General features: G+C 67.5%; 197 protein-coding genes, 1 tRNA gene, 3 pseudogenes and 1 riboswitch (1 of these 202 running past the window's edge). Of the genes and pseudogenes, 93 read left to right on the plus strand and 108 right to left on the minus strand.

Translation table 11 applies throughout. The features are described 5' to 3' along the window. The 3 genes from C3B71_RS00250 to C3B71_RS00260 all read left to right on the plus strand — a co-directional run. A protein-coding gene (locus C3B71_RS00250) for a sensor histidine kinase (protein ID WP_108965294.1) crosses the window boundary here: on the plus strand, positions 1-862 show its end. 1,337 nt of this gene lie to the left of the window's left edge; the window shows 862 of its 2,199 coding nt (coding positions 1,338-2,199); its start codon lies off the left edge, out of view; it ends in the stop codon at positions 860-862. After that, positions 859-1,329, plus strand: a complete 471-nt coding sequence (locus C3B71_RS00255; protein WP_073333530.1) for a response regulator — start codon at positions 859-861, stop codon at positions 1,327-1,329. The genes C3B71_RS00250 and C3B71_RS00255 overlap by 4 nt, the downstream gene beginning before the upstream one ends. Positions 1,330-1,429: 100 nt before the next feature. Continuing rightward, the gene (locus C3B71_RS00260; RefSeq protein WP_073333533.1) at positions 1,430-2,614 is read left to right on the plus strand and encodes an AI-2E family transporter; all 1,185 of its coding nucleotides are present in this window, start codon (positions 1,430-1,432) and stop codon (positions 2,612-2,614) included. 438 nt (positions 2,615-3,052) lie between these two features. On the opposite strand, the gene C3B71_RS00265 is transcribed toward C3B71_RS00260, so the two are convergent. From C3B71_RS00265 to C3B71_RS00345, 17 genes are all read right to left on the minus strand, one after another. Then, positions 3,053-3,634 (minus strand): class I SAM-dependent methyltransferase, encoded by a 582-nt coding sequence (locus tag C3B71_RS00265; RefSeq protein WP_108965296.1) that lies wholly within the window; start codon positions 3,632-3,634, stop codon positions 3,053-3,055. A 38-nt stretch (positions 3,635-3,672) separates the two neighbouring features. Beyond that, entirely contained in the window at positions 3,673-4,476 is an 804-nt protein-coding gene (locus C3B71_RS00270) for an IclR family transcriptional regulator (protein WP_108965298.1), read from the minus strand. Between the two features lie 102 nt (positions 4,477-4,578). Then, a complete protein-coding gene (locus C3B71_RS00275) occupies positions 4,579-5,376 on the minus strand; it encodes a gluconate 5-dehydrogenase (RefSeq protein ID WP_108965300.1) in 798 nt (265 codons plus the stop codon). Between the two features lie 29 nt (positions 5,377-5,405). Beyond that, positions 5,406-6,242: a 5-dehydro-4-deoxy-D-glucuronate isomerase gene (kduI, locus tag C3B71_RS00280; RefSeq protein ID WP_108965302.1), complete on the minus strand. Its 837-nt coding sequence runs from the start codon at positions 6,240-6,242 to the stop codon at positions 5,406-5,408. A gap of 112 nt (positions 6,243-6,354) precedes the next feature. Then, a complete protein-coding gene (bglB, locus tag C3B71_RS00285) occupies positions 6,355-7,503 on the minus strand; it encodes a beta-galactosidase BglB (protein ID WP_108965304.1) in 1,149 nt (382 codons plus the stop codon). Between the two features lie 13 nt (positions 7,504-7,516). After that, a complete protein-coding gene (locus C3B71_RS00290; RefSeq protein WP_199912536.1) occupies positions 7,517-8,890 on the minus strand; it encodes an MFS transporter in 1,374 nt (457 codons plus the stop codon). Between the two features lie 194 nt (positions 8,891-9,084). After that, the gene (locus C3B71_RS00295; protein ID WP_108965307.1) at positions 9,085-10,206 is read right to left on the minus strand and encodes a polymorphic toxin type 15 domain-containing protein; all 1,122 of its coding nucleotides are present in this window, start codon (positions 10,204-10,206) and stop codon (positions 9,085-9,087) included. Next, positions 10,206-11,012, minus strand: coding sequence for a GAD-like domain-containing protein (locus C3B71_RS00300; RefSeq protein WP_146752373.1), 807 nt, complete (start codon positions 11,010-11,012; stop codon positions 10,206-10,208). The genes C3B71_RS00295 and C3B71_RS00300 overlap by 1 nt, the downstream gene beginning before the upstream one ends. A 56-nt stretch (positions 11,013-11,068) precedes the next feature. Beyond that, positions 11,069-11,485, minus strand: coding sequence for a hypothetical protein (locus C3B71_RS00305; protein ID WP_199912537.1), 417 nt, complete (start codon positions 11,483-11,485; stop codon positions 11,069-11,071). Beyond that, on the minus strand, positions 11,482-12,315 hold the full coding sequence (locus tag C3B71_RS00310; protein ID WP_108965311.1) for a GAD-like domain-containing protein: 834 nt from the start codon (positions 12,313-12,315) through the stop codon (positions 11,482-11,484). Before C3B71_RS00310 ends, C3B71_RS00305 begins: the two co-directional genes overlap by 4 nt. A gap of 52 nt (positions 12,316-12,367) precedes the next feature. Further along, the gene (locus tag C3B71_RS00315) at positions 12,368-13,492 is read right to left on the minus strand and encodes a hypothetical protein (RefSeq protein ID WP_108965313.1); all 1,125 of its coding nucleotides are present in this window, start codon (positions 13,490-13,492) and stop codon (positions 12,368-12,370) included. A gap of 47 nt (positions 13,493-13,539) precedes the next feature. Then, positions 13,540-13,980, minus strand: a complete 441-nt coding sequence (locus C3B71_RS00320; RefSeq protein ID WP_108965315.1) for a hypothetical protein — start codon at positions 13,978-13,980, stop codon at positions 13,540-13,542. A 234-nt stretch (positions 13,981-14,214) separates the two neighbouring features. Further along, positions 14,215-15,216: a siderophore-interacting protein gene (locus tag C3B71_RS00325; protein WP_108965317.1), complete on the minus strand. Its 1,002-nt coding sequence runs from the start codon at positions 15,214-15,216 to the stop codon at positions 14,215-14,217. After that, positions 15,213-16,220 (minus strand): ABC transporter ATP-binding protein, encoded by a 1,008-nt coding sequence (locus C3B71_RS00330; protein ID WP_108965319.1) that lies wholly within the window; start codon positions 16,218-16,220, stop codon positions 15,213-15,215. Before C3B71_RS00330 ends, C3B71_RS00325 begins: the two co-directional genes overlap by 4 nt. Further along, positions 16,217-17,266 carry a FecCD family ABC transporter permease gene (locus C3B71_RS00335; protein ID WP_108965321.1) on the minus strand — a complete coding sequence of 350 codons (1,050 nt, stop codon included), beginning with the start codon at positions 17,264-17,266 and terminating at the stop codon, positions 16,217-16,219. Before C3B71_RS00335 ends, C3B71_RS00330 begins: the two co-directional genes overlap by 4 nt. After that, a complete protein-coding gene (locus C3B71_RS00340; protein ID WP_234415978.1) occupies positions 17,263-18,360 on the minus strand; it encodes a FecCD family ABC transporter permease in 1,098 nt (365 codons plus the stop codon). The genes C3B71_RS00335 and C3B71_RS00340 overlap by 4 nt, the downstream gene beginning before the upstream one ends. 16 nt (positions 18,361-18,376) lie before the next feature. Then, on the minus strand, positions 18,377-19,444 hold the full coding sequence (locus C3B71_RS00345; protein WP_108965323.1) for an iron-siderophore ABC transporter substrate-binding protein: 1,068 nt from the start codon (positions 19,442-19,444) through the stop codon (positions 18,377-18,379). 912 nt (positions 19,445-20,356) lie between these two features. On the opposite strand from C3B71_RS00345, the gene C3B71_RS00350 reads away from it, so the two are divergent. Then, on the plus strand, positions 20,357-21,055 hold the full coding sequence (locus C3B71_RS00350; protein ID WP_108965325.1) for a sugar O-acetyltransferase: 699 nt from the start codon (positions 20,357-20,359) through the stop codon (positions 21,053-21,055). 93 nt (positions 21,056-21,148) lie between these two features. Here the strand turns inward: C3B71_RS00350 and C3B71_RS00360 are convergent, their stop codons facing one another. The 16 genes from C3B71_RS00360 to C3B71_RS00435 form a co-directional block, all read right to left on the minus strand. Further along, on the minus strand, positions 21,149-21,946 hold the full coding sequence (locus C3B71_RS00360; RefSeq protein ID WP_108969361.1) for a Fic/DOC family protein: 798 nt from the start codon (positions 21,944-21,946) through the stop codon (positions 21,149-21,151). An 11-nt stretch (positions 21,947-21,957) separates the two neighbouring features. Then, positions 21,958-22,191 carry an antitoxin VbhA family protein gene (locus C3B71_RS00365; protein WP_073333605.1) on the minus strand — a complete coding sequence of 78 codons (234 nt, stop codon included), beginning with the start codon at positions 22,189-22,191 and terminating at the stop codon, positions 21,958-21,960. A gap of 1,133 nt (positions 22,192-23,324) precedes the next feature. Beyond that, positions 23,325-24,269 carry an ROK family glucokinase gene (locus tag C3B71_RS00370; RefSeq protein ID WP_108965327.1) on the minus strand — a complete coding sequence of 315 codons (945 nt, stop codon included), beginning with the start codon at positions 24,267-24,269 and terminating at the stop codon, positions 23,325-23,327. 220 nt (positions 24,270-24,489) lie between these two features. Next, positions 24,490-25,311, minus strand: a complete 822-nt coding sequence (locus C3B71_RS00375) for a DsbA family protein (RefSeq protein ID WP_108965329.1) — start codon at positions 25,309-25,311, stop codon at positions 24,490-24,492. 236 nt (positions 25,312-25,547) lie between these two features. Further along, positions 25,548-26,933, minus strand: a complete 1,386-nt coding sequence (locus C3B71_RS00380) for a flotillin family protein (protein ID WP_073333610.1) — start codon at positions 26,931-26,933, stop codon at positions 25,548-25,550. 66 nt (positions 26,934-26,999) lie between these two features. Continuing rightward, a complete protein-coding gene (locus C3B71_RS00385) occupies positions 27,000-27,536 on the minus strand; it encodes a nodulation protein NfeD (RefSeq protein ID WP_073333613.1) in 537 nt (178 codons plus the stop codon). Between the two features lie 150 nt (positions 27,537-27,686). Further along, a complete protein-coding gene (locus tag C3B71_RS00390) occupies positions 27,687-29,228 on the minus strand; it encodes a DUF2079 domain-containing protein (RefSeq protein WP_108965331.1) in 1,542 nt (513 codons plus the stop codon). Between the two features lie 61 nt (positions 29,229-29,289). Beyond that, the gene (locus tag C3B71_RS00395) at positions 29,290-30,030 is read right to left on the minus strand and encodes a class I SAM-dependent methyltransferase (RefSeq protein WP_139241015.1); all 741 of its coding nucleotides are present in this window, start codon (positions 30,028-30,030) and stop codon (positions 29,290-29,292) included. A 589-nt stretch (positions 30,031-30,619) separates the two neighbouring features. After that, complete coding sequence (locus C3B71_RS00400; RefSeq protein ID WP_108965333.1) at positions 30,620-31,321, minus strand: response regulator transcription factor; 702 nt, start codon at positions 31,319-31,321, stop codon at positions 30,620-30,622. Then, on the minus strand, positions 31,318-32,559 hold the full coding sequence (locus tag C3B71_RS00405) for a sensor histidine kinase (protein WP_234415979.1): 1,242 nt from the start codon (positions 32,557-32,559) through the stop codon (positions 31,318-31,320). Before C3B71_RS00405 ends, C3B71_RS00400 begins: the two co-directional genes overlap by 4 nt. Positions 32,560-32,746: 187 nt before the next feature. Beyond that, positions 32,747-32,935 (minus strand): hypothetical protein, encoded by a 189-nt coding sequence (locus C3B71_RS00410; RefSeq protein ID WP_108965335.1) that lies wholly within the window; start codon positions 32,933-32,935, stop codon positions 32,747-32,749. Positions 32,936-33,072: 137 nt separating this feature from the next. Then, on the minus strand, positions 33,073-33,471 hold the full coding sequence (locus C3B71_RS00415) for a hypothetical protein (RefSeq protein ID WP_073333623.1): 399 nt from the start codon (positions 33,469-33,471) through the stop codon (positions 33,073-33,075). A gap of 106 nt (positions 33,472-33,577) precedes the next feature. After that, the gene (locus C3B71_RS00420; protein ID WP_108965337.1) at positions 33,578-36,349 is read right to left on the minus strand and encodes a lysylphosphatidylglycerol synthase transmembrane domain-containing protein; all 2,772 of its coding nucleotides are present in this window, start codon (positions 36,347-36,349) and stop codon (positions 33,578-33,580) included. A 729-nt stretch (positions 36,350-37,078) separates the two neighbouring features. Beyond that, a complete protein-coding gene (locus tag C3B71_RS00425) occupies positions 37,079-38,167 on the minus strand; it encodes a substrate-binding domain-containing protein (protein ID WP_108965339.1) in 1,089 nt (362 codons plus the stop codon). Beyond that, positions 38,164-38,889 (minus strand): heparinase II/III domain-containing protein, encoded by a 726-nt coding sequence (locus tag C3B71_RS00430; RefSeq protein ID WP_159097591.1) that lies wholly within the window; start codon positions 38,887-38,889, stop codon positions 38,164-38,166. The genes C3B71_RS00425 and C3B71_RS00430 overlap by 4 nt, the downstream gene beginning before the upstream one ends. A 138-nt stretch (positions 38,890-39,027) precedes the next feature. Then, positions 39,028-39,873, minus strand: coding sequence for an IS5 family transposase (locus C3B71_RS00435; RefSeq protein WP_199912538.1), 846 nt, complete (start codon positions 39,871-39,873; stop codon positions 39,028-39,030). A 400-nt stretch (positions 39,874-40,273) separates the two neighbouring features. On the opposite strand from C3B71_RS00435, the gene C3B71_RS16840 reads away from it, so the two are divergent. From C3B71_RS16840 to C3B71_RS15675, 8 genes are all read left to right on the plus strand, one after another. Next, a complete protein-coding gene (locus tag C3B71_RS16840) occupies positions 40,274-40,441 on the plus strand; it encodes a lichenicidin alpha family lanthipeptide (RefSeq protein ID WP_108965343.1) in 168 nt (55 codons plus the stop codon). A 114-nt stretch (positions 40,442-40,555) separates the two neighbouring features. After that, on the plus strand, positions 40,556-40,726 hold the full coding sequence (locus C3B71_RS16845) for a class II lanthipeptide, LchA2/BrtA2 family (protein WP_199912539.1): 171 nt from the start codon (positions 40,556-40,558) through the stop codon (positions 40,724-40,726). A 41-nt stretch (positions 40,727-40,767) separates the two neighbouring features. Continuing rightward, a complete protein-coding gene (gene lanM, locus C3B71_RS00445; protein WP_108965345.1) occupies positions 40,768-43,674 on the plus strand; it encodes a type 2 lanthipeptide synthetase LanM in 2,907 nt (968 codons plus the stop codon). Positions 43,675-43,684: 10 nt separating this feature from the next. Then, a complete protein-coding gene (locus tag C3B71_RS00450) occupies positions 43,685-45,847 on the plus strand; it encodes a peptidase domain-containing ABC transporter (RefSeq protein ID WP_108965347.1) in 2,163 nt (720 codons plus the stop codon). Next, positions 45,831-48,590, plus strand: a complete 2,760-nt coding sequence (locus C3B71_RS00455; protein ID WP_108965349.1) for a DUF4135 domain-containing protein — start codon at positions 45,831-45,833, stop codon at positions 48,588-48,590. The genes C3B71_RS00450 and C3B71_RS00455 overlap by 17 nt, the downstream gene beginning before the upstream one ends. Before the next feature lie 56 nt (positions 48,591-48,646). Then, positions 48,647-49,747, plus strand: coding sequence for a quinone oxidoreductase family protein (locus C3B71_RS15670; protein WP_146752374.1), 1,101 nt, complete (start codon positions 48,647-48,649; stop codon positions 49,745-49,747). 235 nt (positions 49,748-49,982) lie between these two features. Further along, on the plus strand, positions 49,983-50,732 hold the full coding sequence (locus C3B71_RS00460; protein ID WP_234415982.1) for an ABC transporter ATP-binding protein: 750 nt from the start codon (positions 49,983-49,985) through the stop codon (positions 50,730-50,732). 37 nt (positions 50,733-50,769) lie between these two features. After that, complete coding sequence (locus tag C3B71_RS15675; protein WP_146752375.1) at positions 50,770-51,498, plus strand: hypothetical protein; 729 nt, start codon at positions 50,770-50,772, stop codon at positions 51,496-51,498. A 144-nt stretch (positions 51,499-51,642) separates the two neighbouring features. On the opposite strand, the pseudogene C3B71_RS16850 reads toward C3B71_RS15675, so the two are convergent. Together C3B71_RS16850 and C3B71_RS16855 are read right to left on the minus strand one after the other, a co-directional pair. After that, positions 51,643-51,765: pseudogene (locus tag C3B71_RS16850) on the minus strand (ISAs1 family transposase); the annotation flags it as partial. A 515-nt stretch (positions 51,766-52,280) separates the two neighbouring features. Then, a complete protein-coding gene (locus tag C3B71_RS16855) occupies positions 52,281-52,676 on the minus strand; it encodes a hypothetical protein (protein WP_108965350.1) in 396 nt (131 codons plus the stop codon). A gap of 1,913 nt (positions 52,677-54,589) precedes the next feature. Here C3B71_RS16855 and C3B71_RS00480 point away from each other — a divergent pair. Together C3B71_RS00480 and C3B71_RS00485 are read left to right on the plus strand one after the other, a co-directional pair. Next, complete coding sequence (locus tag C3B71_RS00480; protein WP_108965354.1) at positions 54,590-55,099, plus strand: hypothetical protein; 510 nt, start codon at positions 54,590-54,592, stop codon at positions 55,097-55,099. A 97-nt stretch (positions 55,100-55,196) separates the two neighbouring features. Further along, entirely contained in the window at positions 55,197-57,068 is a 1,872-nt protein-coding gene (locus C3B71_RS00485) for an SGNH/GDSL hydrolase family protein (protein WP_234415984.1), read from the plus strand. 24 nt (positions 57,069-57,092) lie between these two features. On the opposite strand, the gene C3B71_RS00490 is transcribed toward C3B71_RS00485, so the two are convergent. From C3B71_RS00490 to C3B71_RS00500, 3 genes are all read right to left on the minus strand, one after another. Then, positions 57,093-59,798: a heavy metal translocating P-type ATPase gene (locus C3B71_RS00490; RefSeq protein WP_108965356.1), complete on the minus strand. Its 2,706-nt coding sequence runs from the start codon at positions 59,796-59,798 to the stop codon at positions 57,093-57,095. Positions 59,799-59,823: 25 nt separating this feature from the next. Then, positions 59,824-60,087 carry a heavy-metal-associated domain-containing protein gene (locus C3B71_RS00495; RefSeq protein WP_073333677.1) on the minus strand — a complete coding sequence of 88 codons (264 nt, stop codon included), beginning with the start codon at positions 60,085-60,087 and terminating at the stop codon, positions 59,824-59,826. Positions 60,088-60,176: 89 nt separating this feature from the next. Further along, a complete protein-coding gene (locus C3B71_RS00500; protein WP_108965358.1) occupies positions 60,177-60,458 on the minus strand; it encodes a metal-sensitive transcriptional regulator in 282 nt (93 codons plus the stop codon). A gap of 543 nt (positions 60,459-61,001) precedes the next feature. Between C3B71_RS00500 and C3B71_RS00505 the strand changes: the two genes are divergently transcribed. After that, positions 61,002-61,781, plus strand: coding sequence for a hypothetical protein (locus C3B71_RS00505; RefSeq protein ID WP_108965360.1), 780 nt, complete (start codon positions 61,002-61,004; stop codon positions 61,779-61,781). A 110-nt stretch (positions 61,782-61,891) separates the two neighbouring features. Here C3B71_RS00505 and purB read toward each other — a convergent pair whose 3' ends face one another. Then, positions 61,892-63,316, minus strand: coding sequence for an adenylosuccinate lyase (purB, locus tag C3B71_RS00510; protein WP_108969367.1), 1,425 nt, complete (start codon positions 63,314-63,316; stop codon positions 61,892-61,894). A 331-nt stretch (positions 63,317-63,647) separates the two neighbouring features. Then, complete coding sequence (locus tag C3B71_RS16250) at positions 63,648-64,235, minus strand: ATP-binding protein (RefSeq protein WP_234415986.1); 588 nt, start codon at positions 64,233-64,235, stop codon at positions 63,648-63,650. A gap of 896 nt (positions 64,236-65,131) precedes the next feature. On the opposite strand from C3B71_RS16250, the gene C3B71_RS00520 reads away from it, so the two are divergent. From C3B71_RS00520 to C3B71_RS00535, 4 genes are all read left to right on the plus strand, one after another. Beyond that, a complete protein-coding gene (locus C3B71_RS00520; protein ID WP_442778373.1) occupies positions 65,132-66,442 on the plus strand; it encodes a DDE-type integrase/transposase/recombinase in 1,311 nt (436 codons plus the stop codon). A gap of 812 nt (positions 66,443-67,254) precedes the next feature. Then, positions 67,255-68,025, plus strand: a complete 771-nt coding sequence (locus tag C3B71_RS00525; protein ID WP_108965362.1) for a hypothetical protein — start codon at positions 67,255-67,257, stop codon at positions 68,023-68,025. Positions 68,026-68,200: 175 nt separating this feature from the next. Next, entirely contained in the window at positions 68,201-68,425 is a 225-nt protein-coding gene (locus tag C3B71_RS00530) for a hypothetical protein (protein WP_108965364.1), read from the plus strand. Further along, on the plus strand, positions 68,425-70,476 hold the full coding sequence (locus C3B71_RS00535) for a hypothetical protein (RefSeq protein ID WP_108965366.1): 2,052 nt from the start codon (positions 68,425-68,427) through the stop codon (positions 70,474-70,476). The genes C3B71_RS00530 and C3B71_RS00535 overlap by 1 nt, the downstream gene beginning before the upstream one ends. Positions 70,477-70,559: 83 nt before the next feature. Here C3B71_RS00535 and C3B71_RS00540 read toward each other — a convergent pair whose 3' ends face one another. Continuing rightward, positions 70,560-70,967, minus strand: a complete 408-nt coding sequence (locus C3B71_RS00540; protein WP_108965368.1) for a phage holin family protein — start codon at positions 70,965-70,967, stop codon at positions 70,560-70,562. A gap of 106 nt (positions 70,968-71,073) precedes the next feature. Here C3B71_RS00540 and hisC point away from each other — a divergent pair, with 106 nt between their 5' ends. Then, complete coding sequence (gene hisC, locus C3B71_RS00545) at positions 71,074-72,144, plus strand: histidinol-phosphate transaminase (protein WP_234415987.1); 1,071 nt, start codon at positions 71,074-71,076, stop codon at positions 72,142-72,144. Positions 72,145-72,238: 94 nt separating this feature from the next. Here the strand turns inward: hisC and C3B71_RS00550 are convergent, their stop codons facing one another. Further along, positions 72,239-73,390: a YwiC-like family protein gene (locus C3B71_RS00550; RefSeq protein WP_108965372.1), complete on the minus strand. Its 1,152-nt coding sequence runs from the start codon at positions 73,388-73,390 to the stop codon at positions 72,239-72,241. Between the two features lie 565 nt (positions 73,391-73,955). On the opposite strand from C3B71_RS00550, the gene C3B71_RS00555 reads away from it, so the two are divergent. Beyond that, the gene (locus C3B71_RS00555; protein ID WP_234415989.1) at positions 73,956-74,549 is read left to right on the plus strand and encodes a hypothetical protein; all 594 of its coding nucleotides are present in this window, start codon (positions 73,956-73,958) and stop codon (positions 74,547-74,549) included. Positions 74,550-74,659: 110 nt separating this feature from the next. Here the strand turns inward: C3B71_RS00555 and pgm are convergent, their stop codons facing one another. After that, positions 74,660-76,339, minus strand: a complete 1,680-nt coding sequence (pgm, locus tag C3B71_RS00560) for a phosphoglucomutase (alpha-D-glucose-1,6-bisphosphate-dependent) (protein ID WP_108965376.1) — start codon at positions 76,337-76,339, stop codon at positions 74,660-74,662. Positions 76,340-76,476: 137 nt separating this feature from the next. Between pgm and C3B71_RS00565 the strand changes: the two genes are divergently transcribed. Then, positions 76,477-76,884 carry a Rid family detoxifying hydrolase gene (locus tag C3B71_RS00565; protein WP_108965379.1) on the plus strand — a complete coding sequence of 136 codons (408 nt, stop codon included), beginning with the start codon at positions 76,477-76,479 and terminating at the stop codon, positions 76,882-76,884. Positions 76,885-76,985: 101 nt separating this feature from the next. Here C3B71_RS00565 and C3B71_RS00570 read toward each other — a convergent pair whose 3' ends face one another. The 6 genes from C3B71_RS00570 to C3B71_RS00595 all read right to left on the minus strand — a co-directional run bounded on the left by C3B71_RS00570 (position 76,986) and on the right by C3B71_RS00595 (position 83,420). Beyond that, on the minus strand, positions 76,986-78,239 hold the full coding sequence (locus C3B71_RS00570) for a Gfo/Idh/MocA family protein (RefSeq protein WP_199912541.1): 1,254 nt from the start codon (positions 78,237-78,239) through the stop codon (positions 76,986-76,988). 94 nt (positions 78,240-78,333) lie between these two features. After that, a complete protein-coding gene (locus C3B71_RS00575) occupies positions 78,334-79,083 on the minus strand; it encodes a PIG-L deacetylase family protein (protein ID WP_234415992.1) in 750 nt (249 codons plus the stop codon). Positions 79,084-79,141: 58 nt separating this feature from the next. Then, positions 79,142-80,503, minus strand: coding sequence for an ABC transporter substrate-binding protein (locus tag C3B71_RS00580; RefSeq protein WP_108965381.1), 1,362 nt, complete (start codon positions 80,501-80,503; stop codon positions 79,142-79,144). Positions 80,504-80,603: 100 nt separating this feature from the next. Beyond that, the gene (locus C3B71_RS00585; RefSeq protein ID WP_108965383.1) at positions 80,604-81,533 is read right to left on the minus strand and encodes a carbohydrate ABC transporter permease; all 930 of its coding nucleotides are present in this window, start codon (positions 81,531-81,533) and stop codon (positions 80,604-80,606) included. Continuing rightward, a complete protein-coding gene (locus C3B71_RS00590; protein ID WP_234415993.1) occupies positions 81,520-82,410 on the minus strand; it encodes a carbohydrate ABC transporter permease in 891 nt (296 codons plus the stop codon). The genes C3B71_RS00585 and C3B71_RS00590 overlap by 14 nt, the downstream gene beginning before the upstream one ends. After that, positions 82,407-83,420, minus strand: coding sequence for a carbohydrate kinase family protein (locus C3B71_RS00595; RefSeq protein ID WP_108965385.1), 1,014 nt, complete (start codon positions 83,418-83,420; stop codon positions 82,407-82,409). Before C3B71_RS00595 ends, C3B71_RS00590 begins: the two co-directional genes overlap by 4 nt. A gap of 111 nt (positions 83,421-83,531) precedes the next feature. Between C3B71_RS00595 and C3B71_RS00600 the strand changes: the two genes are divergently transcribed. Then, a complete protein-coding gene (locus C3B71_RS00600; RefSeq protein ID WP_108965387.1) occupies positions 83,532-84,281 on the plus strand; it encodes a DeoR/GlpR family DNA-binding transcription regulator in 750 nt (249 codons plus the stop codon). Next, on the plus strand, positions 84,278-85,687 hold the full coding sequence (locus tag C3B71_RS00605) for a family 4 glycosyl hydrolase (RefSeq protein ID WP_108965389.1): 1,410 nt from the start codon (positions 84,278-84,280) through the stop codon (positions 85,685-85,687). The genes C3B71_RS00600 and C3B71_RS00605 overlap by 4 nt, the downstream gene beginning before the upstream one ends. 39 nt (positions 85,688-85,726) lie before the next feature. Here the strand turns inward: C3B71_RS00605 and C3B71_RS00610 are convergent, their stop codons facing one another. The 3 genes and pseudogenes from C3B71_RS00610 to C3B71_RS00620 form a co-directional block, all read right to left on the minus strand. After that, a complete protein-coding gene (locus C3B71_RS00610; RefSeq protein WP_108965391.1) occupies positions 85,727-86,653 on the minus strand; it encodes a nucleotidyl transferase AbiEii/AbiGii toxin family protein in 927 nt (308 codons plus the stop codon). After that, entirely contained in the window at positions 86,646-87,620 is a 975-nt protein-coding gene (locus tag C3B71_RS00615) for a type IV toxin-antitoxin system AbiEi family antitoxin domain-containing protein (RefSeq protein WP_108965393.1), read from the minus strand. Before C3B71_RS00615 ends, C3B71_RS00610 begins: the two co-directional genes overlap by 8 nt. A gap of 81 nt (positions 87,621-87,701) precedes the next feature. After that, positions 87,702-88,121, minus strand: a pseudogene (locus C3B71_RS00620) (TIGR02391 family protein); the annotation flags it as partial. Between the two features lie 291 nt (positions 88,122-88,412). Between C3B71_RS00620 and C3B71_RS15680 the strand changes: the two are divergent. Together C3B71_RS15680 and C3B71_RS00630 are read left to right on the plus strand one after the other, a co-directional pair. Then, positions 88,413-88,574 carry a hypothetical protein gene (locus C3B71_RS15680; RefSeq protein WP_159097592.1) on the plus strand — a complete coding sequence of 54 codons (162 nt, stop codon included), beginning with the start codon at positions 88,413-88,415 and terminating at the stop codon, positions 88,572-88,574. Positions 88,575-88,700: 126 nt separating this feature from the next. Beyond that, complete coding sequence (locus C3B71_RS00630) at positions 88,701-90,422, plus strand: ATP-binding protein (RefSeq protein ID WP_108965398.1); 1,722 nt, start codon at positions 88,701-88,703, stop codon at positions 90,420-90,422. Positions 90,423-91,036: 614 nt separating this feature from the next. Here C3B71_RS00630 and C3B71_RS16255 read toward each other — a convergent pair. From C3B71_RS16255 to C3B71_RS00645, 3 genes and pseudogenes are all read right to left on the minus strand, one after another. Then, positions 91,037-92,068 (minus strand): annotated as a pseudogene (locus tag C3B71_RS16255) (aldo/keto reductase). Beyond that, positions 92,044-92,463, minus strand: coding sequence for a nuclear transport factor 2 family protein (locus tag C3B71_RS00640; protein WP_108965400.1), 420 nt, complete (start codon positions 92,461-92,463; stop codon positions 92,044-92,046). The pseudogene C3B71_RS16255 and the gene C3B71_RS00640 overlap by 25 nt, the downstream one beginning before the upstream one ends. 55 nt (positions 92,464-92,518) lie before the next feature. After that, positions 92,519-93,475: an aldo/keto reductase gene (locus C3B71_RS00645; RefSeq protein WP_108965402.1), complete on the minus strand. Its 957-nt coding sequence runs from the start codon at positions 93,473-93,475 to the stop codon at positions 92,519-92,521. A 274-nt stretch (positions 93,476-93,749) separates the two neighbouring features. On the opposite strand from C3B71_RS00645, the gene C3B71_RS00650 reads away from it, so the two are divergent. Next, positions 93,750-94,340: a TetR/AcrR family transcriptional regulator gene (locus tag C3B71_RS00650; RefSeq protein ID WP_108965404.1), complete on the plus strand. Its 591-nt coding sequence runs from the start codon at positions 93,750-93,752 to the stop codon at positions 94,338-94,340. Positions 94,341-95,035: 695 nt separating this feature from the next. Here the strand turns inward: C3B71_RS00650 and C3B71_RS00655 are convergent. The 3 genes from C3B71_RS00655 to C3B71_RS00665 all read right to left on the minus strand — a co-directional run bounded on the left by C3B71_RS00655 (position 95,036) and on the right by C3B71_RS00665 (position 100,326). Further along, positions 95,036-96,526, minus strand: a complete 1,491-nt coding sequence (locus tag C3B71_RS00655; protein WP_073329421.1) for an amino acid permease — start codon at positions 96,524-96,526, stop codon at positions 95,036-95,038. A gap of 217 nt (positions 96,527-96,743) precedes the next feature. Beyond that, positions 96,744-97,214 (minus strand): hypothetical protein, encoded by a 471-nt coding sequence (locus C3B71_RS00660; protein WP_108965406.1) that lies wholly within the window; start codon positions 97,212-97,214, stop codon positions 96,744-96,746. Between the two features lie 4 nt (positions 97,215-97,218). Continuing rightward, the gene (locus C3B71_RS00665) at positions 97,219-100,326 is read right to left on the minus strand and encodes a glycoside hydrolase family 2 TIM barrel-domain containing protein (RefSeq protein ID WP_108965408.1); all 3,108 of its coding nucleotides are present in this window, start codon (positions 100,324-100,326) and stop codon (positions 97,219-97,221) included. A gap of 104 nt (positions 100,327-100,430) precedes the next feature. Between C3B71_RS00665 and C3B71_RS00670 the strand changes: the two genes are divergently transcribed. The 4 genes from C3B71_RS00670 (at position 100,431) to C3B71_RS00685 (ending at position 106,351) form a co-directional block, all read left to right on the plus strand. Further along, complete coding sequence (locus tag C3B71_RS00670; RefSeq protein WP_181574851.1) at positions 100,431-101,465, plus strand: LacI family DNA-binding transcriptional regulator; 1,035 nt, start codon at positions 100,431-100,433, stop codon at positions 101,463-101,465. Between the two features lie 510 nt (positions 101,466-101,975). Further along, a complete protein-coding gene (locus C3B71_RS00675) occupies positions 101,976-103,610 on the plus strand; it encodes a DUF5129 domain-containing protein (protein WP_234415995.1) in 1,635 nt (544 codons plus the stop codon). Positions 103,611-103,651: 41 nt separating this feature from the next. Next, the gene (locus C3B71_RS00680) at positions 103,652-105,337 is read left to right on the plus strand and encodes a DUF5129 domain-containing protein (RefSeq protein WP_108969377.1); all 1,686 of its coding nucleotides are present in this window, start codon (positions 103,652-103,654) and stop codon (positions 105,335-105,337) included. A 141-nt stretch (positions 105,338-105,478) separates the two neighbouring features. Beyond that, positions 105,479-106,351, plus strand: coding sequence for a DUF5926 family protein (locus C3B71_RS00685; protein ID WP_108965411.1), 873 nt, complete (start codon positions 105,479-105,481; stop codon positions 106,349-106,351). A 140-nt stretch (positions 106,352-106,491) separates the two neighbouring features. Here the strand turns inward: C3B71_RS00685 and C3B71_RS00690 are convergent, their stop codons facing one another. From C3B71_RS00690 to C3B71_RS00710, 5 genes are all read right to left on the minus strand, one after another. Then, entirely contained in the window at positions 106,492-107,373 is an 882-nt protein-coding gene (locus tag C3B71_RS00690) for a fructosamine kinase family protein (protein WP_396027136.1), read from the minus strand. A gap of 26 nt (positions 107,374-107,399) precedes the next feature. Beyond that, entirely contained in the window at positions 107,400-108,308 is a 909-nt protein-coding gene (locus C3B71_RS00695; RefSeq protein ID WP_108965413.1) for a fructose bisphosphate aldolase, read from the minus strand. 271 nt (positions 108,309-108,579) lie between these two features. Further along, a complete protein-coding gene (locus tag C3B71_RS00700; protein WP_073329447.1) occupies positions 108,580-109,317 on the minus strand; it encodes a hypothetical protein in 738 nt (245 codons plus the stop codon). 222 nt (positions 109,318-109,539) lie between these two features. Beyond that, positions 109,540-110,979 carry an MFS transporter gene (locus C3B71_RS00705; protein WP_108965415.1) on the minus strand — a complete coding sequence of 480 codons (1,440 nt, stop codon included), beginning with the start codon at positions 110,977-110,979 and terminating at the stop codon, positions 109,540-109,542. After that, a complete protein-coding gene (locus C3B71_RS00710) occupies positions 110,979-114,119 on the minus strand; it encodes a glycoside hydrolase family 2 TIM barrel-domain containing protein (RefSeq protein WP_108965418.1) in 3,141 nt (1,046 codons plus the stop codon). The genes C3B71_RS00705 and C3B71_RS00710 overlap by 1 nt, the downstream gene beginning before the upstream one ends. Positions 114,120-114,412: 293 nt before the next feature. Between C3B71_RS00710 and C3B71_RS00715 the strand changes: the two genes are divergently transcribed. Further along, entirely contained in the window at positions 114,413-115,435 is a 1,023-nt protein-coding gene (locus C3B71_RS00715) for a LacI family DNA-binding transcriptional regulator (protein WP_073329463.1), read from the plus strand. A 715-nt stretch (positions 115,436-116,150) separates the two neighbouring features. Here C3B71_RS00715 and C3B71_RS00720 read toward each other — a convergent pair. The 4 genes from C3B71_RS00720 to C3B71_RS00735 all read right to left on the minus strand — a co-directional run bounded on the left by C3B71_RS00720 (position 116,151) and on the right by C3B71_RS00735 (position 119,030). After that, positions 116,151-116,423 (minus strand): type II toxin-antitoxin system RelE family toxin, encoded by a 273-nt coding sequence (locus C3B71_RS00720; RefSeq protein WP_073329468.1) that lies wholly within the window; start codon positions 116,421-116,423, stop codon positions 116,151-116,153. Then, positions 116,420-116,698 carry a type II toxin-antitoxin system RelB family antitoxin gene (gene relB / locus C3B71_RS00725; RefSeq protein WP_073329473.1) on the minus strand — a complete coding sequence of 93 codons (279 nt, stop codon included), beginning with the start codon at positions 116,696-116,698 and terminating at the stop codon, positions 116,420-116,422. Before relB ends, C3B71_RS00720 begins: the two co-directional genes overlap by 4 nt. A gap of 218 nt (positions 116,699-116,916) precedes the next feature. Further along, on the minus strand, positions 116,917-118,344 hold the full coding sequence (locus C3B71_RS00730; protein WP_146752377.1) for an iron reductase: 1,428 nt from the start codon (positions 118,342-118,344) through the stop codon (positions 116,917-116,919). Beyond that, complete coding sequence (locus C3B71_RS00735; RefSeq protein ID WP_073329478.1) at positions 118,341-119,030, minus strand: flavodoxin; 690 nt, start codon at positions 119,028-119,030, stop codon at positions 118,341-118,343. The genes C3B71_RS00730 and C3B71_RS00735 overlap by 4 nt, the downstream gene beginning before the upstream one ends. A 215-nt stretch (positions 119,031-119,245) precedes the next feature. Between C3B71_RS00735 and C3B71_RS00740 the strand changes: the two genes are divergently transcribed. Both C3B71_RS00740 and C3B71_RS00745 read left to right on the plus strand, forming a co-directional pair. Further along, positions 119,246-120,184 carry a hypothetical protein gene (locus C3B71_RS00740; RefSeq protein WP_234415997.1) on the plus strand — a complete coding sequence of 313 codons (939 nt, stop codon included), beginning with the start codon at positions 119,246-119,248 and terminating at the stop codon, positions 120,182-120,184. Positions 120,185-120,262: 78 nt separating this feature from the next. Further along, complete coding sequence (locus C3B71_RS00745; protein ID WP_396027135.1) at positions 120,263-120,943, plus strand: low molecular weight protein-tyrosine-phosphatase; 681 nt, start codon at positions 120,263-120,265, stop codon at positions 120,941-120,943. Between the two features lie 32 nt (positions 120,944-120,975). Here the strand turns inward: C3B71_RS00745 and C3B71_RS00750 are convergent, their stop codons facing one another. After that, positions 120,976-122,175 carry an alpha/beta hydrolase gene (locus tag C3B71_RS00750; protein ID WP_108965423.1) on the minus strand — a complete coding sequence of 400 codons (1,200 nt, stop codon included), beginning with the start codon at positions 122,173-122,175 and terminating at the stop codon, positions 120,976-120,978. 204 nt (positions 122,176-122,379) lie between these two features. Continuing rightward, positions 122,380-122,470, plus strand: a riboswitch (SAM riboswitch). On the opposite strand from C3B71_RS00750, the gene C3B71_RS00755 reads away from it, so the two are divergent. From C3B71_RS00755 to C3B71_RS00765, 3 genes are all read left to right on the plus strand, one after another. Then, positions 122,464-123,561: a methionine ABC transporter ATP-binding protein gene (locus C3B71_RS00755; RefSeq protein WP_108965425.1), complete on the plus strand. Its 1,098-nt coding sequence runs from the start codon at positions 122,464-122,466 to the stop codon at positions 123,559-123,561. It overlaps the preceding riboswitch by 7 nt. Further along, positions 123,558-124,304: a methionine ABC transporter permease gene (locus C3B71_RS00760; protein ID WP_108965427.1), complete on the plus strand. Its 747-nt coding sequence runs from the start codon at positions 123,558-123,560 to the stop codon at positions 124,302-124,304. The genes C3B71_RS00755 and C3B71_RS00760 overlap by 4 nt, the downstream gene beginning before the upstream one ends. 167 nt (positions 124,305-124,471) lie before the next feature. Continuing rightward, complete coding sequence (locus tag C3B71_RS00765; RefSeq protein ID WP_108965429.1) at positions 124,472-125,356, plus strand: MetQ/NlpA family ABC transporter substrate-binding protein; 885 nt, start codon at positions 124,472-124,474, stop codon at positions 125,354-125,356. Between the two features lie 73 nt (positions 125,357-125,429). On the opposite strand, the gene upp is transcribed toward C3B71_RS00765, so the two are convergent. Further along, on the minus strand, positions 125,430-126,068 hold the full coding sequence (gene upp / locus C3B71_RS00770) for a uracil phosphoribosyltransferase (RefSeq protein ID WP_108965431.1): 639 nt from the start codon (positions 126,066-126,068) through the stop codon (positions 125,430-125,432). A gap of 548 nt (positions 126,069-126,616) precedes the next feature. Here upp and C3B71_RS00775 point away from each other — a divergent pair. Then, the gene (locus C3B71_RS00775) at positions 126,617-127,030 is read left to right on the plus strand and encodes a hypothetical protein (RefSeq protein WP_146752376.1); all 414 of its coding nucleotides are present in this window, start codon (positions 126,617-126,619) and stop codon (positions 127,028-127,030) included. Here the strand turns inward: C3B71_RS00775 and betT are convergent. Beyond that, positions 126,985-129,123: a choline BCCT transporter BetT gene (gene betT / locus C3B71_RS00780; RefSeq protein ID WP_108965435.1), complete on the minus strand. Its 2,139-nt coding sequence runs from the start codon at positions 129,121-129,123 to the stop codon at positions 126,985-126,987. The genes C3B71_RS00775 and betT overlap by 46 nt on opposite strands. 343 nt (positions 129,124-129,466) lie before the next feature. On the opposite strand from betT, the gene C3B71_RS00785 reads away from it, so the two are divergent. The 3 genes from C3B71_RS00785 to C3B71_RS00790 all read left to right on the plus strand — a co-directional run bounded on the left by C3B71_RS00785 (position 129,467) and on the right by C3B71_RS00790 (position 130,910). Continuing rightward, a complete protein-coding gene (locus C3B71_RS00785; protein ID WP_073330435.1) occupies positions 129,467-129,913 on the plus strand; it encodes a nucleoside deaminase in 447 nt (148 codons plus the stop codon). A gap of 88 nt (positions 129,914-130,001) precedes the next feature. Next, positions 130,002-130,090, plus strand: a tRNA-Ser gene (locus tag C3B71_RS15685). 400 nt (positions 130,091-130,490) lie between these two features. Beyond that, on the plus strand, positions 130,491-130,910 hold the full coding sequence (locus C3B71_RS00790; RefSeq protein ID WP_108965437.1) for a nuclear transport factor 2 family protein: 420 nt from the start codon (positions 130,491-130,493) through the stop codon (positions 130,908-130,910). A gap of 156 nt (positions 130,911-131,066) precedes the next feature. On the opposite strand, the gene hrpB is transcribed toward C3B71_RS00790, so the two are convergent. Beyond that, complete coding sequence (gene hrpB / locus C3B71_RS00795; RefSeq protein ID WP_234416000.1) at positions 131,067-133,868, minus strand: ATP-dependent helicase HrpB; 2,802 nt, start codon at positions 133,866-133,868, stop codon at positions 131,067-131,069. Positions 133,869-134,394: 526 nt separating this feature from the next. On the opposite strand from hrpB, the gene C3B71_RS00800 reads away from it, so the two are divergent. The 6 genes from C3B71_RS00800 to C3B71_RS00820 all read left to right on the plus strand — a co-directional run bounded on the left by C3B71_RS00800 (position 134,395) and on the right by C3B71_RS00820 (position 137,969). After that, positions 134,395-134,781, plus strand: coding sequence for a hypothetical protein (locus tag C3B71_RS00800; protein ID WP_146750861.1), 387 nt, complete (start codon positions 134,395-134,397; stop codon positions 134,779-134,781). A gap of 140 nt (positions 134,782-134,921) precedes the next feature. Next, positions 134,922-135,110 (plus strand): helix-turn-helix transcriptional regulator, encoded by a 189-nt coding sequence (locus C3B71_RS00805; protein WP_086615267.1) that lies wholly within the window; start codon positions 134,922-134,924, stop codon positions 135,108-135,110. Between the two features lie 119 nt (positions 135,111-135,229). Next, entirely contained in the window at positions 135,230-135,373 is a 144-nt protein-coding gene (locus tag C3B71_RS15690; RefSeq protein WP_159097593.1) for a hypothetical protein, read from the plus strand. A gap of 133 nt (positions 135,374-135,506) precedes the next feature. Beyond that, positions 135,507-136,319 (plus strand): phosphorylase family protein, encoded by an 813-nt coding sequence (locus C3B71_RS00810; RefSeq protein ID WP_108969387.1) that lies wholly within the window; start codon positions 135,507-135,509, stop codon positions 136,317-136,319. A 65-nt stretch (positions 136,320-136,384) separates the two neighbouring features. Continuing rightward, positions 136,385-137,116 carry a glutamine amidotransferase gene (locus tag C3B71_RS00815; protein ID WP_073329536.1) on the plus strand — a complete coding sequence of 244 codons (732 nt, stop codon included), beginning with the start codon at positions 136,385-136,387 and terminating at the stop codon, positions 137,114-137,116. Positions 137,117-137,282: 166 nt separating this feature from the next. Continuing rightward, positions 137,283-137,969: an NAD(P)H-binding protein gene (locus tag C3B71_RS00820; protein WP_073329539.1), complete on the plus strand. Its 687-nt coding sequence runs from the start codon at positions 137,283-137,285 to the stop codon at positions 137,967-137,969. 116 nt (positions 137,970-138,085) lie between these two features. On the opposite strand, the gene C3B71_RS00825 is transcribed toward C3B71_RS00820, so the two are convergent. The 6 genes from C3B71_RS00825 to C3B71_RS00850 all read right to left on the minus strand — a co-directional run bounded on the left by C3B71_RS00825 (position 138,086) and on the right by C3B71_RS00850 (position 142,650). Continuing rightward, entirely contained in the window at positions 138,086-138,874 is a 789-nt protein-coding gene (locus tag C3B71_RS00825; protein WP_108969389.1) for a Sir2 family NAD-dependent protein deacetylase, read from the minus strand. Positions 138,875-138,953: 79 nt separating this feature from the next. Next, positions 138,954-139,694 carry a glutamine amidotransferase-related protein gene (locus C3B71_RS00830; protein WP_073329542.1) on the minus strand — a complete coding sequence of 247 codons (741 nt, stop codon included), beginning with the start codon at positions 139,692-139,694 and terminating at the stop codon, positions 138,954-138,956. Positions 139,695-139,814: 120 nt separating this feature from the next. Beyond that, on the minus strand, positions 139,815-140,162 hold the full coding sequence (locus tag C3B71_RS00835) for a DUF4190 domain-containing protein (RefSeq protein WP_073329545.1): 348 nt from the start codon (positions 140,160-140,162) through the stop codon (positions 139,815-139,817). A gap of 100 nt (positions 140,163-140,262) precedes the next feature. Beyond that, entirely contained in the window at positions 140,263-140,895 is a 633-nt protein-coding gene (locus tag C3B71_RS00840; protein WP_073329548.1) for a LytR C-terminal domain-containing protein, read from the minus strand. A 112-nt stretch (positions 140,896-141,007) separates the two neighbouring features. Continuing rightward, positions 141,008-141,481, minus strand: a complete 474-nt coding sequence (locus tag C3B71_RS00845; protein ID WP_108965443.1) for a hypothetical protein — start codon at positions 141,479-141,481, stop codon at positions 141,008-141,010. A gap of 53 nt (positions 141,482-141,534) precedes the next feature. Then, positions 141,535-142,650 (minus strand): DUF6177 family protein, encoded by a 1,116-nt coding sequence (locus tag C3B71_RS00850; protein WP_108965445.1) that lies wholly within the window; start codon positions 142,648-142,650, stop codon positions 141,535-141,537. A gap of 254 nt (positions 142,651-142,904) precedes the next feature. On the opposite strand from C3B71_RS00850, the gene C3B71_RS00855 reads away from it, so the two are divergent. The 13 genes from C3B71_RS00855 (at position 142,905) to C3B71_RS00905 (ending at position 151,268) form a co-directional block, all read left to right on the plus strand. Then, complete coding sequence (locus C3B71_RS00855; RefSeq protein ID WP_108965447.1) at positions 142,905-143,240, plus strand: hypothetical protein; 336 nt, start codon at positions 142,905-142,907, stop codon at positions 143,238-143,240. Between the two features lie 105 nt (positions 143,241-143,345). After that, a complete protein-coding gene (locus C3B71_RS00860) occupies positions 143,346-143,657 on the plus strand; it encodes a pore-forming ESAT-6 family protein (RefSeq protein WP_108965449.1) in 312 nt (103 codons plus the stop codon). 5 nt (positions 143,658-143,662) lie between these two features. After that, positions 143,663-144,034, plus strand: a complete 372-nt coding sequence (locus C3B71_RS00865; protein WP_108965451.1) for a DUF6507 family protein — start codon at positions 143,663-143,665, stop codon at positions 144,032-144,034. Between the two features lie 73 nt (positions 144,035-144,107). Further along, a complete protein-coding gene (locus C3B71_RS00870; protein WP_159097594.1) occupies positions 144,108-146,486 on the plus strand; it encodes a DNA/RNA non-specific endonuclease in 2,379 nt (792 codons plus the stop codon). A 24-nt stretch (positions 146,487-146,510) separates the two neighbouring features. After that, a complete protein-coding gene (locus tag C3B71_RS16260) occupies positions 146,511-147,014 on the plus strand; it encodes a hypothetical protein (protein ID WP_234416001.1) in 504 nt (167 codons plus the stop codon). 49 nt (positions 147,015-147,063) lie between these two features. Next, a complete protein-coding gene (locus C3B71_RS00880; protein ID WP_108965458.1) occupies positions 147,064-147,369 on the plus strand; it encodes a hypothetical protein in 306 nt (101 codons plus the stop codon). Positions 147,370-147,405: 36 nt separating this feature from the next. Beyond that, complete coding sequence (locus C3B71_RS00885) at positions 147,406-147,918, plus strand: hypothetical protein (protein ID WP_146750860.1); 513 nt, start codon at positions 147,406-147,408, stop codon at positions 147,916-147,918. Between the two features lie 49 nt (positions 147,919-147,967). Next, a complete protein-coding gene (locus tag C3B71_RS00890; protein WP_108965462.1) occupies positions 147,968-148,270 on the plus strand; it encodes a hypothetical protein in 303 nt (100 codons plus the stop codon). A 38-nt stretch (positions 148,271-148,308) separates the two neighbouring features. Continuing rightward, positions 148,309-148,815, plus strand: coding sequence for a hypothetical protein (locus C3B71_RS16265; protein WP_234416002.1), 507 nt, complete (start codon positions 148,309-148,311; stop codon positions 148,813-148,815). 49 nt (positions 148,816-148,864) lie between these two features. Continuing rightward, positions 148,865-149,167, plus strand: a complete 303-nt coding sequence (locus tag C3B71_RS15695) for a hypothetical protein (protein WP_159097595.1) — start codon at positions 148,865-148,867, stop codon at positions 149,165-149,167. Positions 149,168-149,174: 7 nt separating this feature from the next. After that, positions 149,175-149,723 carry a hypothetical protein gene (locus tag C3B71_RS15700; protein ID WP_146752446.1) on the plus strand — a complete coding sequence of 183 codons (549 nt, stop codon included), beginning with the start codon at positions 149,175-149,177 and terminating at the stop codon, positions 149,721-149,723. A 523-nt stretch (positions 149,724-150,246) separates the two neighbouring features. Further along, positions 150,247-150,687, plus strand: a complete 441-nt coding sequence (locus tag C3B71_RS00900) for a hypothetical protein (protein WP_234416003.1) — start codon at positions 150,247-150,249, stop codon at positions 150,685-150,687. A 122-nt stretch (positions 150,688-150,809) separates the two neighbouring features. Further along, positions 150,810-151,268 (plus strand): hypothetical protein, encoded by a 459-nt coding sequence (locus tag C3B71_RS00905; RefSeq protein WP_146750857.1) that lies wholly within the window; start codon positions 150,810-150,812, stop codon positions 151,266-151,268. A gap of 538 nt (positions 151,269-151,806) precedes the next feature. Here C3B71_RS00905 and C3B71_RS00910 read toward each other — a convergent pair. From C3B71_RS00910 to C3B71_RS00940, 8 genes are all read right to left on the minus strand, one after another. Continuing rightward, the gene (locus tag C3B71_RS00910) at positions 151,807-153,102 is read right to left on the minus strand and encodes a DDE-type integrase/transposase/recombinase (protein WP_108965465.1); all 1,296 of its coding nucleotides are present in this window, start codon (positions 153,100-153,102) and stop codon (positions 151,807-151,809) included. Positions 153,103-153,485: 383 nt separating this feature from the next. Then, entirely contained in the window at positions 153,486-157,487 is a 4,002-nt protein-coding gene (eccCa, locus tag C3B71_RS00915) for a type VII secretion protein EccCa (RefSeq protein WP_108965467.1), read from the minus strand. Then, positions 157,484-158,434 carry a hypothetical protein gene (locus C3B71_RS00920; RefSeq protein WP_108965469.1) on the minus strand — a complete coding sequence of 317 codons (951 nt, stop codon included), beginning with the start codon at positions 158,432-158,434 and terminating at the stop codon, positions 157,484-157,486. The genes eccCa and C3B71_RS00920 overlap by 4 nt, the downstream gene beginning before the upstream one ends. Next, positions 158,431-159,738, minus strand: a complete 1,308-nt coding sequence (locus tag C3B71_RS00925) for an EsaB/YukD family protein (protein WP_108965471.1) — start codon at positions 159,736-159,738, stop codon at positions 158,431-158,433. Before C3B71_RS00925 ends, C3B71_RS00920 begins: the two co-directional genes overlap by 4 nt. Continuing rightward, positions 159,735-160,040, minus strand: coding sequence for a hypothetical protein (locus tag C3B71_RS15705; protein WP_146752379.1), 306 nt, complete (start codon positions 160,038-160,040; stop codon positions 159,735-159,737). Before C3B71_RS15705 ends, C3B71_RS00925 begins: the two co-directional genes overlap by 4 nt. A 75-nt stretch (positions 160,041-160,115) precedes the next feature. After that, positions 160,116-160,823 carry a hypothetical protein gene (locus C3B71_RS15710; protein WP_159097596.1) on the minus strand — a complete coding sequence of 236 codons (708 nt, stop codon included), beginning with the start codon at positions 160,821-160,823 and terminating at the stop codon, positions 160,116-160,118. 440 nt (positions 160,824-161,263) lie between these two features. Then, complete coding sequence (locus C3B71_RS00935) at positions 161,264-162,436, minus strand: PTS transporter subunit IIC (protein WP_108965473.1); 1,173 nt, start codon at positions 162,434-162,436, stop codon at positions 161,264-161,266. Positions 162,437-162,808: 372 nt separating this feature from the next. Further along, a complete protein-coding gene (locus tag C3B71_RS00940; RefSeq protein WP_108965475.1) occupies positions 162,809-163,309 on the minus strand; it encodes a transcription repressor NadR in 501 nt (166 codons plus the stop codon). Positions 163,310-163,941: 632 nt separating this feature from the next. Here C3B71_RS00940 and nrdH point away from each other — a divergent pair. The 4 genes from nrdH to C3B71_RS16270 are packed head-to-tail and all read left to right on the plus strand — an operon-like array spanning position 163,942 to position 167,340. Next, a complete protein-coding gene (gene nrdH, locus C3B71_RS00945) occupies positions 163,942-164,190 on the plus strand; it encodes a glutaredoxin-like protein NrdH (protein WP_073329558.1) in 249 nt (82 codons plus the stop codon). A 16-nt stretch (positions 164,191-164,206) separates the two neighbouring features. Continuing rightward, the gene (gene nrdI, locus C3B71_RS00950; RefSeq protein ID WP_108965477.1) at positions 164,207-164,617 is read left to right on the plus strand and encodes a class Ib ribonucleoside-diphosphate reductase assembly flavoprotein NrdI; all 411 of its coding nucleotides are present in this window, start codon (positions 164,207-164,209) and stop codon (positions 164,615-164,617) included. Beyond that, on the plus strand, positions 164,602-166,767 hold the full coding sequence (nrdE, locus tag C3B71_RS00955; RefSeq protein WP_108965479.1) for a class 1b ribonucleoside-diphosphate reductase subunit alpha: 2,166 nt from the start codon (positions 164,602-164,604) through the stop codon (positions 166,765-166,767). Before nrdI ends, nrdE begins: the two co-directional genes overlap by 16 nt. Positions 166,768-166,794: 27 nt before the next feature. Then, complete coding sequence (locus C3B71_RS16270) at positions 166,795-167,340, plus strand: hypothetical protein (RefSeq protein ID WP_108965481.1); 546 nt, start codon at positions 166,795-166,797, stop codon at positions 167,338-167,340. Between the two features lie 274 nt (positions 167,341-167,614). Here C3B71_RS16270 and C3B71_RS00965 read toward each other — a convergent pair whose 3' ends face one another. Next, positions 167,615-169,186, minus strand: coding sequence for an IS1634 family transposase (locus C3B71_RS00965; RefSeq protein ID WP_108965483.1), 1,572 nt, complete (start codon positions 169,184-169,186; stop codon positions 167,615-167,617). A gap of 1,200 nt (positions 169,187-170,386) precedes the next feature. Then, positions 170,387-171,514, minus strand: a complete 1,128-nt coding sequence (locus C3B71_RS00970) for a bile acid:sodium symporter family protein (protein WP_108965485.1) — start codon at positions 171,512-171,514, stop codon at positions 170,387-170,389. 242 nt (positions 171,515-171,756) lie between these two features. Between C3B71_RS00970 and C3B71_RS00975 the strand changes: the two genes are divergently transcribed. Continuing rightward, positions 171,757-172,635 carry an SMP-30/gluconolactonase/LRE family protein gene (locus C3B71_RS00975; protein WP_108965487.1) on the plus strand — a complete coding sequence of 293 codons (879 nt, stop codon included), beginning with the start codon at positions 171,757-171,759 and terminating at the stop codon, positions 172,633-172,635. Positions 172,636-172,692: 57 nt separating this feature from the next. Here C3B71_RS00975 and C3B71_RS00980 read toward each other — a convergent pair whose 3' ends face one another. Beyond that, positions 172,693-173,301, minus strand: a complete 609-nt coding sequence (locus tag C3B71_RS00980; protein ID WP_073329640.1) for a DUF1269 domain-containing protein — start codon at positions 173,299-173,301, stop codon at positions 172,693-172,695. A 292-nt stretch (positions 173,302-173,593) separates the two neighbouring features. Between C3B71_RS00980 and C3B71_RS00985 the strand changes: the two genes are divergently transcribed. Beyond that, the gene (locus C3B71_RS00985; RefSeq protein WP_108965489.1) at positions 173,594-174,880 is read left to right on the plus strand and encodes a hemolysin family protein; all 1,287 of its coding nucleotides are present in this window, start codon (positions 173,594-173,596) and stop codon (positions 174,878-174,880) included. A gap of 62 nt (positions 174,881-174,942) precedes the next feature. Here the strand turns inward: C3B71_RS00985 and C3B71_RS00990 are convergent, their stop codons facing one another. The 4 genes from C3B71_RS00990 to C3B71_RS01005 all read right to left on the minus strand — a co-directional run bounded on the left by C3B71_RS00990 (position 174,943) and on the right by C3B71_RS01005 (position 179,610). Beyond that, complete coding sequence (locus C3B71_RS00990) at positions 174,943-175,440, minus strand: TspO/MBR family protein (RefSeq protein WP_199912544.1); 498 nt, start codon at positions 175,438-175,440, stop codon at positions 174,943-174,945. Between the two features lie 169 nt (positions 175,441-175,609). After that, positions 175,610-176,371, minus strand: coding sequence for a phosphoribulokinase (locus C3B71_RS00995; protein ID WP_234416007.1), 762 nt, complete (start codon positions 176,369-176,371; stop codon positions 175,610-175,612). A gap of 218 nt (positions 176,372-176,589) precedes the next feature. Further along, positions 176,590-178,461, minus strand: a complete 1,872-nt coding sequence (locus C3B71_RS16655) for an Ig-like domain-containing protein (RefSeq protein WP_159097597.1) — start codon at positions 178,459-178,461, stop codon at positions 176,590-176,592. A gap of 183 nt (positions 178,462-178,644) precedes the next feature. After that, positions 178,645-179,610 (minus strand): helix-turn-helix transcriptional regulator, encoded by a 966-nt coding sequence (locus C3B71_RS01005; protein ID WP_159097598.1) that lies wholly within the window; start codon positions 179,608-179,610, stop codon positions 178,645-178,647. 311 nt (positions 179,611-179,921) lie between these two features. Between C3B71_RS01005 and C3B71_RS01010 the strand changes: the two genes are divergently transcribed. From C3B71_RS01010 to C3B71_RS01025, 4 genes are all read left to right on the plus strand, one after another. Beyond that, positions 179,922-181,322, plus strand: a complete 1,401-nt coding sequence (locus tag C3B71_RS01010) for an amidohydrolase family protein (RefSeq protein WP_181574853.1) — start codon at positions 179,922-179,924, stop codon at positions 181,320-181,322. Between the two features lie 318 nt (positions 181,323-181,640). Continuing rightward, on the plus strand, positions 181,641-182,390 hold the full coding sequence (locus tag C3B71_RS01015) for a hypothetical protein (protein WP_111890644.1): 750 nt from the start codon (positions 181,641-181,643) through the stop codon (positions 182,388-182,390). Further along, positions 182,387-183,142: a hypothetical protein gene (locus C3B71_RS01020; protein ID WP_108965497.1), complete on the plus strand. Its 756-nt coding sequence runs from the start codon at positions 182,387-182,389 to the stop codon at positions 183,140-183,142. The genes C3B71_RS01015 and C3B71_RS01020 overlap by 4 nt, the downstream gene beginning before the upstream one ends. A 74-nt stretch (positions 183,143-183,216) precedes the next feature. Then, a complete protein-coding gene (locus C3B71_RS01025) occupies positions 183,217-184,641 on the plus strand; it encodes an amidohydrolase (protein ID WP_234416009.1) in 1,425 nt (474 codons plus the stop codon). A gap of 119 nt (positions 184,642-184,760) precedes the next feature. Here C3B71_RS01025 and C3B71_RS01030 read toward each other — a convergent pair whose 3' ends face one another. Both C3B71_RS01030 and C3B71_RS01035 read right to left on the minus strand, forming a co-directional pair. Further along, the gene (locus C3B71_RS01030) at positions 184,761-186,512 is read right to left on the minus strand and encodes a DUF885 domain-containing protein (RefSeq protein ID WP_108965499.1); all 1,752 of its coding nucleotides are present in this window, start codon (positions 186,510-186,512) and stop codon (positions 184,761-184,763) included. Between the two features lie 457 nt (positions 186,513-186,969). After that, entirely contained in the window at positions 186,970-187,770 is an 801-nt protein-coding gene (locus C3B71_RS01035) for a TrmB family transcriptional regulator (protein ID WP_108965501.1), read from the minus strand. 337 nt (positions 187,771-188,107) lie between these two features. On the opposite strand from C3B71_RS01035, the gene C3B71_RS01040 reads away from it, so the two are divergent. Continuing rightward, positions 188,108-188,524, plus strand: a complete 417-nt coding sequence (locus tag C3B71_RS01040) for a DUF2000 domain-containing protein (protein ID WP_159097599.1) — start codon at positions 188,108-188,110, stop codon at positions 188,522-188,524. Between the two features lie 211 nt (positions 188,525-188,735). On the opposite strand, the gene C3B71_RS01045 is transcribed toward C3B71_RS01040, so the two are convergent. Continuing rightward, positions 188,736-190,391 carry a Na+/H+ antiporter NhaC family protein gene (locus C3B71_RS01045; protein WP_234416011.1) on the minus strand — a complete coding sequence of 552 codons (1,656 nt, stop codon included), beginning with the start codon at positions 190,389-190,391 and terminating at the stop codon, positions 188,736-188,738. 172 nt (positions 190,392-190,563) lie between these two features. Between C3B71_RS01045 and nrdF the strand changes: the two genes are divergently transcribed. Then, a complete protein-coding gene (gene nrdF / locus C3B71_RS01050) occupies positions 190,564-191,538 on the plus strand; it encodes a class 1b ribonucleoside-diphosphate reductase subunit beta (RefSeq protein WP_092610757.1) in 975 nt (324 codons plus the stop codon). Between the two features lie 59 nt (positions 191,539-191,597). Continuing rightward, entirely contained in the window at positions 191,598-192,686 is a 1,089-nt protein-coding gene (locus C3B71_RS15720; protein ID WP_159097600.1) for a hypothetical protein, read from the plus strand. A gap of 3 nt (positions 192,687-192,689) precedes the next feature. On the opposite strand, the gene C3B71_RS01065 is transcribed toward C3B71_RS15720, so the two are convergent. The 6 genes from C3B71_RS01065 to C3B71_RS01090 form a co-directional block, all read right to left on the minus strand. Continuing rightward, a complete protein-coding gene (locus tag C3B71_RS01065; RefSeq protein WP_108965511.1) occupies positions 192,690-193,154 on the minus strand; it encodes a hypothetical protein in 465 nt (154 codons plus the stop codon). Between the two features lie 66 nt (positions 193,155-193,220). Continuing rightward, entirely contained in the window at positions 193,221-194,399 is a 1,179-nt protein-coding gene (locus C3B71_RS01070) for an ABC transporter ATP-binding protein (protein ID WP_108965513.1), read from the minus strand. 98 nt (positions 194,400-194,497) lie between these two features. After that, the gene (locus C3B71_RS01075) at positions 194,498-196,246 is read right to left on the minus strand and encodes an ABC transporter permease (protein ID WP_108965515.1); all 1,749 of its coding nucleotides are present in this window, start codon (positions 196,244-196,246) and stop codon (positions 194,498-194,500) included. A 133-nt stretch (positions 196,247-196,379) separates the two neighbouring features. After that, the gene (locus C3B71_RS01080) at positions 196,380-197,558 is read right to left on the minus strand and encodes an ABC transporter substrate-binding protein (protein WP_325048213.1); all 1,179 of its coding nucleotides are present in this window, start codon (positions 197,556-197,558) and stop codon (positions 196,380-196,382) included. A gap of 944 nt (positions 197,559-198,502) precedes the next feature. Next, positions 198,503-199,228, minus strand: coding sequence for a response regulator transcription factor (locus tag C3B71_RS01085; protein ID WP_073329755.1), 726 nt, complete (start codon positions 199,226-199,228; stop codon positions 198,503-198,505). Beyond that, positions 199,225-200,091: a sensor histidine kinase gene (locus tag C3B71_RS01090; protein ID WP_073330450.1), complete on the minus strand. Its 867-nt coding sequence runs from the start codon at positions 200,089-200,091 to the stop codon at positions 199,225-199,227. Before C3B71_RS01090 ends, C3B71_RS01085 begins: the two co-directional genes overlap by 4 nt. A gap of 501 nt (positions 200,092-200,592) precedes the next feature. On the opposite strand from C3B71_RS01090, the gene C3B71_RS01095 reads away from it, so the two are divergent. Further along, positions 200,593-201,426: a glycosyltransferase family 2 protein gene (locus tag C3B71_RS01095; RefSeq protein WP_073329758.1), complete on the plus strand. Its 834-nt coding sequence runs from the start codon at positions 200,593-200,595 to the stop codon at positions 201,424-201,426. On the opposite strand, the gene C3B71_RS01100 is transcribed toward C3B71_RS01095, so the two are convergent. After that, entirely contained in the window at positions 201,384-203,726 is a 2,343-nt protein-coding gene (locus C3B71_RS01100) for a hypothetical protein (protein ID WP_108965517.1), read from the minus strand. The genes C3B71_RS01095 and C3B71_RS01100 overlap by 43 nt on opposite strands. Before the next feature lie 63 nt (positions 203,727-203,789). Here C3B71_RS01100 and pheA point away from each other — a divergent pair, with 63 nt between their 5' ends. After that, the gene (gene pheA, locus C3B71_RS01105; protein WP_073329765.1) at positions 203,790-204,746 is read left to right on the plus strand and encodes a prephenate dehydratase; all 957 of its coding nucleotides are present in this window, start codon (positions 203,790-203,792) and stop codon (positions 204,744-204,746) included. A 67-nt stretch (positions 204,747-204,813) separates the two neighbouring features. Here pheA and C3B71_RS01110 read toward each other — a convergent pair whose 3' ends face one another. Together C3B71_RS01110 and C3B71_RS01115 are read right to left on the minus strand one after the other, a co-directional pair. Beyond that, complete coding sequence (locus C3B71_RS01110; protein WP_108965519.1) at positions 204,814-205,866, minus strand: diacylglycerol/lipid kinase family protein; 1,053 nt, start codon at positions 205,864-205,866, stop codon at positions 204,814-204,816. 165 nt (positions 205,867-206,031) lie between these two features. Then, a complete protein-coding gene (locus C3B71_RS01115) occupies positions 206,032-206,964 on the minus strand; it encodes a hydrogen peroxide-inducible genes activator (RefSeq protein ID WP_108965521.1) in 933 nt (310 codons plus the stop codon). 187 nt (positions 206,965-207,151) lie between these two features. Between C3B71_RS01115 and serS the strand changes: the two genes are divergently transcribed. The 18 genes from serS (at position 207,152) to C3B71_RS01205 (ending at position 223,977) form a co-directional block, all read left to right on the plus strand. Further along, positions 207,152-208,426 (plus strand): serine--tRNA ligase, encoded by a 1,275-nt coding sequence (gene serS / locus C3B71_RS01120; protein WP_108965523.1) that lies wholly within the window; start codon positions 207,152-207,154, stop codon positions 208,424-208,426. Between the two features lie 44 nt (positions 208,427-208,470). After that, positions 208,471-209,478: an HAD family hydrolase gene (locus C3B71_RS01125; protein WP_108965525.1), complete on the plus strand. Its 1,008-nt coding sequence runs from the start codon at positions 208,471-208,473 to the stop codon at positions 209,476-209,478. Then, on the plus strand, positions 209,475-211,166 hold the full coding sequence (locus C3B71_RS01130; protein ID WP_108965527.1) for an ABC transporter substrate-binding protein: 1,692 nt from the start codon (positions 209,475-209,477) through the stop codon (positions 211,164-211,166). The genes C3B71_RS01125 and C3B71_RS01130 overlap by 4 nt, the downstream gene beginning before the upstream one ends. A 435-nt stretch (positions 211,167-211,601) precedes the next feature. Further along, positions 211,602-211,832 carry a hypothetical protein gene (locus C3B71_RS01135; protein WP_073329779.1) on the plus strand — a complete coding sequence of 77 codons (231 nt, stop codon included), beginning with the start codon at positions 211,602-211,604 and terminating at the stop codon, positions 211,830-211,832. Between the two features lie 133 nt (positions 211,833-211,965). Then, positions 211,966-213,288, plus strand: coding sequence for a DUF6571 family protein (locus tag C3B71_RS01140; protein ID WP_108965529.1), 1,323 nt, complete (start codon positions 211,966-211,968; stop codon positions 213,286-213,288). 29 nt (positions 213,289-213,317) lie between these two features. Further along, positions 213,318-214,076 (plus strand): DUF6571 family protein, encoded by a 759-nt coding sequence (locus C3B71_RS01145; RefSeq protein WP_442778375.1) that lies wholly within the window; start codon positions 213,318-213,320, stop codon positions 214,074-214,076. A gap of 154 nt (positions 214,077-214,230) precedes the next feature. Beyond that, on the plus strand, positions 214,231-214,767 hold the full coding sequence (locus C3B71_RS01150) for a hypothetical protein (protein WP_108965534.1): 537 nt from the start codon (positions 214,231-214,233) through the stop codon (positions 214,765-214,767). Between the two features lie 41 nt (positions 214,768-214,808). Beyond that, positions 214,809-215,516, plus strand: coding sequence for a hypothetical protein (locus C3B71_RS01155; protein ID WP_108965536.1), 708 nt, complete (start codon positions 214,809-214,811; stop codon positions 215,514-215,516). 339 nt (positions 215,517-215,855) lie between these two features. Continuing rightward, positions 215,856-216,575, plus strand: coding sequence for a hypothetical protein (locus tag C3B71_RS01160; RefSeq protein ID WP_234416013.1), 720 nt, complete (start codon positions 215,856-215,858; stop codon positions 216,573-216,575). Positions 216,576-216,955: 380 nt separating this feature from the next. After that, complete coding sequence (locus C3B71_RS01165) at positions 216,956-217,363, plus strand: hypothetical protein (protein WP_146752380.1); 408 nt, start codon at positions 216,956-216,958, stop codon at positions 217,361-217,363. Positions 217,364-217,403: 40 nt separating this feature from the next. Beyond that, positions 217,404-218,099, plus strand: coding sequence for a hypothetical protein (locus tag C3B71_RS01170; RefSeq protein ID WP_146752381.1), 696 nt, complete (start codon positions 217,404-217,406; stop codon positions 218,097-218,099). A gap of 522 nt (positions 218,100-218,621) precedes the next feature. After that, positions 218,622-219,164, plus strand: coding sequence for a hypothetical protein (locus C3B71_RS01175; protein ID WP_234416015.1), 543 nt, complete (start codon positions 218,622-218,624; stop codon positions 219,162-219,164). A 163-nt stretch (positions 219,165-219,327) separates the two neighbouring features. Further along, the gene (locus C3B71_RS01180; RefSeq protein ID WP_108965544.1) at positions 219,328-219,954 is read left to right on the plus strand and encodes a hypothetical protein; all 627 of its coding nucleotides are present in this window, start codon (positions 219,328-219,330) and stop codon (positions 219,952-219,954) included. 40 nt (positions 219,955-219,994) lie between these two features. Beyond that, on the plus strand, positions 219,995-220,693 hold the full coding sequence (locus tag C3B71_RS15725; protein WP_146752382.1) for a hypothetical protein: 699 nt from the start codon (positions 219,995-219,997) through the stop codon (positions 220,691-220,693). Between the two features lie 6 nt (positions 220,694-220,699). Continuing rightward, positions 220,700-221,521: a hypothetical protein gene (locus C3B71_RS01190; protein WP_108965547.1), complete on the plus strand. Its 822-nt coding sequence runs from the start codon at positions 220,700-220,702 to the stop codon at positions 221,519-221,521. A gap of 2 nt (positions 221,522-221,523) precedes the next feature. Then, entirely contained in the window at positions 221,524-221,715 is a 192-nt protein-coding gene (locus tag C3B71_RS01195; protein WP_108965549.1) for a hypothetical protein, read from the plus strand. Continuing rightward, positions 221,712-222,863, plus strand: coding sequence for a DUF6571 family protein (locus C3B71_RS01200; RefSeq protein ID WP_108965551.1), 1,152 nt, complete (start codon positions 221,712-221,714; stop codon positions 222,861-222,863). Before C3B71_RS01195 ends, C3B71_RS01200 begins: the two co-directional genes overlap by 4 nt. After that, complete coding sequence (locus C3B71_RS01205; protein ID WP_146752383.1) at positions 222,838-223,977, plus strand: DUF6571 family protein; 1,140 nt, start codon at positions 222,838-222,840, stop codon at positions 223,975-223,977. Before C3B71_RS01200 ends, C3B71_RS01205 begins: the two co-directional genes overlap by 26 nt. Positions 223,978-224,061: 84 nt before the next feature. Here C3B71_RS01205 and C3B71_RS01210 read toward each other — a convergent pair whose 3' ends face one another. The 4 genes from C3B71_RS01210 to C3B71_RS01225 are packed head-to-tail and all read right to left on the minus strand — an operon-like array spanning position 224,062 to position 230,390. Next, positions 224,062-227,142, minus strand: coding sequence for an alpha-mannosidase (locus tag C3B71_RS01210; protein WP_108965555.1), 3,081 nt, complete (start codon positions 227,140-227,142; stop codon positions 224,062-224,064). A gap of 47 nt (positions 227,143-227,189) precedes the next feature. Beyond that, positions 227,190-228,059 carry a carbohydrate ABC transporter permease gene (locus C3B71_RS01215; RefSeq protein ID WP_234416018.1) on the minus strand — a complete coding sequence of 290 codons (870 nt, stop codon included), beginning with the start codon at positions 228,057-228,059 and terminating at the stop codon, positions 227,190-227,192. 1 nt (position 228,060) lies between these two features. After that, positions 228,061-228,996 (minus strand): carbohydrate ABC transporter permease, encoded by a 936-nt coding sequence (locus tag C3B71_RS01220; RefSeq protein WP_108965557.1) that lies wholly within the window; start codon positions 228,994-228,996, stop codon positions 228,061-228,063. Beyond that, positions 228,993-230,390, minus strand: a complete 1,398-nt coding sequence (locus C3B71_RS01225) for an extracellular solute-binding protein (protein ID WP_108965559.1) — start codon at positions 230,388-230,390, stop codon at positions 228,993-228,995. The genes C3B71_RS01220 and C3B71_RS01225 overlap by 4 nt, the downstream gene beginning before the upstream one ends. Between the last annotated feature and the right edge of the window lie 296 nt (positions 230,391-230,686).

A 230,686-nucleotide genomic window follows, 5' to 3' on the forward strand; every position in this document is an offset into this window, starting at 1 on the left:
GCAGGTGGTCGGGGATCGGGAACTGGCCCGCAGGCTGGTGGCGGCCGGCATCGACGCCGACGGCGATCCCCACACCGCCCGCGCGCTGGCCGCCGACCCCGCTCGCCTGGCCACCGTCGAGGCGGCCGCCGCCATCGGCCGCGCCGAACGAAACATGCGCCTGGCCACCGACCGCATCAGCGGCCTCGTTGCCAGCCTGTCCACCTATGTGCGCCCCGACGGGGAGGACATGGTCGATGTGGACCTGCGGGAAGTGGTTGAGGACGCCCTGCGGCTGACCGCGCACCGGCTGGAGGGGGTGGAGATCGAGCGCGATTACCCGGCCGACCCGGGCGCGCTGCCGGCGGTGCCCGGCCACGCCGGCGAACTGGTACAGGTGTGGACCAATATTCTCGCCAACGCCGCCGACGCCCTGGCCGCCCAGGCGAAGGCGGACGCCGCGGCCGGCCGGAAGACGCGCCCGGGCCGCGTGAGGGTACGCATCGCGCCGACGGCAGGCGGGGTGCGGGTGCAGGTGCAGGACAACGGGCCGGGCATCGACCCGGACGTCCTGCCGCGCATCTTCGAACCCCGCTTCACCACCAAGCACGGCCAGGTGCGCTTCGGGCTGGGGCTGGGCATGGGACTGGCCAAGAGCGTGGTGGACGCCCACCGCGGTTCGATCAAGGTCGACTCCGAGCCCGGCCGTACCCGGGTCACCGTGGTGCTGCCCGCCCACCCGACCGTGACGGCCGCGGGTCTCCTGCCCGAGAGCCCACCGGGACCGCCGCCGCGACCGCACCAGGCCGACAGACGCCCGGACCGGAAGAAGCCGCGTAAACCGGCGCGCAAGCATTCACGCTCCCCGAAGGAGAAGCCATGAAACTCGCCATCCTGGTCGTTGAGGACGAGCCGGAGGTCCGGGACGCCGTCGTCGGGGATCTGGCCCCCTTTGCCGCCACGGTGCGCATCGAGCCGGCCGAGGACGTCGCCGACGCCTGGGAGGCGGTCGGCGACATCGACGACGACGGCGACCTGCTCGCCCTGGTCCTGGCCGACCATCGCATGCCCGGCCGCAGCGGCGTCGACATGCTGGTGGAGATGAACACCGATGCGCGCACCGCCGCCGCCCGCAAGGTGCTGGTCACCGGGCAGGCCGACCAGGCCGACACCATCCGTGCCGTCAACGACGCCGGGCTGGACCACTACATCGCCAAGCCCTGGGACCCGGCCCGGCTGCAGCAGGTGGTGCGCGACCAACTCACCGACTTCGTGCTGGAGACCGGCATCGACCCACTGCCGCACCTGCGCGCCCTCGACCGGGTGCGGGCCCTGGAGGCGTTGCGCTGACGCAGCCCGGTGAGGCTGTGATGGCTCCGTGACTGGGGGGTTGCCTGGGCGGCCGCCGCGTCGGGGGCGCCGGGGGAGGGCGCCGTGTCAGGATTGGCACATGAGTGAGGTAAGCCGAGCCGCATCGGGCCGCACCCAGGGCGAGTCCATAGCCGTTGTCATCGCCGTGCTCGTCGTCGTCTGTGCCGGCATGTACTACATCGGGTCGCTTTTCGGGCCCGCCTTCTTTGCGCTGACCCTGGTCATCACCGTGCGCCCCCTGGTCACCTGGGCCACGCGCCACCGCGTGCCACGCCCGGTGTCGGCCCTGATCGCCATCCTGATCATCTTCGCCTTCGTCATCGGTCTGTTCGCGGCCCTGGCCGTCGCCATCCTGCAGCTGATCGACACCTTGCCCGAGTACTCGGCGCAGTTCGCCGCGATCTGGGACAACATACGCGCCCTGCTGGAGCGTGTGGGCGTGGACGAGACGGCCCTGATTGACCAGGTGTCGGAGTCCATGGACACCAGCCGAATCGTCTCGTTGGCCCAGAGCCTGCTCGGACAGGTCACCAGCGCCGGTTCCGTGCTCAGCGTCATGGGGCTGACGGTCGTCTTCCTGATGTTCGACACCTCCCGCATCGAGGTGCGGTCCCGCGCCCTGAGCCGCCTGCGCCCCGGCATCGCCGATGCGCTCAATGGCTTCGCGGGCTCGGTGCGCTCCTACTGGCTGGTGTCCACCATCTTCGGCCTGATCGTGGCGGTGCTCGACGTCATCGCGCTGTGGATCCTGAATGTGCCGATGGCCGTGACCTGGGGCGTGGTCTCCTTCATCACCAACTACATCCCCAACATCGGCTTCCTTTTGGGCGTGATTCCGCCGGCACTGATCGCGCTGGTCGCCTCCGGGCCGTGGACGGCCTTGTGGGTGGTGGTGGCCTACTGCGTGCTGAACTTCGTCATCCAGTCGCTGATCCAGCCGAAGTTCACCGGCGACGCGGTCGGCCTGAACACGACGACGACGTTCCTGTCCCTGCTGTTCTGGAGCCAGGTCATCGGGGCGCTCGGCACGATCCTGGCGGTGCCGCTGACCTTGTTCGTAAAGGCGCTGCTGGTGGACTCGGACCCGCGCTCGCGGTGGATCAACGTGTTCTTGGCGGCCGGCGACGCGGATATCGACGACGGTGCGGCGCGTGCGGAAGTCGGTGAGGAGCCTGCTGGCGGTGACGCCGGGCCTGCCGACGGCGACTCGGAGCCGGAGGGCGGTGCCCGGCCGGCAGCGGCCGAGGGTGCCGCCGGCTCCTGATTCCCATGGTTTTCACAGGTTCACCGCGGTGGGCTTTCAGACGTGGGGGGTTATATGGGCTGTGCCGCCGGACGAGGCGGGCCGCGAGGGTTGGGGAACCCGATGACCGGTCCGGTTCGAGGCCGCCCCGGGTACTAGGGAGCTCGGGTCGGACGCTCCGGCGAAGGAGGGCGCTCCCCCGGATGTGGGAACCCGGGCGCGGAGCCCCTCACTGACGAAGGCCCTCGGGCCGGGTCCACCCCGGTCCGAGGGCCTCGCCATCTTCGGGTTATCGGAGCGAATGTGTGTGGTTCTGGCGTGGTGCTTTTGGCCGGCGTGTCGCGGGGGCCTGGCGTCAACCTCCCCGGTTTGGACCGGGTTCCTTCAGCTGGGCCGCGTTCCTGCGCTTGGACCGTCTGGGAGTGCGTTTAGGGCGGTCCATACTGACGCAGGCGCCTCTCACCGCTCGGCGTGACCGTGAATGAACGGCGTGAGTCGGCCCAGCACCCCGTCAACATGCGGCGCCTCCAAGTGCACGTGGGAGAAGCCCGCGTGGTTGATTGTGTCGGCCGTGTCCCGGCACGGGTCGCATCCGTGATCAAGCAGGCGGGTGATCGAGCTTGCGAACCTCTGGATGCGGCGAGCAGTCGACCCGGGCGCGGCGGCCACGTGCTCGTAGAACACCAGCACGCCCCCGGGGCGCAGCACCCTGACGGTCTCGGTCAGGGCGAGCTCCGGGTCGGACACCGAGCACAGAACGGTGGAACAGATGACCGCGTCGACGCTGGCGTCCTCCACGGGTATCCGCTCTGCGGGTGCCGTCAGCAACTGAGAGCGGGGTCTGGAGTTCACTGCGGCCGCTAACCTACGCCCCGGCGCAGGTTCTAGTGCCAGCCAGTGGACCGCGGGATGCAGCATTGATGCGGCCGTTCCGTTGCCCGCGCCCATGTCAAGGATCGTGCCGCTCAGAGCGGGCAGGACCCGCCGCTGCCATTGCTCTCGCCCGAGCATGGCCGACGATGACGGTCCCACAACGCTCATGTCGCCACCCTACCGTTACTGGCAGTGCGTGGCCCCGGTCAGTCCGCCAGGGTCACGGGCACGCTTATGCCCTCGACGTCGGCGGCGGCGATGCACTCGTGGATGACGTCTGCGATCTGCCGCAGGTGTGGCAGATCCGCGCGTTCAACTGGCATGGTTGCCGAGATGGCCAGTACCGGCACCCCTGCAACGGCGAGCGGAACACCCACGCAGGCCAGGCTTGGGCGGTCTTCTCCGATCTCAATGGCGTAGCCGTGGGATCGCACCCGTTGCATCTCCTCGGTCAGCCGCCCGCGCAACTCCGCGGACGCTTCGGGGACCAGGCTCACCCACGTCTCCACCTCCGCGGCCGACGGCTGGCGGGCGCCGAGAATGGCGCGTCCCATGGCCGTTGTCGCCACCGGGGCGCTCTGCCCGATGCGCGACCAGACCCGCACCGGACGATCCGGCTCCACCTTGTCCAGATACACGACATCGCGCTCGTACAGTCGCCCGAGGTGCACCAGCTCATGAGTACGCTCGCAGATCGCCAGTAGCACCGGGTGCAGCATGGATGCGGCCTGGTTCGCGCTCGTCCACCAAGTGGCCATGCGGCCGGTCATGGGACCCAACCGGTACCTTCCGGATTCGTCTTGCTCCACCCAGCGGCGCTGCCTGAGCGTGGCCAGGATGTGGTGCAGGCTCGACTTGTTGATACCGGTGTCAACGGCGAGCCTGCTCAGGGAAACGCCCTCAGCATCGACGGCGAGCAGGTGCTCTACCACCGCGAGCGCCTTGTCTACCGAGGCGATCGTCACCGGCTTCCGCCCGGTCCGGATGGGCTTCGGATTTGGTGCGGGCATGGCGCTTCTCCAATAATTCTGCGAGCTGAACGGTCTGTTTGATGCAATGAAACACACTCAGTCTACCGTCCGTGCGGAGCTGACGCCGCCGAGACGCCCCGATCAGGGCTGCTTGCCGATGTAGGCGAGGATGCCGCCGTCGACGTACAGGACGTGCCCGTTGACGAAGTCGGAGGCGCGAGAGGCCAGGAAGACGGCCGGGCCGGCCAGGTCCGCCGGGTCGCCCCAGCGAGCGGCCGGGGTGCGGGCGACGATGAACTGGTCGAAGGGGTGCCGTGATCCGTCTGCCTGGCGCTCGCGCAGCGGGGCCGTCTGCGGCGTAGCGATATAGCCCGGACCGATACCGTTGCACTGAATGTTGTACTGGCCGTACTCGGAGGCGATATTGCGGGTGAGCATCTTCAGTCCACCCTTCGCGGCGGCATAGGCGGATACTGTTTCGCGGCCCAACTCGGACATCATTGAGCAGATATTAATGATCTTGCCACCGCCCCTCTCGATCATCGACGGGATCACCGCTTTGGACATGATGAATGGCCCGTTCAGATCGATATCCACCACTTGACGGAACTCGGCGGCACTCATCTGCGTCATCGGGATGCGTTTGATAATGCCGGCGTTGTTGACCAGGACGTCGATGGGGGCTACGGCATTGGAGATCGTCGAGACGGCTTCGTCTACTGCCTCCTCATTGGTGACGTCGAACACGTAACCGTGTGCGTCGATCCCCTCCGCGGCATACGCCGCCAGGCCCCGGTCCACCGACTCTTGGGAGCGGGCGTTGAAGACGATGGTTGCGCCGGCGTCGGCGAGCGCCTTGGCGATGGCAAAGCCGATGCCATAGACCGCGCCGGTAACCAGCGCCGTGCGCCCCTCGAGACTGAATATCGAATCAGGCATAACAATCCCGTCCTTCTTGTATGCGGCTGTCAGCGGATCTCGGTGACAGGGTGCGCGTCCATGTCGTCGAAGAACTGGTTCTCCCCAGCCATCGCCCACACGAAGGTGTAGGCGGCGGTGCCGACCCCGCAGTGCAACGACCAGGACGGCGAGATGACGGCCTGCCGGTCGGCGACGACCAGATGACGGGTCCGTTCGGGCTCGCCCATGATGTGGAAGACACGTGCATCTTGGGGAACGTCGAAGTACAGATAGCACTCGGTGCGGCGGTCGTGAGTGTGGGCCGGCATGGTGTTCCACATTGATCCCTCGTGCAGCCGGGTGAACCCCATGACCACCTGGCAGGAGCGAATGCCGCCCTCGTGGATGTACTGGGTGAGTGTGCGGCGATTAGAGGTCTTCTGGTCGCCGAGCTCGCGCACCGTGCCCTCGCCGGGTAGCGCAAGCGTGGTGGGATAGTCCGCATGGGCGGGGGCGGAGAACAGGTAGAACTGTGCGCCGTGCTCCTGATCGGGGCGCGCATCGGTGAAGACGACGTCGCGGGCGCCGCGTCCGATGTACAGGCAGGCGGTAGATGGCATCTCATAGGCGGTCCCGTCGACGGTGATCACGCCGTCGCCACCGACGTTGAGCACCCCCATCTCGCGCCGCTGAAGGAAGAAGTCCGAACGCAGTTCGTCGAAAGTCGGCAAGGACAGTTCGTGGCCTGCAGGCTCGGCGCCGCCCAGGACGATCCGATCCTGGTGAGTGTAGACGGCAGTGACCTGACCGGGAACGAAGACCTGCTCGATCAGGTAGCGGTCGCGCAGGTCCTGGGTGTCGAATCCGGGGATCTGCTCGGGGTTGGTGGCGTAGCGCTGTTCCATGGCGTCTGGCTCCTTCAGTGCGATAACGGGCTGGTTCGGTGGATGATGGTTGTGCGCTTGCGGTGCGGTCTGAGTTGGATCGGAGTTAGATCGGAGGTGGGTCTGAATTCGGTCAGTAGTAGGTGCGCAGGTACTCGGCCAGGCACAGGATTGCCATGGCCTGACCATAGGGCATCGATGTGCGCGGGATGTCCCGGTAGAACTGGAGGGAGTCGCCCATCCCGGTGCCGAAGGAGACCTGCATGAGCTCGCCGTCGTCGTTGATGTTGTCCACGATTGCGCGGACGGCGCGCTCGGCGATCGGCGCGTAGGTAGATTTGTCGATGTAGCCGAGCCGCACCGCCTTGAGGATGCCGTAGGCGAAGCCGGCCGTCGCGGATGCCTCCAGGTAGGAGTCGGGATCGTCCAGCAGCGTGTGCCACAGGCCCGACGCGTCCTGTAGCGGGGCCAATGCGTCCGCCTGCGCCCGCAGCGTCTCGAGGAGGAACCTGCGCACGGGGTCGTCGGCGGGCCAGTCGACCAGCTGCAGGAAGTCCGGGATCACCATGGTGATCCAGGAGTTGCCTCTTGCCCAGCGGGCTTCGGCGAAGTTATTGGCGCCGTCGAAGGTCCAGCCGTGGAACCACAGTCCGGTGCGCCGGTCTGTGAGGTAGTTGATGTGGGTGAGGAACTGGAAGGTCGCTTCCCGGACGTACTGCGGGCGGTCCAGGAGCAGGCCGATGCGGGTCAGGGGCAGCACCGTCATCATGAGGGTGTCGTCCCACATCTGGTGGTGGTTCTCCTCGGCCAGGGTCATGTGCTGCATGCCGCCGCGCGGGGTGCGCGGCATCTCGCGCATGGCCCACTCGGCCCACGACTCCAGCCACGGTAGGTAGGAGCGGCGCCCCGTCGACTCGTAGAGGTTGGCCAGGGTGAGGAAGGGCGCCATGGTGTTGACGTTCTTGGTGGTGCCCTCGGCGAGCCGGCGCTCGAACCACTGGGTGATGATGTCGAGCATGCGGGTCTCGCCCGTCTGTTCGTAGTACTGCCACATGCCGTACAGGCCGATGCCGTGGGTCCACTCCCAGCCAGTTGCCCAGCCTTTGGTGTCGATGACGCGGCCGTCATCAAGACGAAGTAGGAACTCGCCGGTAGGGTCCTCAATGTTGATTAGGTTATCGGTCAGGCGACCGATGAGGTCATGCAGTTGGGTGCGGGAAATGAATCGGTCCGGGGCCCGCAGCAGTTTGGAGTGCTTGACCGGCCATACCTTCTGTGTCATGGGTGAGCCCTCCTCAGTTCGTGGTTTCGAGTTCGGCCAGCGTGCGACCGTGGGTTTCGGTGGTCAGCGCAGTCGCCACGACTGAAATCAGGCAGATGACGAAGGTGGTGCCTCCGATAACCAACGGGACATTGTTGGTGCCGGGCGGTGCAATCGAGGTGAATAGAGTGGGGAAGAATGACGCCAGCATGAGCCCGATGTTCTGGGTGACGGCAAATCCGGTTACGCGTATGCGCATGGGGAACTGCTCCTGGAAGAAGGTGGCGAAGGTGGCGTTCCACATCTGGAAGCAGATTCCCTGGACAATGATTACCATGACGAATACCATCGCCAGGTGGTGCGACTGAACTGCCACAAGGTACAGGCCGGACAGGGCTCCTCCGGCCAACGTGCCGACAATCATGAAGATCTTGCGGCCGATCCGGTCCGACAGCGCGCCGAAGACCGGGATGGTGCAAACGGCCACAATGTTCGCGATCAGGGTCACCCACAGCATGTCCGAGCTGGTGAAGCCGATGCCGTAGGCGTCGTTCGTGCCGTAGGAGACGCCGAATACGAGGGTCGTCATGCCGATGACATTGGTGAAGATGATCAGAATGCAGCGCAGTGTCAGCAGCGGGTAGCGAGTGATCAGCTCGACGACGGGGAAGCGCTCACGCACCGAGCGCTTCGCGTCGCGGCTTTGTAGGTAGGCGGGCGGCTCCTGGACGTGGCGGCGGATCAGGTAGCCGGCGAGGATCACACCCGCGCTCAGCAGGAATGGGATTCGCCAGCCCCAGGCGGCGAAGGTCTCATCGCCCAGGAGCGCCGCCAGGGGCAGCATCACACCAGTAGCAAGGATGGAGCCGAACTGGGTGCCCTGGAGGCTGAAGGATGCGAAGAAGCCGCGCTTCTCGTCCGGGGCGTGCTCGACGATCATCGCGCTGGCCCCGCCCAACTCGCCGGCGACGGCGAATCCCTGCACCAGACGCAGGCACACCAGCAGCAGTGGTGACAGCAGACCGACCTGCTGGTAGGTGGGCAGCAGTCCCACCGCCAGGGTGGAGAAGCCCATGAGCAGCATCGCCCACACCAGCACCCGCTTACGCCCGTGGCGGTCGCCCAGGGCGCCGAGCACGATTGCTCCCACGGGGCGGGCCACGTAGCCGACCGCATAGGTGGCCAGCGAGGCGATGAGTGCGGCGCTCGCATTCCCCTCGGGGAAGAAGACCGCGGGGAACACCAGCGCCGCGGCCTGAGAGTAGAGGGCGAAGTCGTAGTACTCCAGTGCGCTCCCGATCCAGCCGCTCATCGCGGCCCGACGGGTGTTGACGCGGACTTCCTCGTCGTGCGCGGCGGTGTCCGCCGCGGTTTTGTGGGTGTCATGGGACCCCGGTGCAAGCGCCATTGCTCGACCTTCCGTCAATCATTCCATTGTTTCATATGGTGAATCGTGCGTATCACCACTTCAACCTTACTAACGGGTCCCGTCCGGGTCAATCATCAGTTTCGACCTCAGCCCTCGGCCCGGCCCAGGCGCCAGTAGCCCATGAAGGGCAGCGCTGTGGCTGTTCGGTGGTCCGGGTGTGCTGCGTCAGCGGTCTAGTTCTGGGTGGGGCTGTTGGGGTTGGTGTGGGGTCTGGCGGCGGGGGTGTGGTTGTGGGGTGGTGGTTTGCGGAGGGCGGCTGAGGCTGGGTGCGGGAAGGATGCGCGGCGTAGGGCCGCGGACTTGTCGGGGTTCCAGCCGAGACTGGGCGCCGACGGCGAGGGCCGTGGGGTTGGCGCGGCCGGGTCGGGTTGCTGGCGGGGCTGGGTGTCAGGTGGTTGTGAGGGCGGTGTCCCGGTTTGCGGCGAGGTGGGCGGCTGCCAGGGGGTGGTGTTGTTGGCGATGTCGGCGGCGACTTTGCCTGGGGTCCAGGGTGGTGCCCTGGGGCTGATGGCCGCCCGCTGTGTTTGGGAGCGGGGTTCCAAGACCGCCTGGCCACTGTGCAGCTGCTTGGCTAGTTCGGGGCTGTCTGTGAGTACTGCTCGTATCAGGATGCGTACGCCGGCGCGCCGCTCGGCGGGAACGGCCTGGGCGGCTTGCTCGAGGGCGGTGGCCATGGGCTTGCCCTGGGAGCCGATGGAGGAGTTGACCGGCCCGTACCCCACCGACGGGTAGCCGCCCACGCTCATTCCCGGTTGGGAGGGGCCGAAGGTGACCTGGTCGGACTCGTGCAGCACCACCAGCGCATCATTGATCTCATCCCGCTTCTCCTCAGCCTCCTGCTTAGAGAAGCCATGCACGCGTACCAGTTCGCCCATGACCTCGTCCATGAAGTTCTCGCGGGCTTTGTTGGTGGCTTTGGAGTTGGGTTGGCGGCCCTGGGCGCGGTAGGTGCGTATGCCCTCCAGCAGGCGCTGGGCGGATAGTAGCGACAGGGAGCTCAGCTGTCGGTCCAGCTGGCGGGTGAACTCCAGGGGCAGCGTCCGGGTGGCGGGGCCGTGTCCGGTGTGGAAGAACACCTCCACCGGCGTGCTCGAATGCCAGGGCAGCGGGCTCGCCGGAGCCGCCGCCTCCCCCTCCCACACCAGCACATCCCTGCCACCGGCGCGACCCGGGGTGAACATATCCGCAGCCACCAAAGACCCGCCGCCACCGGTAGGAGAATGAAGGACCTCAGTGGGGCTCCGGCGTGCCGCGGCCTGGCCGCCGGGGGTGCTTGTGCCGGGGCGGGCGGGCATCAGGACTCATCCCCTGAGTCATCGGACTCAGGTCCGAACACACCACCGCCGTCACCGGTGTCGGTGGTGGCGGCGATGCCTGCGGCTATGCCGGTGACCGCGGCGGAGAAGTCCTCCACTAGTTGGTGTTCTTGGGCCTGGGCGAGGAAGGTCAGGTGGGCGGTGGCGTCTTCGATGCCCACTTGGCTGGTGCTGGCCTTGCCGGTGAAGCAGTAGGCGGGGGTCAGTCCGTAGACCTGGCCTGGGCCCAGTACCCCCAGGTGTGCGATGGCCCAGTCCACCAGCAGCTCACCGGTGTCATCATCATCAAACGTGTCTTTCTGCGCCATTGTCAGTGTCAGGCAGCCCATGCGCTCGCGCATCACCGGGTCGGACATGTCCCGGGCCTGGCCGGCGTGTGGTCGTATCCAACCCAGGGTGGGGGTGACGGTGAGCGCGGGACCGGAGACCTCCCCCCACAGCTCCATGTCGCCCATGGCGGAGCGGGCCAGGCACCACCACTGCTGCTCCGGGAACGGGATGGGCGTGTCCTCCAGCCAGGCGTCCACCACCGCCTGCCATTCCAACGGGTCGGTGAACCACCAGCGGCCCTGGCCGAAGCCGTCAAACCCGAAACGCCGCCACAACTGCAAAACCGAGGCCGGCAGCACGTCCTTGAACCGGTCCAAGTGCTGCTCGCTGGCAGGGTGCCCAACCCCCATAGGCGACCAGCCCTGGTATTTAAGCTCATCATCCATCATGGCGTCCACCCACTGTGGGGTGGCGTGCAGCCACGCCTCGTGCCAGGCGGCCTTATCCATCCTCATGACCACGACCCTAACCGATACCGGAACGATAACGCGTCTGCTTCAGTGCCCTGATTTCACAGGCCCCGTGCCACCGCCGCTGCGGCCCCCAGCCAGGCTCTCCGCGTCACTGGGCGCAGTGACCCGTAGCGGAGTACGCCGTCGACCATGGCGGGGTCGTAGGGGATGGTTCGTGCCTCGCGCGCCAGGTCGCGGTAGCCGTTTACGACGCGTTCAATATCGCTGCGGCTGGCACGGGGATCGGCCTGGGTGACTACAACCACCGCCTGGCTCGCTAGGTCGGCGCCGTGCTGGTCCCGGCTGGTGAGGGCCTCAAGCAGTAGGGCTCCGGCCTCGGCGTGGTCGTCGCGGGCTGGTGAGGGTGGGTACTGCTTGGCGACCGCTCCGGGGTCCTCGGCGCCCAGGGCGTGCCGGAAGCCGTGTGAATCCGGCAGAGCTGCAGGAGCAGGATTTGTCTTGGCCGTCCCCGTCATGACTCGCTTGCCTGGCCGAGCGGGGAGGTGCCGGGATCGGTGCCGATAATCGGGGCTACCTGGCCCCAGTTGGCGCCCACCGGGTCACTGACGGTGATGTCGTTCTGCTGTGCTTGCAGGGTCAGGTAGGTGTGGGCGTCGGTGATGCGCAGATTGTCCACGCTGATCGGCCCGCCCAGTGCGGGTGGGAGCACAAACCCGTACACCTGGTGGGAGTTGATCGGCCCTAGGCGCTCCAACGCCTGCGGCGGCAACGCCCGCTCGGCATTATCCTCAGGACCCTCAACACTACGATCCGCAGCACCAGAGAAAGCTGTTCGTCCTTGTCGCTGGTGTACTTCTGGGTTTTGGACGGACTGTATGGCGAGCTGGTCGATAATAACCTCACCATAGGTGGGGTCGATCTCGACGCTGTGACCGCTGTTCTCGCCCCACAGGAATAGGTTGCCCATGGCGGAGCGGGCCAGGCAGTGGAAGGTGTCGGTGAACGGCAGGCGCTCTCTCACCGGGTCCAGCCACTCGCGAACCACTGGTGCCCAGGCGATGGGGTCGGTGATCCAGAACAGGCCATCACCAAAACCTTCGAACCCGAACCGGCTCCATATATGCAGAACCGAGCGCGGCAGGATGTCTTCGAAATGGGTGAAGTACTCCTCCGGCACCGGGGTGGCTACGTCCATGGGCGCCAGCCCAGTCCCCGTGTCCGGATCAATCAGGTCCCGGTCAATGACCTCATCGGTCAGTGCGTCCTGCTCCACTGGGTCGGTCGGCTCGGGCACCGGAGTAAAGTCCCACAGACCCGCCGAGAGTTCTTCACCGTTGTCATTCATGCCGGTTCTCCTCCCGGACGACCACCAAACCGTGACCTTGGTGACCCTACCATCAGCGGCCGGTGCCGTGGTCTTGTCTGGGTGGTTTGGGGGTGTAAGGGCGTGGGGCGCTGATGTTGCGTAGTACGTCTTGACGGGTGAACGGCTGCCTTGGCGGGGCGGAGGCGGCGGGGTCACAAATGCGAGCGGTGGCTGCCTGTTGGGTGCGTGGTGGTCTGATGGCGGCGAGCAGGGGGTGGGGGGTGGAGTAGGAGCGTGTGATGCCGTCGCGGTCGGTGTGGTCGATGATGGTGGGGCCGTGCTCGGTGCGGTGGGTGACTAGCAGGTCCGCGGCGGTCAGGGTGGTGCTGGTGGTGGCGAGTTGGTGGGTGGCCCGGGCGTTGGTGGTGCACCGGCTGACCTGGGTGCGGTCCGGGCCGGTGGTGAAGGTGGAGGTGATGGCTGCGGGTGGGGTGTAGCGGGCGGTGGGGTCGCCTTGGGAGCGGGGCCCGGCCCACCGGTCACGGGCGCCCTTGAGGCACATGTCCTCGGGGGTGTCCACGGCGACGATGGCTACCCGCGTGTATCGGGCGGCCTCGAGCTCGCGAATCAGGCGGGGACCCTGGCCGATGGTGGGGGACTGCATCCATTGCAGGGTGCCTTCGATCTTGACGTCGAACTTGTTGCGAAGCAGGGCATGGCGGGCGAGGTCTGCGGTGCTGGTGGACAGGGGGTGGACGAGGGTGGCCAGCTCGCCGCGGCTGATGGGGCGCCCGTCGGCCAGGGGCCCGGGGGCTTGGGTGGTGATGAGGGTGTCCCAGTGGGTGCGGGCATGGGCCAGCAGGCCAGCATCCACGTCCAGGCCGGGCACGGGGCTGCCCAGGAGGAGCTGCTTGATATCGTCGGCGTCGATGGTGGTGTAACCGGCCTCGTCCACCCCCAGCTCGGCCGAGCGCTCTGGGCCCAGGACCTTGCGGGTGGTGGCCACTGCCTGGGACTTACCGGCCCCCGGGGACCCGGCCATAATGATCGCCCTTCCCCCGCGCGAGCCGTGCTCCCTTGCCCGGGCCAGGTAGGCGTCCCTGATCTCGTCGCGCAGCTGGTACCAGAACGAACCCCGGGTGGGCTTGCGGGGCAGGGTGTGGTCGGGCGCCAGGCGGTCGATGGCCTTCTGGACCTGGGCGGCGGTGGCCTCCACAACCTCAGCACCCGGGGTGCTCCCGGTGCCCCGGGTCGTTGGGGGTGTCACTGGGGCTGCCAGCCCTTCTCCCAGGGCATGGGATCATCGGGCGGCTTGGGCATCGGATCGGTGATCGCCTCCAGCTCGTCGTACTCCTGATCGGACAGCAGACCGTCTGCGTGCAGACTGTCGACGTCGTCCCAGGAGCCGCGCTCGTAGCCGTCGTAGTCGCGGATGCGGCCGAAGGTGTAGGGCCAGGCGCGCAGGCGGTCCATCATCTCCTTGCTGCTGATCTGCCCCAAAAACCGCCTGTAGCCCAGCTCCTCCGGGGTCTCGGGGCGCACCGGCTCGCCCCGGTCCATCATGCGCTTGACGGTCAGGACGAAGCGTTCCTCCTCCCCGGTGCGCTCAGCCACCTGCTGGGGGGTCAGTCCCTGCCGCAGCAGCCGCTCGAACCGCCGATCACTGTCAATCAGCGCCAAAACCCCGGCTGCGGTCTCCCGCATGTCGATACGCAGGGGTCGGCTCCAGGTGTGCTGCGGCTGTCCCGGTTGCGGCGCTGGTGGCCACTGCGGCATACCAGACTGTTCCGGTGAAACCTGGCCGCTCATAACAATCCTCCCGACCCGGACGCTACGTGAATTGATGCTGTGACGCTACCGACACTACCCGGGCACGTCAACGCAGGGGACTCCCATCTCGCGGCGGCTGTTCTCGGGGGCTCCGGAGGGTAATCGACCTCAACCCTCCGCTCGGCCCAGGCGCCAGTAGCCCATGAAGGCCACGGCCCGCCGGTCCAGGCCCCGCTCGGACACCAGGTGGCGACGCAGGGCGCACACGGCACCCGCCTCGCCGGCCAGCCACGCGTACACGTCGGCCCGCTTGAGCGCCGCGCCGCCTCGCGCGGTGCGCGGCACCTCCCACAGCAATTCGCGATCCACGTCGATTTCCTCAACCTGTTGCGGAGCGCCCTCCGGCAGCAACTCGGCCGCCGCCCGTTTCACGCCCGCCACGAGGCGTTCGCCGTGCGGCCGCGCGTCACGGGCGAGTGCGCGCACCTCAATGCCCGGGTGCGCGGGCAGGTAGTCGGCGTCGGCCGCCACGGGCAGCTCGACCACCGCAATACCCCGTGCGGATGCGGGCAACTGCTCCAGAATCCTGGCGATCGCCGGGGCCGCCGTCTCATCCCCGCCGAGCAGGAAGCGTCCGGTGACGGTCGGCGGCACGAAGTCCACGCCGCCGGGACGCGCACCGGTCGGTTGCGTCCTCAGCCAGGCGCGCGAGGGCCCCAGCAGCATCGCCGACGTGCCCGGACGGGCGCTCTCCAGCCAGCGGGCGGCCGGACCCAGCGGCGCATGCACCACCATGTCAACGTCGACCTCCCCGCCGGTGGAGGCCCCGGCGGCCACCGTTCGCCTTTGTTCTGGCTCCTCGGCCGCGTCGTCCAAGTCCTGCCCGGCCCCGGGACGGACGGCGCGCGTGGTGTAGGTGCGTATCGGTGGGCGCCGGTCGGTGGGCAGGGTGCGCCAGCCGCCGTACCAGTCCGCGCCCGTCGGCAGATGCGCGTAACCGCCCTCGACGGCGGGCAGTACCAGCTTGATCCGCTGATCCCAGCCCGGATCGGCGAAGTCCTCCAGTTCGTCTCCGGTGAAGGTCACCCGCCGCAGGCTTGGGGTGACATCCACGATCCGTTCCACCCGCACCGGGAAGAATCGGAACGGCTCCGGCTCGGCGGCGCTCACGGCACCGTCCCCATAGCCGTGCCGGACTCTTCACCGGGGCCGGGCGCCACCGAGGCGCCCGGGCGGGTTGCTCCCGCCGCCCCCGCATCCGCCGCCCCGACCACGTGGTGGCGCCCCTTGGGCAGCACCAGCGGCGTGGCCGAAACCGGGTCGGTGATGACCTCGGCCTCCAGATCGAACACCTCGCGCATCAGCGCCGGACTGACCACCTGGCCCGGCGCCCCCGCGGCCACTACTCGCCCCCGACGCATGGCGATGACGTGGTCGGCGTAGCGGGCGGCCAGGTTGATGTCGTGCAGCACCATCACGATCGTGGTGCCGCGCTCCCGGTTCAGGTCGGTGAGCAGGTCCAGCACTTCCACCTGGTGAGTCAGGTCCAGGAAGGTGGTGGGCTCGTCCAGCAGGAGCACGTCGGTGCGCTGGGCGAGCGCCATGGCGATCCACACCCGCTGCCGCTGCCCGCCCGACAGCTCATCCACGCTCCGGTCGGCCAACTGCGCCGTGCGCGTGGCCCGCAGCGCCTCCTCCACGATGCGCCGGTCCGCGGCGGAGGTGGAGTGGAACAGGCCCTGGTGCGGGTGTCGGGCGCGGCCCACCAGGTCGGCGACGACGATCCCCTCGGGCGCAATCGGCTGCTGCGGCAGTAGCCCGAGCCGGGTGGCCAGGCGCTTTGTCGGAATGGTGGTTACGTCCCGGCCGTCCAGCAGCACCGACCCGGACGTCGGCGCCAGTATCCGCGCCATGGTCTTCAGCAGCGTCGACTTGCCGCAGGCGTTCGCGCCCACGATCACGGTGATGGCGCCCACGGGAACGGTGATATCGACGTCGTCGACGACGGTGCGGCGCCCGTAGCCGGACCGCAGCCCGCGGGTGGTGAGGTTGCGGGGGACCGCGCGCCCGGAATCATGCGCGTCGGCGCGCGACTGGGCGGACTCGATCGACGTGACCGGAGCCGCGGACAACTCGCCGGCGGCTGCGTCGGCCCGAGTTTTGGTGGAACTCATGCGGAGGCTCCCTCCCGGTTGAGGCGGACCAGCTGAAGCAGCAGGTAGGGGGCGCCGACGATGCCGGTGACCACCCCGACCGGCAGCGCGGTGGGGAACAGATGCTGGCCGGCCAGGTCCGCGCCGAGCACGATCGCCGCCCCCATCAGTGCCGACGGCGCCAGCAGGGCCCGATCGGTGCGCCCCACCAGCCGGGCGGTGAGCGGGCCGGCGAGGAAGGCGACGAAGGCGATCGGCCCAGTGGCCGCCGTCGCGAAGGCCGCCAGCGCCACCGTGGACAGCAGCAGCACCAGGCGGGTGCGATCCACGTGCACCCCCAGCCCGGTGGCGGACTCCTCTCCCAGCGACAACGTGGTCAGATTTCGGCCCAGGGCCAGCAGTGTCCCACCCAGGAGGACGACGGCGCCCGCCAGCAGCGGCACCTGTCCCCAACTCGCATCCCCCAGCGAGCCCGAAAGCCAGCGCATGGCGTCGGCGACGGAATAGATCGAGGCCCGCAACTGCAAATAGGAGATCACGGAGGAGAACATGGCCGAGATGCCGATGCCGATCAGGATCAGGCGTCCGCCCTGGGTGCTGCCGGTGCCGGAGAGCAGGTAGATGACCAGCGCCGTGCCCAGCCCGCACACCAGCGCCAGCAGGTTCACCCGCATCCCGGACCAGCCCAGCACCAGGATCGCGAACACCGCCGCCATGGAGGCCCCGGAGGTGATGCCGATGACGTCGGGGCTGGCCAGCTGATTGCGGAGCATCGTCTGCGACGTGCGGCCGGCCATGCCGAAGGCGGCGCCCGCCAGCAGGCCCAGCAGTGCGCGTGGGAGCCGCAACTGCCCGACGGCGAAGACGGCGCCCGGCACGTCACGTCCCGCCATCACGGCGACCACCTCCGCGGGGGAGTACCAGGTGGTGCCGGACAGCAGCATCAGCCACCACAGGCAGGCCACCAGGGCCGCCAGCGCCGTCGTGACGGCGAGGTAGCGGCGTTGGCGACGTCGTCGTCCCGCCTCGGTGAAGCCCGGCTCCACCGCGGCCGCGGCGGCGCTCACAGCTCACGCACCTTCGCGCCGCGGGCGATCGCGATGAGAACCGGAGCCCCCACGAAGGCGGTCACCACGCCCACGGTCACCTCGCTGGGACGGGCGATCACCCGCCCCAGCACATCCGCGAAGGTCAGCAGCGCCGCCCCGCCCAGCGCCGACAGCGGCAGCAGCCACCGGTTGTCCGGACCCACCAGCATGCGCACGGCGTGCGGCACCATCAGCCCGACGAAGCCGATCGGACCGGCCAGCGCCGTCGTCGTCGCGCAGGCGATCACGCCCGCGGCCGCCGCCAGCAGGCGGGTGCGGCCGACCCTGACGCCCAGGCCCACGGCCATTTCCTCGCCCAGCGCCAGGGAGTTCAGCGGCCGCGCCACCGCGGCGGCCAGTACGACCGCGACCAGCAGGAACGGTGCGACGGTGGCCAGCGACGCCCAGGTACCCCGCCCGAGCGAACCCACCTGCCAGAAGCGGAAGTCGGTCAGTCCCTCGGCGCGCGGCAGCATGATGGCGCTGATCAGCGAGGACAGGGCGGCGCTCGTGGCCACGCCCGCCAGGGCGAGCTTGACCGGCGTGGTGCCGCCGGGGCCGAGCGAGCCGACGGCGTACACGAAGACGGCGGTGAGGGCCGCCCCGGCCAGTGCCACCCACAGGTATTCCCACAGGGAGGAGATGTGTACGAACGCGATGGCGGCGACGATCGCCAGCGACGCCCCGGTGTTGATGCCGAGAATGCCCGGGTCGGCGATCGGGTTGCGGGTGACCGCCTGCATGAGGGCACCGGAGACCCCCAGCGCCGCCCCCGCGGTCACGGCGGTGGCGGTGCGCGGCACCCGCTCGGCCACCGCCAGCGCGCCGAGTGCCTCGCCTCTTCCGGCCAGTCCGTCCAGGATCTCTCCGATGTCGACCACGCGCGCGCCGAAGGCGATCGAGCAGACGACGGCGAGCGCCAGCAGGGCGAGCAGCAGCCCACAGGCAACCAGCGGCCGACGGGAGCGACCGCGTCGGGACGACCGGGCCTCCGCCGACCCGGGAGAAGAGTCGGGCGCGGTATCCGGCAGTGGATCGGGGCGCGGCCGGGCGAGCGCGCTGCGGGCAGTCACTGGTGCTCGCTCAGGCTCAGGCGGCGTCCGCCTTGTCGGCGGCAGCGGCGATCAGGGCGACGTACTCCTCGATGCCCCACGGGATGGACAGCGGACCGGGGTTGATGGAGGCCGACAGCGGCGTCCCGTTGCCGACGAAGGCCACCGCACCGTTCTTGATCGCCGGTATGGTGCCGACCAGGGCGTCGGCCTGGAGCGTGGCCAGGTCGGACTCCTCCCCGTACATGATAATCACGTCGACGTCGGCCACCTGGTCGGCGTTCTCGCTGGAGACGTCGCTGTAGAAGGTCTCCGGGTCGGCGTCGGAAACGGTCTGCACGGAGGCGGGGATGGTCATGCCCAGGTCGGTCATGAAGGCGGTGCGTGGATCGGCGGTGGTGTAGAAGCCGATCGTGGAGGTATCGGACTCGCTCATGTAGAAGAAGGCCGCCGACTTGCCGGCGATCTGCGGGTACTGGCCGACGGCGTCGGCGATCTGCTGCTCCAGGTCGGTGATGAGGGCGTCGCCCTGCTCGCCCAGGCCCATGGCCTGGGAGTCCAAGCGGATCATCTCCCGCCACTTGGTGCCCCAGGGCACACCCGGGTAGGCGACGGTGGGGGCGATCTGGCTGAGGGTGTCGTAGTCCTCCTGACTGAGGCCGGAGTAGGCCGCCAGGATGACGTCGGGGGCGGTTGCGGCGATGGCCTCGTAGTCATAGCCGTCGGTGTCGTCGAACAGGACCGGCTGCGCGGCGCCGGCGGCCACCAGCTCGTCGACCTTCTGCTTGGTCCACTCCAGCATCCCGGAGTCATCCTCAACCCCCCAGGTCTGGGCGGACAGGCCGGCCGGCATGACGTCCAGGGCGAGCGCGACGTCGTGATTGCCCCAGGCGACGGCGGTGAAGCGGGAGGCGCCGGCGGGGATGGTGGTGGTGCCGAAGGCGTGCTCGACGGTGATCTCCTCGGCGGTGGTCTGTGCGGCGACGCCGGCGCTCGCGGTGGAGGCGGAGGTGCCGCCGGATGAATCAGAGCCGCAGGCGGCCAGGATCGCTGCGGCGGGGACGACCAGGCCGCCCAGCAGGAAGGACTTACGGGAGACGGTCACAGAGGTCTCGCTCTCGGTCGCAGGTGAGTGAACGACTAAGACATTAGTGGAGGTGAGGCTGTCCTCATATAGGCGTGTGAGTGCAATGGCGCACTTCGGGTCCCGGCGGTCCGAGCACGCGACTCGCCTCCGCCGTGAGTGCGAACCACCCATGCGCGGTTGGACCGCTTGTCCCTGGTTGGACCCCTTGCCTCCAGTTGGACCGCCGTAGCCGACGTCTACGGCGGTCCAACGGGGCGTGAGCGGTCCAAGTACGACATGGCAGTCAGCCGCCGTCGCGAGAATTCGCGAACGGGCAATCCCCAGCACCAAACCAATATTCAGGCTTGTCCGGAGGACGGGCCACGGGCAACGGGCTGTTGCGGTGGGGTGGGCTGGGTACCGCAGTGCCAGAGCGCCGCCCGCGGCCAAGCCGCCCAGGAGTCGCTTGACCACCGGCGCACGGCCGAAGACGCCCCAGCGGCGCCCGCGGCCCGGCCGCCCGCGGGCGGCGCACGCTCATTGTCGATGCCCTAGCAGCGATTCCGCTTAATCACGCGGAAAACAACTCACGGCACGGTTGGTGAAATCGCTCTAGCGTGCGCCGGAGCCCGCGACGCACACAGGAGCCGACCACCGTCATTCATGCCGAAACAAAAAATGTTGAAATACCGGGCAAAACCCACCCACCCGCAAAACTGTCGGGACGCGTAAGCGTGCGCCGGCATCTGCAAATGGCACGGCACCGCCCACCGACCGGCCCCGCACCGCCCACAGCCGCACCGCCTCCCCGCACGAACGGAGCCGCAGAACCACCAACACCCCGCCGCCACGCGTCCCCGATCCTCTGCTCGCCGGGGATGAATCGCTTAGGTTTGTTAAGGGGAGGCTCCTCGACCGCCAATACCCCACCCGAGACGCGAAGGAGCGCATATGAGCGAGCAAGACCGAAACGGCCTCGGCGCGGAGGCCGAGATCGACCCCCGCGAGGCGGAGGTGCGTCGCCGCATGGACGCCCAGGAGCTGTACCTGGACGAGGGGCCGGGCCTGGAGGTGCTGACCGAGCAACGCATCCACGGCAAGGAGCTCGCCGCCGAGTACAACGCCACCTCCCCGCGTGACGCCGCCGGGCGTCGGCGCCTGCTGGAGGAGATCTTCGGCGAGGTCGGTGAGCACGTGTGGGTGGAGCCGCCGCTGCACGTCGCCTACGGCATCCACACCCGCGTGGGCTCACCCGTATACGCCAATGCCGGACTGCAGCTCATCGACGACTCCCCGGTGATCATCGGCAACCGGGTCATGTTCGGACCGCGCGTCATGATCACTACCGCCGGGCACCCCGTCCACCCGGAGATGCGCGACCGCGGTCAGCAGTTCTCCGCTCCGGTGGTGATCGAGGATGACGTGTGGATCGGCGGCAATGTGACGATCCTGCCGGGCGTGACCATTGGACGCGGCTCGGTGATCGCCGCCGGCGCCGTTGTGAACGCCAATGTGCCGCCCATGGTGGTGGCGGGCGGCGTGCCGGTACGGGTGCTGCGCGAAATCACCGACGCCGACCGCAACTGGTCCTACCGGGCTCCGCGCACGCTGCCCGTGCCCGGCAGGCGGGCGGGGGATGACGGCGCCTGAGTGCTCGCGTCGCTCCGGCGGCGCGCAGCTCGGTCTCCTGGGCCTCGGGGTTCCGCTCGCGCGTGCTCACGCGCGCGTAACCGATGCTGCTGCTCACCGCTCCACTCCCCGGGATCCTTGGCCACGGCCAGGCCGGCGACTAAGCCGCTGCTGGGTAGCACCGGAAGACCGCCTCGTCACTTCAGTCGTCACCTGTGGGTAGGACGCTCGGACCGCTGATCTTCCCATGTCCGCTGACGGATTTGACGGGCCAGTGGCGCGTGGCTGAGCGATAACACGGAAAACCGGCACAAGCGAGTCGGGCACGGGCTCGTAGCGTCCCAGGTCAGGCCCGGACAACATGCTGGCTTGGTTCCACACCTCGGGATTCACCCGACTGAAGTCAAGAGTAAAGCGCGACAGCTCAGCCACATGCTCCATGAAGACCTTGGAGGTGCGACCGTTACCCTCTCGAAAGGGGTGCGCCTGGTTCAAGTAGGCGAAGACCTCAGCGCTGGCTCGCGAGAATTCCTCGTGGTCAAGACTCGCCCATTCGGTACCGGTGACCAGCCGGTGCACGTCATTCAGGTAGCGGTCCACTTGGCCGGCGTGGACATCGGCGAAGGTGGAGACGTTCTTGGAGATGTTCACACCACGGTACTGGCCGGCCCACTCGTAGACGTCCTGGAACAGGTAGCCATGGATTGCGCGAATGTGCGCCGCGTCGTAGGTGCGAGGAAGGCGAACTTGTCCATGAACAAGGTCGTAGGCGCGAGCGCTGGTGTCCCCGTACTCCATCCGAGCCAATGCCTTTGCATCGCGTTCGCCATAGAGGTTGCGCAGTGTGCCCTGCCCCGTGGCGGGGTTGTAGGTCTCTGGGTAGAAGTAGGACTCCCACGTCTTGTAGCGCAAGGGCGTCACACTCAGGCAGGCGTGACCTGGGCGATCCGCCGTGCCGCGGCGTGAGCGCGGCGGCGGTATTCGATGATGTCGATCGCACCTCGCGCATAGTCGGTCAGGTTCTCCACGTCCTCACGGGTCGGTTCGAATCCCTCGTGCCAGCCTGCAGCGAGAGACTGCCGCACTGCGTGACGCTGGGCCTCGTCGAGCTGGGTGAACAGCTCGGGCCAACGTTCCTCGATGTCGAACTTCTCCATAGGGCTCTCCTCTCCAGTGGGTCAACTATTCTATCGGCGTCCCGAAAACTGTCTACGGGTTGCTTCGGTCCAAATAACTTACAGGTCATAGTTTCGGTCCGCTTGTGCACAGGGAAACAGCCTCGCTGACCAAGCTCTACGGAGCTACTCCGGAAACGATCGTTTACGGGCTCTTCCGGTTTGAGGGCGTGGTGGCTTCCGGCCGGGGCTGCGGTGCGGGGGTCGTTCTCGGGGCGGATGAGGTCGATGTCGGGCGTACAAGGACGTTCTCAGGTTGACAAGGACGTTTTCGGGCTGGCGGGGTCGTGTTCGGTAGGTGTTGGTTTGCCGAGAACGTCCTCTTCGGCCCCAAACCCTCCACGTTCGGTAGGGTTTCGGGCTCACGAGGACGCCCTCCCGAGCGGCGTCCTCAAGGGCCAACCCACGTCGTCGACGGCTAACCCACGTCCTCGAACAACCCCCACCAACCCACCCAAACCAGCTCCTCGTACTGGCGGCTGTGGTGGCCGGCGTGCTGCGAGGCGAGGGACGCGATGAGCCTGCCGTGGTGAGCCGCGCCGGCTCACCACGCCGGACCCGACTGCACCTGGCTGCCGACAACCCCGGCACCCGGAAGCGGGACCGTCTACAACGCCGCTTCCCGGTCTGCAACGCCACTTCGGGGTTAACAACGCCAGTTAACCGTCTGCTGAAGGCCCCCGACGTATACAGCAGAACGTTAAGTAGCGTTGTTAACGCCCAACCGGCGCACCAGACACCCCACCCCGTGTTAGGTCTCAGGACATCGGCAACAGTTCTACCTCAGCCCCGACACAACCACCACACCCCCAAACCGGAAGAGCCCGTTTACGACACCCTAGGCACCTACACCAACCGAACCGGCCCACAATCTTCCACCAGTGCCAGGGAGCCAACGGGCTCACTGTAATCAGGCGCATGCCATGAGCGCTGCGGGCCGACCCGCCAGGCAACACCCGCGACGTCGACGACGACCGACCCAGCAGGTAACGCGACGAGTTGCCACGGCATCCACAACACCGCATAGTCGGCATCACCGCCATCGTTGGCCGGTGCTCTGCGTACGAATTCCCGTCTGACGTTCTGCTCTCACGTACGCATACGTGAGAGGCGGATCAGTCCTGGCGCGCCAGGTCGGCGGCGCCGATGAGCCCGGCCTCCTGGCCCGAGGAGGAGATGACGACGGGGATCTCGGGGCGGTGGGCGTGCGCCGTCAGGTGCTCGTTGAAGCTCTTGCGCACCGGATCCAGCAGGATGTCGCCGGCCTCGGTAAGGCCGCCGGTCAGCACGATGACCTCGGGGTCTAGCACGGCGCACAGGTCGGCCAGCCCCAATCCGAGGGCGCTGCCCAGGCGGGCGTAGCACTCGAGCGCCGCCGGGTCCCCCTCGCGGGCGGCGGCGGTGACGGCCTTGCCGGAGATCTTGTTCTGGTCCCCGCCGGAGAGCTCAATGATGCGGGCGGCGTAGTCGGGGCGGAACTTGGCCAGCTCCCACCCGTTGACGCCCAGCGCCGTGCCGGAGCCGTAGCGCTCCAGGCAGCCGCGCTGGCCACAGCCGCAGGGGCGCCCGTCCGGGACCACGTTGATGTGGCCGATTTCGGCGGCGAAACCGGCGGCGCCGCGCACCAGGCGGCCGTCGATGATCACTGCTCCTCCGACTCCGGTTCCGAGAGTCACGACGAGGACGTTCTTGGCGCCCTTACCACCACCGAAGCGGGCCTCGGCCCAACCGGCCGCATTGGCGTCGTTCTCCACCACGACCTTCTTGCCGGTGCGGGAGGCGATCTCGTCGGCGATGCGGGCGCCGGTCCAGTCCAGGTTGGTGCCGTAAACCATGGTGTTGCGGTCCGAGGAGGTGAAGCCCGCCGCACCCACACCGATGGTTTCGACGTCGTACTGCCCGGCGAGCTCATTGGCGACGTCCGCAATGGTGGTGAAGATGGCTTCACGGCTGGTGGCGGGGGAGTCGCGGCGGGCGGTGGCCAGAACGGTGCCGTCCTCGTCGACGACGCCCGCGGCGATCTTGGTGCCGCCCACATCGACGCCGATGCTCAGTGCCATAGTTGTTCTCCTGATTGATTCAAGTTGCCGTATGTCTTGTCATTACACCTGCCGCACGGGGCGTCGGTGCCCCTGGTCGGCCGGCTCGCGTCGGTCGCGCGGGGATATGAACCTATTGTGACAGCCACCATGAGCCAGGCCAACCGCGGTCCGCGCGCAGATCGGTACATCCCGGGCGCAAGCCCCTCACCGAGGTCGGTTGAACTGACGGGGCGCCCGGCTACGGGGCGGGAGTGGCGCCTCCTCCCGCTGCCACGGCCTGCTCGAGGATGGTGGCCCGCATGTAGTCCTCGGGTGCGTAGCCGGAGACATAGGCGTCGTTGACGATGAAGAAGGGCGTGCCTTTGATGCCGAGGTCATAGGCGTGCTGCTTGGCGTCCGCAACCGCCTGCACGGTTTCGGCAGCGTTCATGTCGGTACGGAACTGATCCAGGTCGGGCACGCCCGCCTGCTCGGCGAGCGCCACCAGGGAGTCCTCGGTGTACTCGGGGTGCTCGCTCGGATCGGTGGCGGCGTAGACGGCGTCGTGGAACTCCCAGAACTTGCCCTGATTCCCAGCGGCGATGCCGGCCTGCGCCGCCAGTGGGGAGGTCTCGGTGATCTGGGCGAGGTCGCGCCACTCCACGCGCAGGGTGCCGTCCTCAACCAGGTCCTCCAGTGCCGGATCGACCTCCTGGGCGAACAGGGTGCAGTAGGGGCAGGCGAAGTCGGAGTAAATGACCATGACCACCGGGGCGTCGACGTCGCCCTTGGCCTGGGCATCGGCGGGGTCACGCTTGACTTCCCCGTGCAAGATCGCCAGCAGGTCGGGGTCGGTCTGTGAGGGTGCAGCCGTCTGCACTCCACTTGCCTGCGCCGAAGCGGTCGCCGGAGCCTCGGCGGTGGCGGGAACCTCGGCGCTGGACCGGTCGGGGCGGATCGCCAGGATGATCGCAATTACCGCGAGCAGGATCGCAATCACGATGAGCAGGGTGACGACGATCGGATTGCTGCGGGATGCTGGACGCGGCCCGGTCGCGGTGTCGTGGTTCGGTGACGTCATGGCGGCAGTCTTTCAGAGTCGCCGTCGACGCTCGCCCGCGACATGGCCCGCAGATCGGCAACGTTAAGTGGCATCTCGATAAAGAGCGATCACCTCTGGTACGAGCTTTTGCACCCTGGTGTACGGCAAATTCCCGCACACCAGGGTGCAAAAGCTCGTGGCAGGGCGCAAAGGCTCGTAGTAGGACGCAGTGCACCGGAAGAGCCCAAGCACCGATGCCCAAGTGATGGCAGAGACTAGGCGTTATCGGAGTCGTCGCCGCCGAAGCGCCGCATCATGTCCGTCAGGCTGGTGCCGGTCAGCGAGCGCATGACGGCGTCGAGCTGCTCGACGTTGCCGGCCACGGCCTTGGGCAGCGCGGAGGCGCCCTCGGTGGAGATGATCGACATGTCCTTGACGCTGCCCAGAGGCTCGGCCAGAGCGCGGGCGATCTCCGGCGCCTTGTCCAGGATCATCTGCTGGGTCGCGGCCCGCCCGTACTTTGCCAGGGCGTCGGCCTTGTCGCTCATGGCCTTCGCCTCGGCCTCACCGGCGGCGCGCACGGCCTCGGCCTCGGCGCGGCCGCGGGCGGCGATCGCCTCCGCCTCGGCCTGGGCCTGCGCGGCGGTGGCGCGGGCCTGGGCCTCGGCGCGGGCGACGGTGGCCTGCGCCTGCGCCTCGGCGTCCAGGCGGGTGCGCTCGGCCTCGGCCTCGGCCTTGCGGATCGACTCGGCCTTGGCGGCCTCGGCCTCCTGCTCGCGCTGGTAGCGGGCGGCGTCGGCGGGCTTGCGGACGGTGGAGTCCAGTTCGCGCTCGGTCAGGGCGGCCTGCGCCTCGGCGGCCTCCTGCTCGATGACGGCGATCTCGCGCTTCTTGGCGGCGCGGGCCAGGGGTCCGGCGGAGTCTGCCTCCGCCTGGGCCTTATCGGTCTCAGCCTTGAGCTCGGCCTGCCGCAGGGACAGGTCGCGCTCGCGCTCCGCGATCTGCTGGCGCGAGGACACCTCGGCGTCCTTGGCCTCCCGCTCGGCATTGGCACGGGCCACGCGGGCGTCCTTGGCGACGCGCTGCTGCTCGGGCACGCCCAGGGAGTCGATGTAGCCGGAGGCGTCGGTGATCTCGGAGATCTGCAGTACGTCGATCTCCAGCCCCATGTTGGCCATGACCGACTTGGCGTCGTCGAACACGTTCTGCTGGAGGGCGTCACGGTCGGAGATCAGGTCGGTGACGGTCATGTGGCCGATGATGGAGCGCAGCGAGCCGATCAGGGCGTCGCGGGAGGAGTCGGCGATCGCCTGGTCCGTGTTCGGCTTGCCCAGGAAGCGCTTGGCGGCGGCCCGCACCTGCTGGTCGGAGTCACCGACCTTCACGGCGGCGACGGCGGAGACGGAGACGTTGATCTTGTTCTCGTCCTCGGCGGTCACCTGGAAGCCGATGGTGTTCTGGGTGAAGGGCAGATACTGGATCGACTGGATGATCGGCAGCACGAAGTCACGCCCGCCGGGTCGGATGATCTTGACCTCCCCGTTGCGGGTGGAGCCGGATACCAGGCCGGTCAGGTTGGAGGGCACGACGACGACCCGAGACAACATGTAGGCGCCCAGCAGGAGCACCAGGACGACGACGGCGATGATGGCGTAAAACATTCGCTTTCCTTGGGTTTGCGGGGTTAAGGGGGACTGTTGGAGCGGCCGGCGGAGACGCCCACCCGGCTACTCGGTGGGTGCCGAATGTCGATCGGCCGCCCGGTCGGGCGGATCGACGCGGCCGACGACGAGCGTGTCGTCTGCGGTTGCGTCCACCACCCAGGCGATGGCGCCGGCGCGCAGGGCGTCGTCGGAGCGGGCCGGCAGGGTGGCCTGGTGGCCGCGGGAGGTGGCGATGACCTCGCCGCGGCCGTCCTTCCACCACAGCACCCGCACCTCGCTGCCGACCAACTCGCCGACCGTGAGGGGGATGGCGTTGCGGGGCATGGAGCGGCGCAGCCGCACCCACACGGCGCGCGTGCCCGCTCCGGCGGCGACGGCGAAGCCCAGCGGCACCCCGATCAGCACCTGCGTGGACAGCCGTTCGCCGGCCAGCGCCTGCACCCCCATGCCGACGGCACCGAACACGCCCAGGGCGCAGGCCAGCACTGGTAGGGATCCGTCGAACAACAGATCGTCCAGGCCATCGAACAGACCGTCGAGCAGGAGGGAGAGTGCCAGGGCGCCGCAGCCGATGAGGGCGCACCACATGAACGGGGACATGTACGCCTTTCTGTGCCGCTGTGAGCCATCGGGCTCAGGTTGTTTACACCCGGATTGTTACATGTCCGGCGGACTGACGGTATGCCCGTCCCACGAGCCGGGCACTCCGGTGATGGGGACATGTGCCCATCGCGTCGTCGGCCACGGCGGTCAACTCGCGCGTCGCGCCACCTGATAGCCGCCGGTGTCCAGCACCAGCTCATAGGTGGCGCCCGTGGCGGACCGTTCGCTTGCCCAGGCGGCGGCGTCCGCCGGTGGGTTGCCGCCCCAGGCGGAGGAGGAAGAGTCGACCACCACGTAGTCGGTGTCCACGGTGGAGGTACCCACCCAGTAGACCGTGTGGTCCGGGACCAGGTAGGCCAGCAGCCCCAGGTCGGTTTCGACGCTGGCCCCGTCTGGGATCACGTCGCTGACTTCGGCGGCGGCCTGCGCGCGCCACGAGGCGGCGCCGAAGCCGGGTTGGGTCAGGCTCCACAGCGGCAGGTCGCGGGCCGTGCCCACTCCGGCGGCCAGGGGCACGACGACGCCGAGCGCCACCGTCAGGCGTGCCCACACCGGCGCCGCCCGTCGGCCCGACGCCGGGGTCTGGGGAGCCGTGGCCGGGTTCGCCTCGGTGCCGCGCGCCTTGAGCCGGGCGACGACGTCGAGCAGCGCCCCCAGCGCAATCGGCATCAAAATCGCGTTGTAGTGCCAGTTCTGCCAACCCCAGTAGAACTCGTTGCCGGACAGGAAACGCCAGGCGAGTGTGGGCAGCACCAGGGCCATCCAGGGGGAGGCCAGGCCGATTCCCCCGGCGGTGTACATCAGCATGCCCAGGGTGGCGAGCTTGACCTCGGGTGAGAACAGGCGGCTCAGCAGGCCTGCGGAGGCACCGTCGTCGGACAGGCCGTACTCCCAGGTGTTCGAGGGACTCAGCAGCGGCAGGAACACCAGGACGGTGAGTAGGAACGCAAGCAGGCCGAACAGGGCGACGGCGAAACCCAGGCGAGTGGTGCCCAGGCGGCGCCACCAGTTCGGGCCGCGCGGGGTTGGCTGCTGCGGTGCGCCCTGCAGACCTCGCAGCGCGATGGCCAAGCCCGCCATGAACACGGTCAGGCCCAGGTCCTCCTTGACCAGCACGAGCGGCGCCAGCCACCACGCGCAGCTGCGCCAGCGTCGCTCGACGAAGGCCACCGACGCCCACGCCAGCAGCGGCACCGCGAAGGCGATCTCGTGGAACTGGGCGGCCACCGCTCCCTGAAAACCCCAGGAGAGCACATAGAACAGTCCGAGCAGGGCGGCCACCGGACGGTTCAGCAGGCGGGTGGCCAGCCGGGTCAGCGGCCAGGCGGAGACGGCGAGTAGCAGATCCTGCACCACCAGCAGGGCCAGCGGGGTGGGGAACAGTCGCCACACTGGGCCCAGCAGCACTAGGAGCGGATGAAAGTGGTCCCCCAGCAGGTTGTAGCCCTCGCCCTTGATGGGGACGATCGGTGCCTGCAGATGCGAGTACGCCTTGGCCAGCTCGGAGAAGATCGCCAGGTCCCAGCTGGGTACCTGCATGGAGCGCCACTGGCCCACCGAGTAGATGATCATGGCGGCGGCCCCGACGATCACGGCCAGCGCCGCCGGCAGCCGGTCGAATAGCCACCGGGAGGAACACGGGGACCTTTGTGCCAAGGTGCGGTCAGGGCGGGAGTCGGCGGAGGTCATCGACGTGAGCCTACCGAGGCGCCCGCCCGTCATGTGCGGCCGACGCCGGGCCCCTGCAGGTTCAGTGCAATTTGACGGTGCCGAAGACGATGTTGGTGTGGTGCGGGCGGCGCGTGTCCGGAATGAAGTGGCGATAGTCGAGCGTGACGCCGGCGTCTTCGAAGTCGCGCATCAGGTCGTGCGGCGCCACCAGGAAGCGTTCGGAGATGCGGGTCTGATCGCCCTGCGCAAGCGTGATCCGACGCCGATGCCGGGCATGGTCTATCCGCTCGGTCAGGGTGATGCCGGGGCGCGTGGTGAAGGTGGTGCTGGCCGGCGCCTCCGGGCGGACATGCTCGGCCGACAGGATCAGTCGGCCGCCGAGGGCAAGATGTGCGGTGGCCAGGCGAATGGTGTTGCGACGTTGCTCGGGGTCGAGAGCGGTGATCGCACCCGCCGGGATACATACGGCCTTGAAATGCTCATGGAAGAGGAAGTCAGTCATGTCGGCCCGGCACACTTCGATACGGGCCGCCACGTCTGGCTGTGTGTGGCGCAGCCCGTCCATGCGGCCGCTGAACAGGCCTAGGACGTCTTCCCTGTTGTCGGTGGCCAGGACGCGGTGACCGGCGGCGGCCATGGGCAGGGTGACTGGGCCGACGCCGCAGGCCAGCTCCAGCACGCGCATGTCGGCCAGCCGCGGGTTCTGAATGAAGGAGAGCAGATCGAGTACGGACTGGATCTCCGACTCATCGCACAGGGATAGCAACCGGGCTCGGGTCTCGGCGGGGTTGCGGTGGGCAGAGATTAGGGAACGAGGCACGTTGGTCACCGCGTTTTGCCGGATCGATTGCGGAGGATGCCGACGCGGGTCCCGGAGGGGGAGTCACCTACGACCCGTGATGCCTGCCGGGGTCGCGGTGGCCGCGAAATGGGGTCAGTCATGTGTTAGCTCCTGTTTGCTCCCAAGGGGTCGGTGCGGTGCCGGTGCGTGTTGCGCCGGGTATTGCGTCCGTGCGCTACAGTTTCCGGTGCTCGCAACTGCATTGCGCATTCCACTCTCGTTGCAGGTATGAACAATCGGCCGAGTGGGGAGCCGATTGGGCGATTGGGGGCGGGGCCGGCCGACCGGCGTCGACTCGCCCTGGCGAGAAACCACGACGGCGCGGCGCCGGATCAGATTCCGGGCCGCGCCGCCGCCGAGTGTGGGTCTGGGGTCACCCCCAGCGTCCCCATCCCAGGAAGTAGGCGAGAGGGTTATACAGACAGCGGGAACCGCTACCGATAAAGAAGACCATGGCCGTATCTTTCTGCTAGCCGGACTGTTGCGAGTCTCGCAACACATAGACTTATCTTCGCGTGATTTTTGGGTGACGGTATCGGCCGACCGGCTAGGCCGATCGGCCGATGTCTCAGATGAGGCCGGCGCGCAGGGCGTAGACGACCGCGCCGACGCGGTCCTGTACGCCGAGTTTCGCGATCAGGGTGGACACGTGCGTCTTCACGGTCGCGTCGCTTATGCCCAGGGTGCGCGCAATCTGCCTGTTGGTCTTCGCCTCGGCCATGAGGGCGAGCACCTCGAGTTCCCGGGGCGAGAGCGTGACCCCCGGGGGCAGCGCCTGCGCGGTGCTCTGTGTGTTCTGTGGTGATGGCTTGGGCGGCGGCGGGGCGGCGATCTCCCGCGCGGGCATGCCGGTGACAATGGCGGAGGAGGTGGGTGAGAGCACCATGTTGCCGGCGGCAACATGCCGGATGGTGGCGGCCAGCGTCTCCACGGGATCTTCCTTGGCGATGAATCCACGCACCCCGGCGGCGAGGGCCCGATCGACCACCGAGTCGGCCACGAAGGTGGTGAGCACGAGGGTGGCGATCTCGGGGCGCTCACGCTGCAGCACCTTGGCCAGGGCGATGCCGTCCAGGCGCGGCATCTGCACGTCCAGCAGCAGCACCTGCACGTCGGCGTCCGGCCTGTCGGAGCGCAGGATGTCGAGGGCCTCCTGTCCGTCGCGGGCGGCCCAGTCCACCTGTATGTCGTCAATGCTCTCGTTGGTGAGCAGGTCAGTGAGCGTGCGACGCACGAGTGCGTCGTCGTCGACGATACCGACGTGAATCATGGTTGCTCCTCCGGGGGCAGGAGAATACCGCTGCGGTGTCCGGCGACCGGAACGGTCGCGGTGACCATCCAGGAGCCGTCATCGGACAGGGTGGTCAGCGTTCCGCCGATGGCGGCGAGTCGCTCGCGCATGCCCAGGATACCGGTGCCCGAGCGGGGCAGGTGCGCCCCGGCGTCGCGTACGCGGTTGGTGGACACGAGTCGGATCACCTCCGGGCCCAGCGAGAGCGTGATGGTGACCGGGGCGCCGGGGTCGGCGTGGCGAATGACATTTGCGCCCATCTCCCGAGCCACTCGGGACAGGGTGCTGGCCTGAATCCGGGAGGGCGCGGCGTCGCCCAAATGACGGTAGGTGACCTCGAAGCCGGCGGCGGACACGTCGGCACTGACGGCACTCACGGCGGTGCGCAGATCGGTGACGACGCTGCCCAGGCCCGTGGCCGTAGAAATGGGCTGCTCCCGGGTGGAGGACGGCTGGCGCAGGGTGCGCAGGAGCAGGCGCAGCTCGTGGAGGGCGTCGGAGGCGGTGGCCTCGAGCGCGGCGAATTCGTCGCGCGCCCGCTCCGGATAGGAGGTGTCGGCGGCCGCCCGCTGGGCGCGCAGGGCGGTCTGCGACATGGAGTAGGCCACGAGGTCGTGCATCTCCCGGGCGATCTCCAGCCGCATCTCCTCCAGGTTCGCGTCCGCCTGCCTGGCGTCGGCCAGACGCGAGGCCTCGATGAAGCGGACCAGGACGCCAAGCGGGACCAGCAGGGCGCCCATGAGCATGGTGTACCACAGCGTCCCCAGGTTAGCCGCCGGGTCATCGGTGGTGGCGCCCGGGCCAATTAATACGATCGCGTTAGTGAGGACCGTCACAAGGAGCAACAGGAGTGATGGTCCCGGCCGCAGGAACCTGCCCAGGAAGAACAGGAACGCCAGATGGCTGATGCTCATGTCGGTGGCGTACGGGCCGGGAAGAATCAGCAGGCTGCACCAGCACACGAGGTAGGCGACGATGCCGGGCAGTGGTCGCAGCGGGATGAGGGTGATCAGCGCCAGGGCCGCAAGCATGAAGACGATGTCGATCGGCCCCAGTGAGTTCGGGTTTGTTGCCACATTGCCGACGAGGTTCCCAAGTCCGACGACCGCGCCGATGATCACGTAGATGCGGCGGTTGGGCAAGGGCTCGGCTGGGCGCAGGAGGGCCTCGCGCGCGCGTGCCGCCAGCGAGTCGAGGGTATCACTCCGCACCGTCATGTACTCCCTTCAGCATGCCACCATCGTTCAGTCACTTTAGCAATGCTTGGGGCGACTCATCAGGAATTAGAATGGCGGCTCCGATGGCTACCGCTAGCGTGCGTATTGCTAGTGATTCAGAAGTGAGATTGCCGTGGGATCAGGTGGGACGCAAGCAGGTTGGGGCGCGCAGGGAAGCCGAATGCGCTCAGCGGCGGCGGCCGTCCCCGGGGCCGTCGGCGTCGCTGACAAAGGCGACGGCCAGCGTACCGATGGAGGCCACCAGAACCACGATGGCAATGATCCACAGCCAGGCCAGGTGCGTGCAGGCGGCGAGCGCACTTAACGCGATGCCCACGAGCAGAAGGGACCAGCCGGCAGCGCGGGGTGTGGGCATATGGGCTCCTGGGGAAACACGGGGATTTGGGGAGGAACGGTCAGGGGGAGGGCCGGTGACCGCCCGCATGCGCGGGCAGTTGGGACAACGACAATAGCCTGCCGCGGTCGGCCGGGCGAACGGACCGAAGCGTTGGGTCAGAGGTGGCCGTTGGCCAGGAGTACCCCCCACGGGCCGTAGGGGAGCTCCAGATGGCGGATGCGGGCCAGTTCGGCCAGCACCGCGTACCGGCCGTAGACCCATGCGAGCGCGACGGCCAGCACGGCGATGACCCCGCAGGTACTGGCGACTTGCAGGGGGTCCAGGAGTCGGCGCGCAACAATCAGCAGCGAGGCTCCCAACACTGCGCTGGCGCCGGCGGCGGTGATGGCTTGAATGATCGTCCGGAGCGTGCTCAGCAACCTGGCGTCCGTAATGGTGCCACCCACCGCGGCTCGGGCCATCAGGAAGTTCCGGTAGCGACGGCGTGACACGAGGAACGCGATGACGCCGGTGACGAGGCTGCCGGCGATGGCAGTGAGAATCTCTATGGTCATCAGGGGCTCCTTCGGCATGCCATTGACGCAAGCATTGTCGCGTCTTAGTGCGGGGGCATCCCCCGAAGGGTGGATCCAATCGGGGGATACCGCAATTCGTCGCCGGTTACAGGTCGCCGTGCCGCTGCAGGCGCTGCAGGCTCAGCCAGCCGACGGGGATCGGGATCCAGAAGGTGACCAGTCTGTAGACGATGGCCGTCGACAGCGCCACTCCGCTGGGCACGCCCGCCGTGACCAGGCCGGCGGTCAGTGCCAGCTCCACCGGTCCGATGCCACCGGGGGAGGGGACCACCGAGCCGACCGTGTTGGCCGCCAGGTAGGTGATCGCCAGCGTCGAGAAGGACAAGGTGTGCCCGAAGGCCCACAGGCTCGCCCCGAAGGACAGGATGTAGCTCAAACTCAGCAGCAGCGTGCCGCCCACGCCCAGCGCCAGCCGCCCAGGGTTGGACATGACCCACACCAGCCGCGGCCACACCTGCCGATAGGTCGGCTCGATCTTCTCCCACAACCAAGTGCGCAACTTGGGGATGAACAGGGCGATGGCGACGATGGCGACCAGGCTGACGGCGATCACCAGCACCCAGCCGCTGGGCAGGGTCAGGCTCGTGGACTGGCCGGTGGTCGCGGCCACGATGATGAGCAGGACCACGGTGACGACGAATTGGACCACCTGCACCAGGGCCACGGTGGCCACGCCGACTGCCGTCGGCACCCCCTTGCGGGCCAGGAAGCGCAGGTTGATGGCGGCTCCGCCCACGCCCGCGGGCGCCACCAGGGAGACCACGGAGGAGGCCAGGTGCACCTCGGTGGACTTCCACAGCGGCAGCTTCACCGGGCTGAACGCCACCAGTGCCAGCCCCGCACCCACGTAGGTGGCCAGCGAGAACACCAGGGCCCCGAGGATCCACCAGACGTTCGCCCCCGTCACGGCGTCGGTGATCTGCTCGATGTTCATGCGGGCCAGCAGCGTCCAGAGGGCCACCAGGCCCACTATCGCCATGATGACCGTGCGCGGGGAGAAGCGGTTCAGCTTGGCCGGTTCCGCATGCGCCGTGGGGGTCAGGTCCACCAATGCGTCGCGCAGTTCCTGCAGCACCTTGCCGCGTCGTCCCATGGCCTCCCGGGTGGCGGCCGGCAGCACCACGCGCTGCAGCATGGGGGCGATGGAGGCCAGCTGCTGGGTGCTCAGCGAGCCGGAGGCGGCGGCGATGGCGCGGTCGACGTCGGTCAGTGAGGCGGTCAGCGCCAGCAATTGGGCCAGATCAACCCGTCGGGACAGTTCCGAGGAGATTGTCTCCCCCGATTCCCAGCCGAGCAGCCACACGGCACCGGCGTCGTCGACGACGACGGTGGCCGAGTCGATCTCCCGGTGCGCCAACCCGGCCATGTGGGCGCGGCTGATCTGGTCCCACAGGTCGGCCAGCACGTCGTCGTCGACCTCCTCCAGGTCGGCCAGGGCGCGGGCGCCGGAGATGTGATCGGTGACCAGCAGCACGGACTCGTCCGCCTCGGCCATGCCCACCAGAGCGGGTGTGCGCACGCCCGCACGGCCCGCCTCCAGGGTCATCAGGGCGGCGTGCTCGGCGGCCGAGCGCACCGACAGGTCCCGTTCGGGTGACAGGCCCTTCACCCGCACCCGATCCCAGAGGGTGGTCAGGAAACCCGCCACCTGGCGGTCGGCGTCCAGGACGGTGACGTCGCGGCGCACGCCCGCAGCGTCCCAGACGGCGTACAGGCGGTGAGCGGACAGGCGCCCCTCGGTGAGTGCGGCGGAGGAGGCCTCATCCAATACGGCCGCCAAGTCGACGTCGTCGGCGGGCGTGATGGTAGAGGTGTCCTCCGGCGGGACCGGGGACGGCGGCTCGGAGGCGGGTGCCGGCGTGGGCGCCTCATCCGCGGCGGGAGCGTCGTCGGCGGGGGCGGGGTTGGCCTCGTCCAGGGCGGTGGGAGTGGTCAGTGGGGTCTCGCGGACGCGCTCGGTGTAGCCCAGAGGCGTCTCGGTCTCGACCATCCAGGCGCGAGCGTCCGGGGCGCGGTCCATGCGTACCACGCGGACGGCGTCGATGCCGGCGCGGCGCAGCGCACGCACCAGGGCGACGCCGTGGGCGCGGGTGTCGTCGACGCCGAAGGCATAGCGCACGGCCAGTCCCGGCAGGCGGCCCAGCAGAATGGAGATGACGGCGCCCGGCAGCGTAATGGCGCTGCGCAGGACGGCCAGTCCCACCACAACCCATACGGCGGTCCAGGCATAGCGGATTACCGAGGAGGACCGCCGCTCGCCGGCTCCGGTGAGCAGGCCCGCGAGGGTGGCGAAGACGGTGGAGATGCCGATCCGGGCGGTGCCGGAGGCGGTGACGGTCAGGCCCGAGGCGAGAATGGCCGGGCCCCATGCGTCCAACGCGTGCAGGCTCAACCACGCCAGGACGAAGCCGCCGGTCCCGGCCAGCAGGGCCTGGCCCGCGGCGTGCCAGGAACGGCGTAGCAGGTTGTGCATGATCACGGCCACCGGCACGGTGAAGGTGATCAGACCCTCAATGGCCTGCAGGGGGAAGACCAGGACACGTCGCAGTACGACGGCGAGCGCGTTCTGCACGTCTTGGGTGACTCCAGTGGTGGTGGCGTGCGCGTAGGCCGCCAGGATGATCATGAAGACCAGACCGAGCGCGACCAACACCAGGTCGAGCAGGTCTTCGGCGCGGCGCAGGCGGCGTTCGGGGGCGTCGACCAGCAGCGTCTTGGAACGGAGGGCCGGCGCGGCGGTGTCGGGGGTGGTCTGTTCGGACTTGTCGGCGACCGGAGCGACGCCAATGCGCGGAATGCCGACCGGTGACGTCGCCTGGGCGCGTTCCGGGTTCTCCGGGGGCGGGACATCAGTCATGTCGGTGTCAACCTGTAGGCCTGCTGGTGCGAACATGCCCCGATCGGGGCGCCACGAGCGTACCAGGCGAACCCTGAAATACTGCGGAATGCCCCTTGGGAGCCGGCCGGGAAATGGCTGGTCGGGAGCCAGTTGCGAGCTCTGGTGGGCGGGCTCCCGCGGACGCAGATGCCGGTTGGCTAGCTGAATTGCCTACCCGATCGGCCGATGGCGGGCGGTTCGGTTGCTGGCAGAGTTATGGATGTCGGCAGGGAACGCCGGTCCCTGAAAGCAAATCCCTGGTCGGTTCGGGTCCGGACTCCAACACGGAGTCCGGACCCGAACTGCGTCTTGGGGCCGCGGCGCGGTGTGCATCGGTGGATGCGGGTTGTCGGCGCGGGTTATCGGCGCGAACGTGGTGCTCCAGACCGGCGTGTTGGGGGGATGCCTGCTGCCGGCCTTCGCTGTTTGGACCGCTGTCCCCTGTTTGGACCGCGTAAGTCTATTTGGACCGCCGTTGTGTGCCGCGTGGGCGGTCCAAACCGACGCAAGGGGTCCAAACCGACGCGGGCGGTCCAAACCACGCTAGGGGTCCGAACTTGGGGTGGCCCAGCGTCTGTGCACAGTCGATGCGCACCCGGAAACACGCCTTGCCGGCCAGGGACGGGGACGCCCGAGTACCGGGTGAGGCAGTGGTGGAACGCCAGTCGTTGCCGCCCGACAGGTCGACCCGCTCGCGCCCCGACGGTCCTAATTACGCGATGGCGCGGGTCCGGTGGAGTCACGGATGACGAGGGTCGGAGCGAGCATGGTCTGACGAATGGCTCGTCCTGGATTGCTCAGCCGTTCGAGCAATAGTTGCATGGCGACTTCGCCGAGCTCCGCCTTGGGTGGGCAAACCGCGGTGAGTGCTGGGCGTGCGAGTTTGGCGATCTCGTCGCCGTAGGCGATGACGGAGATGTCCTCCGGCACGGTCAGTCCGCGCTGAGCTAGCAGTTCGACGACGACGAGGGCCGCCTCGTCGGAATGGGCGATGATCGCTGTTGTCTCTTCGGATATGCAGTTATCTACGAAGGCCTTGATGCCTTCTGTTCGAGCGTCACCGATTAGCTCGGTGGTGTCTCCGCGCGGGGACTCAGTATCTAGACGCAGATCGGAAAGAGCGTCCGCCCAGCCCTGGGCAATCAGATGACGTGAAGGGATCCGCTTGTCGGTGAGCAATGCGATATGCGAGTGTCCTAGAGCAGCCAGGTGACGGACGGCGAGCGAGGCGCCACTCGCGTGGTCGGTGATGACGGACTCGAACAATCGGGAGTGTGGCCCGTGAGGCTTCAACGTGCGTTCGATCAGTACGGTCGGCTTGGTGACGGTTTCGAGGAACTCAACGAGCTCGTCGCTCCCGGGCCCTTCAAGATCGGGGACCAGGAGCAGGCCGCCGATCGACTCGTCTTCCGCCATTCGGCGGATTTCGACCAGGTTGTCCTTGGCCGCGAAGGTGGATCCCTGCAACTGGAGATGTGCGCCCACGCGATCGGCAACGATGTTGGCCCCTTCGATGATGGTGGGCCAGAAGAAGTCGAGTGAAGGGGTGATCAGACCGACGGTGATGTCGGATTGCAGTGGTAAGGCCTGGTTACCCGGGGCGGAGATACGGCGGGCTCCGCCGCGTACCTGCTCAAGCAGCCCTTCCTCGTCCAAAAGCGCGATGTCGCGCCGGATGGTGATGGGAGACAGCCCGAGGCCAGCCGCCAACTCCGCGACTCTGACTGAGCCTTTGGCGTTGACGGTTGAAACGATGTACTCCCGTCGGCTAGCAGGGAGGGTACGGTTGGGACTCATGACGCGACTCCGATCGATAGGCAGAACACCCCTTGCACGGTAGCTTCGGGCAGCGTCCAGGATATGCGGTTGATGTGATCTCCCCACGCTTCACGCAAGAGCGGGTCTTCGATGTCACGTCTCTCGATGTGCGGAGTTCGAGCGCCACTCCACGTGAGTAAAGCGCGCCTGCCACCGCCGGAGGGCGTCAGCAGCAGCGCGTCAGGGCGTTGCGTGATGTCCCCGGCCACGAGAAGGCGCTCGAGGCTTCGTAGCTGGAACTCGGGAGTAGTCGGCAGGGCCCATGCATCTTCGAGGGTGACTACGCCGTCGCCGTCGGGCTGTAGGCGCAAACTGCGGTGCCAAACCGCGTCCGCGGGAAGTGCGTACGCGCCGGCGAGGTCCATGTCCAGACCACGCGCTCCGCCGGGGTGGATCTGGTCCGTGCCGGAGATGCGCTTGACGTCGCGTGCCCTGAACCTTGCCCCCTCGCTCTGCTCACGGCCTGCGATGACCGGAACCGAGTGCCAACCGGACCGGTTAGTCCATATTTCGTATCGCCTGGGTGAGAATGACACAGCAGTGTAGGTCGGTTGACCGAGGTCGATGACTACGGGGATGCCGTCCAGCGCAACCAGGAACGAGCCGACGTCGTTGTGGTTGTGGTGTTCGTTGTTGGTTCCGGCTTTCGCAGCGAGCGCCAGTCCCCGCACGTCGCCCGCACGGGGACGGTCAACGCTCACCTGGATACTTGGCAGCCAAACCTGTGCGGGGAGGAAGGAACCCTCGGAAGTGACTGAGTCAACTGCTGGTTCAGAGCCGGCCGCACACCAATCCTCGTCGGCGAGTGCGACTAGGGCGTGTTATGTAAGTCGTTTGAGTCAGTGGTCGGTGCTGGCGATGTGGGTGGTGGCTTGGTAGCGGACGGCGAGCTTGTCGTACCTGGTGGCCATGGCCCGGTTCTGCTTGATCTGGCCGAAGCAGCGCTCCACAGCGTTGCGGTCCTTGTAAGCGATCGGGTCGAAGGCGGGCGGGCGCCCGCCTCGGGATCCCCCGGCGCGGCGGTGGGCGGCCTGGTCTGCCTTGACTGGGATGGCGGCCTGAATGTGATGGTTGCGCAGCCAGTCACGATTCGCGCGTGAGGAGTAGGCCTTGTCCGCCAGCACCATCTGCGGCCTGGTGCGGGGCCTTCCCGGTCCCGGATGGGCCACCCGGATCTCTTCCAGTACGGGGATCATCATCGGGCAGTCCGCTGCCTGTCCTGCTGTCAGCAGCAGGACAAGCATGCCGCAGGCGGCATCTACGGCGGCACGGGTCCTTGGTGGACCACCCGCCCCGAGAGGTTCCCAGGGCGTGGTCCTCGGGCTCCCCCTCCACCAGCTGCGTACTGACTCTTTGCGGGCTCCGGCGGCGTGCACGTGCGCCCGGCAGGTGGTGGAGTCCACTGACATCCTCCAGCCGACTTTGCCGGCGGCGTCGGCATGGGTGACCAGTGCGGCCTCGATGTGCTCCCACACCTCGCCGGTCTGCCAGGTCCGGTACAGGGCGCAGGGCCCTCCACCAGGGCCCGTAGTGGGGTGGTATGTCGCGCCGGCGCCCCTACTCTGGTTGTCCGCCGCATGGCGTTGATCATGGCCCGCAACGGGTACACCCGGGGGCAGCAGGGGCTCGAGCAGCTCCCGCTGGGCATCGGTCAGGTCATGACGGGCGCAGGCGTATGTACTCAATGGTTGAGGCCTTTGGCGGTGTCACGGTCTGATCTCACACCACCCGTGATACCCCAAAGGCCTCACCCGTCCCGCACACCACGCCGACCACCCCACCCGACTAACGCAACACGACCTAACACCCCACAACCACCAAAATCCAACCCCACCACGCCAACGAGAAACCACGATCACGACGCACCGTCATCAAAAGTGGTGCGAACCAGGCCAGATATCAGACAACCCACCTGGGACATTGCCGACCCGATGACCCGACGGGCAAGCAGGCGGCGAAATTGTGGCCAAGCTCATAGTGTGTTGAGTGCCACTATCGTGCTAGACTCAACTCGCGACCCTGGGAAGCCTTGAATCCGGTCGCACCACATATTCCTGACCAACCACCGAGGAAGGGGTCCCTGTCATGGAGTCACAAGCCGAAGTAACCTGGATCGAAGAGGTCGGAGAACAGTCTTTCGACACCGATGTCTTCGGTGCGTGCAGCACCAATACCTTCTCCCTGAGCGACTATTGGGGCAACAGAGGATATTGGTGCACTCTAACGCACGAGTGCATGAGCTGGTGCAAATAGTCAACCGAAAGCGTTTCTGGAAAGTGACCTTTCTCAACAGATCGCCGCCCCAGGTGGCACTACCCGGTACGCCACCTACCGTCATACCATAAACGCCCAGAAGGAGAAGACATCATGAACAACCTAGAGCTTGGCAAGTATCTCGAATCTGACATGATCGCCGTTACGGAGGAAGACGTGGAAGGGGGAGCTACGCCTGCGGTAGCAACCGCCGCCCTACTCGCCGTAGGGGGGTTTATTTCTCACAATACCTGTCCAACGACGGTGTGCACCCGGGCTTGCTGACACGTCTCGTCTCCCTGAACTCTCCCTGAACCGAGTACACAATGATTGCATTTGCAAAGGAACTCTACCCCGAGCTCACGAAGGCAGACTTCGATAAGTCGATAAAGCCCTTGCTGAGGGTTATTGACAACTATCCTGAGGAGCGTCACCGTGAATTCGTAGCCGTTCCGTTCAGCCTCGAGGTTGAGTTGTACCCATTCCACGTGCTTTGCAAAGCAATAGCGGCAAGCGTATTTCGCGCCGCCTGGAACGTCGAACTTGATTCCCTGCTTGCGGATCCTCAGACGTTCGCGGATGCCTGCTGCGAGGAGCTCGCGCAGCTGGTTTCCACCTATCTCATGCGTCCGTTCTCAGAAGATATCAAAGTTCGTGATCCGCATCAGTTGCGGCCAGCGGAAGGATATCAGCAGTATATCCGAAGCACCTTAGAGAACAGGTTCTCCGAGTTCTCGGCCACCTACGCAACCGGATGGAGTCGCTGTATCAGGGCGGCGAGGCTTCGCGCTAAGGCATTATCGGAGGTCATTAAGATCACAGAGGAGCATCGGAAAGATCTTGCGGAGAAGCTGAACATTGAGGAGGGTGTGACTATTCGACATCTGTCTTTCTCGGGAGATACGCATGCATACGGGCGCGCGGTGACGATTATTACCTTCGATAATGGCCAAAAGGTGATATTCAAACCGCGTTCGGTTTCGGGTGAAGTAGGTTATGCGAAACTCGTCGATATCCTCCGCGAGCGGGAAATTGCGGGCTTCCGAGCAATGAAGGCGCTTGACCTCGGCGACTGCGGGTTCACCGAGTACCTAAAATCGCGGGACCACGAGCCGGACTTCGTAGCCGCTGGACGACTTGCTTGTCTTCTATATCTAATGGATGCGGCAGACATGCACTACTCTAATGTGTTTTGGACTGAACGGGGCCCAATCCCTATCGATCTTGAGACACTTTTTCATCCGGCCAGGGTGCGCGTCGGGGAGCCCGAGTCGCCAGATAGCGCACACAGGATACTCGAACGATCGGTATACGGGACTGGAATATTGCCGCGTGTCGTCACCTCCCGTCAGCGCTCAGGATCGTTCGACATTGGTTTCGTAGGCAATCGTGAGATGCGAGGCGGGAATCCATTTAGAAACTATGAAATCGTTAATCCGTATACGACCGACATCCGCGTGGTTTGGCGCGACGAAAAGCATTCGATCGAACTCGATGACGATCCAAGCCTCCGAATGAAAGTAGACCGCGCGTGTACCCAGATGGAACAAGGGTTCATCGAACTATTCTCACGAGTCCTTGCAGATAAAGATAACTTCGTAGACGCCGTTTTAACGGCCTTCGACGGCGCGAGGTTACGTTATATACATAATCCAACGGTTCAATACGCGCAGATATTGCGTACGCTCGGAGGAGCTGAGCCGAGCCGTGACCGCAAGCTTAGTAGCGGCCTACTGTCGCGCGTAGCGATTCTTAGCGTATCTGCTGAACCTGTGATTGTCGAAGCTGAATGCAACCAGCTTTGGAGAGGAGATATTCCGTACTTTTGCACCTCGTTCGGCGGCACGCGCGTGACCGCAGACGGTACCTATGTTTGCGAGCTTTCGAAGTCGCCGTGCGAATTGTTTCGCCGGAAAATGACGGAACTTAATGAAGATGACATGCATAATCAGCTCCGGATTCTCCGGCTTGCTTTCGTCGCGAAGCTGTCGGACCCGCATTTCAACAGGAGGTTGACGGCAGAGCATGGCGATGAATATGTTGACGAATACATTGGTGACAAACCTGCGATTGATGCGAAATATGTTCTGTATCGCCTAGCTCGATCCCTATACGAGCGCGCACTAGATGACCGTTTTGAGCATCTGCCCAAGACTTGGATCGGCCCCGTGGCGCAATTCGGAAGTCGCGAATGGTCGCCTGGCGTACTTGGCTACGATCTATATTCTGGCCGAGAAGGGCCGGCGCTTGCCCTTGCGTGTGCAGGTAGCGTTCTCGAAGATTCCGCGTTAGCGAAAGTTGCAAGCGAAGTGTTTGATCGCTCCGCAGCCATCCTAACTGCAAAGACGTATGAGTTACGCAACGTAATGGCCTCCGGCACAGGAGGCTATTCCGGCGTAGCCGGGCTGCTTTGGTCTATGCATGCCGCTGGTCGCGTCACTGGTAATCTGTCATGGCAGGTCGCGGCAGATCGTGCGTGGGACATCATTGACGACAACTTTGGCGAGCTCACTCCAGACTCTTTCGACATGATTAGCGGTAACACCACGTCAATCATAATGCGGCTGAGGTGCACCAATCGATTCCCTTACAACGAAGCGGTGGTTGATCGGTGGGTTGCGGCCGCACGCAATCGCATGCAGGCAGATCGAGATCGTATTACTTCAGGACTCGCTCACGGGCTCGCCCAGGTGTTGTGGTTCTTTTCCGAGGTCGCCTCGGTGCGGCCTACTCCGGAGCTGGAGCGACTAGTTATGGAAGTCGATCGGCGCATTTGCACCGATTATCTGAGCGCCGACGGATTGGTGCAGTGCTATCCACAGGCGAATCGCGATACTGTTTCGGCTTCTTGGTGTAACGGTCAGGCGGGATTGTTAATCGCTTACACCTCAGCCCAGACTGCCGGCTTCAGGACCAGGTTAACCGCGTCGGACATCGTTAGGCAGATGCGTGCAAGACCGTTGCCAGCGTTGCCCGTGCTTTGCCACGGTGGTCTCGGCGTTATGGAATCGCTGCGAACAGCGAGGATGGTAGCTCCGGAAGCACTGGCCCTACAAAGCGAACTGGAGAACACGCTGTTCACTCCTCACAGACTCTTGACATACTTCAATAAGGAGCGGGGACGTTATGCGTTGAGCCCGGGGGTTATGTCGGGTCGTGCAGGAGCGGTGCTGCATCTATGTACCCGGGTGTCCTCCGCGCATTTTCCATCGGTGGTAGATCTGACGCTCTAAGGAGGAAACAGTGAGTTTCAGCCGCCGAACCCCGCGCGTGCCTACTACTCTTCAGGTTTCACAGACCGAATGCGGGTTGTGTTGCATTCGGTCGATTCTCTCCGCCTATGGCCACGAAACGACCATCACTGCGCTTCGACAACGCAAGGAGCCCGGGCGTGATGGCTTAGGGCTACAACAGATGATGCAGTTGCTTCGTGGCTTTGGGATGGAGGCTGACACGTTAAGAGTCAACGACGTTCGAGGGCTAGACATTATTGACTGTCCGTTCATTGCGTTCTGGAAGGGAGGGCACTATGTCGCCGTGGAGTCGATAGGACCCAAAACAGCCACCGTAATGGATCCCGCAATTGGACGCATCAAAATGACCCGCGCGGAGTTGATTGCGGGATTTGATCGCTATGTGTTAGTGGCTTCGCCAGGCGCCGAATTCATTCGGTGTCAACGTTCGTGGACTGACCGGTGGAGGAAGGGATATATATGGCCGGAGGGAGCTGGTTGGCGATACCTTGAGATGGGCTTAACAAGTGGATTGCTTGTCGCGCTTACGTTGAGTATCCCGCTTGCTACGCAGCGCATCGTTGACGAAGGGTTTGCGGGACGTATCAGTTTCGCTCGAGCGCTAATAGTTCTCTGTGTCGGGGCGCTGATCATGTTTGCGTTGAGTTATTGCCGGACACGAGCGGCGGTCGGAATGGTACGTCGCTTCGGCTGGCACTTGTCGCGAAATGCATTCGTTCGTCTGCTTTCGCTTCCGGCGCGGTACTTTACCGTTCGTGCACCCGGGGAGGTTGTATACCGGCTAAATGCGCTCAATCGATTGCCGGATCTGCTCGGGGTTACTTTGATTCAGGGTATGCTTGATCTTCTCAGCGGCCTTGCGGTGTTAGTCTATATATTTTGGACTTCGCCGCTCGTCGGTGTCATTGCTATAATGCTCGTAGGTGCTATGGTTTGTTTTCTGGCACTCTCGCAGCCGGTTGTAAATCGCGCCATGGACTCTGAATTGCATGAGGGCACATCTGCGCAGAGCGTTCAGCTCGATGCACTGGTGTCGATCAATAGTGTCAAGCTTGGCGGATACGTCGGCACTTACATTCGGGATTGGGAGACGAGTTTCCGCCGGTTGTTGCTAGCGTTGTCGCGCCGCATGAACATGCAGGGTGTTATCGGCTCCGTTCTTTCATCCACCCAGGCGTTCGCGCCACTTGCACTGCTGGTGATTTGCATTGACCTCGTGCAGCGCGACTTGATATCTATGGGACAAGCTGTTGCGGTCCAAGCGGTTTCTTCGTTACTGTTTGGCTACGTTCAGTCGGCGTTCAGCACGTGGACCGACACGCAGCTCGCTGGCCGCTATTTAGATCTTGCGGAGGATATATTCGAGTATCCCGAGGAGCGAGTGTCAGGATCCAAGAGGGAGATTAGTAGCGGCCGGATTGAAGCTAAGCATTTGAGCTTTAGATACGCAGCTGATTCTCCTGACGCATTGTGTGATATCAGCCTGTCAGTTGCTGCAGGGGAGACAATAGCGTTGGTGGGCGTTTCCGGGAGCGGCAAGACCACCCTTGGGAAGGTGCTATGTAGTCTATTCGAACCCACGAGTGGAAGTTTGGCGATCGACGGCGTGGACGTAAAAGAATACGATTTGGCGGCATTACGCAAGAGGATTAGTTACATCCCGCAGGAGGCGCATTTGCATAACCGCACCATTTTGGAGAACCTACGACTAGGGTGCGATCTGCCGGATGAGGATATTATGAACTTCTGCCGCAAGATTGGTTTTCTCGATTTCATAGATAGTTTTCCGATGGATTACCGTACTCCAATTTCTGAGCTAGGTGCGAACCTGTCGGGAGGTCAGCGCCAACGCATTCACATAGCGCGAGTGTTACTGCAGTCGCCGGCATTATTGATAATGGATGAGGCTACGTCATCGCTCGACAACATTACTCAACGAAATGTCTATGAAAGGCTAGCCACCCTGAGTTGTACGAAGATTGTGATTGCTCATCGATTTGCGACGATTCTCAATGCTGATCGAGTGGTTGTCCTCCAGGACGGTGAAATCGTGCAGGAAGGCCGCCCGACCGAGTTGATGAGGCAGCAGGGCAGGTACGCCGATCTCTTTAGATTTGAGATAGGGGATGTAGACAATGCAACGTCTGTTTGACCGCATTCCGGGGACGCTCGACAAGTATTTCGAGAATGAGATACAGTCAGCGCTCCGCCGCGCACAGGCGGCTATTCGTGGCCAATCGGTAATTCGAGTTGCGGTGCGAGTTCCGGGGCTTGCATTGAAGAGAATGCTAACGCAAAGATTCTGGGCGCTCGTCCATAAGACCTTCGTTTACGAAATGCATCTATTCCGTGAAGGACAAGGAATGCCGGTAGATTCAAGCTCAACGGATGCGTTTGACGCCTACGTGGCTGGTTTTGGAGTTCAGACGCTCGACGCGTGGTTTAGAAAGTACCCTGAGCTTGCTCGGATGGTTAATACGATGGTGCGTAGAACGGCTTGTTTCGTGGTCGAGGTCTGCGAGGCATTACGGGACGATGCGGAGCGTTTGGTTGCTCATGGACTGGTGGACGGCGACGTGCTCATAAGCGACATGGTGGCGCTGGATTCGGATCCGCATAATGGCGGTAAGGTGGTTATGGCGCTCGTCGACAGCGATACTAAAGTCGTCGTGTATAAGCCAAGGTCACTAGCGCTAGATGTCTGGGTACATGGGCTCTTTGTCGATGTGCTGGGCAACTCATGCGTCCTTCGTGAGAGTCCTATCCCCGTGACTTTGGACTGCGGCGGCCATGGTTGGCAGCGATATGTACATAGGCAAGGTATAAACACTGAGACACTTGCTGCGGAGGCGTATCGTAATCTTGGTTTCGCGTCTGCAGTATTTGTCTCAATCGGTGCAACGGATTTGCACGATGAAAATGTGATATTCGCGGGCACGCAACCGTATTTTGTGGACCTTGAGACCGGCATGCGTGGCACGAACTTCGGCGATACAAAGAATCTTGTTGAGCAGATGGCGACAGAACTTGCACGTTCGATTTGTGCGACTTCGATAATACCAGCGAAAATGCCGACAGTACCGCGTTCTGTACTCGTAGGCACAATCAATACGCCCTATCCCCAACACACGCGGGAAGAGGTGTTTACGGTGCGCAACCCGGCGACAGATGCGATGGACATTGCGAAGGAAGAAACGGTAGTAACTCGTAAGGCAGAGCCTTTACGATGGGCGGACGGCCGTCCGGCAGATCCGCTACCGTTTCAACAGGACTTTGTCGAAGGATATAGGCTCGGTTACCTTAGTGTGCTGGAACGGCGTAAAGCGATGCTCAAAGCGCTCGATAGCGCCGTTTTTCCCGTACGGCGCGTGTTACGTCCTACAACGCAGTACGTGCATATGCTGAGTGCGGCTCTATTCCCAGAGAATCTGGTCAGCGAAGATGCGTTGAATATGGTCTTCGAATACTTACGTCCGCCGGTGGGAGTGTTGACGCCTGACGTTGCGGGGGAGTTGCTCAAGCAGGAACGCCAGGCGCTTAGCGATGGAGACGTTCCCTATTTCTACCACTATTCTGACGACACCCGTCTCCGTTCTGGCGGGTTTATATCTGGTCGTGCCTTCATGACTTCGGCGATCGAGAACGCGGCTGAGTTCATCGCAGGAATGTCGACGCATGGGCTGCTGTTGGATGAACGGCTAATTGGCGAAGGCTTCTCGGAGATTTGCGTGGCTATGTCCGCTTACCTAGATTATGAGGTGAATGCGCAAGGGACCCCGATGTTCGCCAAATGTATGGGTGTCACAAACGATGAAGATCTTCCGTATGCGATTAGCGAGAGGTTGGCGGAGTTAGCAATTCACGGAACGGGTGATGTTAAGGGGGCAGGTTGGCTTTGCGGAGGCTATGGCGAGAAGCCAGCTTTATATCACTCAGAGGGTTTGGTCTCGCTCCACGACGCGGGCGGAATAGTGTTTCTGCTGGAGCACCTCGTAGATTGCAGTTGCGCAGACACCGGACGTTGGCTAACCCTCCTTGATGAGGCGCGTCTGGGCCTGCGCAGTCTGTCGGAGTGTTTTTCACGTGCGCTGGAGGTGTGCGCGCAATCGATTGTCGCTGGTACGTCGTCTGTCGAGTTTGTGCTGAACCATGGCGCGAGACGGCTTCCGTGTGCCGAAGCGTCGGCACACGCATTGCTTGCTCGGAATTCGTCCTTAGGTGACGTGTTTGGCGGCGGAATGGGACTCGCGTTGACGTTGCCAACCTTTCCGGATACTCCAGAAGGCCTGTTGAAGAATCTGTATGGACGGGTCAGTGAGGAACTCGCTTTGGGCACGCTTCAGGGCGATGGCATTGCGCACGGGCGGCTGGGTGCTCTTTGGGCAATGTTGCGACTATCGCTCCGTCTTGGTGATTCGCTGGGCGTCTCCCGCGTGTTGGATGAGCTCTCTGAGATCACTTTTCCGTTCGGCTGGATCACATCTGGCTTCTGTAATGGTAACGCTGGTTTGCTCATGGTTGCCGCCGAGGCCGAGGGCACCTTTCCCGGTACGTTTGAGTTAGGCGAGCTCGCCGAGGCGGTGGTAGCTCTTCCGAAGGAGGATATCCCAATTGACTTGTCATTGTGTCATGGCGCTGCGGGAGTCCTTCAGTCATTATTGTGGGCGTACGAGTGCACGGGTTCTTCCGAGTTTGAGGTAAGGGCGCGAAACTACTGGCGCAAAGCGCTTGAGCACGCTCGGAAGTATGGGTATTATACCGGAGAGTTACACCGTGACTATCTGTGCGGGTATATGCTTGGTTGGGCAGGTATTGCTGACTCGGGTTTGTTGGTAAGTATGGAAAGTAAACGGCGTTGGCTTCCACTTTCCATGGCAAGTTCAGCAGTTGCATGATCGCACATGGGACTCTACGTTTAGTTCGGTTGCTCTAGGCAGAATGGGAAGGCAGCATGCGGACACTTGTAGCGGCGGTGGAAGGCCGCGAGGATGAATCCGGGTTTAAGGAATTGGGCCGCGTTAAGCTGGGCTCATACTTGGTTGTGTTCGGGACTGTTGATGTAACAATACCGAGTTTCGACGCCGTCTCGTCTGATGATCGCGATAAAGTATTGTTAGCGGTACGGTCATTGTCGTGCAACTTCCGAGACAAAGCTATATTGATAGAGAACGTCCGCGCGTTTCGGGGTGGTGGTGTTACTTTCGTTCCGTTCGGATCCGAGTTTTGCGCTGAGGTGCTCGAAGTTGGTGCAGACGTTTCGGACTTAACACCTGGTGATCGTGTAATGGGTAATGGGGCATACCCATATTCCGGCGTCCATGGCGTGATGCCTGGAATCCCGACGAACTTTGCTTCGCTCGGCTATTTCAAGTTGCCGCGGGCCAAGCTGGCGCGGGTTCCTGATGGGATGGATGATGTCGCTGCGGCAGCTTTCTCTCTAGGTGCGCAGACTGCGACCGCCATGGTCCGAAGTTCAGGTATTGTTGATGCGGGAGGCAACCCGATCGTATTTAGTTGTCGGTCTTCGACCGGATTGTTTGTTATTCAATGTCTATTGAGCTACGGTTTTGTGCCTGTTGGCGTGTCGAGCTCGGAGTGGACTTCTGAAGAACGGAGCCGAATTGCGCCGGCGACTGTACTGAGCTCGGTAAAGGGTACGCAGCTTCCGGATGGTACTGGTAGGTTTACGCATGCCTTCGACCCGTTTTTCGACGTTAATTTTAGCGCTGCGGTACGTTGTTTGAGCGTGGGGGGTAGGTATATGACGTGTGGTTTCCGGGATCAACACCCACTCTTTTCGGAAGGCACGCCGGAGACAACGGAACCGATTGTGCGTGAAGGGCTTGCGCTCGCGATCCCTAAATTGCTGACTATGAAGGCACACTGCCTCGGCACCGGCGACGACCTTGATGAAGCGATCGTTGGATTTCAGAATGGCGTCCTGGAACCAGTTGTGGATTCGGTTTTTCGGGTCGACGATGGTATTGAGTTTGTGAACCGTAGTTTTGTTGACCGGAGTAGATTCGGTAAAGTGGTGCTGCAGCTAGCGTGAGCAACGTCGACACAGGAAGGATAATTTACGCTATGATGGATAAGATGGTTCGTTTCTTTCTGGTCGTGATAGTCGCGGTCGGAGCCGGCGATTTAGTCGGAGAGATGTGTCGTAGCCTCGGCGGCAGCGTTTGGCTACCTCGCGGACTCGGTGCGGCTACGTCTGCGGTCGTTGCGATTTTGGGGTACTCTTCTTTTAATCGAGGTAAGGGTGTGGACGAGTGAAGGAGGCAGATGTGTCCGCGAATGAGGCCGTGATTACAATTGATCATTTGGCTAAACACTACGGGAGGGTTGATGCCGTTGTCGACTTCACGTTCGGCGTGACTGCCGGTTCGGTTGTTGGGCTGGTTGGCCCGAACGGCGCGGGTAAGTCGACCGCTTTACGCTGTCTGCTTGGACTGGTTTCTCCGACCGCCGGATCCGCGACGGTGTTCGGCCGTCAGTATGTAGAGTTAAGTAATCCCGGCGTCGTTGTCGGCTCGGTGTTGGATGCTTCCCGGCAGCATCCGGGAAGAACGGGTACGAGCGTGTTGCGTTGCGCTGCTACCGTTCTCGGAATATCTCGCAACCGGGTTGATGACGTGCTTGATATCTGTGGTCTTACGCGAGCGGAAGGGCGCCGGAGGATTGGCACTTACTCGTTGGGTATGCGACAACGCCTGGCGCTTGCTTTGGCGTTGTTACCTTCTCCGGACGTGCTAGTGCTTGACGAACCTGTGAACGGTCTGGATCCCGAGGGTATCCGTTGGATTCGGATGTTGTTGAGGGACTTTGCGGGACGGGGCGGTACGGTTCTCGTTAGTTCGCATCTCTTGGCGGAGATGGAGCGTATCGCGGACGAGGTGGTTATGGTTGGCCACGGTCGGGTTATTGGCACGGTGGAGGTTTCAGAGCTAGCTCACAAGGGAGTTGACTTAGAGAGTGTTTATCTCGAAGCTACGGCGTCAAGCTCACGTGGGGGTAATGATGCCCGCGCGAAATGAACAGGTGTCTGATGAGTATACTGGAGGTGGTGTTCACATGGGTTCGACGCTGTCCCGTGTTGTGAGGTCCGAATGGCATAAAGCTACGAATACCGTCACGGCGATCACAATATTGGTGGTTACTAGTTTGTTGACGATCGGGATGACTGTGGTTGCGACGGTCCTTTTCCGGGACGGTGAGTCGTGGATCAGAGCATACGGACAAGTCGCTAGCCCGGCCGTTACGCTGCTCGCGGTTCCCTTGATGTTGTTGGTGTGTGAGGAGTGGACTAGGGGGACGGCCCTTGTCACCTTCGTTCAAACTCCTAAACGATTGCGTGTGCTGTGGGCGAAGGCATTAGTGGGGTTGGTTTTCTTGGGAGTCGCATACGCGATAACTCTAGTGTTGTCGGCGGTGGCAGGATTGTTCGCTCAAGAGTTACGCGGGATCGATGTTACGTGGGAATTCCGGCTTTTTGAAGTTCTTGCTTTAGGGCTACCGCTTGTGGTCAATGTTGGTTTTGGTCTCGCTATGGCTTTGTTGTGGCGCGAAACAACGCTGGCCTTGGGGGCGTACTTTGTTGTACCGCCTATCACTGTGCTACTGGCTCAGGTGCCGGGTATAGGGCGGTTCGCAAAATGGGTGTCGCTAGAGCATTCGTCGTCGATATTTGTGGCCGGAAGTGATGGTGTGTCCACGGCGCAGGTGTTCGTTTCGATTGTTACCTGGGTAGTGGTGCCGGCGGCGTGTGGAGTATGGCTTGTGGTGAGAAGCGATATTTCATAGTGTTTTGGCGGTGTCCTATGTCAGGGGCTCGGCAAAGTCGCTGGTTAGGGGGTTGTTGGGAGTTTGATGGCGTTGGTGGGTCTTCGGGTCATGGCCCGGTTGGCTGAGGCGATGCCGGTGGTGGCGGGGCCACACGTAGGTGGTGCGGATCAGGCTTATGGCCAGGTTCCTCAGGGTGGCCATCACCTGCGGCCTGGCGCCTGTGCGCAGCTGGTGGCGGTCCTCGTCGTAGGTGACATCGCGCACCCAGTGGAGTCGGTTCTCGATCGCCTAGGTCGTGTTGTGTAAGTCGTTTGTGGTGGTGGGGCGGTGCTGGCGATGTGGGTGGTGGTCTGGTGGCGGATGGTGAGTTGGTCGTGTCTGGTGGCTGTGGGGCCCGAGTTTGAGTGGGCTGCGTGCGCCCTTCGGGAGCTCGCTCGCGCCTTCGTGAGCTCGCTTGCGCTGTTGGGAGCGTCGTCCCGGAGCCGGGTTGTCGACGTGGGTGCCTGTGGGCGGGCCGGTTGTGTGCTTAGCGAGGATTGGTGTGCGCAGTCAGGCGCGTAGGGCGTTCCCGCGGTGTCGGGGGCCTGGTTGCCGACAGTCGAAGGGGGCGAGTGGGTCTTGTACCGGCCCGGTTGGACCGCCCACGCCCCGTTGGACCGCCCACGCCCCGTTGGACCGCCCACGCCCCGTTGGACCGCTGTAACCGGCGGCTACGGCGGTCCAACGGGGGAACAGGGGTCCATCCGGGGAACAGCGGTCCAACTGACAGGCTCAACATCCACACACCGCCACCCAAGTACTTACACAACAGGACCTAGTGGCCCTGCATCCAGGCGGCGACTTGCTCGGGCTGGGCGTCGGGCGGGTATGGAGCAGATGAGGTAGACGACCTCGGTGGTGGTCTTGGTACTGCGCTTGGTGTTCTTGCCGCGGGTGTGGGTGGTGCGGGTGCGGCGTATCTGTAGTACTTGGGCGGCGCCGGGGAAGCAGGTCCACGCCGGAGCCTGGACGGCTTTGATGGTGCGGCGTACCCGCCGCCCGTGAGAGGTGTCGACCCCGGCGATGGCGGGGACGTCGGCCCAGGGCAGGGCCTTCAGCTTCGCTCTCAGGCCGGGCTGGTTGCCCTTGACGGCCAGCACATAGTCGGCGCCCCGGTCGCGTATCCGCTGCGCTGTGTCGGTCTGTGTGCAGCGCATCAGCGGTGACCACCGCGCCGGTAAGGTCGTGGGGCGCCAGCAGGGGAGCCTGTCGAGTTTTCTGTGTAGGCGGGTTGTTGCTTGCAGGTAGGGGCGGATTCGTTCGGGGTAGGCGGCGGTGAGCTGGGCGAGGGCTTGCTTTGCCTGTTGGTGGTGACTTGTCCTTCGACCATGCGGCCCTTGGCCTTGCGTTTGCTGGCGGGTAGGTTCTTCTCCTTGGCGCGTTCTCGGGCGCGCTTGACCCTCGGGTGTTGCAGACCTGCCGGCCACAACAGCTCCCGCGGCGGCCTCATCGGAGCGGGTGCTGGCCCCGGTTCTTCGAGACCTTGCGCAGCTGGTAGCTGGGCGACTCGATGGAGTTGGTGGAGGGGGTACCTCCCACGCAGTGGGGGAGAGATGACCCGGCGCCCCGTCGGCCGGAGTACGCCAGGAACGGCCGTGTTACGCTCCCAGGCCCGCTCCCAGGTCGTCACCGCCCCTGGGGATACTTGGAGCCCCACTGGTCGGAGAAATCGGCCAGGGCCCCCAGGGCGGCCTCCTCGTTGGGGGCGGTGTAGACGGGCTTGAGCGCTTTAGCAGGCCTGCTTGCGGAACCGCATAGGCCACGAACCGCATCCAGGGGCGCGAACCCGGGTGCTACCCACGCAGGTCCGGGGCCAGGCAGTGTCGGGCCAGGCCTGCCTCGCTTCGCCCTGGGGCAGGCCGGTCAGCCCGTCGCATTCCCCCGCGGCGCTGGCGCTCTCGTGCGGGAGGTGCCCCCACTACGATCAGCACGCCCCTATGATGCCGCGGTTGTGCCGGCACGGGCGCACACGAGCCGCCCTTCAGCGAGGCTCCTTCCTCGCCCCTGCACCCAGATACTTAAGTCACGTGCGAGACAGCCGTCCATGCCCGTCCCCCCACGGCGATGCGGGGCCAGGCCTGGTGGCCCGCGCGGTGGTCGGCACGGACCCTGGGTGCGGATGGCGCCCCTGGTAGATGACCGGGAATGAGGACTCCACCCAGGGGTCGGCTGGGCCACTCAAGGACCGCCTCGCACACGCCCGTCGGTGACCTGTGTTGATCGCCCCCGCCCCGACAGCACCCGCCCCAACGGTGGTCTCCAGGTGGCGGGCGGGGTCTCCCGCACCCTCAATGCCGCCGACGTACAGGCTCACAATCATCGAGTCCAGGCCGCCCCGTGCGCCGCACGGTCCTTACGTACCAGGCGGGGCGTGAAACTTCCGGCCCGGTCCCGGGGGACCACAGGTCTCGAACGGGACCCACCTGGCGAGTCGATCGTCTTGGTCGTGGTGCCATTACGGGCATTCTCCCGCGCCGCGGTGGTGTGCTGGCCCTTCCCTGTGGCCCAGGTGATCGAGCCGGCTCCGCCAGCCTGGCCCCGCACCCCTAGGCCTCCTTCAACAAGACCGGCAGCAGACCGTCAGCACCGGTGAGCACCCGCCTCGCCGGACCCGGGCCTGCTCAAACAGGCCGTCCAGCGCGCCGCACGGCAGCCAGCTCCCGGGCCACACCACGCCCAGTCGGAACGGTCCCAGACGGCGCGGCGTTCTCCTCATCACTCACAGTCATGACAATAGGTCCTCTCAATCAGGGCTTACACAGACCATTGAACACGCCCCTAGACGATCTCCGGCTTCCTGCCGCTGACCTATCTGCTCGATGCGCTGCGCTGGCCGCTGACGGGCGTGGCCGAGCTGAGCGACGCTCTGATCAGGCTCGGCGTGACCGGCGCGGTCGGAGCGGCCCTGTTCTGGGCCTCCACCAAGCTCATGCGCTGGACGTGAGATGCTGAAGCGGCCCGGCCTCGGCGCGGTCCCTGAAAGCAGGTGGGGCGCCCTGCCAAGATGGCGGAACGCCCCACCTGTAAACATCACGCTCGTCCTCATGCCGGTACGAAAGGAGCACTTCTTATGAGCGACTTCGACGAGGCCGCCGCGCATGCTCTCGGTTCCGGAGGGGCCCGGCGCGTGCCGCGCCGGCTGCTGGGGCTTACGGCTGTCGGCGCCGCTTTGGGCGGTGGGGCGTGGTGGTGGCTGCGTTCAACCGGGGCCGTGGCCGTAAGGCCGGTGGAGGTCATGGCCGAGGATCCCATGGGTGCCGACACGATCGCCGGTTACCAGGCGGTGCGCTCCAGCCAGTCGCCGTCGCCGAGCCTGTTGTCCAAGCCGTCCACCGTGTGGCTGCGGCATTGGTTTCGCGGCGACGCCGTCGCACCGGAGGACCTCATGGGCGAGCTGGTGGACTACGCCGTCGATCACGGTTGGGCGGGCGGGGAGTACTCGCTGCCCGGCGCGTGGGAGTCCTCCCGCCAGGATCAGCGGCTCGACGGCCCACTGAACTTGCTGATCTCTCTGGTCGACGACGCCGATCCTGCCGATGCTCTGCATGGTACTGTGCGTGTGTCTCTGACCTACCGGTGAGTGAAGGCGCTCTGTGGGGCCTGCCTCTGACCCAGCTCTGACCCGAATTGTCTGATATCTGTCTCTGTTCCTGCCCCTTCCCTGAAAGGTGTTCCCCATGATGTTCCGTCCCCGGCGCAGTCTGCGCACCCTGCTGGTAGGTCTGCTCGCGCTGACCATCCTGGTCCCGTTCCTGATCGTTGCTTCTCCCACGCCGGCGGCGGCCGCGCAGGCGGGCGGGAGCCTGCGGGTGGTGTTGTTGGGGGACTCCTACTCTGCGGGCAACGGTGCCGGGGACTACTACGGGGATGACAAGAGCGCCTACCGTAGCCGGAACAACTGGGCGCACCGCTATGTGGACTGGGTCAATACCCAGAACGTCTCCGCCACTTTGACCAATCTGGCTCACAGTGGCGCGGTGACCGACGACCTGCTTGGGAGATCGGGTCAGGTGGCCGCCATGCCTACCGACACCGACCTGGTGATGCTGACCATCGGCGGCAACGACGTGGGGTTCGCGGACATCGTACAAAAGTGCTTCACACTGGGACTGCGTGACGCCAAGTCCTGCAAGACCAAGGTCGACGGGGCCAACGCGTTGATGGACGACGTCATGGGCTCCACCCGCAACATTTTGCAGCTGATCGACGATCGCCTACCCGACGGCGCCCAGGTGATTCTGGTCGGCTACCCGCGCCTGGCCACCTCCCGCAGCTACATTCTGAAGGACCTCTTCGGCTCCGTTTCCTACGACGCCGGCACCGGGGTGCGTGCTCTGAGTGAGACTGCCCGGGACAAGCAGGCCGCTATGGTCGAGAACTGGAATGCCACCCACCCTGGACTGAAGGTCACTTATATTGACGGCGTGGTGGCGGCTTTTGATGGGCACGAGCCTGACCCTGCCACGAATTCTCGCAACGACTACCGGTGGTTGAATGAATTCTTTGAGACCCGCGGCCGCCTGGCCGCCAACGGCAAGACGACCTCCACGTTCAGCCTGGACGCCGCCGAGTTCTACCACCCCAACATCATCGGCCACCAGCAGATGGCCAACCTCATCATCAACCAGGTGGGTGTGCCCTCCAATGTCAAGCCCGCAAGTAGCCCCGCGATTGTGGCGGCGTCCTACGCCGTAAGTGACAGCGTTACGACGGCTGAGGACGCACCCGAGGCGTGGATCCAGGGCCCGTACGTCGCCAAGGAGGGAAGCACCCTAACCCTGGACGCACGCGGATCCCATGCCGACGACGGAGACATCACTACATACGAGTGGGACCTGGACGGCGACGGAGTTTTCGAGCAGACCTCCACCGAGCCGGTCATCGACTACACCTTTGCCGACCTGTACGACGGACAAGTCGGCCTGCGCGTGACCCAGGACGACGGTCAGACCGACGTGTACACCACCCAGGTGCAGATTACCGACGACGGCGACAACACCCCGCCCGAGCTCGACAACTGCCCGGATGCATACAACTACAGCCAGTCCGACTATGACGGTGATGGCATCGGCGACGTCTGCGACCCCGACTCCGGCTACCCCACCGAGGATCAGCCCGGAGTGTGCGTCGTCGGCGAGAACTGCCCCGACGACGATCAGGCAACCGCCGCCCCTGTGCCCACGCCCGACGGTGCGGGCACAGCGCCGGATGCATCAGACCCGACCGACTCGGCAACTACGGCCGCACCGGCAGACGCGACGGACCCGGAACCGGCCGCTCCCACCCCGGATACCGCGGGAGATGCGGCCGCGGCCGGCAACCAGCCAGCAACAGCCGCCGATAATCCGACAGCACTGGGAACGGCCGTGGCGACTGAAACGCCGTTATCACTGCCGACAACCCCGGCCGGCTCAACGGCACACGACGCGCGAACCCGCCTGGCCAACACCGGATTCAGCGCTGGACTGCCCTTTGCTGCTATCTCTTTAGCCGCTACAGCTGTCGGCACCGTCCTAATCCGGGGTGCCATACGCAGGCAACTAAGGTGAGGTAGCCAAGGTAATGTCCTCCAGCTATTTTCCGGCGCTGCGCAGGCGCAGGGAGTTGGTGACCACGATGACGCTGGAGGCGGCCATGGCGGCGCCGGCGATCATCGGGTTGAGCATTCCCGCCGCGGCCAGGGGGATTGCGGCCACGTTGTAGGCGAAGGCCCAGAACAGGTTCTGTTTGATGATTCGCAGCGTGTCCCGGCTGATGCGGATGGCCGTCACCACGGCGTCCAGGTCGGCGCGCACCAGGGTGATGTCCGCGGCCTCGATGGCCACGTCCGTGCCCGACCCCATGGCGAAGCCCAGCCCGCGCGTGCCCGCCTGAGCCAGGGCCGCGGCGTCATTGACGCCATCGCCGACCATGCCCACCACGCGGCCCTCGTCTTGCAGACCGGCGATCACATCGCGCTTGTCGCCCGGCAGCACCTCGGCGCGCACGTCGGCGGCGTCGATACCGACCTCCCGAGCCACCCGGGCGGCGGTGCGGCGGTTGTCACCGGTCAGCAGCATCGGCCGGACGCCGAGCTCGCGCAGTGCGGCAACCGCCTCCCGGGAGGAGGAGCGCACCGTATCCCGCACGGACAGCACCGCCCGGGCGACGCCGTCCACGGCGAGTACGACGGCCGTCGCCCCGGACTCCTGCGCGGCGGCGACGGCGTCGGTCGCCTGCGTGGGCAGGTCCACGCCCTGCTCCGCCAGCCAGGCGGGGCGGCCCACCCGGACCCGGTAGGCGGTTCCGTCCAGTGACACGGTGCCGGACACGCCCCGCCCCTCGTGGTTGGAGAAGTCCCGCACCGCCGGCACCTGCTCGAGCCGTTCCTTGGCGGCCTCGGTGATCGCCCGGGCCACCGGATGCTCGCTGGCGGCCTCCACGCTTCCCGCCAGGGCGAGGGCGGCGGCCTGTGTACCGCTGAGCCCCGGGGCGGGGTGGGAGAGGTCCTCGAAGGCGTGGTGGGGCTGGCGGGAGCGATCCGAGGAACGAGGATCGCGGATGGTAGCCGAGAGGGTCTCTCCCACCCCGCCCTCTACTTCGGCGGCGTCCCAGGTGACGATCCCGTCGGCGTCCAGGCGCATGCGGCCCTCGGTGACGGTGCCGGTCTTGTCCAGCACGATCGTGTCCAGCGTGCGCGTGGACTCCAGCACCTCCGGGCCCTTGATGACCACGCCGAGCTGGGCGGCGCGCCCGGAGCCGACCAGCAGCGCCGTCGGCGTCGCCAGCCCCAGGGCGCAGGGGCAGGCGATCACCAGCACGGCAACGGCGGCCATGAATGCGTGCTGCGCCGGGTGCCCCAGCAGCAGCCACACCAGCAGCGTGGCCAGGGCCAGTACGATCACCGCGGGCACGAACACCCCGGAGATGCGGTCGGCCAGCCGCTGCACGGGCGCCTTGCCGGCCTGCGCGTCGGTGACCATTGCGCCGATGCGCGCCAGCGTGGTCCCCGCGCCCACCGCCGTCGCCCGCACCAGCAGCACGCCGGAGGTGTTCATGCAGCCGCCGGTGACGGCGTCGCCGGGGCCGGTCTCCACCGGCACGGATTCACCGGTGAGCATGGACGCGTCCACGGCGGAGCGGCCCTCGATGACCACGCCGTCGGTGGCGATCTTCTCGCCCGGCCGCACCACGAACAGGTCTCCGGCGGCCAAGGCGTCTATCGCGACCGTCTCCTCGGAGCGGGTGGCATCGGGTAGGGGGGCGCCGTCGTCGTCGAGCACGTCGACGGCGTCGGTGGAACCGGCGGGGGAGGTCAGTGTGACCCGGGTGGCCTGGGTGGCGCCTAGCTGAAGCAGGGCGCGCAGAGCGTCGCCGGAGCGGAAGCGGGCGCGTGCCTCCGCGTAACGGCCCGCCAGCAGGAAGGTGGTCACCCAGGCGGCGGACTCGAAGTACATGTGCACCTGGTGCCCCTGGGCGCGCGGGATGAACTCCATGCTCATGCGCATGCCCAGTTCGCCGGCGCCGCCGAAGAGCAGTGCCCACAGACTCCAGCCGGTCGCGGCGATCACGCCCAGGGATACGAGCGTGTCCATGGTGAAGGTGCCGTGCCGCAGCGCTCGGAGGGCGGAGCGGTGGAAGGGCCAAGCGCCCCAGGTCGCCACCGGCAGGGCCAACGCCGCCAGCACCCACTGCCAGCCGGTGAACTGCAGCACCGGAAGCATTGACAGTGCCATCACCGGGATCGACAGCACCAGACTGACGATCAGTCGGGTGCGCAGGTACTCGGCGCGGTCGGCCTGCGACTGGCCGAACACGGGGGGCGGTGTCGGCGGCGTCGCGGAGTCCGGGGCAGTCGACGTGCCGACGGGCCCGGTGTCGGCGGCGGTATCGGTGTTCGGGAGGAGTGCCCCGGCGTTGTCGGACTCGGAGGTGCTCGCCGTACCGGATCCGGGAGCCCGCTCGGCGCGGGCTTCGGCGGTGGTGTTGGAAGTGGCGTCGGGCGCCGGGGCGCCGTCGTCGGCGCGGAGCTCGGTACGGTCGGTGACGGTGGCCGTATAACCGGCCCGGGCTACCGCGTTGATCAGTTCCTCGTTGGACACCGGCTGCGTCAGCGTGACCTTCGCGGACTCGGTGGCGAGGTTTACGGAGGCCTCGACCCCGTCGAGCTTGCCCAGCTTCTTCTCCACGCGCGCCACGCAGGAGGCACAGGTCATCCCCCCGACCGCGAGGTCGACGGTGGCGACCGGCGCCGGGCTGGGGGCGAGGTCGGTGGTGGTGGGCTGAGTCGGCTCAGACATGTGTTGATCGGCCTCCAGTGTGAGCTCAGGCGGCGTCGCGTTCGACGGCGTCGAGGGTGTAGGCGCCCGCCTCGTCAATGGCCTCGGCCAGGGCGGCGTCGGACAGGACGACGTCGGAGACGACCGTGGCCACGGACTGGCCGCCCTTGTTGAGAATGACGGAGACGTTCTTGACGCCGTCGAGGGCCTCCAGCTCCTCGGTTACATGGGTGACGCAGTGGTCGCAGGTCATCCCCGAGATCCTCAGGGTGGTGGTACGGTCGACGCCGTCGGCGGTGAACTCGGACATGATGGGCTCCTTGATTTCGGTGTGCGGTTTTGGGTCTGGCTTGCGGGCGGCGGATGCCGGCGTGGGCGGGCGCAGCCCGCGAGGCGGGGTCAGGACTTGACCAGGCGGGCGATCGCGTCGGAGGCCTCGCGGATCTTGGCGCGGCCCTCCTCGTCGGAGGACTGCGCCGCGTGCAGGACACAGTGGTTCATGTGATCCTCGAGCAGGCCGAGGCTGACAGCCTGTAGCGCCTTGGTGACCGCGGAAACCTGGGTGAGTACGTCGATGCAGTAGGCGTCCTCCTGGACCATGCGCGAGATGCCGCGCACCTGGCCCTCGATGCGGCTGAGCCGCTTGAGGTAGTCCTCCTTGGTTCCCGTATATCCGGCCATCACTCCCCCTGCCCGTACGTGGTGCACGTAGTGCCGGCCGATCTGTGCTGACCGACGGCCCTTACGATACCCCTAGGGGGTAGGGGTTGCAATGCCTGTTGGGTGGACCGGACACCTCACCACGAACGCTTGCTGCGACCCTTCGCCTCCTGGTGTACGGGAGTTTGCCGCACACCAGAGAACAAAGCCTCGGAGCAGGGTGCAAAGTGTCGGGGAAGGCGACGGATTCGGCGGCTGGCACCCGATGTCTGAAATCTGGCTGCTTGCAGCTGCATTCAGTGGGGGAGGTGGCGAGACCCAAGCAGATGGCACGCAGGTGGTGTCACAAAGTGCACCACTTTCATTCGTGTCGATGTACGGCCGACACTGTGATCCGCGTAATCATGCGGATGTCCGTAGAGGGTCACCCGCGGCCTGTGCTGAAACTGGTGCATTCCGTGACAGCGATGCGGGTGGTTCCCCGTATCGAGGCTCTCGTCAGGAGGAGAGTGTGGGAGGGATGATGCCTGGGCTGAGATGCATCGGCTGTGGGATGCTGGTCATATGACTGAGCAGCGCGTCCCCGCGGATCTGGAGGCCTCATGGGCTCCGATCGGCTGGGAACCCAGCGACATCGGCTTCGACGACGCCCCCTTCGGCAGTGTCCTGGGCGACCCGCTCATGGGCTCGCCCATCTTCGACGTCTCGGTGCTAGACGCCGCGCCCGCCTCTGAGGCGGGTGGCGCCGATGCGCGTCCCGCCTCGTCATCCGGCGCCACCCGGCCCCGCACTGCTCAGCCCACCACCCGCAAGCAGCACCAGCAGGCCACGCACACGTCCAGCCACCGCCAGTCCACCGCCCGGCCCCAGGCGCAGCCCGCCTCCCCGTCGGCATCGGGCCGGGGAATGGTGGCGCCGACCCCGGCTGTGTCGGTTCCCATGCAGCGGCAGTCCTCACGTGTCGCGGCCGGTTACGGTGTCGTCCCGACGCCGGGACCGCGACAAGTTTCCGGTGCCGTCGGCGGTATGCCTGCAGGGACAATGCCGCCCCCTGGCACCGGGAACCCGGCCCAGAATCCCTACGCGCCAGTGCAGTCGCACCGTCCGCGACCGGCGATGCCGTCCGCCACCGCCTACGGCCCACCGCCACAGCGGCCGCGTCCACCCGTCCAGGACCCCTACGGACGCCCTCCGGCCTCGGCGCCAAACGGCTCACGCCCGGCACCCCAACCGCGCAATCAGAGCAATCAGAACCAAGACACCAGCAACATCGAGAAGCTGGTGGCAACCGGGATCGGCTGGGTGGTCTTCATCCTGATCATGATCGTCTTCGCCAGCATGTGAGGCCCCGCCGCGCCTCGATGCCCGAGTCGTCTGGGCGCGTCGTCGCATACGGCGCACGCCGTCGTCGAAGGCGGCACCATCGCAGGTCGGCGCCCCTGCGGCACTGCGGCTCAGTCGTCCAGGTGACCAACCAGGCGGGCGGCCAGGCCCGTGTAGGTCGCGGGCGTCAGCGCCAGCAACCGCGCCTCGACGTCGGCGGGCATGCCCAGAGAGGAGATGAACTCGCGCATGGAGGCGGCCGTGACCCGCTTGCCGCGCGTGAGTTCCTTGAGCCGCTCGTAGGGGTCGGCCATGCCGGTGGCCCCGGCCACCGACGCCGCGCGCATGGCTTGCTGCACCGGCTCGCCCAGGACCTCCCAGGTGGCGTCGAGGTCCTCCGCCAGGCGGGAGTGGTCGACGTCGAGCCCGGCCAGGCCGCGGCGAATGTTGTCGATCGCCAGCAGCGAGTGCCCGAAGGCCACGCCCACGTTGCGCTGGGTGGTGGAGTCCGTCAGATCGCGCTGCAGGCGGGAAGTGACCAGGGTGGCGGCGAGCGTATCCAGCAGGGAGCAGGAGATCTCCAGGTTCGCCTCCCCGTTCTCGAAGCGGATCGGGTTGACCTTGTGCGGCATGGTGGAGGAACCGGTGGACCCCTGCGCACTCAGGCGCTGGCGGAAGTAGCCCAGCGAGATGTAGGTCCAGACATCGGTGGCCAGATTGTGGGCGATCCGGTTGAAGCGGGCGACGTCGGCGTACAGCTCCGCCTGCCAGTCGTGGGACTCGATCTGGGTGGTGAGCGGATTCCAGGTCAGGCCCAGGGACTCGACGAAGGCGCGGGCGATCTGCTCCCAGTCGGCGCCGGGCACCGCGACCACGTGCGCGCCGAAGGTGCCGGTGGCGCCGTTGATCTTGCCCAGGTACTCGGCGGCCTCCACCCGCGTGGCCTGGCGGCGCAGCCGATGGGCCAGAACCGCCAGTTCCTTGCCGAGCGTGGTGGGGGTGGCCGGCTGGCCGTGGGTGCGGGCGAGCATGGCGGCGTCGGCGTGCTCGCGGGCCATGGCGGCCAGGTCGTCCACCAGCCCGCGGGCCGCCGGCAGCCAGACCTGCGCGACGGCGTCGCGAATGGTCAGCGCGTAGGCGAGGTTGTTGATGTCCTCGCTGGTGCAGAAGATGTGGACGATCTCGTGCACCTCGGGCAGCGCCGTGGCGCCCAGGACGTCCGGGGCGGCGTCCAGGCGGCGCTTGAGCAGGTACTCCACCGCCTTGACGTCGTGGCGGGTGACCGCCTCGATCTCGGCCAGCTCGGCGATCTCCGCCGCGCCGAAGGAGTCGACGACGCCGCGCAGGTAGTCCTTCTCAGCGCCGGACAGCACGGGGGCGCCGGGCAGCACGCGGCGGTCGGTCAGGTGAATGAGCCACTCCACCTCCACACGCAGGCGCGCCCGGTTCAGGGCCGCCTCGGACAGGTAGCTGACCAGTGGCGCGGCGGCGGCGCGGTAGCGGCCGTCGAGCGGGCCGAGGGCGATGGCTGGGGAGACGGTGGCGAGGTCGACCATGACGCCGATTCTGCCAGCTGCGGCGGTGGCGGGGGCGGGCGTCTCAGAGAACGCCGTCAGGCGCCGCACGACCGGAGCAAAACCTGCTTGCGGAGGGCGCGCAGGAAGTGCGCAGTAGGTCGCGATGCAGGCGGGACGCGTCAGGCGCGACGGTAGGCGGTGGCGGTGGAGCCCTGGCGGCCATGGAAAACGACGAAACTGGCGGTCTTCAGGCGGTCGAGCGCCCATTTGACCTGGCGGCCGGTCAATCCCGTCGCCTCGGTGATCTGCGCGCGCGTTTTCGGTGTGGTCAGACAGGACCAGACCGCGGCGGCGTTGGCGGAAACAGCGATTACTTCCTCAGGAACCTGGTCTTCGACCTCGTGGTTCGAGTGTTCCGAGCTGTCGGGCTGTTGTTCGATCGGGGCGAGAGCATAAGACGTTGAGCCCTTCGTTCCTGAAACTTCGGCGAGTCCCAGGTTGACAAGTTCTTGCAGCTGTCGCCGGGCCTCAGCGGAGTCCAGACCGAACCGACGCCTGTAGGTCGAGTTGGTCCAGGACGGCCGTGTCTCATCTCTGCCAGGGCATGACGCTGCTCGACTCCAAGCCCCTCGGTGTCGAGGTCGGCGAGCCAAGTCAAGTCGGAAGGCGATAGCAGTGCCGCCCTCGGCAACAGCGCCGTGAATCGTACACCGGTGTCCTGGAAGCGGACAGGCTCCATATCGGCTTGGCGCAGGGCTTCGCGCACAGCACGGATGCCGGTTCCCAGACCCTCAATCATGCGACGTCCATCGGCGTCGGTGGTGAAGGTACAGATGTCGTACAGGCGCTCGTTGACGGCCGACTTGCCGTCACGAGTACCCAACTGATCCACGGTCAGTCCCCACAGGCCACCGGGGCTTGAGATGATGAGACGGACGCGCGTCAGGCGGATCTCCACTCCTTTCGATAAGGCTGGCTCAGACAGATCGCGGTGGACCAGCGCGTTAGCAATCAGCTCGCGAACGGCGGCCGCGGGTATTCGTACACGTTGCGGGCGTGTCCGTCCTCGCCGAGCTCGATGTTGGTGCGCGCATTCTGAGACACCCACTCAACGGCTGCGGTAAGCATTCGCGGAATCGATCCGTCGATCCTGAGCCGGTCGGTGGCCCGTGAGCCGCCTTCATCGCCTGTGGCCACCGCCGTGATTGCCAGAGTAGGGAACTGTCTCTGCGGGTAGGGCGTACAGGCCGGCTACCGTTGCTACGCGCTCCTCCGTCAGGATGTTCAGGTTGAGCAGAACCTCGGCATCCGGCTGCTCCCTCAGTGCGGTTGACCCCGCCCTTGCGTTGCGTATGAAGCTCTTTACCAGGTCCGGGTCGAGATTATCTGGCTCTTCGCGTTGGTGGGTGTGGTTGGTGGGGGTGGGTGCTGTCAGCTGGAGTGCGGGGGTCGGGCCTTTTCATTGATGCCTGGGTCAGTAGCGTTTGAGGTGCGTGTGCTGTGGCTGGCGGCGGGTGCATCGCCAACGCCGGGCTCCCGGGGTGCGTCTGCTACGTCGCTTCGTTGCCGGGTGCGGGTCGGTCGGGGTGCTGGGAGGGGGTGGGTTGGGTTGTCTGGTGTGTTTTCCCGGGTGGGATCTGGCGCGTAGGTCGGCGCGGGCCCTGGCGGTTGGTACCTGTGGTTGACGGTTCGGCACTTAGCACCGGCGATTCGTACCCTCTCGTGGCGGTTCGGCACCTAGAGGTACGTACCGTCCCTGTTATGTCTCAGGACATCGGTGACAGTTCTGTGTCAGGACATCGGTGACAGTTCGTGGGTTGTTGGGGGTGACAGTTCTGGTGTGCTTTTGGGCGCATGAGCTCAGTCAGGAAGTCCAACAGTAGTGGTGTTGATCCGCGTGTGCGTCTGGCGATCGCCCGGTGGCCTGATGACGCCCCGCGCGGGGCGGTGACCACGTTCTGCGAACAGGAGGGCATCTCCCGCAAGACCTTCTATGTGCTGCGGGCCCGAGCCCGAGCTGACGGGGAGGCCGCGGTACTCGAGCCCCGCTCCCGCCGTCCTCGCACAAGCCCGGGACGCATAAGCGACCAGGTACGCTCCCAGGCCCTTGACGTGCGTGCCGCGCTGGAACGCTCTGGCCTGGATTGCGGCCCGATCAGCGTGCACGACAAGATGCGGGCCATGGGCCTCAAGGCGCCCTCGCCGACATCACTGGCCCGCATCTTTCGCTCCGCCGGCGTGGCCCGAGCCGAGCCCACGAAGAGGCCCCGGGCGGCATGGCGCCGGTTTGTCTATCCGGCCCCGAACGCCTGCTGGCAGATGGACGCCACCGAGTACGTCCTCGCCGGAGGACGCGAGGTCGTCATCTTCCAGCTCATCGACGACCACTCCCGCCTGGCGGTGGCATCCCTGGTCGCCGCCGCCGAGACCAGCCAGGCGGCTATCGCGGTATTCGACCGGGCCGTCGCCCGCTACGGGGTGCCCCAGCGGCTACTGACCGACAACGGGACGGCCCTGAACCCCACCCGACGCGGCCGCAAAGGCAAACTGGTCGACCACGTGCGCACCCTGGGGGTAGAACCCATCACCTCCAAGCCCTATAAGCCCACCACCCAGGGCAAGAACGAGCGCTTCCACCAAACCCTGTTCCGCTACCTCGACAACCAGCCCCTGGCCCACACCATCGAAGAGCTACAAGCCCAAGTCGACGCCTTCGACCACATCTACAACACCGAGCGAGGACACCAGGCCCTGCCCGGGAGGATGACACCCCAGCAGGCGTGGGACGCCACCCCCGTCGCCGCCCCGCCACGCCCCAAGCACCACGAGCCCGTATCCGTCGGCGGCATCCCCACACAACCCCGCCCCAGGCGCCGGCCCACAACACCGCCCTCAGGGCAGCGCCAAGGCACCATCGGGGCTAACGGAGTGGTCAGCCTGGCCGGTATCAGCTTCTTGGTATCCAGAACCCACGCACACCAGCCAGTGACCATCACCTGGGACCCCCACCAAGTCGCCTTCACCGACACCCAAGGCGAGATCCTGGCCCAGTACCCCTGGCCCGCACCCGGCGTCCGTTACGTCTCCACCCACACACACCCAACCCCACCAACCACCACAACTGTCACCGATGTCCTGACACACCAAGTGTCACCGATGTCCTGACACAAAACTGTCACCGATGTCCTGAGACATCACAGGTACGTACCGTCCCATAGGAGTACGAATCGTTGATCAGAAGGTACGTACCGTCGTCGGAAGTGTCGAATCGTCGACCCGAGAAGGGTGCCCCGTCAGGCGAGCAGCCGAGTCCTCCCGCCCGAACCGCCGCGTCCGCCGGGACCTGTTGTGGCCTGTCCAGGCTCGCGGCGATCAATTGCGCCTGCCCTTCCCATCGGGCCTGCCAGAATGCTCCTGCCGGACGTCCACAATGACTGCCGCCAGGCTCTTACCTGTGCACCACCACACCCGTGATCCCGAGGGGTCCCCGATTCCCGGGTCGGCTGTGCTCCCGTGGGACGGCTGTCATGTCGTTTTACGACCTTGGGGTGTGGTTTACGACCACCCCGGGGTCGTAAACCGCACCCCAAGGTCGGAAACCAGCGCCGACCAGCGCTGACCGGTGCTTCGCGCTTGAGCTTGAGGGTGCGGCCGCATGGAACCACGATGCGGCAGGCCTCGCTCGGGCGCGGGAGGGCAGCTTGAGGATGGGCGGTGCTTGTGCTCGTGGTGCGAGGCCTCCCTCGGGCGCGGGAGGGCAGCGCCGCTGACCGCCCACATCCTCAGGTCTAGGACAAGCCATCCTCGGGCGCAGGAAGGTAGCGCTTGAGCGCGGGAGAGGCCGTCCTCGGACCGGCCAGAACACACCACCAGCCACACCCCCACACACGAAGAGCTCCTTAACGCACGAACCGTCAACCGGGGAAGCCGGGCCCGGCCTGCGGGCGTGCCGGTAGATCGGAGGGGAGGATGACCCCATGAGCGAGCCCTCCAGCCGCAACTCGCCCGCACCGAGTTCCGCCGACGTGCCCCAGTGGATCAACGATCTGGTGCCGATCGCCGCCCGGGCCCGCGCCCTGCTGCGCGCGACCGCGCCCGCGCTGCCGGTAGCCGTAACCGCGGTGCTGCTACTGCCGCAGCTGGTGCCGTTCCCGACACCCTGGGTGGCGACGGCGTGTATGGCGCTGGGCGGATTCCTCGCGTTGCGCCACGGCGGACCTGCCGTGCCGGCGGCCGGCGTATCGACCATTGGCGGTAGTGCCTCCGGGCAACGGGCAGCACCCGGGGCTTCGGCCGCGGTCGGCGCCGGGCCACAGGCCGCAGCCGGGACTTCGGCCGCGACCGCCGTCGGGGAGCTGCGCCCCGGTGGGCGCACGGGCGCGCTGCTGGTGGTGCTCGACCTGCTGCTGTCGGTCACAGGCCTGGCCGCGTGGGCCGGACTGGCGTTGGCCGGAACCGAGCAGACGCTGCTGGTAGCGGCTACCGCTGCCGCCGTGGGCCTGGCGGTGGGCGTCGGCCTGCTCGCAGTCATGGAGCTGGTCGGACGGCGCAGCACTGCCGTGGTCGCGGCGCTCGCGGCCGTTGCGCTGGTTGCTGCCGCCGCAGCCGCCTATGGCCTTACCCTGATCGCGCCCTCCTGGTGGTTGGTGCTGGCTTTGGCGGTCGGTGTGGATGCGGTCGGCGCGATCGCCCTGCGCGCGGGCGTCCGCAACGACCGCCGCTCCCCGCAACCGGCCGACGCCGCGTAAAGATCCGCGGTCGCCCCGCACCGCCGCGCTTCCGCCAGTTGCCCGTTCGACGCGCTTAGCCCGGCGGCGCACCGGGGCGCTCGCCAAAACCCACAGGGAGTGTTCGTGCACCCCTGCGCTCGCCGCATTCACAGGCCCTCTGCACGGCCGTGCCCCGCCGCCTTAGCTTCGAGGCATGTCTTCCTTTCTCCTCAGCCTCGCCGCTGACAAGACCACCACCGGTACCGCCATGGTCCCGGCCTCGGTGCCGGCCGGCTGGACCGGCGCCGCCGCAACCGCCTGCCAGACCAGCCTCGACGACGTCGTCGCGCTGATCGCCGGTCTGGACACGCTCATGACCGACGCCCAAGGCGCCATGACCGCATACGAGAACGCCAAGAGTCAAGAGGGAGAGAACTAATGAGCACCACCACCTCGCCCGCTCCGTCTACTCCGTCCGCCCAGGACCTGGACGCCCTCGATGCGCTGGACCTGCGCACCCCACTGGTCAGCACCGCCACTCCGAGCGGTGTCCCCGCCGGTTCCACCCCGTTCGGGCAGCCCGCAACCGGCCAGGCGAGCACCCCTGCCGGTGCGGGCCCCTACACCCCGGACGCGACGCTTCCCTACAGCCTCACCTGGCCCGGCATGGCGAGCGGCACCAGCGTCGTCGTCAGCGGGGGCGCCTACGGGGTCAACACCGACGACCTCACCGGCCTGGCCGCCACCCTCAACAGCGCCGCCGACTGGCTGGAGGACGCCCGCGACCTGGCACTGACCTGCTTGACGGACCTGCGCTGCGGCGGCCTCGGATTCACCATGTACACCCAGCCCCTGTTCGGCTCGAGTCAGCGCGACTTCGGATTCGGCACGTCCAGTCAGTCCTCGACCGCCTCCGACCAGAGCAGTTCCGGTTTCGCGTCCAAGAGCGACGCCCTGACTTCGGGCGGCGGGCAGTGCCTCGTCTGGGCGCTCGGCCCCTCTGCCACCGAGCGCACCAATGCCATCGCCGCCCTGGAGGCACTCACCAGCGGGGTCGGTTCCCTCGACGACGCCGCCTCCAGCTTGCGCACACTCGCCACCGACGTCACTGCCTGCGGCACCGCCTACACCGATGCCGACACGGAGATCGACGGCAAGTGGCTCCTCCTGCTACAGGGGGTGCGCCTGGGATCGAATATCCCCGGCGTGACAAGCACCTCCCCGGGAGCCCAGGTGGCCGTTGCAATCCTGGCCCTGCTCAGCGCCGACGGCGTCACCCTGCCCGACGGCGTCGACGACGCCCTCCAGGGACTCGAAACCGTGCTGAACGACCCCCTGCTAGCGGGCTGGGCCACCACCGACCTGTTGATCCTCGTCGGTCTTACGGTGTGGGCGCAGCAGGCGAACACCGGACACGAGGCCGCGGTCATAGAGACCTACATCGGGCAGGTCGCCGAGGAGCTGGACCCCGCCATCACCGCCGCGCTGCCCGCGCAGGTGCAGGTCGGCAGCCGCACGGTGGACACCTCCTCCTTGACGCCCATGCAGCGCGTGGCCTACTACCTGGCGTTGCGCTCGGAGCAGGCGGGGACGCAACGCTATGGGGAGCCCACGGGCGTGACCGCGACCCCGCACGGCGGGCAGTCCGTCACGGTCCCGACCGGCGTGCAGGACCCCTTCGGACTCGGGACCGCCGTGCCCGCGGTTGCGGCCGGCATGCCGCAGGCGTGCACGACCGCGCCACAGCCCGGCACGGCGGCCGAGGTCATCCGCTACTCCGCCGACATGAAGGGCAGCGACGAGGACACCTCCTCCGGCATCGTCTCCATCCTGCGCACCGACCACGCCGACGGCACCACCTCCTGGCTCGTCGTCGTCCCCGGCACCACCGACTGGGGCAGCGGCAACACCAACCCGCAGGACCTGCTGACCAACCTCCAGGCCGTCTCCGGCCGCCCCACGGACATGGAGAGCGCCGTCGTCACCGCCATGCGCGAGGCCGGGATCGCCCCGGGGGACAAGGTCGGACTCTACGGCCACTCCCAGGGCGCCATCACCGCCTCCAACGTGGCCGCGGACCCGGCCGTCAACGCCCAGTTCAACATCACCAACCTGCTCACCGCCGGCGGCCCCACCGCGGGCGCGAACCTGCCGGACAACGTCAACGCCCTCCACATCGAGAACACGGGCGACGCCGTGCCCGCGCTCGACGGCACCGCCACCCCGCGCACGCCCACCCGCACCGTGGTTACCGTGGACACCCAGGCCGCCGGCGTGAACGGCTACCCGCATGGGGCGCCGATCTACGCCGACGCCGTCGACGGCATCAGTGGCGACCCCCAGATCGACCAGTGGACCGAAGAACTCGCCGGCCTGACCGGGTCGGGTGAGTCCGGCGCCGACACCACCGAGATCATCTTCGACATCACCCGCGACAGCCCCGAAACGGCTTGGGAGAAGGCCGCGAGCACCGTCGGCAAGAAGGGGTGAGCCCCGTGCGGGCGGGGTGCACTACCGCCGCCCGACCCCGCCCCTGCCGCCCGTGAGCCCCTGGGCGGGCGGTGCGCACCCAGTTAGCGCTGTTTCGGTCCCAGGAGGCCGACGATGATCGCCGACGCAATCGACACGATCAGCGAGCCCACAATCGCGGTGCCGAAGGAGGCCACGTGCAGGCCCAGCGTCATCCCCGTTCCGGGGCTCACCCCGGCGAGCACGTCCGTGATCCAGCTGGTGAGCACGAGCATCGCCCCGTTGACCACCAGGGCGAACAGCCCAAAGGTCACCACGTACAGAGGGAAGGCCACCACCTTGGCCACCGGCTTGATCAGCGAGTTCACCAGCGCCAGTATCAGGCCCACCACCAGCAGGTTGAACAGGGTGAGCGCCAGGCTGGGCGTGCCCGGAACGACCATGCCGTCCAACAGCGCCACCGCCAACCACAGGCCGGCGGCGTTCCCGAGTGTGCGAACAATCAGGTCCATGCCCCAATCCTCGCAGACGCCGCGGGTGGCGGGAAGCCGAAGCAGAACCGGATACGCGTCACTTGGTGCGCCACCACGTGCCACGCTCGCGTGCCAGGATGAGGACATGACCGACGTGCACATCCGCCCCGCCGTCCAAACTCTGCCCGCGTATGTTCCCGGCGCCCGCTCCACCGGGGAGGACGTCGCCAAGCTGTCCAGTAACGAGCTGCCCTACCCGCCGCAGGAGAGCGTGTTGGCGGCGCTGACCGCCGCCGCCGGCGGCGTCAACCGCTACCCGGAGATGACCGGGGATGCGCTCGTGGAGGCCATCGCCCAGCGCCACGCGGTCGCGCCGGAGCAGGTTGTGGTCGGCAACGGTTCCGTCGCCCTGATCCAGCACGTACTGGACACCGTCTGCGACGAGGGCGACGACGTCGTCCTGCCGTGGCGCTCCTTCGAGGCCTACCCGATCTGCATCGCCGTGGCCGGCGCGCGCGCCGTCAAGGTGCCGCTGACCGCCGACGGCCGCCACGACGTGGCCGCCATGATCGCCGCCGTCACGCCCCGCACCCGCGCCCTGCTCGCCTGCACCCCCAACAACCCCAGTGGGCCGGCCCTGACTGCGGACGAGCTCACCGCACTGGTGGAGGGTGTTCCCGAGCGGGTGCTGGTGATTGTGGACGAGGCCTACCTCGACTTCGTCACCGACCCCGCGGTCGGCGACGCGCTCACCCTGCTGGCCGATCACCCGAACCTGCTGGTCAGCCGCACCTTCTCCAAGGCGCACGCCCTGGCGGGCATGCGCGTGGGCTACCTGGTGGGCGAGCCCGGCATCGTCTCCGCCATCCGCTCCGTGGCGACACCGTTCGGCGTCAACCTGCCGGCACAGGCCGCCGCGATCGCCGCACTGGAGCCCGCGGTGCTGGCCGAGACCGCCCGCCGCGCCGCCGTCGTCGCCACCGAGCGCGATCGGGTACTGGCCGCGCTGCGAGCACAGGGCTGGCAGGTGCCCGACGCGCAGGGGAACTTCTTCTGGTTGGCCGTCGGGGAGCACACCGACGCGCTCGCCGCGCACTTCCGGGCGGCCGGAATCCTGGCTCGGCCCTTCTCCGGCGAGGGCGTGCGCGTATCCATCGGCACACCGGCCGAGAATGACCGCGTGCTGGCCGCCACCGCAGCCTGGCCGGCCCGCTGACGGGCGGGCGATCGAACATCGCCGAACGGACACCGGGGCCGGCCCGCAAGGGCGTCCCCGCACCCCGCTGTGGCGTCCTCCGGGTCGGCGGGGTTCAGTGAATGGCGAGGGTGAGTACGAACAGCAGGCAGAAGACGATCTCGGCGACGCCCATGGTCCGCGGCCGCAACGGAGCGCGGCGAGCACGCACCAGATGCCACTGCCACAGTGGAACGGCCAGGGAGCGCACCGCCAGCACCACCCACAAGGCGGCGTGCGCGACGGGCAGCCAGCCGCCGCGGGCCAGCGACACCGTGGCCACGGCGACCAGCACGTGCCAGGCGACCGCGCCCGCGAGCAGCGGCCGGTTGAAGCGCTCGCGGATCATCGACTTGATGTACGGCACCGTCCCGCAGAAGTAGGCCGCCGTCAATGCGGTCACCGGCCACATCCAGGCCCAGCCGGTCAGCTCCCCATTGGGTGAGACACCGGGCAGGCTCGTGGCATCCGCCCCCAGCCCCAGGAAACCGCCGCGGCCGCCGACGCCGAGTGAGTAGGTGACGGCCGCCATCAGGGCGGCGGCCGCCGTCGTCGCCAACCCCGAAAGCAGGGAGCGCTCCCGACCGCGCCAGGACTCCTGCAGGGCGATTGCGCACAGGGGCGCCAACAGCACCACCCACTGCAGCAGGTAAGGGGCGACCGCCAGCGTCACCACGCCGAGCAGCGCCGTCCACGTGGTGTAGACCGCCAGCGGGGGCAGTGCCAGCGCCCGCCGGCGCGGGGAGCGTGCGCGCGCCCACTGCGACCAGGCCCAGTAGGTCAGGTATGCGCCCAGCCAGGCGGGGATGAACAACAGGTTCACCCAGCTGAAGCCACCCACGACCCAGCCCATGATCGGCGGCAGCAGCAGCATGTAGTGCGCGCCGTGCTGGTTCGGCAGCCAGGCTCGACGTCCGGGCTGTCCACCCGGACGTGCCGCGGACGGGCCGGGCGTGGTGGAACTCGTCGCTGACGCACCGGACCACGGGGAGGCCGACCTGGCGCCGCCGGCGCGCACAGAGGACGGGCGCACGGGTTCGCCGGTGGCCAGTAGGCGGTCATCCTCGGGGCCGGGGCGCGACTGCTGGTATGGGATACGGCCGCGGGGGCCCCGGACGAAGTCCTCTGACGACGTGGACGCGGTGGTTGCGTCGGCGTCGGTCTCCGGCTGCCCGGAGACGTACTCGATGTGGCGGTCGGAGGGGTCCGAGGGGCGCTGCTGTGTCACGCAGGTCAGCCTAATTGGCGTGGAAGTGTCAGGGAATGCACCACTTTCAGACGTTGTGCGTCCTCGGTGTCGCTGCGAACCGCGCGATGCTGCGCCTGGATTTCCGACTCGTGGGTGGGGCAGCACGAATGTGGTGCATTTTGTGACACCGATGCCGGTATCTGCGGATGGGGTGGGTGGAGGAAAGGCCGGTGCGGACGGCCCACAGCTCCGAAGACGCGCCGGGAGGTGCAAGTTTTCCACAGAACGTAGTTGCTCATTGGGTGCTTTGCGTGATGTTTGGCAGTATTTGATTGTGGATCATGTAGACAGAGAAGGTCGTCTCCTGGTTGACCTCGGTCGCTGCGGCGGCGCGGCGAGGCGTGCAAGTCTGTGCCGTGACCGCTCCGACTGGCGTGCCCTCTCAGCGTTAGTGGAGGGAGGCAAGGTCAGTTCCTATCCCCAGGGGGTCGTCGCACTGCCGCAGGCCGACCGGGCGAAGGTCGTGGCGAGGCGCGTCGGCGGGCTGCTGACTTGCGGGCACGCTCTTGCCCACTACGGGATTCCCCTCCGCGAGGAGCCGACTGTGATTCACGTCGCGGTTCGGCGCGGGCGCAGTCATATCCCGTCCGGAGTGGGGCGGGTTGTCATCCACCGGGTTGAGGGGCTGGTGCCGCGTGGCCCTCTGGAACCGCCGATCGCCGATCCCGAATCCGTTGTGCTGACGGTTATGCGGTGTGCCGACGAGCTCGATGCGTTGATAGCGCTGGACGCTGCGCTGAGGGTTGGCCTGGTTCACGAGACCATGCTTTTAGCGAGGTTGGCAGGCCCGCGCAATGGTCGCCTGCGGTCCCTGCTGGGACGGGCCGATCCTCGGGCTCGATCACTTCTGGAGACGATTGCTCGGTACGACCTGCAGGAGGCCGGGCAGGAGCCGGAAGTCGCCGCCGATCTCGGCTTCGAGGTTGACCTGCTCATGGGACGCCTGGTCATCGAGACGGACGGATACGCCTATCACGGCGACTGGGAGTCTTGGGAGAATGACCATAGGCGTGACCAGTCTCTGCTGCGGCGGGGTTATGTGCCACTCAGGCTGACCAGCGCCCAGGTGCTCTCGCGGCAGACCGTGCAACTCGTCGAGCCGGTGGCCCGCCGCCTGGGCTGCTGGCGTGAGAGCTGACCAAACGAGGAGCGCAGGGAAGCGGTGACACAGAGGGCCCGGCGACGGGGCTACCCCATCGCCGGACCCCGGCTGTGTTGTGGCGCGGTGCTGTGCCTACCGTGCGGCGATCAGGCGCCGAGGGCGGCGGAGACGACCTGCTTGGCCTCCTCCTGGACCTGGGCCAGGTGCTCGGCACCCTTGAAGGACTCGGCGTAGATCTTGTACACGTCCTCCGTGCCCGAGGGACGCGCGGCGAACCAGGCGTCCTCGGTGGTGACCTTGAGCCCGCCGATGGGGGCGTTGTTGCCGGGGGCGCGCACCAGGCGGTCGGTGATCGGCTCCCCGGCCAGCTCGGTGGCGGTGACGTCCTCCGGCGACAGGGCCGCCAGCTTGGCCTTCTCCTCCTTGGTGGCGGCGGCGTCGATGCGGGCGTAGGCGGAGGCACCGAAGCGCTCCACCTGCTCCTCGTGCAGCTGGGAGGGGGTCTTGCCGGTGACGGCGATGATCTCGCTGGCCAGCAGGGCCAGGATGATGCCGTCCTTGTCCGTGCTCCACACGGTGCCGTCCTTGCGCAGGAAGGAGGCGCCGGCGCTCTCCTCGCCGCCGAAGCCGACGGAGCCGTCCAGCAGGCCGGGCACGAAGTGCTTGAAGCCGACCGGCACCTCCACCAGCTTGCGGCCCATGGCGGCCACCACCCGGTCGATCAGGCTGGAGGAGACCAGCGTCTTACCGACGGCGGCGTCCGCGGGCCAGCCGGGCCGGTGGGTGAACAGGTACTCGATTGCGACGGCCAGGTAGTGGTTGGGGTTCATCAGCCCGTCGGGGGTGACGATGCCGTGGCGGTCGGAGTCGGCGTCGTTACCGGTGGCGACGTCGTAGGGGGTGTTGCCCTCGGCGTCGGGGGTCATGGCATTGCGCAGTGAGGCCATGGCGTTGGGGGAGGAGCAGTCCATGCGGATCTTGCCGTCCCAGTCCAGCGTCATGAACGACCAGGTCGGGTCGACCTTCGGGTTGACCACGGTCAGGTCCAGGCCGTAGCGCTCGCCGATGGCGCCCCAGTAGTCCACGGAGGCGCCGCCGAGCGGGTCGGCGCCGATGCGCACGCCGGCCTCGCGGATGGCGTCCATGTCGATGACGTTCTCGAGGTCGGCCACGTAGGTCTCGAGGTAGTCGTGCTTGACGACGTAGTTGCCGTCGAGCGCGTCGGCGATGGGCACGCGCGGCACGTCTCGCCAGCCGCCGGCGAGCAGCTCGTTGGCGCGCGCCGCGATCCAGCTGGTGGCGTCGGAGTCGGCGGGGCCGCCGTGCGGGGGGTTGTACTTGAAGCCGCCGTCGCGGGGCGGGTTGTGCGAGGGGGTGACGACGATGCCGTCGGCCAGGCCCGGGCCGGTGGTGCGCACGCCGGACTCGGTGCCGGCACCGTTGGCCAGGAGGATCGAGTGGGAGACGGCGGGGGTGGGCGTGTAGGAGCCGCGGGCGTCGACGGCGGTGGTGACGCCCGCGCCGGAGAGCACCTCGATGGCGGTGCGCCAGGCGGGCTCGGACAGGGCGTGCGTGTCGCGACCGATGTAGAGCACGCCGTCGGTGCCCTGGGAGCGACGGTATTCGACGATGGCCGCCGTGATGGCCACAATGTGGGCCTCGTTGAAGGCGGTGTCCAGGGAGGAGCCGCGGTGCCCGGAGGTGCCGAAGACGACCTGCTGGGTCGGGACGGCGGGGTCGGGGACGAGTTCGTAGTAGGCGTTGACGACCTCATCGACATCAATGAGGTCCTCTGGTTGGGCGGGAAGTCCTGCGCGTTCGTGCATGGGTGCAGTGTGTCACGGACCACGGAGTGTGTCCTGGGAATCCCGGAGATCGGACGTATTGGTTTTGGCGATGCGACGCCGCGTCCCCATGTGACGCCATGTGACGCACGACGGCCCTGCGTGCTTAGGATGCCGCCATGTCGACCGCTGCACAGACCGCCATTGCCACCACTAGCGCCCCGGCCGCCGTCGGCCCGTACTCCCAGGCCGTGTCCACCGGCGCGGGCAGCGGCGCCACCGTCTACGTCTCCGGGCAGGTGCCGCTCGACCCGGCCACCGGAGAACTGGTCGACGGCGGTATCCAGGCCCAGGCCGAGCGGGTGCTGACCAACATCGGCGCGATCCTCGAGGCCGCCGGACTGGGGTACGAGCACGTTGTTAAGACCACGGTGCTGCTGGCCGACATTGCCGACTTCGCCGCCGTCAATGAGGTCTACGCGCGCTTCTTCACCGGCGCGGTGCTGCCCGCCCGGGCCGCCTTCCAGGTGGCGGCGCTGCCGCTCGGCGCGGGCGTGGAGATCGAGGCCGTCGCGGTGCGCCCCTGAGGGGTGCCGCCGACGCCGCGGCGCCTGCTACTGACAACTACTGATAAGAAACAAACAGTAGTTGTCGGAAGTTGGCAGTCCTGGTCAGTGGGCGCCGGACCTCAGGCCCAGTCCTCGATGTCGGTGGTCACGTCCCGACCGGAGGCGGCGGCCTCGTCGATGGCGCAGGAGAGCAGGTGGTCCTGACAGGCCTGCGCCAGCGGGTAGGGGGCCGGGCCCTCGCCGCGCGCCCACCGGCCGGTGTCCTGAAGGATGGTGGCGACGGCGAGGTCGTCCTCGCTCATGCGCGTTCCCACCCACCGGTTGCGGTAGACGACCCGCCCATCCAGGCTGGCGTGGACCAGGTCGTTGCCCTCGAGGTTCAGGTCGCGCCCAGTGCGCCGGTACTCGATCCGGCTGGTCACCGCCCCGGCGTCGGGCACCCAACGGGTGACGGCGTCGTCGACGATCTCCCCCAGCGTGCCGCGCACCAGCACGCGCCGCGACAGCAGCGGGTTGTGCCACTGGTTCGAGGTGAACTCGTAGACGCCGGTGCGGCCGCCGTCGAAGGCGAGGGTGGCCAGCACCGTCTCGCCCGGTTCGACGGCGGGCACCACATTCCAGCCGTCACGGCCGAGCGGCTGGAAGAGCGGGGCCGGGAAGCTGCGGGCGGTGACGGTGACGGGGCCGCCCAGTGGGGCGTCGTCGTCGGCCAGGAAGTGCCGCAGCAGCGAGACGGCGTGGTAGCCGTGCGTGGAGGAGACCTGCGCCCAGGTGGGGGTGCCGATGGTGCCGGCGCGGATGGCCGCGAGGCGGGCGGCGTGGCCGGGCATGCGCGGGTACTGCTCGGCGACCTGGACCAGGCCGGAGGCGCCGACGTCGCGCCACAGGGCGCGCAGCGAGTCGGGGTCTGGCGCGGGCGGAGTCTCCGACAGCACCGGGATGCCACGGTCCACCAGCTCACGAACCAGGTCCGGCATGGCGGCCCAGCCCACCGACGGCACGACCAGCTCGGGGGAGCGGGCTCGCAGGTCGTCGAGGGAGTCGGTGGTGGCGACGCCGAACTCCTCGGCGAGCGCCTGGCGCGACTCGGCGCGGCGGGCCAGGGCACCTACGCACTCCAGGCGCTCGGGGCCATGGCGGCCAGGCGCAGGAAGAAGCGGGCCCGCCAGCCGGCGCCGATGACGCCGAAGCGAACCGGCCCGTCCGGCGGCGGGGCCGGGCTCTGGTCGGGCATGGGGGCGCTGTAGGGGCGGGTCGGTTCGGGCGCGGCGGGGTGGCGCGGAAAGCGCGGCGGCTGCGCGGGCGGCGTGGGGGCGTGATCGGTGGTGTGGGCGTCGCTGCTCACGGCGGTCTCCTCGGGCTGCAGACTTCATCGTCGAGACGGCAACGACGCTATACCCCGGGCGAGGCGGGGGCAACGGGGGTTATCCCTTGACGGTGCCTTCCGGGATCCGAACCGGACGCGGGTCAGCGCACTTGCCAGCGGAAGAAGCACTCGGCGAATTCCGCTCCTTCGGGCGCGCCTGCGGCGTCGCGTACGGCCGCTTCGCGCAGGAGGCGCTCCATCCGGTCCAGATCGGGGAACTGACTCACATGGCTGCGTACGGCCGCGATCTTGCGGTCCAGATCGCCCTGGGTCACCGGTGATACATGATTGATCTCCCTGTGCCCCTGGAACCAGACTTCGCTCGGGTCGTGGGGCTCCAGCCCCTGTGCGAGGAGATCGCGGTAGTCGAAGGGGTTGCCGGCGGCCGGATAGGCGGCCTCGACGACGGCGTGTCCCACCGCCCGATGATCGGGGTGGTTCGCAGCGGTGGAGGCGAAGTTGTACTCCGGTGAGGTGGTGAGGATCAGATCAGGGGCGTGGCGTCGGATTGCGGCGACGATTTCACGCACCAGTCCCGTGGCCTCGCGAACATGGCCGTCCGCGACGCCGCTCAGGAAGGAGACGTCACTGATGCCGAGATGAGCCGCGGCGGCCCTCTGCTCCGCCCGGCGCCGCTCCGCCATGCGCTCCTGGCCCTCGGCCGTGAAGCCGCCGGCGTCACCGGCGGTGACGAGCAGCAGGGCGACGTCGGCGCCCTCCCGGACCAGACGGGCGAGGGTGGCGCCGGCCCCGACGTCTGCGTCGTCGGGGTGGGCGTAGATGCCCAGCACGCGCTCATACTCCACAATGGTCTCCTTCCGTGTGGCGCGGTTGTCCTCGCGCCTGTACACGCGCTCTCCTTCACTTTCCTTCGGAGAGTGTGGGATGGTCGGTCGACGTGTTTGAGGTTCAGTCCTCGATGACCTTGTTCCCGGCCTCTTGGGCCGCTTCGACTCCCTCGGCAACGTCCCGACGGCCGAGGAACACCTCGGAGAGGATCTTCACCGAGGCGTCCATGGCCCCCTGAATGTTCGAGCCGAACGGTCCCGGCAGGGCGGTGTCGGTATCGATATCCGTCATGGCGGAGACGTCTACTCCCTGCTCATTCCAGTAGTTCGTCCACGACTCCTGGGCGTCGGTATTGCCCGGGAGTCCGACGCCGGTCTCCCCAAGGCATTTCGAGCCGTCGGCGCCGGCGATCCAGGCCAGGAGCTGCTTCTGAGCGGTCGGATTGGCCGAATTGGCGGAGCCGGCCGCAACAATGGCGTTGATGACGCCTCCCCGGCCCCTGGGCCCCTGCGGCAGCGGGACTATCCCCCATTCGAAGCTCGCGCCGTCGTTGATGTTGGCGAGGTTGTAGGCGCCGGATTGGAACAGTCCCATCTTGCCCTGTATGAACTGGTCGCGGGAGAAGTCTCCGTTGTCGTTGGTGTCCGCGGCGGACGGTGCCACGTGGTCCTTGTTGATGAGGTCGACTATGTATTGAAAGGTGTCGATGCCCTCAGCGGAGGCGAAGTTCAGCGTGCCCTCGGAGTCCTGGTAGGAGGCGCCGTTGGCGCCGAGCCAGGGGAGGTAGATCGCCTGCAGGTCGAGTGCGGCGTTGTAGCCGAATTGGACGATGTTGTTCGGGTCGAAACCGTTGTCCGCAGGTGTCAGGCCGTTGCCGTCCAGGGTGAGACGGGCGGCGGTCTCCCGCAGCGTGTCGGTTGAGGCATGGGGGTCCCAGGCCAGCTCCTCGAGGTCGGCGACGGTGATGCCCGCCTTCTCGAGCAGCTCCTTGTTGTAGTACACGGCGATATTCGGGTCGGCCAGAGCGGGAACGCCCCACAGAGCACCGTCATGGGTGTACTGCGTGATCGCCGCGTCGAGCCAGCCCTCACGTTCGGACTCGGGGAACGCCTCATCGATGTTGAGCAGTCGGCCGGCGGCGGCGTAGTCGACGAAGTTGGAGCTGTTGGTCCAGAAGACATCGGGTGCGGAGTCCGCGGCGATGTCATTGCGTAGCGTCGTGAAGTAGTCCGACCAGGCGACCTGCTCGATTCGGACATCGATGCCGGTGTCTGCCGTGAAGGTCTTGAGGGCGTCCTCGTAGGCAGAGGCCGCCTGCTCGTCCCACAGGCGGAAGGTAATCGAGTCACCTTCCGCCGAATTGTCAGAGGACGAGGACGAGCCGCAGGCGGCGAGTACGGACATGACGGCGCTGGCGGAGAGGGACATTCCGGCGGCGTGTAGCGCGGAGCGTCGGGAGATGTTGGTGGTGGTGCGTGACATGAGGTCTCCTCACTTCTCGGTGTCGAGGTCGACGTTGTTCTCCGGGGTTTGGTGGACGGCCGGTGTCGGATCGCGGCGTTCGGAACATGGTTATTCGGGCCTACTTCAGTCCGGTCAACACGATCGAGGCGACGATCTGCTTCTGGAAGGTGATGAACAGAATGATGAGGGGTACGAGTGCAATGGTTGTGGCGGACATTACGTACGTCCAATTGGCGTTGTACTGGGACTGCAGGGCGGCCGTCGCCACGGTTATCACCTTGGGCCGCTGGCTGGCGATGACGCGCGGCCACATGAAGGAGTTCCACTGGCTGACCACCGTGATGAGGGTCAGCGTGGCGAGGATGGGACGCGATATCGGCAGAACGACTTGAAGCAGTGTGCGCACGTGCCCGGCACCGTCTACGCGCGCGGCGTCGATGAGTTCTTGCGGGATGGACCGGAAGTTCTCCCGCAGGAGGAAGACGGCGTAGGGCGATGCCAGCATGAAGGGGATGACGATGCCCCAGAAGGTGTTGTTCATTCCGGCTTTGGCCATCATGAGGTACAGCGGGATCACGAGCACGCTGGAGGGCAGCATCATCGTCGCCAGGAATATCCAGAAGATGATGTCACGTCCGGGGAAGGAGAGGCGGGCGAAGGCGTAGGCGGCCATGACGGAGGAGCCGATCTGCGCGACAACCATGACGGCGACCATCGCCAGAGTGGTCCAGATGGCGCTGGCGAAGTCGATGCGACCGCCCAACACCGCGGCGAAGGAGTCGAGTGTCCAGGGGTCGGGCGGGGCCAACGGCGAATGGGAGGCGAAGTCTCTAGGAGACTTGAACGCCGTCATGAAGCTGAACAGGAAGGGCAGAACCATGATGATCGCGGCAAGCCCCAGTCCCAGGTAGATTCCCAGCACCGCTAGCGGGCCGCGCCGGTTGCTGACACGCCCCCATCCCTGCCCGCTGCGGCCTTGCGAGCGGAGACTCGGCCGCGTGTGAACAGGAGTGGTGCCGATCGCGACGGCGTCGTCAGAGGAGCTCATAGGTCGTCCTCCTGCGGAAGTAGAGGTTCTGGGCGGCGGTGATGACCATCAGGATGAGCATCATGACGACCGCCATGACGGCGGCCCTCCCCATGTCCCAATTGACGAAGGCCTGCTCATATATCTCAAAGGCGAGGACCGACGTCGATCCTGCGGGTCCGCCGTGCGTGAGTGCGAAGACCTGATCGAAGATATTGAATGCCGCGATAATGGTGGTCACCGAGACGAAGAAGAAGGTCGGGCGCAGTAGCGGTACTTTGATCCGCCAGAAGATCTGGGTGGGTGAGGCGCCATCGACCCACGCCGCCTCTATGAGCTCGGAGGGGATGGACAGCAGGCCGGCGATGAAGAACAGGGACGTGTAGCCGACGTTGTTCCAAATGACGACGAGTGCGACTGCCGGCAGCGCCCACGTCTCCGAGACGAGGATCTCCAGGCGGGTTCCGGCGATGGCCGAGAGCAGACCGCCGGTGGGCGCGAAGATCCACGACCACACAACACCCAGGGCCAGAGGGGAGGAGATCCAGGGGATGACGATGAGGGTGCGAAATACGTTCGTGCCGCGCACACCTTTGGTGAGCATATTGGCCAACGCGAGCCCTAGGCCGATCTGAATCGGCACCACCAGGGCGACTAGGAGCAGTGTCACCCGGAGGGAGGAGAGGAACTCGGGATCGCCGAGGACCTCGCTGATCTGCGTGAGTCCGACATACTCGGGATCAGAAATCATGTCCCACTTGTGCACGGTGAGCCAGAGCACGATGCCGACCGGCACAACCATGAACAGGGACACGCCAATGACGCTCGGCGTGAGGAAGAGGTATCCGGAGATCGCCTCCCGGAGACGAGCTCGGCGAATGAAGTTGTTCGCCTTCACAACACAACACCGCGATCGGCATATTCGTGCCGGGAAAGTGCCGCGTACTCTTCGATGAGCTCCAGGAAGTCGGTGCTGAACCCCTCCGGCAGGGGCGTGGTGCGGACCAGCGCGGCCACCTGCGCAAGGCTGGGCGCGTTGAGTGATCCGCCCGGCCGCCCCAGGGTGGCGGCGGCTACCACACAGGCCAGGGAGACGGCCGGGTGCAGCCCCAGATCATGCAGGTACGCCCACACCAGTCCGGAGGTGAAGGCGTCCCCGGCGCCGGTGGTGTCCACCACGGGCACGTCCAGGGCCGGCAGCGTCAGCAGTTCCTCCCCGTCGCAGGCGACCACGCCGTCGGCCCCGCAGGTGACCGCCACGACGGGCACCCGCTCGGCCAGTGCCCGGGCGGCCTCGGCGGCGGTGCCCGTCCGCGTGTAGTGGAGCGCCTCGGACTCGTTGGGGGTGAACACGTCCACAAGATCCAGCGGGGCGAGGTCCTCCTCGCTCCAGCGTTCGGTCGGGTCCCAGCCGGTGTCGCCGAAGACCATGGTGGGTGCCGGGCCGTAGCGCCAGCGCGAGACGGCCTCCCGGCCCGTGCGAATCGCACCCAGATCCGCCACGAGCGCCGTCGGTGTCGGCCAGCCCGAGGCCGGGACGGGCGCCGTGTCCTCCCCGCAGGTGGTCAGGGCGCGGTCGCCGTCCAGGGCCAGGGAGACGGTGACATTCTGTCGCCGGGTGTGCTCGGCCCGGGACAGATCCACCCCCTCGGCCTTCAGCATGTCGGTGACGAGGACTCCGGCCCGATCCGTTCCCAGGTACGTGCACAGTCCGGTCGGCAGTCCGAGGCGCGCGAGGGTGACCGCCTGGTTGGCGGCACCTCCCGGCATGAGGGCGCAGTCCTCGACCAGCTGCTCCTCCCCGGGGACGGTCGCATGAGTCAGACCGCTCATGACGACGTCGAGGAAGGTGGGCCCGACGACGAGGGCCCGGCGGTCCGGGTCGGCGGGAGCTGCGCGATGCGGCATGCGACCTCCTCATCAGACACGCCGGTTGCTCGGCGCACGTAAGTGTACTTGAAATTGCTCAAAAATGCGCGATTTCGCGCATAAATGACGTGAGGTCGATAGACTGCTCCCATGTTGGCTCAGCAGCGTCGCTCGGCGATCGTGGAGATGGTGAAGGAGAGCGGCGGCGTCTCGGTCGCCGATCTGGCCCGGGCGCTGGAGGTGTCCGCCTCCACCATCCGCCGCGACCTGAACGCCCTGGGTCGCGAGGGCAGACTCCGGCGGGTGCGCGGCGGAGGCACGATCGAGGCGGACGCCCAGCCCTTCGCCCACGTCGCCGCCCGGGCGGCCGGGGAGAAGGACCGCGTCGGTGCGGCGGCGGCCGGGCTCGTACGCGATCGGGACGTCGTCCTCATCGACATCGGCACCACGGGTGCCGCCGTCGCCCGGCACCTGCGGGGACGGGACGTCACCGTCGTGACCGCCTCACTCGCCGTCGTCGACGTGCTGCGGGAGGACCGGCACGTGGAACTCATCGTGCTGGGCGGGGTGCTGCGCCCCTCCTACCTGTCCCTGGTGGGCGGGCTGACCGAGAACGCACTGGCCCAGATCAGCGCGGACATCGCCTTCATGGGCACCTCCGGCGTGCGGGCGGACGGCACGGTCATGGACTCCACCGGCATCGAGGTGCCGGTCAAGCGCGCGCTTCGGGCCGCGGCCGAGCGCACCTGCCTGGTGGCCACGGCCGACAAGTTCCCCGGGGCCGGGCTACTGCCGGTGTGCCCCATCAACGAACTAGAAGTCGTCATAACCACCGCCGCTCCCGGCACCGCCCCGCTGCCGGACCTGGCGGGCACAGCTACGGAGGTGCTGTTCGCATGAAACTGCTCATCGTCGGCGGCGGCGGGTTCCGCGTGCCCCAGGTGATCGAGGTACTGGCGGCCGCTCGGGCGGGCTCCGGCCCCCACCCGGGGCTGGTGGTGGATGAGGTGTGCCTGTACGACGTCTCCCCGCGGCGCCTGCACGCCATGCGCGCCGTACTGGCCGACCTCGACTTCCCGCACGCACCCGCGCTGACATCCACCACACACCTGGAGGAGGCGGTGCGGGGGGCCGACTTCATCTTCTCCGCCATGCGAGAGGGCGGCACCCACGGGCGCGTGCTGGACGAGCTCGTCGCCCTGGAGCAGGGCGTGCTCGGGCAGGAGACCGTGGGCGCCGGCGGCTACGCCTACGCCTTCCGCACCATCCCGGCGGCCATGGAGCTGGCCCGCACCGTCCGCGACCTCGCCCCCGAGGCGTGGGTCATCAACTTCACCAACCCCGCCGGCATCATCACCCAGGCCATGCGCACGGTGCTGGGCGGGCGCGTCGTCGGCATCTGCGACACCCCCATCGGGCTGGTGCGGCGGGCGACGACGGCGGTCGGCGGGGACGCCGCGCGCGCGTCCCGGATCGGGCCGGGGGCGGGGCTCGACTTCGACTACGTGGGCCTGAACCACCTGGGTTGGCTGCGCAGCCTCGTGGTTGACGGTCAGGACCGGCTGCCCGGCCTGCTCGCCGACGACGCCGCCCTGGACCGCATGGAGGAGGCGCGCATCATCGGCTTCGACTGGGTGCGCGCGCTCGGGATGCTGCCGAACGAGTACCTCTTCTACTACTACCTGGGCCGGGAGTCGCTGGAGCGCATCCGCGCCGAGGCGGAGACCCGCGGCCAGTTCCTGGAGCGGAGGCAGGGGGAGTTCTACGACGCCGTCGCCGCCGATCCGCAGCGGGCGGGGGAGCTGTGGCGGCGCGCGCACGTCGAGCGCGAGGCCACGTATATGGCCGAGTCTCGCGACGCGGCTGACCGCGCCGGGCGCCGCGAGGAGGACATCGCCGGCGGCGGTTACCAGCAGGTGGCCCTCGACCTGATGACCGCCGTGCACACCGGCGTGCCCGCCCGCATGATCCTCGACGTCGGCAACGCCGACGCGTGCTCCGCCGGCGGCGGCCTGCTGGTGCCCCAGCTGCGCGAGGACGCCGTGGTGGAGGTGCCGTGCGTTGTCGACGGCGACGGCGTGCACCCGCAGCGGGTGGGGGCGCTCGCGGGCGCCGAGCTCGGGCTGGTGGCCACGGTCAAGGGCTGCGAGGAGCTGGTCATCGACGCCGCGCTCAGCGGGGACGAGACGCTGGCGTGGCGGGCGCTCGCCGGCCACCCGCTCATCGACTCCGTCAACGTGGCGCGGCGGGTGCTGGACGGCTACCTGGCCCGCAACCCCCTGGTGGCCCGGACCTTTGGGCGGTGAGGGTGGACTGGTTGAGGCGGTAGGATAGGCGATCTCCCTTCAGCCCCGCCATTGAGCGGACGCGTGATCCCAGCGACCCTTACTTCGCGAACCGTTGAGAACCTCGTCCAGGCAGGCTGCGGCCGCATCGAGCGAGGCGTCGAGTGAATGAAATTCTGTGGGAAACTCTGCGAACTCGCGCGCCTGGCGAGGGTATGCCTGCTCCCAGGCGGGGGAGGGCGAGACGATTGCGGTTGGTTGCGGGATTCTCCTGCGTCTGGACTCATGATCTAGCATCTCGCTCAGTCTCGCGGCGTCGAAGTCAAGATGGGCGACGATACGGACGATGTCCGCCAAATCGCGGTAGCGCGTCGAGGCCGTGCGTGTTTTTCCGTGCAGTTCGTATAGCGCGCAGATCTTGTCCGCCAGATGGTTCTCTACGGGGACTGTCGGGACATCCGGGAGGTCGGCAATGGTCTCATGATCGATGATCGGCGTGGGGGAGATCCGGTCAATGGGGCCGCTTACGTGGCGCCGGGTGGTGATGTCTATGCTGAACCGACCGAACTCGGCCACCCCGAGCAGGACCCGGATGTCGGCCTTGGCCGTCAGAGCTCCGTAGCCATAGCCATCCGGCTCGCTATGCGGTGAGACTTTGACGATCTCTAACCGGAAGGGGTCGGAATCCAGCGAGCGGCTCAGTGCGGACCGCAGTTCGTCTCTCAACTCCTGCACATCGCTCCAGCCATGTGTGCGGGCGAGGTCCACATCGCGGGTGAAACGGCCGCCCCGGGTGCGTATGAGCAGTGCGTTGCCTCCCAAAAGCAGCCAGTCATCCATGTCGTCGGCGAACAGGCGCTTGGTCAGCAGGGCGAAGACATACTGCTGACGGATGTCGTCGGCAGTGACCCCGCGGCGGCTCGCCTCAGCCCTGATGCGTGAGTTCAGTGATTGGCGTAGACGCGAAGCGGCGAGCGGCTCAATCACTTAATCCCTCCTCGCCTGTGCGATCGTTGTCGTGGGTGGAGCCTGCGGCGGCCGATCTTGATCGGTCTAATAAGGCAGTAATGTCGGCGATTTGCCTAATTGCTGCGACTAGTCCGGGGTACTGAGAGTTCTTCAGGGCTTCTTGAATGGCGGCATTCGCGGTTGTTAGGATTGGTTTTGTGTGCTGCATACTATCCTTGATGCCGGCGTTGGCGGCAGTAATAATGGGTGCCATGGCTGCTTGAGCCTGTTGAATCGTTCTTTTGTTTATTTCGAGTTGGGAGAGTAGCGTTGACAATGCAAACTGGGCCGTTTGTAGTGCCGCCGCCGGCGGGCCTGCAATCTCCAGGAGCGCTTGGACTAAATCGGCGCCGGTTGCGTGTCCGTAGGCAGATGCATGGGGGTTGAGCGCTGCGGCAATGTCTCCGAGGTCGGCTTGTGGTATGCCCGCGGCGTCCCTGACGACTGCGGAGAGATGCTCCATTTCTGTGTGTTCGGCGGCCAGATCAGCGATGGTGCGCGGGATGGTGGTGACGGCAATGCCGTCTATTACGGTGACGTCGTTGTGGTCAAGCGGCCTCTGTCGGTAGCGGATGTCGGGTTGGCGAGTCTGTTTTCGCGTGGGAGCCGTGAAGGTATGCCGTGCCGGTATGATTTCGCCGATGTCATGCAGGGCCGCCGCGGACACGTGGGACACCGTGGGACTGTCCGGGTCGTGGGCGCGTTCGTCCGCGAAGCGCTTGGGATCGGTGCCGAGCCAGGCGGCGCGAAGATCCTGATGGGGATCGTGATCCGAACCGGGCAGCGCGTACACGCCGTGGCGAACGCGCGTCAGCGCTTCCGAGGTGGTCAGGCGGGTGAGTGATGTTCGGTCGATGCCGACCCGCGCTGCCTGGGCCGTGGTGATCAAGCCACGCTGCGAACCGGCGGCAGAGGACAGCGTGCGGAGCGCGTCTGCGGTTCTCATGCGACCTCCTGCTGCGTTTGCTACATTCACAGTGTAGCAAACGCAGTGCGCTGCCCGAGGCGGCAGGATGCGTGGAATGGATCAGTCCTTTGTCGCAGGGCGGCGTTCCGCGCCGTCCAGACGCCTCATCAGGTACGACAGGATGCTCAGGGCGTCGAGGCAATCCTCGTAAGTCAGGGCGCCCGTCTTGAGCAACTCCACCTGCTCCTCGTGGTCGATGGTGTTCCGGAAGGCGCTGAGAACGCCGAGTGAAAGATTCTGCTGGCCCCGGTCGACGTTGTCTGCGGTCTGCTCGGTGAATCCGCCGTTCCTCATGTGTCGGGAGAATACCGAGATCGACCCGTCCTTCCCGAAGGACTTGGACAGCATGCGATAAGGGTCGTCTCGCGGAATCTCGGATTTCGTCGCTGTCGCGCCAACGTATCTCTTCACGGCCTCGTCGACCGCATGAAAATAGTCACCTCGCTCGTAAAAAACGCGCGCAGCGTCCTGGATCTCGTGGTGGAGCCTGCGCCAAACGTAGTCCGTGTACGGCGGTGCGAGACAGTGTTTTTCTCATTCAGGGCCGCTTCCTGATCCGCCGTCAGGTTGAGGCCCTCAGAACTCACGTACTCGAGTACCGTTTCGGCCGCCGAGCGGCTCTCCTCCAACTGGATTTACGCTGTCCAGTCCTTCCTTGAAATCTCGGCACTTCGCTGTCCGCGAGTCTTGCGCTTCTGCGATCGTCAGGCCCTCCATTCGCGACCCACCCGAGCGGCGCGGGCCGGGGGCTCCTGGGCATCCTCGCCGGGGGTGGTCAGATCCATGCGCTCCAACACGCATCGGGACACGCGGCCGGAACTCGCGATCCGGCACCTGCTGCACGCCCGGGGGCTGCGTATCTGGGAGCACGTGCCGCCCGAGGAGGCCGTGCGGCTCATCGTCCGGGCGCTCGAGGCGGACCGGGACGAGTGACGCATTGACGGGGCGCACGACTCACTGCTCTCAGTGGCACGCTCACTCACATCACTGAGGTGCTCACTCTATAGAGTGACGCCCTCACTCTAGAAAGTGAGACTATCACTGACGTACACTGAGGTCGTGACTGACGAAGAACTCCAGGAGCACGTCGCCCGCATCCGGCGGCTGGGTGCGGATGACGCCCGCGTCGAGGTCAAGGCCGCGGTGCGCGACATCCCCAAGGGTATCTGGGACTCCGTATCCGCATTTGCCAACACGGAGGGCGGACTGATCATCCTTGGGCTCGACGAGAGCCTGGGCTTCACAGCTGCCGACGGTTTCGATGCCTCGAGGATAGAGAATGCCCTCATCTCCGGCCTGGACGACGCAGAGCGTGCCAACCCCAAGGTGAGGCCTGTTCCGCAGTACCAGGTCGACCGCGCCGAGATCGATGGCGCCCAGGTCGTTTGGGTTCGCATTGAGCCTCTCTCGGCCACCCCGGACAGGACGGCGCCCTGTCATGTCGTTGCGCAGGGCCTGGAACGGGGAAGCTATAAGCGAGTCGGTGATGCGGACAAGCGCCTGACTACGTACGAGGTACACCTCCTGCGGACGCGGAACGTCAACGAGCATGCCGATCGCCAGCCTGTTGACGGGCACACCTTCGCAGATCTCGATCCGGACCTGGTGAGCCGCACGGTGGAAAGGGTGCGGGCAAGCGGCTCGCGTGCACTCGCCGGGCTCGCTCCGGATGATCACGTATCTGCATTGCAGAGGCTCAACGCTCTTACGGCCGACGGCACTCCCACCCTGTCTGGCTATCTGGCTCTCGGAATTTACCCACAACAGGAGTATCCCCAGCTGACCATCGATGTAACCGTTCATCCTGGTACCGCCAAGTCTCAGGACCCCACCGTCAGATTCGTAGATCGCCGTAACTGTGATGGTCCACTGCCGCAGGCGATTGACGATGCCGTACGCACCGTCATGCGCAACCTGCGCACGCGTCGAATCGTTGAAGGGACCCGTGGCACTGACGTTCCCGAGATTCCGGAGGATGTTCTACGAGAGGCCATTGCCAACGCGGTCATGCACCGCGACTACTCCCGCTTCGTCACCGGGCAACAGGTTGCTGTCAACGTGTACCTCGATCGCGTAGAGGTCATCAACCCCGGCGGCTTCTGGGGCGATCGCACCAAGGAGAACGTCACCGATGGTCACTCTGCGTCCCGAAACGAGGACTTGGCCCGCCTGCTTACGGTAGTACCCATGCCTGACAACCGCTCCACGGTCTGCGAGAACCAAGGGTCGGGGGTCGTTCGCATGGTCAACGAGATGCGTGCTCACGGCCTGCCCACTCCTGACTACAGCACATCGACGATCGACCACGTAGTCGTTCGCCTTGATCGCTTCGGCCTCATGGATCCGGAGACGGAGGAATGGCTGGGAACGCTGCCCGGGCGATCCGGCTTCTCTCGCAACCACGAGGCCGCGCTCGCCCTGGCCAGACGGAATGGAACCGTGAGTGTGGTCGATCTGCGCGACAACCTGGGACTCGACTCTGACGACTGCCGTGGTGTTCTCGCGCAGCTTGTGGCCGACGGTCTCCTGGTGGGCATGAATGACGGCCCCTATGCGATCGCCGATCAGACAAGGAGCGTTGAGAAGACGGGAGCTGAGTGGGAGATCCTTGCCGTCCTGAGTGCGGACGAAGCTCTTTCCATTCGGGATGTGGCAAAGGCCACCGGTAAGACGCTCACTGCGCTTCGGCCGGTGCTGCGAGAACTCGTCGAGCGTGGCCTGGTGGTCGCGACGGCGCCGCCTACGAGCCGCAGCCGTAAGTACCTGCTTGCAGGCGGGTGACAGTCGCCCAAGGTTCGCGCTGGCCGGTGGGGTCGGGTTGTCTCTCCCGGCCCCACCGGCCTTGGCGGTGAGGTGGCCGCGTCCGGGGTTTCCCGGCTCTTCGTGTTTGAGAGTTTGGCGGTTGGCGGTGCGGGCCTCCGCGGTGGCGCGGCCCGGAGGTGCTGGGAGCGCGGAGCCGAAATGCTAGGACTGCGGAGCCGTGGGGGTGTTGGGAACGCCTCTTCGGCGTCTACTACGCCGGTTAGCCCTCTGTTGAAGACTCCATAGCCCTTCAGCAAACACCTAACCGGCGTAGTAGAGCACGAACCGGCGTAGCAGACGACCCCGGCCATGGGCACCAAGACGCCGTCGGCCCCGCTCCCGCTGCCCGTCGTCCTCCTGGAGCGCCAGACCCCATAGCAATCTCGCATACTGGCTCGGCCTGAATCCAGTCCGGACCCAGACCCCGCACGCACCCTCACAGTGGCAGACCCGCCGGCACCCACCACCACACCCCCAAACACGAAGAGCCTCTTTCACCGCTGCGTTCTCAGCAGGCCGGCGCGCAGTCGACGCCGGGCGCGCCGACATCCTGTGGTTCCCGTAATCGCTGTGCGGCCTTTCCGCGGCGCCACTCAGTAGTTCGAGAACCGCGCATCGCGCTCAAGCGCCGCCATCCGCGCCATCTCCGCCTCCGTCAGCTCGAAGTCCCACACGTCGTAGTCCTCGTTGATGTGCTGCTGGTTGGAGGAGCCGGGGATGCAGACATTGCCGACCTGCAGGTGCCAGCGGATGATGATCTGCGCGGCGGACTTGCCATGCGCCCGGGCGATGTCGCTGATCGTCTCGTCGTCGAAGAGCGTCTGGGTATTGCCGCGCCCACCCAGAGGGAACCAGCTTTCTAGCACCGTTCCGTACTGTGCGATGTGCTCCTTCATCTGTCCGCTCTGGTGGTACGGGTGCGTCTCATTCTGCAGGAGTGCGGGGCGGATGCTGGTCGCCTCCACGAGCCGGTCGAAGTCCTCCGGCTCGTAATAGTTCGACAGGCCGATCGACCGCAGCCGACCGTCCCCCACCGCGCGTTCCAGCGCCTAGTAGGCGTCCACGTCGTTCGCCGGCTGACTGTGGTGCAGGATCATCAAATCGATGTAGTCGACGCCGAGCCGCTCCAGGGAGGTGTTGATCGCCGCGTCGGCGTCGTCGTAGTCGGTGGTCCATATTTTGGTCGTGATGAACACGTCCTCGCGGGCGACGACGCCCTCGTCGATGGCCCGCTGCAGGCCCCTGCCGACGCCGGTCTCGTTGCCGTAGATCCGCGCGGTGTCGATCAGCCGGAATCCCGCCTTGAGGGCCCAATAGGTCGAGTCCGCCGCCTCCTCGTCCGACAGGGAGAAGGTGCCCAGGCCCAGGATCGGCATCTCGTAGCCGCTGTTCAGGGTGACGGTCCGGGCGTCGAAGTCGAAGACGGGGGAGCCGGACACGGCCGGGCCCTGCGGGGAGGCGCCAACAACTACACCGCCGGCGTCACCGCTTTCGGTCTCGGCCCCGCTTCCGCCTCCGCCTGTGGCGCTGCATCCGGCGAGCGCCAGGCACAGCAGCAGGAGGATCGCGGCCAGGCCTCCCGGCCGCGCGGCAGATGAACTCAGCCTGCGTTGACGGCGATCCATTCCTCTCCCCTCCTGCGGTAGTGGTGTGAGCCGGCCATGCGGAAGGTCCCCCTGGCGCCGTAGGCGTTCGCGTTCAGGACGGACGTGAAGGTGATCGTTGCGGTGTCGCCCGCCACCCGGACCCGCGGGTCCTCGATGCCGATGGTGAAGTAGTTCAGGCGGCCGTCGGCGACGTCGGCGAAGTACTCCTCACGGCTTTGCCGCCTGCCGCTCATATGGGTGAAGGTCATGTCCGCGGACACGATCTCCCGCATGGTGTCGATATCGGCCTCAGTCATGGCCTGGCAGTACTGGGCCTGCCGGTGGAGCACGGACAGCTCCTGCGCGCTCATGGCATTCAGGTCCGCTCCGGTGATGGTCACGTTGCCGAACACCGAGAAGTCGTATTCGGGCATTACCTTGTCCTCCTTACCCTGCCCTCCGTTTGCCTCCCGGCCCGTTGCCGCCGGTTCATCGTCTGAAGCCGCGGTGTCCGTGCACCCGCAGCGTGCCGAGTTCGGCGTCGAGGTCCCGGAACTCCGCGTCGGTCAGCTCCACCCGGCTTGCACCCAGGTTTTCGATGATGCGTTCCTTGTTCTTCGAGCCGGGGATGGGCACCGAGCAGGACCACTTGTGCAGCATCCACGCCAGGCTGATCTGCGCCGGGGTGGCGCCCTTCGCCCGGGCGTAGCGGCTCACCAGCTCCACGATGGGTCGATTGCCGCGGAGGTTGCGCCGGGACAGCTGCGGCACCCAGGTGCGCACGTCGTCGAAGGACTCGAACTCGGTGTTCTCGGTGACCTTGCCGGACAGGAGCCCGCTCGCCACGGGGCTGAACGCCACCAGGCCGATGCCGTGCTCCTCGCAGTAGGGCAGCACCTCCGCCTCCACGTCGCGCTCCACCATCGAGTAGATGTTCTGCACGGCCGTGAGCGGATACGCCCCGTGGGCGCGGCGGATCACGTCGACGTCCACCTGCGACAGCCCCCAGCCCCGGATCAGGCCCTCCTGGGCCAGCCGACCCATGGCCTCGGCGACCTGTTCCACCGGCGTGGAGCCCAGGCGATGCAGGTAGTACAGGTCCACATAGTCGGTGCGCAAGCGCTCCAGCGAGGCCTCCAGGTGGGAGCGGATCTCCCCGTAGACGGAGCCCCGCCCGCCCGAGGCAAACAGCTTGGTGGCCAGCACGACGTCGTCGCGCACCTCTTCCAGCGCACGCCCCACGATGCGCTCGTTGTGCCCGACGCCGGACAGTCCGGGGCTGTAGATCTCCGCGGTGTCGAAGAAGGTGCAGCCGTGCTCGTAGGCGCCGCGGATGGCCTCGAGACTGTACTGCTCGGGCGGGATGCGGCCGTATCCGTGGCTGAAGGCCATGCAGCCCATGCCCACCTCGGAGACGGTCAGCTCGCCGATCCGGCGCGTGTTCATGCCATGTCTCCTCTTGGTGTCCTCTTGCTTTTGAGTGGTGTTCCGCGAGTGCGACGACGCCGCGGGCGGCGACGAGGCGGCTCGCCACGCCGCGGGGGCGGCATCTCCGGTGCGGCGTGATTGGTGCGGACGACCACGCCGTACACTGTGTTTTGCAACTCGCGTTACTTATCCTACGAAGGGCGCGTGTCGGCGACAATGGACGACTCCGCCGAGAAGGTGGCTTAAGCAACCCCGATGCGGCCCGAGTTGCATATCTCGTGAAAGGAAGACCGTGCGCACCACCCCCGCCAAGGACCTGCGCGTCACCAAGACACTCGAGGCCATCGACCGCACGTTCCGCGCCATGATGCTTCAGGGCGGCTACGGGTCCATCACCGTCAAGGCCCTGTGCGAGCGGGCACGCATCAACAAGAAGACCTTCTACCGCTACTACGAGACGCTCGACGACCTGCTGGCCGAGGTCATGTCCGCCTACGCCTCGGCCTGGCGCGAGCGCACGGTGCACCTGGGAGGAGCCTCCGACTTCGCTCAGATGACCCGCGAACTCTTCTACTTCGGGGCCGAGCAGGACGAGCTCTACGACGTCATCACCTGCGACCCGGCCTGGGACGGGATACGGCGGCAGCTGCAGGACGACGCCAGCGGCGAGCATGCGGAGAACGTGCCCGCGGGCTTCACCCCGGAGCTCTGGCACCTGCTCTACGCCTACGTATCGCAGGCCGGGCTGGCGATGTACCGCGCCTGGGTGGCCGACGGCAAGGCCATCCCCCTGCCGCGGGCGGCCGAAACGGCGGCCAGGCTGGTGTGCCAGGGGAGCGATGCGCTCACCTTGGAGTCGTCGGGGGCGTCCGGCCGCAAGTGACCGGCGCTGGTGCCGCGACGACGCCCTGGCCCCGCCGTCACTCACGTCACAGACGTCCTCACTTTATGCAGTGACACCCTCACTTCAAGCGCTGATGCGGTGGTCACCTCTGCGACCGCGACCGCGGGGGCCTGCGCAGCCCCCGCGTGGTTCGACCGGTGGGGGTGAGGGCGTAGCTGACGTGCCGGGTGTGCGCGGGCATGGTCTGGCCGGTGGGGTCGGGTTGTCTCTCCCGGCCCCACCGGCCTTGGCGGTGAGGTGGCCGCGTCCGGGGGTTCCCACATCCCCGGGGGCTCTGCCTCCTGCGCCGGAGCGTACCGGGGCGGGCTCCCATGTACCCGGCCTGGTTCTCGGTGGCGGTTCGGTCTTCGGGGTCCCCAACCCTCGCGACCCGCACCGTCCGGCGGCAGGAACCATGTAACTCGTCCCGCCTGGACGATCACCCCCAACCCCCCTGAGAAAGTCCGGGGAAGCTCGGCCGTCCGGGGTCGGTCCTGGTGTAATGGTCCCGTGGGTCGCCCCGTGGTGCTGGGTGGGCGTGCTTGGGCGGGCGTGCTGCGAGCCTTTGCCCTCTGTTGCGATGTTTTGCACCCTGGTGCACGGCGAATTGCCGTGCACCAGGGTGCAAAAGCTCGTGGTAGAGCCATGAGACCGTGTCATAGGCCGGCGGCGGCAGTGTTCCCGCCGTCGTCCACTTATGACCTCCGGTTCGCGGCCTCCTGCTCACGCGTGCTGGACGACGGCGCCAGCTCGGAGCGGGCCGCCCGCGGATCGCGGCCCCGCAGCCGGTTGATGTAGCGCTGGTACCAGGCCAGTGCCAGACCGAGGAACACGACCACGCCGCCCACGTTGTACACCAGCGTCAGCCACAGCGGCTGATCCAGCGGCGTCGTGCCGGCGATGAACACGAAGGCGAACACGGCCAGCAGGAACACCGCCACCGCCAGCCCCACCGGCCGCGAGCCCATGCGGAACTCCCGGGGCGCGGCGTCGTAACGCAGGCGCAGCACCAGGTAGGCCAGCAGGATCAGCAGCGGCGGGATGAGCGCCGTGGCCGCGGTCATGTTGATGACGATGCCCAGCAGGTCGTCGATGTTGCTCGATCCCAGCGCCGGGATGATCAGGATCGGCACCACGATGGCGAACTGCAGCCAGGCCGCCCGCCACGGAATGCCCTGCTCATTGAGCTCGACGAGCTTCCCTCCGAACACGCCCCGGGGGATCTCGGAGAAGAAGATCTTCACCGGCGTCGAGGTCCACATCAGCAGCGAGCCGAGCGTGGCCGCGAGCAGCACCAGCCCCACCACCCGGAAGGTGAGCGCCGCCGGCACCCCGAAGTGCTCGCCGACCGCCCCCATCACCACGAACAGGCCGTTGGAGTAGTCCAGGCCGCCCGTCGGGACGAACACGTTCATCAGCAGCGAGGCCACCGCGTACAGCAGGCCGATCATCAGCCCGGCGGCCACGATCGTGCGTACGAATGCCTTCACGCCGCCGCGCAGGTCGTTGAGGAACACGCCCACCGACTCCGCGCCGCCCACGCCCTGGATGATCCAGGCCAATGTCCCCAAGAACGCCCAGGTGGTGGCGAAGGAGGATGTGTCCGGACGCAGTGCCCGCAGCGTAATGGGGGAGGCCGGTTCCACTCCGCCGATCAGGGCCGCCAGTGAGGCGACGATGAACACGCCCGTGAGCGCCAGCACCGCCGACGCGCCGATCGAGGTGACGGTGCCGATCCACTTCGCGCCCTTGGTGGACACCCAGGTGGCCACCGCGAAGATCGCGATCGACAGCACCGTGATCAGCCACGGTGACATCTCCCTGTCCCCGCCGGTGAGCAGGTAGGAGGTGAACACCAGGATCAACGGCAGCAGGGAGGCAAAGTAGAACAGGTTGACGAACCAGTAGCAGAACGCCGTCATGAAGGCCCAGCGCCCGCCCATGGAGGTCTTCACCCACTGGTAGACGCCGGACTCCGAGGAGCGGTTCATGGCCACGAACTCGGCGATGATGAGGGTGAACGGAACGAAGTACAGCAGCGTGGCCAGGAAGAAGGCCGGCGCCGAGGCCAGGCCGATCGCAACGTTGTTGTTGATGACGTTGCGGATGTTGAAGACGGCGGAGACCGTCATGGTCAGCAGCGCGAACTGGCCGATCCGCGCCCGAGTTTCAGAAGACGAAGACATGGTGCAGTCCCTTGTTCATGTGGATAAGTGCGGCCCCACGGCGTTACTCGCGTCTCAGGCGGGTCCACTGGCGACGACGAGGAGGTGTCCCCTCGCCGCGGCGTCCGGGCCGTCGGCGTGACCAGGAGGTCGCGGCCGGAGCCGCGCCGCAGGAAAAGCGTGGGGTTTGCGGTTGATAGGACGGTGGATGCACGGCGCCGACGGCGCCTCGGTTCGGTTACTTGTTGGGGAAGGAGGCCTCCTCGACGGTGACGCGGATGATGGCGGCCTCGCCGCTGCCGGGAAGCAGCCGGAACGCCTCGGAGACGTCGACCACGCCGATCCCCCCGGCGGGCACGGTCACCGTGCGCAGCGTCTCGGCGGCCTCGTGCACCTCCCGGTCGGTGAGGTCGTCATAGGGGGTGCGCACGGGGGCGACGGCGACCGGCGCCACCTGCACGGTCAGATCGGCGTCGACGGCGTGCAGCACGTTCAGGTAGCGGCGCGAGGTGACCAGGCCGTCACCGGCGTCCCAGGCGGCCAGCAGGTGGGCGGCCGAGTCCCTCCAGTAGGTCAGGGAGTCGCCCACCGAGTACGCCACTGCGGGCCGGATTGCCGGTAGGTGGTCGATCGCCTGGCAGACCCGCCGCCACTTCTTGACGGCGCCGCGCTCGCGGGCGAGTGAGTCGAGATCGGGGAAGAGCCGCATCGGTTCACGCTCCTGTTCCGGGGGTTGCGGGGGTTGTGGAGGACTCGGTTGCTGTGCCCGTCCCGGGCAGGCCGGATGCGGACTCGCCGGCCCCTCCGGTTGGAGCCACCCCGTCGGCGTCGCCGCCGTCCAGGGGGATCAGGTCGAAGGCGAAGGAGAAGTCCTCCAACCGGGTCCGGTAGGCCTCCAGCACCTCCGAGCCCCACGAGTTGGATCCGAGCCCGAGTACACGGTGGTTGACGTTGACGGTCACGTTCTCCCGGGGCACCAGATCGGTACGGTGGCGGGCGGCGTCGATGTCTTGGCATGTCCAAGGCCACACCGAGAAGTCGAAGTCCTCCGGCGGCTCGCAGGCGCCAGGCAGCGGGGTGCGGGCCAAGGCCAGGCCCGCGCCGTTGGTGTCGGTGAGCGTCAGCCAGCGCACCCCGCCCCGGTTGGCGCAGTCCTGCGGCACCACGTAGGGGGTCTGCATCTCCTCCACGGCGGCGCTCCAGCGGCCCACGACGGCGGCCGTGCGGGAGTCGGGGTAGTTCTCACCCGGGCCCAGCCCCAGCCACTCGACCGTCCGGGCGTAGCCGGGGGCCTCCAAGGTGAGGCCGATGCGCGGAATGATGTCGTGGTAGTCGCCCCAGGCGCGACCGACGGCGCCGACGCTCACCGTGGAGCCGGTGACCGTGTAGCTCAGGTCCACCTCGAAGCCCAGCGCCTGCGCGGGCGGACCGATGATTTGCGCCACCTCCACGACAACGGCGTCCCCCTCCCGCCGCAGCACCACCGACCGGGTGAAGGTCTGCATCAACTGCACGTGGCGGCCGGACCACAGCGCATCGAACTCCTGCTGGTGGTTGTCGATCAGCGGCGTCCAGAAGCCGACGGCGGGCGGCGCCGCCAGCACCCGTCTGCCGCCGCGCACCCAGGAGGTCAGGGCGCCGGTAACGATGTCGAAGCGGAGCTCCTGCTCCACTCCGAAGATGACGAACTCGTCCCCCTGGGCGCGCACCTCCATGCGGGAGGCGGCCCGGCGCAGGTGAACCGCGGCGTCGGGGCCGGCGTCGTCGGCGACGACGAACTGGTACACGCCCAGCTCATATCCCTCTGGCGCCCAGGGCGGGCGGGCTGTGGAGCGCACACGCACCCGCAGGTGGGTCAGACGCCCCGCCTCGACATCCACCGGCAGGACCTGGCGCATCTCCTGCTGCGGTGCCAGCGGCCCCGGCGCGAGACGACCCAGCGGCTCGGCGACGCCGTCGACGACCCGCTCCAGGTCCAGGACCACGTCGGAGGCGTCGGTGAAGAACCGGCCGTTGCGCACCCGCAGCTCGCCCTCCTCCCAAACCACGCCGATCGGGCAGATCACCTGCTTGTACTCGGCCAGGCCCGGGCTCGGCTCCTGCCAGGGGAAGACGAGCCCGTCGATGCAGAAGTTGGAGTTATGCGGGTAGTCGCCGTGATCGCCGCCATAGGAGTGGTACTCGCGGCCGTCCGCGGTCTGGGCCACCAGCCCCTGGTCGCACCACTCCCAGATGAACTGGCCCTGGATGGAGTCCCAGCGGTCGATGACCCTCTGATACTCCGCCAGGCCGCCGGGGCCGTTGCCCATGGCGTGGCCGTACTCGCACAGGATGCGCGGCTTGGGGTGCGGGTGCTCGCCGAAGTCGTTCATCTGCGACACGCGCGAGTACATGGTGGAGACCAGGTCCACGCATTCGGCGTCCCGGTCCTCCTCGTAGTGTACCGGCCGCGCATCCAGCTGCTTGCAGCGGGCGTACATGGCGCGGATATTGCAGCCGAAGCCGGACTCATTGCCCAGTGACCAGGCCACAATGCAGGCGTGGTTGCGCTCCTGGATCACCAGCCGCTCGATGCGGTCCACGAAGGTCGGCTCCCAGGCGGGATCGTCGGTGATGCGGGCGATGTCGCCGGTGTTCTCGAAGCCGTGGGTCTCCAGGTCGGTCTCGGCCATCACCAGCAGGCCCAGCTCGTCGCACATCTCGTAGAAGCGCGGGTCGTTGGGGTAGTGGGAGGTGCGCACCGCATTGATGTTGTGCAGCTTCATCAGCTCCAGGTCCCGGCGCACCCGTGCCATGCCGACGGCCCGGCCGCGGCGGTCGTCATGGTCGTGCCGGTTGACCCCACGCATCTTGAAATAGGTGCCGTTGAGCAGTAGGCGGCCGTCCTCGATGCTCACTTCGGCAAGGCCCAGGCGGTGCGGTACGGTCTCGGCGACGGTGCCGTCGGCGTCGTGCACAGACATGACCAGGTCGTACAGGGCGGGGGACTCCGGGCTCCAGGTGAGCGCAATGGGCACGTGCAGGACGCAGGGGGCGGCGTCGGTGGCCGTGCCATGCAGCGGCGTCCCGTCCGGGCCGGTAAGGGTCAGGCGGACGTTGCGGGCGGCGCGGGTGCGCACCGCCACCGTCACCTCCGCGCCGCCGTCGTCGCTCAGGCGGGTGGTGACGTGGAAGTCCTCCAGCCGCGCGGCCGGGCGGACCATCAGGTAGACGTCGCGGAAGATCCCCGACGCCCACCACATGTCCTGGTCCTCCACATAGGTGCCGTCGCTGAACTGGAGGACCTTGACGGTCAGCAGGTTGGCGCGCCGGGTCAGCAGCTCGGTCACGTCGAACTCGGCGCTGAGCCGGGATCCCTTGGTCATGCCGACGAAGGCGCCGTTGAGGTAGATCTCCGCGTAGGAGTCGACCCCGTCCAGGCGCAGCACCGCCTGCTCGCCCGGGGCCAGGACGGGTCGGAGCAGTTCGCGCTGGTACACGCCCGTCGGATTGTGCGAGGGGACTTCCGGCTGCCTGACCGGAAAGGGGAAGCCCTCGTCGGTGTACTGCAGTGGACCGTGTCCGTCCACCTGCCACAGGTGAGGGACGCGCACCCGCCCCCATTCGGGGTGGGGTACGGCCAGGTGTTCGGCGCGCACCCGGCGGGGGGAGTCGAACAGGCGGAAGAACCACAGACCGCTCAGGTCCGTGAATCCCCGGGAACGTGCCCGGTCCCGGGTGGCGGCCGCCTCGGGGGAGTCGTATCCGAAGAAGTAGGCCCGTGCCGGCAGACGGTGCCGATGGGGCAGACCCGGGTTCTCCCAGTCATTCGCATGCACCATTGACGTGCTCCTTTGACGATGGAACCGCTTCCACGCTTTTGTGGAAGCGGTTCCACAATGTAGGGGTACGTTGCACGGAACGCAAGTGGGATGCAAGAATCGATATGTTCGAGCAAGATGAGTCCGTGACTTCTCCGGGCAGGCGCGTGACCATCGCCGACGTCGCCCGCGCCGCGGGCGTGGCGCCGTCGACGGTTTCGCGCGCGCTGAACGGTTCTCCCAAGTGCAAGCCGGCTACGCGCGAGCGCGTCATGCGAGCCGTGGAGCAGACGGGCTTCGTCGTCAACCGGCGGGGGCGAGCGCTGGCTGTGGGCCGCTCGGAGGCGATCGCCCTGCTGTTCACCGACCCCTTCGCCGAACTGTTCACCGACCCCACCTATGCGCGCCTGTGCGATGGGATCGTCTCGCGACTCGCGGACGGGCCCAACCTGCCGATGATCCTGGAGGCGGCCACGCCTGCGGAGCGTGAACGTGTGCTTGAGCATGTCGGGCGGGGCGCCGTGGACGCCGTCATCGTCATCACCCCTTATGCGGGCCGTGAGTTGCTGGACCGACTCGCCGAACTGTCGGTGCCGGTGGTGCTGTGCGGCCAGTTGGAGGGGGATCCCTACCGGGGGGTCTTCTCCACGGTCTACTCCGACGACGTCATAGGCGCCGCCCTGGCCGCCCGGGCGCTGGAGGAGGTGGGACGAGAAGCGCCCGTCAGCGTCATGGGTCCGGCCGACAACCCTGCCTCCGTCGACCGTATCCGCGGCTACCGGCGCGTACTCGGCTCCCGCCTGGGCGATGAGCGGGTTGTCCACACCGGCTGGGACCAACTCAGCGGGCATCGGGCCATGCGTGAGATTCTCGCCCGCGGCATCGGTTTCGACGCAGTACTGGCGGGATCGGACCGCATCGCGGTCGGGGTCATCGAGGCCCTGCGGGAGGCCGGACGGGAGGTGCCCGGCGAGGTGTCGGTGGTCGGATTCGACGATCACCCCCTGGCAGCTCAGTATGAGCCGGCGATCACCACGGTGCATCAGCCGCTGCGGGAGGAGGGGAAGCGCGCCGCCGAGATGGCGGTGGACATGATTGACGGCGTGGAAGCCCAGACGGTGGTCATGGACATGTACCTGGTGGAGCGGGACACGGTGTGATTGCCGGCCAGGTGGGGCCGGATTGTCTCTCCCGGCCCCACCGGCCCGTGGCGTCGAGGGGAGCCTCCCCGGGGTTCCCACATCCCGGTGGCTCACGCCTCCTTCGCCGGAGCGGAACGGCGCGGGCTCCCATGTACCCGGCCTGTCCTCGGTGGTGGGTCGGTCAGCGGGCTCCCCAACCCTCGCGACCCGCACCGTCCGGCGGCAGGACTCATATAACCCGCCCCGCCTGGACGATCACCCCCGACAGACCTTGGAAAACACGGGGAAGTTCGGCCGTCCGGCGCCGACGCCGGTGCACGTCCCGTGGGTATCCCCGGTGCTGGGCGGGTGTGCTGCGAACCTTTGCCCTCTGCTGCGACGTTTTGCACCCTGGTGTATGGCAAATACCCGCACACCAGGGTGCAAAAGCTCGTAGCAGGCGCGAGCCTCCCTGCCGCGGCGCGGGCAGCGCTCCCCATGGCCCCGGCCGCGCCCGAGCCGTTACTGTTCTGCAAGAATGCTCCGGAGGTGCCCGTGTCCGACCTGATCGTCCGCTGGGGCGGCCTGCGCGCCGTCGCCGCCTTTACCATCAAGTCTCTGCTCATCATCGTGCTCGGTGTGATCGTGCCGCTGTACGCACTGGACCCCTTCGGTGCCACGCACACCCCGGCGGTAGAGATCCATGACGAGGCCGAGGTGCTCGACGACGCCGCCCTCCAGACCACCCTGGAGGACATCGGCTTCCGCCGCGACATCCGCCTGGCCGTGTTCACGACGGACGACGTCGACCCCTACGCCAGCTCCGACACCGTCTTCAACGACGCCGTCCTCGACTATGCCCTGAAAGAGCAGCCGTCGTGGATCTCCACCGCGGACCCCGACGTCTGGGCCGACGGCCTGGTGATCCTCGCCGTGTCCCCGCAGGGGCGGTGGGTCGGCTGCTACTTCGGCGAGGACGTCAAGGTCGACCTGCGCACTCAGCAGAAGATCCAGGACGCCGCGAAGAGCTCCTTCCGCCTGGCGCGCTGGGACGTCGGCCTGGAGACCATGGCGCAGCGCACCGCCGACTTTGTCGGCAGGCCGATCCCTTCCACGGAGGTGGCGCTGCTCGTGGCGTTTGTGAGCCTGGCCGCCGCCCTTGCGCTGCTGGCGTGGATGTTCTGGTCCCGCCGCGAGGCGCGCGACGCCTACAAGCAGGCCCGCCGTCACTTCACGCAGATCACCACCGACTACGACGCCACCCAGATCCGTGCCGGCACCATCCCCGCCGACGATGCCCACGGCGCCCAGGTGCTGGCCCGCTTCGCCTGGTTCGAGGAGCGCTACGCGGGACTGGTGCGTCTATTCAGCGACTTCGGCTCCCCGCGCGGCGCCCAGTGGTTCATGAGCAGCCGTCGACGGCGCGCCCAGAAGCTGGCCGCCAGCGCCAAGGAACTCGACAGGGTCGACGACGTCATCGCCGCCGCCTCCACCTTCCTCACCCTCGGCCTGGGTTGGGAGAAGGTGTGGGAGAACGAGCAGGGGCCGGTGCACGAGGATCTCGCCTCCTACGCGGCCCTGTGCACCGCCGTTGTCAACAGGACCCGGCTCGCCCACGTGAGCTTCGACGTCGAAACCGACCGCGCCTGGATACAGAAGCGACGCGACCGCCTGGCGGCTATGACGGTTGAGTTGGCACAACGAACGCTGACGCCCTCGGCGGCACTGAACGAACTGGACACGATTGCCGCGGGCGTGCACAGCCGCTGCGACAGCCTGGCCCGGCGTGCCCTGGCAGCGGATACCTCCCGTCTGGGCCGGGAACGGCTAGGCCGTTACGAGTACAGTCGCCGGTCGAGCGCCTACCGCAACAGCGGCCCCGACTACCTGGGCTGGTGGAGCGCCCGCAGTGGTCGCATGCACTACAACCCCGCCACCACCATCCGCATCAACTCCAAGTCTCCGGGCCTGCGCGCCCCGGGCCTGTCCTCCTCCGGCACCGGCCCGGTGCCGCAGTTCTCCCGTCCGGTCGCCAGCCTGGTCACCGGTTACAGCAGGGCGTCCACCTACACTCCCGCCTCCAGCAGTAGCGGTTACCACGGCTCCGGCTCCTCCAGCCACTTCAGCGGCGGTCACAGCAGTCACAGCAGCTTCCACGGCTCCGGCTCCTCCTCCCGCTTCTGAGCGAGACCAGCAGTGCGCGGTCAGCAATCCCGGGGGTGCCCGTGTCCGATCTGATCGTCCGTTGGGGCGGCCTGCGCGCCGTCATCGCGCTCGCCGGTAAGTTCTTGATCGTCGTGGTGCTGGGCCTGGTGGTCCCGCTGTACATCGCGGCACCCTTCGGCGCTACGCACACACCGGCGGTAGAGATCCACGATGAGGCCGAGGTGGTCGACGACGCCGCCCTCCGGTCCGCCCTGGAGGGTGTCGGCTTCCGCCGCGACATCCGCCTGGCCGTGTTCACGACGGACGACGTCGACCCCTACGCCAGCTCCGACACCGTCTTCAACGACGCCGTCCTCGGCTACGCGCTGAATCGGCAGCCGTCGTGGATCTCCACCGCGGACCCCGACGTCTGGGCCGACGGGCTGGTGATCCTCGCGGTGTCCCCGCAGGGGCGGTGGGTCGGCTGCTACTTCGGCGAGGACGTCAAGGTCGGCAAGTACACCGAGGGAAAGATCCAGGACGCCGCGAGGGGCTCCTTCCGCATGTCGCAGTGGGAGGCCGGCCTGGAGGCCATGGCCCAGCGCACCGCCGAATCGCTCGGCAAACCCATCACCTCGGCGCGGGCGGCGGTACTCGTGACCTGCCTGAGCATTGCCGCCGCCCTCGCCCTGCTGGGACTGATCTTCTTCTGCCGCAACGCGGCGCGCGATTCCCTGCGGCAGGCCCGGCGGTGCTTCGCCCAAGTAACCGCGGACTACGACGCCACCCAGATCCGTGCCGGCACCGTCCCCGCCGACAACGCATACGGCGCCCAGGTGCTCGCCCGCTTCGCCTGGTTCGAGGAACGGTACGTGCAGTTGGTGCGTCTGTTCCGTGAGTTCGGCGAGCCCCGTGGGGCTCAGTGGTTCGCCCTGGGCTGCTTCAGGGATGCCGCGGAGTTGGAGGACAGGGCGAAGGAACTGGACCAGCTCGACGACGTCATCGCCGCGGCCTCTACCTTCCTCACCCTGGGCCCCGGCTGGGAGGAGGTGTGGGAGAACGAGCAGGGGCCGGTGCGCGAGGATCTCGGCTCCTACGCCGCGCTGTGCGCCTCCGTCGCCTTCAGCACGCAACGGGCCAAGGTGAGTTTCGATGTCGCGCCGGAACGCGATCTGGTCCGGGAACGCCGTGACCGGCTGGCGGCCATGACGAGCGAGCTGGTCTCCGGGGCCCTGACGCCGTTGGCGGCCCTGGACGAGCTCGACGCCATGGACTTGGACGTTCACCACCGCTGCGGCGACCTGGCCTGGCGGGCGCTGGCGGCGGACACCTCCAGTACGGGCCGCAAGCGGCTGGCCCGCTATGAGAAGGACTACGCGCAAGGCAAGTACGCCGGCGAGAGCGCCGACTATCAGGGCTGGTGGTCCTCCTCGGCGCGCAGCGAGCGCCACCACTACGACCTGGCCACCACCATCCGCATCAACTCCAAGTCGGTGGGCCTGGACGCCCCGGGCCTGTACGACGCGGCTGTGCGCCGATCAGGTGCCCATGACGCGGGGGCGTACGGCGCGAACTGGCCGTACTCGGGGTCCGGCGCCTCCGGCGTCGGCGCGGTGCCGCTGTTCTCCCGGCCCGTCGACGGCCTGGTCACCGGCTACAGCAATATCGCATCCCCCTCGTCCAGTTCCTCCTCCGGCGGGTCCGGCTCCTCGAGCGGCTTCGGCGGCGGCAGCTTCTCCGGTTCCGGCTCCAGCTCTCACTTCTGAGGCGAACGACGGCGCTGTGCGGTCGGCCGGGGGCGCGTGGAGCCGGCCGCCTTTGGCGCAGGCACACTCGGCGACCGGCGGTTGCCTCGGCCCGCCGGGGTCGGCCACCCGTGGCTGGTCCCACCCGGTAGGCTGGCGCGCATGTCGAAGAAGAACCGCCAGCGGCGTCGCGACGGCGACCGCAAGGCCGCCAAGAAGCAGCAGATCCCCTTCGTGGCTCGCCCCTTCGCCGGGCTGCCCGCCGAGCCGGACCTGGTGGCGATGATGCAGATCATCCCCGCCGCCTCCATGACGGTGCGCCTGGACGCCGACCACGGCGGCCAGGAGGTCCAGCTGGTAACGCTCCTGCCCGAACTGGCCCGCTCCCTCAAGCGCGCCGACGGCCGGGTGCTCGTGGCCATGCAGAGCACCGTCCGCTCCGGGGACGCCAGCCGAGACGTGGCCGCCGCCCTGCTGGAGGCGCTCGATCTCGAACCCGGCACCGGCCTCGCGCCCAGCGGCCTGCCCGAGCCGGGTGAGCGCCTCCAGGACATCCTCGACCCCGACTTCACCCCCAGCATCGACGTGCGCGAGTCCTTCGACTTCTGGCTCACCGCCGAGCAGGCCGAGGAACCCGAGGCGCTCCGGATCGTGGAGGACGCCAAGGAGGGGATCGCCCCCACCGTGCCGGTGCCCGGCGTCGAGCACGCCTACTGGTGCCGCATGAACGGCAAGGAGTTCGTCCGCTGGGTGCGCGGCGAGGACGAGGACGCCTTCTTCAACGCCTTCGCCCGCATCCACGCCGCCCGCGAGTCCGACCTGGAGGAGGGCGCCCGCTTCCTCGGCGCCTTCCGCGCCTGCGGCCTGGCCATCCCCGTGTGGGAGCTCGTGCCCGGCACCGAGGCCGAAGAACTCACCGAGCCCATGCGGGCCATGGCGCAGCGGCTCGAGGCCGCCCTCACCGACGGCGCCCCGCTCGACGCCGAGGCCCGCCGCGCCAAGGCCGGCATCATCTCCCGCCAGGTGAACCTGTAGGGCGAGGGCGCCCCGCCGGCCGGACGCCCCGCCGTCGTGAGGGCCGGCCGCAACGGCCGACGGCGCTCACGAGCCTGCGGCGGGGTGCCCAGAGCCGCGACGACTGGGCGTCAGCGCTTGCGCCGAGGCCCGGCGTCGGGTCAGGCGTAGCGGCGGGCGAGTGCCATCGCCTGGGGCCCGTAGCCGCCCCCGAACAGGAACACGTGAATCATCAGCAGGTGCAACTGGTGCAGCCCCACGCGCTCGCGCCAGCCATCCGCCAGTGGTGAGACCTCGTTGTAGCCGGCCACGATCCGCTCCAGATACGGCTGCCCGAACACGCCCAAGGCCGCCAGGTCGGTCTCCCCATGCGCACCCTGGGTGAGCGGGTCGATGAGCACGCCCACGGTTCCGCCCGCCCCGCGGTCCGCGCCGGCGGGAGCCCAGTCGGCCACTTCCGCCGTCGGCACCCACAAGACGTTGCCGGTCCACAGGTCGCCGTGCGTACGCGCCACGGCGACGGCGTCGCCCCGCTCGGCGGCGGCGCGGCGGGTGAGGCGGGGCTGGGCGGAGTCGAAGTCGCCGTCGGCCAGGCGTGCGCAGACCCGCTCCAGCAGGGCGGCATCGGCGGCGGAGAGCGTGCCCGCATCCCGACCCGGCCGGATGTAGGGGGCGATGCGGTCCGCGGCGTAGAACTCACCCCAGCGGCGCGGCGTGCCGGACTCGGCCGTGTGCGGGCGCAGACGGATGTTGCTGCGCCCCATCTGGGTGCGCCCGTCCCAGCCGGGCGGGGCGCACCCGAAGGCCGGCGCCCCGGCGGCGTGGGTGACGGCCAGAGCCCGCCCGAAGGCCTCGGCCGCCGCCGGTGTCACCCGAGAATCGGTGAGCCGCGGCTCCTCCAGCCAGCCGTCGCCGACGCGCGCGGGCACCACGCACGCGCCGCCGTCGGCCATGGCCTGGCCGAGCCAGGCCAGTCCCTGCGCCTCTAGACGGGTGGCGCCGGGCAGATCGTCCTGCTTGCGGAATACGGGTCGGATACTCACCCGCCCAGCATTCCACGCGGTCGCGCTCAGGTGGTCGAGGCTCGGTACACCTCGGCGATCGAGGCCTCCAGAGCGGCGTCGAACTCCGCCTGGGTCTGCGAGACGTCCAGCCCCTCCAGCAGGGCGCGGGAGAAGCTGGCGATCAGGCCGCGGTTGCGGGCCAGGCGCCGGACGGCCTCGGCGCGGGTGTAACCGCCGGACAGGGCGGCCACACGGGCGACGCGCGGGTGGCGCATGAGTGCGTGGTAGAAGTCGGTCACCGAGGGGATGGTCAGCTTGAGCACCACATCGCGGCCTTCAGGCAGGTCGTCCAGGTGGGCGTTGAGCGAGGCGAGCAGGAGCAGCTCGATGCCGGTCTTGTCCGGGGCGTGGATGTCCACCTCGGGCTCTATGATGGGGGTGAGCCCGGCGTCGAGGATCTTCTCCGCGATCTCGAACTGCTGATCGACGACGGCGGCGACGCCCTGAGTGTCGGCGTGCAGGATGATCGAGCGCATCTTCGTGCCGAAGACATGCTTGTCCACGGCCTTGGCCAGGGTGTCGTCCAGGCCCGGGATGGGCTTCATGACGCGGGCGCCGTGAGCCTCCTCGGCCAGGCCCTTGTCCACCTTCAGGAAGGGAACGATGCCCTTGACATCCCACAGGTAGTCGGCAGTGGGGCGGCCCTCGACCTCGGAGTCGAGGGTGCGCTCGAACAGGATGGCGGCGAGGATCCGCTCGGAGGTGAAGGCGGGGCTGGTCATGACGCGGGTGCGCATGGCGTGGACCAGATCGAACATCTCCTCCTCGCTGCTCCACGCGTCGGGTTCGATGCCGTATGCCTTCAGCGCGCGCGGGGTAGAACCGCCGGACTGGTCGAGGGCGGCAATGAAGCCGGCGCCGTGCCGGATCCGGTCCATCTGGGCGCGGTGGTCGGGGCGCGATTGGGTGGGCATGATGTGCCTCCTGGCTGGATTGTGCGAGTGCTCGGGACGACGTTGTCGCGGCGTTGGCGGCTGGGCCAGCTCGGGCACAAACAATTATATGCGAGAACGGTTCTCATAAAAAGAGTCGATTGCGGGCAATAGTGGTCGGCGCGGCACCGGCGGCGCGGCGGCGTGGTGCCGCGTTTGAGTCGGTCCGCCGGGACTCCGCCCCTGCCGACCCCGACGGCTTGCCGCGCCCGGCACCGCGCGCCGGGAGTGCCGGGCTGCCGTGCGACGTCGTCTAGGCCGCAGCCGACACGGTGCGGTCGGGTAGTACCTCGGCGGCGAAGATCTCCCCCGGATGTCCGAGCGCGCCGTCGCGCCCGCAAGCGCCCAGCGTGAACCAGATGGCCTCCACCGCGTCAGCCAGCTGCTCGCTTGCGGAGGATTGCTCGGAGTCCCGGGAGGCGCGCGCCGCACGCCGCCAAGCCAGATACTCGGCGGGCTCACCGTTGGGACCACCGAGAAGATCTGGTGCGTGCTCCTCCGGGGTCTGTCGCACGGCGTCCTCGATGCCGTTCCACGCGCCCGTCGTGCTCTGGCTGCTCGCCCTGCCCCCCTGCGTGGGCTCCCAGTAGGCGCCCAGGGCGGACACGAGTCGCGGCACGGCTGGATCGGTGTTGATCCGACTCAGTCCGCGCCCGGCGGCGCGCGTGAGTCCGTGGGGAGCCAGGCTGAGGAAGTCGAAGACCGCGTCGTGCATGGACAACAGATCGAGGCGGGTCTCCGGGTAGGTACTGCCGGTATCACCCGGTTGCGGCGCCCACCGCCCGTACAGGTTCAGATTGCGCAGGCCCAGGACGATCTCGTACAGGCGGCCGAGCCCGACCGCGAGTGTGGTGGTCACCGAATCGCGGTTGACCTCCGACAGGCCGCCACTGCGCGCTACGCGTACTCCGGTGGCCAGCAAGTCGCGCACTACTGCCGATCGGTAGCGGAGCTCGAGGTCTTGCTGCCGGGAGAGCGCCGAGTTGAACATGACCCAAATGTTATCGGCCCGATGCGAAACCGTGGCGAGGCGCGCTGGGTGACGGCACGTTGGCGCGGGAGCAGTGCCGTGAACCGGCGCGGCGCATGCACTTTGCGGCCCGACTCATGCGCTTTACGACCTTGGGGTACGAAATACGACCCCGGGGTGGTCGTGAAACGCACCCCGGGGTCGTAAATCGCAGGCTGAGTGGCACGACGACGGCGGCTACCCCTATGCCGGCTCCGCCGCGGCCTTTGCCCGGACCTCGCTGCCCTCCCGCAAACGATCGTTGGCGCGCTCCACGTCCAGCCGCGAGAGCAGGAACAGGATGATGCCGTTGACGATCGCCGGGATCCACAGGTACATGAAGTACAGCATGTTGATCGCCGAGTCGGGCTGGACCGGCGCGTTGGCGATGTAACCGCTCGCGGCCAGCAGCCAGCCCGCGAGCGCTGTGCCGAGACCGCCGCCGATCTTCACCCCCAGCGAGGTGCAGGAGAACATCAGTCCATCGATCCGCTTGCCCGAGCGCAGGAGGGTGTGCTCGGAGGCCTCCGCGATCAGCGCGTTGACCGTGCCCTGCAGTGGGCTCATACCGATGGAGGCGATCCCGGAGCAGATCAGCATCAGTGGCAGGCTGCCCGCGTAGGCCGCCGCGACCACCCCCAGCCGCCCGAGGACCGCGATGATGTAGCCGACGATGTTCACCCGGTACATGCCGCCCACCCGGGAAACCACCCAGGGGGTGGCCAGCAGGCCCGCTATCAGCGGGATGTTGATGGCCCAGGCGAACACACCCAAAAGGTTCGCGTTGCCCAGGATGTAGGTCATGAAGTAGATGCCCATGTTCAGCGTGGCGGTGAAGATCTGGGTCATCAGGAAGACCACCAGGATGATCAGGTAGTACTTGTTGGCCAGCAGCAGCTGCATGGACTCCTTGAACGGCAGCTTCTCGTCGGCCCCGCCTGAAGCCGCGGCGTCGGCGGCCGCGGCGCGCTCGGCGTCCTCGGCGGGCATGTCGGAGCGGTCGGCGAGCTCCTCGGGGGACAGCTCCCGCACGGACATCACCGACAGGGTGTTCACGGCCAGGCCGATGAGCGCGTAGATGATGGCGATCGTCCGCCAGCCCTCGGCGCCTCCACCCAGCAGCTCCACACCCTTAACCGTGAAGGTCTGGATCAGCAGGCTGGTGCCGAAGGCGAACATGAAGCGGATGGAGCCCATCTGCACCCGCTCGGCGCTGTTCTTGGTGATCAGCGCGGTCAGCGAGGAGTAGGCGATGTTGTTGGCCGTGTAGAACACCGAGTTCAGCAGCGTGTAGGCGATGAAGAACCAGGCGTACTGGGCGGTCTCGCCCAGGCTGGGGGGAATGGCGAAGACGGCGATGATCATCGCCGCACAGCCCACGAAGCCCCACAGCATCCAGGGTCGGGCCTTGCCCATACGGGTGCGGGTGCGGTCCAGCAGGGTGCCGAAGAGGATGTCGGAGAAGCCGTCGAAGAACTTCGACAGCATCATGAGCGTGCCGATCACGCCGGAGTTCAGCCCGACCGTGTCGGTCAGGTAGATCATGACGAACGCGGACAGCAGCGCGTACACCACGTTCCCGGCCACGTCACCGGAGCCGTATCCGACCTTGTTGTACCACTTGAGGTACTTCTTCTCTTGCATCAGTTGACCTCGCTGTGAGTCGAGCCCGCGAGTACGGAATCGCCGCGGGCGGGGGTGATGGATGGGAGGAGGAAGAGACGAATGCCCAGGTCGGTCAGGCGCCCCGGGACCACCCGGTAGATGTCCCGCAGGGCGGGGCCGCAGGAGGCGGAGCCGATCCCGGCCATGGCCCGGTCCAGGCACAGCACCGTGGCGCCGCACGGCCGCAGCTCGACGTCGTGGCGGGCGCGGGTGAGCTCCTCCTGGGTGTACCGGGAGGCGTTGAAGGACAGTGGTCCGAAACCGGCCGCGGTCAGGGAGGCGACGTCGTCGCTGACGGTGACGTAATCGCAGTCGGCGTGGGAGCCGCCCTCCTGCGGACGCAGGTAGGGCACGTGTAGGGCGTCGACGTCGCTGCGGAAGGTGCCGTGGTAGCCGGCGCGGTGCTTGTCCACGTAGCTCTCGTGCGGGCCGAGCCCGTGGTAGGCGACAGCAGTCATGGACGGCGGCAGGAACAGGCGCAGGCCCAGGCGCGGCAGCGGCGGGAAGTCCGGGTCGAGCATGACCCGCGCGTCCAGCTCGATCAGCCCGGAGGGGGTGATGGTCCACGTGCCCGCCGCCCGCAGCACCGGCTGCACCGCGGGCGCCCCGACCGACAGCTCCGTGTGCACGACGACGGCGTCCGCGCGCTCCTCGGCCTCCACCCGGTAGGCGCGGGTGGTGGTGCGGTGGTATTGGGCGGTCTCCCAGTCCTTGCGCACCTCGGCGTCGTTGTCCGTGGGGGCCCGCCAGGTGTTGATCTCCATGGGGCGGGTCAGCAGGCTGCGGCCGCCGACGACGAGCCGGCTGAGCAGGCCGGTGCGGGTGTCGAACTCATAGTTGAAGGACTCCCCGGCCACCACCAGCCCGGTCGGGCCCGCCGTCGTGACCGTGGGCGTGGCCGCCGTCGTGCCCGACGACGGCGCACCGGCCAGTGCGGCCAGCCGGTCCAGTACGTGGTGGCGCGAGTGGGCGTTGGGCAGCGGCACCTCGTCAAAGCCCAGCTCGTGCCCGGCCTCCAGCAGCGGCGCCGCGGCCTTGAGCCGGTAGGAGACCAGTAGGTGGCAGCGGCCGGACTCGGGCACCCTCGCGGCGCAGGGGATGGTGACGGCGGTGTGCGGCGGCACCGAATCCGGCAGCACCAGCTCACCCGAGTCGACGACGACGCCGTCACGCCGAACCTCGTAGCGGACCTCCAGGTAGCCGGCCAGGTCGGTGGCGTCCAGGTCGTTGCGCAGCGTGAGGGTGCCGGCGTCGGCGTCGAAGGCGAGCACGCGCGCGGGCCGCTGCACGTTCTTCAGCTCCAGCAGGCCGGTGTGGGGGACGCGGTCGGGGGACACCAGACCGTCCACGCAGAAGTTCCCGTCGTGCAGTAGCTCCCCGCTGTCTCCGCCGTACAGGTAGACGGGGCGACCGTCGTCGGCGGTCCCGGCACGGATGGCGTGGTCGCACCACTCCCACACGAAGCCGCCGCACATGCGCGGCTCGGCGAGGATCAGCTCCCAGTACTCCTCCAGGTCGCCGGGGCCGTTGCCCATGGCGTGGCAGTACTCCACCAGCAGGAAGGGCTTGTCCGGATCGGCGTCCAGGTAGGCGTGCACCTCGTCCAGCCCCGGGTACATGCGCCCGTACAGGTCGATGCCGGAGTAGTCGTAGGCGCGCTTGGAGTCGCGGTAGAAGGCGCTCTCGTAGTGAGTCACCCGGGTGGGGTCGGCGGCCTTGATCCAGGCCAGCGCCGCCTCGAAGGTGCAGCCGTAGGCGCACTCGTTGCCGGCCGACCAGGAGATGACGCTGGGCCGGTTCTTCTCCCGCTCGACCATGGCGCGCACCCGGTCCAGGGTGGGCTCGGTCCACTCGGGGTTGTCGGCGATGGGCTCGTTCCAATGCTCCACCTGGCTGTCCCAGGAGGAGTCGGCCAGCACCCGCACCTGGGTGCCGTGGGACTCGACGTCCGCCTCGGACATGACGAAGAACCCATAGGCGTCGCACAGTTGGTAGAAGCGCGGATCGTTGGGATAGTGGGCCGTGCGCACCGCATTGATGTTGTGCTGCTTCATCAGGCGCAGGTCGCGCAGCATGTGCTCTACGTCGATCGTCGGCCCGGTGACCGGATCGGACTCGTGCCGGTTCACGCCGCGCAGGGTGGCCGGGGCGCCGTTGACGTACAGGACGGCGCCCGCGGTGGTGACCTCGCGCAGGCCGACCTGCTCGGTGATGACCTCTCCGGGGGTGGTCAGGTGCAGCGTGTACAGGTAGGGGTCCTCCGCGCACCACAGGTGCGGGGAGGCGACGCGCAGGGCGGCGGCGTGGGTGTACGGGGAGCCGGTGTCGGCGGGTTCCAGCTCGCCGTCGGCGACGACGGCGCCCGCGGCGTCGCGCAGCTCCAGGCGAGTGGGGACCGCCTGGCCGCGGAAGCCGGCGCGGACGGTGACGGTGGCGGCGTCGTCGAGTGCGGTGGTGATGGAGTAGTCGAACAGGCAGTCCTGCGGGCGGTCCAGCAGGTAGACGTCCCGGAATATGCCGGAGGTGCGGAACTTGTCCTGATCCTCCAGGTAGGTGCCGTCGCACCACTTGAGCACGAGCACGGCCAGCCGGTTGGTGCCCGGGATCAGGAAGTCGGTGACGTCGAACTCGCTGGTGGCGTGGGAGACCTGGCTGTAGCCGAGATAGCGGCCGTTGAGCCACACGTAGAAGCAGGAGTCGACGCCCTCGAACACCAGGTGGGTGCACGGCGCCGCGGCCGGGGCGGCGTGCTCGAAGTCGAGCAGGTAGGTGCCGCAGGGGTTGTCCTGCGGAACATAGGGCGGGTCCAGGGGGATGGGGTAGCGGTAGTTCGTGTACTGGTGGTGGTCGTATCCCTGGTGCTGCCAGCTGGAGGGGACCGGGATGCGAGCCAGGTCGGTGGTGGGGGCCGCTGGCGCCCAGAAGTCCTCGGGTACGGCGTATGGGCCCGGGTAGTAGGCGAAGGCCCAGTCGCCGTTGAGCAGCTGAAAGCGGTCTGAGGTCTCTCGCTGCCAGGGCGCACCGTGGGTGGGCGCGGAGGCGGGGACGTAGTAGGCGCGGTGGGGGAGGGTGCCCTCGTGCAGGACGGTGAGGTCCTCGTGGTGCCCGGGAAGGATCATCGTTGACTCTCCTGTGTGCGGTAGCGGACCGGGCGGGTCCGCCTGGGTTCGGGGCCGGACGACGCCGGTGGCGCCGGCGCGAAGTGCCTGGGCGGCGGGGCTCTGGCGCCCCACACATGTCGACGTTAACATAAGGGGGTACGGCTTGAGAAGGTGCGAGTTAGTTCAGTAATTGGTGGGGTAACTCGAAGGTGTCATTGAGGAGGCGTACATCTGCTATGATGACGTTATCACTGCCGTGGGCGTGGATTGGGCTGCCGCTTGCGCCCGGACGGGCTGCTAGGCTCACGAAGGTGGCTGGGAGAAAACGCGATCGAGGTGCACCGTCGGTCGCCGACGTTGCCCGCCTGGCGGGCGTCTCCTCCCAGACCGTGTCCCGTGTCTCGGCCGGCGCCACGAACGTGCGCCCGGACACCCGGGAGCGGGTGCTGCATGCCATGCAGCAGCTCGGCTACGCGCCCAACCGTGCCGCCCAGGCCCTGCGCAGCGGATCCTTCAAGGCCATCGGTGTGCTCACCCAGCAGATCCTGCGCACCGGCGAGGCTCAGACCACTAATGGCGTGTTACAGGCCGCCTGGGAAGCCGGATACACCGTGTCGATGGTGCAGGTGGACCGCCCCCAGTCCGAGGACATGGGGGCGGCCGTCCACCGGTTGGCCGCGCAGGCGGTGGACGGGCTCGTCGTCGTCCAGGCGGGGCGGGCGGGCCGTGAGCACCTGGCGCTGCCCGCCGGTATGCCGGTGGCCGTATCCGACTCGGCGCTCGTGGGCTATTACCCGTCGGCGTCGGCCGATCAGGTCGGGGGTGTGCGCGCCGCGGTGGGACACCTGCTCCAGCTCGGGCACCGCACCGTCCATCACATCACCGGGCCGGCCGACTCGCAGTCGGCGCTGATCCGATCGGCCGCCTGGGCGTCCTGCTTGGAGGAGGCCGGCCGGGAGGTGCCCGAGGCCATCTCCGGTGACTGGGACGCCGCCGCGGGCTATGCCGCCGGGCGGAAGCTGGCCGCCGACCCGGAGGTGACGGCCGTGTTCTGCGCCAACGACGAGGTGGCCATCGGCCTGATCCGCTCCCTCCATGAGCAGGGGCGGCGCGTGCCCGAGGACGTGTCCGTGGTCGGCTTCGACGGTCTGGAGCTGGGCGAGTACTGCTTCCCACCGCTGACCACCATTCGCCAGGACTTCCACCGGGCGGGCGTGGAGATGGTCAACCTGGTCCTCGAGCAGGTGGCCTCCGGCGTGCAGGACGGCAGCAGGCGCATCGTCATCCCCACCGAGCTGGTCGTGCGCGGCTCCACCGCCCCGCCCGCTCGCTGACGTCCGGCTCCGGCCCCACTTCGCCTGCTTGGACCGCCGGGCTGCACTTGGACCGCCCCAGACGCGCTTGGTTTCCAAATCGGCCCTAGGTCCTATTGTGTAAGTGCTTGGGTGGCGGTGGGCGGTTGAGTGGCGGTGCGCGGTTGGGTGGCGGTGTGTGGTATTTGAGCCGGTCAGTTGGACCGCTGTTCCCCCGTTGGACCCCTGTTCCCCCGTTGGACCGCCGTAGCCGCCGGTTACAGCGGTCCAACGGGGCGTGGGCGGTCCATCGGGGCGTGGGCGGTCCAACCGGGGCGTGGGCGGTCCAACGGGGCGGTGCAAGACCTACTCGCCCCCTTCGACGGGTGCACACCAAGCCCACTCAAACTGGAGCCCGGTAGCCACCAGATACGACGAACTCGCCATCCGCTACCAGACCACCACCCACATCGCCAGCACCGCCCCACCGGCACAAACGACTTACACAACACGACCTAGCCCTCGCCGGTGACGGCCTTTGTGCCGAATTCGGAGCATCATTCCGTCCCACGGCGGGGCGTCCGGGCACACACCAGCCACACCCAACAATCGGAAGAGCCCCTAAAGCACCGTGCTCACACCGATGCTCCAAAGAAGTCACGTGGCGAAAGCGAACGTAGTTTCGGCGTCGGCCAGCCGCTGCGCCCGACGAAGAGGAAGCGGAGTCCGACGTCGTCATTGCGCTGGGGATGGAGAATCAGCCTCGGTCATAGACGTGGTCGCGGTTGCCGACATCAAGCGCAAGCACCACCAGCCGGGAGTCCTGGATGTCGCAGATCACGCGGTAATCGCCTATTCGATACCGCCACAGTCCTGCCAGCCGCCCGGTTAACGCCTTGCCGCGGATGCGTGGATCTCCGGTGCGTACCACCGCCGTGAGGGCATCGCGGATACGGCGCGCCACCTGTGGGTCCGTTTTCCGCAGCCAGCGGACGACGTCGGGATCGTACTCGAGCCGCCAGTTCGTCATGAGATCGTGTCGATGGCGTCAGCGGCGGGGTCGCCCTCAAGCCCCAGTTGTTGATCGACTTCCTCGGCGGAAATGGCGGTTGCCCTCCCGGCGCGGTGCGCGGCCGCGCGATCCGAGATGCGCTGTTCCCATTCCAACGCGGCGAGATCGCGTTCGAGAACCTCACGCACGATATCGCCCTGGCTCCTGCGCGTCGTGCGGGCCAGGGCGGCTACGCGGTCACGTAGGTCTTTAGGGAGCCTGACGGAGATCGGGCTGCCGAGTGTCGAAGACATGCCTACATCGTATGCATTGTTTACAACGTAAACAACGTATACAACGTAGGTAGTTCGGTATCCGTGATCGCCCCTGATTCGTGCTGGACCACTGCTAGCCGACGGAACGGCCAGTGATGACCTTGCTCATGAAGCCGATGGGAGGGGCCTCGACACCCACGGGGTGCATGCCCCGCGCGGTGCGCGGCCGCGCGATCCGAGATGCGCTGCTCCCGGTGTCACATGGTCAACCGCTCGTCGAGCAGGTGTCGGGCGGGCACTCCCAACGCCCGGAGCGTGTGCCGCATCGCCAGTACCGCCGGTGCGGGGCCGACGACGACGAAGCGCCCGTGGGCGAGCAGATCGGCGTCCAGGAGCGCGGCGAGATCGGCGCGCGTGTAGCGATGCCTGTGATGGTTGTAGTGGAAGGTGGGGTTGTGTCGGGCCAGGGAACGCAGCATGTCGTCGTAGTACAGGTCCTCCGGGCGGGAGACGGCGTGCAGCACCATCACCCGCCGGGAGGCGGCGTAGGCCTGGGCGAGTCCCACTAGGGGCGCGATGCCGGTGCCCATTCCCAGCAGGACCAGGGGGCGATCCTCGGCGGCGATGACCCGGTTGAAACGGCCGAAGGGGCCCTCGAGCGTGACGTCTGCGCCGACCGGCAGCCGCGACAATTGGGAGGTGAAGTCGCCCGCCTCCCGGATTGTCAGGACCAGGGGCGCGGGGCTTGCGGTCGTCGGACTCTCCGCGGCCGCCGAGGCCCGGGCGTACTCCGGGGCGAAGGTGACCGAGAAGGGGTGGGCCTGGGCGGGCAGTCCGGGGGTGTGGAAGGTGACGAAGCAGAAGTCGCCGGGCTCGTACGCCGTCGCGCCCGCCGCCGGCGCGATCACTACCTGGCGGGTGGTGTCGTTCAGGGCGGTGTTGGCGATTACGGTGCCTTGTCGGCTCGGCGCCGCCGGGGCGATCAGCTTGCCCCACAGGTAGACGGCCAGTGCGGCGAGGGTGTACAGGTCGACGGCGATGACGAAGCCGGTCGCGGCGCTTACCCGCGGAATGACGTGGACGTGCAGCACCACCAGGCCGATCATCACGAAGTTGAGCCGGTGGATCCACACCGAGGCCTCATGGGTGAGGAAACGCCCGAGCCGTCTCTTCACGGCCGCCGCTAGGGGCAGGCGATCCACCAGCCAACCGCTCATGAACAATGCCGCGTATACGGCGCCGAAGATGGCCAGATACCAGGCCACGCGACCCGACCAGTAGATGATCGGGTGCATGGTGAACAGGTTGAGTACGTGGGCGGAGGCGAGCAGCAGGGCGAGCACACCGAGCACCCCGTGCAACTGGTAGAGCGCCGGCAGTCCGATGCGCCGATCCAGGGCCCGCGGGCGCGTGCTGAGAGCGACCGAAACCAGCCACCAGGTGTAGGCGGCCACGCCGCAGTCGTACAGGATCAGGTCCCGGGTGGGCGCCAGCAGCTGCGTGTTGAGCAGGAGGATGAGCGGCGCCGGCGCCGCCAGGCTGACCGCCCAGGCGGCCCACCAGGACGGTGGGCGCAGCGCGTCGCGCCGTCCCCGCCGACCGCGCGGCCGCGTCCGTTTCGGCGCGCCATCCTCCTGCCTCGGCGGTGTCATCGCGGCAGCCGGGCGTACGGGGCGAGTCTTCACAGACCGAGGTTTTCGAGCCACGCATCCACATCCGGCTGGGCGTCGGCGGCCTGACTGCCACGCACGGCCAGGCCGTCGAGTACCGTGGCCTGCGGGTACTGGGCCTCAAGTTGCTGTTGGGTGTTGCCCAGGCCGGAGCCCTCGTGGGTGGTGAAGGGGATGACGGTCTTGCCGTTCAGGTCGACGGCGTCTAGGAAGGTGCGCACCACCATCGGGTACTCGCCCCACCAGATGGGGGCGCCGACGAACACCGTGTCATAGCCGGACACGTCCGGCAGCGGGTCGCGGATCTCGGGGCGGGCGTCGGCGTCGAGCTCCTCCTGGGCGACCTCGGTGGTCTCCTGGTAGTCACTCGGGTAGTCCGCGAGCGGGACGATCTCGTAGGAGTCGGCGCCGGTGCGCTCCTGAATCATCTGGGCGATGCGGGCCGTGTTGCCGACGGTCAGGTCGCCCCCGTAGACGCCCTCGGTGCGGGAGAAGTAGACGACCAGGATCGAGCTGTCGCCCGCCGGGGTGTTCTCGGCGTCGGCGGTCGGCCGCTGGGAGGGCGCCGCCGGGGCCGCCGAGCGCGATGCGGATGTAGACGTCGTCGCCGAGGGCCTTACTGCCAGCTCATAGCCGACGACGGCGGCCACGACCACGGCGAGGGCGCTAACAAGCGCGACGATGCGGGCGCGCTGGGACATGGAATCACTCTCCGGTGGTGTTGTAGGAATGCCCAGGGCCAGAGGGCCTATGAATGAAGACTATTGAGGGCCGGCCCAGTCAGGGAGGGCCGGTGAGGGCCTGGATGACCTGCATGACCCGCGCGGTGAAGCGCCCCGTGAACGCAGTTCTGCCGAACGCGCAGGGGCCGCGTCGCGACAGCGCCTTTTCGACGTCGGCGTCTTAGGCTGGCCCCATGAGCGAGTACTTCGGGGGCAAGCGGGGCCAGGCCGCGCCACGGGGACTCCCGGAGAGCGGGCGGTCAGAACCCTGGACTCCCTTCCCGGGGCGCCGACCGGATACGGTTTCCAGCGCCGACATTCCGGGCCGCTCCCGGCCGCGGGAGCGCTCGCACGGCCGTCATGTGGCACCGCCGGCGCCCGAGCACGTGCGCTTCGGGCTGCCGTTCAACGACATCCTGCCCCTGTGGCACGACGGCGCCGACATCACCTGGCACCGTCCCGCCGATGCCGTCGACTTCGCCTCCATCCTCGGCCTGGGGTACGTGCAGACCGAACCCGGCCCCACGGCGACGCCCAACGGCTGGCAGGAACTCGTTGAGACCGCCACCCTGCTGCCGGCCGCTCCCGACTCCGACGACGGCCCGGTGCTGCAGTTGCGTGCGGCCACGCCGGCGGGCCGCCGCGCCATCAACGACCCGGGTAACGGCGCCCCCATCCGCCTGTCGCCGGCGCTGCCGGCCCAGGAGGCCATGGGAGTGGCGAGCGGCCTTGACCACACCCGCTTCGCCGTCCACATCGGTCGCCTCATGCTGCGGGCGGCGCGCGACGGCGCGATCCTGCTGTTCACGCTGCGCGCCCCCCGCGATCCCGAGGCTCACCACCTGCTGTCCGTGCCCAGCGAGGTGGATGCGCGCCAGGTCATGCATTTCCACCTGGGTACCTTGTTGGACATGGACGACGGCGCCTGGGCGCACGCCAAGCGGGCCGACAACATGACCCTGCTGGATCTGGACATCCCCTACCAGAGCCTGCTGTCCAAGAGCGGTCAAGGGGGCCAGGGGCTGGAACTCGAGCGCCTGACCGACATGGCCCGTCCGGTCGTCGAGTGTCTGCTGCGCCCGGGCTTCCCCTTCGCGCTGGGGTTCTCCGTGATCCTGCCGATGGGGCGCTGACGGGTCTCGTAGCCGACCCCGCGCCCGCCAGGTGGAGCGACGTTGCAATTCCCCGCCTGCTCCACCAGGCTCGTGCTTATGAATACACATCCCGGCCCCGCAACGCGTGCCGGTAGCCCATTGGACTCTGACCCGGCTGACGCCGCACGACGTCTGCCTGTGCCGCGCGATCCGGCTGCCGCCTACCAAGTGGTGATGGTGTGTACCGGCAATATCTGCCGCTCCGCCATGGCCGAGGTCGTGCTCCTAGACCGGCTGCGCGCGGCCGACGTCCCCACCGGCGGGCCCGGCAGCGTCGTCGTCACCTCTGCGGGCGTCTCCGACGAGGAGTCCGGTAACCCCATGGACCCCCGCGCCCGGCACATCCTGACCGAAAGTGGCTACGGCGTCGGCGCAGATCCGGCCGCGCGCGCCACCGCGGCCGCAATTGCCGAGCACGCCGCCCACCGCATCGCCGACGCCGAACTGCGCCGGGCCGATCTCATACTGGCCATGACCAGCGCCCACCGGCGTGTCTTGACGCGCCGCAGCGAGCGCCTCGGCGTCGATCCCGCACGCATCCGCATGTTCCGCGAGTACGACCCGACGGCGGCGGCAGGCACGCCCGGCGCACCCGGACGCGCGGCAAACCTGGACGTGCCCGACCCCTGGTACGGCACTATGGCCGACTTCGTCGACACCCTCGCCGTCGTCGAACGCGTCAGCGACGCCCTGGCCCCCGCACTCGCGGAGCTGGTGGGAGCGGCCGGGGCACGGTGAGCGGCCCCGCTGTGCGCGGGCCGGCCGGGCGCTCAGCCCAGCCGCTCGGACAGCCAGCCGGTGAGCGTGGACAGATACTCCTCGCGCACGGGGGAGGGCGACAACACCAGGTCATGTACGCCGCCGGGGATCTGCACCACGGTGACGTCCTCGCCCAGGAACCGCGACCGCTCCACGATCTGCTCCACCGACAGCACCGTGTCGCACCGCAGCGCCTCCTGGCGCGAAATACCCGGGCCGCCCGACGCCGTCGAGCAGCACACCAGCACCGGCACGTCGATACCGAGCCCGTGGTGCACTTCCCGCTGCAGGCGGCGGATACCGGCCAGGAATCCCGCCCGCACCGGGAACGACGGCGAGGGCTTCAGTGACAGGTCCCAGTCCCACTCCCCGCCCCAGCGGCGGTGCAGGGTGCGGGCGTAGATGTCCACCTCGATGGGGCCCGGATCCGTATCCACGGGGACGGTGGTGGCGGCGTCGGTGCCGGCCTGTTGTGGAGAGGCCGCCGGCGCGCCCTCGGTGCGCGACTCGGATGGGGCGGCTCCGGCCGGTTCGAGCGCCTTGAGCTCCGCGGGGTTGTCGATGATGCGGTCGGGGTCGCGGCGCGAGAGCAGATCGACGAGGGCCGAGCCGTAGGAGCGCACCAGGCCGGAGGAGTTCAGCTGCAGCCACGGGGAGTTCAGCGTGACCGCCTCGACCGACCCGGGGTGGTCTCCGGCCCAGATGACGGCTTGCAGCCCGCCGGTGGAATGCCCATTGAGCACCACCGTGGAGTGCCCGTGCTCGCTGCGGATGATCCGCAGTGCCTCGGCGATCTCCTCGTCGTGCACGCGCAGGTCGCGCACGTCGTGAGGGGACCAGTAGCCCACGCCCGCCCGACCGCAGGCGCGCAGGTCCAATGCGTAGAACTCGTATCCGGCGTCAAAAAACGCGTCGGCCAGCCAGGTTTGGAAGAAATAGTCGTTGCGACCGTGCAGGTACAGCACTGCGCGCTCATGCCGGGGTGTGCCCGGCCGCCCGTCGGGGCCCGGAGCCGGCACGGCCCCCCGTTGGTGGACGAGCACGGCGTGGTCCGCGCCCGGGGCGGCGGGGGAGTCGGTGACGGGAATGGTGCGCGCGACCCACGGCTCGCCCAGGATGTCGGGCACCGTCTCCGGCAACGGTTCCGGAGCCGACGCGGCTCCGGCAGGTGATGGGTGGCCGAGCGGGTCCGGCGTCGTTGTGGATGCCATGGCTGCATCCTGTCACGGACGGCGACGATCGGTGGCACACGAGTTCGTCTCGGATACACGAGTTTTGGAGGTTTGCACGTGTCCTGCACCTGCAAACCTCCAAGACTCGTGTTCATGGCACAAACTCGTGTTCGCGCAGTGATGCGCGCGTCGTTTTCGGCCGTCGGCTTGCTCCGGGCCCCGCCCGCCGCCTAACGTAGGCACCGACCATCCAGAGCAACCGAGAGACCTGGCTCATCGACGTTGCAGCAACCCCCGTTCGCGGTGAGGGTGCTACCGCCAGGACCGATGGAGGACCACGTGACGCAATCACCCGCATCCGCGCCACCCGCTTCGGTGGGGGCCGACGGCGCGCAGTCGCCAGCCGGCGCCGTACAGGCAGCGCCCGCGGAACCCATGATCTCCCTGCGCGACGTGCACAAGGTGTACAAGCTCCCGGGCGGGAACACGGTGCGCGCCCTCGATGGGGTGAACCTGGACGTGCATGCCGGCTCCATCCACGGCATCGTCGGAACCTCCGGCGCCGGCAAGTCCACGCTGGTGCGCTGCCTGACCAGCCTGGAGCGCCCCACCTTCGGGGAGGTGCGCGTCGCCGGCAAGAACATGACCGACCTGTCCGCCCGCGACCTGCGCGAGGCCCGCCGCGCCATCGGCATGGTCTTCCAGCACGCCAACCTGCTCGACTCGCGCACCACCGCCCAGAACGTCGCCTACCCGCTGGCACTGGCCGGCGTGCCCAAGGGGCAGCGCCACGACACCGTAGCCCGCATGCTCGACCTGGTGGGTCTGGCCGACCGCGGCTCCTCCTACCCCTCCCAGCTCTCCGGCGGCCAGCAGCAACGCGTCGGCATCGCCCGCGCGCTCGCGGACCAGCCCTCCGTGCTGCTGTGCGACGAGCCCACCAGCGCCCTGGACCCGGAGACGACCCGCCAGATCCTGGGCCTGATCCGGGACGTGCGCGACCGCCTCGGCGTCACCGTCGTGATCATCACCCACGAGATGAGCGTGGTGCGGCAGATCTGCGACTCCGTGAGCCTGCTTCAGGCCGGTCGCGTCGTCGAGTCCGGGCCGATTGAGAAGGTCGTCTCCGACGTCGACTCCCGGCTCTCCCACGAACTCGTCCCCACTCCGGAGATCCCCGACGGGGAGCTCGCCGACGGCGCTGTGGTCATCGACGTCGCGCTCACCTCCCACCCCGGCCAGCCCGCCGCCGCGCAGGTGCTCTCGCTCGCCGCCGAGCGGGGCGCCGACGTCGCCGGCGGTCTGTTCGAGACCCTCGGCACCGCCCAGGTCGGCCGCCTGGCGCTCACCATCCCCGCCGACCAGGCGCCGGGCGTGCTAACCGCCCTGCGTGAGGCGGGCGTCACCGCGGAGGTGCGCGCATGAACAGCCTGATCGCTGCCGCCGGGACTCTCTCCGCGACCGCCCGCGTCGGCGCCCTCGCCCTGGCCTCCAGCGGCGACGACACCTGGTTCAACAACCCCGCCATCCAGCGCAAGCTCGGCCCGGCCACGCTGGAGACCTTCCAGATGCTGGGCGTATCCGGCGCCCTGACGATCGTCATCGGCCTGCTGCTGGGACTGGCGCTGGTCACCACCGGCAAGCGAGGCCAGCACGCCAACCGGGCCGTCTACGAGGTGCTCTCCCAGATCGTCAACATCGGCCGTTCCATGCCGTTCATCATCCTGATGGTGGCGCTCATCCCCTTCACCCGCGCGCTCGTGGGCACCTCTCTGGGCTGGGGTGCGGCCTGCGTGCCCCTGACCATCGGCGCCATCCCCTTCTACGCCCGCCTGGTGGAGACCGCCATCAACGACGTCGACCACGGCAAGGTCGAAGCCGCCCTGATGATGGGCGCCTCCGGCCGCCAGATCACCTGGGGCGTGCTGGTGCGCGAGGCCATGCCCACGCTCATCCAGTCCGCCACGGTCACCCTGATCACTCTGCTCGGCTACACCGCCATGGCCGGCACGGTGGGAGGCGGTGGCCTGGGCGACCTGGCCATCCAGCACGGCTACCGGCAGAACGACCCCGACGTCATGGTGATCGTCGTCGTGCTGATCGTGCTCATCGTCGCCGTCATCCAGGTGTGTGGCGACATGCTCAGCCGGCTGGTCGACCACCGCTGAGCCTCGACCAGCCGGAGTCCCCGGAGCCCCCATGGCCCCAACGGCTCGGCTGCCCCATCCCGGGCCGGTCCCGCGGCGGCACGAGCCGTCCGCCGGCACCCACGTACCCAACCAACCGCAAGCCTTGCAGACACCTGCAGGCACCTTCACGGACAAGGAATCGCATCATGACCTCCACCATCACCCGCCGCAGCGTCCTGGCCGGTGGCCTCGCCTCCGCCGTCGCCCTCACCCTGGCCGCCTGCGGCGGCTCCTCCAGTGACACCTCCACCGACGGATCCGGCACCACGGCCGCCGTCGACGGCATCAAAGTCGACGGCGACACGGCCACCATCACCATCGGCGCCACCCCGCAGCCGCACGTCACCATCCTCCAGTGGGTGCAGGACAACCTGGCCGCCGACGCCGGGCTCAACCTCGACATCGTCGAGATCGACGACTACCAGACGCCCAACACCTCCCTGGACGACGGCTCCCTGGCGGCGAACTTCTATCAGACGCCGAATTTCCTAGAGCAGCAGATCGAGGAGAAGGGCTACGACTTCGTCGCCATCGCCGACGTCCACATCGAGCCCATGGGCATCTACACGGACAAGGGCTACAGCTCGGTCGACGAGGCCGCCGAAGGCGGAACCATCCTGCTCAACAACGACCCCGCCAACACTGCCCGCGGGCTGCAGCTGCTCGAGACCGCCGGGCTGATCACGCTCGCCCCCGACGTCGAGATCCCCACCACCCTGGACGTGACCGACAACCCGAAGAACTTCGATCTGGTGACGGTCGACGGCGCCCAGGTGGCCGCGTCGATGGCCGACGCCGAGCTGGCCGTCATCAACGGCAACTACGCGCTCGACGCCAATCTCAAGCCCAGCGAGGACGCGCTCGTCCTGGAGCAGGGTGAGGGCTCCCCGTACGCCAACCAGTTGGTCGTGCGCACCGCCGACAAGGACAACGAGCACCTGGTCAAGCTCGCCGGACTGCTGAACTCCGACGAACTGCGTACCTACATCGAGGAGACCTGGACCGACGAGTCCGTCATCCCCGCCTTCTGACGCCTCCGCGCCGACGCGACCGCTGCCGGGCCGCTCCGCTCCACGCCCGCAAGGGGTGGGCGGGGCGGCCCGTTCAGTCCACGATGCCGTACAGGCGGTCGCCGGCGTCACCCAGGCCGGGCACGATATAGGCGTGCTCGTTCAGGCGCTCGTCGCGGGCGGCGGTGACGACGGTGACGTCGGCGCGGTCGCCGACGGCTGCCTCCAGGGTCGCCAGCCCCTCCGGGGCGGCGATCAGGCAGATGGCGGTCACGTCGCGGGCGCCGCGCTCCAGCAGATAGTTGATGGCGGCCACGAGGGTGTGGCCGGTGGCGAGCATGGGGTCGACGACGAAGCACTGGCGGCCGGACAGGTCATCCGGCAGCCGATTGGCGTAGGTCTCCACCTCCAGGGTGTCTTCGTTACGCTTCATGCCCAGGAAGCCGACCTCGGCGGTGGGCAGCAGCCGGGTCATGCCCTCGAGCATCCCCAGGCCGGCGCGCAGGATCGGCACCACGATCGGCCGCGGCTCGGCCAGGTGCCGGCCGGTCGTGGCGGCTACCGGCGTCTGGATGCGGATCTCCTCGGTGCGCACGTCGCGCGTGGCCTCGTAGGCGAGAAGGGTGACCAGCTCGTCAACGAGTTGACGGAAGACGGCCGAGGGGGTCTTCTCGTCGCGCAGGACGGAGAGCTTGTGGTCAATGAGCGGGTGGTCGGCAACGTGCAGGCGCATGGGCCAAGCCTACGACGCCCAAAACGAGCTGAGGGTGGAATAGGCCGGAGCCGGGCGGCGGAGTGTGGTCCCATCCGGATGCCGACAGCCTCACAACACTGGACACGAACGCGTTAGAAGATGAAATCTATGTGTAGTATTAGTGTCAGCTCGACGTCTCGTGAGCGAATTAAGAGACCGTTCGGAAGCCGCGCCATATTCGCATGATATGATGTATCCCACGAAGTGGTGGCGAGTAGCCCTCTCATCCGGAGAGACTCTGTTACGCAGGCCGCTGCGATATTCCCCCTTGGAGGTCGAAGATGAGTCCAACAGGGAAGGCGGCAGCGCGTGTACTAGGCGTGGTCGCGATAATTGCCCTTGCGCTGGCGGTGGCTCCTCAGCTGCATCAATCAGCGGCGCCCCAGTCTGCTGTGGATGCGGACGCGATTGTTGCAGCAATCGAGGAGTACCAGGATGGTTTGGACGATATGTGGACAGATCCGGAGGCCCCGACGGGCTCTGTTTTGACATCCGTGCAGTCCAGCATAATTGAAGTGCGAGACGGGATGAGTGATGACGGAACTCCGGTCACCTCCGCGGCCAGCGAGGTGACTCTGCTTCAGGCGACGGCTCAAGACGATGGTACGGTCCTGGCGGAGGTGAATGTATCCACAACCTTCACCTATGAGGGAGTGGATGATCCTGAGGCGCCCGGTGTTTGGAGTGACCGGCACTTCATCCAACTGACGGTCGATGATGCTGGTAATTACAGCGTGGTCGAGGACGTTGTTGAAAGCACCGAAGCAGGTGCGGAAACGGGGGATATCCCAGACGACTACTCCCCGGAGCGCTCCTCGGATGCGCGCAATAGCTCCGCCTCCATGGGAGGCGGTTCGGATACGGTGCCGGCCATGGCGCAGCCTTGGCTTCGGTCTCAGACGGTCTCGGCGGCGCCCAGGTACTCCAGCCAGCGCTCGTAGTGGTCCAGGACGTCGTGGGCGACCTGCTCGCGCGACCAGTCCATCACGTCGTAGCCCTGACCGCCGCCGCGGGGACGCACCTCCAGGCGGACGGTGAGGTCGTCGGCCTCGTGGACCACCACGCCGAAGGCCGGCACCGGTGCCTGCACCATGCGCACCGCGTACCGGAAGTGGGAGCCGGTGCGACGCTCGCCCTGAGTCTCGGTCGCCTGCACCAGCGTGGGCGGGGGCGTGACCACGAGGGTGGCGGAGCCCAGGAAGTTGCGCTCGTCGTCGGGATCCTGCGCCTCGGGGCCGGCGACGACGACCTCGGCCACCATATCCTCCTTGCGCAGCTCGTCGGCGACCGCCTCCAGGGCCGGCACGACGCGGTTGGACATGGCGCGCTGGGCGCGGGCCGGGGAGACGACGTCGAAGGTGTGCGACAGCCGGTCGCGCCAGGGGATCCGGTTCATGCCGGCGGCGGTGCCCGTGGCCCCCAGCAGCCGGTTGCGGTTGGCGATGCCGCGGGCCTGCTCGCGGGTGGCCTCGGTGCGCATGGCGCGCCACAGCCCCGCCATGACGGCGATGATCACGAAGGAGAACGGCAGAGCCATGACGATGGTGGCCTGCTGCAGAATGGGGATGCCACCGGCCACGAGCATGGCGATGGTGAGCACCCCGGTCAGGGCGGCCCAGAAGATGCGCAGCCAGGCGGGGGCGTCCTGCGGGTCGCCGTGGTAGGTCGGCAGGGCGCGGCTGGACAGGTTGGCCATGACCAGGGCACCGGAGTCTGCGCTGGTGACGTAGAACAGGATGCCGATGAACAGGGACAGGGCGATCAGGAACTTCCCGCCTGGCAGGTAGCCGAGCAGCGTGTACAGCCCCTGTTCCGGCTGCTCCACTGTCAGCTCGGCGAAGTCGAGGTTGCCCGAGCGGATCAGGTCCAAGGCGCTGTTGCCGAAGATCGACACCCACATGGTGACGTAGGAGAAGGGCAGCACCAGGGAGCCGACCACGAACTCGCGCACGGTACGGCCACGCGAGATGCGCGCCAGGAACATGCCGACGAAGGCGGCCCAGGTGATCCACCAGGCCCAGAAGAACAGTGTCCAGCTGTTGAGCCACTCGGTGGGACGGTCGTAGGCGTAGGTCTCCAGGGTCAGGCCGGGGAAGTGGGTCACGAAGTCGCCGATATTGCCGACCAGGGCGTCGATCAGGAAGGCGGTGTTTCCGGTCAGCAGCACCCACAGGGCCAGTCCGACTGCGAGCAGCACGTTGATATTGGACAGCACGCGCACGCCCCGGTCCACACCGGAAACGGCGGAGACGGTGGCCATGATGACGCTCAGTGCGATCAGGCCGATCTGGGTGGCGGTCCCCTGCGGGAGGCCGAACAGGATGGTGAGGGCGACGTTCAACTGGACGACGCCCACACCGAGCGAGGCGGAGATGCCGACTGCCCCACCCACCAGGGCGGCGGCGTCGACGACGTCGCCGAGCAGGCCGTCCACGCGGTCGCCGAGCAGCGGCCGCAGGGTGGAACGGACGGCCAGCGGCTGGTGCCTCCGGTAGGCGAAGTAGCCCAGTGCCATACCGAGGATCGAGTACAGGCCCCAGCCGCTGATGCCGTAGTGGAGCAGGGTCAGCACGATGCCGTTGCGCGCCGCCTCGACGGTCTGGGCGTCACCGGTCGGCGGACTCATGTATTGGGCCACCGGCTCCGCGACCGCGTAGAACATGATTCCCGTCCCCACACCCGCGGCGAAGAGCATGGCGGCCCAGGAGAAGGTGGAGAAGTCCGGGGTGGAGTTGTCCGGTCCCAGGCGGATCTTCCCGAACTTCGACAGCGCCAGGACGATCACGAACACCAGCGCAACTGTCACCAGCAGGATGTAGAAGGAGCCGAACCAGCGTCCTGCCCAGGACACGGCGGCATTGAAGGCGGCGGAGACCGTCTCCGGAGCGACGATGGCGGCGCCGGTGATGGAGGCGATAATGGCCGCCGAGACGGCGAAGACCACCGTGTTCAGACGGCGTTGTTCAGGGGCTTCGGATGTTGCTGGTGTCGTCTGATTGCTGAGTGAATCAGGCACTGGCACTCCTCGATGCATTGGGGATGCACTGGTGATGCATGGGCGCACACGTGGCCGCGTGCAAAAGGCCGTGGTGGCGTTTACAGGATTGTGAATCTTTCAGGGATCTCGCGGATTGGCAAGCGAAAGCGGTCGAAATGCGGGTGGCGGGGGACTTGACGGCCGCATGAGGTCGGGGATGAACGGGTGTCGGCGAGATTCTTCCCACATTTCCCTTCCGCGCCTCGCAAGCCGCCCGATGTTGCGGTGTTTTCGGGCCGTCGGGTAGGACTTTGGTCCGACTGTGGGGTGGGTGGGTGAACTGTGGCAGGGTGGGTGCGTGAGTCTTTCCGGTCTGCTCCGCGAGCGCTACGACGCCGCCATGTGCCGCGCGCTAGAACTCGCGCGGCATGCGGGCGCGTCCGGGGAGGTGCCGGTGGGCGCCGTCGTCCTGTCCGGGGAGGGCACGGTAATTGCCGAGGCCGCCAACGCGCGAGAGGCGGAGCATGATCCGACGGCGCATGCCGAGATCCGGGCCCTGCGGGCGGCGGGCGCGGCGCTGGGACAATCCCACCTGGACGGCTGCACTCTGGTGGTGACCCTTGAGCCGTGCACCATGTGTGCGGGGGCCGCGCAGTTGGCCCGCCTGGAGCGGGTGGTGCTGGGGGCCTGGGAGCCGAAGACCGGGGCGTGCGGAAGCGTGCGCGATGTCCTGCGCGATCCGCGCACCAACCACCAGGTGGAGGTGGTGGCGGGACTGCGTGAGCAGGAGGCGCAGGCGCTACTGCGGGAGTTCTTCGCTATCCGGCGGCCCGGCCAGTCGGAGTAGGTGAGCGCCTCCGCGCCGCCGTGAGCGACCTCGCAGGCCGCGGGGGCTGGGCATCGAGCGGCACGGCGTGTAACCTGTCCATCTGCTAGGTAGCGTGTCCGAGCGGCCGAAGGTGCAGATCTCGAAAGTCTGTGTGGTTCATAGCCACCCTGGGTTCGAATCCCAGCGCTACCGCCAAGCCGATCCCCGGAATCCAGACGAGAAGTCGGAGTCCGGGGATTCTTCCATGTAGCGCTTCCCCGCCGTGGGGTCCCAGTGGGTACAGCGGAACGAGCGTCGCCCGGGTGCGGGCCTGGGCTCGCGCGGTGGGCGGCGTGACCGCTAGTGCCCTGGAGCCACGCACACGCGTTTGCGTCAGGAACACGAGTTTCGGAGCTTTGCACGTGCCCTGCACCCACCAACCTCCAAGACTCGTGTCTTTGCGGGGAACTCGTGTACGAGCCGCGGTGTACCAGACGCACGCCCGGGAGCGGACTCGCGAGGGCCGACCTCGCCCACGCCGACCGTTGTCCGCACAACCTCGGGTGTCCTGCCAGGGCCTGGTTCGGCGTCGTCGTCAAGCCATAAAGTCCGGACTATGCCTGCGATGAAACCGCCCGTGCACCCGGCCGACTCCGAAGACGCGTCGATCCGGCTGTACCGCCTACTCTGCGATGCGATGGTTGCGGCGGACACGGCCGCCATCGACGCCCTGCTCACCGAGGACTGCGTCCTGACCCATATGACCGGCTACCCCCAGCCCAAGGTCGAGTGGTTGTCCGACATCCGCGATGGAACCCTGACCTACCACTCCTCGCAGCTCGTCTCCGCCGAGCCCGACACCATCGACGGCTTCCCCGTGGTGCGCGGCCGCTCCCGCACCAACGCAACGGTTTGGGGCACGCGCGGCACCTGGAATCTGCAAATCGTCGGGTACGTCGTCCCGGATCCCGCCGCCAGCACCGCGCGCAACCCAACCGGTTGGCGCTTCAGCCGCCTGGACGCCAGCCGCTTCTAGACGGTGTCATGAAATGCACCGCTTTACGCCCAGCCGTTGCCGCATCTGCCGACTCGCTCGCGGCGACACGCGGTTAGGCGTCACTTGACGGCGGTCGGCGCTCGGAAAGTGGTGCATTTGGTGACAAGGGCCAGGTCCAGAAACGAAGGGACGCCGCTAGTTCGGGCGTCGCCCGGTGCCGCGGATGGCCGGCGCCGTCCACGGGTCCTCCGGCCACGCGTGCTTGGGGTAGCGTCCGCGCAACTCGGCCCGCACCTGTGGGTAGCCCTGCTGCCAGAAGGAGCGCAGGTCATCGGTGATCGCCACCGGCCGCCGCGCCGGCGACAGCAGGTGGATGACCACACTCACGCGCCCGTCGACGATCCGCGGGGTGTCCGCCCAGCCGAAGCACTCCTGCACCCGCACCGCCAGCACCGGACGTTCCAGCGCCTCGCCCCGCTCACCCACATAGTCCACGCGCACGTGCGAGCCCGACGGCACCTGCAGCCGCTCCGGCACCAACTCGTCCAGTCGCGTCGCCGCCGGCCAGGGCAGCAGGGCGCGCAGGCACGCCGTCATGTCCAGTCGACTCAGGTCGAAGCGCCCGCCGGACCTGGCCGCCAGCGCCTTTACGGCCGGAATCAGCCACTCGTCGGCGCGTTGTAGGAGCGCGGCGTCGTCGACCGCGGGCCAGGGCTCGCCCAGTGTCCGGTGCAGTAGCGCCAAGCGCGCCCGCAGCTCGGCGGCACCACGCCAGGGCAGCACTCCGAGCCCTTCGCCGCGGCACCGCTCGACGACGGCGTCCGCCACCTGCGCCGGTGTCGGCGCCCCATCGGAAACGGATGCCAGCTGAATCGCGCCCAGACGGCGCACCCGTTCCACCCGCAGCCGGTCTCCGTCCCAGCGGGTGTGCGCGTCCTCGGTCAGCCAGGCGTCGGCCACCGCCAGCGCGAGCGCTTCGTCGATCGGTGCGGCCGCCCGGATCGTCGCCTGGGCGGTTCCCGGGGCGCGGTCTACGTCGGACACCGCCAGCCACTCCGCCGCGGCCAACGGTGAGTCCGCGGGCAGTCGCAGCCCGGTCCCGCCGACGCTGGCGTAGCTGGCCGGACGTCCCGCGCCGGGCACGGGGCCGCGACGGCGGGCGATCCACTCCGGGTGGGCCAATGCCGCAACCAGCCCGACGGCGTCAGCCGCACTCGGACCGACCAAGCCGCCTAAGCAGGTGGCGGGGTCGTCGGCCGGCTTCGTGCCGGCCCCGCTGCGGTCGGCACCGGGCTGGGTGGCGGTGGCAGGCAGGTCGGCGTGTCTCCCGGCCGGGTGTCGGCGTGCAGCCTGCTCCAGACGTCGGGCCTCGACCCGCCAGGCCCGCTCCTGCGGGCCACGGCGGACGCTGCGCGCCAGCGCGGCCAGGTCGGCCTGGGGCGCACGCAGGTCGGCGGTCAGCAGCGCGGTCGCCTCGGCGGCACGGCGCAGGCCGATCACCTCGGCGGCGCCCAGCAGGGCGCGGGCCGGACGCACTTCGGCGGGGACGGCGGCCACGGCGCGGCCCAGCCCGGTCACGGCGTCGCCGTCGAGCAGACCCAGGCGTTCAAGCGAGTCGGTGGCGGCCGCCAGCGCGGGGCCGGGCGGCGGGTCGATCCAGGCCAGGCCTTCGCCGCCGGGCACGCCCCAGGCGGCCAGCTCCAACGCGGTGCGGGTCAGGTCCGCGATGAGGATCTCCGGGGTCGGTGCCGGGGTGGCCCGCGCCCAGTCCACCTGCGTGCAACAGCGGTAGACGACGCCCGGCCCGGTGCGCGCCGCCCGCCCGGCCCGCTGGATCCCGGCCGCCCGGGACTCGCCGACCGTCACCAGCCCGGACATGCCGCGCGCCACGTCCAGGCGCGGCTCCCGGGCGAGGGTGGCGTCCACGACGATACGCACGCCCGGCACCGTCAGGGAGGACTCGGCCACGTCGGTGGACACAATCACCCGCCGCACACCGGTCGACGGCGTCAGTGCGGCGTCCTGCGCCGGACCGGGTAGACGCCCGTGCAGCGGCAGCACCTGAACGGCGGCCGCCGAGCTCCCGGCCCCGGGCCCGCCGCCCTGGACGGCCTCGCGCAGCCGGGCGACGACGTCGTCGACCTCGCGGGCACCGGGCAGAAAGACCAGCACGTCCCCCTCCCGCTCGGCCAGTGCGCGCATCACCGTGGCGGCCACGTGCGCGAGGAACTGGCGCGGCACCCCGCGCGGGCCGAGCCGGGAGGTGCCCGACGGCGATGGCGCCCAGATCTCCTCGAGCGGGTACAGCACACCGGGCACCTCAACCACCGGTGCCGGAGTGGTGGCGCCGCCGAGCAGGCCGGGCAGGCGCGTCAGGTCGGGAGTGGCGGACATGGCGACCACCGCCAGGTCCTCCCGCAGGGCGGCGCGCGCGTCCAGCAGGAGCGCCAGCAGCAGGTCCGACTCCAGGGAGCGCTCGTGCACCTCGTCCAGGACCACCGCGGCCACACCGGGCAGCTCCGGGTCGCCCTGCAGGCGGCGCAGCAGCAATCCGGCGGTGACCACCTCGATGCGGGTACGGGCCGAGCTCCGGTGCTCCCCGCGCACCGCGTAGCCGACCGTCTCGCCGACCTCTTCGCCCAACAGTGATGCGAGGCGGCGGGCGGCGGCCCGGGCGGCCACGCGCCGCGGTTGGGTGACGATCACGCGCCCGGGGGAGGGGACGGCGTCAGGATGGGTGAGGACGTCGGCGACCAGCAGTGGCACCAGTGTGGTCTTGCCGGTTCCCGGCGGGGCGGTGACCACAACAGCCGGTGCGTGTGGGGGTTCGCCGGGGGAGACGTTGGCGGTGGCCGGTGTGACGTCGGCGTCAGAGGCGGCGTCGGTGCCGGGGCGCTCCCCCAGCAGGAGTGCGCGGAGCCCGGGCATGGCGGCGACGACGGGCAGGTCCGGCGGGTCGGCCAGGAGTCGGGCGACGGGGTCCGCGGTCTGCTTCACCCGCCCATCATGCCCGCACCGCGTTACCCACATGCCCTCACGCTCGGCCCGCCTACCCACCGCCCACGGGATGGCGGGTACTGGGGCGGGACGCGCCCGGGGCGTCCAGATGTGGCGGCGCCCGCCGTCTACTACGCCGGTCGGACGTTAACAACGCTACTTAACGGTCTGCTGTATACCCCAGGAGCCTTCAGCAAACCGTTAACAGGCGTTGTTAACCCCGAAGTGGCGTTGCAGACGCTGAAGTGGCGTAGCAGGCGGCCCCGCCTCCGGGCGAGGGGATGCCGGCAACCGCCTCGGGCGCGGGTATGCCGGCGGCGACTCGGGCACGGCGAACCAGTACGGCATGGGAGGTAAGCAAACTTGACGCGACCGCGGATGTAAAGCATGCTAGTCATGTCAAGGGTGCCGGACATTGGGTGTCGACTTTGACCGCGCGAGCGTGATGTCAGGCCCAAACGTATGAAAACCGATCCGAACGGAGACCCGCATGAACAGGTTGACTTTGCAAACGATGAGGACCCGTATGGCAGTGATCTTCGCCGCGGTGTTCCTGGTGGGCGTCGTCATTGCCGGCGCTTTCCCCGCTTCTCGCTCCTCCTTGCTCGGGATCTTCTTCGGACTGGTCGCAGGTAGTGCGGCGGTGGCAGCGGCCTATGGGCTTGTCCGCCGCCGGGTGCGGCACGGTGCGGGCGGTGCACCGTTGTCCATGGAGAGCCCCGCGATGGTTGGTCTATGGACATCCCTGCTCCCGATTGGCATGGGCCTGAGCGTGGTGGCTCAGAGGATTGACTCGGATGCCGGGGGGTTGGTGCTCGGGGCCGCGGCAATCGTGGTGCTTCTTGCCAGCGTCGCCGGCAATGCGACAGTCATTGCCGCCCGGGGCCGGGCGGCCGGAAAAGGGGAGGCGTGAACCAGCTTTAGCGCGGAAGGGCCGACCGGTCCCGCGGCGGCCGGCCGCGATCCCGGACCACGGTGAGTCCCGTCGTGCGCGATGCCGTCCACCACCGGGCTCTTCGCTACCATCGTGCTGGAGCTAAAGAGGAGTTAACGATGGAGAACGACGTGCGCGCCCTGCGTGAGGCCAAGGGTCTCACCCAGGCGCAGCTGGGCGAGGCTGTCGGCGTGTCCCGCCAGTCCATCAACTCCATTGAGAAGGGCCGCTATGACCCGTCCCTGCCGCTGGCCATTGCCATCGCCCGCTACTTCGGCAAAACAGTCGAGGAGATCTTCCATGCCTGATACGCCCGAGAACCCCTACACGCCGGCGTGGCGGCAGCTCCTACTCACGCGCGCTCGACGGCACCCAGGACGAGCGCGACGAGCTCATCTGGAAGTCCGCGTGGGCGCTGACCGGAAGGGTGGCCTGGTTCGTGGTCCTGGGCGCGGTGATCGTCGCATTATTCGGTGTTGAGCTGGAGCTGGGCACGGCCGCCATCATCGCCTTGTGGGTCAACATCATCGCCCTGTACGGCTCGCGCTTTTATTACGAACGCACCATGTAGTGGCGAACGCCCGGTTCGCCCGGCACACCTGTGGCACGCTTTCGTCCTCGGGGCGGAGTCCGATGCCAGGTGGGCCGGGTAGGCTCTCCAGTTGGACGAGCACGACGAACGCGACAAGCAAGAGGGAGCACCCGTGGCCACACAGCCCGCAGCCGGAGTATGGGACGAAGACCCCGATGGCGCCTCGATCGTCCTGGCCACCGGTCGGCAGCGCCACGACCTGCTGGTAGTTGCCGAGCCCTCGCTGCTCACCGAACTTGACGAGACCTGGGGGCGCCCGAACTCCCGCGTGCGCCTGTCCTTCCTGCCCGGTGTCTCCGCCCCCGCGGGCCCCGGCCAGGAGGACGCCCTGTACTCCTACGACCGCGACGGTCGCGGCGTGCTGGTGGCCCGCGGCCACACCAGTCTTTTCGAGGGCAAGCCAGCCCGCCGCACCACCGGGCTGGCCCGCATCGCCCCCGGTGCCGGCGTGCGCGCCGCCCTGCTGGTCGCCCGCGCGGCGAGCCTCGGCGGCTCCGCCCCGGGCGACTTCCTCGCCGTCGGCGACCACCTGAACCTGACCGGCTCCCCGCTCTTCCCCGCCACCGCCCCGCTGGACGCGGCCTGGGACGCGGAATTGACGGCCGCCGTCGCCGAGCTCGACGGCGTGCGCGCCCCCGGCGTCGTCGCCCTCACCCCCGGCCCGGTGCGTCCGAGCCCCACCGAGGCGGGAGTGCTGGCGGCACTGGGCGCCGACGTCGTCGTCAATGACATGGTCGCCGAGGCCATGGCCCTGGCCTCACGTGGCGTGCGCGTGGCCGGGCTGGCCTACATCGACGCCACCGTCGACACGGCGCGTCGCACCCCGGGACGTCGCGCCGCGCCGAGCGCCAGCGCCGCCTTCCAGCAGGCACCCGCCCCCGACGTCGTCCTCGCCGCGGCGGAGAAGCTGCTGACCTGTCTGTAAACGACAGTAGTGATACGTGAGACAAATGGGTGAACAGCCCCATGGCAGGAAATAGTCTCTGCTCTGTGAAACCCTTCCTCATGCTGGCCGCCCGGGCCGACGACGAGCCGGCCGACGCCGAATACGAGGCCTTCCTGCTGCGCACCGGACTCGACGAGTCCTCCCTGATCCGCCACCGCCTCGAGGCCGAACCCATGCCGGAGATCGACCTGGCGGACTGGTCCGGCATCATCGTCGGCGGCTCCCCCTTCAACGTCTCCACCCCGCAGGAGCGCAAGAGCCCGGTGCAACTGCGCGTTGAGGCCGAGTTGGACGACCTGGTCACCCGTCTCCTGGACGCGGACTTCCCCTTCCTGGGCGCCTGCTACGGGCTGGGCCTGCTCACCCGCCACGAGGGTGGCGTCGTGGACGGCACCTACAAGGAGGAGGTCTCCTACCCGCAGGTGGAACTGACCGAGGCCGGGAGCGAGGACCCCCTGCTGGAGGGTGTTCCGGCGGCATTCCCCGCCTTCGTGGCCCACACGGATGCCGTCACCGTTCCGCCCGCCGACGGGGTCGTGCTGGCCGGCTCGGCGTCCTGCCCCGTGCAGCTGCTGCGGATGCGCACCAACCTGTACGCCACCCAGTTCCACCCCGAGCTGGACGGCAACTACCTGGCTCACCGCCTGTCCTTCTACGCCGGCCACGGCTACTTCGACGACGATCACCTGTCCGAGGTTCAGGAGGACGTGCGCCGCCAGGACGTGTCCGACTCCTGGAAGGTGCTGTCCAACTTTGTGGCGCGCTATTCCCGCTGAGGGGCGCCGTTCGGCCGGGGCGTAACCGGCGCTCGCGGGTGTTCCGAGACGTGGACACCGGCTGTGGCGCGGTGACAGGATGAAGCGATACCCGTGGGTGGACGCTCACGGATTCCCGAGTGCGAGGAGGCATCACCCGCCTTCGAGCACGGAAGAAGGTTCAATCATGTCCCGCATCGTCATTATCGGCGGCCACGGCAAGGTCGCCCTCCTGCTCGCCCCGCTCCTGGTGGAGCGCGGCGACGACGTCGTCTCCCTCATCCGCGACCCCGCGCAGGCGGACGACGTAGCCGCCACCGGGGCCACCCCCCTGGTCGTGTCCGTCGAGGACGCCAGCCAGCAGGAACTCGCAGCGGCCTTCGACGGGGCCGACGCCGTGGTCTGGTCCGCCGGCGCCGGCGGCAAGGGCGGCCCCGAGCGCACCGAGGCCATCGACCGCGAGGCCGCCATCCGCTCCATGGAGGCCGCGAAGGCCGCCTCCGTGCCCCGCTACGTCATGGTCTCCTTCGCCGGCTCCCACGGTCAGGATCCGGTACCGGCCGACCACCCGCTGCGCACCTACGCCATGGCCAAGCTGGCCGCCGACCGCCACCTGGTCGCCTCCGGGCTGGAGTGGACGATCCTCGGCCCCGGCCTGCTGACCCTGGACGAGCCGACCGGCCGCATCGACGTCGGCCGCTTCGACGGCGGGTCGCAGGCGCCTACCTCGCGTGCGAATGTGGCCGCGGTACTCGCCGCGGTGCTCGCCGAGCCCGCCACCGTCGGGAAGGTGATCCCCTTCCGCGACGGCGAAACCCCCATTGCCGAGGCGATTGCCGACGTCCCGGCCGAGTACGCCGACCTGGACAGCTGAGCTCGACCGAGCCGATCAGCCAACGCCGTGTGAAGTGTTGCCGCCCGCGGGCCTGTGCGTCAGGCCGGCGGGCGGCACGCATGCGGGGCGCATCCGCGCGCCCCGGGCGGCTCGGTTCAGCCGATGAGCCGATCGGCCAGCGGAGTGAGGAACTCGCTGACACCACCCTCCACGCGCACCGATGCCAGCCCGTCAGCCGCCGTCGGGCCGCGGTTGATGACCACCAGTTCGGCGCCGCCGGCCAGCGCCCGCTGCACGATCCACAAGCCCGTGAGCACCGCCAGGCTCGAGCCCGCCACCAGCACGACGTCGCAGTGCCGGGCCGCCTGCATCGCCTCATCCATGGCGGCCGGCAGACTCTCACCGAAGAAGACGATGTCCGGCTTGAGCAGGCCGCCGCATTCCTCGCAGCGCACCGCCTTGAAGTCGCACGCCTCGGCGGCGGCCCGGTCGGCCTCCGGGGTGATGGCCACGCGGGCCGGGTCGGTCTCGCGCGGGTAGTCGGGGTTCAATGCGGTCAGGCGCTCGTCCAGGTCCGCGCGGGAGATCATGCGCCCGCAGCTCAGGCACACGACCCGGTCGTAGGCGCCGTGCAGCTCCCACACGGTGCGCTGCCCGGCGCGTGAGTGCAGCCGGTCGACGTTCTGCGTGGCCACGCCGGTCAGCAGGCCGGCCTCCTCCAGCCGGGCCAGCGCCACATGCCCCGGGGTCGGCGTCAGCGGCTCCAACAGCCGCCAGGTGGCGTGGTTGCGGGCCCACACCCACCGGTACCACACCGGGTCGGCGACGAATTGCTGGAAGTCCACCGGCTCCACGGGAGTGGTGCCCACGCCCCGGTAGTCGGGTATGCCGGAGTCGGTGGAGATGCCGGCGCCGGTGACGGCGAGCGTACGGCGGCCGGCCATTACCTCAGCGACGGTTTCGAGTGCTGACTGCGTCACGGGTGGTCACGACCGATCCTTGAGTCTGAATGGTTGGGGTTGCTTACTCCTCGCGGGCGAAATGGCTCACGAAGTTGCGGATGACCTGGCCGGCCACGTGCTCCTGCGAGCTGCGGGCCTCCGCCAGGATGTTGTCCACCAGCCCCGGGTCTCCGTAGCCGGCGTCGGAGTAGACGGAGACGCGCTGGGCGAAGCGCTCGGCGTCGAGCTCCGGATTGAACTGGGTGCCGTAGACGCTCTTGCCGACCCGGATCATCTGCACCGGGCAGTCCGCCGAACTGGCCAGCAGGGTGGCGTGCGCCGGCACGTCGACCGCGCCCTCGTGGTGGCCGACGAAGGCGCTGAAGGTCTGCGGCATCCCCGCCAGCAGCGGGTCCTCGCGGCCCGCGGCGGTCAGGTACACGTCCGCGGTGCCGAGCGCCTCACCGAACTCGCGGGAGGTGGGGGTGCCCAGGTATCCGGCCAGCACCTCCAGTCCGAAGCCGGTGGCCAGCACGGGCACGCCCTCCTTCAGGGCGCGGGCCAGCAGCTCGCGCACCTGCTCCTCCACGCGCAACTGGGTGCGGGTCTTGGCCGATTCCGGCGTCGAGGTGTCGTAGGGACTGCCGCCGATGAACACGCCGGAGACGTCCGTGGCGTCGAAGGAGCCGGACAGGTCAATCTCCTCCAGCAGGATGTGCTGGAGGTACTCCGGCTGCAGCCCGCCCTGGGCGAGGAAGGAGTCGTACTCGTTTTGCGCGGCTTCCAACTCAGGACGCGTCGAGACCATGATGAAGGGCTTCACGCGATTACCATACGGGGTTTCGTGAGTGTGGGGCGCAGCGCGTCCGGGTGGGCCGCCCCACCCGGCGGTGAGGATGCCCCGGACTGTCCGCGGGACACGGCCCGGCCGGGTAAGCGGCGCTCAAGTGGTCTGCGTGATCAGCCACCACAGCCATAGCCAGCCGACGGTGACGGCGGCGCCGACGACGATCGCGAACCAGGCCTGTCCGTGGCCCGTGTCGTAACTGGAGCGCAGGCGTCGCAATGCGACGCAGCCCAGGATGAGGGCGACCAGGCCCAGGCCGGGGATGGGGCTGAGGATCGCGCATGCCAGGGCGCCGACGGCGGTCGGGTCGGTGCGCTGCCGCGGGGCCTGGTATCCGGGACCGGCGAACACCTCGCGCGGGTGGAGTTGCTCGGTGCCCGGGAAGACGAAGCCGGGCGGCACGATCCGGGTGGGGTCGACGGCGTCGGGCTGCTCGGAGGTCATGACGCCATCGTGCCACGGACTGACGGGAGTGGCCGCGGGTTGCCTTCGCCTCACCGTCGGGCGTGCCTGACCCGCACCCGGCCCCAGGCCGTCTTGGTCGTCAGCCTTCTTCGGCGGCCGCCGTCTCCTCGGGGGCGGTGGTGGCGGCGACGCAGCCGGCGGGGGCGGAGATGGTCTCCCCGGATTTGAGCTGGCCGATCTCCTCCGCGGACAGAATGCCGGTGGAGTACTGGTCGCCCAGCACCACGCTGACGGTGGGGTCGGTGGCCTCCTGCGTCTCATCGATTTGCACGATCACGGTGCCGGTGAATGCCTGCCTGAGCGTGTAGGCGTTGGTCAGGCCGGCGGGGGAGGTGGTCAGCTGCACCTCGCCGGAGTAATCGCCCATGGGCCAGTCGGCCGTGCTGTTCACGGTCAGGCCGGCGTCTCCCAGGGTGTCTGCGACGCCGCCGGCCAGGCCGGTGGTGTCGGTGCCGTTGTAGACGTTGACCGGGATCGAGGTGATGTCCACGGTGGTGGCGTCCGTGGGCGGGCAGGGCTGCACCAAGGATTCGGTGTCATCCTCGGCGGTGGAGAAGCCCGGATCGTAGATGGCCGGCAGCAAGCCGCTCCAGATCATGAGACATACGACGGTCAACACAGCCATCACCGCCAGCACACCGCCGATCACGATCGTCTGCCGGTGCTTGAGGCGGCGTCGGTACTCGGCGTAGGGGTCGGCGGAGGTGCTCACCCTCACAGGGTAGTGGACGGCCCGGGTCTGCGGGGCGCCGGCGGCGCAGCGTCCTAGCCGACGGTGGCTGTGTATTCGTCGTCAGTTGAGGCCGCCTGCGTCGACGTTCCTGTCAGTGGGTGGGTCTGTCAACGGTGGCGCGCCGCCACTGCTCTTGGGCGGCTCGGGTGGGCCGCCACCGGCCCTGGTCGGTGACTCGCCACCACCACGGCTCCGGTACGGGCAGGATCGAGCCCTCGCTGACCGCTACGCCGTGGAACATGACGCCGACGTCGATGGGCACCTGGGTGAACACATCGCAGCGTTCCTCCCAGGGCACCAGGAACTGGTTGATGACGTACGGCGGCTCCCAGTCCCGTGGGAAGTCGACTTGGAATATGCGTGTGAGTTCGCGCGCGTCGGCGGCCAGGCTCGGTCTCACGATCTCCAGGCTGGGACGGCGGTCGGAGAAGTCGGTGAAGATGGCGACGGCGGCGTTGTCGGCGGTGCGGGTGTAGGTGGCGGTGATGTCGCGGGCGAGCGCCAGGCTGACGACGTCCAGGACTTCCGGCACTTCCTGCGTGACGGCGGTGATAATGCGCGGCACTTCTACTACTCCTTGAAGTCCGAGTTGATTCGAGCTGACGTATAAAGGGCGAGTCAGGCCTGTTGCGCAGCCGGACCGCGGTCGGTGGACGCACTGCTGTCCACCCCGAGAGCACGGGCCACATTCCCGGCATCGCCATCCAGGGTGCGCACCAGGTCGAGCAGCGGGCCCCAGTCGGCGTCGAAGTTGGACTCGAGCGGCACCAGCAGCCCGCGGCGGCGGCCGTAACCGGTGGTCTCGCCGCTGTGGGCGGAGGCCACTCGCGCGGCGTCGACGCCCAGCTGACGGATGCCCGGGGCGCCGATGAGCACGGCCAGGGGAGTGGGCGGTCGCCGCACGGTCACGGGCAGGGAGGTGTCGGCGCGGGCGTAGGTGCGCATGGCGAGCGCGAACTGCGGCTTGGCCCGCTCCGAAACTGCCCGGAACAGTGCCATGGCCCGATCACGGTACTCGGTGACTGGCGTGGTAGCGGCCACGTTGAGTTCCACGTACTCCTCGAGTCCGTTGGTGGTGCGGGAGACGGTGATGGTGCCGGTGAGGCTGCCGTAGGCGCTGTGACCGGCCGCCACCAGGTGGATGGTGGGCATGTGCGCGCGGCTGAATCTGGTCAGGGCGTCACGGTCCCAGAAAGCGCCGGCCGGCTCGTAGCCGCCCCAGGACAGCTCGGCGTCGGGCAGCAGGTGCTCGGCGACCAGCTCGACGACGCCGCCCAGTTGCGTGGTCCGCCGGGCGGGGTGGTACGCGGAGATCGACACGGTCAGGACCGGGACCACGTCTGCTTGCACCAGGTGCCGCGGGGAGACCGTCAGCTGTGGCTCGGCGAGGACCTCGGGGGCCTGCCCGATGTTCTGAATCAGGCGGCCTGAACGCAATTCCCTATAGGCGGCGCCCTCCTGCACCAGCACGATGGTGCCGGTCGCGTCGGTGAGGCGGTCGAATGCGGGGGTGACGGCACTGCGCTCGGGTACCACCAGGATGGTGCGCTGGGAACTTCCGGCGGTGCGATGCAGCAGGTCCGCCAGTGGCTCGGTCAAGGCGATCACGGGCCCGGGCAGCACGGTGATCCGGGCCCGGTTGGTGATCAGGGCGTCCATCATGGGGTGGGTCATCTTGAAGGTCGGGCGCTCGGCCTGCGACGCATCGGGCGGGGTAAACGTTCCGCGGGGCATGGGTGGGCGTGGCTCCTTCCGGGGACGGGCGATGAGAGATGGCGGTGGATGTCGCGGTGCGCCGCACCGGGCCAAGTTCGCACGGCTCGCCTGGTGCGCACCGACTCGCGAGAGACGTTACACTTGCGTGACCGAGCGCGGAGTGCCAAGCTGAGTCGCGTAGCCGTCCCGGCGGCTCGCGCGGTCCCGAATCGTCATATGTGGCAGGGGCTGCGTAACACCTGCAATTGATTCCTTCCTGAGGGGCACAGCATATGAAGTTCGACATGGGTGCGTCCACGCTGACGACGCTGACCAAGCAGACCTCCTCCTCCAACGAGGACCTGGGCGCGTTGGTCAAGGAACTGGTGGCGGCGGCCGAGCCGCTGGAGGGACGCTTCAACGGTAGTGGACGGGCCGCATTCGACGGATTCAAGGCCCGCACGGATGAGGTCTCGGTGGAACTGAACGCTTCCCTGGCGGCCGTTCTGGGCGGCATCAGCGGTATGGACACTGCTTTCACACAGGGCGAGCAGGAGATGGTTGACAGTACGCGTGCTGCCGAGGGTTCGGTGAGCTTCGACTCCGCCCGCTTCGGATCCGGTCGCTGACGCACTCGATCCCCGCCGCTCCGCGCACAGCGGCGCTGAGCTGCCGACATTTACCAACAAGACTTCCACGATTAAATGAGTTGTGTCCTCAAGGAGGGGACGAGTATGGCCAACCAGATCGACAAGCGCTCCTACGACGTCGGCGCCTCGCAGGAGGTGCAGGCGAACTTCGAGCGGGTCGCCTCCCGGCTCGAGAGCCTGATCAACCAGCGTGACAGCGACGTCAAGACGGCCATGGCCCAGTACCAGGCCGACGGCGTCTCGGACGAGTACCAGGCCAAGGAGCTGCGCTGGAAGAATGCTGCAGGCGAGGTGCGGGGGATCATCGCCACGCTGCGGCAGTCGATGCAGACCACGGATGAGGGCGCTCAGTCCACGCTGCAGCGCGCCCGCCAGGCCGTGGATGAGATCGGCTGACGGCGGTGTCGGCCTGGGATATCGACCCCGACGGCGTGGCGCAGGTGTTGTCTGATGAGCAGGCGCTGGTGGACTCCACCCCGGGACAGGAGGGCGACTTCACCACCGCGCTGAACGGCGTCGGCGATGAACTGAACAACGCGATCACGCCGTGCACCGAGGCCAGCGGCATGGGTACGAACTCCAATGGGGAGGAACTCATGCAGTCGGCGCTCGTGGCCAGTGCAATCGCGGATTGGTTCGATACGCACAAGACGGACTTCGAGTCCGTCACCACGACGATCAGCAACGTGCTGAACAACACCGTCAATGCTGTCAACGCCTACCTGCAGCACGACGAGGCGGCCGCGCTGGAGTTCCAGCGCAACGCGAAGTAGAACCCTGACGCAATGAATTGATCCAATGGCTACTCCCTTTGATGAGACGAAGATCCCCGGTCTGAACTTCGACGTGGACTCCCTGGACACGGCCGCCACCAACCTGGAAACCAAGGCCGGCGACCTGCGAACCAGCGGTTCGGACGTCAAGACGACGTGGGCGGGCATCCAGACCGTGTACAAGGCTCCCGAACAGGAGACCCTGTATACGGCCATGGATCCGGTGGCGACGGACACTGACACGCTGGCCACCGCGCTGGAGAGCATGGCCGGGTACTTGTCCACCTTCGCGGAGTCGATGTCCGGCATCAAGACGCGGGCACAGACCTTGAAAGCGGATGCGGTCGCCTTCAAGGCGAAGATCAAGGACAACCCGGAGTGGGACCACGATCAGGACCTGGTGGATGAGAACAATGGCCTGATCACCACTGCCAACGGCATCCAGGTGGACATGTGGGATGCGGAGAGGACCTGCGCCAACAGCATCCGCGCCCTGGACGGACTGGAGGGCTACCACGCCGACCCCACGGGGGATGACGACGAGCTGGGCTACGGCTACTCGGATATTCCCGAGGGCACCGAGGGCATGCCCTGGGGCAGCCCGGTGGACCGCCAGGATGCCTGCCCGAAGAAGGCTGCGGTGTCGACCAAGCGCTTCCTTTGGGACGGGCTTGTGTGTGAGGGCTTGGGCGGCATGGTCAATGGGGTGCTGAATCTGGGCGGGGTGGAGTTCGAGGGCAGCGACGGCTTCACACACGACTGGGATCGTTTATGGGCCACTTTGAAGGGTGTGACCATGCTAGGCGGCTTCACCTGGAATGAGGACGGCAGCTATGGCGGGTGGCATCCGTCGCGGACGGCCACGGGTGCCTGGAAGGAGACCTTTAAGGGTATCGTCTGCTGGGACGTGTGGGAGGAGGACCCGGCCCGCGCGGCGGGCGGGGCCGTATTCAACATCGCCTCGATCTTCATCCCTTATGTGGGTGCGGCTACTAAGGTCACCTCCGGCGCCTCGAAGGCGGGTAGGGCTGCGCGTTGGGCCGCTGCCGCTGGCAAGGTGCTGGACTACATGGACCCGCTGGGCAAGTTGGCGGATTTGACGCTGGGCAAGGGCGCCAAGCTTGTGCTGAGCAAGGTTGATTTGGACTTCAGCGGACTCGACTTGCCGTGGCGGAAGGGCCAGACGGATGGCGTCCCCGACGTGAATGTCGATGTCGACGCTCGCACCGATCTGCCTGACATGGGTGTAGATGTTGACGGCGGAGTGCGGAGCCCGCGCACCCATGGCGATGGGAGTAACCAGACTCCGGACCTGGACGGGGTTGATCTGGTCCGCAGTGACGTGGATGCGCCGGGAACGCGGCGTACCCCGGACGTGGACGCTGCTGCTGACGCACCTGATGCCCCGCGCACCCGCGGTGGTGATGGGGTCGACGTGCCGGAGGGCGGACATAGACCTGATGCCGATGCGACGCCCGACGGTGGCAGGAGTCCCGATGGGGACGTGACTCCGGACGGGCGCGCCCCCGAAGCGGATACACCTGATGGGTCGCGGCGGACGCCCGACGGTGATGCGGCTCCCGACGGTGGGCGCGCTCCGGATGCCGAGGCTCCAGACGCCTCTGACGGGGCCGATTCGCCGGAAGCCAAGGACTCGCCCGATGCCGGGGAGCGCATGCCGGACTATGACCCGGACAAGGATGCGTTCAACCAGGAGCACCGGCCGACCGCGGAGCGGTCCGTGAAGGTCGATGCCGACAGTCCGCTGGCGCCGAAGGCTACGAAGCCCTTCGGCAAGGGTGTGGACTTGGACCCGAACACCTGTTACGAGGTAGAGGGGCGCGGCAAGTACTACACCAACGACGCCGGTGAGATTGTGCATGTGGAGGCGGACTCGGCGGTGCGGCGGCAGACGCTGCTGGGTAGGACGTCCACGACGATGAATCCGGATTTGAAGGATCCTCTGCCGAATGCGACGTATACGGTGGATGGGAAGTTCCACTATACGACTGATGAGTGGGGTCGTACGGTGCGTCTTCAGGTGGATCGTCTGGACGTTGTCGACAAGGATTTGCGGTATCGGTCTGAGTCTGCGCAGGAGCGTATCGGCCACTATGGTGATGGCCTTGGTGGTGGTTATCAGGGTGGTCACTTGGCTGGAGTGGAGTATGGGGGTCCGCCGGAGGATATTAACGTGGTGCCGATGGCGGAGTCGAAGAACGGTAATCATCCGGGCAGCTTCTACGAGCTGGAGCAGAAGATAGTTGACAACCCGGGCGACTACCGTAACATCGACATTACCATCGAGTATGACGGGCCGCCGACCAACGCTGACTCAGTGACCAGGCTAGGCGACGTGAATCCCGATGATAGGGTTCCGACGCAATGGACAGTGGCCTCGCAGGACGCCAATGGATTGGCAAGAACTCCGCAAACATTTGAGAATCGGTGAGTAGCGACGAAGGGATAGAGTGCTGTGCCGCGTGAGTTGAAGTCGGTAGAGGCGATCTTTAATGAAACCGAAGAGTCTATAAGGAGTTGGATTCTCCAAGAGGGTGCTAGCCGTATCGAAATAACTATCAACAGGATCGGGCTTTATGGTCAATTTGATCCGCAGCTGACTATTGATGGTGTGACGAGGAGGGTTATACCGCCGTACGGCACGAAACTGCCTTTTAGTGAGCTTCGTCGTGCGCAGGCTATTCCTGGTCGTGGTGCGTGGACGTGGTGTCGGTTGTGGATGGATGTGTCTGATGGGGTGTTGCATCAGGAGTGTGATTGGATGCGTGAGCCGGTGTTCGAGGACTCGAATGCGGGCGCGGGTGAGTATGCGATTGAGTTGGATCGGTTTCCGCGTGATCCTGAGTTTGTTCCGGAGTGGTTGGCTGAGCGTGTTGCGGCGTATGAGAAGCGTAAGGAGCGTAATGCCCTTCGTCGTGAGGCTCGTCGTCGGAAGCGTGAGCAGGAGCGCGGCGGTTGAGCCGTTCTGGGTTGTCAGTTTGCGTCCGGTTCGGTGATTTGCGGTTGGTGTGGTCGCAGCTGACGAGCGCCTCGGCGTTCCGCCGGAGGACATTAACGTGGTGCCGATGAAGGAGTCGGTGAACGGTAATCATCCGGGTAGCTTCTACGAGCTGGAGCAGAAGATCGCTGACAACCCGGGCAACTACCGGAACATTGACATACGTATCGAGTACGACGGACCGCCCGCCAACGCTGGCTCTGTCACCAGGCTGGGGGACGTGAATCCGGTGGACAGAGTGCCAACAGAGTTCATTGTCAAGTGGGTGGACCAGGGCGGTGTTGTCCAGGAACGACCGTTTGTTAACAGGAACTGAGGGGGGTAATTGTGTTTACATGTGGAGGAGGTCGAGATGATGAATGAGATGTCTGCTGAGGAGATGCTCGGTGAGATCGAAGCTGGTCTTGCGGGCTGGCTGAAGAAGGTCGGCGGTGAGCGAGTTGACACTTACATGGTGGGCATTGGGCTGGTGCAGCATCGTAACTCATGGGTGGTGATCGGCGGTGTGAGGGAGTCCGCGGATATCGATTATGAGGTGACTCGACATATGAATCATCTTCGTGCCGCGCAGGTGTTGCCTGGTCGTGGGGCGTGGACGTGGTGTCGGTTGTGGATGGATGCGTCTGATGGGGTGTTGCATCAGGAGTGTGATTGGATGCGTGAGCCTACTTTTCCTCGCGCGTCTGGTGAGGTGCGTCCGGGTCCGCGGGATTGTTGGAGTGAGTTGAAGAGGTTCCCGCGTGATGATGAGTTCATTCCTGATTGGCTGCGTAAGGGGTATGAGGCGGAGTTGAAGCGGCAGGAGCGTAATGCCCGTCGTCGTGAGGCCCGGCGTCGGAAGCGTGAGCAGGAGCGCGGCGGTTGAGCCGTTCTGGGTTGTCAGTTTGTGTCCGGTTCGGTGATTTGCGGTTGGTGTGGTCGCAGCTGACGAGCGCCTCGGCGTTCCGCCGGAGGACATTAACGTGGTGCCGATGAAGGAGTCGGTGAACGGTAATCATCCGGGTAGCTTCTACGAGCTGGAGAAGGAGATTGTCAAGAATCCTGACGGGCATCGGAGTATTGATATTGCTATTGAGTATGACGGACCTCCGACGAACGCGGACTCGGTGACCAGGTTGGGGGACGTGAACCCGGTGGACAGGGTGCCGACGAAGTTCACCGTTCGTTGGCTGGATGAGCATGGTGTGACAAGGAGCCGGCCGTTCATCAACAGGTAGGTATGGACCTGTTGTGCGGGTGGAAGGGAGAGTTGTAAGTGTCTCGGGTGCTGAATGCTGATGAGCTGATGGCGCAGGCTGAGTCGAACATCCGTGTCTGGCTGAAGGGTGAGTCGCAAGTCGATCGTGTTGACATAGAAATTCAAGGCGTTGGTCTTGTTCAGGATATCCTCGTGTGGGTCACTGTCGGCGGAACGAAGAACCATGGCAGTATCCCGTACGGTGTCGCCGAGCCTACGATTTCTGATTTGCGTGCTGCGCAGGTTGTTCCTGGTCGTGGGGCGTGGACGTGGTGCCACTTGTGGATGGATGTGTTTGATGGGGTGTTGCATCAGGAGTGTGATTGGATGCGTGAGCCGGATTTTGGGTCGGTTCCGGCGGGTGCTGGTGAGTATGCGATTGAGCTGGACATCTATCCGCGTGATCCTGAGTTTGTTCCGGATTGGCTGGCTGAGCGTGCTGCGGCGTATGAGAAGCGCAAGGAGCGTAATGCTCGCAGGCGTGAGGCCCGGCGTCGGAAGCGTGAGCAGGAGCGCGGCGGTTGAGCCGTTCTGGGTTGTCAGTTTGCGTCCGGTTCGGTGATTTGCGGTTGGTGTGGTCGCAGCTGACGAGCGCCTCGGCGTTCCGCCGGAGGACATTAACGTGGTGCCGATGAAGGAGTCGGTGAACGGTAATCATCCGGGTAGCTTCTACGAGCTGGAGCAGAAGATCGCTGACAACCCGGGCAACTACCGGAACATCGATATCCGTATCGAGTACGACGGCCCGCCGACCAACGCCGGCTCAGTAACCAGGCTGGGCGATGTGAATCCTACAGACAGAGTCCCGACCGAGTTTACGGTTCATTGGGTAGATCAAAACGGCATCCCATGGAAACAGCCATTTAACAACAGGTGATAGATAAATGGCTGTTGATCGAAGTGTGTGTGAAGGCATGAAGCGAAAGACGACAAATATGGAAAGTCCTGATGAGCTAATAGCAGAGATCGAGTGGTGCTTGGCTCGATGGCTGAAAGGTGATTCCGGTGGAAGTCGAGTAGATGTGTATATGGTAGGCATCGGAATGACGCAACTCAGATCCGAAACGCTAGTGGTCGACGGTGCTGACGTGCCTGCGAGTATCCCCTATGAAGTTGCTGCGGTTCCAATGAATCATCTTCGTGCTGCGCAGGCTATTCCTGGTCGTGGTGCGTGGACGTGGTGCCACTTGTGGATGGATGTGTCTGATGGGGTGTTGCATCAGGAGTGTGATTGGATGCGTGAGCCGGACTTTGGCCCGGGAGCTGTAGGTGCGGGTGAGTATGCGATTGAGCTGGACATCTATCCGCGTGATCCTGAGTTTGTTCCGGATTGGCTGGCTGAGCGTGCTGCGGCGTATGAGAAGCGTAAGGAGCGTAATGCTCGTCGTCGTGAGGTGCGTCGTCGGAAGCGTGAGCGGGAGCGTGGCGACTGAGCTAAGTTGCGGCGGAATCCTGGTGTGTCTAAATCCATGACAAACGCGCCCGGGGGCGTTGATTTCCTGGGGGGAAACGTTGGAATCATGCGGGCGCCGGATGGGCTCCGGCGGATATAGACGGTGTTTGTCATAGATTTCGACTGCGCCCCAGGCGCACGCGCCTCCACGGCCATTCCCCCTCGCACGGTAAGCGTCGTCGGCGGTGACGGGGACCAACGCGACCGCCGACCCGCTTTGGTGTCCGGATTCGGGACAAACGGCGGTGCTGGCCTCAGCCCGCGGAAGCAGAACCGCGTGATTTCAACGACTTCTGCGCGGGTGCCAGGTGTCCAGGAGTCGTTTGTCCCGGTCCCGGACACAAGCTCGCCCCGGAGCGGCTGGAACGCAGCTTGGAGATCGTTTCGGACGAGCGTGACGCGTGCGACTCCACTCGGGGCTGCGGTGCGATGTCGTTCGCGGTAGTGTCGTTTAGGTAAACGCCGATGCCAGTTTGACCCGAGCAGATTAGAGGCAGGAAATCATGACCGAGTGGTCCTTCGAAGCGCAGATGCAGGCCGTTGAGGCGCTGTCTGACGCCTGCGCCCGCTGGATGCGCTCCGCCCACGTGGAGGAGATGTCCATCGAGGTCCAGGCCGTAGGTGCCCGAGCCGGGGTGCGCAGCCGGGCGCTGCGCTCCTCCGGGCTGATGCGCCGCGGGGGCTGGGAGGACAACATCGTGCCCCGGGAGGTCGTCGAGCCTGCCGTCAAGGTGCGCATCGCCATGGCCCGGCCCGGCGGCGGCGCCTGGACCAGGGGCGTGTTCACCATGAACAAGCAGGACTACCAGCTCATCTCCGACTTCGACTACGACCACGAGCCGGTCCTCAACCCGCCCTACACCCCCGAGGACGTCGCCCAAGAGCTGGAGCTCTTCCCGCGCGACCCCAAGGCGACTCCGAACTGGATGAAGCAGAGCCGGTGAGCAGCCCTTACCCTGACTATCCCCGTTCTCCGCAGTACCCCCAGGCTCCGGCGCCGTACCCGCCGACTCCGGCTCAGCCCGTACCCGGCGGCCCATACCCAGCGAACCAGGCGCTGTACCCGGTGCCGCCAGGGACCCCGCAGCAGGTGCCGCCCCCGCCCTACGGCGGGCCGTACTACCCGCAGGCGCGGCCCCGGCCGACCGATGCGTATGCGTGGTGCATGGGGCTGATCGTGTTCATGATGATTCCCGGGCTCGGGTCCATTGTTGCGTCCATCGCTATGGTCGCCGTCGGCTTGCGTTGTAGGAGGCGGCCCGAGCCCATGCACATCAACGGGACCGCCGCCGCCAGCTGGGGAATCAACTATCTATTGGCTACTATCCTGCTCCTCGGTAGCTTCCTCGTGTACTTGTTCGCCATACTGCCTGATCACGGTTCAGACGACTTCCTGCCATGGGGGCTGCCATTCGTCATATGGCTGCTCATCTCCCTTCTCCACGTGATCATCTGCATCGCCTTCGGCGTCCGGGCGAGCCGCGGCAAGGTCGTGCCCTTCCGCGGCATCCCCTTCATCAAGTAGAAGCGGAGACCGATCATGTGCAGACTTCTCCGTTTGAATGCGTGGTAACAGGGCTCTTCTGGTTTGTGGGTGTGGTGGTTGGTGTTGGGGCTGCGGTGCGGGTGGTCGTTCTCGGGTTTACGCGGGCGTTCTTGTCGGACCAGGGTCGTTCTCGGGCAGGTGAGGTCGTTCTCGGGTGGGTGGTGTTGGCTTGTGACGATTCGTTGGGGTCGTTGGGTTCATCTGGGTGCCGGGCCGGGAGTGCGACCGTCGACGACGTACGCCGGTGATCTTGGTGCCCTACTCGACACGCCCCCGGGCCAAGGACATGACCGCCCGGGTGCGGACCTGACGTGTTTGCCCGGGCGCCACGGATGACGGTTCGGCACTTCGCGTGACGGTTCGGCACTTCCTGCGACGGTACGTACCTTCTGGTCAACGATTCGTACTTTCTGACGACGGTACGTACCTCTGGGTGCCGAACCGTCACAGGAAGGTACTGTGCTGTCTCCACACTTCTGGGACGGTTGAGTCTCATGACTTCTGGGACGGTTGAGTCTCATGGGTTTTGGGACGGTTGGGAGCGGGGTGAGCGGGGTGGCCTGCTGATGATTCTGTTGGGTGGTTTGGAAGCGTTGATGGTGGCCCGGCTGTGGGTCTGTGCCTGGGTGGGCTGGGGCCAGGGAATCGCGGCGAAGTGTGTTCCGGCCTGGTCGTAAAGGTCCAGACGGGTGGGGTACTGGCGGAACTCGATTCTCTGGCCGGCCATGAAGGAACCGACGTAGATGATCCGGCCCTTGTAGGTCACGCTCCCGTTGCTCAGGGCCTGTCTGCTGGTGATGGCCGGGTCGGTGCTGGCTGCCTGCGGCAGGCTCAGCGGCACCGGCCCGGATAGCGCGTCAAGGTTGATCGGGGAGGGATTGGGCAGGGCCCGGGGGACCTGGTGCCACACGCGTATGGGGGTTATGGCTATCCCCAGCCCCTGGTGCTGGCGCTCGGTGTTGTAGTAGGCGGTGAAACACTCCAGGCCGGTGTTGAGGTCCTCCAGGGTGGTGTAGGGGTGCGCTTCCAGCCACAGCTGGAGGGGCTTATGGGAGCTTTCGACCTTGCCCTGGGTCTGTGGGTGACCGATGGCGCCGCTGATCGGACGGATCCCCAGCGACGCGAGCCACCTCTCTGTCCGCCCGAATCCGGTGGTGCGGTGAGTGTTGAAAGCCCTGCCGTTGTCGGTCAGGATGGCTGCGGGCCGCCCCCAGGAGTCGAACGCCTCGGACAGGATTTGGCGGGTGGCCTCATGCGTCTCCCCGCCCCAGGCCGCCTTGAGCGCCACCAGCACCCTGGAGCAGTCATCGATGACCTGGTAGATGGTCACCACACGCCCCTGGATGCGCCACTCGATACCGTCCAGCTGCCACAGCTCGTTAGCACTGGTACGCGTGAACCGCTTGAAAGACACCCGCGGGCGCTTGCGTGGCGCCGGAACCACCAGCCCCATGGCCCGCATGCGCCTGGCAATAGTCGCCCGCGACGGGGCCGGGTTGGCCCCCGCCCCGGACAGCACCCACCACACCGACCACGCACCCGCATCCTTCCCGTCGGCAACCAGCTCCCGGCGTACCTGGGCGATACGCTCATCAACCCGCTCATCCCAACGGCGCGCCGGGTGCAGCGGCGCCCTGGAACGGGCGACCAGCGCCGCCCCCGGTCCCTCCTGCTTGGCCCGCTTACGGATCCGGTAGAACGAGGACTTCGAGACCCCCACCTGCCGGCAGAACTCCTCCACGCTCACACCCGCAACCCGCGAGTCAAACTCAATGATGCGCTGACGCTTGAACGGCGAAACTGCATAACCCATCCCCCAACCCAACCCCACCCACACCGCCCCAGAATCTCACGACTTCTGACACTCCCAGATGTCATGAGATCCAACAGTCCCAGAAGTCATGAGACAACACAGGCACAGGAAGGTACGAACCGTCGCGCCAACGTACGAACCGTCGCGCCAGATCCACCGCGGACACCAAAGCGCCACCACCTCGGCACGTCATAAGTGCCGGTCTCGGCACGTCACAAGTGCCGGTCTCAGCACGTCATAGGTGCCGGTCTCGGTGTGTCACCCCACCGTGCCAGCGAGCCAACACACCCTCAAATGCGAAGAGCCCTTTAAGCCAGTCGCGACATACGCGGCCGAGGTTCGGAGTTGAAAGCGGGTGCGCGCTGTTGCGGGTGCTCGTGTGTTCAGCCGCCGGTCGGCGTGAAGTCGCCGACCTGAACCAGGCGGGGCTTGCGGCCGCGACGCACCCACCAGCCACGTCCGGCCCGCAGGTGCTCCGCCCGCACACCGCCGATAAGCGCCCCCTCACCCCGGTCACCGTCCATGATCAGGCCAGTGGCGCCGGTGTCCCGCAGCGCCTGCAGCAGCTGGTCGTACAGGGCCCGTGACGCCCCGGCCACCGGCCGGGCCAGCACCACATTCAGGCGCAGATCCCGCGCCGAGGATAGGAACGGGATGATCGGCCCCAGCGGCCCGTTACCTCCCGAGGACAGGATGTCGTAGTCATCCACCACCAGCACGATCCGCGGCCCGTCCACCGCCTCACCCGCCGCCAGGGCATCGGAGCGGCGCTGCAACTCCTGCGCGATCGACGCCGACAGCCCGCCGGCCAGCGTCGTCGAGGTTGCGTGCCCACCCAGGAAGGCCTCCGGGCAGGCCCCGGCCGTCGTCCGCCGCACGTCATAGACGGCTACCACCAGCTCGTCGGGCGTGTGGCGCTCTACTAGTGACTCGATCACGCCGCGCAGCACCGTGCTCTTGCCGCAGCCCGGATCGCCCAGCACCAGTAGATGCGGGTCGCGCCCACCAAGGTCAAGGTTGATCGGGGTCATCGTGTCCTGGAACAGCCCCAGCGGCAGCAGCTCCGGCTCCTGCTCGCCGTCGGGCAGGTCCGCCGGGTCAATGCTCTCCGGCAGCAGCCGCACCGGCGCCGGCAATGGCCCCGACCAGGCCGCGCCCACTTCCTCCGCCAGCACCTGCAGGGCCGCGCCGACGCCCTCGGACAGGTCGGCGCCCTCAACCACCGGCAGCGCCACCTGGGCGAACAGCTTGTCCGTGCGCAGCACCCGGCCCGGCGTATCCGCCCGCAGCGTGGCCGAGAGCTTGCGCGCCACCAGCGAATCAGCCGGGTCGTTCAGCCGCAGCTCCAGGCGGGTGCCCACCAGCGACTGCTGCGACATGCGCAGATCGTTGCCGCGCGACAGCGTCATTACCGCATGCACCCCCAAACCGCCGCCGCGGCGCAGAACCTCATCCAGCGGGTCCTCCAGCTCCGGGAAGTCCGAGCGCAGCAGGCCCAGTCCGTCCACCAGCAGCACCACGTCCGCGCTGGCCAGCTCGGGCAACTCGCCCGCGGCGTGCCGGGCGCGCAGCACCTCCAGGGAGTCGATGTGGTGCGCGGCTAGAACCCGTTCTCGCTGGTCCAGCATCGCCACTACCTCCTCCAGTACGCGGCGCATGCGCTCCCGGTCCCCGCGCGTGGCCACCCCGCCCACATTCGGCAGCGCCGCCAGTCGCGACAGCCCGCCGCCGGTGGCGTCCACCCCGTAGAAGGCGAGCCGGTCGGGTCCGCTCGTCAGCGCGGCCGCGGTGGTCAGCGTCCACAGGAAGGTGGTGCGGCCGCTCTGCGGCGCCCCGACCACGGCCACGTGTCCGCCGCCCACGGTCAGGTTCAGCAGCCACGGCTGCTGGCGCTGGTGGGCGGGATCATCCACCAGCCCCACCGGCACCATGGGGCCCGGACCGGCCGGGGTCGGCGCCCGCAGGCCAACCTCATCGCGCCGCAAAGGTCCGCTGAGCACGCTCGTCAGCGGCAGTCGGGCGGGCAGCGGCTGCAGCCATACCGGCGCCATGGGTTCGGCGGCCCCACTCAGTTGTGCCACGACGGCGTCCACCACCGTCCGCCGCGTGGTGTGCCCCTCCGGGATGACGGCCTGTGCCGCCGTCGGCTCCTCGGCCTCCAGGCCGTTGTGCACCGGCAGCAGCAGTGGCACCTGCTCCTCGCGCTCGGCAGGGGCGGGCTCGGCGTCCACCTCCTCCACCGGTCCGGAGACGTAGCCGGCCCGGAAGCGCGTGAAGACGCTGGTGTCCACCTTCAGGTACCCGTACCCGGGGGAGGCGGGCAGGTGGAAGGCGTCCGGCACCCCGATCACCGTGGAGGACTCGCCCTCGGTGAAGGTGCGCAGGCAGATCCGGTAGGACAGGTAGGTGTCCAGGCCCCGCAGCTTGCCGCCCTCAATGCGCTGGCTTGACAGCAGCAGGTGCACACCTATGGACCTGCCGATGCGCCCGATTGTCAGCAGCAGGTCCACGAAGTCCGGATTCGCCGTCAGCAGTTCCCCGAACTCGTCGATGATGACGAACAGGTGCGGCATGGGCGGCATCTCCGGATGCTCCTCGCGCAGCCGCCGGTAGTGGGCGATGTCGGGGGAGGAGCCGGCGTCCCGCAGCTGCTTCTGTCGGCGCACCACCTCGCCGGCGATCGAGGCGCGCGCCCGCTCGATGAGCCCGGCGTCGTCGGCCAGGTTATCCATCAGCCCGACCACGTGCGGCAGGGAGGCAAAGGGCGCGAAGGCGGCGCCGCCCTTGTAGTCGACCAGGATCATCGACAGGTCCTCCGGGCCGTGGCCGACGGCGAGCGCCGTCACCAGGGTGCGCAGCAGCTCGGACTTGCCCGAACCGGTCGCGCCCACGCACAGCCCGTGCGGCCCGACCCCCAGCTGGGCGGACTCCTTCAGGTCCAGCAGCACCAGCGCGTGGTTGTCATCCGTGCCCAGTGGCACCCGCAGGAAGTCACGCGCCGAGCGGGGCCGCCAGGCGGCGGGCACATCGATGCGCCTGGGGTCGTCCACTCCCAGCAGATCCGCCAGGGAGGTTGCGGACGCCTCCTCCACCTCCCGCTCGGCGGCCGCCCCCAGGGACAGCGGCGCCAGCGCCCGGCATACGCCCTCAGCGGCCGCCGGGCCCAGCTCGTCCGGGGTCACCACGGTGGGCAGGACCGGGGCGGCGGCGTGGTCGATCCTGCCCGATGCGTCGCGGACCGGACGCAGGTCCTCCACCAGTACCGTGCCGTCGTCGCGCACCGTCAGCCGCAGCGACGGGTCAGAGGGCTCATCCAGACGGTCGGTGACCAGGTGAAGGACGGTCGCCCCCACGTCCTGCGCCCGCAGGGAGGCGTCGGGGATCGTCAAGGACTGGGCCGGCCCCTCGGCGTCGACGACGGCGAGCAGCCGGGTACGACGCCGCTGCACACCGCCTGTGCCCATGCGCGCTACCTGCGCAGCGGCCTTCGCGGCGGCGGCGATCTCAGGGCGCAGCACGCGCTCCAGGTCCTGCTGGTCCGCTCCCACTCGGCGCATTGCCACCGGGCCGTCGAAGGCGCCGTGAATGCGCAGGTGGGGGAGCCGGGCAACGCCCTCCCACACCTGCGCCGCGGACTCGTTGTAGGCGAGGGCGATGTGCAGGTCCTCTGGGGCGTGATGCACCGCCGCCTGCACCAGCAGGGTGCGGGCCAGAGCGCGGGTGACCTCCCGGGGGCCGATCAGCGACACCTCACCTGCGGCGTCAAGATCGATGGTGGCGGGCATGGCGTACTGCACGGCATAGCTGTCCACCAGGGTCCGTGCTTCCTGCACCAGCAGGGGGTCGGCCTGAGCGACGGCGTCGGATCGGGGCATGGCTGCGAGCGGATGAGGCAGGTCGGTGGTGCCCAGACGCAGCCGCAGGAAGTCAGCATCGGTGCGTCGCCGCTCCCAGCGCCGGTCGGGGGAGATGGCCCATGCCGCCAGTGCCTGGGGCGCGGGGTGGGCCCGGAAGGCGCGCTGACGCAGCTGCCCGGCGGCGGCCTCCAGGGCTACTGCAGTGTCCGCGAGCGAGTCGAGGTAGCGCTCGCGCCGCTCCCGGCGTTGACGCGCCTGCCCGTTGCGTCGGGATACGGTGGCGGCCAGCATGCCGATCATGGTCACCAGCATCACCACCGAGCCGAGGAGCGCGAAGATCAGGTTGGAGCGCAGCAGCGTCATCATCAGCATGGATGAGCCCGCGCCGGCCAGGGGCAGCATCATCTGGAACGGAAAGCCCTGCCCAGCGCCGGTATCGGCCAGCTGTGGCGGCGCAGGTACGACGGTCGGCTCGGGCAGTTCCAGCGGGCGGTGCAGACGTCCGGGGCGGTGGACGGTGCGGATCATGCCTCACCTCGTACGCTCTTCGCGGCCGCATCCACGGTGCGGGCGGCCAGGGCGGCGACCGCGACGGCGGTGCGACGCCGCAGGGGCGTGGGGCCGGGCCGCCGCAGCGCGGGGTCGTAGGGGACCAGCGTCTCGTCCGGGCCCAGGCGTGGGATGAGCGGATGTCCGGGCGCGGTGGCGACGACGGCGTGCAGCACTGCCGGGAAGCGGCGAGTCGAGGCGGGGGTAGCGCCGGACCGGCCGTCCGCGGCGCCGGCTTCAGTGCTCATCGCACCGGCCAGGCGGTCTGTCAGGGACTCGTTGAGCTTCCTTACGAGTATGCGGCCGCGCTCGACCTCGCGTCGCCGCGCCGGGGTCACCAGCACTACGGCATGGTGCAGCGGGGCGATCTCGGCCAGCTCCGCTTGGGCCAGCGGGCCGAACTCGGTCAGGCAGGTGTCAAAGAAGTGCCCGAGATCGCGCCGCGCTCGATGCCACTGCGGCGGTAGACCAGCACCTGCAGGCTCCAGCCGTAGGCAGGAGGCCAGGCCGTCCGCTCCACAGCCCGCTGCGCCGCGCAGTGTCGGCCCGAGTTCCGCCGGGGGCACCGCGGTGGGAATGGAGTCCTCCAGTGGCCAGCGACGGGAGAAGGGCAGGCGATCGGCGGCAGTGTCGGTGCCGGGAGAGGCGGACAGCAGTAGCGCCGGGGCGCGCCTGGCGCGGGTCATCGTCCCGATCAGTTGCAGGGCCACCGTGGTTGTCCCACAGGCCGACGCGGTGGGAACTACGGCGATACGGCAGGTCAGCGGCAGCGGCTGCACCAGTGCCTGGTGTGTCTGCGCGGCAGTACGGCGCCAGGCGGCTGCGCCAGTCAGGGTCAGGGCGCACAGGTCGAGTGGGCGGCGCAGGAGATCCAGGTGGCCGGCGTTGCGGCGGGCATATGCGCGGTCGAGGACGGGCATGGTCATGAGAACAGTCCCAAGAGGTGTGAGAAGAGTCCGTCGAGACCGCACAGCAGTGGCACCGTGGCGACGGTGGCCGCCGTCTCCACCCTGTCACCGAGGCGACGCAGGCGCACGCGGGTCTGATCGGCGCTCTGGTAGAGGGCGGCGGTCGCCAGCACCGCCACGGCGACGGCCAGCAGGCCGGCACGCTGCGGCAAGGGCAGCGACGAGGCCAGAATCAGCGGCGCCGGCAGGCAGGCGAGCCACAGGGCAATAACCTCCGCCCGCAGGGGGAAGGCGCGTGAGCGCAGCGCTGCGGCTACCACCACGGCTACGGCCAGCCAGCGCCCCCACGGATCGTCCTGCCGCGCCAGGTTCGCCGTCGCCCACGCCAGGGCGGCGGCTGCCACCAGACAGGAGACCAGTAGCGAGTCGTGAGCGGCGGTCAGGGAGCGGCGTGCCCGGTCGCGCGGTGGCAGAGCCCCGGTCAAGGCGGTGTCATCCAGCCTGGCCGCCCCGGAGACCACCAGCGCGATCCACGGCAGCGAGCCCGCGAGTATCAGTGCAAGTACCGCCAGAATTCCGTAGGCGAGCTTGGAGGTGGGAGACAGGTCGGCTATAAGCACCCAGACACCTTCGATGCCGAGCCCGACGGCGGCGCCGGTGCTCCAGCCGATGTGTCTGAAAGCCAGGCCCATGGCGGCTGTCACCAACAGGATCAGGGCCAGGGCTGCGAGCACTCCGGCTTCGGTTCCGATCCTTGCCAGGGTGAGGCTCTGCGCCGCCAGCAGCCCTAGCAGCAGGCATAGGCCCAGGACGTGGACGCCCGACGGACCGGTACCGCTGCGCCGGAGTGCGGCAATGGCGAAGAGCAGGCCCAGTCCCGTCAGCGCCACCCAGGTGTGCGCCGTCGGCGACAGCGCTTGAAGCTGGGGCCAGGTGGCGAGCGCGGTTAGAACGCCGATGAGGATGCCGGCTCCGAGTGGCCGGTCCGTGCGTCGCCACCTACCGGGATGCGCCTCGGTGAGATCCGCCATGGCCTCGCTCAGGTCGGACACTCGTGCGGGTGGTGGGATCTCGTCGTCGGCCACAACGCGCAGGACCTCGCCGTCCAGGACCTCCTGGGTGACCAGGTCCAACTCGGGGTCCACCAGGCGGCCGTCGGCACGCACCAGGTGCGTCGCCAGTGGGGTGCTGGAGTGGCTGGACTGGGAACCCAGGAGGGATAGCAGTGTCGGCATCTGCGCGCCGACCGGCTCGGTGGAGGGCAGCACCAACTCGGCCCGTGACCGATCTGCCACGAGGGTGATGCGGGTGTAGGGGATCATTGCTCTGCTTCCTGGGTTGGCTGCGCCGCCGCATCCGTTGGTTCAGGGGACGGCGCTACGGTGGCGCTGTCGGTGGAGGTACTTCCGCCCGAGGTATTGCGGATCGAGTCCAGGTGCGTGGAAATGTAGGAGTAGCCCACACAGCCGCTGCACGCTAGGGCGGCGACCACGAGTGACGCGATCAGACGGGGTGCCTGAGCCCGGCTCCTTCCCGGCCTGCGGCCACGTTCCAGGGCGTCGCGCAGGCGTGCATGATGCACACGCGCGGAATCGAGGACTGCCTGCTCGTTCTCACGCGGCATGGGCGCTCCTCCGGCAGTCGGCAACCTCGCGGGCGGTTTCGGTCAGATCGGCCCCGATCGGCGCAGCAGTGACTCTCATCCGACCATCCTCTCGGGGCCAGGAGCCTGGGTGTCCGGGAAATCCAGTGCCTGCCGGGCGCGGGCACGCTCCTGCTCCCGCTCCCGGGCCCGCAACTCCTTGCGGGTCATGCGGGGCGGTGCGGGGGCCTGTGGCGCGGCCGCGGCGGCCGGCTGCTGAGCGGGCTCGGGCGGCGGTGGGGGCGGGGGCGCCTGCGGTGGTACGGAGGGCGGCAGCAGCAGGGAGGCTAGCGGGGGAGTCTGCGCCGAGGGGGACTGCGCCGGCACCGCACGGAGCGTAGGTGGTGATTCGGGTGGAAGGGCTGCGGTCGTGGGAGCCTGTTCCGGCTGCGGCTGCGGCTGCGGCTGCGACTGGACCGGCTGCTGCGAGGGCGACGATGCCGCTGCCAGCTGCTGTGCGCGGGCGGCGAGCTCGGCGGCCTCAGCGAGTTCGTCCAGTTCATCCAGCGTCACCCGAGATGGATCGGGACCGTTGTGGATGTCTAGCACGGTGGCTCCGGCGGCCGACCCGAGACGCAGCAGTGGCAGCAGGGCGCGGGCCGTGCCGGTGGGTAGCCCGGCATCGGCGTCGACGGTGAGCAGGCCCAGTATCAGGCCGCCGACGGCTCTGCCATACAGGCAATGGCCAACCAGCTGGGCCAGGAGCAGGCCCAGAGCCGCCAGTACGAGCAGCAGCCTGACCAGTGCCGGGCCCGACAGCAACATGCAGAGCACCAGCGGTACAGCCGCAATGGCGAGGTCGATCCCAGCGCTTGCCGCAATCATCTGCCGGGATGCCGCGCGGCAACCGACGGGGAGCGCTGGGCTCACTGAGTATGAGGCCTGTGAGGTCAAGGCATGCCTCCTTCACCTGGGCAGGGTGGTGTCAGGTGAAGGGGTTCTTCACCGCCGAATGACAATCGCGTTTGGGTTACGAGTATGGCACGAATGCGCCTGTGTTCGTATGTGGGATTGCAGGCATTACGTGCGGCAGGCGGTGTGGAAGACGGGCTCTTCGCGTTTGAGGGTTTGGTGGGTGGATCGGCGGCGCTTCGCCGAGTGATGGACGGCGCGCGCGTTCCGGCGGTGCGACGGGTGGGGAGCGTGGTGTGATCCTCAGCCCAGAACCGGACACGAAGGCTGAAGCAAGTCAGAAGAGGCGGGCATCAGGCCTTGGCCAGTGCCATATCGCCGGGGCGGATCCAGCCGCGGGCGCGCATGAACTCGCTGATGGCCAGAGTCAGCAGTGCCGGGGCCGCGAACTGGAATAGCACGATCGTGGCCACCAACTGCGCCGTGGGCATGGCGCCGCTCATGGTCTGCCAGGTCATGATCTGACCAACCAGGCCCGCCGAGCCCATGCCCGAGCCGACGGCGTTGGACTCCATGTGCAGCACGACGGTCGCCACCGGTCCGAGCAGCGCCGATGCCAGCGTGGGCGGCACCCAGATGAGTGGTCGGCGCAGGATGTTCGGCATTTGCAGCATGGAGGTGCCCAGGCCCTGCGCCAGCAGCCCGGACCAGCGATTCTCCCGGAAGGAGGCGACGGCGAAGCCCACCATCTGGGTGGTGCAGCCGATGGTCGCGGCGCCTGCGGCGATGCCGGACAGGCCCAGGATCACGCCGAGTGCCGCCGAGGAGATCGGCAGGGTCAGCACCATCCCCATGATGACGGCGACGATCACGCCCATCAGCAGCGGCTGCCGCTCGGTGCCCCAGTTGACCAGCTGTCCCAGCGCCGTCATCGCCGAGGAGATGGGCGGGCCGACCAACAGTCCGACGCCACCGCCCGCGAGGATCGTGGTCAGCGGGGTCACCAGGATGTCCACCGGCGTCCTGCCGGAGACCAGGCGGCCGGCCTCGACGGCCACACAGGCCGCCACGAAGGCGCCCAGCGGCTCACCCGGGCCGCGCAGCAGCAGTGCGGTGCCGACGTCGTCGTTCAGTATGGCGCTGCCGGACAGCAGGCCGGAGGCCTGGGCGCCGATCTGCCCGACGGCGGCCGCGGAGATGACGACGAAGGTGTCGGCCCCCAGCCGGCGGGCGGTACCCAGGCCAATGCCGGCGCCGGTGATCGAGGAGGCCACCCGCCCCATCAACACAATGAAGTCGCCGACCGTCCCGGGGGCGAAGGCCCCGAGCTGGGTGAGGATCGTGCCGATGATCAGCGTGGCGAACAGGCCGTGCGCCATACCGGTCAAGCCCTCGATGAAGAACCGGTTGCCGAAGGCGCGCAGCCGGTCCAGCGGGCCGTGCGGCTCGGCGGGGGAGGCGACGTCTTTGGCGGGGATGTTGGCTGCGTTGTTGGTGGGGGCCTTGGGCTTGGAGGATGTGGACATGGGAGCCTCCCATGGACGACGGGGGCGACGGCCTGCGCCCGCGCTGGGTGTCAAGACACTAAAAGGATAGTCGGGACCCGTCAGGTGTCATGACACAAGTGGGGTGAGCTGCCTCTCCCTTACGCGTGGACCGCGGTGCGGGGCCAGGCCATGCGGCGCCGTCGGCCGCCTCTCCCTTACGCGTGGACCGCGGTGCGGGTCCGGGCCGACAGGTGGGGAAACTGATGCTCCGAAAACGGCACAAACGTCCCGGGTGCTGTGTGGTCTGACCTCGTGGAACCGCACGATTTCAACGATCCGTTGCCGCAGGGCAGGGGCTGCGCCGATCGTTCATGCCGGATTCGGACATTCGTCCTCCGGAGGCAGCGGGCGTCAGCGCAGAATGCCGAGTTTGCTCAGTCGCGACTCGATGGTGTTCAGCTGCGCCTCCGAGTCGGCCTCAACCGTGTGGGCGTGCCAGCCGTTGGTCAGCTCGGACAGGGTGGAGGACTCGGTCATGCGCTCAAGAAAGAGGTCCAGCTCGGTGTGGTTGTGTATGAGCAGGTCCACCGTGATCTGGCCGTACAGGCGGTGCTCGATGATCGTGTCCAGGGCGGTGCCGCCGGCGTCGATGATCGCGGCCAGCTCGGCGGCCACCTGGTCGCGACCGTGCTGGACGTGGAAGACGCGGCGTGGCCGCGAACTGGGGCGGGCCAGGACATAGCCGCGGTTGGTGGCGCGGATGGCGTGGCCGGCGGCCCGCAGCAGGGCGACGTCACCCACGACGATCTGCCGGGAGGCGCCGAGTTGCTCGCCCAGCCATGCCGCGGCCAGCGGGGTGTCGGCCTCCTGCAGGCGGTCCAGGATCGCCTGTCGGCGCTCGGATGCGTCCATTTCGCGGTCCTCTCGATGCTCCTCTTGCTGCCCCACGGCGGGCTTGTTGCCGCGCGGCCGGCCCCTGTGAGCCGCCTCATGGGAACGTAGCACGGTTGCCATGGTCGACGGAACGGGTAGTGCTCGCGTGATTGGCGGTGCGACACGCCCGGGGCGTGGTGATTCGGGCGGCATTTTTCACCAGTTTGTCCCCAGCCTGGGGACCGGCGGAGTGGTGGTGCGGCTGTAGGCCTGTGGAGACGGTGAGGGTAAGCGGTCGGAATTCATGTCAGACCCCCGCGAGACCATGGCGAAGCCGATCCGGGGTGGTCGGGCGACGGCGTCGTGCCGACCACCCCGGGACTGTCGATGCGGGCGGGCGGTGCCGGCTCCACAGGGCGTCCACAGCGATCGGCGCACCGTCCACAGGCCGAAGGGACTCTATGCACAACGACACGCCAGACACATCATCTTGGGGTGGTGGCGCGCTCCGACCCCTAGGGGTAGTGTTTTGAACAGCAGGGGGGCGCTTGCCCTCCCGAGAACTACATGCGTGTGATTACGTGCCGGTAAGTCCCCGTTCGTGGGGTTCCGAATCGGCCGCACGCACCGCAACCGTCCGACCATCCACCTAACGCCAGGAAGTGACTGACATGGCGATCACCGTCTACTCCAAGCCCAACTGCGTCCAGTGCGCCGCGACCTACCGCGCCCTGGACAAGGCCGGCCTGTCCTACGAGACGGTCGACATCACCCTGGACGCCGAGGCGCTCGACCAGGTCCGCTCCCTCGGCTACGCGCAGGCTCCCGTGGTCATGGCCGGCGGTGAGCACTGGTCCGGCTTCCGCCCGGACAAGATCAAGGCTCTCGCCTCCGTCGCCGCCGAGGCCGCCGCCATCTGAACGGGGGCAGGCGTCCGTGAACGACCGCCCCCTCCTGGTCTACTTCTCCTCCACCTCGGAGAACACCCGCCGCTTCGTCGAGCGGCTCGGCTACCCCAGCGCACGCATTCCGCTGCGCTCGGGGGATCAGCCGCTGAGCGTTGACGAGGAGTACATCCTCGTCGTGCCCACCTACGGCGGTGGCGCCATCAAGGGCGCCGTGCCCAAGCAGGTCATCAAGTTCCTCAACGACCCGCACAACCGGTCGCTGTGCCGCGGCGTTATTGCCTCGGGCAACACCAACTTCGGCGAGGCCTACGGCATCGCCGGCGACATCATCGCCAGCAAGCTCGACGTCCCCTTCCTGTACCGGTATGAGCTGCTCGGCACCCCTACCGACGTCGAACGCGTCAAAGAAGGATTGGACAAGTTTTGGCAGAAACGCTGACGGCCCCCGCGAGCACCGCACCGAAGACCACGGTCTCCCCGGACCTCGACTACCACGCCCTGAACGCCAAGCTGAACCTGTACGACGCGAACGGCATGATCCAGTTCGACGCCGACCGCGAGGCCACGCGCCAGTACTTCCTCCAGCACGTCAACGACAACACCGTCACCTTCCCGTCGCTGGAGGAGAAGCTGGACTACCTGGTGCGGGAGGGCTACTACGAGCAGGAGGTGCTGGACCGCTACCGCCCCGAGTTCGTCAAGTCCGCCTTCGAGGCCGCCTACGCCTACGACTACCGCTTCGAAACCTTCCTGGGCGCCTTCAAGTACTACACCTCCTACACGCTCAAGACCTTCGACGGCAAGCGCTACCTGGAGCGCTTCGAGGACCGCGTCACCATGGTCGCCCTGGCGCTGGGCGACGGCGATGAGTCGCTCGCGTTGGACCTGATCGACGAGATGATGTCGGGCCGCTTCCAGCCGGCCACCCCCACCTTCCTCAACGAGGGCAAGGCCCAGCGCGGCGAGCCCGTCTCCTGTTTCCTGGTGCGCATCGAGGACAACATGGAGTCGATCTCCCGCGGCATCAACTCCGCCCTGCAGCTGTCCAAGCGCGGCGGCGGCGTGGCCCTGCTGCTGAGCAACCTGCGAGAGATGGGCGCCCCCATCAAGCGCATCGAGAACCAGTCCAGCGGCGTCATCCCGGTGATGAAGCTGCTGGAGGACTCCTTCTCCTACGCCAACCAGCTGGGTGCGCGCCAGGGCGCCGGCGCCGTCTACCTGCACGCCCACCACCCGGACATCATGCGGTTCCTGGACACCAAGCGGGAGAACGCGGATGAGAAGATCCGCATCAAGACCCTCTCGCTCGGCGTCGTCATCCCGGACATCACCTTCGAGCTGGCCCGGGCGAACGAGGACATGTACCTGTTCAGCCCCTACGACGTCGAGCGCGTCTACGGGTTGCCCTTCGCGGATATCAACGTCACCGAGAAGTACCGCGAAATGGTGGCCGACGAGCGCATTCGCAAGGACAAGATCAACGCCCGCCAGTTCTTCCAGACGTTGGCGGAGATCCAGTTCGAGTCCGGCTACCCCTACGTCATGTTCGAGGACACGGTCAACCGGGCCAACCCGATCAAGGGCAAGGTGGTCATGTCGAACCTGTGCTCGGAGATCCTGCAGGTCTCTGAGCCCAGCGTGCTCAACGAGGACCTGTCCTACGCGCACGTCGGCAAGGACATCTCCTGCAACCTGGGCTCCCTGAACATCGCCAAGACCATGGACTCCCCGGACTTCGCGCGCTCCATCCGCACCGCCGTGCGCGGGCTGACGGCCGTCTCCGACCAGACCGAATTGGAGTCCGTCCCGTCGATCAACCGCGGCAACCACGAGTCCCACGCGATCGGCCTGGGCCAGATGAACCTGCACGGCTACCTGGCGCGCGAGCACATCCACTACGGCTCCGAGGAGGGCCTGGACTTCACCAACGTCTACTTCGCCTCCGTGCTGTTCGCGGCGCTGACCGCCTCGCACGAGCTGGCCGTGGAGCGGGGGGAGACCTTCGTCGGCTTCGAGGACTCCAAGTACGCGTCCGGTGAGTTCTTCGACAAGTACCTGAGCCAGGACTTCGTCCCGGTCACCGAGCACGTACGCGAGCTATTCGCGAAGTCCTCGGTGCACGTGCCCACGCGCGCGGACTGGGCGGAACTGGCGGAGAAGATCAAGCGAGACGGCATCTACAACCGCAACCTCCAGGCGGTGCCCCCCACCGGATCCATCTCCTACATCAACCACTCCACCTCCTCGATCCACCCGATCGTCGCCAAGATCGAGATCCGCAAGGAGGGCAAGATCGGGCGCGTCTACTACCCGGCGCCCTATATGACCAACGACAACCTCGAGTACTACGAGGACGCCTACGAGATCGGCCCCGAGAAGATCATCGACACCTATGCCGCCGCCACTCAGCACGTGGACCAGGGGCTGAGCCTGACGCTGTTCTTCCCGGACACCGCCACCACCCGCGACGTGAACAAGGCGCAGATCTACGCCTGGCGCAAGGGCATCAAGTCGCTGTACTACATCCGCCTGCGCCAGGCCGCGCTCACCGGAACCGAGGTGGAGGGCTGCGTCTCCTGCATGCTGTGACACTGCGTGGCTAAGGAACTTAGGGCGGTGAGCAAAGGCGATTGGGATCTGTCGCGTCCCTACCGCGTGTTCGTCGACGAGTCTGAGGTCCGGGGCTACTCGATTACCGCGGTGTACTTGCGACCGTCTGATGCGCATCGGATCCGAAAGACACTTCGGAATCATCTTCGCTCCGGACAGCGCTCCATTCACTTCACCAAGGAGCGTGATGAGGTACGCCGCGCGGTAATCGACGACGTCGTGGCGATGCCCATCAAGGTTGAGGTGTACCGGAGTTCGGCGAAACCGAGGATTGCGAGGCCAAGATGCTTACGCGCCTTGGCTGAGGCGTTGCGTGATGGCGCTTGCCAACAGCTCGTGCTTGATCGGAACGACTCTGTTATGCAGTCTGATCGACGCGTGCTGCATGAAGCGTTCGGCTCTGGTTGGGACGGAACCTACGACCATCTGCATGATCACGAAGAGCCTCTGCTCTGGCTGGCCGATGCTGTCAGCTGGTGCTGGAACAGGGGCGGGCAGTGGCGGGCCGCCTTGTCTAACGTCAGGCTTGACGTCATTGATCTGGGAAGCTGATACGCGAAACCCGGCTCGCCCACCGTCCGGAAGGCTGCCGGGTTCACTTCGCAGGGCTATTGCCCTGAGCGACCACCAGCTTACTTCGTCAGCGTCTACGGTGCCAGCGTCAGTTTCCCGGCAGGGCTAATCGTCGGCACCGAGGTGGAGGGCTGCGTCTCCTGCATGCTGTGACGTGCGAGTCGGTCGGACGCTCACGTGGCCAGGGGCAGGTGTCGAGTCAGGAAGCGCCTCGCCAGGTTGGTTGGGTGGTGGCCCCCTGAGTCCTGACAGTTTAGTGCCCTGCGGCGTTCAGGTTGTTGAGGATTTGCTGTGCGGTCTGGGTGGTCTGGGGCTGGGCGGTTATTTGGTGTCCGTTGATGGTGATTGTGACTTCCTGAAGTGGCTTCAGTTCGCGGACGAGCCGCTTGATGCTCACACCGGTGGCTTGTTGTAGGTGGCGGGCGACGGCCAGGGATGCCATCACCACGGTGAGATGGGCCTGGATGGCGTCGTGGGTGTGGTGGAAGACGGGCCTGGCCCGCAGGTCGTGCTTGCTCATGCGGAATGACTGCTCCACGTGCCACAGCTCGTGGTAGGAGGCGATCACTTCACTGGCGGGCATCACCGTGGCGGGGATATTGCTGACGTAGCCCTTCAGTCCCGCGAGCCGCTTAGCGCGAGCCAGAGCCTTCTCGTCGAGCACCTGGTCGCCCTTACGGGTGGTGACGAAGCGGGTGCCCTTGGGGCGCCTGTGGCCGGCGACCACCGCCCGCGCCCGGTTCTCCTGCGCGGTCAGGGTCTTGTTGTCCCGAGCGAACCGGCGCGCGCTATAGGCCCAGATCGCCCGCCACGAGCCCGGGAACTCCACTGGGCTCCAGACGGGCTCATCACGCGTCTTGTCGTCCCTCTCGGTCGAGCGCGTGCCTCGACGTGGGGTGATCGTATCGATCACCTGCCCGTCGGCCAGGGCGTCCCCGTGCCAGCGGAAATGGGCGGCCAGGTCCGCCGGCGCCTTGGTCATACGGGACCCGACGATGAACCCCAAGCCGGCCTGGTCGAGCGCTTCGAGGTTGGCCGCGGAGAGCATGCCGGCATCGGCCACCACCACCAGGTGCTCAATGTTGGAAGCCTTCCGGAACTCCTCGACCATGGGGATCAACGTGCTGGTCTCGGCCTTGTTGCCCTCCCAGCAGCCGATCTGTAGGGGGAAGCCGGCCCTATCCACCAGCAGCCCCACGATGACCTGCGGGTCGACCCGCCTCTCCTTGGAGTACCCCACCCGCCGCAGGGAGTCCTCCTTCTCGACCTCGAAGTACAAGGTGGTCACGTCGTATAGGCACAGGGACAGGTCCCCGCCGGCACTCACGTGCCGCAGGCAGGCGGCCTGAATACGGGAGCGGTAGTCGCCAGTAATGCAGCGGGCCAGGGACCGGAACAAGGAGCGTGGGGTTAGGGCATCAATTCCGAGTTCTCCCAGCACGGCGGGGACCTGCTCCTTACTGGTGGGCTCGACCAGACGGGCCAGCACCATCTGCATAAACCCCTCATCCCCACCCACCGCTTCATCCAGCCCCAGGGCCTCATACGCACCACACAGCACGTCCCACAGCAGGGCAGAGCGCTGCCCGACGACTACCGCCGGGGCGGCCTGGCGGGCAGCCTGAGGTGTCAGGCCGGCCAGGTCCAGCACCCCCTGGCCTCCCCGGATCTTCTCCCGCCCAGCCTGAATCAGGGCCGCCAGCTCCGCCTCATCGTGGGCCGAGCCCAGGTGCTCCACAACCCGGCGCACACCGTGCTCCTTAGCCACGATCTGCACAGCCGTAGCCCCCGACGCGGTACGCACCTTACGAACATACGGGCTCACACACCATCACTCTACCGCCACCGGATTAGTGCCCCACAACCACCAACCCAACCACACCACACCAACGAAAAACCCCAATCACCCCAGCGACCTGTCAGGAGTCAGGTCTAACGTCAGGCTTGACGTCATTGATCTGGGAAGCTGATACGCGAAACCCGGCTCGCCCACCGTCCGGAAGGCTGCCGGGTTCACTTCGCAGGGCTATTGCCCTGAGCGACCACCAGCTTACTTCGTCAGCGTCTACGGTGCCAGCGTCAGTTTCCCGGCAGGGCTAATCGTCGGCACCGAGGTGGAGGGCTGCGTCTCCTGCATGCTGTGACGTGCGAGTCGGTCGGACGCTCACGTGGCCAGGGGCAGGTGTCGAGTCAGGAAGCGCCTCGCCAGGTTGGTTGGGTGGTGGCCCGATGCCGGTTGGTCTCGGGGTTTCATCGTCGTTGCCGACGTTCTCCGGCGGCCGATCTCGGCGCCGGAGCCCGGCGATGAGATGTGCTGCCCGCTGGCGGCCAGCGGGTGAAGGTCCGGTGCTTCGTGTTGGCCGACGGGTCGAGCCGGAGCTGCGGGTTTGCACGCAAGGGCCGTCTGGGCGCACCCGCCCAAATCCCGGTTTCCCTTGGAAATACGCGGAATCTACCTCTGGGGCAGAATCCGGTGATATCACTCCAGTGTGCAACGGGGCCCGCGTTGCACACTGGAGCACCGTCATGACACCCGGATCGGGAGCCTGATCCGCGTAATCACGCGGATTCGGCCCCGGCGCTCGCTCCTGAAGTGTGCGGACCCACCGCGCCAGCGCGCGCAGCACCACCCAGCGGGTGCTCCGGCCACGCCAACCACCGACTCCAGCACCCGCACCACACCCCCCAAACCGGAAGAGCCCGAAAAGTGCGCATGGGTCCGGCCCACACAATACGAAATACGACCTTGGGGTGCGTTCCACGACCCTGGGGTGGTCGTAAAACGCACCCCAAGGTCGTAAAACGTCACGGAGGTCGTTGAGGCTCCCACCACGGTCGTGCAGCACGCCGCCTGGGTCAACTACGGTGATGCGATTAATTCGGGCTTGGTCGCATTGCAGCGCGTCAGCAGCATGTGCCGTGGCGTCGGTGGGCACGAGCAGGAGCGGGGTGCGACCGTACGAGGGAGACGGGGACGTCCCACGTGTTGCCGGGTGACGTTGGCACGTCTCTCAGGGCACAGGGGCTAGTCGCCGACAGCGGCTTGTGCGCGCAGCTGGCGGACCGTGGCCAGCGGGTCCTCGCCCTCGGGGAAGCCGCGCAGGCGCCAGTACATGGCGAGCACCGAACCGGTGATCGTGTGCCAGAAGGTCGCCACGGCGCACGGCGCCGCCACCGCGGCGCTGAGGTAGGTGGCGGCGAGCGTGGAGCCGAGCCCGGCGTTCTGCAGGCCGGTCTCGATGGAGATGGTGCGCCGGTCACGGCGGGAAACCCCGATGAGCCGTGCCACCGCGTAGCCCAGGCCATAGCCGATGGCGTTCTCGACGGCGATCGCAACGAACATCAGCAGTCCGGCAGTGGCGATCAGCGCCTGGCTGCGGGAGACCACCGCGGCCACCACCCCGGCGATGGCGATCACCGACACCCACGGCATGATCGGCTGAACCCGCGCGACCTGCCGGTGGGCGAACATGTTCAGCAGCAGCCCGGCCCCCACCGGCAGCAGCACGATCTGCACAATGGACAGCGCCATCGACCCCGCGGGTACCTCCATGTAAGTACCCGCCAGCCACAGGGTGAGCAGCGGGGTGACGACGGGGGAGAGCATGGTGGACAGTGCGGTCATGGATACGCTCAAGGCCGTGTTGCCCTTGGCCAGGAAACTGCACACATTCGACGTCGTGCCGCCCGGCACGCAGCCGATGAGGATGATGCCCACCTTGAGTTCATCCGGCAGCGGGACCAGGTGCGCCACGGTCCAGCCCACCAGTGGCATGACCGAGAACTGTGAGAGCACGCCGACCACCACCGGCACCGGGTGCCGGGCGATCATGGTGAAGTCCGGCACCGACAGGGTCATGCCCATGCCCAGCATGGTCACTGCCAGCAGCGGCGTCATGTAGTTGGACAGCGGCACGAAGGTGTCGGGGAGGAAGAAAGCCGCGAGGAAGGCCGCGAACATAATCAGGGGGAAGACGGCGACCGCAATCCGGGCGCTGCGCTCCTGGCGCGCATCCTCGACGGCGGCGCGCCGGGCCTCGGTGCGCTCGGCGGCTGCGCGGTCGGCCTCGTTTCCACCTCCCCGGCGGGGGGCGAGCTGGTCGGTGGCGGGCGGCGCGGGCCGCGTGCCGGCGTCATTGGCAGAGGGAGTCATGGGATCCTCGGAAGGCGAGATGCGGGGTGGGTGTCCGCCTTCACGGTAGGCCCCGCCGGGCCCCGACGGCGCCGCAGTCCAACCGGTGGACGTGCCCCGCGCGGTGGCTCAGTGTCGGCGCGCTTTTGCAGCCCGTGCGGCGCGCTTCGCACGGCGGCGCTGCCCGTGTGCGTCGCTTTACGCCTTGATGCCCCGCCTCGCGCCCTGCCGACAGGCCCGTCGTCCGCGCATAGCCTTACCCCATGCGAGCGCAACGCATCACCGACTCCATCGCCTATCACGCCGAAGGACCCTGCTGGTGGGAGGCCACCGGCCGACTCCGCTTCGTGGACATGCTCGCCGGCGCCGTCGTCGAACTGGACGAGGCCGCCCCGGGCGGGCGCCGCCGTCTACCCGTCGGTTCCGCCGTCGCCTCGGTGATCCGGCCCCGCGTCGGCGGCGGCGCAATCGTCGCCACGGAGCACGGGATCTCCCTGTCCCGCCGCGAGGATCTGGCCGACCTCGCCCCCGCGGTCACGCTGTTCGCCGACCCAGCCGTGCGCACTAACGAGGGCGGCTGCGACCCCGCCGGCCGCTTCTGGATCGGCACCATGCCGTATGCGAAGACGCCCGGCGACGCCACCATGTACCGGTGGGACGGCCCGGGCGCCACCCCCGTCCGCGCCTGGGGTGACGCCACCATTTGCAACGGACTCGGCTTCTCCCCCGACGGCGGCACCGCCTACTGGACGGACACGCCTACCGGCACCGTCGTCACCATGGACTACCGGCCCGAAGACGCCGACCGCGGTGGCCTGACCGCCCCGCGCCCCTTCGTGTCTATCGACCCCGCCGCCGGACACCCGGACGGCCTCTGTGTGGACGCCGACGGCGGGGTGTGGGTCGCTCTGAACGGTGGTGCGGCCGTGCACCGTTACGCCCCCGACGGTGCCCTGGACGCCGTCGTCGAGCTCCCGGTGCGGCAAGTGACCGCCTGCACCTTCGGCGGTGACGACTACGCGACCCTGTTCATCACCACCTCCCGCGAGGACCTGCCCGACGACGTCGAGCCGGCCGCCGGGTCGATCTTCGCCGTCGCGCCGGGCGTGCGCGGACTGGCGCCCCTGCCCTTCGGAAGGTAGAGCAGGGGCGCGCTCGCCGCGGGCGGCACAGGGCGTGAGTCGGCCGTCGGCCGGGCTTCAGCCCTTGCGGTGGAAGCGTTCCTTGAGGCGTGCGATGCGCTCGTCCCAGTTCTCCCTGCGCTCCTGGCGCCGCTCCTCGCGCATCACCCGCGTCGCCTCGCGGTGGGCGGCCCTGGCTGCCTCCTGCGCGGCCTCCAGCTCCGCCAGTACCTCCTCCGCGGGGCGCCGCACCACCACGCCGTCGAGCGGGGCGACCAGCCCGTCCAGCACCTCGGGCGCGTACTCGCGGGCCTCCGCGAAGATCGCCGTCGTGCCCGCGGGCAGGCGTGAGCTGAACTCCCCGATGGCGGTCTCGGCACGGTTGACCCGTTCGACGTCGACGAAGCCTCCCGCCAGGGCGCCGGCGCCCCAGCCCAACAGCATTCCCAGCGGCCCGCCCAGAATGCCGACGACCATGCCGATGAGCCCGCCGGAGAAGGCGCCATCACCGATGCGGGCGTCCTCTCCCTCGGCCAAATGCAGGTGCCCGTCCGGCTCCCGTTCGGCAATAATGGCCGCCGGTACGACGATTCTGTTCGCCTGCGCGGCCTGGCGGATGTCGCTGAGCGCCTCATATGCCTTACTGGACTCCGCGAAGGTCACCACGATGAAATTGTGCGCGGTCATGATGCTGACTCCTGCCTGGTAGTGGTTGGTGATCCCGCTGGGGGATCGTTGACGAGGAAAGTAAACAGCTCCGACCCCGCTAACTCACCGGGTTTTGAGCCCCGTTCAGGCAACTCGTATGGTTTTCCTGGCCGCGACTAAGAGCTGTTTGAGGCTACTGTCACGTGTTTTAATGTGTGCGATCAGAAAACGCCGGGTCGAAGCGGTGACTCATGGCGATTCAAGCAACCTATTGGCGGCCATTGGGGGAGTCGGCAGAAACTCCGCAGCCGACGTCGCAACAATTGCGAGCGTGGACCCATTGCTGCGCAACTGCCTGCTGGTAGTACTGTTCATCCTCGTCGGCGCCTGCTTCTCCGCCGCCGAGATGGCGCTGGTGTCTCTGCGGCCCACCCAGATCGAGGAGTTGGCCGGGCGGGGCGGCGCCGGGAGGACCGTTAAGCGGCTCACCGCCGACTCCAACCAGTTCCTGTCCGCCGTCCAGGTGGGTGTGACCATTGCCGGCTTCTTCTCCGCCTCCTTCGGGGCGGCGCAGATCGCGCCCGCGTTGGCACCCGCTCTGAGCGCATTAGGCGTCGGACGAGCGGCGGCCGCGTCTATCGCATTCGTCGTCGTCACGCTGCTGATCGCCTACCTGTCGGTGGTGGTAGGAGAGCTGGTGCCCAAGCGCATTGCCATGCAGTCGGCCCAGACCGTGGCGCTGCTGGCGGCCCGCCCGCTCGCGGCCATCACCACCGCGCTGCGGCCGGTGATCTGGCTGCTGGGCGTGTCCACGAACGCCCTGTTGCGGGGGTTGGGTTGCAACCCGGCCGCGCGGGAGGAGTCCGTCGGACTGGGGGAGCTGCGCGCCCTGGTGCAGGCCCAGGAGAGTCTCGGAGCCGAGGAGCGGCGCATGGTGCTGGACCTGCTGGAGGTGGGTGAGCGGACGGTGGCGGAAGCGATGACACCGCGCACCGAGGTTGAGTTCGTCGGTGCGAGCCTGTCCGTCGCGCAGGCGCGCGCCTCTCTGGCCGGGCTGGAGCACTCCCGCTACCCGGTGCGCCGGGGCCGGGATGACGACGACGTCGTCGGCTATGTGCACCTGCGGGACCTGATCGCGCCCGCCGACGATTCGCTGACCGTCGGCGCGCTGGCCCGAGAGCTCCTGCTGCTGCCGGCGAGCGTGCCCATGGTGTCCGCGCTCAGCCAGATGCGCGCGGCCCGCGCCCACATCGCCCTGGTGGTGGACGAGTACGGGGGCACGGACGGGATCGTCACCCTGGAAGACCTCGTGGAGGAGTTCGCCGGACAGATAGCCGACGAGTACGACCGCGAGGAGCCCGCCGTCGTACGCCGCGGTGATGCCGTTGTCATCGGCGGTCTGGCCACCCGTGCCGAGGTGGCCCGGGCGCTGGGGCGCGAACTGCCCGCCGGCCCCTTCGACACCCTCGGCGGCTTCATGATGCTCGAGCTGGGGCGGATGCCGCGCGCCGACGACGTCGTCGCCTGGGACGGTCTGCGCCTGCGGGTGGTGGCCATGGACGGCCGCCGTGTCGACCGGGTCGAGGTCGTCTCCGCGCGGAAGCGCCGAGACACCTGAGACGGGCCGGCCCGCGCGGGCGCCCGGGAGCCCCGCTCGACGTCGTCGTGGGGCGCGGCGGCTCAGTCGTTCAGCTTCCAGACGGCGCAGGACAGGGCCGTGGCGAAGGCGGTCCAGGCCGGGTACGGCGCCAGGGCGATGCCGCGCATCTTGCTGACCTTGGAGACGCGGCGAGTCAGATCCGCCGAGCTGGCGGCGAGCACCCCGGCCCAGGCGGCCGAGAGCATCGGTTGCTGGGCCCGGAAGAAGGCCCAACTCCAGCCACCGTTGAGTGCGAGGTTCGCGACCAGAGCCGTCAGGAAGCGCTTGGCCTCCTTGCTGGTGCCCGTGAGTTCCCCCGCCTCCCACAGATCGGCCAGGGTGAGCCCGGTGGTCAAGGCGATATCCGTGTACAGCGTGGTCCAGGCGATTGGGAAAGCCGCATTCGGTGGATTCCAGTCCGGCTTCTTGAGTTTCTTGTAGTACTTGCCGCCCGGGTCGGAGGCGGCGGTACCGACGGCGGCGGTCACCGCGACCAGTGCGGACGTGGTCAGCAGCGCCTTCATCTTGAAGTGGGTCATTGGAATGCTCCTCCTTCTGCGGCGGACGCCCGACGTTCCAGGCATCGCTGCGGCGAGGCTATTGACCCCGGATGGGGGTGGACTCGATGCGGGCGCACAAGTGGGCGGCAAGGCGCCGACCGCATACGGGGGAGCGTCTGGGGAATGGCTGAGGCGCGGCAGCGCCGGCTCAGGCGTCCACCGCTGCGGCGGGCTCCAGTCGCCAGATCTCATCGCAGCGGTGCGCGCAGGCCGTCACCAGGCGGGCGTTGGGCACGTCCACGGTGCGGACCCAGTGCGCGGCCTCAGCGGCACTGCGGCCGAAGCTCTGGTGCCGGGCCACCAGGCGACGCACCAGTTCCGCCTCGGGAACGTCGATGAGAACGAGCAGGTCGATCCGGGCGCGGATGTCCTCCCAGCCGCCGGAGTCCAGTGCCAGGTAGTTGCCCTCGGTGAGCACGACGCCCGGCCCGTGTACCAGCGTGCCCGCCGCCACCGGCTCGTGCAGGTCCCGCCGGTACACCGGAGCCAACACGTCCGCACAGGCGGGCGCGCGCACCCGGTCGAGGACCGACAGGTAGCCGGCGACGTCGAAGGTGTCCGGGGCGCCCTTGCGGCCGTGGCGATCGAGCGCATCCAGGACCGCGTTGGACATGTGGAACCCGTCCATGGGCACGATGCCCGCGAGCAGGCCACGCTCCCGTAGTCGCTCCTCCAGAGCTGCCATGAGCGTGGACTTGCCCGACCCGGGCGCCCCGGTCAGCCCGACTACGACGCGGCCGTCGCCGTCGCCGTCGCGGGCCGTGGCGCCGTCGTCGACGCCGTCGAGGCGGCCGGGGTGGTCGGCTGTGCTCCCGGCCGTGGCGCCGTGTAGGCGAGCGGCCAGACGTTCCACGAGGTCGGTGAGCAGTTGCTCGGAGGGGCCGGTGTGCATGATCGGCGAGGTGGGCATGGAGCGATTATCGGATACGAGGGCGCAGGACGTCGCGGTGTAGGCGTTCCACCTGAGCATTTTCGCGCGGATGAGGCAGGTGCCGGTTGGTCCAGGTGCGCAGAAGTCGCTCAAGCGCATATATGCGTGGCGGGCTCGGCTTCGAATGGAGCCGAGCCCGCCATCAGGCAGTCCCGTATAGGACTGCCGAGGTCGATTGCGTGGGTGTGATTGTCGGGTCAGGCCCGCCTGCGCGCAACCGTGGCTGAGATTCCAGCGAACAGGAGAACCGCGGCGACCATTGCAAGCGACGTGGTCCCTGCGCCGGTCTTGGCGAGCTTCGCACGCGGGGTCGTCTTCGCGGCCGGGGTGGACGGCTGGCCGGGTGAGGGCGCCGTAACTCCGGGCGTGGTTCCGGCGCTGGGTTCGGCGGTCGGTTCGACCGTGGGTTCGGTGGTGGGTTCCACGGTGGGTTCGGTGGTCGGTTCCACGGTGGGTTCGGTGGTCGGTTCGACCGTGGGTTCGCTGGACGGCTCCACGGTGGGTTCGGTGGTCGGCTCGGTGGTCGGTTCCACGGTGGGTTCGACCGTGGGCTCGGTGGTGGGTTCGACCGTGGGCTCGGTGGTCGGTTCCACCGTGGGTTCGGTGGTCGGCTCGGTGGTCGGTTCCACGGTGGGTTCGACCGTGGGTTCGGTGGTCGGTTCCACAGTGGGTTCGGTGGTGGGTTCCACAGTGGGTTCGGTTGTCGGCTCCACGGTGGGTTCGGTGGTGGGTTCGACCGTGGGCTCGGTGGTCGGTTCCACGGTGGGCTCAGTGGTCGGCTCGACGATCGGCTCATCCGGGAAGGCGTTGGTCGCCACGATCTTCACCGTCGCGGCCGCATCGATGGGGAATGTTAGCGACACCCCGTTCTCGATCGGCGTCGCCGTCGCCCCGTCCACCTCGTAAGAGACGCTCACGTCCTCGGGCAGGTTCTTCTCGACGATCTGGCAGGTGGCGGAGGACTTGGTCGTCACCGTCGTCGTGGTCTGCCCCGCCTGAATCGCCGGCATGTCAATGAAATCGGCGGACAGGCACTTGTAGGAGAACTGGTAGGAGGCGTCGGCCGGCGCCGCGGTTCCGGTCGTGACCTTCTCGATCGTGAAGGATGCCCGGTGGCCGGATCCGGTCCCGCCGCTGTTGGGCAACTCGACGCGCCCAACCACCGTGGCCGGCTCGCCATCCTCTGCCACCGAGATCGTGGCGGTGTTGACCAGCTCGTCCAGGTCGGCGACCTCCGGGCCGACAGCGGCACGCAGGTCGATCTGGAGCGATTCGTGAGCGGGCTGGTAGCGCCCGTCGGCCATGGGGCTGAAGACGATGCGCACGCCGCCGCCGGCGGTCTCCGTGCAGGACCAGCGGTTGGAGTCGATCTCGTGGTCGTAGACGACCTCCGTGTGCGGGTAGGGCGTGCGGTCGTAGATCTTCGCGCCGTCGCAGGTCATGGTGAGCCCTTCACCGCCGACGTCCTCAACGACCAGCGGTTCGTAAACGTCCTGCGCGGTGGTGCCGACGTAAATGCTCCAGCGAGAGCTGCTCATGTCGGCGTCGTACACGCCGGTCTTGCCGCTGGACTGGTCGACACCGGAAGGGCCGGGGCCCACATAGGTTCCGGGCAACTGGAAGCTCTGACCACAGGAGGTGAAGGTCAGCGTGTAGTCGCCGCCAGCCTCATCGACCTGGGAGCGGTCCCAGCCCAAGGTCACCCAGGCCGAGCCGGTGATGTCGCCGTAGGTGTCGGCATACTCGGACAGGACGAAGTTGAGCGTCTTGCCAGACCACGTGGCGCGTCCGACGACGACGCCGTCCGGTGCCGTCAGGTCGAAGCTGCTGGGGCCGCGGTTCTCCAACTCGGCCGGCAGGGTCAGCGTGAAGCTGTCCCCGGAGCTTGCGGTGGCGGGTGCGGTCCACGTCAGGTCGGCGCGCACCAGGCCGGAGGCGTCGGAGACGTAGGTTCCGTTGGTTACGTGGGTGCCGTCCCGCCAGGCGACGGAGGTGACGGAGCCGGCGCAGGTTTCCGCGGCTGCGGCTCTCGCTGGGGCGGCCTCATCGCTGATGTCGGCAGAAGCCACGGTCCCTGGGACGGAGAGAGCGAGCACCAGAGCCGCGGCGCAAGCGAATGAGCGTAACGCCTTCATTGCATTCCCTTCGATGAATCGGGGGATCTGTCATGGGAGACGGAACTCATCGAAGCACGGGATTAGTAACGCGTTTGCTAGCGACGAGTGGCGAAGAGCTGCCATGTCATGCGTGCGTCACTCGGATTGCCCTTGGCCGGGGGCGTCGTCCGTCTGCGGGAGCCACCCCAGTCGTACCGCCTGCATACCCAGCTGAAACCTGCTCTGCGCCCCCAGTAGATGATTCAGCTCAGCGACTCGCCGGGCCACTGTCCGCAGGCTCACTCCTAGCTGACGCGCAATCGCCTCGTCGGTCATCCCGGAGGCCAACATCCACACCAACTCACGATCCTGCAGCAGCGCGCTTTCGATGGCTGATACGCGCGGCATTGGAACGCCCCTCTGCCACAGGTGCTCGAACAGGTCGCCGAAGGTCTCGACCAGCTCACGTTCAGTGATGCGGGTGGTAACGATTTCGTTGCCGGACCCCTGACGCAGAATGAGCGCCGTCGTCTCGTCGGCGAGGAGCATGCGGAAGGGGAGTTTGTCGACGAAGCGGGCCTCCTCGCCCTGGCGGATGGATTTTGCGACGACCTTGAAGTAACTCGGATCGTGCAAGGAGGCCATTTCGTACAGCGCACGGTGTCGTACGCCGCGGCGTAGCGACTCCGGCTGCATGCTCGCCTGCTGTCCCGCGGAGGTCAGGTACGGTGAGCGATCCATCCCCCGGAACTCGCCGCGGGCGGTGGCGAAGAGCTGGTTGAACATGGCGATGGCCCGTTGCGGGGACCGGGTTGTTTCCACCGCGTGCCGACCACCCTGCTCGAGCAGGTCCAATTCCAGGGCGGCGGTCTCGGCGCGGCGGGCGTCCTCCCGGTATCGCTGCTCTAGGTCGCGTAATGCGCGGGCAGCTGAGCGCGGGTTCACCACCCCGTCGGCTACGGCGGCCAGGTCCGCTTCAATGAGCTCTGAGAGAGCGGGGTCCTCGGAGTCTGCGGCGCGGAGTTCGCCGTCCAGCAGCGATAGGTACAGGGACTCGGCGGCGTCGCTGATGCCGAGTCCGGCGAGTAAGCGGTGAGCCGCCCCGACCTCCGAATCGCTCATACGCGTGATGCTAGCGGTGAACATGGGGGCGTTGCTGGGAGCGAGCTCCATGGAATCGGGGCGGGGCCGGGCTTTGCACGACCTTGGGGTGCATTCCACGACCCTGGGGTGGTCGTGGAACGTACCCGAAGGTCGTAGAACGTCGCCGCGGGTCGTGGAGCGCGCCCTGGAACGAAGCTTCGGAGAGGCGCACATGAGTTGGATTAATGCTGCCGGCCTCACGGTTGCCCAAGGGTGGACGCTGGTCGTCCCGCCGCGGCTTTAAGCGCTGCTGCGTCTCTCCCCATTCACCCAGGCACTCAGGAGGCTCCATGACGGACTGGATCACCCCACCTACCGACGGCGGGGAGCGACTAGACGGCACCGGCCCGGCCCTGCTGACCGCCGACCGCGTACTGACCGGACGCCGCGGCGACGCCGTCGGCAGCCTCGAGGCCATCGGTGAGGACGACCCCGCCGGCGGCGCCGTCTTCATCGACGGCGCCCGTATTCGCGCCGTCGGACCCACCGCGGAGCTGACCGCCCGACTCGGTGAGCTGGCCGAAGCGGCCGGGACCACGCCCGCGCAGGTGCGCCGTGTCGACCTGCCCGGCGCCACCCTCATGCCCGGGCTCATCGAGACGCACGCCCACCTGCCCACCTCCGGCACGGACGTGGAGTACCCCGACTACGGGGAGCATGACGTCGCTCGGCTCGCGCTGAACGCCGCCCGCTCGGCCCGGGAGCTGCTGTCCCTCGGCGTCACCAGCGCGCAGAGCCTGGGCGCCCGCCACTACGTGGACGTCGCCCTGCGCGACGCCATCGACAACGGCGACCTGCGCGGGCCCCGCATCACCGCCGCCGGGCCACAGATCACCGTCACCGCAGGCCACGCCCACCACGCCGGGGGTGAAGTGGACGGCCTGGACGACATCCGCCACCAGGTGCGGCTCCACCACAAGCGGGGCGTCGACACCATCAAGGCGATGGCCACCGGCGGCTTCACCACCTCCGGCTCGGTGCCCTGGATGGCCCAGTTCAGCCAGGAGGAACTCACCGTCATGTTCGCCGACGCCCACCGCCTGGGCAAGTGGACCGCAGCCCACGCCCACGGAACCCAGGGCATCGAGCGGGCGGTGCGCGCCGGCGTCGACTACCTCGCCCACGCCTCCTTCATCAGCCCAGCCGCCCGCTCCGAACCCGACCCGCGGCTGGCCGACGAGATCGCCGCCGCCGGCGTCTACGTGGACTGCACCATCACCGCCGAACTGCCCCGGCTGATCGCCCGCGACGACGTCTTCGCCCCGCCCGCGCGCATGCTGTGGGAGCACGGCGTGAGAATCGTCGCCGGGCACGACGCCGGCATCCCCGGTGTTCCGAACCGCGGCTACGTCGGTGGCCTGGAGGCGCTGGAGTACGTCGGTCTGCCCCGGACGGAGGTGCTGCTCGCCGCCACCTCGCGGGCGGCCGCCGGCATCGGCCTGGCGGGCGTGACCGGCGTGCTCGCCCCCGACTTCGACGCCGACCTGATCGCCGTCGCCGGTGATCCACGCACCGGGCTGGGCGTCCTGCGCGACTTGCGACTGGTGGTCAGCCGGGGACGCGAGTTCATCCCCGACCGCATACCCGGGCTCGCACACCGCACCGACCTCGACGCCTTCACCGGGCCGGGCGCGGTGCTCGGCGCCTGGCGGAACCGGGACGTGCTGCGCGCCCGCCACCCGGAGGTCTGAGGCGTGTCCGCGTCCGTGCCGCCCGGGCGGGTGCCCGAACACTGGGGAGCCGGAGCCGCCGGTGCCCTGGACCGGCTGCGGGGTCGGAGGCGGTCTCGGGCACACTTTGGAGCCGCATGGTGCTGTCAACAGGTGCTGTGCTCGCGACAAGTGCGGCGTTTGGTTACGAGAAATGGTGGCGTAGAGATAGGCTCCTGGACAGGTTGGAACTCGGACGCGGGCTAGGGCGTGTTGCTCGGCAAAGAGCTTCCCTGCCGAGGTCATGAGGTTCCGGAAGGGAGGGCGGCGGTGCGCATGGCGTTGAGTCGCGTCCCCGGTATGACGGTCACCGACCTCATTCCGGTCAACGAGGATGATCCAGGGGGTTCCAACGACTCGCAGTGGGGACGGGCGCAGGTTTTGGTCAAGCACAACACGGTAGACAACCCCAACATTGTCGTCAACGAGTACATCGCCAACAGAATCGCGATTGCCCTGGGCATCCCCACGCCCCTCGGTGACCTCTGGTTCGACCCGTCGGCCGGCGAACCGGCATGGGTTGTCGCCGAGATCGGAGAGCCGGGAAACCACTTCCCGCCTCCGCAGGAGGCCGCGTTGCTCAGCATCCCTGAGGAGACGCGGGCCCTCATGGAGGCTTTTGATGCACTGATTTACAACACTGACCGTCACGAGGAGAACATCCTGGCCGACAACGATGGCCACGCCTGGGTCGTTGATCATGACGGGGCTCTTTTCGGCAACATCAAGGGCAACAGAGCGACAGGGCTGCTGAGTACCAAGGGTCGTTATGACTACGACCCGATGGGCTTCTGGGGGAAGCTGCCTGCGACGTCGGAAGCCAGGGAACGTGCCATCGCCCATATCCGAGCGGGCCTTGCGTTGTCGGCCATCGAGTCGCCCGTGTGGCACCTGTATAACCTCGGACTGCTGCGTGCACCCGAGCGTCAGGCTGTCATCGAGTCCTTGTCTGACCGTCGTGCCATGATTGGGTCTATAGTCCGACGGCGGCCCGGAGCTGCCGTTGGCAAGCAGGGCCTGCTCACCGATGAGGGAGGCGACTTTGAATGACTGAGCTGTACACCGTGAAACACCTGGCCGACCGCGTCGCCAACGAGCCGCGTAACGTCGGCGTCATCGCGACGACCGGTCACGACCCGAGCTCTCGTGTTGCCCTACGGTTCCTCGGGATCGACCTGGACGGCACCGCGGCGCGCAAACCGTTGCCGGGTGTCAGCAAGGATGTCTACATCAGCTGGGTTGACTACTTCCGTTCTAAGACGCGGTCCGGACGCTGGGAGGACATAGCCCGGGCGCATCGCCGTCGGCCACAGGACTTCTACCTGGAACATGCCCTCACCATCCTCGACAGTGACAACGTTGAGCGTCTGGCGGACGAGTACTTCCCCCGGCTGGTCCAGACGGCGGCGAAAAAACGGAGGTCGTCGGAGGTCATGCGTCAGCAGGTGGATGACGTCTTCCGTGAACTCGGCTTGGCTCCGGACAGGAACGTTCCTATTGAGGCGCATGTCAATGACAAGAATGTTCGCGTCTCGTTCGGATACGCCCTGTCGGGCGACAGGCCGGTACTCTTCGACGTGCTGCCGACTCACGGTCTAGGGGCGAATGGCCAGGCGTTCGCCTATCGGACGATGGTGGCGCAAAAGGCGGAGGTTAGTAAGGACTTCGCGGCATTCATCGACCTGGAGAATGTCTCCGACGAACAGGACCTGAGGGCAGTGGAGAGCGTAGCGACTGTCATCGATCCGGTCGGGGACTTTGCCGGGTCTGTGGAGACGGTTGCCGCACTGACTCGGGCGTGAGCGCATCCCGTTGGTCGTGGCTGGCGGTCGGAAGGCCGTAGCGGGGGCGGCCTGGCCGCGGCACAATCAGCGCCATGAATCGCCCCGTCCGCGACCTCAGTCGGCCCACCACGCCCTGCTCCGCCGTGCAGACACGCATGGCCGAGGAGACCGCCGCCCGGGCCGCCGTGGCCGGTCCCGCCCCCGCCCTGCCCGAGGACGTCGGTGCCGCGGCCGAGTTGCGCGCCGAATTGGGCGAGGTCGTCGACTCCCTTGCGCCGGAGCTCGTGGCCCTGTCCCAGGATCTGCACGCCCACCCCGAGGTGGGGCACGCCGAACACCACGCCGTCGCCGCCGTCGCCGAACTGCTGCGTGCCCACGGCATCATCCCGAGCCTGGGCGTGTACGGCATGGACACCGCCTTGCGCGCGGAAATCGGCGCCGACGCCGCAGCGCACGGGGAGCAGCGAGACTCCGAGGCGCCGCGGCCGCCCGGCGGCAGTCACCCCCACGCCCCGACCATGGCGATCCTGGCGGAGTACGACGCCCTGCCCGGCGTCGGCCACGGCTGCGGGCACAACGTCATGTGCGCCAACTCGGTGGGCGCCTTCCTCGCCCTGGCCGAACTCTCACGCCGTCGCCCCGGCGTCCTGCCCGGCCGCGTCATCCTGCAGACCACCCCGGCCGAGGAGTCCGACACCGCCAAGGAGATCCTCGCCCAGCGCGGCATGCTCGTCGGTGTCGACGCCGCCATCCAGACCCATTCCTACGCCCACGACCTGGCCGACCAGACCTGGCTGGGCGTGCGCCGCATGAGCGCCGTGTACACCGGCATCCCCTCCCACGCCTCCTCCCAGCCCTTCATGGGCCGCAACGCCCTGGACGCCGCCACCCTGGCGCTGACCGGCCTGGGGCTGCTGCGCCAGCAGATCCTGCCCATGGACCGGGTCCACGCCGTCGTCGACGACGGCGGGCGGGTCGCCAACGTGATTCCCGAGCGCGCGGAGCTCAACCTCATGGTCCGCTCCAAGTACCCCGAGACGCTCAAGGACCTGGTGGGGCGCGTGGAGGACCTGCTGCGCGGGGCGGCGCTCATGACCGGCACGGGGGTGGAGATCATCACCGACCCCAACACCAATGAGATGCCGGTGCGCTCCAACGGCCCGCTGCTGCAGGCCTGGGTGCGTTCCCAGCGGGAGCGCGGCCGCGACCCGCTGCCCGCCGGGGTGGTGTCGGAGACCGTCGCGGCGGGCACCGACTTCGGCAACGTGTCGCTGCGTGTGCCCGGTATCCACCCGCTGATCAAGGTCACCGACCGCGACGACGTCGCCCTGCACACCCGCGAGATGGCCGCGGCCGCCGGCTCGCCCACCGGTGACGCCGCGGCCGTCGACGGCGCATACGGGCTGGCCGCCGTCGCCCTGGACTGGTTGCACGACGCCGGCCTGCGCGACGCCGTGCGCGCCGACTTCGAGGCCGCTGGCGGGGCCGTGGATGTGGCCGGATTCTGGGGGGAGTGAGCCGGGGCGAGGCCGCGCCATGGCAGCGCGCCCCTGGCGGGTCGGCCGCAGCCAGGCGCAGCCGACCCGCCACGGTGCGTGCGGCAGGCCCGGGTCCCGGCCCACGGCGGCGCGTCGACCTAGTCGGCCAGCGCCTCGCGCATGACATCCAGGCCCACGCTGCCCAGCCGCAGCGCCCGCATGTGGAAGTCCTTCAGGGACTCACCGCGGACCAGTGCCTCGTCGCGGGTCGCCTCCCACAGCCGCTGGCCGACCGCGTAGGAGGGCGCCTGCCCCGGAAAGCCCAGGTAGCGGTCCAGCTCGAAACGTAGGAAGGACTCGGTCATCGCCACGTTGTGGCGCAGGAAGGCCCAGGCCGAGTCGGCGTCCCAGACGCCGTCGCCGACGCCGGGCAGCTCGGCCAGCTCCGGCGGGCGCCGCTTGCCCAGGTGCACGCCGATGTCCAGCGCCACGCGGGCGGCCCGCAGCCGCTGGGAGTCGAGCACGCCCATGCGGTCGCCCGGGTCGTCCTGGAAGCCGAGGTCCGCCATCAGTTGTTCGGCGTACAGGGCCCAGCCCTCGCCGTGACCGCTGACCCAGCAGGCCAGGCGGCGCCAGGCGTTGAGCTCGTCGCGCACATAGGTCTGCATGCCGACCTGGAGGTGGTGGCCGGGCACGCCCTCGTGGAAGACGGTGGTGCGCTCCTGCCAGGCGGCGAAGGTGTCGGTTCCCTCCGGCACGGACCACCACATGCGGCCCGGCCGGGTGAAGTCGTCGCTCGGACCCGTGTAGTAGATGCCGCCGGTGGCCGACGGCGCGATGCGGCACTCCAGGGTGCGCAGCGGGGCGGGGATGTCGAAGTGGGTGCCGTCCAGGGCGGCGATGGCATCATCCGCGGTGCGCTGCATCCATGCCTGCAGGGCGGCGGTGCCGTGGATGGTGCGCGCCGGATCGGCATTGAGCCGGTCCATCGCCTCGCGTACGCTCACGCCCTCGCCGTACAGCCGGGCGGCGATCGCCTGCTGCTCGGCGTCGATGGCGGCCAGGCGCTCGCGACCCCACTCGTACGTCTCATCCAGGTCAACCACGGCGCCCAGGAACTCGCGGCTGAAGCGGGCGTAGCGCTCGCGGCCCACGCCGTCCACCTCGCCGGCGAGCGGCGCGATCTGTTCGCCCAGGAAGCCGGCGATGCGGCCGTAGGCGGCGCGGGCCTGCGCCGAGGCCGCGCGCAGGTCCTCCTGCAGCGACTCGGGCAGGGGAGTGCCGTCTGCGGTGGTGGCGGCGTCGATGAGCGCCGTGTAGGAACTGGAGGACTCCGCCGCCTGGGTGCGGGCCTGGCCGATGCAGGCCTCGACCTGGCGCCGGGCGGCCACGTCGCCGCGGCTCGCGGCCAGGCGCAGCGAGTCCGCGTACTCCTCCAGGGCGCGGGGCACGTCGCGCAGGCAGGCGGCGAAGTCCGCCCAGTCGGCCTCGGTGGCGGTGGGCAGGTTATCGAACAGGTCCCGCAGGTTCTGGATGGGAGAGTCGATGTTGTCCAGGCGGCGCAGCGCCTCACCGGCCTCGGCCGCCTCAATGGATACACCCAGCCGCTCGCGCATGGCGGCCACGGTGACGCGGTCGACCGCGTCGACCGGGGCGACCTGCTCCAGTTCGGCGAGCGTGCGCCGGTCCAGGTCGGTCAGTGCGTCGAGCGCCTCGGGGGAGTAGCCGTCCAACTCGCCGCGGCGGCCGGGCAGACCCACCGACACGGCGAACTCGGGGGACAGGTCCGCAAGGCTCTCCACGTAGCGCTCGGCAACGGCATCGACGGGGGTAGGACGGCGGACGGAGCCGCCGACGGGCTGGGCCGCAGTGGGCGTCGCGGACGGGATGTCGGAGGGAGTCTCGGTCATGGGCTGAGATTAGGGCATAGGGCGGCGGTGCCTGCGCCTCGACGAACTCGCGGGGGCTGCAGCGTCGCGGATGGTGAGGCTCCGTCTGGTGAACTGGGTGGAACTGGGAACCGTGGCGGGCGCGGGAGCGGGGCGGCTCGCCTCTTCAGACGGGACTCGGACCTCTCTAGGTGGCGCATTGAAGCGGTGTTGCACGCAACGGCGCCGCGACGATTCCGTGGGAGGGCGAGTTTTCGCTGGAATCTCGCTGTTCCTGTGTTCTGCTGGATAACCGTGAGTAGGCTCCAGTGTGCAACGAGGACCTCGCTGCACACTGGAGCGAGGCCACGTGTTTGTGCCGGCGATTGTTTTCCGCATGATTCTGCGGTTCTTCCTCCCAGGTGCTGAGCCGTTGCGTGCAACGCTCTCGCTGGCAGAGTCGGCCCGGGTGGCAAGCGCTTGGCGCCCCGGTGCTTGATCAGTTGAGGGGTGCGTACTTGTCCCTCAGTTTCTGGAGGCTGGGGCCGAAACTGCGTTCCAGGATGTCCCCGTGGCGGGCCAGCATCTCCAACTTGTACAGGTCGTGCCGCACGAGCTCGGTCACGGGCACCACCAGGCCGGGGTGGCTGGTCCAGGCGGCGCGCGAGTGCGCTCCGGCGGAGACGTTCCCGGCCACGAGTTCGTGGTCGTCGATCGAGACGACCACCCACCTGCCGCCCAGCCCGGCGGTGACGGTGTCCGTGGCGGGGTGGGGGTGGACGGTTGCACAGTCGAGCTCGATCTCGCCATAACCGACGATGATGATCTCCACGTCGCGGTCCGCGGCCCGACGCAGGCTGTCTTCCAGGGCGGGTACGTCCTGTGCCCACAGCTCGGCGAGGATGCGGTGCTGCGCGGCGGCGATGAGTCGGTTGGCCCGCTCAATAATGGCGGCACGTCCCTGAAGGTCCCAGATGGCGCCATCGTGGACGGCATCGGCCGCGAAGGCGGACAGTGAGGCCTCAGCGGCATCAAGATTGTCGTTGAAGCGGGAGCGCAGACGAGAGATGAGTTCGCGCGGGGGCAGGGGTGCGTACAGCTGCGGCTCGCCGCGCGAGACCTGGACGTAGTCGTCGGCGGCCAGAGAGGCGAGCACCTCGTAGATCTTGGAGCGGGCGATTCCCGCTCGCTTGGCGATGGCATACCCGGTTGCCGGCGCCTCCTCCAGCAGTGCCAGGTAGGCGCGGGACTCCCAGTCGGTCATCCCCAGTGCCTGCAACTGCTCCGCTACTGAAGCCATGATCCGCGTCCTCCGATCCTCAACCTGGTGCTGTGGCGGAGCTGACACCGCGCCCGCGCGGTGGCTAACGGTCGCGATGCATCGGCCGCAGTGTCTGCCGGTGCGTGACGTGCCTGAGCTGCTCGGGCGGCATCGAGTGCCCCAACCGGAAGCATAGTCACCCACTAACCTGATCGCATAGTTACCTAATGGGTGACTACTATGGTCTGCGTGGGTCGAGCCCGCCCTGGCGTTCACCGGAGGCCAACTTGGTCTCCCGCTTCACCCGCCCGTTCCGCGGACCGGATCAAACCCGTCCGCCAGCCGATATTCATCAATCCCTCTAAGGAGACCCGCCGTGAGCCAGCAGAACGCGACCAAACGCAAGATCGTCATCGTTATCGCCGATGGGACCACGGCGGCGAGGGCTGCCAACGCCTGCGCGCTGCTGGCACTGACTATCGGCGCCCGGCATCAGGACCTCATCGGTCCGGATACCCCCGATGCCGACGGACGTTTGCACGCCGGCATCTCCGACACCCCCGTTCCGGTACTGGTCGCCCCCGCGGAGCACCTGGCCGAACTCGCGCAGGCGCAACCGCCCATCGAGATCATCGGCTTCACTAAGACGGCGGCCGGGGCGCACACCTATGACAAGTACACCCGCGCGCTCGCGGCCGTTGCCTCCGCGGACCTGGAGTACCTCGCCGTGGCGCTCATCGGCCCGCGTGCGCAGGTCACCTCGCTGACCGGCTCCCTCCCGCTGTACCGCTGAGTCAATGGACTCCTCCGATTTGGAGGTGTGGCGAGTGGCTGTCGTCATCGGTTCAGGTGTGGGGGGCGGGCAGGTAGACCGACAAGCACCTGGCGGCGGTTGACGGTTTACGACCTTGGGGTGCGTTTTACTACCACCCCGGGGTAGTGAAACGCATCCCAAGGTCGTGATTCGACATCAAGGCCGCCGTGGAGCCCGATCTGGTGGGCCCTCAGGCCGAGGACGGCACCTCTTCATGCCCGTCGCCGGCCGCGGGCGCGGACGAGGCGTCGCTCGCCGGGCCGATTACCGGCAGCCACACGCGGACGGCGAGGGCGAAGCCCACCAGTGCGGCGACGGCGACAACAACTCCGAGCACCCCTGAACCCGTCGCCGAGAAGACCACGTATCCGAGCAGCGCCGCCGCCGCACTCACACCCGCGTAGGGCAGCTGCGTATTGACGTGCGTGATGTGGTTGCAGCCCGCGCCCGTGCTCGACAGGATTGTCGTGTCCGAGATCGGGGAGCAGTGATCGCCCCAGACGGCGCCCGCGAGAACGGCCCCGAACGCGGGGATCAGCAACTGGTCGCCGCCCGCGACCGCCCCCATAATCTCCCCGGCGATCGGCAGCAGAATGCCGAAGGAGCCCCAGGACGTGCCGGTTGCGAAGGCCATCGCCCCGGCCACGACGAACAGCATTGGAATGAGCCACCGCGCCGACACCGCGGTCGACTCGACCAGCGAGCCGAGGTAGGCGCCGGTACCGAGCTCGGAGATCAGCGAGCCGAGCATCCAGGCACACAGGAGGATCTTGATGGCCGGAAGCATCGAGCGGGCGCCCTCGACGACGCCCCTGGCGGCGGTCTTCGCCTCGAAGATCGGGTCTTCGTGGGTGAAGTGGAAGTAGTAGAAGGCGGCGGTTGCAAGCCCGAGTACGCCGCCGATGTTGAGGGCGAGGGCGACGTCGGTGTTGGCGAGCATGTCTAGGAGGGACCATGAGCTGGAGGCGTGGTGGCCCGTCCCCAGGATTCCGCCGACGACGCCGACCACCAGGACGGCGAAGGGCACAATGAGGGCGCGCATTGCACCCGGTTCGTGTCGCGGCAGAGAATCGGTGAGCTGGCCCGGGATCTGCTCATCGGGTGAGTACAGGCCGCCGGTGGCCACGGCGCGGCTCTCCTCGCGGCGCATCGGGCCGAAGTCGATCTCCAGGACGACGGTGATCCACAGCAGGGTCAGGGCGGCGATGGCGTAGTAGTTCATCCCTGCGGAGCGGATGAAGGCGCCGGCGTCAGAGACCTGGATGCCGACGGCCGCGACGATCGGCCCCATGATGCCGATGATTGACGCGCCCCAGCTCGAGAAGGGGGCGAGCACGGCCACGGGTGCGGAGGAGGAGTCGATCAGGTAGGCGAGCTTGGCCCGCGACACCCGCTGCCGGTCGGAGACAGGGCGGGCGACCTGCCCGACGGCCAGGGCGTTGAAGTAGTCGTCCACGAAGATCGCGGTTCCCAGCGCCGCCGCGAGCACCTGGGCGCCGCGGCGGGTGCGGACCCGCGTCATCGCCCACTCGGCGAAGGCCTGGGTGCCGCCGGACATCAGCACCAGGGAGGTGATGACGCCGAGCGTCAGGAGAAAGACCAGGATGAGGATGTAGTAGGAGTTGGGTGCTCCCTCCGACCAGAAGATCTGGGAGAAGGCCTCCCAGACCTTGGCCAGGGTGCTGAGGATGCCGCCATCGGCAACCAGGAAAGCGGCGGCAACAATGCCCACAGCCAGGGACGAGATGACCTTCTTCGTCCCAATGACCAGCGCAATCGCCAGAAGTGGCGGGACGAGGGACAGTACCGGGTAGGACTCGATCATCAACAGTTCCATTCGTTGCATGCCGGAAGGGCACCAGGCTAAGGCATCAGCAGTCCGGGTCTGCGGGAAGCCTCGCGCATTACGTGCATGCGTCGGCCCCGGCCGCGGGGCATCTCACGTCGGCGCGGCCGGGAGGGCGACGTCGTCGTCGGTAGCATGAGGGGCCTCAACTGAGCACACCCGGGAGGACCCCATGCCTGAGCCCATCAAGCTCATCGACCGCGTCCAGGCCATCAACTGGAACCGGCTCGTCGACGACAAGGACCTGGAGGTCTGGGACCGCCTCACCGGCAACTTCTGGCTCCCGGAGAAGGTGCCGCTGTCCAATGACGTCCAGTCCTGGGCCACGCTGAACCAGGCCGAGCAGAACATGACCACGCGCGTGTTCACCGGGCTGACCCTGCTGGACACCATCCAGGGGACCGTCGGCGCGGTCTCGCTGATCCCGGACGCCCGCACCCCGCACGAGGAGGCGGTGCTGACCAACATCGCCTTCATGGAGTCGGTGCACGCCCGCTCCTACTCCTCGATCTTCTCCACCCTGATCTCCACCACCGAGATCGACGAGGCCTTCCGCTGGAGCGAGGAGAACGAGAACCTGCAGCGCAAGGCCCGCATCATCCTCGACTACTACCGCGGCGACGACCCCGAGAAGCGCAAGGTCGCCTCCACCATGCTGGAGTCCTTCCTGTTCTACTCCGGCTTCTACGCCCCCATGTACTGGTCGGCGCACGCCAAGCTCACCAACACCGCCGACCTGATCCGCCTGATCATCCGCGACGAGGCCGTGCACGGCTACTACATCGGCTACAAGTACCAGCTGGCGGTGCGCGAGTCCTCCCCCGAGCGCCAGGCCGAGCTGAAGGACTACACCTTCGAGCTGCTCATGGAGCTGTACGACAACGAGGAGCAGTACACCGAGGACCTCTACGACGAGCTCGGCCTGACCGAGGACGTCAAGAAGTTCCTGCGCTACAACGCCAACAAGGCCCTGATGAACCTCGGCTATGAGGCGCTGTTCCCGGCCGACACCACCGACGTCAACCCGGCGATCCTCGCCTCGCTCTCGCCCAACGCGGACGAGAACCACGACTTCTTCTCCGGGTCCGGCTCCTCCTACGTCATCGGCACCGCCGAGGCCACCCAGGACGAGGACTGGGATTTCTAAGAACTGGGTTCTCTCCGGCCTCTGCGGATACTGGTGCGGCATCCCAGGTGGGGAATGAGATGAGCGAGCCCGCCGCGTCCGCCGCCGGTTCCCGGCCACGGGGGCGCGCGTGGCGTCTGCCCGGCGGTCGGGGCCTGTGGGCGGCCGTCATCTGCTGCCTGGTGGTGGTGACGGCGGTGACCCTGGCGGTGATCTCGTATAACTCGCCGCTGAGTCGGCTGAGCCGGCAGGTGGAGTCCTGGGCCGACGGCCAGGACGCCGTACTGACGGCGACGACGCAGCTCTATCCGGAGTGGCCTGAGCTGCTGCCGGAGCGCCTCGTGGTGGAGGCGGAGATCCGGCCCGATACCACCGCCGCCGAGGTCTGTGAACTGGCGGATCAGCTCAACGGATTATTCGAGCCCGAGGCCGGTGACGACATCCGCCGCGATCTCAGCCTGCGCCTGACCAGGAGCGGAACCAGCATCGTCTACGAGGACCAGTTGCTTTGGCCGCGATCGTCTGTGGGACGCGACTGGGAAGCGCCCCACTGCGCCCCGCTGGAGTACGCCTACGACTTGGCGGGCCCGGGCGTGGAGGAGATCGTCGCCCGCCCCGACTCCCTGCGGGTCACGCGCGCCGACGCCGACGCGGTCCCGACGGGCCTGGTTGCGCGCGCCCCCGCCGACGCCGGAACAAGGGCGACGGCCACGGATAATGTACGCGTGCGCGGCTGGCAGGTGGAGGTCAGGGCCGACTCGGATAAGACCGTGCCCACCGACGTCTTGGGTCCCGTCATGGAGGCGCTTCCGGCGAATGACGACGGCTCGGTTTGGCTGGACTCCCAGGGCGATACCGCAAGCGTTCGGCCCGCCGATTCAGTTGTCAGTCTGACCGCACGGTGGCTGGAGGACCAACCGGGCGGGCCGACGGTCGAGGAGCAGGCGGCGGCGGTGCTGGCTGCGGTAGAGGGAACGCCCGGGCTGGAGCTGGTCGGCATCTGCGCTTCTAAGTGGCTCGCCAACACGACGGACGATCCGGAATCCACAGGCAGTTGCGTGTACTTCGACCTCGACGCCGACGGCGCCATCGTCCCGGACACGCCCTATCCGCACGGGCTCGCCGACCCGGACGCCCTGTATGCGGCCGCGCAGGAGCGGCGCGGCTGAGCGCTAGCGGCGCAGCTTCACGGCGCAAGTCCCGCTGAAAGCCACCGATAAGAGCATCAGCGGCAGGCCCGGTCCGGCCTCGGCATTACCGACGGCGTCGCTGACGGAGCCGTGGCACGCGAACAATACCAGTGCGGTAAGTGCTGTCAGTGCGGCCATACCGCTGTCTACCTGCTCATTCTTTGCGCCTACGCGCATGGCCGCGCACAGCCAGAGTACTGCGGCCATCAGAGCTCCAATGACAGCATATGAACTAACTCCCTCGAATTGCTTCGATGCTTCAAGCATCCCCAAAAGAGTGAAGGCCTCCGCCTCGCGGCTGTAAAAGCACAGGTACCACGGACTGATCGCGGAGCCGACCATGCAGGCCAGGCCTGCGCACAGCAAGGCGATGCGCAGCGCTGCGTACAGGTATTCGAGCGTGATGGGATCGGTGCGGTCTTTTCTATCCTTCAGTGCGATTGCCACACCCGTAGATTACGGGATGGTGACGGGCGCTTGCACTGCGTGACCGGGGCGGCGAGGGCCAACGACTCACTCGCCGTCGTCGGGCAGCACCCAGGCGCGGGAGGGGGCGAAGCTGACGCGCACGGCGTCGCCCTCGGCGTGCACGGCGCTGACGTCCGGGTCGGACTCCAGGCAGACGATGGTGCCGACCTGCGTCTCGACCTCGTACTCCACGTGGTCGCCGTAGAAGACGGCCGACAGCACGCGGCCCATGTCGCCCACGAGCTCGCCCGCGTCGGCGGCCTTTCCGGCAGCGTCGTAAGGCTCCAGGTGCACCGACTCCGGGCGCACCACCACGGTGACGGCGTCCCCATCGCGCACGTCCGCATGGCAGGCGGCCTCGATGCCGCGTCCCAGCACCTGCACGCCGCAATTGCCCGCGAAAACGCCACGTGCCGTCGCCTGCAGGAAGTTGGCCCGGCCGATAAAGTCCGCCACGAAGGTGGAGGCGGGCCGCCGGTAGATCTCCTCCGGCGTGGCCACCTGCTCGATCCGCCCCGCGTTCATCACCACGATCCGGTCGGACATGGTCATCGCCTCGGACTGGTCGTGGGTGACGTAGATCGAGGTGATGCCCATGCGCTGCTGCAGACGGCGGATCTCCAGGCGCATGCGCACGCGCAGCTTCGCGTCCAGGTTGGACAGCGGCTCGTCGAACAGCAGTACCTTGGGCTGCACCACCATGGCGCGCGCCAGTGCCACGCGCTGCTGCTGGCCGCCCGAGAGCTCATTGGGGGCGCGGTCCGCCAGCGAGGTCAGGTTCATGGACGTCAGTGCCACGTCCACCTGCTCGCGCATCTCCTCCGCGGGCACGCGCCGCAGCTTCAGGCCGTAGCCGACGTTGTCGCGCACGGACAGGTGCGGGAACAGGGCGTAGGACTGGAACACCATGGACATGGGGCGCCGGTTGGGTGGCAGCGAGACCATGTTCTGCCCGTCGAGGATCACCTGCCCCTCGGTGGCGTTCTCGAAGCCGGCGATCATGCGCAGGGTGGTGGTCTTGCCGCAGCCGGAGGGGCCCAGGAAGGTGATGAACTCGCCGGGGGCGACGTCGAGGCTCACCCCGTGCACGGCGTACACGTCCTTGCCGCGGCCCGAGAACACCTTGACGACGTCGCGCAGCTCGAGGTGCCCGGTGGGGGCGTCCTTCTCGGTGGTTGAGCGCTCGGAGCGGTCGGTCGACGTGGAGGTGGCGGAAGTGGTCATGTGGGAGCCTCCTTGGCTCTCGCCCCGCTGGCCGGGGCGTGGGTGGCTGGGTGGGTGAGTTCGGGGCCGACGACGCCGCGCGGCCCGGCGGGGGCCGCTCAGCGCGGCTCGCGTCCCGCGCCGGTGCCGCGTATGAGCAGGTTCAGGCCGCCGATCACGGTCATGACGATCAGGATCAGGATGGTGCAGAAGGCGAAGGCGTTGCCGAAGCGGCCCGCGTCCACCTCCGCCAGGATCTGCGAGGTCATGATCTTGGTGTGCGGGGTGGTGATGAAGATGATTGGGGACAGCGTCGTCATGGAGCGGGCGAAGGCGTAGACCAGACCGGTCAGGAACGCCGGCCGGATCAGCGGCAGCGTGACCCGCAGGAAGGTCTGTGCGCCCGAGGCGCCCAGCGAGGTCGAGGCCTCGTCGATGGCCTTGTCGATCTGCTGCAGGGAGGCGATGCCGGAGCGCTGCCCGGCGGGCATGGAGCGCGCCACGTACACCATGACGATGGCCATGGCGCCGCCCGCGATGGCGCCGCCGCCGGCGAGCGGGGCGATGATGTTGACGCCGAACAGGGCCACCGGCCGGTTGAAGGTCACCAGGTAGCCGATACCGATGACCGTGCCCGGCACGGCCAATCCCAGCATGCCCAGGAAGTCGATCAGGGCGGCGCCGCGGCGCATCCGCACCACCACCAGCCAGGCCACGAGCATGCCCAGAATGCCCGCGATCGGGGTGGCGATCAGGGCCAGGATCGTGGTGTCGATCATCGACTCGTTGCCGATGCCGGACAACAGGTACTCGAAGTGCCGCAGCGTAAAGGAGTTGTTCACGCCGAGGATCTCCACGAAGGCACCCACCACCACGGCCGCGTACACCGTCACCACCAGCGCCAGCACCGCCACGGAGACGGCCAGCAGCGGGATGCGGGCCACGTTGGCGCGCAGCAGCTCGAAGGAGCCGGTCGGTTTGCCCGTCACCGTCACCGTGGAGGACCGGCCCGACCAGTACCGCTGCAGCAGGAACACCAGCAGGGAGGGCACCAGCAGCACCAGGGAGTAGGCGGCGCCCGCCGCGGTGTTGTACTCGCCGTTGATGGCGATGTAGGCGCGCGAGGCCAGCACCGTGTAGTCCCCGCCGATCACCAGCGGGTTCGCCAGGTCGGCGATGGCCTCGGTGAACAGCAGCAGGAAGGAGGCGCCCAGGCCCGGCACCACCATCGGCAGCGTCACCGTGCGGAACACCGTGAACTTGGAGGCGCCCAGGGATGCGGCCGCCTCCTCCATGGACGGGTCGAGGCTGCGCAGCATGCCCACCAGGTTCATGTAGGCGACCGGGAAGAATGACAGCGACAGCACCAGGGTCAGCCCCGGCAGGCCGTAGATGTTCCACTCCTGCCCCAGCAACTGGGTGGAGATGATGCCGTTGCGCCCGAACAGGGTGATCGACGCCGTCGCCACCGCGAAGGGCGGGGAGACCACCGGCAGCAGGCAGATCAGGTGGAACAGGCGCTTGCCGCGGAAGGCCACCCGCACCTGCACGTAGGCCAGCAGGAAGCCCACCAGGGTGCCGACGGTCCCCACCACCGTGCCCAGCACGAGCGTGTTCAGGACTGTGGCCCGGTTGGTGCGGGAGGAGACGAGCTTGCTGAGCACGGTCAGCCCGTCCGCGGACAGCGCCTCGCCCAGGACGCGGCCCAGCGGCAGCAGTACCAGGAAAACGAGGACCAGGAGGACGACGACGAGGATCGTCGTCGTCACCGGGTCCTGCTTGACCCGGGTGCGGCCGCGGGCGGAGCTCTTGGCGGGAGGTGTCTGGGTGAGGGAGGCGGCGGTCAAAGGGGGCGCGCTTGAGGTCATGGGTGGTCCTCGGCTGGGTCTGGCGGGGAGTGGTCGATGGCGGCCGTCCCGGTTGAGGCGGACGCATGGGGCGGTGTGGCCGGTGCGGGCTACCACGCTGGTGTCCGCACCGGCCGACGACCGGGTGCCGGGCTTACTCCTTGGGCTCGGCGGCGATCTCCTCGTCGAAGCGGGCGGTCAGGTCGGGCTTCGCGGCGGCTGCCGCCGCGAAGTCGTAGTCGATCAGGTTGATGTCGTCCAGGTTCGCCATCTTGTCGCTGGTGTCGGCGTCGGGGTTGGTCAGCACCTGGTAGGAGCCCACGGTCTGGCCGACGTTCTGCCCCTCGGCGGAGATGGCGAAGTCGATGTAGGCCTGGGCCGCCGCCTTGTGGCTGGACCCGGCCACCAGGGCGACGCCGCCGACCTCGTAGCCGGTGCCCTCCTCGGGGAAGGAGACGACCAGGTCCGTCATGCCCTCCTCCTGGTACTTCACGCAGTCGTGGGAGAAGACCAGGCCGACGGCGGCCTCACCGCGCCCGGCGATCTGGCCGGGGGCGGTGCCGGACTTGGAGTACTGCAGCACGTTGTTGTGCAGCTGCGCCATGTACTCCATGCCGGCGTCCTCGCCGCCCAGGCGCGTGACCTGGGTCCACAGGGTGGTGAAGGCCGTCCCGGAGGTGGAGGGGTGGGCCACGGAGACCTGACCCTTCAGGGCCGGGTCGAGCAGGTCGTCCCAGGAGTTGGGGACGTCCACGCCCAGCTTGTCCAGCTGGGTCTGGTTGGAGCAGAAGCCGAGCGCGCCGATGTAGACGCCGGTCCAGTTGCCGTCGGGGTCCTTGTACTCGTCGGGAATCTTGGCGGCCTCGGGGAGGTGTAGGCCTCGATCAGGCCCTGGTTGACGGCCTCGCCGTAGCCGTCCACGGGGCCGCCGTGCCAGACGTCGAACTCGGGGTTGTCCTTGGCAGAGGCCAGGCGGGCGACGGTCTCGCCCGAGGACAGGCGCACGTAGGTGGCCTTGATGCCGGTCTGCTCGGTGAACTTGTCGGTCCACGCCTGGCACAGATCCTCCATCGCGCCGCAGGCGACGGTGATCGGGCCCTCGTCGGAGCCGGCGGCGGAGGAATCGGAGTCGGTGGAGCCGGCACAGCCGGACAGGGCGAGTCCGCCGGCCATGACGGCTGCTAGCAGCGCGGTGCCGTATCGCGAGAAAGTACGCATGGGAATGCCTTTCGGGAAGTGTTGGCGCAGCTGTGCGCCAAGTCACCACCATGATGCCGGGCGCGAACGACGGCGGCGATGGAATGACGATCGCGAACTGTGACAGCGGTGTCATTTTTGTGGACCGCGCGGACTCGCCAAGATCGGTTGAAATAACCACCGAGATCGGTTGAAGTTACGGGTTCTTCCGTTTTGGGGGTGCGGTGGGTTGATGGTTGGCGTGTGTCTGGATTGTTGGTTGCGTGCGCGGCAGATCGGGTGCGGTGCGTGGCGTGATGGGCGGGGGTGGAAGAGAGCGCCGTGGATCTCGGCGGGCCACGGTGGATCGGGTGCGGCGACGGTTCGTGCGTTTCGACGACGGTTCGTGTGTTCGGGTCGACGGTTCGGCACTTCCTGCGACGGTTCGGCACCTAGAGGTACGTACCGTCGCGGTTCATGCCGAATCGTTGGTGCTAACTGCCGAACCGTCATCGTTCATGACGAACCGTCGCGCAGCGTCCCGCGGGGCGCACGAGTGAACACGCGAAAAGCCCGCTCCCCCGCGGCGGCCATGTTCGCACCCCGGGCGCCCGGGGCACGGCAACAGGAGCGCTGGAATCAGTGGAATCACTGGCCGGCGCCGTCAACGGCCGCCATCGTGATTCGGGAACTGCTTGATCCAGGTGATTCCAACGAGTCGTCAGCCACCAACGGCCACGAGCCCGAGAACGACCCGGGTTCGGCCAAGACGACCTCGCCGGCCCGAGAACGACCTCGCCGACCTGAAAACGACCTCTCACACCCGAGGACGACTACCGCCTCGCAGCCCCAACCCGGAACCACCACACCCACAAACACGAAGAGCCCGGTTTGCCTGTCCATACGTCCAAGGTCTCCAGCAAACCGTTAAGTGGCGTTGTTAACGATGAACCGGCGTAACCAACACCACGCATCCAACACCGACCCACCACCCCGACCGATCTCAGCACGTAACTTCAACCGACCTCGGTGAGGGGCGGGGTGCCGTCAGCACTCGCGCCTCCCTTCCGCCCTGCCCTGTGCGGTTCTGCCTTGCCCTGCTCAGTCCTGCCCCAGGGGCGGCATGCGGTAGCCGCGCCCGCGCACCGCCACGACGACGTCGGCGGGCACGTCATGCGCCTGAAGGTGCCGGCGCAGTCGGTACACGGTGGTGCGCACCATCTCCCGGCCCCCGGAGTCGTCGCTGGTGCCCCACACCTCGTTGAGCAGTTCCTGCCAGGTGACGACGGCGTCGCGCCGCCGCGCCATGGTGGCCAGTAGGCGGGCCTCCGTGTCCGGCAGGGGAATGTTGCGTCCGCCCCAGGAGACCCGACCGGTCGCCGTCGATACGCGCAGGGGGCCGTTGGTGATCGCATCCGGACCCGAACCGGAGCGGCGCGTGACCGCCCGGGCCCGCAGCGCCAGCTCGCGGGGCGAGAAGGGCTTGGTGACGTAGTCGTCTGCGCCCGCCTCCAGTCCGGCGATCCGATCCGGCTCGTCGCGCATGGCCGTCAGCAGGATGATCGGGACCTGGCTGCCGGTGCCGCGCAGGCGGCGGCACAGGTCGACGCCGGAACCGCCCGGAAGCATCACGTCCAGGACCACCAGGTCGATGTCGCGGGTGGAGGCCAGCTCCCAGGCACTCTCGGCGTCCGGCGCCGTCAGGCACTCGAAACCTTGCGTCTCCAGCGCGAAGGTGACCACGTAGAGCATCTGTGGCTCGTCGTCGACGACGAGCGCCACCAGCTTCGGGGCAGGCAGTCCGGGGACGGGGTTGCTCGACGTCACGCTGGTGCTCCGTTCGTGGGTGCCGCGTCCGGCAGAGGTGAGCCGGAGACGGTGTCGGGGTGCAGCGGCAGCGTCAGGTAGACGGTCGTGCCCCGCGCGGCGATCGTATCGATGAGCACGCGGCCGCCGTGCGCCTCCATGATCCGCTGCGTCACCATCATGCCCAGGCCCGCGCCGCGGCTCGACGGCGCCGTCAGGGGGTTGGAGGTCGCATAGGGGGTGAAGGCGCGCCGCCGCTCCTGCCGGTTCATGCCGGTGCCGTCGTCCATGACCGTGATGAGGGCGTCGTCGGTGTCGGCGCTGATGCGTACCGTCACCGGCCGGCCGTCGCAGTGCCGCAGTGCGTTGGTCACCGCGTTGGCGACCGCTTGGCGCAGCAGTCCGCGATCGGCCTCCACGCGGACCGGGCGTCCGTGGTCCTCCAGGCGGATCGGGGTGTGCGCGGAGCGGCGCATCTCCTGGATGAGGTCGCGCACGAGGGCGCGCAGCTCGACGCGCTCCCGACGCAGGTCGCGGACCTCGTGGTCCAGGCGCGCCTCGGTCAGGAAGTCCTCGGCCATCTGGGAGGCGTCGCGGGCATTGTCGAGGATGGTGGTCACGAAGCGCCGCTGCACCTGGTTGAGGTCTCCGGGGGTCTCCTCGTCCAGCAGCTCCGCGGAGGCGCTGATCAATGCCAGGGGCGTGCGAATCTCGTGGGCGAGGACGTCGCGCGGGGTGCTGCGCCGCTGGGCCTCCTCCCGCAGGCGGGCATTGTCCCGGCGGGCAAGCGTCAGTTCCCGGCGCCAGCGTGCGGCCAGCACCGCGGCCGCGACGGCGGCGGTGGCCAGGGCCCAGCCGACGGCCACGTTGAGGAAGACGCTCATGAGTCCCATCATGCCTGTTCGTCTCCGCCTGCTGCGGGGCGGCGGGTAGCGGCGCGTGCACCCGGCCCCCGTGGATGCGAGTTCAAGCTGCGGATCCGCGGGCGGCGCTTTGGTGTCGGGGGGTGCCGCCGAGGTGTCGGGGCCGACGGTGGCCCCGTGGCCGCCGGGCGGGGCGGACGCGGGGAGACCGGCGATGGGGACCCGTCGCCTTTGACGTGTCCCGATGACTGCACCATGCCACCTTCCGACGCGCCGGAGTGTGATGGACGGCACAAAATTGCCGCAACGGCGAAAGCAAGACTTTTCTGTCGCGGTTACATGGTCGAGATCGGGACCGTTGTCCCATGGCGGACGTTTGACCTATATGGCGGTTGTCGGGGCTCCGTCTGCCTGGATGGGTACCGCTCACATGCCGACGCGGAGAAATGGGACTGTGACCCGAGGGTGGTGTCTTCGGGAACGACCTGCCGCCGATATGACTACCCTGGGGCTGTGAGCCCGATGCCGCCCTCTGAGTCGCACCCCGACCAGCTCCCTGACCAACGCGTTGCCGTGGTCATCCCGGCCAAGGACGAGGCTGAACGCATCGCGGGCACGGTGCGCGCCTGCCGGGCCATCCCGCGGGTCGACCTGGTAATCGTCGTCGACGACGGCTCCACCGACGGCACCCAGGAGCACGCGCGCGCCGCTGGCGCAGTAACGGTCCGCCACGCCGTCTCCCGCGGCAAGGCCTCCGCCATGGAAACCGGTGCGAGCGTCGTCGCCATGCGCGACTACGAGGACGGTCCGGCCCGACTGCTGATGTTCATCGACGCGGACCTGGGCGACTCCGCCGCCGCCTGCGCCGAACTGGTTCCCCCGATCGTCGACGGCGTGGCGGACATGTCCATTGCCGTCCCGCCCAAGCAGGCCGGGGCCGGTGGTCGCGGCAGGGTGGTGCGCGCCGCCCGCGCCGCGATCGCCTCCGCGACCGGCTGGGCCCCCGTCGCCCCGCTGTCCGGGCAACGCTGCATCACCCGCGATGCCTACGAGGCGGCCTCGCCGCTGGCCGAAGGCTGGGGCGTCGAAGTCGGACTGAGCATCGATGTGCTGGTCGCCGGCATGACCGTGATCGAGGTGCCCTGCGACATCACCCACCGCGTCTCCCGCAACGACCGTGCCGGGCGCCTGCATCGGGCCGCCCAGTACAAGGACGTGATGCGGGCGGTGACCTCCCGTCGTCTGCGGCGCGTGCGCGTGCCCGCCGACAAGCTCGACGCCGCCGCTGTCCACGACCAGCTGCCCTTCCGCGCCTACCGTGCCCTGGCTGACGCGGCCCCCGTCGGCGAGGCCTGACCCGGGCCCGAGAGCAGCAGCGCCGCGAGTGCCGGCAGGGCGGCGGCCGCCGAGAAGAGCAACATGGTGGGGCCGGAGTCGTTGACGAGCACCTCCACCACCACCAGCACCGCCAGTGCGCGCAGCGCCGGGGACAGCCAAGCCGGTGCGGGCGTCGTCGCCAACCAGGCGTAGGGGCCCCGCCCCGCCCGGGCCCGGCGCACCGTCCGCGGCAGCCAGCGGGCGACCGCCACGGCCAGCACCAATCCCACCGCCAGCGCCGCCAGCGCCAGCGGACTGGACCGGAACGGGCTCACCAGCGCGCCGGCCTTGCGCACCAGCGTGGTGCCGGCGGTGCCGTCGAGCACCTGGGCCACGAAGCCGCCCAGGTGTGTGCGTGAGCCGCTGGCGTAGTCCACCAGCGCGAACCCACCGACCACGCCCACGGTCACCGCGCCGACCCCCAGCCAGCGCCGCAGCCCCAGCCGCACGCCGGCCAGACCCGCGCCCAACGCCACCAGCGCCGGAATCAGTGTGAGCGCGCCGCCGACGTCGGCCCCCAGTTGCGGGGCCCCATCGACCGCGAGCGCAAGCAGCCCGGGCACCGCCACCGCCGCCACGACGGCCGCACGCCGATGCCCACGGGTGGCGGCGAACCGGTCGGCGCCGACGGCCAGTGCCACCACCAGCGCCCCCGCCGCCAGCGCGAAGGCCGTATTCGACACCCCGTAGAAGCGCCCGGCCACCACCGCGTTCATCCCCAGCGGCCCGTTGAACCCCAGCGGTGCGCCCACTGCGGCATCGGCCAAGATCACCACCGGCGCGGTGGCGGCCAGCGCCAGCGCCGCGCCCGGGGCGCCCAGGCGCGGCATTCGTGCCAACAGCGCCGCCAAGCCGGTGAGCAGTCCTGCCCCGAGCGCGCCCACGAGGGCCGCCAGCGCCGGCGCCCAGGTATTCGCGCGCCACCAGGGCACCAGGTTGGCCAGCCAGATTCCGGCCGGCAGGGCGGTCACCCAGCAGGCCGCCCAGCCAAGCCGCCCCAGTGCCCCGCGCCGCGGGCGGCGCAACCCAAGGCCGACGGCGACCAGCAACACCAACGCGGCCGCCAGCAGCACCAGCGTCACCGGGATCACCGCGCGCTCGGAGGCGACGGCGTGGACGGCGTCGTCGGCCAGGGCGGCTGTGCGGTCGGCGCCCGCGGGGGAGTCGGGGTCGGCGGCGCCCGCGGAGGGGTCTGCGGCGCCGGCGGTCGGCGCGGTCGGCAGCGTCAGCACCCCGCCGCTCAGCCCGGAAGCGGCGACGGCGTCCCGGCCTGCGAGCGCCGCCAGCAGCGTGGGCGCCAGGTCGGTCAACTGAATCAGGCCGCGCCGGTGCGTGCTCGGACCGACCAGCAGCCCGCCGTCGCTGCCACGCGTGGATGTGGTTCCGGCTGGCAGGATCGCCAGCTGCGGGGAGGGGTCCTGCGGGTCGGCCACGGACATGACGACGACGCGCGCCGGCCCGGTCAACTCGCCAAGCGCCTGCGCGAGGGCCTGGACCGCCTGCGCCGCCCGTGACGGCTCGGTCGGCGCCGACGCCGGCCCGGTGTCCCCCGAGTCCGGTGTCCCCATGAGGTCTATCAGGATCAGGCCCGGTGCGGCGCCGTCGTCGGCTGCACGGTCGCCGGCGGCCCCGGTTCCGCTACCCGCCAACAGTGCGGCCGGATCGGCGGAGTCAGGCGGCCCGGCCGCATTGGTCAGTGCCAGTACGGCGCCATCCCCGGCGGCGGCGTAGCTCATCCCGGCCGCCTCGAGCGCCGTCGCCAGCGTGCCCGGCTCGGCCCCGTAGCCGTCGGCCTGCGCCAACCGGGCGGCACTCGTCCAAGTGCCACCGGAACACGTCGTCGTGGCATGCAGGTGGGAGGCGTCGGCGCGGGCGCGCGTGCCCGCCCCCAGCGTCAACCAGCCGTCGGCCGGGCAGCTGGCCTCCCCGACCGTGCGCTGGACCAGGTTGACCGGCTCATTCGCCGCCGCATAGTCCAGGACCGCGGCGGCGTCCGCGGCGACCAGCGGGTCGTCGGAGGCGGCGAGCTCCCGCACCGCGGTCCATGACAGTCCGCTTACCCCCAGCACGACCAGCGGCGCGGACTCGTTAGGGCTAGTCGAAACTGCAGCCGAGACTGCCCGCGCAGCGGGAGAGGCGGGCGCCGTCGTCGACTCCGCAGCGGCCGCCGCCGAGACCGGCCCCACCGCGCCCAGCACCACCCCTACCAGTAGCGCCAGCACCGCCCGGACGGCGACCGCACGCCGCGGCCGCCGCCGGATGCGCTGGGGCTCGATCATGCCGCCCAGCCTACGTGGGGCATTCGCGCGCGTCGGCGGCGAATCGCGGGATAGCCTGGCCCCATGACGACCCCAGCCCCCACCTGGTCCTTCCTCGGCCCCGGAGGCACCTTCTGCGAGTCCGCCCTGCGGCAGGTGGCCCCCCGCGACGTCGTCCTCGACCCCTGCCAGGACGTCCCCACCGCGCTTGACCGCGTGCGCGACCGCAGCGCCGTCGCCGCCGTCGTCCCCATCGAGAACTCGGTCGAAGGCGGCGTGAATGCCACGCTCGACAACCTCGTGGCCGGCGCGCCCCTGGTGATCGCCGCCGAAATGGCCGTGCCCATCACCTTCGTGCTGGCCGGTCGCCGGGGCACCCGCCTGGAGGACGTGCGCGCCATCTCCACCCATCCGCACGCCTGGGCACAGTGCCGCGGCTGGGTCCACCAGCACCTACCCGAGGCCGTCTACATCGAGGGCAGTTCGACCTCCGCGCCCGCTCGCGCCCTGGCGGAGGCCGACGACGCCGCGGCCGCCGCCCTGGACTACCAGGCAGTGCTGTGCAACCCCCTCGCCGCGGAGCAGTACCACCTGAGCATCATCGCCGGGGGCGTGGCCGACAACCCCGACGCGGTCACCCGCTTCGTCAAGGTGTGTCGTCCCGGGCGCGTCGGCGAACCCACCGGCGCCGACAAGACCACCCTGCTGGTGCAGCTGCCACACAACCGTGCCGGCGCCCTGTTGGACATGCTCGAACAGTTCAGTGTCCGCGGTGTGAACCTCACGCGCATTGAGTCCCGGCCCGTCGGCGACTCCCTGGGCCGCTACCGCTTCTCCATCGACGTTGAGGGACACATCCGGGAGGAGCGCGTGCAGGCGGCCTTCATCGGTCTGCACCGCACCTGCCCGTTCCTGCGCTTCCTCGGTTCCTACCCGCGCCTGGACTCGCTGCCCGTGGTGGTCCCCGCCGGCACGAGCGACAAGGACTTCGTGGTGGCCCGTTCCTGGGTCGCCGACGTGCTCGACGGCCGCACCCTCTGAGGGCGCGCCGCACCCTGGGCTATGCGGGGCGCTGCACCCTGGGCTATGCGGGGCGCCGCACCCTGGGCTATGCGGGGCGCCGCACCCGTAAGGCCCCGGGCTGCACGCGTACGCGGATGCCGCGCGTGGGGGCCACCAGGTCGCCGTCGACCTCGACGGCGACGGGCTGCTCCAGCCACACCGTCGCCTCACGCCCACGCCGCAGCAGCACTTGGGCGGCACCACCGGTGGAGTAGGACGCCGGCCGCGGCGGCAGCACCTGCCGCGCCAACGACGCCCAGCCCCACAGACCGTACAGCGTGTCGATGGCGGCGACGTCGAGCAGGCCGTCATCCAGGCGGGCGTCCGGCAGCAGCGTGACCCCCGCGGGCAGCCGCCCACCGTTGGCGATCAGCAGGGTGCGTGCCAGCATCCGTTCGGTGCGCGGAACCTGCGGCGACGCCGGTGCCGCCGCATGTGCCTCCGGTGCGGCGGCGCTCGCGGGGCCGCTCGCAATCCTCAGCACCAGATTCAAACGGCGCTGCCCCAGGTTCTCCAGTGCCGCCAATCCGTATGCACCCCAGCTCAGGCGCTCCTTCAGGGCGGGGCGTGTGGAGGCCACCAGGCCGGCGTCGAAACCAATGCCGGCCACCACCAGGCACGCGTGCTCGCCGCCCAAGGTCGGCCGCGCCCAACCCTGCGGCGGCTCAGCGATGCCGGCGGCATGGCCACCGGCCTCGGTGCGTACCCACAACAGGTCGGTCGGTGCCGCGCGACCGCTTGCCGCGATGCGTGCCAGTTCCGTGTAGCGCCGCAGCGGTAGGCCGAGGTTTCGAGCGGCCAGGTTGGCGGTTCCCAGCGGCATGATCCCCATGTCGACGCCGGTCCCGGCCAGGCCCGCCGCCACGGTGCGCACCGTGCCGTCCCCACCCGCAGCGACCACTAGCCGGGCCCCGGAGGCGACCGCGAGACGAGCCTGAATAGCGCCGGTCTCCCGGGCGGAGGTCTCCAACCAGACGGTGCGGTAGCCGGCCGTATGCAGCGCCCCGCCGAGCACCCGCCGCACTTCCGACGTGGCGGCGGGCTTGGCGGGATTGATGACGACGGCGGCAACCGGCGCCGGGACGGTGCCGGCGGTCATAAGGCAAGGCTACCGGCCCGGCGACTCCGCCGCCCCGGTTCGGGCGGGGCGGCCACGGTTCGCAGCACGGGCCGCACTCGTATCCCGGCACGGATGAGGCTCGTTGCCGCCGTATCGACCGGTCTCGGCGCATCACTTGTGCCGAGACCGCGAATTGATGGGGCGTCAGGCGGGCACGTCGTCGGCGCCGGGCAGCCCGGCCTGGCGGGCAAGGCCGGTGATGACCCCGGCGAGGCGGGCGAAATCGGCGCCGCGCGAGGAGGAGCGGCGGTGCACCAGGCCGATGCGGCGGGTCGGCACCGGGGCGGCGAAGTGAGCAACGGCGTACTCCTCGCCGGATAGCAGTCGCAGCGCCCCCTCGGGGATCACCGTCACGCCGACGCCGTGTGCCACCATCCGCACCACCGTGGACAGGGTGGTGGCCACGGCGGCCGGCGGGTTGGCGCCGTAGCGCTGACACAGGGCCAAGGTCTGATCGCGCAGGCAGTTGTCCTCGTCGAGCAGGAGGAGCCGCTGTTCGTCGAGCTCGGTGGGGACGACGTCGTTGCGCCCCGCCCAGGGATGGCCGGCGGGCACCAGGATGGCCAGCGGTTCGTCGTACATGGGGATCGCGGTGGCGCGGCGCAGGTCGACGTCGATGGTCATGATCGCGGCATCGAGGCGTCCCTGTCCGAGCATGTCGAGCAGGTCGCCGGTGACCATCTCCCGCAGTTCGGGGCGAAGCAGCGGCAGCTCGCGGCCGAGGCCATCCAGCACCAGTGGCACCAGGTAGGGGGCGATGGTGGGGATGACGCCCAGGCGCAGAGTGCCGGCCAGCGCAGCCCCCTGGTTGGTGACGGCTTCGTTGAATGCCTCGGCGGCGAGTACGGCCTCGCGCGCATATGGCAGCAGCGCCTGACCGAGCGGGGTGACCATCACTCGGCGCGTGGTGCGCTCGACGAGTTCGCCGTCGACGCGTTTCTCCAGGGCGGTGATCGCCTGCGACAGGCTGGGCTGGCTCACGCCCAGCGCCGATGCCGCTTCACCGAAGTGCTGGTGGTCGCATAGCGCGACGAAGGCCCGCAACTGGGAGAAGGAGGGGGGAGAAGTGCTGGACATGATGGGTCCCGAATGTAGGCGGAGATCCGGCCGGGCGGGCCGGGGATAGTCGTGGGGGGTGGTTTATTGGTATTGACTCTAGATCACGCGCGGATGGATCTCATGCCGTTTGCAGTTGGAGCTCGCGCCTGGGGCGCCCATACGGCGCTGACTGGCGGCAGGCCCACGTCTGGCTACACTCGCACCCATGATCGATCTGCGTGCGCTTCGTGAGAACCCCGAGCCCTTCCGTGCCAGCCAGCGTGCCCGCGGAGCCGACGTCTCCCTGGTCGACCGCATCATCGAGGCCGATGAGGCCCGCCGCACCAGCCTGGCCGGCTTCGAGTCCCTGCGGGCCGAGCAGAAGACGGTCTCCCGGTCGGTCGGCAAGGCCTCCACCCCCGAGGAGCGCGAGGTCGCCCTGCGCGGCGCCAAGGAACTGGCCGAGCAGGTCCGGCAGGCCGAGGCGTCCGCCAACGCCGCAGCCGCCGAACTGGACGAGCTCGCCTCCCAGTTCCAGAACCTCATCGAGGGCGCTCCCGCCGGCGGCGAGGAGGACTACGTGGTGCTGCGCCACGAGGGCCCCGCCCCGCGCGACTTCGCCGCCGAGGGCTTCGAGCCGGCCGACCACCTGGCGCTCGGCGAGGGCCTGGACATCATCGACACGCGCCGCGGCGCGAAGGTCTCCGGCGCCCGCTTCTACTATCTCAAGGGCTGGGGCATGCGCCTGGAGCTGGCGCTGCTGACCGCCGCCCTGGACAAGGCCGTGGAGCACGGCTTCATCCCCATGACCACCCCCACCCTGGTCACCCCACAGGTGATGGGCGGTACCGGCTTCCTCGGCGCCCACAGCGACGAGATCTACTACCTGCCCGCCGACGACCTGTACCTGACCGGCACCTCCGAGGTGGCGCTGGCCGGCTATCACACCGACGAGATCCTGGACCTGTCCGCCGGGCCCAAGCGGTACATGGGCTGGTCCACCTGCTACCGGCGTGAGGCCGGCGCCGCCGGCAAGGACACCCGCGGCATCATCCGCGTGCACCAGTTCAACAAGGCGGAGATGTTCTCCTACTGCCGCCCCGAGGACGCCGCCGAGGAGCACCAGCGGCTGCTGGCCATGGAGGAGGAGATGCTCTCGCTGGTGGGCCTGCCCTACCGGGTGATCGACACCGCCGCCGGCGACCTGGGCTCCTCCGCCGCCCGCAAGTTCGACTGCGAGGCCTGGCTGCCCACCCAGAACCGTTGGATGGAGGTCACCTCCACGTCCAACTGCACCACCTTCCAGGCGCGTCGGCTGTCCATCCGCGAGCGCCGCGACGGCAAGACCGCACCCGTGGCCACGCTCAACGGCACCCTGGCCACCACCCGCTGGATGGTCGCCATCCTGGAGAACCAGCAGCGTGCGGATGGGACCGTCGTCGTCCCCGAGGGGCTGCGCCCCTACCTGGGTGGCCTCGAGGTCATCGAGCCGGCCGCCTGACGTCATGCGCAGCGAGACCACCCCCGCCTCGTCGGCGCTCTGACATGTCAACCCGGAACGACGACGACACCCCGCTGATCGGCTCGGCCGCCTGGAACTCCCAGACGGTCGGCGTCTACGGGCCCGGATACGATCGCCCGCTGTCCCATGATGACTACCACGCGCTGGTGCGCGCGCGCATGGCCGACCTGGACCGCCTGGACGCGATCGGCGTCGACGGGACGGCGAACCTGGCCCCCGGTGGGCGGCTGATGGTGGCCCTGGATGTGGACGGCACCATCCTGGACCTGGACGGCGGCGTCTCCGAGCGCGTCATGGCGTCGATCGCCCGCATGCGCCACCACGGCGTGCAGGTGGTCATCGCCACCGGGCGCGGCATCTCCGCCGCCCTGCCGGTCGCCCGTCGCCTGGGCCTGACCGACGGGTGGATGGTGTGCGCCAACGGCGCCATCACGCTGCGGATGACCCCGGTCGCCCCGGGCGGCTACGAGGTCGTCGACTCGCGCACCTTCAACCCGGCCACCGCCATCGACACCCTGCTGGAGGCGGTCCCGGATGGGATCATCGCGGTGGAGGACCTGGGCGCCGGCTTCCGCGTGTCCCGGCCCTTCCCCGACGGGGAGCTGATCGAGAAACAGACGGTCGTGCCCCTGGAGGAGCTGCGTCGCGGTGAGGTCACCCGGGTGGTACTGCGGGCGCCGGGCATGCCGGTGGATGAGTTCACCGCCGTCGTCGGGCGGGCCGCACTGCATTCGGTGGAGTACGCGGTCGGCTGGACCGCCTGGCTCGACGTCGCCCCGCAGGGCATCACCAAGGCCTCCGCCCTTCAGGCACTGGTGACCAGGATCGGCACCGACTCCGACCACGCCATCGCCGTGGGTGACGGCACCAATGACGTCGAGATGCTGCGCTGGGCGGGCGTCGGGGCCGTCATGGGCTCGGCGCCGCAGTGGGTTAAGGAGCAAGGGGATATCGTTACCGATACGGTATGGCACGATGGTTGTGCGGCCGTGCTGGACGCCGTTGTGGAACGAACCCGGAGGAGCTCATGAAACGGTCGCGGAACACCCTGCGGCATGCCGCCGCCCACGTCGCCCCGGCAGCGGCGGCACTGCTGCTGCTCACCGGCGGCCTGACCGCCTGCTCTACGGGCGACGACGTCGACCCCACCGCCACCGGGACCGGCCCCTGCGCCGCACTGGCCGATTACGGGGAGTTCCCCGACGGCGTCACGGTCACCATCGCCACCGCCTTCACCGGCACGGAGGCGGAGCGCTTCGACGCCTCCGTCGAACAGTTCGAGGAGTGCACCGGCATCGACGTCGTCCAGAACGGTTCGGATGATCTGGAGTCCCTGCTGCGGCAGGCGGTCGGCGCCGCGGCGACTGGGCCGGAGGCCACGGACGACGCGGACGCAACCGGAGAGAAGCAGGTGGCTACGGAGCTTCCGGACCTCGCCGTCGTCCCCCAGCCAGGCCTGGTGGGCGACCTGGCGCGCGCCGGAGTGCTGGTGGCCGTACCGGACTCGGTGGGCGCCAACGTTGAGCTCGGCTGGGACCGCGCCTGGATGGACGTCGGCTCGGTGGACGGGGTCTTGTACGCCGCGCCGCTGATGGCGTCGGTGAAGTCCTTCATCTGGTACTCGCCGGTCGCGTTCGCGCAGGCGGGCTACGAGGTGCCCGGCACCTGGGATGAACTGGTCGCACTCACCGAGCGGATCGCCGCCGACAATGCCACCGACGCCGATGACGCATCCGGTGGCGACGACGGTGACGGGAGTGCCGAGGACGCGGAAGCCGGCGACGCTGAAAAGGAGGGCGACGGGGCCGACGCCGTCGTCACCCCCTGGTGCCTGGGCGCCTCCGACGGCGACTCGACCGGCTGGGTCGTAAGCGACTGGTTGGAGGAGGCGCTGCTGGCCACCGACGGCGTCGGCGCCTATGACGCCTGGGCGAACCATGCCGTCGCGCTGGATGACGCCTCCGCGGTGGGCGCGCTGGACACGGTGGGCACCCTGCTCCTCGCCGATGGGAACGTCCCCGGCGGCGGCCAGCAGGCCGTGCAGACGAGCCTGGAGGAGGCCGGCGCGCAGCTTCTGGACGGGTCCTGCTACATGCTGCACGCCTCCTCCGGGTACGAGAACCTGCTGCCCGAGGGGGCGGAAGTCGTTGCCATCGGTGGTGCTCCGGGATCTGGAACCACCACCGCTGCCGGTGCGGGGGCGAGCGGGTCCGCCGCGCCGGCGGAAAGCGCCGCGGCACAGGCCACGGCCTCCCAGACGTCCGCGACGACGGGTGGGGTCGTCTCCGCGTTCCTCGTCCCGGGGGTGGTCGATGACGACATCGGCACCCCGGTGATCGTCGGCGGCGACTTCCTGGTGCAGCTGTCCGCGGGCGCACCCGCCACCGGAGAAGCCGCCGAGGACGGGGCCGATCCCGAGGCCGTTGAGGCGGTCATGACGTACCTTTCCAGCGCCGAGTGGGCGCAGCGGCGCGTCGACCTCGGCGGTGTGGCCACCGCTAACCGGAGTGTGGATGCGTCACAGATGCGCTCCGACGTCGCCAGGCGCGCCACCCTGCTGCTGCAGTCGCGCCAGTCCGTGATCCGCTTCGATGCCTCGGACTCGATGCCGTCGGGGGTGGGCACGGACGCGCTGTGGAGCGCCCTGACCCAGTGGACCACCGGCGAACTGGACTCCAAGGAGGCGCTGGCCCAGGCCGAGGCCGCCTGGCCCGAGTGAGCGGGGCCGAGTGAGCGGGGCCGAGCCCCGGGCAGGCGGGCGGAGTCGGGTGCTCGCACTTCTCGTGTCGGTCAAGCTGTGATAACGTCCTGGTGTCTAACCCGTCCCACCAGGTCGTTGCGTGGCTGGGAGCGGGTGTGTTCCTGTTGGCGCGCCCGGGCCCTGGTCCGGGGGAAGGGGCCCTGAGCCAGCCATGTCACACAACTTCTACGCAGGCACAGCCGCTGACGGCGGCTTCGACGCCGACGACGAGGACGGTTCGTCAGACTTCCTACGGCGATGTTGGAGGTTTGAGCGCGTTCAGCGGTGGATTGGCAGAGGTGTGGTCCTCGCCCCTGGTCGATGACGTCGGTTCAGCGTTATGCCCACCAAGCAGTTATAAAGGGACGAAAGTGACGAGAGAGTCCTTGTTATACGTTAGGAAGGTGTTTTGTTGTGGCGGATGAGGAGAAGCAGGAGGCCATTGAGGAGCTTCGTGCGCTGGTGCAGGACTCCCGTGCGGAACTCGGTCTGGAGGATGGCAGCAACAAGGCTGAGACCTTGTCCCAGGATCTGTCGGACGCGTGGAAGTCGCCGAAGGCCGATGACTACGAGGACCTGATCAGCGAGATGGTGACCGCAATCTATAATGATTGGTACAACCTGGAGGGTGCGCTGGACACGTAACCGTACCACCCACTGGTTGTTGCCTGCTCATTGATGCGCCGGCGTATGGATGAGCCTCGGCATGCGTTGGTCGTACGCCTTTCGCGGCCGGCTACTCGACGGGATTGTTGGTCAGATCGTACAGGAGTGACATATGGCTTACGTATATATACATGAGGAAGACCTACAGGCATTCATTGATTCCTTGAAGAGCTTCACCTCCTCGAATATTTCGGAGCTGGACTCCATAAGCAGGGCAAATACGGAGAGGGACGATCCCGCCGATATCCGCGACAAAGTCGAGTGGTGGGCACTCCCGCACGTGCGCATCGGTGACTTGTCACTAACGGCGGACGAGCTGCAGGTGCGGCTGAATCAGGCGGTGGAGATGAACTCCAACGGGATTACACCGATGGACGGTGATCTCATCTCCTACTACCTGCCCGACGGTGTAGAGGACACCCCGGCCAATGTCATGATCTATAACGGTGAGGCGGTAACCAATGGCGCGAAGGACGCCGAGGCCCTGCAGCAGGCTAGTGGCAGCCCCGATGGCGTGTCCGAGGACGGCCGCACCGTGGAGCAGGTCCTTGATGACATGGCCCGATATCAAGATGTGCCCGCCTACGGGGATGCGGTGGTGACCACCTTCGGTGGAGTGGACTACTACCTGGACTTCGTGCTTAACCTGCAGTGGCACTACAACAGCGTCGACAAGGAAGGTGTTCTTCATGTTGACAGGGATGGTCTGGATCAGGCGGTGGACGTGCTGGGGCGGGTGCTGGCCTCAGCCACCAACTCCGAATCTACGCCTGAGGGCCACGACTCCTGGTCGGATGCGATGTATGAGTCGGTGACGGTCAAGGGGCATCGGGGGCGGATGTCGGCGCTGAACGCGCTGCTGGCAGCCGACGATGCCGTCTACGACACCAATACCCTGGTGGATCTGGCCGACCAGTTGGAGGACCTGCCCTTTGATGGGGCAGCGGCCAGCAGCACCCCGGACTCGCTACAAGGCTGGTATGACGACGATTACGGGGTGCGCTACGACGAGGGCAAGGCGCTGCGTGGTTACTCGATGGACCCCCTGTATGGGGTGACGATGGCCATGGGTAACAATCCCGAGGCGGCTTTCAAGTATCTCAACCCCGACGGTCAGATGAGTAACGGGCAGTGGGTGCCGGGGGAGCAGTCCAAGAAGCGGTGGGAGCTGTTGACGGGCCGCGAGTGGGACGGTGAGGTAGGCCTGGACGGTTTCACGGCCGCCATGGCCGGGAACTCCGCCATGCGCGGCAGCGACGAAGCGGACACCGCCGCCGCGGCCACCTGGACTGTTGCCAGGTCCATGGAGTTCGCCGTCGACCAGGTCCCCTTCGCGAGCTACACGGAGGCCATGAAGGAGAACCTGTCCGTGGTGGTGGCTAACACCGCCGACCAAGGCGTCAAGGTCGCCATTGGCGCCTCCCCGAGGAACTAAGCCTGGCCGGTGAGCTGGATGACGACAGCCTGTACACCACGCTGGTCTACCGGCTCATTGACAATGAGAACGCCGCCGCCACCATCACCTCCGCCTTCACCAACGCCGCCATGGCCGAGTTCCCCAACATCATCACGCCAGAGCAGCTGGAAGATAAGTACGAGAAAGTTGGGTGCGTGTACGGGTACCTGGACGCGATCGGGAGTGAGCGCCTGACCGACCTCAAGGAGGCCTCGGCGGCTGAGAAGAAGGCCGCCGAGGACGCTATGGGCACCGTGGTCAGTGTGTTGACCACCGTGGTCGGTGCCGGGGTGACCGGCCCGGCCGCGAAGCTGGCCTGGAGCGTGGGTACGACCGTGACCAAGCCGATCATGGTCGACCAGCTCAACCCCGACGACCTGCCCGACGTCGACGTCCCCGGTACCGGCACCCCTTCATCGCTGGAGGCCCAGGCCTACGCCGAGGCCGTCAACCGGGGGCTCATCGCCGACCCGGAGGCCTTCAACTCAGAGTACCTCCAGCATGCAGGCAGTGGTGAGCCCTACTCCTGGTACACCACCAACGAGGACGGCGCCACCACCTTCAACCTCGACAACCCACCAACCGATGAGCAGAACAAGCAGATTCACTACTGGGCCGACGATATCAGCTCCGAACACGACCCCGAAGGCGCAATCAGACACGCGAATCGTGGCATCAACACGGGTGTCAGTAGAGGTCAGCGGCTGGTTCAAGGCGGTGATGGAGAGGGAGGTAAAGACGGTGATATCACGATCAAGCGGGACTAGACGGTCTGGCCACAACGACCGAAGTCAGCGCCATTGGTGGCATGCTCGGTCTGTTGCGGCCTTGTGCCTGGCGACGTCCCTGGCTGCGTGCGGTCTTATTGATGGCTCGGAGGAACCGATCCGTGCTCCGAGCACTCCGCTGGCGGATGAGATCATGTGCGGTATCTTCCCCAACCAGGAGCTCCGGGAGAGCCTCGGTTTTGACACCTACTGGTATGACTACATGACCGGTCCCACATCGGATGTGGAGACCGGCCAGTCTGGTTACAGCTACAGCTGCGATATGGACTCCGACCGTGATCCGTTCGGACTGATCGAGATCGACTACCGCATCGGAAGCCAAGTGCAGCCCAGTGCGCAACCTGCGTTGGAGTTCGATGATATTCCCGTTGAGTACTCCGATACCGCCCGGGAGGTGACTTTCGAGGGTGTGGAGGGTGAGGGTTGGGTGTGGACCGATGGTGTTGAGATCTATGTGGCCTGGCGTTACAACGACACGCAGGTGCTGTTGGCTCGGTTGACTTATTGGGGTCCGGATGAGGATCTGGATGAGCAGGTGGAGAAGTTCCATGCTGTTCTTGAGCCGGCCCTGGCCCTGATCCCCGAGCTGGCCTCCGCAACCCCCACCCACGTGATCGTCCCTTCACCCACGCCTGAAGCCGAGGACGCAGCCACCGGCACCGACGACTAACCCTTGTCACCGTACCGAACCCATAAGGAGAACCGCCTAGCATGCAACTATCAACATACCTGTCTCATCCGGGGCTGCGCCGTGCCACCGCAGGCGCTGCGGCCCTGCTGCTGGCCTGCACACCGCTGGTGGCGTGCTCGTCCGATTCCGATGACAACCCCCTGGGCATCCCCACCTATGATCCGGAGGCGATGGCCTCGGCCGAGGCCTCGGAGTCGGCTGCCGCAGCGGCGGCCTCCGCGTCTGCTGCGGCCTCGGCGGAGGCCGCCGGGGTGGTGACGGCGGAGTCGCTGTCCACCGACCGCTACGAAGTCACCTCCATCCCCGAAGACCTTGACGAGCAGCAGACCGAGATTCTGAAGGCCTTCATCAACTACGACCAGGTCACCTGGAACATCTGGTTCACCCGCACCGGCGTAGAGAACGCCGAACCCCTCATGACCGCCGAGGCATACCAGACCCTCAAAGTCAATTATGAGAATGCTGTAGACGGCCGCACCGATGGCACCGTGAGAATCTCGGTGATTTCGGTCTTCCTGACCTCACCCTATGACTCGCCGCCTAAAGCCACGGTCGAGGTCTGTGACGACCAGACAAACCTGGTGGACTACGATGTCGACGGCAATGACGTCAGCAACCCTGAGACTCTACAACAACGCTTCGGAAAAGCAGTGACCATGGTTTACGAAGATGGCACTTGGAAGGCGGCCGACGAACAAACGCTTTCCGCAAATGAATGTGTGGCGTGAATTATGGTGGCATCAACCAAATGCTTGAGGGTGATAGCGGCATTCCTTTGTCTAGTCTCCATGCATGTCTTGTCCCCCGCGGCATACGCCGCATACGGCAAAGACTCGAATGTAGGCAGCAGCTCGTCTGGTTCGGTGTCGTCGGGTGGGGATGGTTCGGTGCAGATTGCGGTGTCTGCGGAGTTCGTGTCGGCTGCGGCGGATGGTTCGGGCTCGGCCGGGGCGGTTGTGTCGTCGCAGTCGGTGACCGCGGCCGTGCATCCGGTGTGCTGGTACGAGCAGAGCGACACCGGCGCGGAGCGGGCGAAGTATATTGACTCGCCGATGGCCACCGATTACATGAGTACTACACGTGGCGACACGTGGGATGACTATAAGGCCCGCTTCCCGGACTATGAGTCGTATGCGGATGACACGGAGGGGCGCTGGTACATCCCGGTGTGCGATTCACGGTACATGGCTGACGGTGATGAACGCGATTTCGGGGAGGTCATGGCGGACTACTACGCCAACAACGGCCCGGTCTACGTGCCTGCCGGGAGTGCGGCTCCGGAGCCGGTGGTCGATGGTGCGACGTTGGCGCGGGCGGCGTGGGATGCGGTGACGATTCCTACGGCGACGATCGGCTACAACCCGATGGTCGGGGACTTGCAGGCTACGATCGTGGGTTGGGACACCTGGGTGTGGGCCACCGGTGATACGCCTAAGGAAGTACGGGTGACGGCTACGGCGGGTCCGGTGTCGGCCAGCGTCACTGCCACTGCCTCCATGCTTACTCTTCAGCCCAAGGATGGAGTCGCCAAGTGCACGGGCTTCGGGATCCCGTGGAGTGAGGACAACGATCGGATCGGCACCGACTGCGTCATCGTCTTCGATCGCTCCAGTGCGCACTTCAAGGACAATGTGACCCCGGTGGATGTGAAGGTGTCCTACGCCATCGAATATACCGCCACCGACGGGGCCACCGGCACCATGGACACTCATACCACCAGCACGACCACCACCATCCCCGTCGCCGAAATCCAAGCCCTCAACACCAGACCAACCAAACAACCATGACGTCGAGACTGCTACCAGTGGTGGGCAGCGGCTGGTCCAGGGCAGTGACGGCGAGGGAGGTAAAGACGGTGACATCACCATCAAAAGGGACTAGACAGTCTGGCAACGCCGCCAGAAGGCTAAACCGGCGGCAGTGGTGCGGTCGAGCCGTCACCGCCTTAAGCCTATCCGTGTCCTTGGCTGCGTGCGGACTCATCAATGGGTCGGATGGGCCCACGCAGCCGTCCGACACACCGCTTGCGGATGAAACTATCTGCGGTCTCTTCCCCAACCAGGACCTCCAGAACATCCTCGGTTTCAACACCTACTGGTACAGCTATAGCACCAGTCCCACGTCGAATGTGAATACCGGGGTGTCTGGCTACAGATACAGCTGTGACATGAGCTCCGATCGCGGCCCTTTCGGGCTGATTGACATCAGCTATGGTGTCGGGACATATCTTGATACTGGCAGTTATGGACTGGTCGAGTTCGACAGTATCAGTTCCGAGTTCCCCGACACCGCCCAGGAAACCAGTTTCGAGGGTGTGGAGGGCGAGGGCTGGGTGTGGACCTTTGATGTCAGTATCTATGTGGCCTGGCGTTACAACGACAACCAGGTGCTGTTGGCCAGGTTGACTTATTGGGGTCCTGAGGAGGGTCTGGATGAGCAGGTGGAGAGGTTCCACGCGATCCTTGAGCCGGCCCTGGCCCAGATTCCCGAGTTGGCTTCCGCAACCCCCACCCACGTCACTGTTCCTTCACCCACGCCCGAGGCCGAGGATACGGTCACCAGCACCGACGACTGATTCCTGTCACTACGCCGAACCATAAGGAGAACCGTCAAACATGCAACCTTCAACCCGCATATCGCGCCACGGTCGACACCGCCCGGTGGCTGCTGTGCTGGCACTGTTGCTGGCCTGTGCGCCTCTGGTGGCGTGTTCGTCGGGTTCGGATGACAACCCCTTGAATATCCCCACCTACGATCCGGAGGCTGCGGCATCGGCGGAGGCCTCGGAGTCGGCTGCTGCGGCTGAGGCGTCTGCGTCGGCAGCAGCTTCTGCTGAGGCTGCGGGTGTGGTGACGGCGGAGTCGCTGTCCACCGAGCGGCATGTGATCACGTCGATCCCTGAGGACCTGGATGCGCAGCAGACCGAGGTTATCAAAGCGTTCGTCACCTACGATGAGGTGACTTGGAACATCTGGTTCACCAGGTCAGGTGTGGAAAATGCTGAACCGCTCATGACCGCAGAGTCTTATCAGATCCTGAAGGAGAGCTACGACTCGCTTGGTGATGGTCGGACAGAGGGGACAGTGCGGATTTCTGTAATGGAGGTGTTCGCCATGAGTCCCACACAGGCCCAGGTGCTTACGTGTTCCGATCAGTCAGATCTCGTAGCTTACGATGCCGATGGCAATGATATTAGCAATCCGGAAACCCTCCAGGGTCGTTATGAGATTTTGGTTACCATGGAATATGAAGACGGAGTATGGAAGGATTCGGACGAGTCTACATTATCTGAAGGTAAGTGTGTGGTCTGAATTATGAATACGTGTAAACAGCTGGCTGTTGTTCTTGTTGTGGCCATGTTTTCCGCAGTCGTGTCTCTCGTCGGTTCTCCTACCGCCCTGGCCTTTAGGGAGTCGGATACCGAAGTCGGTTCGTCGTCTGGTTCGGTGTCGTCTGGTGGGGATGGTTCGGTGACGATAAGTGTCACGGCGACCTCGGTGTCCGCTGCGGCGGATGGGTCGGCCGGTTCTGGCGGTGGCGCTTCGACGTGGTCGCAGGCGGTGACCGCGAGTGTGCATCCGGTGTGCTGGTATATTCCGTATAAGACGGGTGAGGAGACTGCTAGCTCGTTGGAGTCGAATGATACTATCTATAATGTCACCCGTTTTAGTGGTCATACGCTGGAAGAATATCGTTCTCGTTTCCCGGATTACGAGTCTCATGCGTCCGACTCGGAGGGGTATTGGTACATTCCCTGGTGCTCTCCCGAGTATTACAGGGGGGATGATCTTGCGGACTTCAGCACGCTGTCAAAGAGTTGGGTTGAGAGGAACATGGCTGTATGGGTTCCCGCTGGTGGCTCGCCCCCGGAGCCGGAGATAGATGGTGAGACGTTGGCTCAGGCGGCGTGGGATGCGGTGACGATCCCTACTGCGACGATCGGCTATAACCCGATGGTTGGGGATGTGGGGGCCACGATTGTGGGTATGGATACCTGGGTGTGGGCCACCGGCGACACCCCGAAGGAAGTGACCGTGACCGCCACCGCGGGGGCCACCACCGCCACGATCACCGCCACGGCCTCCATGCTGACCCTCCAGCCCAAGGACGGCACCGCCAAGTGCACCGGCTTCGGCATCCCCTGGACTGAAGAGAACGACGCCAAGGGCACCGACTGCAAGATCGTGTTCAACCGGTCCAGCGCGCACTTCAAGGACAGCGTCACCCCGGTAGACATCAAAGTGTCCTACGCGATCACCTACACCGCCACCGACGGCGCTTCGGGCTCGATGGACACCCACACCACATCCACAACCACCAACATCCCGGTGGCGGAGATCCAGACGATTATCGTCCAGCCCACCGACGAACCATGAGACGCCCGGGAGAAGACTCTCGTGGGATGGCTGATGGTGGTTCAGGACGGTGACGGCGAAGGGAGGTAGGGAGATGAAGACGGTGCAGTCGCAATCAAGAGGAAGTAGGACCAGAGAACCCGGACGCGCAATCCGGTGGTGGTGGGGTAGGGCCGCTGCGGCCTTGTGCCTGGTAACCTCCCTGGCTGCGTGCGGACTCATTAATGGTTCGGACGAGACCACGCAGCCGCCGGAGACGCCTCTGGCGGATGAGACGATCTGTGGTGTCTTCCCCAACCAGGACCTCCATAACATCCTCGGTTTTGACACCTACTGGTACAGCTACAGCACCAGCCCCACAACGAACGTGGAGACCGGCGAATCCGGCTACAGCTACAGCTGCAACATGGACTCCGACGGCAACCCGTTCGGGTTACTCGAGATCGACTACGGCATCGGTACAGACCTTTATACCAGCGATGGGCTGGTGGAGTTTGATGATATTCCCGTTGAGTACCCCGACACCGCCCGGGAGGTGACTTTCGAGGGTGTGGAGGGCGAGGGTTGGGTGTGGACCGATGGTGTTGAGATCTATGTGGCTTGGCGCTATGACGACACCCAGGTGCTGCTGGCTCGCCTGACATACTGGGGTCCTGAGGAGGGTCTGGATGAGCAGGTGGATAAGTTCCATGCCGTCCTTGAGCCTGCGCTGGCCCAGATACCGGAGTTGGCCTCCGCAACCAGTACGCGCGTCGTAGTTCCCTCGCCCACGCCCGAGGCCGAGGACACGGCCTCCAGCACCGACGACTGATTCCTGTCACTACGCCGAACTCTAAGGAGAACCGTCAAACATGCAACCTTCAACCCGCATATCGCGCCACGGTCGGCACCGCCCGGTGGCTGCTGTGCTGGCACTGTTGCTGGCCTGTGCGCCTCTGGTGGCGTGTTCGTCTGAGGCGGACGATAATCCTCTGAATATCCCTACCTATGATCCGGAGGCTGCGGCGTCGGCGGAGGCGTCTGAGTCGGCTGCCGCGGCGGCGGCCTCCGCGTCGGCGTCTGCTGCCGCCCCTACCCTTGAGTCTCTGTCAGACCAGGAGCTGGGCTACCACATGGTCTCCATCCCCGAAGACCTCACCGAAGCACAGACCAAGGCACTGGTTGACTACGTCGCCTATGACCAAGTCACCTGGCGCATCTGGTCGACCGGCGAAGGCATCGAGAACCTGCCCACCGTCGCAACAGGGACCTATCTGGCGCACCTGCAGGAGGAAGCAGAACTGCTCAGCAGCAAGGGCGAACGGGATAATCCGCCGGTGCGAGTAGCAATCACCGAGGTGTCCGTCGCCGAAGACGGCACCTACGCAGAGATTACAGAGTGCAATGATCAAACCCAGGTGACCACCGTGGACGCCAATGGCAACGACATCACCGACCCGAACCGCCAACTCCGCTTCGAAGTCAACACCGTCATGACCCCCGCCGACGACGGAACCTGGCTGGCAACTGCAGAGACCACCACGTCCACCAACGAGTGCACCGTGGAGTGACAGTCGATGCGCACCCGGAAAATCCATGCCCTGCTCGCCGCCGTCCTTGCCCTGACCTCAACCCTCCTAATCACCGACAACCCCCAAGCAATCGATCGGGAAAGTACGACGAATTCCCAGTCCTCGTCTGCTGGTGTCTCGGCTTCCGGTGACGGCGGGGGCTCCATCGAGGCATCGGTGACCGTGACCTACACCTCCCCCGGTAGCACGCCGACCAGCCAGACGGTCACCTCCTCCACCCAGGTCGTACAAGTCCCGCCCTCATGCGGCTACAAACCCACCTACACCGGCCCCGAGATCGCGGAGATCTACCGCAATGCCCCCAAAAGCGCCCCCGGACTCAAACCCCTGTACGCCGACTGGGAAGACCACGCCGAGGACACCAACGGTCAGTGGTGGCGCTCCTACTGCGACCCCTCGGTATTCCCCGACGTCCAAAGCTTCGTGAAGGCACAACACGAGTTCGTCAACAACAACCCCACCGTGATCTGGGTAGTCGCCGATGATACCCCGCCGGCCCCACACGTCGATCCCGCCACTCTGGCCACCACCGTCTGGGAAAGCGTCAGCATCCCCGCCCCCGCCATCGACTACAACCCCAAGATCGGCGACAGCCAAGCCACCATTGTCGGCTTCGCCACCTGGATCTGGACCACCAACAACACCCCCAGCCGAGTCGAGATCCAGGCCACCGCCGGCTCAACCAGCGTGACCGTGACCGCGGCCTCCAACAAGCTCGACTTCTCGGCCCCGACAGCGAGGTCGACTGCACCGGCTTCGGTATCCCCTGGACCGAGCAGAACGACTACCTGGGCACCGACTGCATGATCATGTTCACCCGCAGCTCCGCCCACCTGGAAGACTCCGTTAACCCACTAGACATCAGCGTCCTATACACCGCCAGCTGGACCTCATCCACCGGACAAACCGGCAACCTCACCCCCCTCACCACCACCACAACCACTAGCATCCCGGTGGCGGAGATCCAGACGATTATTGTCCAGCCCACCGATGAACCATGACACAGCGCACTATCAGTTTTCGACTGGCGGCGGCCGTGTTGGTACTGCTGATGACGTGTGCACCGCTGGAGGCCTGCTCGCTTGGTTCACGCGGGGACGCCTTCGATATCCCCGGCTTCGACCCCGGTGCCGCAGGCCAGGACGACCAGGCTAATGCTCAGACTGCTTTGGACTACCTGAGCCCTGATGGCGAGTTGACCGATGGCAGGTGGGTGCCGGGGGAGCGGACTCGGGAGCGGTGGGAGACGCTTGCCGGCAGCTGGGACTCCAGCACCCTGGAGGAGCTGACGGCGGCTATGGCGGCGGCGTCGACCCTGCGTGGCAGCCCGGATGAGGAGACCTCAGCCGCGGCGACCTGGGTCACCGCAAGGTCGATCGAGTTCGCCGTCGACCAGGTGCCGTCCAGGTATTACACCGACGCGATGAAGCAGAACCTGGCGGTGGTGGTGGTCAACACCGCGGACGAAGGAGTGAAAGTCGCTACGGGCGGTTCCCCTAAGGGATTGGGCTTGTATCAGGGTGAGAAGGGCAAGGACCTGGACGACGCCAACAGCCTGTATACAACGATGGTCTATCGAGTTATTGACAACAAAGCCGCCGCTGCGAACATCCGTTCGGCGTTGTTTGATGCGGCTATGGGACGTTATCCGGACGTTGGCGACGTGACGACGCTTGAAATGAAGTATCAGATTGTTGGGAGCGTGTACGGGTACCTGACTGTAATCGGCGGTGAGCGCATGGTGGATGTCATGGGTGCCAACGCGGAGTTCGACAACCCGATCGGCACAACGCGTTCTGCGCTGGAGGCCATGGCCTATGCCGATGCGGTTAACCAGGGGCTGTTCACCGACCCGGAGGCCTTCAATCCCGAATACCTACAGCATGCAGGCAGTGGTGAGCCCTACTCCTGGTACACCACCAACGCGGACGGCACCACCACCTTCAACCTCGACAACCCGCCGACCAGCGAACAGAGGGACGGTGTCCATGACTGGGCCAACGCGATCCGTGCCGAACACGATCCTGAATACGCGGTCATGCGTGCGGACAGTGGCGTGAACGCCGGGGTCCGCAGAGGGGTCTGCCTGATCCGTGGAGGGGACGGCATAGGGGGTGAGCCCGGTGAGATCGCGATCAAGAAGGACTAAAACGCTCCTGCTGGCACTACTGCTGGCCTGCATGCCAATGGTGGCGTGTACGGCGGATTCGGGCGAGCACGGCCTGGACATTCCCGGCTTCGAGCCTGACGCCGTCACCGACCAGGCCAACGCCCGAGCTGCGTTCGAGTACCTCAACCCCGATGGTGAGATGAGTGGCGGTTGGTGGGTGCCGGGGGAGCGGACCCAGGAGCGGTGGGAGGAGCTCGCCGACCGCAGCTGGGACTCCGACGCCCTGGAGGAGCTCACGGCTGCCATGGCGGCCGTGTCAACCATGCGCGGCGGCCAGGATGAGGAGACCTCTGCCGCGGCAACCTGGACGGTTGCCAGGTCGATCGAGTTCGCCGTCGACCAGGTGCCCTTCGAGGACTACACGGAGGCCATGAAGGAGAACCTGGCCGTGGTGGTGGCCAGCACCGCCGACGAGGGCAGCGGGGTGGCCGGTGGCGGCACCACCAAGGGATTGGGCCTGTACAGGGACTATGACAGCAAGAACAGCGGTGATGCCAACAGCGTGTACACCACGCTGATCTACCGGCTAATTGACAATCAGGATGCTGCCGCAACCATCTCCAAGGCGTTCGTCGATGCTGCTATGGCCGATTACTCCGGCATGGCCGACGCCGGCGACGTGGGGGGCATGGGCCAGAATATGGGCAATGCGTACGGATACCTGAATGCCATCGGCGTTGAGCGCATGACGGATATTGCAGGCGCGGACGCGGAGTTCGACAACCCGATCACCATCACTCGGAGCACGCTGGAATCCCAAGCCTATGCGGAGGCGGTCAACCAAGGTTTGTTTGCCGACCTTGACGCCTTCAACTCCGAGTACCTCCAGGATGAGTTCGGGGAACCGTATTCGTGGTACTCCACCGGCGCCGACGGCGTAGTCAGCTTCAACCTCGATAACCCGCCGACCCGCCGGCAGAGTATTGAGGTCCACAACTGGGCCGATGACGTCGCGCCCGAGCACGACCCGGAAGGCGTATTCATGAACGCGAATCGAGGCCTCAACACCGGTATCAGCGACGGGCAGTCCTTGATCTACGGCCATGATGGTGCGGGCGGTGACCCCGGTGACATCGCGATTGAGAAGGACTGAGCCGACTCGCCTCGAGGTTCGGGGCGCGGCATGCTGCCCGGGTTCCTGCACTGCGCGGGTGCCGTAGTCGGCGGCGCCCACCGATCACACCCGGGCGATCCTCAGCGTGAGGATCTGGAAGGGGCGCAGCTCGAAGTCGCTGGTCAGGGCGCCCGCCTGCGCGCCGTTGGCGGCCTCGGCGGGAACGGTGCGCAACTCGACGTCGTCGCTCGGGCGCTCCAACAGATCGGTGGTGACTACCGAGGCGGCGGCGAAGCCGGTGGTGACTGCGCCGCGGGTGCGGGCCCCCAGTGACTCGTACAGGCGGACGACGACGTCGCCGCTGCGATCCTCGGCGAGTTTGACCGTCTCTACGACCACGCCCGTGCCGTCGACGGACACGATCGGGGCCACCTCGTGGGCGCCGGTGACCATGCGTGAAGGCAGGTTGAAGGCATACCCCTCGCGCACGGCGTCGTCGATCGTGGCCCCCGGGCGCAGCGCGACCCTGAGCGAGTGTTGCCCCTGGTCGGCCTCCGGATCAGGGAACAGCGGCGCGCGCAGCAGGGACAGTCGTACCGTCGTCATCGGGTGACCTAAGGCGTCCAGGTCCCGGGTGACGTCGTGGCCGTAGGTGGAGTCGTTCAGCACTGCCACCCCGTAGTCGGGCTCGCCCACGTGAATCCAGCGGTGAGCGCAGATCTCGTAGCGGGCGGCATCCCAGGAGGTGTTTTGATGTGTTGGGCGGGCCACGTGCCCGAACTGCATTTCGGCGGTGGAGGCCTCCGCCACCAGGTCCAGGGGGAATGCCAGCTTGAGCAGCTGCTGCCGCTCATGCCAGTCGACGTCGAAGTCGAAGACCACCTGCTTGGAGCCCGGGTGCAGGCGGATGCGCTCCACCAGGGTGGAGGCCCGTCCGAGCGCGCGGGTAAGGCGCACGCACACGCCGTCCGCGTCCCGCGTGACCTCCAGATCCCGTACATCGAGCACGTCTTGGACCGTGTGCCGGTACTCGGCGTCAATGTCCCAGGCATCCCACTGGCGCGGGGTATCGCGGTGCAGCTGCAACAAGCCCGCCCGGGCGCCCGGCGGGAGCAGCTCCCGGCCGGCCTCCAGGTCCACGATTGAGGTCAGGGTGCCGGCGGTGTCGAGCACCAGGCGGAGCAGCCCGTTGTCAATGACCCATCCGCCCGCGGACTGCTCCACCGACACTTCGCCGAAGGCGGGCACCGGTTCGCCAGCGCCCAGCGCGGGCACGCCGTCGCGCGCCGCCGGGGCGGCGTTGAGCAGCAGCGGAGTGTCCCCGCTCCCCACGAGGGCCGCAGCGGCGTCGCCGATCACCCCTTCGAGTGTGCGCGCGACCTCGGCGTACTCGGCCTCGGTGCGCTGGTACACCCAACCGATGGAGGTGCCCGGGAGAATGTCGTGGAACTGGTTGCGCAGCACCGTGCGCCACGACTCCTTCAAAGCCTCGTACGGGTAGGGAGCGCCCGCGTAGACGGCCGCCGTCGCCGCCCACAACTCGGCCTCCCGCAACAGGTGCTCACTGCGGCGGTTGCCCTGCTTGGTGCGCAGCTGAGAGGTGTAGGTGCCGCGGTGGAACTCCAGGTACATCTCCCCGTTCCACACCGGCAGCCGGGCACCGCCCCCTTCGGCGGACAGGGCCTCGGCTTCGCCCTGGGCGCGTTCGAAGAAGGTATTCGGACTGCCCAGCTCCACCGTCGGCACACCCTCAAGATCCTGGAAGCGGTGCGCGGCCGCCAGCATCTCCCGGGTGGGGCCGCCACCGCCGTCGCCGTAGCCGAAGGGCACGATCGAGGTGGTGCAGATGCCCTTCTCCGCGAAGTTCGCCTCGGCGTGGTGCAGCTCGGTGACTGACAGCCGGGCGTTGTAGGCGTCCACCGGGGGAAAGTGAGTCAGTACGCGAGACCCGTCGATACCCTCCCAGTAGAACGTGTGGTGCGGCATGCGATCGGTGTCGTTCCAAGACAGCTTCTGGGACAGGAACCAGGGGGAGCCGGCCGCCCGGGCGATCTGAGGCAGTGAGCCGCTGTAACCGAAGGAGTCCGGCAGCCACACATCCCGCGTCTCCACCCCGAACTCCTCCAGGAAGAACCGCTTCCCCTCAATGAACTGGCGGGCGAGTGCCTCCGATCCGGGCATATTCGTGTCCGACTCCAACCACATGCCGCCCACGGGCACGAAGCGTCCCTCGGCCACCCGCTGCCGGATGCGCTCAAAAAGCTCCGGCTGAGCCTGTTTGACCCACTGGTACTGCTGGGCGGAGGAACAGGCGAAGACGAAGTCCGGATCCTGATCCATCAGCGCCAGCGCACTGGAGAAGGTACGTACGCATTTGCGCACCGTCTCGCGCACCGGCCACAGCCAGGCGGAGTCGATATGCGCATGCCCGACGGCGAGCACGTGGTGCGCGCTCGCATTGGCCCGGCAGGCGAGCACGCCGGCCAGCGCGTCCCGGGCCGTCGGCGCGGTGCCGGCCACGTCGGCGGGATCGACGAGGTCGGCGGCACGCTCCAGCGCCGTATCGATGCGGGCGCGGCGGGTGGAGTCCTCCGGCAGGGCGGCCGCCAGCTCCAGCAGGACGGCCAGATCCTGAACCAGCTCCCACACGACGTCGTCGCGCAGGGCCACATCGGCGCGGCCCAGGCGGTACAGCGGGTCGCTGCCCGCGGTCTCCCGGTAGCCGTAGGGCGTGGGGGAGAAGCCGAAGCCCCCGGCCACATCCGGGTTGGAGGCAGCCTCCACGTAGACGTCGATAGCATCCGGCTCGCCGTCCCAGGGGACCGTGTGGTTGCGCGGGGAAAGCGCCTTGACCGCCGAGCCGTCGGGGCGCAGCAGCAGGCCCTCGGCCTGGAATCCGGGCTGTGCGGCGGTGAAACCCAGGTCGATGCTCAGCTCCACGTGCGTGCCCTCCGCCCGGCGCCATGCCGCGGGCACGTTCCCAATCGCGTGGAACCAAGTGGTGCCCCACGGCGGTCCCCAGGGGGTGCCGACGGCGATGGGGGAGTAGTCCTCGGTGACGGCCCGGGTGAAGTGGACCGGCTCGCCCGGTGCCTGCCAGGCCGACAGCTCCAGGGGCAGGCGATCGCGGTAGATCGCCGGACGGACGTGGTCGCGCAGCAGGCGTTCGGCGCGCTGCTCGGTCAGGAGGGGATTGGAATGCATGTGGTGGTTGTTCCTGGTCTCGTCTGCGGTGAGGTGTTGGCGTCGGATCAGCCCTTGACGGCGCCGGCCATGGCGAAGCCTCCGCCAACGCGGCGCTGCACGATCAGGTAGAGCAGCAGCACGGGGGTGGAGTAGAAGATGGAGAAGGCAGCCAGCTTGCCGTAGGCGATCGATCCATGCGTGCCGAAGAAGTTGTAGATGGCTACCGCGGCGGGCTGATGCTCGGGGGAGAACAGCAGCACGAAGGGCACGAAGAAGTTGCCCCAGGCGCCGGTGAACACGAAGATGAACACCACGGCGATGCCGGGCTTCATCAGTGGAACCACGATCCGCCACAGGGCGGTCATAGCGGAGGCGCCGTCCACCCAGGAGGCCTCCTCCAGGGAGATCGGTACGGAGTCCATGAAGTTCTTCATCATCCAGATGGCCATCGGCAGGGAGGTGGCCGCCATGAACAGAATGGTGCCTGCAACCGAGTCGAGCAACTGGAAGCTGACGAACAGGGAGTAGACGGGCACCATCATGGCCGTGATCGGCAGGCAGGTGCCGAACAGGATCGTGTACATGAAGCCCTTGTTGAAGCGCATCTGGAAGCGTGACAGCGGGTAGGCGGCGAGCGTGGCCACCACCACGGTGATCGCCGCGGTGCCGAAGGAGATCAGCAGGGAGTTCCAGAGCGGACGCAGAGTCTCGTCGACGTTGGCGATCTCGGTGAAGTTGGACAGGGTCCAGGTCTCGGGGACGGAGATGGACACGGTGGCCGCGGGGTCGAAGGCGGACAGGATGATCCATGCGAGTGGGATCAGGAAGCAGACCCCGATCAGCGCCATAATCACCGAGGCAACGATCTTGAGCCCGTGCCCGCGCGGCGAGGAGAGTCTGAGCGATGCTGTGGGTGACTGCTGCATGTCAGGCATGTCAGTCCACCTCCGGTTTGAGCAGTTTCATGTAGACGACGGAGAAGAGCGCCCCCACCAGCAGCGTGACGGTGGCGATCGCCGTGCCGTAGCCGACCTGGGAGAATTTGAACGCCTCCTGGTAGGCGAGCACCGGCAGGGTGGAGGAGCTCGTGCCCGGGCCACCGCCGGTCATCACCCAGATGAGGGTGAACACGCCCAGCGTCTGCAGGGTGGTGAGCATGAGGTTGGTGGCGATGGAACGGCGAATGATCGGCAGCGTGATGCGGAAGAAAGTCTGCGCGGTGGAGGCCCCGTCGATGGCGGCGGACTCCTTGACCTCCGGAGGTACCTCGGCGAGCGCGGCGTTGTACTGCATCATCGAAAATGCGGTGCCGCGCCAGACATTGGCGAGTATGACCGACAGCATGGGGAAGACGAGCAGCCATTTCGGGCCTTCCAGGCCGATGAAGGAGAGCATCGAATTGAGGGTGCCCTCCGAGGCGAAGAAGGCGTAGCAGGCGAAGGCCGCGACGATCTCCGGCAGCGCCCAGGCCACCACGACGATCCCGCCCACCAGGGAGGCCAGTGGCCGCGCGCAGTGGCGCATGAGGACCGCCAGCACCATGCCCAGTACGTTCTGCCCGACGATAGCCGAGGCGAAGACGAAGACCGCCGTCAGGAGAATCGATTTCAGGAAGGCCGGGTCGGAGAAGAGAGTCACGTAATTGCCCAGGCCCACGAACTGTGGCGCGGCCGCCTTGTAACCGCTCATGGCCCGGTCGGTCAGTGACCCGTACAGGGAGTAGATGATCGGGCCGAGCAGGAACAGGGCGAGCAGGACGACGGCCGGAATCAGTGGGGCGGTGCGGCGGAGGGTCCTGCCGGAGTGACGGCGTCGGGCCGACGTTGCGCCTCTACCCGCCGCCGTCGAGCCGAATGTGGCGGGCGTGGTCATTTGGAGGCCGCCTCGGTGCCGTCCTCGCCGACGATGGAGACCAGGCCGGAGTCGTAGGTGGCCGCTGCCTCCTCGGGGGTGGCGTCGTCGGTGACCACGGACTCGCAGGCGATCTGGATGTTCCCGGAGATCTGCGAGTAGTCGGGGGTGGTGGGGCGGAAGTGCGTGTACGGAACCAAGCTCGAGAAGAACTCGAAACTGGGGTTGTAGGAGAGGTAGTCCTCGGACTCGGCTACGTCCATGCGTACGGCGACCTGAGCGTTCTCCGTGTCGTATTTGAGGGTGTTCTCGTAGTTCAGGGCGATCGAGATGAATTGGAATGCGGCGTCGGGGTTGGCGCATTTGGAGCCGACGGCCAACGTCCAGCCGCCGGACATGGACGTGAACCCATCGCCCTGGCCGTTCTGCGTGGGCATCATCGCGAAGCCCATCGTCTCCTCCCACTCCGGCCAGGGGTTGTCGCCGGAGATCCAGCCGCCGGGCATCCAGGAGCCGTCGATCGCCATGGCCAGTTTGCCTTGGGGGAGCAGCTCGGTGGAGACGCGGTTGCCGATGGCGGAGTCGAGCGCAACGTCCAGGCTGGGGCCGAGTTCTTCGGCGTAGACCGTGTCCATGAAGGCCAGTGAGTCGATGAAGCCCTGTGAGCCAGTGACCCACTTCTGAGTGTCGGTGTTGTACAGGAGTTCGGAGTCGGTGCCGGACAGGAGCATCTCAAAGCCCTGCATGGAGGTCATCTCGCCGCCGGCCTTGGCGACGAAGATGTTCAGTGGGATGACATCCGGGACCTGCGTCTTGATGGTGCGGGCGGCGTCGAGAATCTCATCCCAGGTGGTCGGCTGCCAGTCCTCGGGCAGTCCCGCTTGGGCGAAGATCTGCTTGTTGAAGTAGATGCCGCGGGTGTCGGTGCCCATGGAGACGCCATACAGCTTGCCGTCGTCGCCGAGCCCGGCCTCCTTGGCGGAGTCGACGAACTGATCCCAGTCCTCCCAGGCCTCCACGTACTCGTCGATGGGCATGAGGTAACCGGCGGCGGCGTCTGAGCGGACCTGGAAGGAGTCCTCGTACATGACATCCGGGGCGGTGGAGTCCGAGCCGTTCATCAGCGCCAGCTTGGTGAAGTACTGGTCCTGTTCGGCCTCGATCGGCACCAGCTCGATGGTTACCTCGGAGTTAGCCGCCTCGAACTCGTCCTTGGCCTTGGTCAACAGGTCCTCGAGCTGGGTGAAGGCCGAAGTCTTCTGGTAGGCGATCTTGAGGGTGCTGCTGGAGCGCTCGCTTGAGGAGTTCGAGCAGGCGGCGAGTGCGGCGGTCGCCGAGGCGAGTGAGGCGCCGATGAGGAAGCTGCGACGGCTCGGGTTCGGGTGGGTTAGGGGTGCGGGGGTTGAGTGGGGCATGGGTGGGCTCCTTTGCGCCGGGGCGTCCACTGTGACGCCATCACTAAATACTCCATCAAATGGATAAAATACTGTCAAGCCGTCCTGGAGGACGTTGCTTAGTCGTTATATAAGGGTGTGTGGGCGGAGCGTGGACCGTGGCCGGGAGCGGGCGCACGACGTTTCGGCACTTACGACGACGGTTCGTACCTTCCGGTCAACGATTCGTACTCCGCGGTGACGGTTCGTACTGCTGGGTGCCGAACCGTCGCTGTTATGTCTCAGGACATCGGTGACAGTTCTGTGTCAGGACATCG

The organism is Actinomyces sp. Z16, assembly GCF_003111765.1.
In the GTDB taxonomy this organism is placed as follows: domain Bacteria; phylum Actinomycetota; class Actinomycetes; order Actinomycetales; family Actinomycetaceae; genus Actinomyces; species Actinomyces glycerinitolerans.

Bases quoted from the DNA above. Each gene is read 5' to 3' on its own strand.
- C3B71_RS00255 (WP_073333530.1), top strand. From the start codon at position 859: ATGAAACTCGCCATCCTGGTCGTTGAGGACGAGCCGGAGGTCCGGGAC.
- C3B71_RS00260 (WP_073333533.1), top strand. From the start codon at position 1,430: ATGAGTGAGGTAAGCCGAGCCGCATCGGGCCGCACCCAGGGCGAGTCC.
- C3B71_RS00265 (WP_108965296.1), bottom strand. From the start codon at position 3,634: ATGAGCGTTGTGGGACCGTCATCGTCGGCCATGCTCGGGCGAGAGCAA.
- C3B71_RS00270 (WP_108965298.1), bottom strand. From the start codon at position 4,476: ATGCCCGCACCAAATCCGAAGCCCATCCGGACCGGGCGGAAGCCGGTG.
- C3B71_RS00275 (WP_108965300.1), bottom strand. From the start codon at position 5,376: ATGCCTGATTCGATATTCAGTCTCGAGGGGCGCACGGCGCTGGTTACC.
- kduI (WP_108965302.1), bottom strand. From the start codon at position 6,242: ATGGAACAGCGCTACGCCACCAACCCCGAGCAGATCCCCGGATTCGAC.
- bglB (WP_108965304.1), bottom strand. From the start codon at position 7,503: ATGACACAGAAGGTATGGCCGGTCAAGCACTCCAAACTGCTGCGGGCC.
- C3B71_RS00290 (WP_199912536.1), bottom strand. From the start codon at position 8,890: ATGGCGCTTGCACCGGGGTCCCATGACACCCACAAAACCGCGGCGGAC.
- C3B71_RS00295 (WP_108965307.1), bottom strand. From the start codon at position 10,206: ATGCCCGCCCGCCCCGGCACAAGCACCCCCGGCGGCCAGGCCGCGGCA.
- C3B71_RS00300 (WP_146752373.1), bottom strand. From the start codon at position 11,012: ATGAGGATGGATAAGGCCGCCTGGCACGAGGCGTGGCTGCACGCCACC.
- C3B71_RS00305 (WP_199912537.1), bottom strand. From the start codon at position 11,485: ATGACGGGGACGGCCAAGACAAATCCTGCTCCTGCAGCTCTGCCGGAT.
- C3B71_RS00310 (WP_108965311.1), bottom strand. From the start codon at position 12,315: ATGAATGACAACGGTGAAGAACTCTCGGCGGGTCTGTGGGACTTTACT.
- C3B71_RS00320 (WP_108965315.1), bottom strand. From the start codon at position 13,980: ATGCGGGAGACCGCAGCCGGGGTTTTGGCGCTGATTGACAGTGATCGG.
- C3B71_RS00330 (WP_108965319.1), bottom strand. From the start codon at position 16,220: ATGAGTTCCACCAAAACTCGGGCCGACGCAGCCGCCGGCGAGTTGTCC.
- C3B71_RS00350 (WP_108965325.1), top strand. From the start codon at position 20,357: ATGAGCGAGCAAGACCGAAACGGCCTCGGCGCGGAGGCCGAGATCGAC.
- C3B71_RS00365 (WP_073333605.1), bottom strand. From the start codon at position 22,191: ATGGAGAAGTTCGACATCGAGGAACGTTGGCCCGAGCTGTTCACCCAG.
- C3B71_RS00370 (WP_108965327.1), bottom strand. From the start codon at position 24,269: ATGGCACTGAGCATCGGCGTCGATGTGGGCGGCACCAAGATCGCCGCG.
- C3B71_RS00375 (WP_108965329.1), bottom strand. From the start codon at position 25,311: ATGACGTCACCGAACCACGACACCGCGACCGGGCCGCGTCCAGCATCC.
- C3B71_RS00380 (WP_073333610.1), bottom strand. From the start codon at position 26,933: ATGTTTTACGCCATCATCGCCGTCGTCGTCCTGGTGCTCCTGCTGGGC.
- C3B71_RS00385 (WP_073333613.1), bottom strand. From the start codon at position 27,536: ATGTCCCCGTTCATGTGGTGCGCCCTCATCGGCTGCGGCGCCCTGGCA.
- C3B71_RS00390 (WP_108965331.1), bottom strand. From the start codon at position 29,228: ATGACCTCCGCCGACTCCCGCCCTGACCGCACCTTGGCACAAAGGTCC.
- C3B71_RS00400 (WP_108965333.1), bottom strand. From the start codon at position 31,321: ATGATTCACGTCGGTATCGTCGACGACGACGCACTCGTGCGTCGCACG.
- C3B71_RS00405 (WP_234415979.1), bottom strand. From the start codon at position 32,559: ATGACGGTGCGGAGTGATACCCTCGACTCGCTGGCGGCACGCGCGCGC.
- C3B71_RS00410 (WP_108965335.1), bottom strand. From the start codon at position 32,935: ATGCCCACACCCCGCGCTGCCGGCTGGTCCCTTCTGCTCGTGGGCATC.
- C3B71_RS00415 (WP_073333623.1), bottom strand. From the start codon at position 33,471: ATGACCATAGAGATTCTCACTGCCATCGCCGGCAGCCTCGTCACCGGC.
- C3B71_RS00420 (WP_108965337.1), bottom strand. From the start codon at position 36,349: ATGACTGATGTCCCGCCCCCGGAGAACCCGGAACGCGCCCAGGCGACG.
- C3B71_RS00425 (WP_108965339.1), bottom strand. From the start codon at position 38,167: ATGAGTCCCAACCGTACCCTCCCTGCTAGCCGACGGGAGTACATCGTT.
- C3B71_RS16840 (WP_108965343.1), top strand. From the start codon at position 40,274: ATGGAGTCACAAGCCGAAGTAACCTGGATCGAAGAGGTCGGAGAACAG.
- C3B71_RS16845 (WP_199912539.1), top strand. From the start codon at position 40,556: ATGAACAACCTAGAGCTTGGCAAGTATCTCGAATCTGACATGATCGCC.
- lanM (WP_108965345.1), top strand. From the start codon at position 40,768: ATGATTGCATTTGCAAAGGAACTCTACCCCGAGCTCACGAAGGCAGAC.
- C3B71_RS00455 (WP_108965349.1), top strand. From the start codon at position 45,831: ATGCAACGTCTGTTTGACCGCATTCCGGGGACGCTCGACAAGTATTTC.
- C3B71_RS15670 (WP_146752374.1), top strand. From the start codon at position 48,647: ATGCGGACACTTGTAGCGGCGGTGGAAGGCCGCGAGGATGAATCCGGG.
- C3B71_RS15675 (WP_146752375.1), top strand. From the start codon at position 50,770: ATGGGTTCGACGCTGTCCCGTGTTGTGAGGTCCGAATGGCATAAAGCT.
- C3B71_RS16855 (WP_108965350.1), bottom strand. From the start codon at position 52,676: ATGCGCTGCACACAGACCGACACAGCGCAGCGGATACGCGACCGGGGC.
- C3B71_RS00480 (WP_108965354.1), top strand. From the start codon at position 54,590: ATGAGCGACTTCGACGAGGCCGCCGCGCATGCTCTCGGTTCCGGAGGG.
- C3B71_RS00485 (WP_234415984.1), top strand. From the start codon at position 55,197: ATGATGTTCCGTCCCCGGCGCAGTCTGCGCACCCTGCTGGTAGGTCTG.
- C3B71_RS00490 (WP_108965356.1), bottom strand. From the start codon at position 59,798: ATGTCTGAGCCGACTCAGCCCACCACCACCGACCTCGCCCCCAGCCCG.
- C3B71_RS00495 (WP_073333677.1), bottom strand. From the start codon at position 60,087: ATGTCCGAGTTCACCGCCGACGGCGTCGACCGTACCACCACCCTGAGG.
- C3B71_RS00500 (WP_108965358.1), bottom strand. From the start codon at position 60,458: ATGGCCGGATATACGGGAACCAAGGAGGACTACCTCAAGCGGCTCAGC.
- C3B71_RS00505 (WP_108965360.1), top strand. From the start codon at position 61,002: ATGACTGAGCAGCGCGTCCCCGCGGATCTGGAGGCCTCATGGGCTCCG.
- purB (WP_108969367.1), bottom strand. From the start codon at position 63,316: ATGGTCGACCTCGCCACCGTCTCCCCAGCCATCGCCCTCGGCCCGCTC.
- C3B71_RS00520 (WP_442778373.1), top strand. From the start codon at position 65,132: ATGAGCTCAGTCAGGAAGTCCAACAGTAGTGGTGTTGATCCGCGTGTG.
- C3B71_RS00525 (WP_108965362.1), top strand. From the start codon at position 67,255: ATGAGCGAGCCCTCCAGCCGCAACTCGCCCGCACCGAGTTCCGCCGAC.
- C3B71_RS00530 (WP_108965364.1), top strand. From the start codon at position 68,201: ATGTCTTCCTTTCTCCTCAGCCTCGCCGCTGACAAGACCACCACCGGT.
- C3B71_RS00535 (WP_108965366.1), top strand. From the start codon at position 68,425: ATGAGCACCACCACCTCGCCCGCTCCGTCTACTCCGTCCGCCCAGGAC.
- C3B71_RS00540 (WP_108965368.1), bottom strand. From the start codon at position 70,967: ATGGACCTGATTGTTCGCACACTCGGGAACGCCGCCGGCCTGTGGTTG.
- hisC (WP_234415987.1), top strand. From the start codon at position 71,074: ATGACCGACGTGCACATCCGCCCCGCCGTCCAAACTCTGCCCGCGTAT.
- pgm (WP_108965376.1), bottom strand. From the start codon at position 76,339: ATGCACGAACGCGCAGGACTTCCCGCCCAACCAGAGGACCTCATTGAT.
- C3B71_RS00565 (WP_108965379.1), top strand. From the start codon at position 76,477: ATGTCGACCGCTGCACAGACCGCCATTGCCACCACTAGCGCCCCGGCC.
- C3B71_RS00570 (WP_199912541.1), bottom strand. From the start codon at position 78,239: ATGAAGTCTGCAGCCCGAGGAGACCGCCGTGAGCAGCGACGCCCACAC.
- C3B71_RS00580 (WP_108965381.1), bottom strand. From the start codon at position 80,503: ATGTCACGCACCACCACCAACATCTCCCGACGCTCCGCGCTACACGCC.
- C3B71_RS00585 (WP_108965383.1), bottom strand. From the start codon at position 81,533: ATGAGCTCCTCTGACGACGCCGTCGCGATCGGCACCACTCCTGTTCAC.
- C3B71_RS00595 (WP_108965385.1), bottom strand. From the start codon at position 83,420: ATGCCGCATCGCGCAGCTCCCGCCGACCCGGACCGCCGGGCCCTCGTC.
- C3B71_RS00600 (WP_108965387.1), top strand. From the start codon at position 83,532: ATGTTGGCTCAGCAGCGTCGCTCGGCGATCGTGGAGATGGTGAAGGAG.
- C3B71_RS00605 (WP_108965389.1), top strand. From the start codon at position 84,278: ATGAAACTGCTCATCGTCGGCGGCGGCGGGTTCCGCGTGCCCCAGGTG.
- C3B71_RS00615 (WP_108965393.1), bottom strand. From the start codon at position 87,620: ATGAGAACCGCAGACGCGCTCCGCACGCTGTCCTCTGCCGCCGGTTCG.
- C3B71_RS00640 (WP_108965400.1), bottom strand. From the start codon at position 92,463: ATGCCCGAATACGACTTCTCGGTGTTCGGCAACGTGACCATCACCGGA.
- C3B71_RS00645 (WP_108965402.1), bottom strand. From the start codon at position 93,475: ATGAACACGCGCCGGATCGGCGAGCTGACCGTCTCCGAGGTGGGCATG.
- C3B71_RS00655 (WP_073329421.1), bottom strand. From the start codon at position 96,526: ATGTCTTCGTCTTCTGAAACTCGGGCGCGGATCGGCCAGTTCGCGCTG.
- C3B71_RS00660 (WP_108965406.1), bottom strand. From the start codon at position 97,214: ATGCGGCTCTTCCCCGATCTCGACTCACTCGCCCGCGAGCGCGGCGCC.
- C3B71_RS00665 (WP_108965408.1), bottom strand. From the start codon at position 100,326: ATGGTGCATGCGAATGACTGGGAGAACCCGGGTCTGCCCCATCGGCAC.
- C3B71_RS00670 (WP_181574851.1), top strand. From the start codon at position 100,431: ATGTTCGAGCAAGATGAGTCCGTGACTTCTCCGGGCAGGCGCGTGACC.
- C3B71_RS00685 (WP_108965411.1), top strand. From the start codon at position 105,479: ATGTCGAAGAAGAACCGCCAGCGGCGTCGCGACGGCGACCGCAAGGCC.
- C3B71_RS00695 (WP_108965413.1), bottom strand. From the start codon at position 108,308: ATGCCCACCCAATCGCGCCCCGACCACCGCGCCCAGATGGACCGGATC.
- C3B71_RS00700 (WP_073329447.1), bottom strand. From the start codon at position 109,317: ATGTTCAACTCGGCGCTCTCCCGGCAGCAAGACCTCGAGCTCCGCTAC.
- C3B71_RS00705 (WP_108965415.1), bottom strand. From the start codon at position 110,979: ATGCAAGAGAAGAAGTACCTCAAGTGGTACAACAAGGTCGGATACGGC.
- C3B71_RS00710 (WP_108965418.1), bottom strand. From the start codon at position 114,119: ATGATCCTTCCCGGGCACCACGAGGACCTCACCGTCCTGCACGAGGGC.
- C3B71_RS00720 (WP_073329468.1), bottom strand. From the start codon at position 116,423: ATGACGAACTGGCGGCTCGAGTACGATCCCGACGTCGTCCGCTGGCTG.
- relB (WP_073329473.1), bottom strand. From the start codon at position 116,698: ATGTCTTCGACACTCGGCAGCCCGATCTCCGTCAGGCTCCCTAAAGAC.
- C3B71_RS00735 (WP_073329478.1), bottom strand. From the start codon at position 119,030: ATGTCCCAGCGCGCCCGCATCGTCGCGCTTGTTAGCGCCCTCGCCGTG.
- C3B71_RS00740 (WP_234415997.1), top strand. From the start codon at position 119,246: ATGAGCGAGTACTTCGGGGGCAAGCGGGGCCAGGCCGCGCCACGGGGA.
- C3B71_RS00745 (WP_396027135.1), top strand. From the start codon at position 120,263: ATGAATACACATCCCGGCCCCGCAACGCGTGCCGGTAGCCCATTGGAC.
- C3B71_RS00750 (WP_108965423.1), bottom strand. From the start codon at position 122,175: ATGGCATCCACAACGACGCCGGACCCGCTCGGCCACCCATCACCTGCC.
- C3B71_RS00755 (WP_108965425.1), top strand. From the start codon at position 122,464: ATGGAGGACCACGTGACGCAATCACCCGCATCCGCGCCACCCGCTTCG.
- C3B71_RS00760 (WP_108965427.1), top strand. From the start codon at position 123,558: ATGAACAGCCTGATCGCTGCCGCCGGGACTCTCTCCGCGACCGCCCGC.
- C3B71_RS00765 (WP_108965429.1), top strand. From the start codon at position 124,472: ATGACCTCCACCATCACCCGCCGCAGCGTCCTGGCCGGTGGCCTCGCC.
- upp (WP_108965431.1), bottom strand. From the start codon at position 126,068: ATGCGCCTGCACGTTGCCGACCACCCGCTCATTGACCACAAGCTCTCC.
- C3B71_RS00775 (WP_146752376.1), top strand. From the start codon at position 126,617: ATGAGTGATGACGGAACTCCGGTCACCTCCGCGGCCAGCGAGGTGACT.
- betT (WP_108965435.1), bottom strand. From the start codon at position 129,123: ATGCATCGAGGAGTGCCAGTGCCTGATTCACTCAGCAATCAGACGACA.
- C3B71_RS00785 (WP_073330435.1), top strand. From the start codon at position 129,467: ATGTGCCGCGCGCTAGAACTCGCGCGGCATGCGGGCGCGTCCGGGGAG.
- C3B71_RS00790 (WP_108965437.1), top strand. From the start codon at position 130,491: ATGCCTGCGATGAAACCGCCCGTGCACCCGGCCGACTCCGAAGACGCG.
- C3B71_RS00800 (WP_146750861.1), top strand. From the start codon at position 134,395: ATGGCAGTGATCTTCGCCGCGGTGTTCCTGGTGGGCGTCGTCATTGCC.
- C3B71_RS00805 (WP_086615267.1), top strand. From the start codon at position 134,922: ATGGAGAACGACGTGCGCGCCCTGCGTGAGGCCAAGGGTCTCACCCAG.
- C3B71_RS00820 (WP_073329539.1), top strand. From the start codon at position 137,283: ATGTCCCGCATCGTCATTATCGGCGGCCACGGCAAGGTCGCCCTCCTG.
- C3B71_RS00825 (WP_108969389.1), bottom strand. From the start codon at position 138,874: ATGGCCGGCCGCCGTACGCTCGCCGTCACCGGCGCCGGCATCTCCACC.
- C3B71_RS00835 (WP_073329545.1), bottom strand. From the start codon at position 140,162: ATGACCTCCGAGCAGCCCGACGCCGTCGACCCCACCCGGATCGTGCCG.
- C3B71_RS00850 (WP_108965445.1), bottom strand. From the start codon at position 142,650: ATGCCCCGCGGAACGTTTACCCCGCCCGATGCGTCGCAGGCCGAGCGC.
- C3B71_RS00855 (WP_108965447.1), top strand. From the start codon at position 142,905: ATGAAGTTCGACATGGGTGCGTCCACGCTGACGACGCTGACCAAGCAG.
- C3B71_RS00860 (WP_108965449.1), top strand. From the start codon at position 143,346: ATGGCCAACCAGATCGACAAGCGCTCCTACGACGTCGGCGCCTCGCAG.
- C3B71_RS00885 (WP_146750860.1), top strand. From the start codon at position 147,406: ATGATGAATGAGATGTCTGCTGAGGAGATGCTCGGTGAGATCGAAGCT.
- C3B71_RS15700 (WP_146752446.1), top strand. From the start codon at position 149,175: ATGGCTGTTGATCGAAGTGTGTGTGAAGGCATGAAGCGAAAGACGACA.
- C3B71_RS00900 (WP_234416003.1), top strand. From the start codon at position 150,247: ATGACCGAGTGGTCCTTCGAAGCGCAGATGCAGGCCGTTGAGGCGCTG.
- C3B71_RS00910 (WP_108965465.1), bottom strand. From the start codon at position 153,102: ATGGGTTATGCAGTTTCGCCGTTCAAGCGTCAGCGCATCATTGAGTTT.
- eccCa (WP_108965467.1), bottom strand. From the start codon at position 157,487: ATGATCCGCACCGTCCACCGCCCCGGACGTCTGCACCGCCCGCTGGAA.
- C3B71_RS00920 (WP_108965469.1), bottom strand. From the start codon at position 158,434: ATGACCATGCCCGTCCTCGACCGCGCATATGCCCGCCGCAACGCCGGC.
- C3B71_RS00925 (WP_108965471.1), bottom strand. From the start codon at position 159,738: ATGATCCCCTACACCCGCATCACCCTCGTGGCAGATCGGTCACGGGCC.
- C3B71_RS15705 (WP_146752379.1), bottom strand. From the start codon at position 160,040: ATGCCGCGTGAGAACGAGCAGGCAGTCCTCGATTCCGCGCGTGTGCAT.
- C3B71_RS15710 (WP_159097596.1), bottom strand. From the start codon at position 160,823: ATGTTGCTGTCGGGCCCGGCACTGGTCAGGCTGCTGCTCGTACTGGCG.
- C3B71_RS00935 (WP_108965473.1), bottom strand. From the start codon at position 162,436: ATGTCCACATCCTCCAAGCCCAAGGCCCCCACCAACAACGCAGCCAAC.
- C3B71_RS00940 (WP_108965475.1), bottom strand. From the start codon at position 163,309: ATGGACGCATCCGAGCGCCGACAGGCGATCCTGGACCGCCTGCAGGAG.
- nrdH (WP_073329558.1), top strand. From the start codon at position 163,942: ATGGCGATCACCGTCTACTCCAAGCCCAACTGCGTCCAGTGCGCCGCG.
- C3B71_RS00970 (WP_108965485.1), bottom strand. From the start codon at position 171,514: ATGACTCCCTCTGCCAATGACGCCGGCACGCGGCCCGCGCCGCCCGCC.
- C3B71_RS00975 (WP_108965487.1), top strand. From the start codon at position 171,757: ATGCGAGCGCAACGCATCACCGACTCCATCGCCTATCACGCCGAAGGA.
- C3B71_RS00980 (WP_073329640.1), bottom strand. From the start codon at position 173,301: ATGACCGCGCACAATTTCATCGTGGTGACCTTCGCGGAGTCCAGTAAG.
- C3B71_RS00990 (WP_199912544.1), bottom strand. From the start codon at position 175,440: ATGACCCACTTCAAGATGAAGGCGCTGCTGACCACGTCCGCACTGGTC.
- C3B71_RS00995 (WP_234416007.1), bottom strand. From the start codon at position 176,371: ATGCCCACCTCGCCGATCATGCACACCGGCCCCTCCGAGCAACTGCTC.
- C3B71_RS01005 (WP_159097598.1), bottom strand. From the start codon at position 179,610: ATGAGCGATTCGGAGGTCGGGGCGGCTCACCGCTTACTCGCCGGACTC.
- C3B71_RS01010 (WP_181574853.1), top strand. From the start codon at position 179,922: ATGACGGACTGGATCACCCCACCTACCGACGGCGGGGAGCGACTAGAC.
- C3B71_RS01015 (WP_111890644.1), top strand. From the start codon at position 181,641: ATGACGGTCACCGACCTCATTCCGGTCAACGAGGATGATCCAGGGGGT.
- C3B71_RS01020 (WP_108965497.1), top strand. From the start codon at position 182,387: ATGACTGAGCTGTACACCGTGAAACACCTGGCCGACCGCGTCGCCAAC.
- C3B71_RS01025 (WP_234416009.1), top strand. From the start codon at position 183,217: ATGAATCGCCCCGTCCGCGACCTCAGTCGGCCCACCACGCCCTGCTCC.
- C3B71_RS01030 (WP_108965499.1), bottom strand. From the start codon at position 186,512: ATGACCGAGACTCCCTCCGACATCCCGTCCGCGACGCCCACTGCGGCC.
- C3B71_RS01035 (WP_108965501.1), bottom strand. From the start codon at position 187,770: ATGGCTTCAGTAGCGGAGCAGTTGCAGGCACTGGGGATGACCGACTGG.
- C3B71_RS01045 (WP_234416011.1), bottom strand. From the start codon at position 190,391: ATGCAACGAATGGAACTGTTGATGATCGAGTCCTACCCGGTACTGTCC.
- nrdF (WP_092610757.1), top strand. From the start codon at position 190,564: ATGCCTGAGCCCATCAAGCTCATCGACCGCGTCCAGGCCATCAACTGG.
- C3B71_RS15720 (WP_159097600.1), top strand. From the start codon at position 191,598: ATGAGCGAGCCCGCCGCGTCCGCCGCCGGTTCCCGGCCACGGGGGCGC.
- C3B71_RS01070 (WP_108965513.1), bottom strand. From the start codon at position 194,399: ATGACCACTTCCGCCACCTCCACGTCGACCGACCGCTCCGAGCGCTCA.
- C3B71_RS01075 (WP_108965515.1), bottom strand. From the start codon at position 196,246: ATGACCTCAAGCGCGCCCCCTTTGACCGCCGCCTCCCTCACCCAGACA.
- C3B71_RS01080 (WP_325048213.1), bottom strand. From the start codon at position 197,558: ATGACACCGCTGTCACAGTTCGCGATCGTCATTCCATCGCCGCCGTCG.
- C3B71_RS01090 (WP_073330450.1), bottom strand. From the start codon at position 200,091: ATGAGCGTCTTCCTCAACGTGGCCGTCGGCTGGGCCCTGGCCACCGCC.
- C3B71_RS01095 (WP_073329758.1), top strand. From the start codon at position 200,593: ATGCCGCCCTCTGAGTCGCACCCCGACCAGCTCCCTGACCAACGCGTT.
- C3B71_RS01100 (WP_108965517.1), bottom strand. From the start codon at position 203,726: ATGATCGAGCCCCAGCGCATCCGGCGGCGGCCGCGGCGTGCGGTCGCC.
- pheA (WP_073329765.1), top strand. From the start codon at position 203,790: ATGACGACCCCAGCCCCCACCTGGTCCTTCCTCGGCCCCGGAGGCACC.
- C3B71_RS01110 (WP_108965519.1), bottom strand. From the start codon at position 205,866: ATGACCGCCGGCACCGTCCCGGCGCCGGTTGCCGCCGTCGTCATCAAT.
- C3B71_RS01115 (WP_108965521.1), bottom strand. From the start codon at position 206,964: ATGTCCAGCACTTCTCCCCCCTCCTTCTCCCAGTTGCGGGCCTTCGTC.
- serS (WP_108965523.1), top strand. From the start codon at position 207,152: ATGATCGATCTGCGTGCGCTTCGTGAGAACCCCGAGCCCTTCCGTGCC.
- C3B71_RS01125 (WP_108965525.1), top strand. From the start codon at position 208,471: ATGTCAACCCGGAACGACGACGACACCCCGCTGATCGGCTCGGCCGCC.
- C3B71_RS01130 (WP_108965527.1), top strand. From the start codon at position 209,475: ATGAAACGGTCGCGGAACACCCTGCGGCATGCCGCCGCCCACGTCGCC.
- C3B71_RS01140 (WP_108965529.1), top strand. From the start codon at position 211,966: ATGGCTTACGTATATATACATGAGGAAGACCTACAGGCATTCATTGAT.
- C3B71_RS01150 (WP_108965534.1), top strand. From the start codon at position 214,231: ATGTGCGGTATCTTCCCCAACCAGGAGCTCCGGGAGAGCCTCGGTTTT.
- C3B71_RS01155 (WP_108965536.1), top strand. From the start codon at position 214,809: ATGCAACTATCAACATACCTGTCTCATCCGGGGCTGCGCCGTGCCACC.
- C3B71_RS01160 (WP_234416013.1), top strand. From the start codon at position 215,856: ATGAGTACTACACGTGGCGACACGTGGGATGACTATAAGGCCCGCTTC.
- C3B71_RS01165 (WP_146752380.1), top strand. From the start codon at position 216,956: ATGAGCTCCGATCGCGGCCCTTTCGGGCTGATTGACATCAGCTATGGT.
- C3B71_RS01170 (WP_146752381.1), top strand. From the start codon at position 217,404: ATGCAACCTTCAACCCGCATATCGCGCCACGGTCGACACCGCCCGGTG.
- C3B71_RS01175 (WP_234416015.1), top strand. From the start codon at position 218,622: ATGGCTGTATGGGTTCCCGCTGGTGGCTCGCCCCCGGAGCCGGAGATA.
- C3B71_RS15725 (WP_146752382.1), top strand. From the start codon at position 219,995: ATGCAACCTTCAACCCGCATATCGCGCCACGGTCGGCACCGCCCGGTG.
- C3B71_RS01190 (WP_108965547.1), top strand. From the start codon at position 220,700: ATGCGCACCCGGAAAATCCATGCCCTGCTCGCCGCCGTCCTTGCCCTG.
- C3B71_RS01195 (WP_108965549.1), top strand. From the start codon at position 221,524: ATGTTCACCCGCAGCTCCGCCCACCTGGAAGACTCCGTTAACCCACTA.
- C3B71_RS01200 (WP_108965551.1), top strand. From the start codon at position 221,712: ATGACACAGCGCACTATCAGTTTTCGACTGGCGGCGGCCGTGTTGGTA.
- C3B71_RS01210 (WP_108965555.1), bottom strand. From the start codon at position 227,142: ATGCATTCCAATCCCCTCCTGACCGAGCAGCGCGCCGAACGCCTGCTG.
- C3B71_RS01215 (WP_234416018.1), bottom strand. From the start codon at position 228,059: ATGCCTGACATGCAGCAGTCACCCACAGCATCGCTCAGACTCTCCTCG.
- C3B71_RS01220 (WP_108965557.1), bottom strand. From the start codon at position 228,996: ATGACCACGCCCGCCACATTCGGCTCGACGGCGGCGGGTAGAGGCGCA.
- C3B71_RS01225 (WP_108965559.1), bottom strand. From the start codon at position 230,390: ATGCCCCACTCAACCCCCGCACCCCTAACCCACCCGAACCCGAGCCGT.